Raw genomic sequence first — 230686 nt, 5'->3', positions numbered from 1 at the left:
TTTACCTGGGTAAGCGGAAGATCGTGGCGCCTGTGCAGGCAGAAAAGGGCGCAGCAATACCGGCGCATTGAAAGATAACGCGTGTTTAACTAACTTTTCAGGCTTACTTAAAACTTTTTGAACAGGGAACAGTTTATTTACTAAAAAAGCAGCAATTATGTCATCCAAAGGAGTAATCGGGATATGGCTTACCTTGCTGGCCGTCAGGGGACTGATGGTATTCTGCTTGTACATGACGAACAGACCGATGGGACAGGGCATGCAACAGGAGCAATCAACGGAGCAGCCGGCTGTTTACAGCAGCCTGCAGCAGCATCACTACAAAGTTCACAAGGTACATACGGCAGGGATCAGCTTTTTTGTGCTGGATTAAGTCGCCCATTTCCGCGAAGAAAAAAGGAGCTGTCCGGCAGGGTGGCTCCTTTTTTGATGGTCGCCTGAAGGTATATGATATGAAGAGAAAAAGCAGGGTGAAAGAAGCATATATGAGTGGGAAGCCGGATTGTCCGCCCGACTCCCGGAATGGAAGGTTCTATGCTATGGATGAGTGCTAACCGCAACTGTACGGCCGGGCCGGTCGGGACGTGTAACGGCCTGAACGGTGGCTGTATCAAGATGTTTCCTTAGCTATCCAGGTTTTGCTCCTACAGAGCAAGGCGATGCTTAATCCTTTTGATGCTACAAACATTTGGCTCCTACGGAGCCTATAGCGAGAACGCAATCTTATGCATCTGGCCAAGTCTCCAACCTTCCCCTGAAAAAAAGACAAAAATACCACCGCTTGATTTTTGTCAAGCGCTTTTCTTATTAAATATCATTGGCAACCGCTCACCGGCCATAGTACTTTTGCCACCATTGAACACAATACTCATTTTTTTAAACGTAAAACAACCTTAATGAAAAAGATCGCAATCGTTGCTGCAACCGTATTATCGCTGTCGTACAGCTCCTCTGCACTGGCGCAGACCTGGAGCGTAGATAAAGCACATTCCCGTTTCGGATTCGGCGTTACACATCTTTCCATTTCACAGATCGACGGTAACTTTAAAAACTATGAAGCCACGATTAACGCTTCAAAGCCCGACTTCTCCGATGCTACTTTCGAGATCAGCGCAGAAATGGCCTCTATTAATACAGACATTGAACAGCGCGATGCACACCTGAAGTCTCCCGATTTTCTTGATGCGGAAAAATATCCGAAGCTTACTTTCAAAAGCACTTCTTTCAAAAAAGTAAGCGGCAAAAATTATAAGCTCAGCGGCAACCTCACCATGCACGGTGTGACCAAGCCCGTGACCATCGACGTGGTGATCAACGGTCCCATTACTCATCCGCAAAGCCAGAAACCAGTGGCCGGCTTTAAATTTACAGGAAAGATCAAACGCAGTGAATTCGGTATTGCTACGGCTATGCCCGCTTCAGCCCTGGGTGAAGACCTGCTCCTGATCGGCAATGCAGAATTTGCTAAAAACTAAACAATGAGATATAAAGCAATCCTGGCAGCGCTGCTCTTCATGATGGCCCTGCCTGCAATGGCCGCCAGCTGGCAGCCGACCAACAAATACAGTATCCGTTTTTCCAGCAATGATGCCAGCGGTATCTTTAAGACCTTTAGCAGCACATTGGTGTTCGACGAACAAAACCTGGGCACATCTAAATTCACGGCAACGGTGGAAGTGGCTTCGATCAACACTGGTAACGGCTTGCAGAACAAGCACGCCAAGGGCGCCGAATGGTTTGATGCGACCACTTATCCGCAGATCCGTTTTGTTTCCGATAAGATCGTGAAAGCCGGCAGCGGCTACCAGGCTACCGGTACACTGGAAATGCATGGCGTTAAAAAGCAAGTAACGATCCCCTTTACCTTTCAGCGGAAAGGTAATGCCGGTACCTTTGCCGGTAGCTTTTCCGTCAACCGCAACGATTATCATATAGGAAAAGCCGGGAATAAAGTGGAAGAAGTGATCAGGATCGATATCAGCGTTCCCGTTGTCCAAAAATAATCAGCTTATGTTACGGAAAATATTGCTTCACGGTTTCACCGCAGGTGTCCTGGCCGCTTTGGCCTCGCTGGTGTACCAGCAGATCTACTTCAAATCCCTTGGGGCCGATTTCAGCACGGTGATTTCTACCACCGGTATCATAGCGACGTGCGTCGGTGCTACCCTGTTGGCCTCGCTGGGTTATTTCCTGGTACAACGGCTGCTGAAGAGCAGGGCGCCTGCAGTATTCAACCTGTTGCTGCTGCTGCTTTCCTTTGCCAGCATTGTAGGCCCCTTTGCGATAAAGCTGCCCCTGGAGCTGGAAGCGCCGGAGCTGTTTCCCGGCCTTACGGTACCTATGCATTTCTTCCCGGCACTGGCCTGGCTGGCGCTGAGCCCGCTGTTCTACCCGATGCAGGTTCCCGCGGAAAAACGTGCCTGATCTATAAAACAGAAAACAAAGCAAACGGGCCGGTACATGCATATCGGCCCGTTGTCGTATCGGAACCTGTTAACGATGGGTGAGTACCACGTACAGGATCCACAGCAGCAGGCCGATAAAGGTCAGGCCGAATATGAGCAAGAATAACAATAATGCTTGTTTGGTCCCGGGCTTTTCGTACTGCGCCTGGCTTTCCCGCGTTTTCTTCAGCCGGATAATGCCGGCTTCATCCAGCTTGAATAACACTGCGCCGCCGGCAAGGAGAATGCCCAGGCCCAGCAGCAGCGGCGTGCGCCGGTGACGCCAGTCCTGCCAGTAAGCGCTACGGGCCGTGCTGTAGGCTTCATCGCCGATGTAAACCTTGCTGATATACCAGTTCCGTCCATCTATCGACCGTCCGAAATCAGCTGCCACACTGCTTTTCCCTTTAAGGGCAAAATACATCGTACGAGAACAATCCAGGAATAAAGTATCCCGTTCCAATACGGTTTTGACCCTTCCGCCATTGAAAGAGCCCTTATATTTCCGCTTGGTCACATCCAGCAAAGGGATTGTTGTATGCGTCGGTGTAGTACGCCAATAGCCGATCAGCAGGGGGACTTTGTTATAATTGAATGCAATAAGCGCCCAGAGGAAACAGGCGGGACCAAAGCTGGCAGCCAGCGACTTCAGCAGCTTCTGGTTGCGCTCTCGGAGATAACGGTGCATCAGGTAACAGGTAAACACGATACAAGCCACACCAAGGCTGATCAGCACGACGGGCTGGTGCTTATCGGTGTGCATGGCGAGCACGCTATCGCTGTAAAAGTATACAGACAGGAAAAAGCAAATAATTCCTGCCAGGATCAGGAGGTCTCTCCTGCCGCTTCGGGACATATCGGGATATTTCTTGACGTAAAAATAAGCAAAGCCCGACTTCGTCTTATCCAGCATCGATATTTGCCGGCTCAGGAGGAGGAAATAACCGGTCCGGCCTGAAATGCGTGGCATGCTTGATCATTTGTTGCTACATTTGTAACGGAATCGACCCTTATGCCTTACGAATCCCTGCGGACATATATCAACCAATATTCCGGAAGTGAGCTGACCGATGAAGAGTTTGCCCGCATCCTGGAAGCCTGTACCCCGCGTAAATATCGTAAAAAGCAATACCTGCTGCAGGCAGGAGAGGTGTGCAAATATGTCGCCTTTGTGATCAGCGGCGCCTTTCGCATGTATTCGGTCGACGATAAGGGCGTGGAGCATATTCTGCACCTGAGCATCGAGAACTGGTGGGTAGCCGACCGGGAAAGCGCCCTGATGCTAACCCCATCCCGCTACAATATCGATGCCGTGGAAGATTCGGAAGTCCTGCTTTTTACTTCTGAAAAAATGCAGGACCTGGTCGCCACTGTACCAGCTATGCCTAAGATGATGGCCCGTCTCGACCAGCGTAATTTCATCGCCAGCCAGAAGCGGCTGCATGCTTCGATCAGCCTCACCGCCGAAGAACGTTACCTGGAGCTGCTCAACAACAATCCCGTGTTCCTGCAGCGTTTTCCCCAGAATATGATCGCCTCCTACCTGGGCGTTACTCCCGAGACCCTGAGCCGTATCCGCAAAAAGGCTTTACAGAAATAAGAAGCACTTTGTGGTTTTATAATGTCGTTTGCAGTAGAGACCTAGCATGCCAGGTCTCTACTGGCAAACGAAGGTGCTACATGCAAGGGCCCTCAGGCAAACAAAGGCAACTCCGCTTGATATTAATCAACTCTTTTTCTTATTATATGTCATTGGAGAGGGTGCCGCTGAAGTTGCAACTTTGTACCTGAAAAGAAAGATATCATGCAAAAGCCCGTAGCCACACAATATGGAGGAACCAATGCCAGGGTAGGCGAGATGCTGGTAAACCGGATGATGCCCAACCGTTATATTGAAGCCGTTGGCCCCTTTGTTTTCCTGGATCATATTTATCCCTATACCCTTCCCGAGCAGGCTGCACGTCCCGATGGCTCTTTTGCGCACCCCCACCGCGGGATTGCAACCTTCAGCTATGTCTTCAGCGGTTCGCTGGAGCATTACGACAGCAGGGGGCATTATGGAAAGGTAACTGCCGGTGGCGCGCAATGGATGAAGGCCGGTAAAGGCATCATTCATGACGAATTCCCCGGCCGCGGTATACCGCAGGAAAACGGTATGTTCCATTCCCTTCAATTCTGGATCAACCTGCCGCCTGAAGCGAAGGAGGAAGTAGCGGAATACCTGAATATCGACAATGAAGCCTTTGTAAAGGTTGACCTGCCTTCCGATGCCGGTACCATGAAAGTGCTGATCGGTATGTGCGGCGACCATGCCTCACCGGTAAAGACCTTCAGCCCGCAATTCCTTTACCACTACCGTATCAATCCCAAGTCCAGCTATACCCTGGAAACGAGGACGGGCCTGGAATATGCAGCATTTGTGCCCACGCAGGAAGTCAGTATTAACGGTGTTACCGCAGGCAACAGCGAGATCCTGGCATTCGGTATGGAAGAAGGCGATATCGTGATCAGCAATCCACAAATCACTGCAGCCGATGTGCTGGTATTCGGCGGCGCGCCTTATACCGACCCTATTATTGCAGAAGGACCTTTCGTAATGACCAGTCGGGCGGGTATCGCCACCGCTTACCGGGATTTTTTCAACGGCGATTATGGAACGATCAATTATAACCAATAATCAGTAATTCATCTTATACAAATAAAAAAAGAATCAAATGGCAACAACCAACTGGGCATTTGACCCCGCACATTCCGAGCTTCAATTTAAGGTAAAGCACCTGCTCATTTCCACCGTTACCGGTAGCTTTAAAGAGCTCAACGGTTCTGTAGTCGCCGGCGACAACTTTGATGATGCCCGTATCGAGTTTCAGACCAGCATCGACTCTCTGTCTACCCATAACGAGCAGCGCGATCAGCACCTGAAGAGCGCCGACTTCTTTGAGGCGGAACAATATCCCAAGCTGACGTTCAGCTCTACCCGTTTTGAAAAGAAAGACGGCGATCATTACAACCTGGAGGGCAACCTCACTATCAAAGGCGTGACCAAGCCGGTGAGCCTGAATGTCGAGTACAACGGAACGGCGCAGGATCCCTATGGCAATACCAAGGCCGGCTTCGAGCTGAACGGCAAGATCAACCGCAGTGATTTTGGCCTTACCTGGAATGCCCTTACCGAAACCGGCGGCATGGTCGTAAGCGACGAAGTAAAGCTGCTGGGCAATATCCAGCTGATCAAGCAATAAAGACTGTTGTTGTTGAGTGTTGTGTTTTTAGGCCGCAATTGTTGCGGCCTTTTCTTTATGCAGAAATAACGGGAATACAGGCATGTGCGCTTTTCTTTATCGTTTATATTTGTGGGATTGCCCCAGTGCAGTGCTCGGCCAGTGATTGGCGGCGAGGCTTCGTAGTTTTGCCACTGCCGGATCAAGTTGCAGGCAGGCCCATAAGCTGCCGGCGCCGGCATTAAACCCAATACGATTTCTATGAGCACAACCGGTTTCAGGATCGAAGCTAACCTGATACACAACGCAGGTATGGACAGCCTGCAGGAATACCTGCCGGACGCCGATGTCACGGCCTACGCTGTAGGCGCACGGAGAGGCGGTTCTACAGCAACCACCGATACCATTACCATTGCGGATGATGAGCTGGTCATTGCCGAATTTGACAACGGGATACAATGGTGCTATGATAAAGCCGCCTTCGTCGCTGCAGTAAGGGAGCAGCAGGGGACCAGCCAGCCACCGGACGGGATGTTGCCGGAACTGCCGCTTACCTGGAATAAGGTTGCGGCGGGCGGGACGGCGATACTACGCCTGCTGGGCATCAATATCATCAGGATGACCGGCGCAGACCAGGTACAATCTGTAGCCGCCCGCCTGGAAGAACGGAATGCCAACCTGCTGTACCAATGCGACCGTGAATGTAACCTCATCCCTTTTCACGATATCCTGTCCCGCGATATCTCGCCCCGTTACTTGTTGCTGCTGCATGGCCCGGGCTCGGGTACAAGAGATACTTTCATGGGATTAATAAAGGAGCGGGAGGCTAAGGTGTACCATGCTTTGTACCAGCAATACAATGGTAATGTTATCGCTTACGAGCACCGGACCTTCACCCGTAATCCTATACAGAATACGATCGATCTGCTGCAGCAAATGCCCGACAATATAAGGATCGACCTGCTGAGCCACTCCGGCGGCGGGCTCATCGGTGAGGTGCTGGCGCGTATCGGCACGGCCGGTAATGGGGTAGCCTTTACAGAACAGGAGCTCAGCTTGTTGCGGCAGAACCCGGAGGCGAAAGGCTTGCTGGCCGATATCGAAGTGCTGCATCGCTTGCTGGAAAAGAAAAAAGTGAAGGTAGGGCGTTTTGTTCGCGTGGCCTGCCCGGCAGCAGGCACTGCGCTGGTATCGGAGCGGATGGACACCTTGCTGAATGTGCTGTTCAATATCCGGCGCAATACACCGGGCGAGACGACGCATCATGCCGATGGGTTGCGGGCATTGCTGCTGGCAGTGCTCCGGGAAAAAAGCAGCCCGGAAGTTTTGCCGGGTATCGGTTGCCTGCGGCCGGATGCTGACCTGATCAAAGTGCTGAATTTTAAAGAGACCCGGATCGACTCGCCGTTGATCGTTGTTGCCGGAGCCACGCAGGGAGAAGGTTTCGTCGGCCGTATGCAGCGCTTTCTGGCCGATGCTTTTTACGGAGAAGATAACGACCTGGTTGCAGATAACGCTTCGATGATGAGGGGTACACCGCGTCGCCAGGCGATAAGTATTTATGAAGAGCGGCGCCGGAACCTGCACCATCTCGGCTATTTTACCGATGCCTGGCTGCTGGACATCATCAGCGTTGTCTTCACCGCTGATAGCCGTGCAGCCGGAAGCCGCACCATGGTTACGGAAAGCACTGAAGCAGAGCCTCCTGCGGTGGAAGGCCCTGTATCGCGCGCCGGTAGAGGAATACAGGGCATGCCTGTATTGTATATCCTGCCCGGTATTATGGGTAGTCATTTACAGGATGGTGAAGACCGTATATGGCTCAATTACCTCAGCATAGCCACCGGCGGACTGCGGCGGCTGTACATCGGGTCGCCCTCCGTAAAGGCTTCAGGGATTAATGGCAGCGCTTACGGTGAGCTTGCCGCCTATTTCGGCGCTACACACTACGTGATTCCCCAGGCCTACGATTGGCGCAAATCCATATTCGATGCCGCAGCCCTGCTTGATACGTCGGTGCGGCAATCCTTAGAACAAACCGACCGGTCGGTTTGTTTTGTGGCCCATTCGATGGGCGGGCTGGTACTGCGGGCTTTCGCGGTACAGTATCCTGCTACCTGGAAGGCCTTGCAGCAGCGCAAAGACTTCCGTGTGCTGCTGCTGGGTACGCCTAATGATGGTTCTTACGAAATACCGCGCGTGCTGCTGGGTATGGGACGTAATATCAACCTGGTGGCTCTCCTGGACCTCACACAAAGCAAACGGATGCTTTTGCAGCAGTTTGTGCAGTATCCTGGCTTGCTGAACTTATTACCCACCACAGGCGATGTTGATTTCGGAGCAGCGGAAAGCTGGCGCCGGATAGAAGCAGCGTCAGCAACACCTCATCCGCTGCCCGATAGCACAGGGCTCAGCAGCTTTTTGGACATGACGAAACCGCCTTTCAGCGACTTTCAATGGGACCCGGCTTATGTGCGCTACATCGCCGGTAAAGACAAGCTTACGGCCGTGAAGATGGAGGTCGACACCACCTGCCGTAGTATAGACTTTTATGGAACGCCCCGTGGCGACGGCAGCGTGACCTGGGAAAGCATCCCGGCCTCGCTGAAAGGCGCGACCTATTACCTGGCTGCAAGGCATGGCGAACTGGCCAGTCATAAAACTGCTTTTACCGCTTACCGGGAGTTGCTGGAAACAGGCAGCACTGCATTATTGCCGACGGCTGCGCCTATGATCCGTGGAGAAGAGAATAAGCTGCAGCTGCTGCCACCCGTAGCGCCGGTATCGCCGGCGACAGCGGCCGAGCTGTCGAGGCAGATCATGGGCATGGATATCCCCTCAAGCCGTCCCGGCAACGGACCGGTGCGCCTGTCGATCACGCACGGCGATATGGGACATGCTTTGTATCCCGTTATGGCCGGCCACTTTGCCGGCGATGCCATTGTGCAGGCCGAAGGCGTGCTGAACCGCAAGCTGGGCGGCTACCTGGCCATTCGCCTGGCGTCGGGCAACTATCCCGGACGCATCGGCACGCATGAGGTGGTGTTTAAAGAGGACGCCAGACCCGGCGGCGGTATAGTCGTCGGCCTGGGTGATTTTGGCAGCCTTACTGAAAATACGCTTTATCTTACCTACAAACAGGCATTGATGACTTATGTGATCCAATGCCGGGAGCGGGAACCGGCCGGGAGCGCCACGGGTATCTCGTCTTTGCTGGTAGGCTCTGGTTTTGGCGGCCTTACGGTACACAGCTGTATCCGCGCCATGATCATGGCAGTGCAGGAGGTCAATGCCTTCTTTGATCCTTCTTTACGCCAGGGCTATCCTTTTATCGGGCACATTGAGTTCATTGAGCTGTACCAGTATAAGGCGGTGCAGGCGGCCCGGATCATCGGCAATCTGCTTGGCGATAGTAACCTGTTCTCCGGTTTCGTGTTCCAGCCCGACCTGATCAAAAGAGTTTCCGGCAGCCAGAGCCGCATCCCCGATGATGTGCAGGCTGACTGGTGGCACCGGCTTAAAGTATATGAGCCGGAGCAAAGCCCGGATGGCGGCCGCACCCGGCTGATCCGCTTCAGCTCGATCACCGATAAGGCCAGGAACGAAGAAGAGATACTGGCGGCCAATATTGAGATCGTCAACCAGCTGATCGCCCGCGCTGCGGTATACAGCAGGAGCGAGCCCGGCTTGTACAAAACCTTGTACGAAATGCTGATCCCATCAGGATTTAAAGGCTACGGTTCCGACCTGAGAAATATTGTGCTGATCGTGGACAAGGAGACGGCGCGCTATCCCTGGGAAATGCTGCATGATGCTTATGGCGGCAGCTCGGAGCCCATCGTTACCCGTACAGGCTTCATCCGACAGCTGAGCACGGCGACTTACCGGCGCAACACTGAGCTGTCCCGTGGCGACAATGCACTCGTTATCGGCAATCCCGTACTGCATTATCCCTATCCCGATCTTCCCGGCGCAGCCCTGGAAGCGGCGATGGTGGCGCAGCAGCTGGAAGGGCATGGCTTCGGGGTAACTTCCTTTATCGGGCAGCCGGGCGCCGATGCCATTGTGAGCCTGTATGGCGGGAACTTCAAAGTACTGCATATCGCGGCGCATGGCGTTGTGAAGGATAAAGCGACAGGGCAAACAGGCGTGGTTATGGGCAACGGGCTCATTATGGCGCCGGCCGATTTTAAGCAGATCCGTTATGTGCCCGAGCTGGTCTTTATCAACTGCTGTTCCCTGGGTAAGATCGATAAAGAAGAAGAGGAAAGGCTGCAGCGTAAATACGAAGTTGCGGCCGGGGTGGGCACGCAGCTTATTGAAATGGGCGCTAAGGCGGTGATCGTTGCCGGCTGGGAAGTCGACGATGCTGCAGCGAAATGTTTTTCGGAAAACCTGTACCGTGTGCTGCTGGAGGGCCGCCCTTTCGGCGAGGCCGTCCGTTTTGCACGCAAATTTACCTACGACAGTTTCCCGCAGGTGAGCACCTGGGGCGCCTATCAATGCTACGGCGATCCCTTTTATACGCTTCGCAGCAGCGGCAGCAGGCGGAAGGCGGGACAGGAGCGGTACTATGATATTGTGGAAGCGGTCAACCGGCTGGAAACCTTTATCAGCAAAGCAGAGGCTGCTACCGGAAGAACGGGCAGCGGCCGCCGGGAGAAACAAAAGGCCGAGCTGGAAGCGATCCTTGCCGGGATAGCGGCCCGTCCTGAATGGGAATACGATGCCTCGCTGCTGGCCCTGATTGCTACAGCCTGGCGGGAGACGGATCATATGGAAGAAGCGATCCGTTATTATGAGCAGCTACTGGCCCTGGAGGAATCGGACTACACTTTCCGTACCGTAGAGCAATATTGCGATACCCGGATCCGATATGTTGTAGAAACGGTGGATGAGCTGGCCCGGACGGGGCAACCTGTGGCCCCGCAAGCCATTGATGATGCCGCAGCTGTTGTAGAACGTATGATCGCGCAGCTGCAGGGCCTGGGCAGCCTTACTCCGGGGCGCCTCAGCGCGCTGGCCAGCAGCTATAAAGCCCTGGCTACGCTGGACCTGTACCGCGACCACGTCGGCTTTGACCACCTGGTAGCGGCGGCAGGCTATTACAGGCAAAGCTTTGAACAGCTGCGCAGGAACAAAGGGCAGATCGACCTGTATCCTTTATGCAACTGGCAGCAGCTGGCTGCTGTATTGGATCACCTGCTGCCGGCGGGTGCAAAGGCTGAGCACCAGGCTTCCGGCCTGCTGCAGCTTCCTGCCGGATGGGAACAGCTGCTGGCGACAGCGCAGGTACAGGAAAGCCCTTTCAACGGCTTCTGGCATAAAGTATCGGAAGGTATGGAAGGGCTGGTATCGCTGCTTTGGAGCAGGGACAGTCAGGTGGTACCGAAATATGCGCGATCTGTTTCGGAATGCTATCGCAATGCCTGGAAAATAGAAGGCTCTCAAAAGAAGATCCGGTCGGTGATCCGCTATCTGCGCCTGCTGGCCGACCTGCTGGCGCGAAGCGAAGACCTGATCGTCCCGGTAAAGATCAAAGCGCTGAAAGAAATTGTTGCAACACTGGAACAGGAATAGCGGTATGCGTTACCAATCTACCGGCAGCATTTTGCTGTATTCGGCCAGGGGCATATGCTCGGCTTTGGAAAAGGGAGCCAGGGTGTTTTTTACGCGGATAATGCTGGCTACTTTAAAGTCGCGGTAATCGGCGCGCAGATGGCACCAGGCAATGAGGTGCCATTTAAAGGCATAAAAAATAAGACCGATCGGTTCAAGCTGGCGATTGCTGATCTCCTCTTTGTTGTTCTTATACTCAATGGTAATGATCTGTTTGGCGGAAATGGCTTCCTGCAGCACCGACAGGTACTCGAAATCGTTGATGATACGCTGGGGTACCTGCAGCTTGATATTCTCGTGGAGGTAATCGACTTTTTCTTTCTGGGAATGGCGGAGCACCGCCTTTACTTTATTCAGTGCCGTCGAATAATGCTTTTTAATGGATTTATCGGCAAAGCCCGTTACCAGCGCTTCCATCAGCAGCAGGGCATTGGCTTCTTCATTGGTGAAGGATACCGGGGAGAGGAAATAGCCCTGCACGACAAAATAGCCCTTATGCTGCTCGAAGCTTACCGGTATACCCTGCTCGCATAGCGCCTTGATATCGCGATATACCGTACGGATGCTGATATCGAATTTCTCCGCGATCTTTTCTGCAGGAACGAATTTCCTGGATTGCAGCAGGGTCAGGATACCGAACAGGCGGTCGATGCGGTTCATATAGGGGATACGCTTTTAATCCGATCCCCGAAAATAGCACATATTTTCCGGACGTCTTAATCCCGTATCAGGATACGGTCGAAAAGGGTAGGATAGTGCGCCACAAGGCCATCGTCATCTACTACGATATCGGCGGTAAAGTCGCCTTCATTATTGGTAAAACGATAAGTATGGGCGTCCAGGCGGCTGTAGCGCTGGCGTTCCTGCGCAATCCGGAATTTGGGGATGTCGATATAGACGACGCTGATCTCCTGTGTCTCGCCTACGGCCATTTGCAGGCGATTGACCGGGAGCGTATTGGTAAAAGGAGAGACAGAAATATCAATATCGGTACAGCCGTCTAGGTGCTTCCATACTTTATTCTCGCTATACCAATGCCCCAGGCCGTCATATTGCAGCGCTATCCTCTGGTCCATATTGCAGAGGCTGCTCCTGATCTCCACAGATTTCATATTCCAGTCACGGTCCATTTCCACCTCGTAATCCACTTTAAAAGGCAGCTGCTCATAACGGCCTACTACAGCCGATCTTACCGAAAGCGCTTCTTTATAGTAAACGCTGCAATACTCAAGGCTTTCCGTGGCCAGGCCTTTCCAGAGGATATTTTTGATCATGATTGTGATTGGCGGAAAAAAACAAAAACAGGAATACTGTTCCGGGTCTATCGGATGTCGTTTACTCCATAACAAAAATGATACCAAAGTTGCAGAATGGCTTTGGGATTACGGTCAAAAATGAACCGATCTTTTTGATTTCCTGTGGAATATCAATTTTTCGATTCAGCTTTTTTGAAGAATAGCGCTATATAGAGCACTCAGGCGGGGAGCGCGGCTACCGGCTCAGCGTAATCGTATTGGAGGTCTTCGTGAAGTGTGCTCAACGCCTTATGCAATTTTTTTACCTGGTTCGCGTAGAGATTCCGGAGCGTGGCGCTTTGCCGGAAAGCAATGCCGGAGGCATTCAGCGACTGGCAGAAGTAGAGCAGCAGCGCAACTTCCGTTGGCTTCTGCCCGGAATATTTTATGTATTTGGTCGTGATGCGTAATATTCTCCGGATACTCTTTTTGGCCCAGTACAAATTGGACTTATTGATCGCGCTGAACCCTTCGTCTATCTCTTCCTTCACAGAACGGATAAACTGTTCTTCGTCGCCGGCCTCGAACAGCAGGTAGCTCAGCAGTTCCTTGTTCTCCTTTTTATAGGCGGCAAGGCGCAGGCAAAGCGCTTTAAGCGTTTTGGGCGGCAGGCGGCCCAGCTCTTTGCGGATGGCGGCAATGCCCGCAGTTTCTATCATAGAGATTAAAAGTCGAATTCGTGAATATCCGGATCTTTCAGCAGCTGCTGGATCACCTTTTCGTGGTTACGGTCGGGCCCCTGTACCTCCCAATTGCCCTCGATAAGTCCGCCCGACCTGCTTTGGCGGCCGCGCGAAGCTTTCAGCTTGTGTTTCCGGAAGAGCTCTTCATATTTGCTCAGCGATGAATTGCGGTAGGGGCACACGATACGGTAATGACGACTGCGGTTGAAACGTTCAAAAACGCTCTGGAGCGGCGCAAGGAAGGCCAGCACGATAAGCACGGCTACTGTGCCCACGAAGGCAGCCTGGTAGTGCCCCGAGCCGATAGCCATACCCAGTGCGGCAACCATCCATATTGTGGTGGCGGTAGTGATGCCGGTTACCCGGCTCTCATCTTTGAAGATGACGCCTGCACCCAGGAAGCCGATACCGGTAATGATATTGGCTGCAATACGGTCGGGACTGCTTGAATTGCCTATACGTATAGAAAGAATGGTGAACAGGCAGGCGCCCAGGCTCACCAGGATCATGGTGCGCAGGCCGGCCGACTTGGAGCGGTATTCCCGTTCGGCGCCTATCAGCGCTCCGATGAGCAGCGCCAGGAGAATATGCTTGATATCTTCGCTGAGGGTATAATGCATATCTGTAAAAATAGTAGGTCAGGTACAAGTTACAAAATCGCCGGCAATACAGGCCCGGCAATTCAGGGCAATAAGCGGAGCTGGCCTGTTCGGGAACTCATCAGCCTGCTTTCCCGGAAAACAGCAGAAACACGAAAGCATTTAACAAAAATGCTCCCTTACGGGAGCACATTTATTTTCCGGCAGCGCCTCTTTATTCGGCGCCCTGCATCATCAGATAGGCTTTGATGAAATCGTCGATCTCGCCATCCATTACGGGCTGTATATTGCCTACCTCGTAGTCGGTGCGGTGGTCTTTGATCATCTTATAAGGATGGAATACGTAAGAGCGGATCTGCGAGCCCCATTCAATCTTCTTCTTGGTGGCATTGGTCGCATTCTTGATCTCTTCGCGCCGGCGCAGCTCCTCTTCATACAAGCGGCTTTTCAGCATCTGCATGGCTTTCTCGCGGTTGCCCAGCTGGCTGCGTTCGGTCTGGCACACGACCACAATACCGGTGGGTATATGCGTCAGCATCACCTTGGTCTCTACCTTGTTCACGTTCTGTCCGCCGGCGCCGCCGCTTCGTGACGTTTCCATCCTGACATCGGCGTCTTTGACTTCGATATTGATCGAATCGTCGACCAGGGGGTAAACAAATACGGAGGCAAAGGAGGTATGGCGGCGGGCATTGCTGTCAAAGGGCGAGATACGCACCAGGCGGTGCACGCCGCTTTCGGCTTTGAGCAGGCCGTAGGCAAAGTCGCCGTCGAACTGGAAGGTACAGGTCTTGATACCGGCGCCGTCGCCGTATTGCCAGTCGAGCTCGGTTACGGTCCAGCCTTGCTTCTGACCGTACATGCGATACATGCGCGACAGTATTTCTGCCCAGTCCTGGCTTTCGGTACCGCCGGCGCCCGAGTTGATCACCATTACCGCCGGCATTTCATCTTCCGGCTGGTTGAGGGTCGACTTAAACTCCGCATCGTCCATAGCCTTTACCGCATTGTCGTACGCTTCTTTTACTTCTTCTTCCGTGGCTTCGCCTTCTTTCCAGAACTCGAACAGCGTGGCATAGTCGTCTACGGCACGGCTGGTATCTTCGTAAAGATCGATCCAGTACTTATTGGCATTCTGTTCCTTGACCACGGCGGTAGCCCGCTCGTTGTCGTCCCAGAAACCGGGAGATAAGGTAAGCAGGCGGTCGCTTTCAAATTTAGCTTTCCGCTCTTCTACTTTAAGGTATTTATTCAGGTTTACCACCCGCTCGCGCAGGTCTTTGAGTTGCTCGATGGTCATAATTCGCGCAAAGATACGACGAATACGGGATTAAGGGGAGAGGGGAACAATGATCAAATTCCAATAATCAATTTCCAATAATCAATTTCTAATTCAATTTCCAGTTTCTAAAAACTTACAAACGCTTACATTTCTAACATCTAACATCTAATATCTAACCCCTCACCAGCCGCTGGCGAGGACGTCGGCGATATGCATGGTCTTCATCTTCAGGCCCTGCTTCTGGATATAGCTGTCGATATGCATGAGACAGGAAAGGTCGGTGGAAATAATACAGTCGGCGCCGGTTTCGATAGCGCTCTTTACCTTGGTATAAGCCATGCCGGTGGAGATCGGTTCGTATTTTACGGCAAAGGTACCGCCAAAGCCGCAGCAGGTCTCGCATTCCTTCATCTCTACCAGCTCGAGGCCTTTGACCTCTTCGAGCAGCTGGCGGGGCTGGGTTTTGATGCCGCATTCGCGCAGGGTGCCGCAACCATCGTGATAGGTGGCCCTGGTGTGCAGTGTGGCGCCGGCGTCGGTAACATGCAGCACGTTGACGAGGAACTCGGTGAATTCAAAAAGATGTGTCTTTATTTTGCGTACGTCGTTATGCTCGGCCGAGTTCTCAAAAAGCTTCTGGTAATAGTTACGGACATAGCCGGTGCAGGAGCCGCTGGGAGCCACGATAAAGTGATCGTCGCCCGTGAAATCTTTCAGGAATTTTTTGCCGATAGAACGGGCCTCGTCCCAGTAGCCGCTGTTGAAGGCGGGTTGCCCGCAGCAGGTTTGCTGGGTATTGTACTGTACTTCGCAGTTAAATTTTTCCAGCACTTTTACCATATTGAATCCCGTTTCGGGAAACAGCTGATCGACAAAGCAAGGTATAAACAGATCGACTTTCATGTTAAAACGTTGAGACCGGCAATTGCGGTGTAGGGTTAATCCAGAAGACGCAACAGGCGGTTGTCCATCATCTGGAACAGGTGCTGCGGCTGGTGTGTGCGCCAGGCCACGTATTCCTGGAGGAATACATAACGGCTGATATGGGCTTGTCTGATCTCGTCGTGCGCATGTTCAGGCATATTCAGGAACACGATCCATCCGCCTTCTTCGCTGATGTCCTCGTTCCATTCTTCATAATAGCTTTCGTCGCTGCTGTGAAAGTTGAGCACATTTTCTGTAATGAGCAGGAACTTATAAATCCCCCTGGCGATCATGGGGTCGATAATGCTGCGCTTCAGCTGCATGATATCGTTTTCTACCGCGTCGTTCCATTCACCGATAAACTCGATGATCGCAAAGCTCTGTTCGTAATCGACGAAAAGTATTTTGAGGTACAGGGTGCGGGAGCCGAAGTCGTCCCATTGGGGATGAATATAGTAATTGTACACCGTATTGGAAAACTCAAACTCGCTATGCTCTTTCCCGTAAAGCGGCGATAGCTCGTCTTCCTCTGCTGTATACAAATGACGCCAGTTGTGGTATGGCTCTAAATCATGCATAATTTTCTGCTTCCGTGCTCAACCTTTAACAAACAACAGATCATTGCGTTTTGTGCAGCATCCGCTGCATCCAACTAATTGATCCTGGCATTGCCAAACTTCGCCTGCCAGTCCATAATGCCGCCGACTACATTAACGGTCTTTTCAAAGCCCATTGTTTCCAGCAGCATACAGGCTTCCATGCTGCGTTTGCCGCTGCGGCAGTGTACGATCACTTCATCGCTCTTCCAGCCATCGATACCTTCTGTATCCATCTGGCGCAGCTTGCTCAGCGGCAGCAGCAGGGCGCCGATATTGGCGGCGGCATATTCATCGGCTTCGCGTACATCAAGTATGTGCAGCTGCTCGCCGGCATCCAGGCGGGCTTTTAATTGCTCTGTGGTTATGTTTTCCATAGGTTGACCTCTTCTTTTTTATGAATGCAAAGGTAAAATTTCCGGCAATAGCAGCATAAAAATATCTCGTTCTTCAACTTTATGCGCCGAATGGTGTTGATGGGTAGTTGCAAGCCCGGATGCGCCGGGCCGGAGCATATCGGTACCGCGCAGGGCACAAACATTCTTCACTTAAAAGCGATCATGATGAGATTTTCAAAATTCACGGCGGGCCTGGTGTCCGGTTTCGTCCTCGGATTATTGCTGGCGCCAGAAAAAGGAGAGGAGACCCGTAAAAAGGTAAGGGAAACGGCCGGGGCCTGGAAGCACCGCCTTAATAACCTCTTTGGCAAAGGAGAAGGAGAATTGGACGAGCTGAAGGATATACTGGAAAACGAAGCCGAAAGCCTCAGTCATGAGGTAAGGCAAAAGCTGCTGCGCCTGGTTGAGGAAAACCGCAAGACCTACCAGGAGGCGCGGCAACAGTCTTTGTCTTAAGCGCTGTCCCGCTTTCAGAAAAATACAGGGGCCGGAAGAACCGGCCCCTGTATTGGCTTGCGATGGGCTTCCTGACAGGCTAATCAATGTGCCTGACTTCCCCGGCGCCGGAAATATCTTTTTTAATTGTTGTGGGATTGCCTTTATAGCTGACGTCTGCCGCGCCACTGATCTCAACCTTGAGCGTCTGCGCCGCCCATACTTCCGCTTCGCCCGCACCGGATATATCGATACTGGTATTGTCCGACACCAGGGGGAAGGCTTTTACAGTTGTGCTGCCCGAGCCTTCAACGGAGAGATAGGCTACTTTGCCCTTAAGGTTGATCTTGCTGTCGCCGCTGGCATCCACACCCAGCTTGTTGGCCTCCACGCCGATATCGGCATTGCTCGCGCCGCTTAACGATAAGGTAATTTCATTGCCTTTGATGTTGCCTTCCGATTGGAAGTTACAGGCGCCGGAACCTTCCAGGTGGCGGAATTCGGGGGCAGTAATATAGACCTCTATAGGCCGCGTTGGGTCGACGCTTACTTTCTCGCCAAAGCCGATCACCAATTGGTCTTTTTCATTATAGACCTTCATGATCTTCATCAGGTTCTCTTCTGCATCGATCTTTACGCTGTATCCGGGACCCTGCCGCACATGGATATTCATTTGCGAGCGGGCGTCTATGCCTTTGAAATCCTTGTGGGGAAAGGATTTGCTGACGACATGGCCGTCGCCCTCCACCGTATTGATGTTGCAGGAGGCCAGCGCTACGGATACCATAAGGCCGGCGATCAGGAGTGGTTTCATTGTATTGGTTTTAGAGGAAGTAGCGAAAGGTTCGGATCAGTATAGCTTCAGCTTGCTGAGACGGTCCATCTCCTTTTGCAGGATCTGGTCGAAGGCCTTCAGCTTCGCTTCGCGGTTGCGGTAAATGAGGCGATGATCCAGCACCGAACGGGCAATGGCCTGTACATCGTCTTCGATCACAAAGCTCCTGCCTTTAACCAGGGCAAAGGCTTTCAGGCAGCGCAGGAAGGCGATCCCTGCGCGGGTGCTGGCGCCCAGCGTGATTTCCTGATGCTCGCGGGTGCCCCGCACGATATTGGCTACCGCCTGTACGATCTCGTCGTGTACGAAGACGGCTTCGGCTTCCTGGCGCAGGGCCAGCACATCCTGCAGGCTCAATACCTGTTTCAGGTGTTCCAGGTTGTCCTGGATGCGGTCGTAGTTACGGTAAATATCCACTTCGGTTGCAGCATCCACATAGCCGAAATAAATCTTCATGAAAAAGCGGTCGAGCTGCGCTGCCGGCAGTGGATAGGTACCTTCCATTTCGATCGGGTTCTGCGTCGCTATAGTGAAGAAGAGGTCTTCGAGCTTAGTGGTAGTATCGCCCACGGTGATCTGGCCTTCGGCCATGCATTCCAGCAGGGCGCTTTGCACCTTGGGCGACGCCCTGTTGATCTCATCGGCCAGCAGCACATTACAGAACAGCGGTCCTTTCTTGAATACAAAATCGGCATTCCGCTCGTCGAAGAGGTGGGAGCCGATAAGGTCCATGGGCAGGAGGTCGGGGGTAAACTGTATTCTTTTGAAAATGATGTTGCCATCTTCACCATGGCCGCTCACCGAATGGGCCAGCGTACGGGCCAATACCGTTTTGCCCGTACCGGGATTGTCTTCCATCAATACATGTCCCTTTGCCAGGAGGCAGGTGATCACCATTTCTATCTGCAGCCGCTTTCCGCGGATCACGTTTTCCATATGCGCGATCAGCTTTGGAATGCGTTCCTGCGCAGTTTCTGTGCCGGCTTGCCCGGCGCTGTAGTCTTCCATTGAATCTATCCGGTTTACAGGTTACAATGTTAACGATTTATTTGTTCGGTATCTTGTCGCGCCGTAAAATTTTATGTGAAAACGGAGCGCTTAACTGCTGTGTAACCGGGCGATACCGTTCACGATTCCCATTGCACTTCGGAGTAGTCTACCTCGCCGCCCATAGGCGGATTCCGCTTCCTTACCGCGACTTTGATCCTGCTGCCGGGATAGACGGCCTCTACGCCGTTCACGATGCGCTGCAGCAAGGTTTCCAGCAGATGGGCAGGTTCCTGGGCCGCTGCTTTGGCGATGCCGTGCAGCACGGCGTAGTCGATGAGGGGAAGCTGGTCAATAGCCGCTTCCTGCGATACGGAAAGAGATAGCTCTATTTCATTGCCGAGGAAGGCCTCCTGCGGATAGAGCCCGACCGGCGCCTGGAAACGCACGCCGGATAAGGATACGGTTAGCATCGGATATCGGATATAAATGAAGGGCCAAAACTACTGGAAAATGTATTAACCGCTTCGTTTCCGCATTATAAAAAATGGCGGTCCGGAAGACCGCCATTTCTGCTTCGCTTATCGGAAAATCAATATCCGAATATTTCCTGGAGACTCAGTTTTTTGAAGTCGCCCAGCTTCTTCATATCCTCTTCTTTCAGCTTATCCTGTGAAGCGACAATGCAATAGGTAAAGGGCTTGTGGCTCATTTCCTGGTCATGGAAGCTTTTCAGGTCGGCAAAAGTGAACTTGGGTGCTGCATCATAAGTATTCTTACGGATATCGTAGTCGCGTCCCATGCGTTCGGCGCTCAGGTAGCTGAACAGGATGCCGTCCTGTGTAATGCGGTCGGTAGCCAGCGATTTGCGCAGGCCTTCTTTTGCATTCTCGATCGCCTTGTCCGACTGGGGCAGGGTGAGCAGCAGTTCGTTCATGCCGGCCACAGCTTCATTGAACTTGTCGGCTTGTGTACCTACGTAAGCCAGCACGCTGTTGCGGTACTCTTTACGTGAAGGCGTTGAAAATGCGGAGTAGGTAGAATAGGCCAGGGCCTTGGATTCGCGGATGGTCTGGAATACAATGGAGCCCATACCGCCACCGAAGTATTCGTTGAACATAGAGATCGTAGGCTGTTTGGCGCTGTTGTACTGCTCGGCATTGCGCAGCCAGAAGACTTCGGCCTGCACCATATCAAAGTGAGCGAACAGTACCTGGGACTTAGCCTGGTCCTGCTGCACGAAATGTTTAGCTGCAGGAAGCTCCTTGAGCGCAGCGGGAGCAGGGTGTACCTTCTGCATGTTGGCGGCCAGCTCGGTAGCAGTCTTGGGGCCGTAATAGAGAATGCGGTGCTTGTAATCGGCCAGATTGTGCAGCACGGCAACAAGATCTTCTGCTTTCAGGGCATCCAGCTCGGCATCGCTCAGCTCGTTGTTGAATGGGTTCTGTGCGCCGTACATAGCATAGCTCCTCAGGCCTGACATGATCGCGCCTTTGTTCTGCTTCTTGTTCAGGCGGGCTTTCTTCAGACGGGCTTTATAGGCATTCAGGGCTTCTGCATCAGGCTGGCAGTTGCGCAGCAGGTCTTCGAACATGGTCACCGCCTTGTCGAAATTGTCCTGCAGGCCATCGATGCTGATCGTGGTGGTCTCTCCGCCGGCCCCTACATTAAAGGAAGAGGCGATCTTATAGAAGTCGGTGCTCACCTGCTCTGCAGATTTGGTTTTGGTACCGACATAATTCAGGTATTCTGCAGCAATGGGCAACAGCTTATTGGCCCAGCTACCGGTCTCGAACTGGTAGTACAGGCGGAACAAAGCGTTGTCTTTGTTCTGTACGGCCAGCACTTCATAAGGCCCGGATCGGGCGCGTTGGATGTCTTTCTTATAATCGATCCATACGGGATCGATCTTGTTCTCCGGCATCGCATTCACTTTCTTCAGAAAGTCGGACTGGGCTTCGCGGTTCACCTCAACCGGGGTGATCGGCGGCTTTTCCACCTTCACAATGCTCTTGTCTTCTCCCTGGCGTTTGTAAATAGCCACATAATTATTGCCAAGATATTTGTTGGCAAAAGCAACGATATCGGCCTTGGTGATCTTGCTCAGGCCATTTACATAATCCACTTTCTCTTTCCAGTCGGTCTCATCGGTAAAGTTGCTCATCAGGTTGCTGGCCCTGCTGGAGTAGTTCTCATTCTCCTGTATGATGCGCTTACGCTCATTGTTAATAATGGAGGGAATCAGGTCGTCGGGGAAGTTGCCTTTCCTCAGGTTATCCAGCTCGGCCAGCAGCAGGTTCTTTACCTCGTCCAGCGACTGTCCTTCGGTAGGCCGTCCCTGCAGCAGCAGCACGCTGTAATCTTTGAGGATATAGGGGAAACCACCTGCGCTCAGCAGCTTTTGCTTCTGTACCAGGTTCAGGTCGATAAGGCCGGCAGCGCCGTTGGTCAGGATATTGCTGACCAGCTCTACCATCTGCGCATCTTTGGAGGCTGCTCCGGGGAAGCGGAAGCCCATCATAATGTTTTCGGGATCGGGACCGGTCACCTCGGCGGTAATGGGCGCGGTGATCGGCGCCTCGGGATCGAACTTATAAGCGGGTACCGGCTTGGTTTGCATATAGCCAAAGTCCTTGTCGATCTGTGCGATCACCTGGTCGGGATTGAAATCGCCTGACATAACAATACCCATATTGTTGGGTACATAGTATGTGTTGAAGTATTTGCGGATCTCGAGCAGGGAAGGGTTCTTCAGGTGCTCTACAGTACCGATGGTGGTTTGCTTGCCATAGTTATTGTTGGGGAAAATGGTTGCAAACATCTTCTCAAACACTTTACGGCCGTCGTTGTCCAGTCCGCGGTTCTTCTCTTCATACACGGCTTCCAGCTCGGTATGGAAAATACGCAGTACCGGAGCACGGAAACGTTCGGCCTGTACGGCCAGGTATTTGTTGATGGCATTGCTGGGTACGTCTTCGGTATACACCGTCTGCTCGAAAGAGGTAAATGCGTTGGTGCCCTTAGCGCCCATAGCGCCCATCATCTTATCGTATTCGTTGGCGATCGCAAACTTGGCTGCTTCGCCCGATACGCGGTCGATATCTTTATAGATGGCTTTACGCTGCTCGGGATCGGTCGTCTTATTGTACTTTTCATACAGGCCGTCGATCTGGTCGAGCAGTGGTTTCTCCTTGCTCCAGTCGAGCGAGCCATAACGGTCTGTACCCTTGAACAGCAAATGTTCCAGGTAGTGCGCCAGACCGGTATTGGTAGCCGGGTCGGTCTTACTGCCTGCTTTTACCGCGATATAGGTTTGTATCCTGGGTTCTTTCTTGCTGGGGCTCAGGATGACAGTAAGGCCATTTTTCAGGGTATAGAACCGGGATTGGGTAGGATCATTCGCTACATACTTGTAGGAATAGCCGCCGGAGCTGGCCTGCTTCCATTCTGTTTTCTGCTGCGCAAAAGATCCGTGAACCACGCCTGCGGTAAGCGCCGCTGCGATGGTGAAGGAGCGTAATAGCTTCATAATAAGGGAAAAATTATTTTGTTCAGAACCTCAAAAATAAGCGCTATTGTGCCTTCCCGCAAGTTCTGCGACAAGTTTTACCCCAATTCATCAAAAATCCCCCGGAAGGGGGGAAACGGGCAATAGGTAAGATCTACTATAAAACACGTATTTTCTGTGGAGTGCAGTGCTTATGCAGTCGCCATGTATATTTTTGTTGTTCACCAAACCCCTTATACAATGAAAAAGAAAGCCCTTCAGCTCAGCAAAAAGCTGGTCCTGTGCAAAGACAGTATTGCGCCGCTCAACCCGGAACAGCTTCCCGGAGTCATGGGAGGTGCCACCGACGCGCTTTGCGAACAATCCATTATTTGTCCCGTATCCCGGAATTATTGCAACTTGTCCCGGGCGCTCTCCTGTGTCTCGCAGTGCCCGGCGAATTGTCATACCATGGATATAAGGGAATGTGTTTCCTACCAGATCACGCCGGGATGTTAGCCTAAGACCGGTAAGGCGGACATCATCATGTGTCCGAAGGGATGCACGCTCTTGAGTGCATCCTTTTTGTAATGACCAGCTGCGGAAATCGCGTAGTATGAAAGACGTAATTTACTGGTAGGAAAGACGTAATTCGGCTTCTACTGCAGGTTTCGTGCAGTTGAAGACTATAGTTTTGCCTTTTCACTAAAACCCCGATACATATGAAAAAGCAAAAGATCGCGCTGGGCAAGCTGGCGCTGAACAAAGAGCGCATTACCAACCTGGATGCCGGTCAGCAAGGCAATGTCGTTGGCGGCGATGCGTCTATCACTGCCACTATTTGCCAGGTGTCCCTGCAGATCATCTGCCAGCAGACCATTGTCTGCGTTACCCGCACACCGCAATGCATCAAGGTGACCCGCACACCCCTCTGTGTTGTCGGTCCCATCACCTATGGCGGTTGTCCTATCGATTCCATCGCCTGTAACCCGACAGAGACCATCGGTGGTCCCTCGGAAGTAATCCATTAATTTCCACCGGGAAACGGGCTGTCTCTGCAGAGGCGGCCCGTTATGCATCCGTATCGAAAGCGCTTAAGCAATATTGCTCTTTTTATTTATCCTTTAAACCTGTTTTATGAAAAAGACCAGAATCGGATTGAACAAAAAACTCTTGCTGTCCAAAGAGAACATCAGCAGCCTCGATGGCAGCAGCCAGGAAACGATCAGGGGCGGCGCCTCGGCAAACATCTGTGCAGAGACAGTTGCCTGTCCCGTAATCAAAACAATGATTTGCCCGGTAATCCCGTCAGCCGGCTGTGTTACCCATCAGCATACCTGGTGCTGGGTGGCCGGTAGTTCCTGCCAGGGATAAACCCGGTGGAATGTTTGCTTATACCAAAGAGACCAGCCCGGGCTGGTCTCTTTGGTATAACGATTAGCATATCGGTGCATTTCAAAAAGTGCTATCCAGAATGCTGCAGTTCCTGGGGCGTAATAGCTGCTGTCGAATTGCAGTATCCAGAAGCAGTGTTTCTTACTGCCGTCTGTGAGCGGCTGCTGTGCTTGCTGTCGGGCCTACATCAGACCGGGAAGGTAATCGATGCAGGGATGCATAACCTGTGATGGATAGGAAGGAACATAAGGTTATTTGGATTGAGGCAGGAACATAAAGTACACTGCGCCGATAATAAAGAGAAAAGCCACCAGGTAATTCCAGCGGAATTCTTCTTTCAAAAAGAATAGTGCGAAGAAAAAGAAGACGGTCAGCGAAACGATCTCCTGTATGGTCTTCAGCTGGAAAGGGCTGAAGCCTTCCAGCTTACCGAAGCGGTTGTTGGCCGGTACCATAAAGACATATTCGAAAAAAGCAATGCCCCAGCTGATCAGGATCAGCTTGATAAGGGGCATATTGCTGGTGTCCTTTTTCAGGTGTCCGTACCAGGCATAGGTCATGAAGCAATTGGAGGCCAGAAGGCAAAAAATAGTACGCATAGTGGTTCGATAATAAGCAGCCGTTCCAACCGGCTTTTTAAAGGTCGCCGGAGACCGGCACAATTGTTCAGCGAATGCAAAATAATACACTCTCGGGGAGAATTAAATCATTTCGCTTACTTTTGAGCCTCTAAAATTGTAAAACTCATGCAAGTCTGGAAAGATTATCTTGAAACCAACAAAGACCGTTTCCTGGATGAATTGCTGGAACTGTTGCGGATCCCTTCCGTAAGTGCCGACAGCAAATATAAAGAAGATGTGGCGCGTTGCGCAGAGGCCGTTAAGCAGCACATGTTGGCCGCTGGCTGCGACAAAGCCGAAGTTTGTCCTACAGCCGGGCACCCGATCGTTTATGGTGAAAAAATAATTGATCCCAAGCTGCCTACCGTACTGGTGTACGGGCACTACGACGTGCAGCCGGCCGATCCGCTGGAGCTGTGGCACAGCGGTCCTTTCGAACCCGTGATCAAGGACGGTAAGATCTATGCCCGCGGCGCTTGTGATGACAAAGGGCAAATGTTCATGCACATCAAAGCTTTTGAGGTGATGAACAAGACCAATACCCTGGCCTGCAACGTGAAGATGATGATTGAAGGTGAGGAAGAAGTAGGCTCTGACAACCTGGGCAAATTTCTTGAAGCCAACGTGGAAAAGCTGAAAGCCGATATCGTGCTCATTTCCGATACGTCGATGATCAGCATGGAAAATCCTTCCATCGAAAGCGGCCTGCGCGGTCTTGCCTATATGGAAGTAGAAGTAACCGGCCCCAACCGCGACCTGCACAGCGGTGTGTATGGCGGCGCAGTAGCCAACCCGATCAACCAGCTCTGCAAAATGATCGCTTCCCTGCACGACGAAAACAATCATATCACCATCCCCGGCTTCTACGACAAAGTGCTTGACCTGAAGGCTGAAGAGCGTAACGACCTCAACAAAGCGCCCTTCGACCTGGAAGAATATAAAAAAGAGCTGGACGTTAAAGAAGTATGGGGCGAGCTGGGCTATACCACCCTGGAGCGTACCGGTACCCGTCCTACGCTGGATGTAAACGGTATCTGGGGCGGCTATACCGGCGAAGGCGCCAAAACTGTGCTGCCTTCCAAGGCTTATGCCAAGATCTCCATGCGCCTGGTGCCGAACCAGATCAGCAAAGAGATATCCAACCTCTTCAGCGACCATTTCAAAAAGATCGCGCCTCCCGGTGTTACCGTAAAAGTAACCCCTCACCATGGTGGTGAGCCGGTAGTGACGCCTACCGATTCTCCTGCCTACCAGGCGGCGGCCCGTGCGATCAAGGCTACCTTCGGTAAAGATCCTATTCCTACCCGCGGCGGCGGCAGCATTCCTATCGTCGCTTTATTTGAAAGCGTGCTGGGACTGAAAACCGTATTGCTGGGCTTCGGGCTGGATAACGACAACATCCATTCTCCCAACGAAAAATACGATGTCTTCAATTACTATAAAGGCATCGAGACCATACCTTTCTTCCATAAATATTTTGCGGAGACCAAAGCATAAGCTTTGTGTATAGATCAATGGAACAGGCCACCCGGAAGGTGGCCTGTTTTTTGCGAAATATAATATTGGAGAAGCCTGTACAGGCCTGTAGCGCTATTACTTCACCACCACATCCGTTACCACCTTCTCTCCGAAATATTCGTTGATATTATTGATGACCTGCTGCTTGCCGAACTGTAGCTCCTGCTTCAGCGGGGCGACGTCGGTAGCGATCACCAACACACCTTCTCTCAGCTGTACGTTGCGGGTGTACCGGGCAATGGTAGCGCCCATGATCTTGCCCCATTCGCGCTGGATACGGATCTCGTTGATGCGGCTTTGCCAGCGGGCGCTTTTGAGAAAGCTGCTGAGCGCTTCACCTATACTTACAGTGGCCATGAGGGAAATTTTTAGGGTGTAGGGCAAAGGTAAGCATCATCAGGATTGCGCAGCACATTTATTGCAATAGCCTTTGATCTGCACATCGATTGTTTTCTTGCTGAAGCCTTTGGGTACTTTCACTTCTTCCAGCGGGAATTCTTCGTCAAGACAAAAGACCTGCCCGCATTCCAGGCAGATAAAGTGGGCATGGCAATGCTTGCCCGTAACGGGCTTAGCTGTGTAGGCATATTTGGCAATGCCATGCGGGTCCATGATCTTGTGCAGGATGCCCGATTCTTCGAAAACATGCAGGGTACGAAAAAGCGTGACACGGTCAAAATCGACCTCCAGGGACCTGGACAGGTCCTGGTGCGAAAGCCCCTTGTCTGAACGCATCAATACCGATAACACGGCCTTACGTAACTTTGTATTCTTCAGGCTATGTTGTTGCAATATTTCTTCTACACCTTTCATAAATGCAAAGATAAGGAATTTAAATGCAACTCTGTTGCGTTGTGTTGTGAAATGATGTAGTTTTGCCGTCCATTTGATCTCCGATGTTTTATTTATACAGCTTTGTCCTGTTCCTGATCACCCTGGCCGGCGGCAGCATGCCTCTGTGGAACCGCGGCTGGAACGAGCAGCGGATGAAGTACCTGCTCGCCTTTTCCGGAGCTTTTCTGCTCAGCATTACCCTGCTGCACCTGGTGCCGGAAACCCTGGAACATTCGGGGCATGGGCGCAGCGGCGGCTTGCTTATCCTTGCGGGCTTCTTTCTGCAGCAGGTAGTGCAGCGCATTACGCATGGGGTAGAGCACGGGCATATTCATTCGGGCGGCGACCACCATCATCATGTGCCGGTATTACCGGTGTTTGCCGGTCTTGCCGTCCATGCCTTCAGCGAGGGCTTGCCCCTGGGTATTACTTATGGCGATGCCGCTACATTACCTTCCCTGTTCCTGGCAATCGCTTTCCATAAGCTGCCGGAGGCGATGCTCATCACGTCCCTGGTCTATTTCAGTACGCATAATCGGGCGAAAGCAGGTAGCGCTTTGGTGATCTTTGCCATGATCACGCCCCTGGCGGCCCTGCTCACAGCCTTGCTGGGAGAGCGCTTCCAGGCCATTGACACTTTTGTGGAAAGGTGCATTCCCGTTATCGCCGGCGCCTTTATCCATATTTCAACCACCATATTATTTGAAAGCGGCACCCGTTCTCACGACATGAACTGGAAGAAATGGACCGCACTGCTGGCCGGCATCGGCTTAGCGGTATTGACACTGGCTGACGGGCATCCGGGATAATGTTTAATTTTACCGCAAACCGACTTTATGCATAAAAACCTGATCCTGCTCTGCTGCACCCTGTTCCTCGGCGTGACCTTTGTTTATGCGCAGAAGGCTAAAACAAAACCTGCGACCGGCAATCAATCGCTGCTGTGGAAGATCAGCGGTAAGGACCTGAAGCAGGCTTCCTATCTTTTCGGAACGCTGCATATTATCTGTCCTTCCGATTATTTGTGGACGCCGGCGATGCAGAAAGCTTTTAGCGCCAGTAAAAAGGCTGTATTCGAAATGGACATGGACGATCCTTCCCTGCAAAGCAGTGTAACGGCCGGCCTGATGCTGAAGGACGGCAGGACGCTTAAAGACTTTTATACCGAAGAGGAGTACAAGCAGCTGACCGATATTGCTGCACAGAACCAGATACCCATCCAGATGATGCAGGGCTTCAGTCCTTTTGCCCTGGTGAGCTTCCTGTACCTGAAGGCGATTACCTGTACCGTACCAGATTCGTATGAGGGCAATATCACCAAGCTGGCATTGGCGCAGAAGAAAGAAGTTGTCGGGCTGGAGACTGCCGATGAGCAGATAAAAGTAATTGAAGCGATGAATGTGGATACCATTGCCAAGGCGGTATTGCGTATTGCCAGCGACCTGGACTCGTTCCGTGCGACTTATGCGCAGATGCTGTCGGTCTATAAAAAGCAGGACTTGCCCAGCTTGTACCAACTGATTATCGAATCACCCGACTATAGAGATGATCTGAACGCCCTTTTATTCGACCGGAATGAGAAATGGGCGCCGGCTATTGCGCAGATGGCCAAAACACAGTCTGTATTCGTAGCGGTGGGCGCAGCGCACCTCTGGGGAGACAAGGGCGTGATTGCGTTGCTGCGCCGGCAGGGTTATACCGTAGAGCCCATACAGTAGCTTGCTCATCGTCCATTATCCCTAAGTTACCTTAAAAGAAACAAGACTGAATATGTACCGTAGCCTGGAGCAATGCCTGAACGACCTGGAGAAAAACGGCCACCTGGTCAGGATAGAGGAAGAAGTTGATCCCTACCTGGAAATGGCGGCATTGCACCTGAGGATGCATGCGCTCAAAGGACCTGCCTTGCTGTTCAATAAAGTAAAAGGCTCCCGCTTCCGGGCGGCGTCCAATCTATTTGGCACGGTGGAGCGCAGCCGCTTTATCTTCAGGGATACCTGGAAAGCGGTCGAGCAGGTCATTGCTCTGCGCAATGATCCTATGGCCGCGTTGAAGAAGCCGTTTAAAAATATCGGTACCGGCCTGGCCGCACTGAAAGCCCTGCCGGCAAAGAAAGCCTTTCCCGGCAGTACTTTCGAAGAGATCAGCATCGATGAGCTGCCGCTGATCCACCACTGGCCTATGGATGGCGGTGCTTTTGTAACGCTGCCGCAGGTCTATACCGAAGATGTGGACAAACCGGGCATCATGAATGCCAACCTGGGTATGTACCGTATCCAGCTGAATGGCAACGACTATATTCCCAACCAGGAAATAGGCTTGCACTACCAGATCCATCGCGGCATCGGTGTGCACCAGGCCAAAGCCAACGCCAAAGGCGTGCCGCTGAAAGTGAGCTGTTTTGTGGGCGGCCATCCGGCCCATACGCTGGCTGCGGTAATGCCGCTACCGGAAGGCCTGAGTGAGCTGACCTTTGCCGGAATGCTGGCGGGACGCCGCTTTCGCTATAGCTACGAGCAGGGCTTTGCTATCAGCAACGATGCCGACTTCGTGATCACCGGAGAAGTACATCCCGGGGAAAATAAGCCGGAGGGGCCTTTCGGCGATCACCTCGGCTATTACAGCCTGAAGCATCCTTTTCCGCTGATGCGGGTGCATAAAGTGTATGCCCGCAAAAATGCGATCTGGAATTTTACCGTAGTGGGCCGTCCGCCTCAGGAGGATACCGCTTTCGGTGCCTTGATCCATGAGCTGACAGGAGACGCCATAAAACAGGAGATACCGGGCGTACAGGAGGTGCATGCGGTTGATGCAGCGGGTGTGCATCCCCTGTTGTTTGCCATCGGCAGCGAGCGCTATACGCCTTACCTGCAGCAGAAGCGGCCGGCGGAGATACTCACCCTGGCCAACCGCATACTGGGCACAGGCCAGCTGAGCCTGGCCAAATTCCTTTTCATCACGGCAGAAGACGGACAGGCGCTCGATACACATGATGAGGCCGCCTTCCTGAAGCATATGCTGGAAAGGATAGACCTGAAGCGCGATATTCATTTTCATACCCATACCACCATCGATACCCTCGACTATTCCGGTACGGGGCTTAATAGCGGCAGCAAGGTGGTCTTCGCCGCTTATGGCGACCGCCGGCGCACGCTTGCAGCAGAAATACCAGCCGCCTTTCATCAGCTTGACGGCTTTTCGGAAGCCCGGATCGTATTGCCCGGCGTGCTGGCTTTGAAGACAGCGCCGTTTACTACTTATGAGCAGGCAGCAGCTGAAATGGCCCGGCTGAACGACCGTTTGCTGCAGCAAACCACCGTAGAGGCACTGCCGTCGCTGCCCCTGATCGTGATCGCCGACGAGCCGGCTTTCCTGGCGCAGCAGCTGAATAATTTTCTCTGGGCCACTTTTACCCGTTGTAATCCTTCGCATGATCTGTACGGTATCGATAGCTTCATCGAATACAAGCATTGGGGCTGCCATGGCCCCCTGGTGATCGATGCGCGTATCAAACCGCATCACGCGCCGCCCCTGGTCCCTGATCCGGCAGTGGAAGCGCGGGTCGACCGCCTGATGGAACGGATATTTAAGTAAATAGAAGCCTTCGCCCTATCTTTGCCCGATGAAAACATTGCTTTTTTTAGCCCTGATTGTGTGGGTCATGCCTGTTTCAGCACAATCCGGTAAAGACTTCGCCTGGCAAACGGGCGACCTCATCTTCCAGGATCTCGACTGCGGCGAAATGTGCGATGCGATAGAAGCCGTGACGCAGGGATACGAAGGCAAAGCCTTTTCCCACGTCGGCCTGGTAAGCAGGGAAGGGGATAGTGTGATGGTGATCGAAGCCCTCGGCCAGGGGGTACAAACGATCCCGCTGGAAGCTTTTACCCGCAGAACGAAGCATAAAATGTACGTGGGCCGGGTGAAACCGGCTTACAAAAAGCTGGCGGGAAAAGCGGTGGTGTTCGCCAAAAAACAAATGGGCAAACCTTACGACGACGCTTTTTTATACAATAATGGCAAATATTATTGCTCCGAATTGATCTACGACGCGTTTAAATATGCCAATAAAAGCAAGCCCTTTTTCCGGCTGGAACCGATGACTTTCAAGCAGCCCGGCTCGGGTGACTATTTCCCTGTATGGATAAAATATTACCATCAGCTGAAGGTGGAAATACCGGAAGGTAAGCCCGGATGCAATCCCGGCGGGCTTTCCCGTTCGGATAAAATAACGATCGCAGGGACGATCTGAGCTTGTTCGGCAGGCTTGCGGTTGATCCGGGGGTGATTCCAAAGGTTCAGCGTATATTTGCCGCATGGCGAAAATTTTTCTGAGAAAGAAGATCAGTTCCCGCATTGCAGACGGACATCCCTGGATTTTTGGTAATGAGATCGGCGACGAGGAAGGACAGTACGAACCAGGCGATATTGTCGACGTGTTTTCTTCAAACGGCTCCTTTGTGGGCCGCGGCTATATCAATCCTGCTTCACAGATCAAGGTGCGGCTGCTGACCCGCAACCAGCAGGAAGAGATCAACGATGCTTTTTTCCTGAACCGGATACAAAAGGCCTGGGATTACCGCAAGAAGCTGGGCTATACTGAGAATTGCCGGCTTATTTTCGGCGAAGCCGATGAGCTGCCGGCTCTTATCATCGATAAATTCAACGACTATATCGTGATCCAGACCCTGGCGCTCGGCATCGAACGCTGGAAAGGAGCTATAGTTGCGGCTTTACAGGCGATCTTCAAGCCTAAAGGGATTTACGAACGGAACGACGTGCCCGTGCGCGAGCTGGAAGGTATGCAGCAGCAGAAAGGCTTCCTGACTGATCCTTTCGATACTAATATTATCATTAATGAGAATGGCCTGAAATTTCACGTAGATATAGAGAACGGTCAGAAGACAGGCTATTTCCTGGATCAGCAGGATAACCGCCGCGCAATAGGACAGGTGGTGGCCGGCGGCGATGTGCTCGAGGCCTTCTGCTATACCGGCACTTTCTCCATGCATGCCGCGAAATATGGCGCCAAAAGCGTGCTGGGACTGGATATTTCCGACACGGCAATCAGCACGGCACGCCGCAATGCGGAGCTCAACGGCTTCCAGGATATCTGTAAATTCGAGAACGTAAATGCTTTCGATGTGCTGAAGCAATGGGTAAAGGACGGGCGTCGATACGACACCGTGATCCTTGACCCGCCGGCCTTTACCAAGAGCCGGGAAAACATACAGAAAGCAGTGACCGGGTACAAGGAGATCAACCTTAGGGGCATGAAATTGTTGAAGCCCGGCGGCTTCCTGGTAACCGCTTCCTGTACCAACCTGGTACCTCCGGAGCTGTTCCTGAAAACGGTGGACATGGCCGCCAAAGATGCCCGCAAAACCATACGCCAGGTAAGCTGGCAAACCCAGGCGGCCGATCATCCCATTCTCTGGAATGTACCCAATACACAATACCTGAAGTTCCTTATCGTTGAAGTGAGCTGAGGGTAGGCCTTATTCTTTTATCATCATCTATGCCCAATAGCCCTAAGAAGATCCTGCTGATCGAAGACGAAGCCGCTGTGGTTAACCTGCTGAAGCGTGGCCTCGAAGAGGAAGGTCATGAGATTTCGGTTGCCATGGACGGCCGCTCGGGCTTTGAAATGGCAACCAGACATTATTTTGACGCCCTCATAGTAGATATCATGCTGCCGGGTATGAACGGCATTGAGATCTGCAGGAATCTCAGGGAACAGAATTTTGTTGCGCCCATATTGATGCTTACCGCGCTGGGGTCCACAGAAAATATCGTTACCGGCCTCGATAGCGGTGCCGACGACTACCTGGTCAAACCCTTCAACTTTGCCGAGCTGCTGGCCCGTTTGCGTACGCTGTTCCGGCGCAAAATGGGGCTTATCGAGGATGGAGCCGTGAATGATAAGGTGATCTCGCTGAGCGACCTGGAGCTCAATACCGATACCAAGATCGTGACCCGCGCGGGAAAAGAGCTGCAGCTCACCGCTACAGAGTTCCGGCTGGCCGAGTACCTGCTGCGCAACCGTAACCGCGTGCTGAGCCGCATGGATATCCTGGAATATGTATGGGGCGTAGATTTCAATATGAACACTAATGTGGTCGACGTATACATCAACTATCTGCGCAAGAAAATCGATAAGGATTTTGAACCCAAGCTCATTCACACGGTAGTGGGGATGGGCTATGTGCTGAAGATTCAGTAAAGCTATGCATTGGCCGGGTATAAAGACACAGCTGAAGATTACGCTCCTGTACACCATGCTTACCGGGGCCATTATCCTGCTGCTCAGCGTGCTGGTATATTATTTTGCGCAGCGTCTCTCGGCAGAGGATTTCTATAAGCGGCTGGATATACGGGCGGTAATGGTGGCCCAGGCCAATTTCCCGCAGAATGCCGGCACCAGCGACCTCATCAACGACCTGCGTAACGAATACCTGGAGAAGCTGCCCCATGAAAAGGAATATTTCCGTGAGATCGGCAAAGATTCCGGAAATGTAGCGATCCCCGGGCTTTCCCTGCCCGGCTATTTTTACGATAACCTGCTCCAGGACGACAAGGCCGAATATAAGAAGGAGCATGTCTATTATGCCGGTATCCTGCACCGGCAAAACGGCAAGCGGATCGTTGTTGTCGTATCGGCCCAGAATGAATACATCCGGAACCAGCTTACCAACCTGCGCCGTATCCTGCTGACCGGCTTTGTCCTGTCGACCATGCTCATCTTTGCCCTGGGATGGTTCTTCTCCAAGCGGATCTTCCTGCCCATCCGGAAAATGACCCGCAGCGTACAGGACATCAATACCGAAAACCTGCACCTGAGGCTCAATGTAGGCCGCGACAACGATGAAGTAAGCGATCTGGCACGTACATTCAACAATATGCTGGACCGCCTCGAAACCTCTTTCGAGTCACAGAATAATTTTGTCAGCAATGCTTCCCACGAGCTCAGCACACCGCTCACTTCGATCATCGGCGAGGCGGAGCTGGCCCTGCAAAAGGAACGCAGCCCCGAGCGGTACCGCGAGGCGATGGCGATCATTCTCAAAGAGGCAGAACGGCTGAAGGCCATCATCCAAAGCCTGCTGAGCCTTGCCCAGACCGGCTTCGACGGCAAGAAGCAAAGCCTGGAGAGCCTGCGTGCCGATGAAGTGGTGCTGACGGCCAAAAATGCCGTAGCCCGCATCTATCCCGAAAGCCGCGTTAAGATAGATTATACGCTGATGCCGGAGAACGAGGAGCAGCTGCAGATCAAAGGGAATGAAAACCTGCTGGTGCTGGCGCTCACCAATATCATGCTCAATGCCTGTAAATATTCTGGCAACAAAGAAGTGACGGTGGCCATTGCTTCGGGCAGCGCCAGGCTGTATATTATCGTTAAAGACCAGGGTATCGGCATCCCCGCCGACGAGCTGCGTTATATATATGATCCCTTCTTCAGGGCCTCGAATACCGGCGTGGTCAAAGGCTATGGTATCGGTCTGCCGCTGGCGCGGAACATCATCCGCCTGCATAGCGGAGAGCTCCAGGTAACTTCAGAGGTCGATCATGGCACCGAAGTACAGGTGATGCTTCCTGTTGATAAAAGTCAACGTCATTAATGCCATTCTAATCTTCTAATGGCATTCTAATTCTTTTTTTAAGGTATTCTTACGGCATTGTTAGCCCCTGCTAATATGGCCGTCGCATCTTTGCCCTGAACATTAAGTATTTGCTGTCCGCTAAACTTTTTGAACATGAAGAATATCCTGATTCCCACCGATTTTTCCATAAAATCCCTGAAGTTGGTCAAAGCAGCCGTTGAACGTTTTCCCGGTGAGCCGCTGCAGGTGATACTGGTACATGCCCTGAAGCCGGATAATTCGATCTCGGGATTGCTGATGCTGAACAAGCGCCTTGCCGTACACCAGCTGTACACGCAGGAGTTTACTGAAGCTTGTGAAGTGCTGCAGAATAAATATGCCTCCGTGCTGAAAAAGGTGCGCATAGAGTTTTATTACGGCGGCACCAAAAGCTACCTGAAGCACTTCCTGGAAGCCCGTAATATAGATGCTATCCTGCTGGCGAAAGATTATACCCTGCAGCCGCCATCGAAAGCCGGCCGCGACCTTTACCCCGAGCTAAGGAACAGCGGCTGTCCTGTGTTTGAAGAATCTCTGCAGACCGCCGCACAGAGAACACTGGCCGGCGAAGCATCGCTTTCGGAGCTGCTGCCTGCCTGAGCCTGAATGAACGACAAAAAAGACTGAATCATGTTACTGAAAGACAATATTCCCTTCCGCTATATATTCAGCGGCATCCGGAGAGAGGTGTTTATGATCACGTTGTATGTAACGATCATCTGCCTGCTGCAATATGCCTTGCACCTCAATGTTTCCATACCCGTATCCGTACCGATGATCCTGGGTACTATTATTTCCCTGCTGCTGGCCTTCAGGGCCAACCAGGCTTATGACCGCTGGTGGGAAGCCCGTATCGTTTGGGGGGGCATCGTGAACGATTCCCGTTCCTGGTCCCGCCAGGTGGTTTCCTATATCGACAACGGCTACGATGATGATGAGAAGGCGGAGCTGGAACAGCGGCTCATCAACCGGCAGATCGCCTGGGCGCACTGTCTGGGCAGGGCCTTGCGCAATCAGCCCGATGAGAAGCAGCTCGGGAAATGGCTGCATCAGAATGACCTGGATTTTATCGCCCGTTACAGCAGCACGCCCATGGCCCTGCTGGAGCTGCAGGCCCGTGATATCAAATATGCGCTCGACAACGGCTGGATCAATGCGTACCAGCATGTGGAGCTCGATCGTACGTTGACTGCTTTTTCCGATCATATGGGTAAATGCGAACGGATCAAGAAGACCGTATTTCCTTCTACCTACGGGCTTTACCTGCACCTGTCGATGAACCTGTTCATCATGTTGCTGCCCTTTGCCCTGATCGAATATTTTGGCTGGCTGATGATACCGCTGGTCACGGCGATCGCTTCCGCCTTCTGGCTGATCGAAAAGATGTCCGTACACCTGCAGGATCCTTTCGAGAACAGGCCTACGGATACCCCGGTAACCACAATCGCCCAGACCATAGAACGGGACCTGGGCCAGGTGCTGCGCCAGCATAACCTGAGCCATGCCGTTGAGAACAGGGCCGAGCAGTTTTACGTTTTATAAGTAGTATGTTTTGTAATGGCGTTGGCAAGCGCCAGCATGGGTGGCCGGTTTGTGTCTACAAACCGGTTTTTCTTTTTCACAAATTATGCTGGAAAATATTCAATGATTTTTTCGGATATTGAGCCGAAATAAACCATAGATGGCTGAACAAACCACTCCGACCGGACCTGCTGAACAGGGCCATTTTAAACGCTCCCTGAGCCTGATCGACGGTGTGCTGCTGGTAGCAGGCTCCATGATCGGATCAGGGATCTTTATTGTTAGCGCCGATATTACCCGCAATGTGGGCGGCGCTGGTTGGCTGATCGCCGTATGGCTGATCACGGGCCTGATGACCATGACCGCTGCCATCAGCTACGGCGAGCTGAGCGGCATGTATCCAAGGGCGGGCGGACAATATGTCTATCTTAAAGAAGCGTACAACAAGCTCATCGCTTTTTTATACGGCTGGAGCTTCTTTGCCGTGATCCAGACGGGGACTATTGCCGCGGTAGGGGTGGCCTTCTCTAAATTTGCTGCCTATCTTATTCCCCAGCTGAGCGAGGATATTAAGCTGCTACAGCTGCAAACCGGCACCGACAGCTGCGGGCAGCCTACCTATTTTTCCGTCAGCACGGCACAGCTGGTGTCCATAGCCGTGATCGCGCTGCTTACCTATACCAACACCAAAGGCGTGAAGGGCGGTAAATGGATCCAGAATATCTTTACCTCCACCAAGCTGCTGTCGCTCTTCGGTCTCATCATCGCCGGCTTTATTATGTTCCGGCCCGAAATATGGCATGCCAACTGGAGCGCGGCCTGGACGGCAACCAAGGCCAGCCTGATCGATAGCTGCAATCCTTCAGCGGGCTTTACCGTAACGCCTATATCAGGCGCGGCCCTGCTGGGCGGTATTGCTGCGGCCATGGTGGGTTCGGTGTTCAGCAGCGATGCCTGGAACAATGTAACCTTTATTGCGGGCGAGATGAAGAATCCCCAGCGCAATATCGGTTTGAGCCTATTCCTGGGCACGCTCATCGTTACCGTGATCTATGTATCGGCCAACCTGGTGTACCTGGCGGTGTTGCCTATGGACCAGATCGCCCATGCCACAAAGGACAGGGTGGCGGTAGCGGCCTCGACGGAGATCTTCGGCGGCTTGGGCACGGCCATTATCGCGATCATGATCATGGTATCGACCTTCGGCTGTGATAACGGCCTTATCCTGGCCGGTTCCAGGGTGTATTATACCATGGCCCAGGATGGGCTGTTCTTTAAAAAAGCGGGCCGGCTGAACAGGCATGGCGTGCCGGAATGGGCGCTTTGGGCGCAATGCGTCGTGGCCGCCATTCTTTGCCTGAGCGGAAAGTACGGCGACCTGCTCGATATGATCTCTTTCGTTGTCGTGATTTTCTACGTGCTCACCATTGCCGGTGTCTTTATCCTGCGGAAGCGGTTGCCCGGTGCGGAGCGGCCATACAGGGCTTTCGGCTATCCCTTGCTACCGGCACTATACATACTATTGGGCATCAGCTTCTGCCTGCTGCTCATTTGGTTCAAGCCGCAGTTTACCTGGCCCGGTCTTATTATTGTGCTCATCGGTATACCCATCTATTTCCTGCTCAGGCGGCAGCATAGCGGGCAGGCGGCTTCCTGAAACAATTTTTATTCCCAGCTGTTCTTACCACTGTTATGCATATCGCACAGAATATCCGGCTCAGCAGAATACTGAAAAACACCTGGCAGGTCGATCTGCTGATGATCATTTCCAGCACGACTGCCTACCTGGTCCACGATCGCCTCATCCGGTATCATCTCGAGATACCGACGCTGGTGCCTACAGTGTTGGGTACGGCGATCGCTTTCTTTATCGGTTTCAACAACAACCAGGCTTACGATCGCTGGTGGGAGGGCCGGAAAATATGGGGCGCTTTAGTCAACGATTCCCGCTCCTGGGCAAGGAACGTGATCAGCTATATACAGCTCAATAACCTGTCGGAGCAGGAAAAGCTGGCGATACATGGCCGCATGATTACCCGGCACATCGGCTTCCTGTACGCGCTGAAAGCCGCGTTGCGCGGCATAGATGATCCTACCTATAAAAATTACCTGAACGGGGAGGAAGTGGCGGAGGTTTCTAAGCACAGTAATATCCACAATGCTATACTGGTGCTTCAATCGCGGGAACTGAATGAATTGATGGACAAAGGGCATATTGATGGCTACCGTTACCTGCAGCTGGATAGCCTGCTGATAAAGCTTACCGACTCGATGGGCATGGCCGAGCGGATCAAGCACACCGTATTCCCTACCACTTATAATTATTTTACCAAAGTGTTCATCTGGCTGTTCGTGGTGTCGGTAGCGCTGGTGCTGAGCGCGCCGATGGGCATATGGGCTATTTTCATGAGCTGGCTCATCGGCTTTGTCTTTATCTCGACCCAGATCAACGGTATGACTTTGCTCAATCCCTTTACCAACAATTCTGCTTCGGTGCCACTAAACCAGATCACACGCACCATCGAGATCAACCTGCTGCAGATGCTGAAGGAAGTGAATATACCGGAGCCGGTAAAGCCCGTGAATGATGAGTATATCCTTTAATAGATGTGTCAATGTGTTGAATGAAGACGAGAAACTTCCCTCCGCATGCTGCGCAAGCTTTGGTTCAGGATGAAAGGGAAATTTACGGATGGAGCGATGCTTAACTATAAACATACCGTTGTCATGCTGAGGTCTGCGCAGCAACCGAAGCATCTCAATTGAACATGACAATAAAGATGAGATCCTTCTCTTCGCATGGCTGCGTAAGCTGCGATCAGGATGACAATAGGGAGTCTACCGTTAGCGCAAGGCTATAAGCATCCCATGGTCATGCTGACATCTGCGAAGCAATGGAAGCATCTCTATTGCTTTATGCACCTGGGATCCTTCTCTTCGCATGCTGCGCAAGCTGCGATCAGGATGACAATAGGGAGTCTACCGTTAGCACAAAGCTAAAAACATTCCATTGTCATGCTGAGGTCTGCGCAGCAACCGAAGCATCTCTTTATTTTCACGAAGATGCCAAGCGCCACACGCAATATTTGCTACTTCATCAGCACCAGGGAAAAGCCGATGGTAAACTCATCGTCGATGGCTTTATCGCCTATCGAGGCTTTAAGTGATCTGGAAGCAAAGACCACGCCGAATTTCGTCCGGTCGACCTTGATGTTTTTAGCATTGATGTCCAGCCGGCCCTTAGCGGCGCTCATGGTGATGGGGAAGCTGATTTCCCGCGTGGTCTCCTTAATCGTCAGCATACCGGTGGCCCAGGCTTGGTCGCCGGTACGGCGTTCGACCTTTTTGATCTTAAAGGTGGTCAAAGGATATTTGCCGGCGTCGAAAAAGTCGGGCGACATCAGGTGGTGTTCCAGCTTCGTCTTTTTCTCCCCTTCGAGGTCCAGGCTTTTAATAGTGCTCATATCGATGGTAAAGGTACCGGAAGTGATCGTGTAGCCGTTGTAGTTAACGGAGCCTTCTTTGATCTGTATCGTGCCGTTGTGGCCGCCGATCACTTTTTTGCCCTCCCAGGTCACGCCCGATTTGCTTTGGTCGATCTTATATAAACCGCTGTCTTTGATCTCGTCTCTCCGGAAAGCCATGAAGAAGAAGCCGGCCAGCAATATTGCAGTTAGGTAAAGTGCTTTTTTCATCGGATAAATTGTTTAGCAGGATGAATGTTATGTATGCAATGAACAATACAAAATAAGCTTTGTTCGGGCAATAATTTAACGCTGCAGATGGAAGCGTAGCTTTATTTTTGTCTTATGGAGCCTTTATACCTGCATATGGCGATCTTAGGCTGTACACCGCCCGGCCGCTTTACCGAACAGCATGATGTTTTTTTCGGCATTGGCACAAACATGAGCGCCCTGGTACCGGAGCTGCTCCGGTTCTGGCCCGAAGCGGAAGGCCGGCTGCATATCGATGCCTGGCGCAGAGTGACCCATGTCGACGGACACCACATAACGATCGTGCCAGCCAACGGCATTACCGAAGCATTGGAACCTGCTGCTTTGAAGCTATTCTTCCTCAACCTGGGCGGCTACCGGCCGGGAGAGTTCGAAGAGTACCATTATAAAATGTTGGTTGTTGCAGCGGACCAGGGCAAGGCGATACAGCAGGCAAAGAAAACGGCGTTTTACAAACATTCCGGGTTTAAGGGCGCCGAGTCGCATGTCGATGATAAATATGGTGTGGATGTCGACGACGTACACCTGGTAAAGGATATCCTGGACGCCCGGTATAAAGAAATGTTCCGGGTGGTAGCAGGACCAAAGGAGGATAAGCTGCCTGCAGATACCTTGCAGATCGGGTATTTCAAGCTGGATAAGCTTTAGGCGCTCCGGGCGGGAGGGCTTGATATGAGCAGATAAATTATGTCAAAAAAGCCGTTGCTTTTCGCGGTTTTACGGCCTTTAATCAGGACCTTTGCAGTGGTGATTGAACGTCCTGTTCCACCACATTTCTTAATACGCTAATCCTCCGGCGTTATGAATGACTTCTTCGCGGCACGGTCCCAGATGGCATTGTCCCTTGGGTTCCATATTATTTTCTCTTGTATAGGCATGGTGATGCCTTTTTTTATGGCCATAAGTCACTACTATTGGCTGCGTACCGGCGATGTGGTCTTCCGCAATGTGACCCGTGCCTGGAGCAAAGGCGTAGCCATCTTTTTCGCTACAGGAGCGGTTTCCGGCACGGTGCTCTCCTTTGAGCTGGGCCTGCTCTGGCCCGAATTTATGAAGCATGCCGGCCCTATTTTCGGGATGCCTTTTTCGTTGGAAGGCACCGCCTTTTTTATCGAAGCCATTGCGCTCGGGTTCTTTCTCTATGGCTGGGATAAGTTCAATAAATGGTTCCATTGGTTTACCGGTGTTGTGGTGGGTATCAGCGGGCTGGCCTCGGGTATCCTGGTGGTGGCGGCCAATGCCTGGATGAACAGCCCCGCAGGCTTTACCTACCGAAACGGGCAATACAGCGATATCGATCCGATAAAAGCCATGTTCAACGATGCCTGGTTTTCGCAGGCCCTGCACATGATGGTGGCCGCTTTTGTCGCGACTGGCTTTGCCGTCGCCGGTGTGCATGCCTTTATGATCTTAAAAGGAAAGAATGTGCGTTTCCATTCCGCTTCGTTCCGCATTGCGGCTGCATTTGCTACCATTGCTGCGCTGCTGCAGCCGCTCAGCGGCGATATTTCCGCGCGGGATGTGGCCAGCAGGCAGCCTGCCAAGCTGGCCGCGATGGAAGCCCATTTCCATACCGGAAGCCGCGCTCCGCTGATCATTGGCGGCATACCCGATGAGGAGCGCAAAGAAGTGCGCTATGCCCTGAAGCTGCCGGCTTTGCTGAGCCTGATGATCGATCACGATCCCGATGCCGTAGTCAAAGGGCTTGACCAGATCCCGGAGGCCGACCATCCTCCCGTGGCCGTTACCCACTATGCTTTCCAGGTCATGGTCGGGCTGGGCGTGTTTATGGCCGCGATCTCGGTTTTTTATTACTTTATTATCTGGAAAAGGAAGCGCTGGCGCGACAAGCGCTGGCTGCTGAAGCTCTTTGTGTTGGCCACGCCTATGGGTTTTATGGCCGTGGAGGCCGGCTGGACGGTAACTGAAGTGGGGCGGCAGCCCTGGATCATCTACGGGGTGATGCGTACCCGCGATGCGGTAACGCCCATGCCGGGTATCGGCTATTCTTTCCTGCTGTTTACGCTCATCTACCTCTCTTTGTCGGTGATCGTGGTCTTTATGCTTTACCGCCAGATAAAGATGGTCGATAAGCTCTATGATGTTCCTTTACCCGTTCCAAAATCCTGAGGCATGATCTATATCGTTATTGCTTTCCTGTGGACTTCCATATTGCTGTATCTCCTGCTGGGCGGGGCCGATTTCGGCGCCGGCATTATCGAGCTGTTCACTTCTGAAAAGAATAAGGAAAAAACGCAGCATACCGCTTACAAAGCCATAGGGCCGCTATGGGAAGCCAATCATATGTGGCTCATCATCGCCATCGTAATCCTCTTCGTCGGCTTCCCGGCCATCTATACTACCATGTCGGTACACTTGCATATCCCGCTGCTGCTGATGCTGCTGGGCATTATCGCCAGGGGCACGGCGCTTACTTTCCGCCACTACGATGCCGTGGTCGACGACTGGCAGGTGCTGTACCGCCGCATCTTTACCTACTCCAGCTTCGTTACACCTTTATTCCTGGGCATCATTGCGGGCAGCACGGTATCGGGGCAGATCGATACCGAAGCTGCCAGTTTTGCCGGCGCTTATCTTTCCGGCTGGCTACAGCTGTTTCCTGTTAGTGTGGGTTTCTTTACCGTGACGATCTGTGGTTTTCTTGCAGCGGTTTACCTTATTGGCGAGGCAACCGATGAGGGCGATAAAACACGATACCGGATCAAATCAAAGGTCTTTCAGAACCTGTCTATCCTCTGCGGTATCCTGGTATTTGCAGCCGCGGCTTATGAGCATATTCCGCTCTGGAGCTGGGTTTTCGGGCAGCCGGTGGGTGTCGCTGCGGTAGTGCTGGCCTCCTTGTCTGTGGTCTTGTTCCGTATTCTGCTCCGCAGGCCCGGCAGGCAGCCTTTACGCATGCTGGCCGCTTTCCAGGTCTGTATGATTCTGTTGGTGACCACGTATCATCACTATCCCGATATTGTTTTGCTGAAAAATGGCCGCCATCTTTCTTTGCTCGAAGAGCAGGGGCAGCAGAAGACCATCGAAGCGCTGGGCTGGGCTTTGATCCTGGGCAGTGTGTTCATCCTGCCGGCCTTGTTTTACCTGATGTATGCCTTTCAGAAGAAAAACCATAAGCAGGTATTGGAATAAAGCGCAGCAATGCACCCGACGCTTTCGATTCTTCAGAACCCTTAAATTGCTATAAGATAGAATCTTTGATGCCTTCGCGGTGCTGCTGAATGGCTTCTTTCTTGTAGCCGATGACCAGGTACAGGAACAATACCCTGGAAAAGCGCATCAGCCAGGGCTGCAGGATCAGCGACAATATCGTAGCGGTACCCAGGTAATAAAAGACGCTGTTGTCCTTGTAGGAAATGCCGAACACAGGCCAGTAAACACAGAGGGTAAGGATGAAGATGATGAAGATGAATACGAAGTTCATGCCCTGGCCGTAGTTCTGCTCTACCTTAATCTTCTGGCCGCAGCACGAGCAATGTTCCTGCATGCGCAGGCAGGTCTTCAACGGCAAGATGTGTGTCTGGGTAAACAGCTCACCCTGGCGGCAGCGGGGGCACTTACTGCCCAGCAAGCCCTTAAGCATGGAAACGGAACGGGATGACATAAGCGGTGCAAAGGTACACATTAGTGTCAAAAGTCAGGACAGCGTCAAGAACCAGGAATCAAATTCCAAATTCCAAAAGCCAAAGATCAAAACCAAAATAAATACTTACAATTATTTACATCTCGGCTCTTGTATCTTGACTCTTGGTTCTTATATCTTGACTCTTGGCTCTTGTATCTCATATCTTGTATCTTGGCTCCTGGTTCTAATATCTGACATCTAACATCTAACATCTAACATCTAAACTTGACGGAAAAAATATCCTCCCGCAGGCTGAAAGCCATATTCGGCGGTTCTATCGGTAACCTGGTGGAATGGTACGACTGGTATGCTTATTCGGCTTTCTCCATTTATTTCTCTGCCGCCTTCTTTCCCGATGGGAATCCCACAGCGCAGCTGCTCAATACAGCGGGCATTTTTGCCTTAGGCTTCCTGATGCGGCCGTTGGGCGGCTGGCTTTTCGGTCGTATTGCCGACAGGGTGGGGCGCAAGCAGTCGATGCTGCAGTCGGTGATCCTTATGTCGCTGGGCTCTTTGCTCATCGCCTGCACACCGGCCTATGACACCATCGGTATCCTGGCGCCGGTATTGCTGCTGACTGCCCGGCTGCTGCAGGGCCTGAGCGTAGGCGGTGAGTACGGTGTTTCGGCCACTTACCTTAGCGAAATGGCTTCCCGTAACCGGCGGGGCTTTTATTCCAGCTTCCAGTATGTTACACTCATTGGCGGACAGCTGATCGCATTGGGCCTGCAGCTCCTGCTCCAGAAGGTTTTGCTGACGCCTGAGCAGCTGTCGTCCTGGGGATGGCGCATTCCTTTTGCCTTTGGCGCCTTGCTTTCAGTGATTGCACTATATCTTCGCCGTAACCTGGACGAGACGCATGCCTTCGAGCGGCAGCAAAAACAAGAGGAGAAGAAAGGGACGATCGGGGAGCTGATGAAACATCCAAGGGCTTTGCTTACGGTAGTCGGCCTGACTTTAGGCGGCACGCTGGCTTTCTATACCTATACCACTTACATGCAGAAGTTTCTGGTCAATACCGTACAACTGAGCAAGGAGCAATCTACCCTCATTTCCTTTTTGTCCCTGTTTATTTTTGCCTGCCTGCAGCCGCTTTTCGGCCTGCTTTCTGATAAGATCGGGCGCAAGCCTTTACTGATCGGCTTTGGTGTGCTGGGAACACTGTGCACGGTACCCTTGCTCACCGCGCTAAGCCATACGACGGGTCAATGGAACGCTTTTGCCCTGCTGCTGGCAGCTTTGGTGATTGTCAGCGGCTACACCAGCATCAATGCCGTGGTAAAGGCCGAGCTGTTCCCGGCGGAGGTACGGGCCCTGGGTGTAGGTTTGCCTTATGCCTTAACGGTCGCCTTGTTTGGCGGCTCTGCCGAATATATAGCGCTATGGATGAAGAAGGCCGGCCACGAGACACTGTACTATTGGTACATCACCGCCTGCATCTTTGTCTCGCTTATGGTCTACCTTTTTATGAGCGATACCAGGCAGCGGTCGAAGATAGAGGACGATTAGGTCAGGCCTTGCGCAGCTTGCGGTACAACCTGATCGCCAGCATCAGCAGGATCACGAGCAGGATAAGGCCGGCCAGGCCCCAGAGCCAGCTCATGGCCGATTTTACCGTTGCCAGCATCACGATGGCAACAAGAAAGATGGTGGCAACTTCATTCCAGATGCGCAATTGCTTTGAGTTATGACGGAAGATGCCCTGCTGCTGTTGCCGGAAAATACGGTGCAGGCTCAGGAAGTAGGCGTAGAGCAGCAGTACGAACAATAATTTAATATGGAGCCAGGTATGCGCTCCGAAGTCGTCGAGATAATTGCCTTTCCACAGTACCAGCGGTCCGAAGATGAGCGTGAGGATGGCCGAAGGTATGGTGATGCCGTACCAGAGCCGTTTGCTCATCAGGGAAAGCTGCTTTTGCAGCACGATTCTTTCAGGCACTTCCTTGTCCTGCGCTTCACGGTTATAGATGAACAGCCGCACGATATAAAACATGCCGCTAAACCAGGTCACGATGAAGATGATATGCAGGGCTTTGAGATAAAGGAAGCTCATAGCAGGATGGCGTTTGGTCGTATAAAGTTAGTATTCATTTTTCTACCCAGCGAACGATCGTATCTACCCACTGGGGGCTGTCGTTGAGGCAGGGAATATAAGTGAGCTCGGTTCCGCCGGCGTTTTCAAAAGCATGTTTGCCTTCCATGGCGATTTCTTCCAGGGTCTCCAGGCAATCGTTGATAAATGCCGGGCAGACGACGAGCAGGCGCTGTACACCCTCTTTAGGCAGCTCTTCCAGCCTTACGGCTGTATAAGGCTTTATCCATTCGTTGCCTGCCTGGGTCAGCCGCGACTGGAAGGATGTTTCGAACGTACCTTCCTGCAGACCCAGGTATTCGACCACCATGCGGGTAGTCTCATGGCATTGCTTCTGGTAATTAATAGGCGGCATGGTGAAACCGGTTGCTGCCTTATTTCCTGCAGACAGCGTTGACATGATCATCTGGTCATCTTTACGCATGTGCCGCTCGGGCAGCCCGTGATAGCTGAACAATATCTTGTCGTAGGGACGATCCAGGTAAGGCCTGATCTTCTCCGACAAAGCAGCAATATACTCCGGCTCATTGTAGAAAGGACTGATGAAGCGCAGGGTAAAAGGATAGCGATGCTGCTTGTATATTTTTTTGATATGATCCACCGCCGTCCGGTAGCTCGACATGGTATAGTGCGGGTACAAGGGAAATACGATCAGCTCCTTAACACCCGGATGTGCTTCCAGCAATTGATCCAGCGTTGTTTTAGGATCGGGATAGCCATAGCGCATGGCCAGGGCGACCGGGAAATCCAGCTTTTGCTGTACGGCATCGCCGAGCTGGCGGCTGAGCGCGATCAAAGGAGAGCCGTCGGGGCGCCATACCCGGCTGTAGGCTTCCGCTGATTTAGGTGCGCGAAAGGGAGTGATGATCCAATGGACAAGAGGATAACGGAACAGGAAAGGAAAATCCAGCACATTACTGTCCATCAGGAATTCGTTCAGGTAACGCTGCACATCTTTGGGGTCGGTAGAATCCGGCGAACCCAGGTTGATCAGCAGAAGCGCTTTTGCGGAGGCCATAAAGCAGGAGAAATTGTAATATGGTCGCGAAGGTAACGCTCATGCCGGCCACACAGGGCAGGGATACTTCTAAATTTGGTTAAATCCTCCTGAAATGACATTTCTATGACAAACGAGCTTGCCAACCATTGACCTTCTGTGGTACTTTTGCAATGGAAAAAAACGACAAAAGGGACTTTACTTGGAAGGCTTAACATCAGCGGCGGACTTTTGGGTGATCGGCATCAACTATCGTAAAGCAGACACTGCGCTGCGCGGGAGCTACGCCATTAACGAGCGCCGCTACGAAGCAATTTTAACGGACGCGGAACACTTCGGTGTTTCCGCTCTTTTTGTTTTATCTACCTGTAACCGTACAGAAGTCTATGGCTTTGCAGCGCAGCCGGGTCAATTGATCGATCTGCTTTGCCGCCATACCGAAGGCGGGGCAGACACCTTTAAAGAGCAGGCTTATATCCGCAACGGGAACGAAGCCCTCAATCATATCTTCAATGTGGCGGCAGGTCTGGATTCGCAGATACTGGGCGATTACGAGATCGTGGGCCAGATGAAGCAGGCTTATGCTTTTGCCAGGGACCGCGGCTGTACCAACAGCTTTCTTGACCGCTTGTTTAACACGGTATTGCAATCCAGCCGCTCGATCCGGAGCGGTACCCAGCTGAGCGGTGGTACCGTATCTGTGGCTTTCGCTGCGGTGCAGTTTATCCGCAACCATATCAAAAGCTTCGATCATAAGCAGATCCTTATTTTGGGTTCGGGAGAGATAGGGCAGACCGCTTGCCGCAACCTGGCAGCACTGGCCGGCAAAGACCAGATCACGCTGATTAACCGGACGGAAGAAAAAGCAAGGCTGCTGGCGGAAGAGCTGGGCCTGCGTGCCGCACCTCTTGAAGCCTTGTCCGGGTATATCCGCAAGAGCGATATCATTATTGTGGCTACAGCAGCAGCTACGCCATTGATCACTGTCGCCGACCTGCAGGAAGGCGATGAGAAGATATTGATCGATCTGTCCATTCCCAATAATATCAACGCTGATGTGCAGCAGTATAAGGGCATTGTGCTGGCCAATGTGGACGACCTTTCCCGCATCAGCGACGAGACCCTGCGTAAGCGCCAGGCAGAAGTGCCGAAGGCCAAAGAGCTGATTACCTGCCATATTCATGAATTTGCCGAGTGGTACCTGATGCAGCAGCATGTGCCGGTGCTGAAGGCCGTGAAGGAAAAGCTGCATGCATTGAATACACAGCTCGCAGATGCCCGCCTGCAGGATGATGACAAGCAGGCCGTGCAGAAAGCGCTGAACACGATGGCCAAAAAAATGCGCACGGAAGAGCAACGCCCGGGCTGCAATTATATCGAAACCATTCACCACTACCTGAAGCAAACGGTGGCTTAGCCAAAGCTTAGCCATCCGGCCTCTGAACAATATGAATTCTTCCTCTTCGATCCGTATCGGGACCCGCGACAGCAAGCTCGCCCTGTGGCAGGCGGCGCAGGTAAAAACGCAGCTGGAGCAGCAGGGCATAGCCTGTATCCTCGTTCCCGTAAAGAGCGAAGGCGACCTTGACCTGGTCACACCGCTTTATGCCATGGGCGTCGAAGGGGTATTTACCAAAACCCTGGATGCTTACCTGCTGAGCGATCGTATCGATATTGCGGTGCATTCGATGAAGGATGTACCCACGCAGCTGGCTGCCGGTATCGTGCAGGCTGCGGTGCTGCAAAGGGGCAGCTATAAAGATATCCTGGTCGCAAAAGACGAGCAGGCGAAGCTGCAGCTGATGAGCGGTGTCTCTTTTCCCGCGGTGATCGCAACAGGATCCATACGCCGCAAAGCCCAATGGCTGCATCGCTATCCCGGGCACCGTATAGAAAGCCTGAGAGGCAATGTGCAGACCCGCATGCAGAAGCTGCAGGATAATCCCTGGGACGGCGCGATCTTCGCGGCGGCCGGCCTGGAGCGCATGAAGATGGTGCTCCCGAACAGGATAGACCTGGACTGGATGCTGCCTGCACCGGCACAAGGAGCGATCATGGTGGTTTGCAGGGAAAAAGATGAAATGATCAACGCGCAATGCGCGGTGCTGAATGATGAAGCGACAGCAAGCTGTGTCAGGGCGGAGCGGGACTTCCTGGCGGCGCTGATGGGTGGCTGCTCTACGCCGATAAGCGCCCTGGCGCAGTGGCAGGGCAACCAGCTTCAGTTTAAAGGAAACATACTCTCGCCCGACGGCAAAGATTGCCTGGAATATAGTGCCGGCTATACCGGGGAAAGCGCGGCGGAAGCAGGTCTGTTCGCTGCGGAAGCCATAAAGGCGCTAGGCGCTTCGCGGATCGTAGAAGCGATCAGAGCAGATAAATCATAAACAAGCAAAGCCATTCCTGCAGCGATCTCCATATTGAGCACAAGGGCCCTCCCGGCCAGTCTGACAGACAAAGTACGGCAGCTGGGATGGACGATCGATGAGCTCCCTTTTATTGCAGTCCGCCTATGTGAAAGCCCGGGCCTGGAGCAGCAGATCAGAGATAGGGCGGCACAGCCTTTGCTTGCTGTATTTACCAGCCGTTATGCCGTGGAAGCGGTGAGTCGCTGGTGCCCGGAGCTGCCGTCCTGGCGGATAGCCTGTCTTAACGGCGCTACACAGGAAGCGGTGCTGAAGCATTGGCCCGGTGCTTCACTTGCAGCTGTTGCCGGCGATGCTCATACCCTTGCGGAAGCGATCGCCGCGACAGGAGAAGACAGAACACTCGTTTTCTTTTGTGGCAACCAACGCCTGGAGCATCTGCCGCATGCGCTACGGGAGGCTGGCTACACTTTAGAGGAGCTGGTCGTATATGAGACCAGCGAAACGGCACATAAGGTATCCAAGCCTTATGATGCGATCCTGTTTTTCAGTCCCAGCGCAGTGCGGAGCTACTTTTCGCTGAACATGCCGCCGGAACGGGCGGTGCTGTTCGCTATCGGGAAAACGACTGCTGCAAGTATCAGAAACGAAACAAAAAATAAGGTCATACCGGTATTGCAACCCACCGCAGAAGCGATGATCGATGCCGTGACCGACTACTGGAAATATGAAGAACGACCTCCTGCTGAAAGCGCTTAAAGGAGAACCTGTTGACCGGGTTCCGGTCTGGATGATGCGCCAGGCGGGCCGCTACCTGCCCGAATATATTGCGCTCCGCAATCGTTATGGTTTTTTTGAACGGTGCCAGACGCCCGAGCTGGCCTGCGCCATTACTTTGCAGCCCGTGGATATTATCGGTGTAGATGCAGCGATCCTGTTTTCCGATATCCTGGTAGTGCCCCAGGCCATGGGCCTGGAAGTGCAGCTGATCGAAAACAAAGGACCGGTATTGCCCGATCCCATCCGGAACGAAGGCGACCTGCAGCGGATAACCGTTCCCGACGTGCAGGACCGTCTGCATTATGTATTCGATGCGATAAGCCTCATCAAGCAGGAGCTGAACGACAGGGTGCCGTTGATCGGCTTTGCCGGTGCACCCTGGACCCTGCTCTGCTACATGGTACAGGGCAAAGGCAGCAAAACTTTCGACGAAGCGAAAGCCTTCTGCTATACACAGCCTGAGCTGGCGCATCGCTTGCTGCAGATGATCACGGACACAACGATTGCATACCTGAAAGCACAGATCCGGGCTGGCGCCGATGCCGTGCAGCTGTTCGACAGCTGGGGCGGTCTGCTGGGCCCTGCCGATTTTGAACATTTATCTTTGCAATACATGCGGCAGATTGTTGCTGCGGTGAAAGACGAAGCGCCTGTGGTTGTCTTTGCCAAAGGCGCCTGGCATGCGCTGGGTGCTATGGCCGCTACCGGGGCGCAGGGCCTGGGCCTCGACTGGTGCGTGCCTGCAGCTACAGCGCGGCAGCTGGCTGGTCCTGCTGTTACGCTGCAAGGCAATTTTGACCCCGCCAAATTATTGTCGCCGGTCCCGGTAATAGAGAAAGAGGTGCGACAGATGCTGCGCGATTTTGGACCGCAACGGTACATCGCCAACCTGGGACACGGCATTCTGCCCAATGTGCCGGTGGATCATGCCCGTGCCTTTGTCGATACGGTAAAGAATTTTGACTTTAAAGCACATGGATAATCCTGTAATGTTTCCCGACAGCAGCCGGCGCGACCGCTGGGTGGCTTATATCCACGATTTGCAGGATGAGATCTGCGCAGCGGTAGAAGAAACCGATGGCCTTGCCCGTTTCCGGGAAGACCGCTGGCAACGTGCCGAAGGAACCGGCGGCGGCGGGAAGACCCGCGTCATCGCCGGGGGGAAGGTGTTTGAAAAAGGCGGTGTCAACACATCTGTTGTGTTCGGCGCTGTTACCGATACCATGCGCAAAGCCCTGCATATGGAAGGGCATACCTGGTTTGCCTGCGGGCTTAGCCTGGTGCTGCATCCGCTCAACCCTTTTGTACCCACGGTGCATGCCAACTGGCGTTATTTCGAGATTTATACGGAAGACGGTCAGCTGTCCGACAGCTGGTTTGGCGGGGGCTGCGATCTTACGCCCTATTATTTGTTTGAAGAAGATGCCCGTCACTTCCACCGCATGCTTAAAGCGGCGATGGATTCCTTCGGCGCCGGGTTGTATGCTCAATATAAAAAAGAATGTGACCGTTATTTTGTGAACAAGCATCGCGGCGATGAATGCCGGGGCATCGGCGGTGTTTTTTATGAGCACCTGCGGCCTGCTGACGATGCGGATTGGGAACGCTTGTTTGCCTTTCAGCAGGCCAACGGCAACCAGTTTATCCCGGCTTATATCCCTATAGCGGCAAAAAGAAAAGACACTGCCTGGTTGCCGGAACATAAGTACTGGCAGGAGATCCGTCGGGGGCGCTATGTGGAATTTAACCTGGTTCACGACCGGGGCACGCTGTTCGGATTGAAGACGGATGGTCGCACAGAAAGTATACTGATGAGCCTGCCGCCTACGGTCCGTTTTGAATACGATCACCGGCCGGCGCCGGGCAGCCCTGAAGAACAATTGTTGACTGTGTGCCGCCACCCGGTGGATTGGGTGTAGCACGAAAAAAATAAAGCATGTACCTGCAAAGAAGAAACCGCATATTGCGCAGCCATGCTGCACTACGCAGCATCGTCGCTGAAACCGTATTGACGCCAGCCGACTTTATCGCGCCTTTGTTTATAGACGAAGGCAGCGGCTACAGCCAAGAGATACCCTCCATGCAGGGCTATTATCGTCGCTCCATAGATCTTACGATCGAAGAAGCGAAAGTGCTCTGGAGCCTGGGCGTTAAATGCGTGCTGCTGTTCATCAAGTGCGAAGACGAACTGAAGGATAACACGGGTAAAGAAGCCTGGAATAAGGACGGGCTGATGCAGCGCGCCGTTAAAGCCCTGAAGGACGCGCTTCCGGAAATGATCGTGATGACCGATGTTGCCCTGGATCCCTATTCGGAATACGGGCATGACGGTATTGTGCAGGACGGGCAGATCGTGAATGATGAAACGGTCGAAGCGTTGGTGAAGATGAGCCTGAGCCATGCAGAGGCCGGCGCCGACTTTGTAGCGCCCAGCGATATGATGGATGGCCGCATCGGTGCAATACGGCAAGGCCTGGAGCAGCATACTTATACCCGTACCGGTATTATGAGCTATAGCGCCAAGTATGCTTCCTGCTTTTACGGACCCTTCCGCGATGCGCTGGACAGCGCGCCCGGCTTCGGCGATAAGAAGACTTACCAGATGGATTATGCCAACCGCAGAGAGGCTGTTAAGGAAACCCTGATGGATATCGAGGAAGGCGCAGATATTGTGATGATTAAGCCTGCAATGGCTTACCTGGATATCATCAGGGAAGTACGCGATGCCGTTACGGTGCCGGTAAGCGCCTATCATGTGAGCGGTGAATATGCCATGATCAAGGCTGCGGCGCAAATGGGTTGGCTGCAGGAAGATAAAGCCATACTGGAAAGTCTCACCTCGATTAAACGGGCGGGAGCCGACCTCATCGCCACTTATTTTGCCAAAGATGCAGCCATGCTGCTCAATGCCTGACCTATGTTTATTGTAGACCTGCATTATACGGCGCCGCTGGATGCCATAGATGCCGTCATGGAGGAGCATGCTGCTTTTCTTGACGAAGGCTATGCGCTCGGCTACTTTATCGCATCGGGAAGAAAGGTGCCGCGTACCGGCGGTATTATCCTGGCGCAGACGGCGGATAAGGCAGGCCTGGAGATTTTTCTGCAGAGAGATCCCTTTCAGCAGGCCGGTCTGGCACAATACACCATTACAGAATTTACAGCAAGCAGGAAAGCCGCTGATGCCGGCGATCGTCTTGCTTAAATGAATAACCACTAAAACGGGGGCTTGCAACAGCACCTTCGCAACAACTATGTACGAATCCAGCAGAGCGCTTTTCGAACGGGCGCAGCAAAGCATACCGGGAGGCGTAAACTCGCCGGTGAGGGCTTTTAAAAGTGTAGGCGGCGATCCTGTCTTCATCCGCGGCGCCAAAGGCGCATGGCTGTACGATGTCGATGGGAATCAGTATATCGACTATATCAACTCCTGGGGCCCCATGATCCTGGGGCATGCCTGGGAACCCGTAGTAAAAGCCATACAGGAAAAGGTAAAAGACTCCACTTCGTTCGGCGCACCCACGGCACTGGAGATCGATATGGCCGAACTGATCAAAAGCATGGCCCCCAATATAGACCTGGTGCGGATGGTGAACAGCGGTACCGAGGCTTGTATGAGCGCTTTGCGCCTGGCACGTGGCTATACTGGTCGCAACAAGTTCATCAAGTTTGAAGGCTGCTATCACGGCCATGCCGACAGCTTCCTGGTCAAGGCCGGCAGCGGGCTGGCCACGTTCAACATACAGAAGGTACCTGGTGTTACCGCCGGTGTGGCCAACGATACCCTGACCTGCGCCTATAACGACCTCGGCGCAGTACAGGAGCTGGTAACCCATCATAAAGACCAGGTCGCAGCGATCATTATCGAGCCTGTGGCCGGCAATATGGGTTGTATACCGCCAGCAGAAGGCTTCCTGGAAGGTTTGCGCCGCATCTGTACCGAAGAAGGTATCGTATTGATCTTTGATGAGGTAATGACGGGCTTTCGCCTGGCGCCTGGAGGTGCGCAGGAGCGCCTGTCTGTTGATGCCGACCTCGTAACCTATGGGAAAGTGATCGGAGCGGGTATGCCGGTAGGCGCATTCGGCGGAAAAAAAGAGATCATGCAGCATATCGCACCGCTGGGAAAGGTGTACCAAGCCGGTACCCTGAGCGGCAATCCCATTGCGATGATCGCAGGATACACTTTATTGAAAGCGCTGCAGGAGCGGAACGAGATCTACAGCGAGCTTGAGGAGAAGACGCTTTACCTGAAGCAAGGATTGGACGAAGCCTTAAGCTTGTCGGGCAAGCCCTACCGGATCAACCAGTTGGGCAGTATGATCAGCATTCACTTCAGCGACCAGCCGGTAACTGATTTTGCATCGGCGGCAGCATCAGATAATGCTTTCTTCAACCGCTTGTTCCATGCTATGTTGCGCCGCGGCATCTACCTGCCGCCATCTGCTTTCGAAACCTGGTTTATCAGCAATGCGCTGGAAAAAGCCGAGCTGGACCAGACGATTGCCGCGCTGAAAGAAGCCATGGCTGAGCTGTTAAGCGCTTAATCTTTTTTGTATAGGTGTTTTATTCTGCGCCTTCGTTATATTGGGAAAAGATCTGCATCAGGTCGACCAACTGGGTCACTTTGAGCTTGTCGTAGAGCCTCGACTTATAAGTGCTTACCGTAGAAAGCTGGATGTGCAGCATGGCGGCGATCTCGCTCAGGCTCATACCCTGCAGCAAGAGGTTGGCGATCTCCAGTTCCCGATGGGACAGCTGGTTCAGGGGATTGACCACATTGGTCTTCCGCTGCGAAAGCACATCGTCGACAAGCAGATCCGAAAGCGCTCTGCTCAGGTATCTTCCTTTTTGCATCACCTCATGGATCGCAGTGAGCAGTTCCTGCTCATTGCGGTCTTTTTGTATATAGCCATTGGCGCCAACGGAAAGGTAGCGCAGGGCGTAGTTCTCCTCTTTCAATGCGGAGAAAATAAGAATCCGGATATCGGGATTGTAGAAGCGGATCACTTCGATAATCTTAAAATTATTGCCTCCGGGCATTTTTACATCGCAAAGCAGCAGGTCCGCTTTTTCCTTTTTCAGCAGGGCGATCAGGCTATCAAAATCCGCGCATTCGCTGATCACAGCTTCGGGTATGGCTTCCTGGATGAGCATCCTCGTGCCGTACCGGATGATGTTATGATCATCGGCGATGACAATTTTCATCGTATCTATTGGTTTTATCGGTTATGCTTTAAATGGCAAAATTTGTGCCACAATATACATTGTAGCCGTTTTACTACAGCGGAGTTCGGGAAATGTTCTAAAATTTGTGAAAGATGCCCGCCCTTAACAAGGGGCGTCCGATCTTTAATATGACCTCAATCTTTCCCGGAGCTGCTTCCGATACTGCTTACGAGCCGCTAAGGCGACTGCTGGCCACTTATGAGAGCCGTACGGAAATGGTTGTCAATACCTGTGATTGCTGCTACCTGGAATTCCGGTTTGCCAACCAGTCCTGTTTCTTTGCCGCGGTGGAACGACGGAAAGAGGGCGCTGTGCTGCGGGTGCAGGGCCTGCTGAAAAACCCCGGTATCGTTCATATTCTTTCTCCTGTATTACGGCAATGCTGGGACGGCCGTTTCTCTTTTGTAGTTCCGGAGGTGACGCCAGATGTATTGCGGGAGCTGGATAAGCTGCTGGAACTATCTTTGGAACAGGGTTACAATTATATCAGGAATGCAGAAGCTTAGCTGCGCCTGTCTACAAGGTGATAGGTAGCAGGATATCGATCCGCGTTCCTTTGCCTTCATTGCTGCTCACGCTGATACGTCCTTTCAGCAATGCCATGGTATCGGCTATGGTGAAATAGCCCAGGCCTATTGCGGCGCCCCCGGGACCTGCCTCCTTTTCATTCAGAAAGCGGTTCAGCAGGCTTACCTGCCCGGCAGACATACCCTTGCCTGTATCTTCCACCGACAAAGCAATGTGATCGGGCTGCTGCTGCGCCGATAGCGTAACGGTACCGGAATAGCTATGCTTGATCGCATTGTCGATAAGGTTGTGCAGGATAAGATCGATCAGCGCGGCATGGGTGACCAGCTGCAGCGTTTCGGGGATATGATTGTTCAATGTAATATGCGCTTTCGCTGCGGCGTCAGAGAACATAACGATCTTTTGTGCGGCAATATCGTGCAGCACGGCCTTGTCCGGCTCGCCGATCCCCAACCTTACTTTAATGTAGCCGGTAAGCGAATGGGTGAAATGGGAGATATGGGCTGAGGCCTCGTAGATGTCCCGGATATCCGGTGCATCGGGATCTTCCTGGCGCATTTTTTTCTGTGCGAGGTATTTGAGCGAAAGCGTGAGGTATTGTATCGGGGTTTTGATGTCGTGTGTGATGCTGGCATTCAGCCTTTGCTGGAACTTTACTTCCTTGCTGAGGTCTTCCTGTGTAGTTTGCAGCAGGCCTATAGCATCGCGCAGCTCTTTTGTTCTTAAGGAGATCGTATGTTCCAGTTCCTTGTTCTGTTTTTCGAGCCAGGATACCCTCGCTTTGATGAGGGCCAGTATCGCTGCGACCGTACCCAGGATCAGCAGCAGAATAAACCACCATGTTTCCCAGAATGCCTTAGGCACTACGATCAGCACCTGCTTATAAGTATAATTATCCTTACCGAAGCCGCTTTGCTTGCGTATCGTGATCAGGAACAAGCCCGAACGGGGACTGTTGAAGGAGATGAAATCATTGATCAGGGGATTCCATATCTTCTGCTTTGTATCCGGCCCTTCGATCAGGTATTCCATGCTGAGGTTATCGGCATTCCCTTCGAATGCTGTCGCGAGCCAAAGATTGATACGGCTGGACGTATTGCCGGGGTACAGGGTATCTGCAATGGGCTGGTCTGTGCCATCGATCTGCACCCCGTCAACAATAATCGGGTTCGAGGGCAACACCGGCTTTACCTTTTCGGGGCGGAACCATACCAGGCCGTTCAGCGAGGGGAAAGAGAAGCTGCCGCCTCCCTCGAAGCGCAGGGCGCAGGGAATACATCCACCGCCGTTAAACTCATTCGTATTAAAGCCCTGCTCTTTGGTATAATGATGGTAATAGACCGTTGCCTGCTGGTTGTCCGCATAGCGGAGCAGGTCTGCCTTGGCTACCTGGAAAAGCCCGTTATTGGTAGAGATCCAGAAAAAATGTTTCGGGTCTTCCATAATGCAATGAGCGTTCTTCAGATAGTTGTTACGGTCCATAGGCATATGCAGCACTTTCCCTTTCCGCCAGAGGAAAAGCCCATCTTCGTAGGTGGTGATCCAAAGCGTCGCCGGGTCTGAAAAGTAAAGGCTTCGGATCGATTTATACCTGAGAGGCATTACCGTATCCCAGGCTTTCGTTTTCAGGTTGAGCTGGTAGAGGTTGAACGTGGTGCCCACCCATAACGTGTCCTCATTGGTTTGCTGGATACAGGTGATAAATTCGTTGAGCGGCGCTACCTGCCGGGGTGCGGCGTTGCTGCTGTCGGGGTAGAGGCTGTAGATACCGCCCCCCGCGGTGCCCAGCCAAAGGACACCGCCGAGCCCCTGGTAAATAAGGAAAGGAGAGACCATAGGCCAGCTGGAAAGCAGCTTTTGCCCGTCTGCGCTTAGCCGGAAGAGGTTGCGGATATCGCCGGTGAATATCGTACCGTCGCGGTACCGCTGGATGGCAGAGCCGAACTGATCGGCATGCTGTCCTATGTGCTCGACATATTGCACGGGCTTGTGATGGAAGAAGATATAGCCTTTGCCGGTAACGATGCTGGTGTCGTCCCAGAGCATCTGGCCATAAAAAACGTTTTTCATCTGATTATCGACCGGTGCAACCTTTGCCGTAAACTGCCGGTGCTGGAAGATATACAGGCCCGAGATGGCCGTCCCAATATAAATACGATCTGCTTTTTCGTTATAGTAAAGAGAACGTACGCCGGTTTCCTGCAGCAGCGGTTCCTGTAGCAACAGCCGGAAATGAAGCGCCTTGCCTTGCCCCGGCTCAATGAGATAAAGGCGGCTGCCATTCAGCAGGAAGGCCTGGCGGGTAACATCGTTCAGGTACAGCCTGACCGGCAGGCGATTGTTTATACCGCCGTCGCTGGTCCAGCTGCCCGGGCTTATTCCTTCGGGAGCAAGTACCAGAAGGCCGTTTGCGGAGAGGTCTTTGAGGTAATAGAAGCGGTTGTTGCAGATGAAAAAGCGGGTGGGGACGGCAGCGAATCCGAGCGGGTAGCGCGGCCCGCCGGCCCGGTCCCATTGAAGGCTGTTATCCTGGTACAGCACGGCCTTCTGCCGGTTATTGATAAAGAACTGTATGGAATCGTCGCCGGCCTCGTGTTCCTGGTGATAAAAGGCAAAGTCTTCGACCTTGCCGCGCGTGAATCTGTTCCTGGGCCAGAAGGGCTGTCGTATGGCCGATATGGGAACGGCGCTGGGTCTGACCTGGCTGTTGCGGATCTCTGCTACCTGCCACAGATCGGTTATCGCATACAACAAACCGGGCTGCGCACTCCCCATGATAAACACAAAGCGGCTGGACCAGAGGTTGATGTTGCCTTTATTGTAGACTTTGACCTTACGGCCGTCGTAGCGTACGAGCGCACTTTCCGTAGCCAGCCAGATGAAGCCGTTGGCGTCCGGCGCTATGCTTTTGATGCTGTTCTGAGGTAGCCCGTTGTCGCCGTTAAGGTGGCGGATGATATAATAATCCCGGCCATCTCCTGCAAAGGATAAAGTACAAGCGACCAGCGACCATAAGGGGAGCAGGAAAAGAATAAGGCGACGGTTCATTGGTAATGCAAATATGGTGAAAGAAATCCAATGCGGCAGCAGGAGGCGAAAAAGATATAAAGGGCCTCGGGTATCGTACCTTTATGTCAACATAACTTATATGAAGCAAAGCGCAGGAATATTGCTTTACCGATATGCGCAGGGCCGGCTGCACCTTTTCCTGGTACACCCCGGCGGTCCTTATTTTACGCGTAAGGATGCCGGCTGGTGGACGATACCGAAGGGTGAACCCATGCCCGGAGAAAGTTTGCGGGAAGCAGCATTCCGGGAGTTTGAGGAGGAAACAGGGCACAAGCCGGCAGGCGAAGCGCTTGCGCTGAGCCCGGTAGTGCAGAGGGGTGGGAAGACCGTGCATTGCTGGGCCGTGGAAGGCATGCTCGATCCTGCAACGATCGTGAGCAACCTTTTCGAAATAGAATGGCCTCCCCGTTCGGGTAAGAAGAAAGCCTGGCCCGAGATCGATAAGGCAGGCTGGTTTACGGAAGCGGAGGCCCGTGCCAGGATCAATGAGCGGCAGCAGGCTTTTATTGATGAGCTGATCCTGCTGACCGCCGGGCAAAAAAGGCATAACCGGGACTAAATGCCGACTGCAGGTAAAATGCAGTGCTGCCTGCTACCTTTGGGTAAACCAAAAATCCATTATTTATGAAAAAAGCACATTTGAACTTTAGCCGTAAATTAAAGCTCAATAAAGAGACTATTGCCCTGTTGAGCGCACGGCAAGCGCAGTTCATCGGCGGTGCGCCCATTACGGTCGGTTGTCCTCCCGCTACCGTTAATTGTCCACCGGCTACGCTGAATTGTCCGATATTAACGGACGGTTGTCAAACCATCTCTATCTGCAACGACCAGTGCGCGGTTACCTGGGGATGCCCGCCCGAAACGAGTAATTGTCCTATAAGTGACTCCTGCAATTGTCCAACCGGTTAAATGAACAGCTATGAAAAAGAAAACACTTCACCTGGGGCCTAAGCTCCTGCTGCGCAAGGAGCCAATAGCCGCGCTGGTAAGGCCGCAGCTGGCAGCATTGGCCGGAGGGCAGGCTACCGAAAGCTGCCAATGTCCCACTCCTCCCATAACGATGGCTTACAATTGCCCGGCTTCGCAGCCGGCGGAGAACAGCTGCGTTAACTGTATCCGCACCCTCTTGAATGAGAAAACGGAAAACCTTTGCTACTAACCTGCAGCATACAGACAAGAAGCCGTTCCTGAAGAACGGCTTCTTTATTGCAGGCATCTTTGATCGTTTAAGCAGGTTTTTAAAAAAAACTCAGGGCCGGCGGAGGCTGCGCCATGTTTTGGCGTATCCATGCTTGAATTTTGTGCCTGTTCAAATCAAAAAGGCTATGCAAACAAGATCCGCTTTCCGCGTTTATGGCAATTTTATCCGGAATAAAGGCGTTCCTACTGTCGCCTTACCGGAAACCTGCGTTCAGATGATCGCTTCCTGGGAGCCGCACCAGATCAAGGATACCTTCTATGAGTACACCGCCGACCTGCTGAAAAAACACCTTCAGGGCTGGCAGCAGAGCGGTAAGGTCAACGTCTGCCGCGCGATCTACGAGCTGATCGTGGAAAAGGAAGCCTGAGCCGCCGGGCTTAATGAAAAGTTCATCCGGAATAAGCCGGGTTTCTATAAGGGAAATGTACATTTGAATAGGCAACGCGTAAAGCATTCCCGCATTGCCGCTTTTCCCCGATACGTACTTTACAGATGAATGCTGTATACCTAACTGCCGGTCTCTCCTGGATCCAGGAAACCGGTTCAACCTCCCGGTTATCCGTAACCGGATATATACAAGGAGAGACCCCGTAAGGTCTCTCTTTTTTGGATAAGGGCGTCCCTCTGTAGCTTTAATGTACTGTTGCAGAAAATGAATAGCAGTTGGCGTGGCGCAATGCTGAGCCCGCCTTAGTTACATGCTGGTGTACCCGAGCCGGGAACGCAGCAGACCGGCGCGGATATGGTTCCCTGGCAGTTCGTATTGGCAGGATCGTTGGTGACCGGGCAATTCCTTTCCGTAGGACAGCCGATCGTTTCGATACAATCGCAGGGGGCGCTGTTTACCGGACAGGTCAGTGTGCCGCAGCAAAAAAGGGTAATGGTGGCACCGCCGGCAATAAGTCCTTGCTGCTCCTGGTTCAGGGATGCAATTTTTTCTTTGTGCAGCATTAATTTTCTTTCAAGATTCAGGTGCTTCTTTTTCATAGCTTGTCGCTTGTTTAACGTTGAAAAATGAGAATAACCGGTGCGTAATCATACCGGCTGTTTAACGAAGAAAAAGATTTCAGGGCAGTGCAGAAAGCAGCAATACATAACCCTGCGGCATTGCTTCATGAATGGCGTAATAGCAGCATAACCCTGTTCCGGGTTGCTGGTATTAATGGTTACTAATCCCTTGCAACGTTTGGAAAAAAGAGCCGGATTGGCGTTATGTCTATCAGGACAAATACGTTGATAGGCCCAAATGACTAGTGATGAGCTTGTTATGGATCAAGCGGAAAATCTGGGGATTACAAGAGGTGTACGGGAAGGAGACTATGAGGGCTTCAATCATTACAAAAGGACAAGATAGCGCAGTCCGGCCCATACTGCTTATACTCAAACTTTCCCGGTCCCATAGAATCGGGAAGGTTTACAGGTGATCCTATAGCTATCCGCGATATAGGGCTCCGTAGGAGCCGAACGTTTGTAGCGCCAATAGGAACAAACATAAATTGCTCCGTAGGAGCAAAACCAGGGTTGCTAAGAATATACATCCAGCCGCCGTTCAGGTCGCTACGCGTCCCGACCGGCCTGGCCGTACAGCTGCAGTACAAGCTCACCCATAAGCACTGAAGCGTTCCATCCTCTGGGTTCTGAACTGATGCTCCGGATTTTCATCAGGAACACACCTATATTGTATCCCCCAACTTTCACGCTTGATTCTTTTTCCCAGTCCACCAACTTTTCCGCTTGATCCCTTGTTATCATGTAGCCGTATGGAGCACCGGCTGCCTGAATGGTGACTGAGCGTAAGGTGTTAACTATAAAAGAAAAGGATCGCTCATTGCTGAACAATCCTTTTTGTGTGCGGCAGAGGAGATTCGAACTCCCACGCCCATGACAGGCGCTACCACCTCAAAGTAGTGCGTCTACCAGTTTCGCCACCGCCGCATGAGGGCTGCAAAGGTGCAGCTTTTTTTATCATTTCCCAATTATTTTTCTCTTTTTTTGAAGAAAAATAAAATCGCCTCACCGGGACCTTATCCGCCCCTGCAATATACTATTCGGGGGCCGGCTGCGTTAATACTCCATTGTCTGATTGTCAAAATAAATACGTACTTTTGCGTTTCTTATGCGGAAATTTTCGTTCCTGTTTATTCCATTGATCACGCTTTTGCTGAGTTCTTCCTGCAAAAGCGCCCATGAAAAGCTGCTGTCCAGCAAAGATGTGAATTACAAGCTCACTGTGGCCAACCAGTATTATGATCAAAAGAAATACTTTAAGGCAAACGAGCTTTACGAGTCGCTGATGCCGGCTTTCAGGGGAACCAAGAACTATGAAGAGCTGTACTACCGTTATTGCTATTCGTTCTATTACCAGGAAGATTACCTGAGCGCATCCTACCAGTTCAAGAACTTTGTTGAAGCTTTCCCTAAGAGCACCAGGGCCGATGAGTGCGAGTTTATGTATGCGACCTGCATGTATAAGCTTTCACCCAAATTTTCCCTGGACCAGGGCAGCACTTATAAAGCGATCGATGCGCTGCAAACTTATATCAATACCCATCCCGGCTCCAAAAATCTTACGGAGGCCAACAATTACATCGATATCTGCCGGGCCAAGATCGAGAAAAAGGATGCCAATGCTGCTAAGCTTTATTACAACATTGGCCAGTATAAAGCTGCTTCGGTAGCCTATAAATCGCTGATACAGACCTACCCGGAGTCGAAAGCCCTGGATTTTTACCAGCTGATGGTGATCAAATCGTTTTATGAATACGCGCGTTCCAGCTACAAGGAAAAGCAGGAAGAACGTTTTGCCGAAGCGGTGAACGCTTACAACGAGCTGAAAGAGTACACGCCCAATTCCGGCTACCTCAAGGAAGCGGAAAAATATTATACTTTGTCCCAGAATAATATTAAACAATTACGTAATGAGCACAAATAAAAAACTGGTTTCTTCGCTGAACCCGCTGATTGAAACACGCGATATCGCCGCTATCAAAGCGAAGACCGGTAATATCTATGAGAGCATTGTGGTGGCTTCCAAGCGTGCCAACCAGATCAATATCAACCTGAAGGAAGAGCTGCACCGCAAGCTCGACGATTTTGCCAATCATACCGATACGCTGGAAGAAGTGCACGAGAACAAAGAGCAGATCGAGATCTCCAGGTTCTATGAGCGCATGGCCAATCCTTCCCTGCAGGCGCTGGGCGAATTTATGACCGATAAGATCTACTATCGCAAAAAAGAGGAGGAGGAATAAATAGCTGAAAGCCGGACCCGGGTGGTTTCGTTATTCGCTGATGTATCAATCCTTTTACCGATGTCTTTACAAGGCAAGAAAATCATTTTAGCCATTACAGGTAGCATTGCGGCGTATAAAACGCCGCAATTAGTGCGTTTATTGGTTAAGGCCGGCGCTGAAGTGCAGGTGGTGCTTACCGCTGCAGCCGCCGACTTCGTCAGTCCGCTGGCCCTGGCTACCGTTTCCCGTAAGGAGGTTTTCACCTCGGTGAGCAACGGCGCCCATTGGAATAATCACGTCCATCTGGGGCGCTGGGCCGATGTATTGCTGGTAGCGCCCTGCAGCGCCAATTCTCTGGCCAGGATGGCGCACGGGATCTGCGACAATATGGTTATGGCTGTATACCTGTCCGCGGCCTGTCCTGTACTGCTGGCGCCCGCTATGGATGAGGATATGTGGCTGCATCCCGCAACCAAGGCCAACCTGGTCGCGCTGGAGTCTTATGGCCACCAGATACTCCCGGTAGAACATGGCGAGCTGGCGAGCGGTATTGTAGGCGCCGGGCGTATGGCCGAGCCGGAAGCGATACTGCAATACCTGGAAAATTTCTTTGAAGCGCAGCACGCCGATCCGGCCTATGCCCAGCTGAAAGCGCTGGTCACCGCCGGTCCCACATACGAAGCGCTCGATCCCGTACGTTTTATTGGTAACTTCTCTACCGGCAAAATGGGCATTGCCGTTTCCCGTGCGCTGGCGGCCAAGGGTATTGCCGTCGACCTGGTGCTGGGCCCCAGCTCGGAGCAGGTTTCGCATCCGCTCATTAACGTGCATCGCGTGGTGAGCGCACAGGAAATGTACGACGCCTGCAACGGCATTTTCCCCTCGGTGGATATTGCCGTGCTGTCTGCGGCGGTAGCTGATTTCCGGCCGAAGGAAAAGGCCGGGGAAAAAATAAAGAAAGGGCAGGAGGAGAGCCTGGAGCTTACCCTGGTGAAGAATCCGGATATCCTGGCACACCTGGGCCGGCAGAAAACCAAACGGCAAATTGTGGTAGGCTTTGCGCTGGAAACCCAGAACGAGCTGGAGCATGCCCTGCAGAAGCTGGAACGTAAGAATGTAGATATGATCGTGCTGAATTCCCTAAGGGAAGAGGGTGCGGGTTTCGGGCACGATACGAATAAGGTGCAGATATTGCGGCGCAACGGCGATACGCTGGCCCTTCCCCTGCAGTCCAAAGACGGAATTGCCAAAAGTATTGTAGATTGCATATTGTCTTCTATAAAGAAAAAGGATGCGTAGCTTAATTTGTATTTTTATTTTAATGGTATCGGCCGGCCGCCTGTTTGCGCAGGAGCTGAACTGTAAGCTGGATGTTTCCTTCGAAAGGGTGCAGAACGTCGATCCTAAAGTTTTTCAAACGCTGAAACGCTCGCTGAACGAGTTTATCAACAACCGTAAATGGACGAATGATAATTTCAGGCCCGCAGAAAAGATCGATTGCAGTTTCCTGCTGAACGTTACGGAAAAGGCGCCAGGCGACAATACTTACAAAGCAACCCTCAACATACAATCTTCAAGGCCGGTATTCAACTCGGGATACAATTCACCGCTGGTAAACTATATCGACCGCGACGTTGTGTTCCGTTTCGATGAAAGCCAGAACCTGCAGTTTGATGACAATCGTGTAGCCGGCAACGATGCGCTGGGCTCCAACCTTACCGCGATCTTCGCTTACTATGTTTACCTGATGCTGGGCTTCGATTACGATTCCTTTGCGCCCAGGGGTGGAAGCGATTACTTTAAAAAGGCACAGAACGTAGTGAACAACGCTCCTGAAGATAAGCTGATCAAAGGCTGGAAGGCGGCGGAGAACAACCGCAACCGCTATTGGCTGATTGACCAGATCCTTAATCCCCGCTTCGACGCCTTTCGCCCGCTTTATTATAGCTATCACCGCAAGGGGCTCGACCTGCTGAGCAGCAAGCCGGAGGAAGGCCGCAAAACTATCCTGGAAAGCATTCCCGTGCTGACCAAAATCAACAACGACAATCCCACTTCTGTGCTGATGCAGTTTTTCTTCAACGCCAAATCGAATGAATTTGCCAATACGCTGATGCAGACGCCTGTGGCCGACCGGAAGGATTATATCGACCAGCTGAGCAAGATGGATGTCCCCAATACTGCCCGTTACCGCGGAATAAAATAAGATCCCTTACCCATTTTCTCCCGTTCAAACCTGTTCCTGTTGAATTACCGTAGTGCCTTCTTCTTATTGTGTTTGTTGTTTGCCGCCTTGCTGCCTGCCTGCCGGCAGGGAAAGGAGCGGCCGCCGGTGCCCGAAGATAAGATGAAGCAGGTGCTTGCGGATATACACCTGGCCGAGGCGTACAGCCAGGGACTGGGCGACAGCACCCGCAACAGGTTCGATAAGAACTACGACAGCCTGGCCGGCTTCTACAGCTCCATCCTGAAACATTACGACCTGAGTTTTGAAGACTTCAACGAAGCGATCGCCTGGTACAAGAAAAGACCGGTAATGATGGATTCGCTGTATGCGAAAGTATTGACCCAGCTGATGGAGATCAAGAGCCGCGCGGGGCTGAAGGATATCGAAACGCTGCCCGCGCAGGGACCGCCGCCCTCCGCAGGAGCGGGCGGGCATACAGGCGATACCCTTACCCAGGGCAATAAAAACCAGTTGTTGTCTAAGCTGCCCGATTCATTGTTACAGCTTAAGAACGAAGAGCGGAGAAAGCAGGAAAAGGAAAAAAAGGAACAATCCAAAATCAAGGAAGAACCATGACCAAACTGAAAGCAGGATTAGGTATTGCTATGCTGCTGCTGACTATGTCGGCCTGTAGGCCTTCTGTGCCGGTGCCCAAGCCGAGAGGATATTACCGTATAGAGCTGCCCGAGCACGCGTACCGGACTTTTGACAGCGCCGGTTTCCCTTTCCGGCTGGAATATCCTGTATATGGACATATCGGTCAGGATGCCAATCTCAACAAGGAAGAGCATGCCCCTTACTGGATCAATATTGAATTCCCGGAGATGAATGCGACAATCTATCTGAGCTATAAGCCGGTAACTACAGCGGAGCCGCTGGCCAAACTGGTTGAGGAATCTTATAAGCTGTCGTATGCCCACGATATCCGGGCCGATTATATCAATACCCCACGGTTCAGAACGCGCAACGGCTTGTCGGGTGTCGCGTACAATGTAGGTGGGGATGCCGCTTCGGCCTACCAGTTTTATGTTACCGACGAGCAACGTCATTTTATCAGGGGGGCTTTGTACTTCAATGTGTCCCCCAATGCCGATTCGCTGAAGCCGGCCGCCGATTTTCTGAAAAAAGATATGGATCATTTAATTCAGACCATACAGTTCAAATAATCGGGGAATTGCTTACCTTTGCGCCCTGTCCGTTATGGCCCTGTAGTTCAATGGATAGAATAGAAGTTTCCTAAACTTTAGATACAAGTTCGATTCTTGTCGGGGCTACTCAAAGCACACTATATAGTGTGCTTTTTTTATTGCTTCAGCAAAGGCTGCTATTGATGCAACAAAAGTAGTTATCTGCCCATGGCTACTTTGGGTGAGTATAATTTTTCGGTTTCCACTTTTTCGGTTTTCAATTGTGGTGCGTTACAGGAGTAGCACAGATATATGTACGGGGCTTGGTCACACTCGGTGTATCAGCGACTTCTTCACCAGCTTTAATTTGATTGATATCATTGGCTGATAGAATATGAAGGCTTTCTTTTTTGAGATTCAGTTTTAGAGTTATTCTTCGTTTCATAGATCTATTTTTCGTAAATATAATAAAAAGTATCCCTGAAAACGAACCAACTATTCCTTAGGCTACTCTGAAACAGCGTCTCATACGAGGCGCTGTTTTTATTCCCGGAACGTTCAATACGCTATTTGCGGATCGAATCCCTGACACGATACCTGACTAAGGTGACGCCGGACGGATATTTTTCCATTTCCAGCAGGTCGAGCTTGTGTCGATCCTCAATATTCCGGAACAGCGGTTTGCCTTTTCCCAATATTACCGGATGTACCGCCAGTCTTAATTCATCTATCAGACCCAGATTAAAAAAGGTGGTGGCAATTTTTGCTCCTCCGTAAAGCCAGATATGCTTTCCCGGCTGCTGCTTGATTTTTTGTACCTCCTGCTTTATTCCTGTATTGATAAATATGGCATCAGTACCATCATCGCTTACCGTTTTAGAAAAAACGTATTTGGTTTTGCTATTCATTTGCCGATACGCGTTCTTAAGCTTTTCACTTGCCTCTTTTCCGGGCTGTGTGTTTCCCCACTTTTCATAGGCTACCCGTCCGTAAAAGATAATGTCTTTATCGGCCAGTATATCGGTTAAAATATCACCGAAATCAACGGTGCTGTCTTTTACCAGCCAATCCAATTCTCCGTTAGGCCCCTCGATGAAGCCGTCGAACGTTATAGCGAGATTTAGAATAACCTTTCTCATTTCCGCGCTGCATAGGATTAAGAAATGACAGGCGCCTGAGGCTTATAAGTATTGGGTGGTCTTAGTCCAGGCGGTCCAGGACGATCTTCCCTTTTTCGGTTAAATGAACTTCTCTTTTTTCGCCGGAGACCGTTTTTATGTCTACCGAATAGGTCACTTTCCCTTTCTCGCTCAGCTTCTCAGCTTCTGTTGCCGAGTAATTAGGATATTTTGCATTCAGGCTCCCGGAAATATCAGCGGGGAGATCGGCTGTAGCCATATCTTCTTTATGATAGCGTTCAACGCCGTCTTTATTATACAGGATTTTGTGGTCCTGCGCACCCTCTTTATATTCCACTTCGAAGCTTGCTCCTTTCTTTTCCCAATCCACAGCTGTCGCTTCTTTGTGTTTGGACCGGAAAGCATCCAGCACTTGCTGCGGAATATCTTTGGGCGGCAGGTCCTGTGCAGAGACAAGAGATAAAGTAAGGAAGAATAGCATTGTGGCCAACAGACTTTTCATAGCGTTAAATTTAAAATCAGATAATAACAGGTAAAAGAATTACCAGGGATCGCTTATCCGATTAACAGAATCGGGTAGCTTATAGTTTATTTTTTTTGTAAACGTTCAGCCAATATTTGTTGGCGATCGTGGGCGAAACCTTATCATTGTTGCAGGCAGGAGCGTATGTCCCCCTGTTGAGCAGGCATGACTGTATCTTCCTTTCATAGTTATGCTGCCAAAAGTACCGATCATGAAAGGAAACGACAGGACTGTATATTGTATCTTTTCACTTTCCCGTTAAATTCTTTCCTTCGTTTGCGATCGTATCCTGATATACAATTGCATTTTATTTTTCCATCATCAAACAAGCATCTATGAAAAAGAAAAGATTGAATCTCGAAAGAAAGCTTCAGCTGAGCAAGGATGTTATTTCGGCTTTGGCGACAGGGCAACAAGCGGGGATCGCCGGCGGAGGCGCTACCCAGGGAGATGTGACCTGCGGTCTGACCTGCACCTGTCCCACAGTTGGCGGCAATCCCTGCCCCAATACCATGGCTTGCCCTACTGTGATCGGTTGTCCTTCCGACAGGATCTGCCCCGTAACAGTTGCAGCGACCAATTGCCAGGGAACCTCTGTAAGCGTACCCGAATGTTGTGCAGCCAATACTGTCGCTTGCGGATAGGCCTGTGCGGTTTGAGAGCGTTGCACCTTCCTGTGCGCTTTCGTCTCGAAACATTGCAGCTGAACATAAAAGTAATGCGTGGTTTGTGTTTTCTTATAACGATTAAACAATGATCCGATGAAAAAGAAGCAAATAAATTTGCGCAAGCTGTCTTTCGAAAAGCAGGTGATCCTTGCGCTGAACACGAAAGAGATGGCGCAGGCGGCCGGTGGAGGCACACTGGGCGAAACCAATTGTCAGCAGTGTGTTTATTCTATCCAGCTCAGCAACTGTCCGCCATGCCAAGGTTCCGCACCGCAGCAATCTCATTGCCCCATTTCGGTAGAGCCCTGCGGCATTTGCTTGTGACAGGTCAATGAATCCCGTACGGGTAGATTTTTTTAATCATTAAGCACTTTGTACTATGAAAAAGAAAAGCCTGGAGCTGAAAAAGCTCATACTGAAAAAAGGAACGATAGCTTCCTTAAGCCAGCAGGCCAGGATTGTCGGCGGGGCCACCTTTGCCGATACCGCCTGCTGCCTGACCAATACTTGTCCCAGCAGCCCCTGTGATTGCCAGCCGACAGAAGCGCCCAACTGTACCGTGACCTTGCGGAATTGTACAGCGGAAACCTGTATCGTCAATTGTACCGCACCATCGGTCGGTATGGTTTGCCGCTAAGCAACCGGGCTGAATGCTGTTTGGCGAAGCCACTCCATACCGGAGTGGCTTTTTGCTGCGGGTATCCGGAAAAGCCTGAAGGTACTATTGCCGTTCCTATGGGTATTTTAACGGGGTAATTTTTTCTCGTAAAAACACGTGCGTAAAATTGAGGCACAATAATCAACTTTACAACCGAAAGGCCGGCAATACAGCGTTTTGACACTGCAAGCTTTAGGGGCTTTTTGAAAACCATTCTTCAGACACTAAAAACTTTTTTTATGGCAACACTATTCATCTTAATCCCATTCCCACAAAACCAATTGGACATGCACAAAGATCTGCCCCCGCAAGCAGATCAGTTTGAGCAGGAATTCGCGGGGCTGACCAACAAAAAGATCGGGGAGAACATCGGGGCTGAAATCAAAGACGGTATTTCAGTCGTTTATGTGGATACGGATTTCACCGTAAGCGATGAGGATTATATTATCGTCTTTGCCCATGGCGCCAAAGACGTGCCGTCAAAATTGTACTCTAACGATCCCTCTTTGTCGGTAACCGTTTCCAATGTGATCAGCAAGCTGGAGCAAGCAGACGCGCAGGAGGCACAGAAGATATTGTTTATGTGCTGCTTCAGCTCGCTGACCGGACACATCGCTGCGACCTGGAAAAAGAAGCACAAAAGCCAGGTCGTGTACGGCGGCAATGCGGCGATCTCCAACCTGTATTCGGCAACCCGTACGCAGATCAGGGCCTGTTGTGCGGCACTCAGCATACAATCTTAAAGCGAGGCCTGCAAGGTGCAGCCGGTGCGGGTTTCAGGGTTTAGTGGCAACTATGGTTAGTGCTGCTAACTAAATTATTAATGTTAACAGCTAGTTTATTAATCATCCTGTAACCTGGATTATACGCGAATGCACTGAAAATTTTTTTCACTGCTCAGTGCGAACTTTGTCTTTCACCAAACATCAAATGCTTTTTATGAAAAAGAAAAAAGTTGCGCTGAACAAAAAGCTCGGCATGAGCAAGGAAGTGATCTCTGAATTGCAGGGGAATCGCCACAAAGTTTTAGGCGGAGCGACAATCGCCAATACGGTGGTTACCGATCCCAATCCTAATTGTATCTGCTGCGCACCGCAAACATTACCCACCTGCGGCGTCGGCTGATACCCGAATTATCAACAGGCTTTAATGCCGTTTCTCTTTTTATTGGCCTGCGACAGCCTAAGGTTGCCGCAGGCTTTAAATGCGGTACGGGCAGTTATACCTATAGGCAGGAAGCGTGCGCTCATAGCCGCTATCATTACCGCCAGCCGCCGCCCAGCGATTTATACAGGTTGATGAAAGCATAGATCTCGTCGCGCTTTACGCCGATCAGCTGAAGCTCCGCTTCCATCTTGCTTTTCTGGGCGGCCACGATCTCGATGTAAGAAGCATAGCCGGTAAGATAGAGCTCCTCGGAAATGCCGATGCCATTGCTGAGGGCATCCACTTCCAGCTGCTTCAGGGAATCTGTTTGCGCCAGGTTCCTGATCCCGCTCATCTGGTTGATCACCTCTTTGTAAGCATTCAGCACGCTACGCTCGTATTGATAGTAGCTTTCCTGCTGCTGCGCCGTCGCGAGCCTATGCTGTGCACGCAGCTGATTTTTCTGAAACACCGGTGCTGTAAGGCCGCCCAGCAATTGATAACCCAGGGAGGCGCCGGAGAGCAGCAGGCTGCCTTTGAAGGCATTGAGCGCAGTATACGCCGAGATATTGACTGAAGGGAAAAAGGCAGCACGGGCAGCGGCGAGGTCGGCATGAGCGGCCAGCAGCTGCGATTCCGCCTGCCTGATATCCGGCCGTTGCCGCAGCAGGCCTGCCGGTACGCCACTGCCCGGCTGCGGATGGAAAAGCTGATCCAGCGGCTGCAAGGCGTCCCTGGTAATACTGCCGTCGTAGCGGCCGGCCAGCGCATTGAGCTCGTTGGTGGCTTCGGCTATACGCTGCTTAATAGCCCGTAGCGCTGCTTTCGTACTGTAGCCCTGCGCTTTGAACTGCTGAACCGCCAGCTCCGTGGCTCTTCCGGCCTCCTTCTGCACGGTCACAATTTCCAAAGCTCGTTCCTGGAGGCCGAGGTTCTCTTCCAGCACGGCTTGTTCCCGGTCCAGCATCACCAGCTCATAATACAAGGTGGCCGTTTGCGCTACCAGCATGGACCGTACCATATCGGCGCCCTGTACCGAGGCCAGGAAGCGGCGCCGGGCGCCTTCTTTCTGCGCCCGCAGCTTACCCCATAGATCGGCCTCCCAGCTGGCATTGATCCCCAGCCAGAAATCGGGTGTGGGGCTGGTACCTATCTTTTGATCATCGTCGATATTCGGTGAGAGGTTAGTGTCAAAGTTGCCGACCCCTTCCATCGTGTACTTTCCAAAATGGGTGGCGCTGGCATTGGCGCCCAGGCTTATGGCCGGAAGCAGCGCGCCCCTGCTGCTCATTAGCCAGGCGCCGGCCGTTGCTATCCGTTGCAATGCAATATGCATGTCAGGGTTATGATCCAGCACATTATTCAGCAATTGCTTCAGGTGCGGGTCTTTGAAGAAAGAATCGCGGGAGAGCAATGGCGCCTGTACGCGGCTGCTGTCATATGCGAAATGATCAGGCAACGGCTTCAGCTCCGGCAGGGCCGCTCGTTTGGGCACGACGCAGGAGAATGTAAGCGTGCAGCATACGGTAAGGGTAGCTATTTTCAGAATGTTCATTATCTGGTTCATGACTGAATTATTTTTTCAGGAACTTTTGTTGTTCTTTTCTTTTCGGCAAAGGAGGCAAACAACACATAAAGGCCGGGGATGATGAGCACGCCGAATATGGTGCCGATCAGCATGCCCCCGGCTGCTGCTGTGCCTATGGAGCGGTTACCCATGGCGCCTGCGCCGGAAGCCACGCACAGCGGCACCAGGCCGGCAATAAAGGCGAAGGAGGTCATCAGGATGGGGCGTAGCCGCTGGGTGGCGCCTTCTATCGCAGCTTGCAGCACACCGGCGCCCTCGCGGCGGCGCTGGATAGCGAATTCAACGATCAGGATCGCGTTCTTACCCAGCAAGCCGATCAGCATCACCAGGGCCACCTGGGCATAGATATTGTTTTCAAGGCCGGCCAGCTTCAGGGAGAGGAAGGCTCCGAAGATACCTGCAGGCAAGCTCAGGATCACCGGGAGCGGCAGGAGGAAGCTTTCGTATTGCGCGGCCAGCAGCAGGTATACGAATACGAGGCAGACAAGAAAGATTACTACCGTCTGGTTGCCTGAAAGGATTTCTTCGCGGGTCATGCCGCTCCACTCGTAGCTGTAGCCCCTGGGCAGCACTTCTGCTGCAACCCTTTGTACGGCCGCGATAGCATCGCCGCTGCTGTAGCCTTCTGCAGCATTACCGTTGATCATTGCCGAGAGATACATGTTGTAGCGGGTCAGCTGTTCGGCGCCATAGATGCGTTCAAGGGTGACGAAGGTGGAGAAGGGGACCATCTCGCCATGAGCATTCTTCACATAAAGCTTCAGCACATCTTCCGGTGCGGTGCGGTATTCGGGGGCTGCCTGCACCATCACTTTGTACATCTGGTTGAAGCGGATAAAATTGGTGGCATAATAGCTGCCCAGCAAGGTTTGCAGCGTATTCATCGCGTTGTCGGCCGTAACTCCTTTTTTTGCGGCCATATCGGGATTGATATGAATCAGGTATTGCGGAAAGGAAGCGTCGAAGCTGGTGAAAGCATTGCTGACCTCCGGTGCCTTATTGATCGCGTCGATAAATTTTTGCGTCACCTCGGCAGTCTGCCGCACATCGCCCCGCCCGGTCTTATCCAGCAGGCGCAGCTCGAAGCCGCCGGTATTGCCGAATCCCGGAACAGTGGGCGGCGCGAAGACCTCTATCCTGGCGTCTTTAATATGCTGTACCTCCGCTTCGATGGCCTTTATCGTGGCATTGACATCCTGCTTTCTTTCTTCCCATGGCTTAAGGTTGATCATGGCCATGCCATAGGAGGCTCCGGCAATTTCATTGACGAGGCTGTAGCCTGCCAGCGAAGTGGTATTCTCTACGCCTTCTATTTTTTGTACGCTGCGGGTGATCTGGTCCAGCGCTGTCTCCGTACGTTCCATGGTAGCACCGGGAGGGGTAGTGACATTGACATAGATCATACCCTGGTCTTCTGTAGGAATAAAGCCTCCTGGCAATATGGCTGCCGCGCCCCAGGTCAGCGCAAAGAATAAGGTAAGGAGGCCTATGGTCAGGCCACGCCTGCCGGCGATCTTCCCCAGCAATTTTTGATAGCCACCGTTAGTGGCATCGAAGCCCCGGTTGAAGCCCTGGAAAAAGCGGTTGAGCAAACCTTTACCACTGGGCTGTGTATGCTTCAGCATTAGCGCGCAGAGCGCCGGTGTAAGGGTCAGCGCATTGATGCCGGAAATAAAAATGGCAATGGCCAGCGTAAGCGAGAACTGCCGGTAGAAGATCCCTACCGGGCCGCTGAGAAAAGCTACGGGTATGAATACGGCCGACATGACCAGCGTGATGGCGACAATGGCCCCGCTGATCTCTTTCATCGCCTCCAGCGTGGCCTCCATAGGCGACAGGTGCTGCGTCGTGATCTTCAGGTGTATGGCTTCCACGACTACGATCGCATTGTCCACCACGATACCGATGGCCAGCACCAGGGCGAAGAGGGTGAGCAGATTGATCGAGAAGCCCATGGCCAGCATAAAGCCAAGGGTGCCGATAAGCGCTACAGGAACGGCCAGCACGGGGATGAGTGTCGAGCGGAAGTCCTGCAGGAAAATAAAGACAACCAGCGCGACGAGCAGGAAGGCCTCAATGAGCGTACGTACGACTTCGCTGATGGAAGCGTCGAGAAAGCGCGATACATCATAGGCCATATTGTATTCCATGCCCGGCGGGAAAGAAGATGTTTTCAGCTCCGCCATGCGCGTCTTGATGTTATGGATCACATCGCGGGCGTTGGAGCCGGGCCGCTGCTTGATCATGATAGATGCGGAAGGCCTTCCGTCGGTCTTGGAGACCATGCTGTAGCTCATGGAGCCGAATTCCACCGTGGCAATATCTTTCAGACGCAGCAACGCGCCGTCCTTATCGGCCCGCAACACCATCTGCTCATATTGCTGCGGCTCGAAGAGCTTGCCTGTATAGCGCAGCACGTACTGAAGGACCTGCGGCGTTTTGCCCGAGCTTTCGCCGGTCTTGCCGGGAGCGGCTTCCACGTTCTGCGCTCTTAAAGCCTGTATCACTTCATCGGTAGCAATATTGTAGGCCAGCATGCGTTCGGGTTTCAGCCATATGCGCATGGCATATTCCTGCTGTCCCATGATCTCGGCGCGACCCACGCCCTCGATGCGCTTCAGCTCCTGGAGTATGTTGATATCGGTAAAGTTGAAAATAAATTGCTCGTCAGCCGCGGAATCGGTGCTGGTAATGTTCAGGTACATCAGCATGCTGTTGACCTCCTTCTCCGTAGTAACGCCGGCCTTGATCACTTCTTCAGGCAGCTCGTCGAGCACGGTGGTTACCCGGTTCTGTACATTTACAGCCGCCTGGTCGGGATCGGTACCCACCTTAAAGAAGACCTGGATCATCGTGATCCCGTCGTTGCTGGTTACGGTCGACATATAGGTCATGCCCGGTACACCATTAATGGCCCTTTCGATGGGCATCGCCACCGCCCTGGCCGATACATCGGCATTGGCCCCGGTATATTTTGCAGTCACCATTACCGAAGGCGGCACGATGTCGGGAAATTGGGTTACAGGGAGCTGCGTCAGCGCCATGACGCCGATCAGTGTTATGATGAGCGAGATCACCAGCGACAGCACCGGTCGCCGGATAAATACTGAAGTCATAGAAAAAAGAGATGCTGCACAGGCGGCGCCTGCGCGGGTTGACATTAGAATGCGTACCTGTTCAGCTGTGGGATGCGGCTACCGGGCGGATCTGTTCTCCGTTGCTGATCGTCTGGATACCTTCAAGCACGATCTTGTCCTGGGGCGAAAGGCCGCTTTCTATGATATAGTAATCGCCGATACGGCCCGCAGGCTGAAAGCTCTTCATCCTTACCTTATTCTCCTTGTCGAGCACATAGACATAGTTCTTGTCCTGTATCTCCAGCACAGATTGCTGCGGTACCATCAGCACCGAAGCCGCAGGGCTGCTGATCAGCACGGTGCCGGAAGCGCCATGCTTCAGCACCTTGTCCGGGTTGGGAAAATCGGCTCTGAAGGCGATGGAGCCGGTATTGTCGTCTATTTCGCTGCCGTTGGCTTCTATCTTTCCTTTGATGGGATAGAGGGAGCCATCGGCCAGCAGCAACCGAACTTCGGCATGGGGCAGCCCCTCTTTGTTCTCGCGGGCCAGCCGCAGGTATTCATTTTCGGAAACATTGAAATAGGCGAGCACCGAGCGTATATCGGAAATGGTGGTGAGCGAGGAATGCTCGGATAAGTAGCTGCCTTCCTTCAGCGGCAGGCGGTCGATCACGCCGTCGAAGGGGGAGGTGATGCGTGTATAGGAGATCCTTTTTTGCACCGCTTCCTTTTCCGAACGGGCCTCTTCGATCTTTGCCCGGAAGGCATTCAATCGGGCTTCGGCAAGCTCCAGCTCGCTTTTGGCGACGATCTTTTTATCGACCAGGCGCTGCACGCGCTGCAGCTCCACCTCGGCCACCCGGGCGTCTGCTTTAGCATTATTCAATGCGGCATTGGTTTTGCTCAGCGCGATCTGCAGCTCGTCGTCATTGATTGTGAACAGCAGCTGCCCTTTGCGTACAGCATCGCCTTCATCGACATAGATATGCTCCAGTATGCCGGACACTCGGGCCAGTATCTCGATGTTTTTCCTGGCTTGTATATCGGCTACGTATTGTACATGGAATGAAGTGTCCTTTTGCAGGACCTGGCTTACCGGGTAGGCCTTTAAAGGGTTGCCGGCCTGCTTTGATGCGCTGCTGCTCGAGCAGGCGTATATAAAAAGAAGTGGGATCAAGAACGCATAACGGTCTTTCATAGCAAGCAATATGGGGTGATCCGGGAACGGTGCCGGAAAGTTGAAAAATGCCACGCCGTTCAGTCACGCAGGTTGTGCATGCTGTTGCCGGAAGGGAAGAGATCAATAATGCTGCTTGCAGATCAGAAAAGAGAAAGCCGGAAAATATAATCGTAGCAGGTGGAAAGACAACGGCTGCTGTAAACCGCATTCTGCTGTGTATGGGTTTCGGTAAAGGCGATGGTCCGGGTAACGTCGGTATGCCCGGGAGCGGGTGAAGTAAATAAAGCCTGCAGCCGCTCGTAATAACGCTGGTAAATACAGGCAGCCTTCAGCCGTTTGTGCTCCCCCGGTGTGCTTACATGCCTGGACAGCGAATTGAGCTCACTGTTATCTTCATATACAGAAGCCGGAGCGTGAAGAAAGGAACCAGCCGACCAACCCGCGTCCACCGCTTGCGTCGAGCCGTAAAGCAACGCAATAAGAGAAAAGAGATAGAGCGATATGGTTCTTAAAGATTGTTTCACGCTAAGCATCCGGGATCGCTGCAAAAATAGGACAAGAAGCTTAAGCGACCTGTCAATAGTGCAACAATAACGCTTTTTTAAAATTTGGCCTGCAGGAAATATCATTGCAGAAGAGGGCTCAACGCAGCTTTCAGCGGACGTTACATCAAAAAGCCTCATGATATAATGTTTGCTATCATGAGGCTTTTGCTATAGCCGTCATTCCGGCTGTTATGGATACTTATTGTGGCATACCGGCGGAAACGTTGAACATCCAGCGAATGCCGAAGCGGTCCTGGCAGGTGCCCCAATAGCCCCAGAATTCGTCGTGCGGAGCGATGCAATCTTTGCCACCCTGGGACAGCGCGTTGTACAGCCTGTCGGCCTCTTCCTTGGTATCGGGCTCCAGGCTGATGGTAACGTTATTGCCTTCGATCAGCTTGTGGCCCATGCTTTCCAGCATGTCGGTGCCCATAAGCAGAGTGCCGCCGAGTATCGGCAGCGATACGTGCATTACCTTGCCTTTGTCCGAATCAGACATTTGCGGTGCACCCTCGGGTGCAGGAACATCGCCCATGCGCATCAACGGAACGGCGAAATCGGTTTGGAATACTTCTTTGTAGGCGTTGAACGCCTCTTCGGTGTTACCCATGAAGTTGAGGTAGATGGATACTTTTGCCATGATTGTAAATTGCTAGAGGTTAATTATAGCATTCAAATATATGCCTTTTTTAAACATGATCATGGGCAGGTTTGTTACCGTATTTTAAAGAATAGGGCTCGGACCACATGAAAATGTCTGGAGCTATTTGCAGTAATTAACACTACTTAACGCCGAATGTGCAGGAGCATCTGGATCTTTGTACAGATGGATTGAATTGGCTTCTTTGCCTGTTCGGTTATTGGTTATTTGGTTAAAACAGTTGCTCAATCCTGGGCAGCTTTTTTTATGCTCTGCCCTTGCCGGCGCAGAGCTCCTCATGGGGCGGCTTCACACCTGCTTAGCCGGCCATTGCCTTCTGCTTATTGGGCAGGCTGACCATTACCTTCCTGAACAGGCTCTTGATGAGCGCGACCTCTTTGGGATAGCTGGTGTTTTTTCGGCAGCCGAAATAAAGCGTGTTGACCAGCTTCGGATGGCCTTCCCATACCAGCTTGATCTGCCCGCTCTTCACTTCTTTACGGCAAAGAAAATCGGGTATTACTGCCAGGCCCTGTCCGCCGGCCAGACACCGGACGATCGAATTGAGATTGGGCACAATATAGTTAGGCCGGAAATCGGGCTGGTGGCCGAAGTTGAGCTTCCAGAAGCGCAGCAGGTGCTCCATATCGCCGGTAGTGCCGTACCACTTCTGGCTTTTGAGCCACAACTCAGCTGCCACTATATCCTTCTTCTTTATGATTTGCCTGAAGGCTTGCTCGTCGGTCTGGTTACCACCTACCAGCACGATCGTTTCGGAAGAGAAGGCTTCGTGCACTATCGAAGGGGAGGAGCCCTTTTGCGGGGTAATGATAAGATCGAGTATGCCTTTATCCAGCTGGTCCAGCATTTCGGGATATTCGCCGAAGCTGATGATGACATTGAAAGGCAGGGAAGAGATGTATTGCTCCAACGTGATCTGGAAAGTCTCGAAGCACATGCCTACGCTTAGTGTCGGCGTATCCCGCTCGGTGCAGCGCTGGAAATTCATCTCGGCCTCTTCCAGCCTGGCCAGGCCGTCGGCAATCACATTGTACAGTATTTTGCCCCGCTCCGTCGGCACCATTTTCCTGCCTGTACGGTCAAACAGCTTGTAGCCCACATAGCTTTCCAGGGAGCTGAGATGCAGGCTCACGCCGGGCTGCGAAATGAACAGCGCTTCTGCAGCGCCGGTAAGGGTTCCCGTCTTATAGATCGCTTTAAAGGTGCGGTACCATTCCAGGTTTACCATAATTATTGCTATTATTTTTCTGATGCAAAGGTATAAATTATATTGTTTCTATGATAGGATAAGGCATCCTAATTTTGCCTTGTAAAAATGAAAAGCAATGAAAAATATACTCATCATTAACGGTGGTCAAAGGTTTGAGCATTCCGGCGGCCTGTTCAACAACACCGTAGCCGCTGCTACATCTGATTTTCTGCATCGTGCCGGTGGCTATGCAGTCCAGACCACGACAATCGGAGAGGGTTATGATGCCGATGAAGAAGTACGGAAGTTCGTCTGGGCCGACATTATTATCTATCATACCCCTATCTGGTGGTTCCAGCTGCCTTATGGCTTTAAGCAATACCTGGACGAGGTGTTTACCGCCGGGCACCAGAAAGGGATCTACCGCAGCGATGGCCGCAGCATGGATAATCCCGCGATCAATTACGGTACCGGCGGCATGCTGCATGGCCGGCAGTATATGCTGACCACCAGCTGGAATGCGCCGGCCACCGCTTTTACCTTGCCCGGCGAATTTTTCCTGGAGAAGAGTGTGGATGAAGGTCCTCTTTTTGGCTTTCATCGCATGAATGCCTTTACCGGTATGACACCCCTGGAAAGCTTCCATTTTCATGATGTGGAAAAGAATGCGGATGTACCGCGTGATATGGCACATTACCGCAGGCACCTGGAATCCGTTTTTGCAGGCGTAGCGGCAGAAAGCAGGGAAAAGCTTTGCGCTTAATATTTTTTAAACGACGACAATATGAAGATCTATCTGACAGCGATCATCCGGAGCAAGCCGGAATACAGGGAAGAAGTAAAGACCCTGCTGGAAAATATGGTACGCCATTCGCGGCAGGAGGCTGCCTGCCTGCAATACGACCTGCATCGGGGCATCGACGATCCGGAGCTGTTCACCTTTTACGAGATATGGGAAAGCGCGGAAGCATTGGACCGGCACAATGCACAGCCTTATATACAAGCCTTCGCCAGGATCGCAGACGTACAATTGCAGGAAGCGCCGGCTATTTATAAAACAACCATCATTCAACAATAGAAGATATGGAATACAGGACATTGGGTAATTCGGGCCTGCGGCTCTCTGCCATTAGCTACGGCGCTTTTGCCATTGGTGGCAACATGTGGGGCGGCAACGAGCGTAAAGATTCTATCGCCTCGGTACAAGCATCGCTCGATCATGGGATGACCACATTGGACACAGCGCCTTTCTACGGCTTCGGGCTCAGCGAGGAAATGATCGGGGCGGCAATCAGAGGCCGCGACCGCAGCGGCATACAGCTGCTGACAAAATTCGGCCTGGTATGGGACGGTAGCAATGAAGGTAAAGGCGAATTCTTTTTCGATGCTGACGATCAGGGGCGGAAAAGGCCTGTATACCGCTACGCCGGCAAGCAAAGCCTGATGAGGGAAGTTGAAGCCAGCCTGAAACGCCTGGGTACAGACTATATCGACCTGCTGCAATTGCATTGGCCCGATGCCACCACACCCATAGACGAGACCATGGAAGCCCTGGCATTGCTGTAGCAGCAAGGTAAAATAAGAGCGGCGGGCGTAAGCAATTACGACTTGTCACAGGTGCAGGAGGCCCGCCGGACTTTTGCAATCGCAAGCAACCAGGTGCCTTACAGTATGCTCAACAGGGGTATAGAAGAAACGCTGGTGCCTTATGCGCTGAGCAATGCATTGGGCATTATTGCCTACAGCCCCATGGAACGCGGGCTGCTGACGGGTAAGTACCTGAATGATGAGGGACTGAAAGCGAGCGATCACCGCAGTGGTTACTTCGGGCAGTTCGACAGGGAAAAAGTACAGGCGTTGCTGGACACTATACGTCCCGTAGCGGAAAACAAAAAGGCAACCCTGGCCCAGCTGGTGCTGCGCTGGACCACGCTGCAGCCGGGCATAACGGTAGTGCTGGCCGGCGCCCGTAATGCGGAACAGGCCGCAGCTAATGCACAGGCGATGGCCATTCAGCTTTCGGAGGAGGACAGGAATATTATCGACAGTGCGCTGGCCGTTATGCACCCGCCGCAAGCCGCGCTGAAGGATAACATTCTATTGCGTAGCGGCAGCATGAAAAAGCGCGATATTTGCAGGATATCGGCAGTGGAACCTCCACCCGGCATCCTGCAAATTTTACCAGACCGATCTTATATTATGTCTTTTACACTGGAAACACCCCGGCTGATCATCCGTTCCTTTGCTGCCGGAGATGAACCGCTTTATGTAAGTACCCATCAGGATCCTCTTGTGAACAAATACCTCCCTGTCCGCAGCGAAGAGCAATACCGGGAAGTCTTTCAGCAGGCGCTGGTGCAGCCCGATGCATCTCTCAATCGATGGGCCATTACCGCAAGAGAAGACGGCGCCTATATCGGTTCCTGCCTGCTGCGTGAATTCAATCCCGGAGAGGAGCATGTGATCGAGCTGGGCTATAGCCTGGCAGCTGAGCATTGGGGAAAGGGCTATGCCCGTGAAATGATCGCGGGAATGATTGCGTATGCCTTCAGCTTGAAGCAGACGTATAAGCTGGTTGCCGTGACGCATCCCGAAAATAAAGGATCGCAGGCTGTTTTGCAGAAAAATGGTTTTGTATGCCGGGGAGAAGTGGTCCGCTACGATAACCTGAAGCTTACTTATTTTGAATACGCGCCCGGCGCTGCCTGACGCCTGAATTATGCCGGTTCGGTCAATCCCTGGAGAAAAGTATTCAGATCTTCCTCTTTACTGAGGCCCAGCTTTTGCTTGATCCGGTACCGGCTCATCCGCACGCTTTTTACTTCGACATGCATCATACGGGCGATGTGGCGGGTATCCATTTTCAGGTAAAGGTAGGCGCATAGCTTCAGATCGAGCAGGGTGAGCTTTCGCTGCGCCCTGGCGCTCAATTGCTGAAAGAAGCCCGGGTGTATCTGCAGGATCTGCATCCTGGCTTTTTCAAAATCGTCGTCCAGCACTTCTTCCTCCTTCAGCAGCTTCTGTATGTCGACAGCATCGTCCTCGCTCAGCTTATCCTTAAGCTGGTGCAGCATTTTATTTTTGTGTTCCAGCAATAGCATATTGGCCATGGCCTCTGTTTTTAGCTGCTCCTGGCGGACCTCCAGCAGCAGCTGCTCGGCTTTCAGCCTGGCCTGCTCTTCCTTTTCCAGCTTCACCTGCATTTCCGATTCCTGCTTCTCCAGCTTCAGCTGCTTTTCCCGTTGCAGGGAATAGCGCAGCCGGAAATGATAAGACCGGAACATGAACACCAGGCCGAGCAGGGAAGCCAGCGCTATGCCGCCATAAAGATAATTTTGTCTTTTTCGGCTTTGCTCCTGCTCCCGGAGCGCCTGCAGGGCCCTTTCCTGCTTCGCTGTTTCATATTGTGCCTCCAGCTTTTGCATGTTCCGGGCCTGCTGCTGCTTGAAGTATTTGCTGTTGTAGGTCGTCACTTCCTTCTGGTAAGCCAGCGCCTGCTGAAAGTTGTATTGTTGCTTGTAGAAGTCAGCCAGCGATTGCGTTACATTGATCAGGGTGGGGTAGTAAGGCGGCTGTGCACTCTGCATCACCTGGTAGGCATCCAGCAGGTATTGCTCCGTAGCGCGGTAATCGCCTTCCCTTTGGGCATAAGCGCTCAGGATACCCAGGCTGCTGGCGACCACTTCCTGGCTGTTGGGCGCCGTACGAAGCAAGGCCCCGGCCGTACGGGCATAGTAAAGTGCTGTGTCCCTGGCCAGCTTGTCGTTTGCCGGGAAATGTCTCATGTAGGCATCAGCAATATTAATACAGATAATGCCATAGGTATAAGGCGCTACCTGTCCGGGATATTGGTAGTAAAGTTGTACGGCCCGGCGGAGGTTGAGCAGGATACTGTCCCGGTATATCGGATCTTTTGTGGCATTGTACTGGTATTCATAAGCAGTAGCCATTGCTGCATAGCAGTTGCTGGTTACATTGTAGTCATCTGTGCTCAGTACACTTTCCAGTGCCTCGCGGGCATATTGGTTTACTTTCTGCTCATTGTCCCAGTTGGCATTGATGGCATACAGCTGGTAATAGACCTTTGATTCCAGGTAGGGATCGGCTTCCCGTTCCAGCTGTTTCAGGCTCAGGAGGCAGAAGCGGACCATATTGTCGGCGCTATCGAAGGCTTTGGAAAAAAGTGCCCTGGCATAACAGGCGTAAGCCTCGGCCCTCGGTCTCCTGGCCTTGCCCGCCATCCCGGAAACGGAGTCGCATACCGTTTTCATAGCGCCAAAGGACTGTGTGTTCACCAGCACGTTCAGTAATATGGTGTAGGCTTTGGCTGCTTCTGTATAGTTGCCCAGGCTTATAGCAGCGGCAGCACTTTGACGGGCGTATTGTTCCGCCTCACCGTAGCGTTTCTCTGTACGGTTGAATTCCGCCAGGCGGCTGAGCAGCAACGGCCGTTCTCCTGCAGCAGCCGTACCTGCTGCTTTGCGCAGGCTGTCGGCAAAGCGTTGCTGTGCCAGGCAATCCCGGCTGAAGAGGCCGGCAGCACTTAAGGTCAACAGCAAATAGTACAAAAGCTTCATGCCGGCAAATTACTATATAAATAGATCGCCGGCATTAGAAAAAAATACCTGCAGATGTTTGGGCTGTTTATAAGCTGTTGAAAAATAGCGCACTAAAAAAGATGTAGACATATTGTAGTAGGGGTGAAGACAGGAGGGTAGTTCTTCTGTAGGATGCCTGTTTTTGGAATCTACCCCTCCCATCACGGAAATTCGCCTTGTTCTCTTACTCCTTAAAAAACGAAGATCATATGAACAACAAAACACTAGCGATCGTTTCTTACCTCACCTTACTAGGCTGGCTGATCGCCTACCTGGCCGGTGGGAAAAATGCCGATGCTTTACTGAAGTATCATTTACGTCAGTCGCTTGGCCTTGCCCTGGTCAGCATTCTGCTCAGCGTCGTGCTCAATGTACTGGGCTGGCTGGTTCCTGCTTTGTCTTTCCTTGGCCTTTTGGGATTGGTATTACTCATCTTTTGGGTGCTGGGTATTATTAATGCGGCCAATGGTGCGCTGCGGCCGGTGCCGGTTTTCGGAAAGACCTTCGAGCACAAATTTTCTTTTATCGGCTAACCGCCTTTCAAATTTCAAAATCACTGCCATTATGCATCAGGAATGGAATTACTTTGTTAAAGAAGGTAATGTGTACCGCTGGAAAGGACAGAAGTTTTTTTACTACGGATTGGCCCTGTTCCTTTTCCTCATTATGATCGCCTGCCTGGTCTATGGCGCCAATAAAGGTGTTCGTATCATGGGCGTGTTTGTCGGTCTGCTGGGGCTGGCGGGTGTTTTGCGCAGCACGGCATTTATCGGCATCGATGTCGCCAACCGGCGCATCATCAGCCGGAGTTTCTTTTTCAGCCCCGAACGCAGCTACGACTTCGACGCCTTCAGCCATTTCCGCATCGTCAAGAGCCGTTACCTCATTATGACCATTAATGTATCGGCCTTCATGATCTTTAACCAGAATGGGAAAGAAAAAAGCTTCCTGCTGCAGCAGGGATTATTCAGTGCCCGTCCTTTGCAGCGGCTGACAGAGGAGATGGAAGGGATTATGGCTACCGCTACAAAAACGACCGTAATATGAAGCTGCCCCGGAAAGCCGGCCATCGTTTCCTGGTTTCCGGGAGCAGGCTGTATCTGCAGCCCTTCGGGGTATACAAGTACAAGATCTTCTTTTGTGCGGTGCTCACCTTATCAGCTTTCGTTGTGGCGGCAGCAAAGCTCGTCAATCATGACTGGCAGCAGGTTCTTATCATCGTCGGTTGCTTAAGTGCTGTGTATGCTGTGTTTGATGTCCTGTTCCGGATCAACCTGACCTATATTTTCGATGGCGAACGGCAAGGGGTTTATCGTAAATTTCCCGGTTTGTTTACACAAAAGCTCATGTCCTTCGATGAAGCTTGTGTCTTACCGGAAACGGAATATGGATCTTTACGGTATACCCTATCCCGGGAAAAAAATAAATATGGTAAAAGTTTTCCGCTCAGTGATTTCTTTTCCGATAGCAGGAAAGGGAACAAGCGGCAAGCGCAATTTGAAGAGGAGATACTGGCCATCATCATAACCTTTGTAGAAGATAAAAGCCCCTATATACACCCTTAACCTATCCCTATGAAACAACCGGTAATCGGCTTCTGGACCATTTATACGCTGGGCTTCACCGTAGCCTTACCGGTTTTCCTTTATTACAATGCCGAAGACCTGCCCAATGCAGGGCCCATGCCGGGGCAGAGCGCTATGCTTAGCTTTATCTACCTCGGCGTGGGGGCCTTGCTGTGGCTGATCGCGATAGTGCTGTATTGTCGTCTTTTCCTGGTGCAGGTTTTTTTGAGCAGGCGAAGGTTGCTGTGTACGGTGAGCGAAGGCACGGCCATCCCGGCGAAGATATTGGAGAAGACGATTAAGAAAGTTCGCGGCGGTATGGAAATGCTGGATCTGAAATTGTCTTTCACCAATCTTTCCGGCACACCGGTCACCGCCGTTTACGAGCTGAACGATGCACGGCCCGCCGAAAGGCGCTTTGAGCCGGGGAATAGCCTGGATATGCGCGCCTACGACGATGGGAAAGAAATACACCTGCTACCGGCCACAGCTCAGGTATCTGTCAAAAAACGGGTAGTAGCGGTTTATCTCTTTATCTTCCTGCTGATCCTGTCGTTTGCTGTCGGCTATCTTATACTATCTTACCATTGGGAAAGCCAGGGCTATGGCTGGCGTTTTCTGAAGCCCTGGCATCCCTGGCTGCTGGTGCCGGCGATTAACCTGGGCCTAATGTTTTTTGGAGGGTTATTATTCCGGTTCATCGGGAAGGCGACTCGTGGCGGTTCCCACCTGAGATGGGTGCTGTACGGGATACGGGCCAAAGCGACGATAACCGGCTACCGGCAAACGGGGCTTACCATTAACGATCAGCCGCAGATAGAATTTGAAGTACTATTTACCGATAAATGGGGCGCCCGGCAGCAGGTGGCGCATAAGGAGATTGTAAGCCTCATCGATCTGCACCGGCTGCAGGCGGGAGAGAAGGAGATCATTTACCTGCCTGATAAACCCCGCGAATTTCTGTTTTATGAAAATCTTTCCTTATCCTGAAGGCCGCCGGCTCCGGCGTATCGCGGGGCTGTTGCTGCTTTGCTTGTTGCCTGCCTGTCAGCAGCTGTCCGATAGCTTTGAAGAGACCCGGAACCCGCGTCCGGGGCAGCCCGTACGACCAGAACCCAGACAAAGTACGACCAGCACGCATCGCGGGAGTCATAGCTCAAGTACGGTTAGCATCAGCACACAGTCAACTACCACTACCACCGGGACAGAAGCGGTCAGTAAAAATATTTTCGAGACCAGTGCTGCGGGCTGGGACAGCATCCAGGCGAAGCTGTACGCGCTACCCGGCCTGAAAGGCAAAAAGCTGTTCTTCTACCAGGGCTTTTATGTTTACGATTTCCAGGGCGGCATTATCAGCATCAGCCTGCAGGATCCCGATAACCGGGAGCATATCGATGCCTATGTCTACCGTAAAGGCGAATGGCAACGGGAAGCGCCGGTAAAGATCACAGGGAATATACCGGTAGCGGAGCTGCTGATGCCGCTGGACGAAGTTCGGTTCCGTACCATTAGCCGCATATGGGCAAAGGCGCAGGAAAAATCGGCGACAATAGAGGACGCTGAGCGGGTTACTCATATCTACTTCAATTTTGTGAAGCGGGTCCGTCTTAAAGAATGGTACCTGTCTATCCGCAGCCCCCGGCACGACTATTACCTGGAATTTGATGTGCAGGGCAACCTGAAGAAAGTGCGCTGATCCCCGCTAACGCTGGATTTGTTACCTTTGCAGCACTTATTTTTGCCTTTATATGAAAAAGCTAATCGCAATCACCCTTTTGTCCTGCGCTGTACTGGCCGCACAAGCCCAGGATCGTAAGCCTGCCAAGCCCGGACAGACCTATGGTGAGGTCATCACGACTAAAGACGCTATCGATATTGCCGGCTTGCCTGCCCTGCTGGAAAAGAACGCAGACAAGAAGGTGAAGACCAAGATCAAAGCAAAAGTTGTGGACGTTTGTCCCAAGAAAGGTTGCTGGATGAACCTGTACATCAACGATACGACCACCGCCTTTGTAAAGATGAAGGATTATGGTTTCTTCGTCCCCATGGACATGATCGGTAAAACCGTAGTGCTGGAAGGCGAAGCTTTTGAAAAGGTGACTTCAGTAAATGAGCTGCGCCACTATGCAGAAGATGCGAAGAAGCCACAATCGGAGATCGATGCGATCACAGCGCCGCAGAAGAGCATCCGCTTTATGGCCAATGGTATTATTGTTCCCGAATAATTAAGACCTGAGGAATAAAAGATCAGGCCGGCTGCATGCCGGCCTGATCTTTTTTAATGTGTAAGGTTCCAGCCTAGCGCAGCGGCGCCCAGTATCGCTGCATCCCGTTCCGATAAGCCGGAAGGTATGATATCGATCTTGTCGCGGTACACCGAAAGCAGGTTCAGCTCCATATACTTTTTGGTCGGCTTCAGGATAAAGTCGCCCGCCTTAGCCAGTCCGCCGAAAAGAATGATGGCTTCAGGGCTGGTGATGGCTACGGCATTGGCCAGCGTTTCGCCCAGTATCTTCCCTGTGAATTCGAATATCTCTATCGCCAGCGGGTCGCCGGTCACAGCTGCCTTATAGATACCGCTGGAGCTGATTTCATCGCCCCGGCTGAAGACATTGAGCAGCCAGTCCTCATGCTCCGGTATCGGATCGCGCTCATGCAACGCGATCAATTCCATCGCCGTACGTACAATGCCTGTTGCCGAAGCGTAAGTTTCCATGCAGCCCTTGCGGCCGCAGCCGCAAAGCCGCCCGTCGCGCACCACGATGGTATGGCCCAGCTCGCCGGCAAAGCCGTCGTGGCCGTAAATCAGCTGCCCGTTGGCCACAAAACCGCTGCCCACGCCGGTTCCGAGCGTGATAATGATAAAGTCCTTCATGCCTTTTGCTGCGCCATAAGTCATTTCGCCTATGGCCGTGGCATTCGCATCATTGGTAATGGTCGCCGGAAGGCCGAAGGTATCGCTGAGCAATCGTTGCAGGGGAATGGCGCCTTTCCACAGGAGATTGGCCGACATCAGTATCTCCCCCGTATAATGGTTGGCGATGGGCGCGCCGGCCCCGATGCCGTTAATCTGGCTTTTGCCATACTGTTCGATATACGGTTTCAGGTTGTCATAAATGGCTTGTACAAACAGCTCGGGGTTGGCATAGTCCTGGGTGTGCAGCCGGTCCTGCACCAGTATGTCGCCACGCCGGTTGACCAGTCCGAATGCAGTATTGGTGCCACCGATGTCGATACCTATTGAAAAACTTTTGAGTTGCATGCGGGTATATTGAAAAAAGGCTTTAAGTTTATCACCTAATTAAATTTTTGAATGGGGTACAATAATACAAAGAATAAAAGTTACGGCTTCGCTCTTTTCCTTATCGGTTGCCTGTTCTTCGTCTTCGGCTTTATTACCTGGAGCAACAGCCAGCTGATCCCTTATCTCAAGATCGCTTGTGAATTGAGCGATGCGCAATCATACCTCGTGGCGACAGCCTTCTTTGCCGCTTATTTTGTAATGGCGATCCCTTCTTCCCTGGTGCTGAGGTTTACGGGTTTTAAGAGCGGTATGTCGCTGGGCCTGCTGGTGATGGCGCTGGGTGCCCTGCTCTTTATTCCTGCCGCCAATGCCCGTAGCTATCCCTTATTCCTCACCGGTCTGTTCATTATCGGGACAGGGCTGGCTTTGCTGCAAACCGCTTCCAACCCTTACGTTACAGTATTGGGACCTATTGAGAGCGCTGCCAGCCGCATCAGCATCATGGGTATCTGTAACAAGATCGCAGGAATACTTGCCGTGTATATACTGGGCCGCATTACCCTGAATAATGTTGACGAGCTGAAGGCCAGGTTGCTTACCCTTGACCCGGCAACCAAGGCCGCAGAGCTGGATCAGCTGGCTGCCAAGGTAGTGATGCCTTATACCGTTATCGCTATTGCGCTGGCCGCTTTGGCTGCGATACTTTACTTTATCCATCTGCCGGAAATCAAAGAGGAAGAAGAGAACACCGCAGCGACAACAAAGATGATGCCTTCCTCTTCTGCCGATACGATCTGGGCTTATCCGCACATGCTCCTGGGCGCTGTGGCTATCTTTTTTTACGTGGGCGTAGAGGTGATGAGCTACGATACCTTTGCCGGCTTCGGTGAGGCGCTCGGTTACAAGCTGGAGACAGCCAAGCACTTTGCCTCCTACACCGGCTACGGCTTGCTGGTCGGCTATGTGCTCAGCATCTTTGCAATACCTGCCGTGATCAGCCAGCGTAAAGCGCTCATTATTGCCACCCTGCTCAGCATGGCTATGGTTATCCTGGCTATGTTTACCAAAGGATCTGTAGCGGTATGGTGCTTTGCGGTGCTGGGCTTTTCCAATTCGGTGATGTGGCCCGCGATATGGCCGCTGGCATTGACGGGGGTAGGGCGCTTTACCAAGCTGGGCGGTGCTTTGCTGGTGATGGGTATTGTAGGTGGCGCCGTGCTGCCGCCCGTGTACGGCAAGTTGGCCGAATGGATGCACTCCCGCCAGATGGCCTATGTGCTCATGATCCCCTGCTATTTATACATCCTGTATTATGCATTGAAAGGCTATCGTCCGCGAGCAGGGAAAGTATAAACAGGAAACAATAAATGTTTTCATCACCAGCAGGACTGCGTACCAGCTACGCAGTCCTGCTGGCGTTTGGGAAAGGGGCGGGACGCTTCTTCGCTTAGCCCGATCATATATGTCAGAAAGGGTAGCAAATATGAATTGATAAGGAGTGCCACTGCTATTTTAAAGACTTTTACGCAAAATAGGACAGTAATGAAAAAACAACTTCTGCTTATGGGCGCCCTATTACTGAGCGGTATGTCTTTCGGGCAAAATCAACAACCGGCAAATATCATTGATGCCGACAACTTATCAGAGGCAGAGCTGCAGCATCTCAACACGATCGCTCCCAAAGACGGCTGGGTGTTGGTTAAATATAAGGGCGAAAAATACCTCCGGAATTTTTCCAACAAGGATTACATGCTGTCCCTGTTTATCCAATGTGCAGATGCCACACAAAAGCCCGGCTACCTGGTAGAATATTCAGATGAGTATGGAGATAAGGAGATGGGCGGACTGGACTTCCTGAGCTCTTCAGACAATAGTTTCAGCAAAGTGATCTTTTATCTCGATGGTAAAAGCTTCAATGATCCCTTCTCGGATATCAGGAGCAAAAACTTCGGTGATTTTTACCAGGCCATGAAGACCGCCAAAGTATTGAAGATCGAAGCGTTTAACGAAGAAATGAACCCAGAGACAGGCAAACAGGAATTAAAGCTGAACCGGGGTATCGATTTCAAATTAGCGAATGGAACGCTTTTGGATCAGCCCGTGACTTGCAGGTAGAATGATCCTGCGCTTTCATTTCTGAGCCAAACGTTTGTAGCATCACCATAAAAATAATCTTGCTCCGTAGGCGCAAAACCACAGCAGCGAAGCAATATCCGCATCCGGCCGCCGTTCAGACCGCTGCATGTTCCGACCGGTATGGCCGTACTGAATGTAAAAAGAAAAGCTATCCATAAGGACAGCTTTTCTTTTTATAAGATCAGGTAAGGATTAAGCTACCGCTTCTTTTTTCAGCACTTCAGCCATAGTCTTGCCGATGTCGGCAGGGCTGGCCACTACGTGGATACCACATTCGCCCATGATCTTCATCTTGGCAGCAGCAGTATCATCTGCACCGCCTACGATGGCTCCTGCATGGCCCATACGACGGCCGGGAGGAGCGGTTTGGCCGGCTATGAAACCGACAACGGGTTTGCGCATATTTTCTTTCAGCCACATAGCCGCTTCCGCTTCCATGTTACCGCCGATCTCACCGATCATAATGATACCATCAGTCTCAGGATCGTTCATCAGCATTTCAACCGCTTCTTTGGTTGTGGTGCCGATAATGGGATCGCCGCCGATACCGATCGCAGTAGAAATGCCGAGACCTGCTTTTACGCTCTGGTCAGCAGCTTCATAGGTCAGTGTACCGGATTTGGACACGATGCCGATACGGCCGGGTTTGAAGACGAAGCCGGGCATAATGCCTACTTTAGCCTCACCTGCAGTGATCACACCGGGGCAGTTGGGGCCGATCAGGCGGCATTCGCGGCCTTTGATATATTCGCGGGCTTTCACCATATCCTGTACGGGAATGCCTTCGGTAATACAGATAATCACTTTAATGCCTGCATCGGCTGCTTCCATAATCGCATCGGCTGCGAAAGCCGGGGGAACGAAAATGATGGAGGTGTCGGCGCCGGCCTGCTCCACGGCATCCTTTACGGTATTGAATACAGGGCGCTCCAGGTGAGTGGCGCCACCTTTGCCGGGCGTTACACCGCCTACGACATTGGTTCCGTATTCGATCATCTGGCTGGCATGGAAAGTGCCTTCAGTACCGGTAAAGCCCTGTACGATTACTTTGGAATTTTTATTGACTAATACAGCCATTGCTAGAAATTTGAGATTTACATGATTGTCACCGGCCTGCGATCTGCCGGAAAAGTGCCGCAAATATACGATAAGATGGGAAAAAGGCAAATCATTAATCCCGGTTGAAGACCTTGATCTTTATCAGTAAAAGAAGGCCTTCCGGGGCAGAATAACATATTTATCCTTATTTTAGGAGGTATGAAAACGCTGCCGTATCTGCTTTTCCTGCTCCCTATGCTCTTGTTGTCTATGATCCGGGTATCGGGACAAACCGGCTTTGCCGGTAAAGTCGTGGATAAAACAACCGGTGAGCCGCTGGCCGGGGCTGCTGTCTTCATCAACAATTCTACTTATGCGCAGGTATGCGATGTCGAGGGACATTTTGACCTGTCTTCTTTCCCGTCGCCGCCTTTCGAGCTGACGATAGCAGTGGTCGGCTATAAAACGGCCACCTTGCAGGTCACGGCTTCAACTGCCCGTCCGCTGGAGATCGCATTGGAAGCCCGGCCGGTCGACCTCCGGGAGGCCACGGTGCTGAGCGCCGAAAAAGATGGCTGGCGGAAATACGGCAAGCAGTTTACCGACGATTTTATCGGCTATTCACCTTTTGCCGCCCAATGCACGATACTGAATAAAGATGTGCTGCAATTCCGGTATCATGCGCAGGACAATACGCTTACGGTATGGGCGGATCAACCGCTGCGGATCCGCAACGGGGCCACCGGTTACCAGATCACCTACTGGCTCGAAGACTATGTAAAGTACTACACGAGCCGGCGCCTGTTCTTCAGAGGATACACGCAGTTTGCCGATCTCAATTCCCGAAAGAAACGGAAAATGAAAAGCTGGACCCAAAACCGGGGAACGGCTTACCATGGCTCGCTGAATCATTTCATGAGAAGCCTTTACCAGGGCTGCACAGCAAGCGAAGGTTTCGCAATCCGCCGGATGAAGCGCATTGCCGGTAGCGACTACGGCAAGTATGTTCCTGTGTGGACCGATACCATTCCCTTCGCCGATAGCTCGCGGTTACGGACATTGATAGCGCATATCGGTAACGATACGGCCGGGAGGCCCTGGGAAGAAGCAGCTTTCCGCACCCTGATGCTATGGAAGGATACCGGAACGCTTCCCACGCGCTTTATTGCCCCGGCGCTGGAACAGGTAGAAGACGCTCCGCAGCAATATCTTTTTGCCCGCGATGCAGCCGATTCCGGCAGGATGATCGTGAAGTATTATGATCTTAACCGGCTTTCTCCTCAGGACAGTCTCATGACTGCCAGGCTATCCGGTATACGCGTTGAAAGCAAGATGGGCACACCGGCGCCCGCATTCCGCAGCCGGAGTACCTTCGATATGGTTAACCCGGCCATCATCAGCGCCGACTCTTTTATCCGGGACCGGAGCGCCTCATCAGTGCGCTTCAGCTTTGCAGAATATCTGTTTGTGACCTATACGCCGGAGCTGGAGGAAAGAGCCTACCTGGACCGGCGTCCGGGCGGCAGCAAGCTGAGCCCCGGCGCCCAGGCCAGCATCATCAGCCTGGCATCGGAAAAAGGAATTACGGTATATCCCGATGGTAATTTTGCGCCGGCCTACGACCTGATGGCGGAAGATTACTGGGCCTACGAAAAGCTGGATAAGCTGCTGCCGCTCGATTACCGGCCTTGAGCTTCAGTCAATTATTTAACATAGGGATCGGGCTGGTCTGGTAAACATAATCCCGGTAATCTTCGTACCTTTGCGCCCCGGAAAAGCGGGAATGCCCGCTTATATTTTCCCACAATCAATTTTTATAGAGACAAAATGATCAACGTATCTAATTTATCGCTCCGTTATGGAAAGAGGATCCTTTTTGAGGACGTCAATCTCCGCTTTACCGAAGGCAACTGCTACGGTGTGATAGGGGCCAACGGCGCCGGCAAGTCCACCTTTATCAAGATATTGTCGGGCGATATAGAACCCACTACCGGAAAGGTAGAGATACCCAAAGGACAGCGAATGAGCGTGCTGAAGCAGGATCATCATAAATACGACGATGTACAGGTGCTGCAGGCCGTGATCATGGGCAACGAGGTGCTGTACAATATCATGCAGGAAAAGGATGCGATATACGCCAAGGAAGACTTTACTGAAGAAGATGGTATGCGTGCCGGTGAGCTGGAAGCGACCTTTGGCGAAATGGACGGCTGGAACGCAGAGAGCGATGCCGCTACATTGCTAAGCAGCCTCGGCGTGAAAGAAGATAAGCATTACATGCACGTGAAAGACCTGGATGGTAATGAAAAGGTAAGGGTGCTGCTGGCCCAGGCGTTGTTTGGCAATCCCGATATCCTTCTGTTGGACGAACCGACCAACGACCTGGATCTGCAAACCATCGGCTGGCTCGAAAACTTCCTGGCTGATTATGATAAGGTGGTGCTGGTAGTATCGCACGACCGTCACTTCCTGGATACCGTATGTACGCATGTTGCCGATATCGATTTCGGTAAGATCAACATCTTTACCGGTAACTATTCCTTCTGGTACGAATCCAGCCAGCTGTTGCTGAGACAGCGTTCGGAGCAGAACCGTAAAGCGGAAGAGAAAATCGCCGAGCTGAAGGAGTTCATTGCACGCTTCTCGGCCAATGCTTCCAAGTCCAAACAGGCAACCAGCCGAAAGAAGGCGCTGGACAAGATCAAGCTGGAAGATATGCAGCCTTCTAACCGTAAATACCCGGCGATCCTGTTCAACAACCAGGTACGTGAGGCCGGCGACCAGATACTTGAGGTTAAAGGCCTGAGCAAAACACTGAACGGTCAATTACTTTTCAAAGACATCAGCTTCGATCTGAAGCGCGGTCAGAAGGTAACGGTGATCTCCGACAACAGTCTTGCGACCACAGCCTTTTACAAGATCATCAATGGAGAAGATGCCGACTTTGGCGGCGAATACAAATGGGGCGTTACTACGGTAAGCACTTACCTGCCTGCCGACAATACCAGCTATTTTGAAGGCAAGGACCTGAACCTGGTAGACTGGCTGCGCCAATACTCGGAAGAAAAAGATGAAACCTTTATCCGTGGCTTCCTGGGACGTATGCTGTTCAGCGGCGAGGAAACACAGAAAAAATGTACCGTATTGAGCGGTGGTGAAAAAGTGCGTTGCATGCTGAGCCGCATGATGATGCAAAAAGGCAACGTGTTGACCTTCGACGAGCCGACCAACCACCTCGACCTGGAATCCATTACTGCCCTGAACAACGGTATGAAAGATTTCAAAGGCACAATCATCTTCACCTCGCGAGATCATGAGCTGACCCAAACGGTATGCGACCGTATCCTGGAAATCACACCGGGCGGCCTTATCGATCGTGAAATGTCCTTCGACGAATACATTACCGACGAGCGGGTAAAACAATTGCGCGCCGAAATGTACGGTGTGAATGTGTAAACGATAGCTAACAATAAGCATAAGGGAGCCCCGATCAGCGGCTCCCTTATTTGTTTACTTCTGTCGAAATGTATTATGCTTCGCTGCGCTTGACCAGCCGTTCATCAAAGCGGATCTTACTTTTGACCAGTGTTCTCAGCTTTCTGAAGTCGGGATGCTGGGGATTGAGCAGGTAGTTCGACTCGTCGGGAACCAATACCGACGGTACTTTGAGCATTACATATTTGCCTTCCATGATAAAGCGGTTGCCATAAGTTTTCAGCACGTCGGGCGCCGGGTTTTCCCGCCAGTGATCTGGCAGGTCTTCGATGCGCAATTCCTGTATGTTCTCTTCCGGTATTTCCAATGCGACCTGGCAGTAATCGCCCACCACCCGTCCGCCGAAATGGACCAGGCATTCGAGCATGGCCAGCGAAGGGCTGCCGGCTGTGTACAGGATGTATACACCCTCACTGTTCCATCTGCCGCCATATAGCGCAGCCCCCGTGCCCGACAGGTCGTCGATATACCGGCAGCTGCTGATGCGGTATAAAACCATAGTTATATTGTTGTTTGGATTTGATTTGCCGTTGCGGTGTTATCAGGCGAATACGCCATGCTCGATACGGCCGAGGGTTTTCATAAGGAGATCGATACCCAGTGAAGTATCCAGGAATTCTTTGGGTTTTTTATCGCCCAGGGGGATGAGCTTGGTGTTCATCCACTCTTTGAAATAGTCCAGCCCCCCCAGCACTTCACTGCCCCGGCTGTACAGGCGGGCCAGTTCGATCACTCTTTCCGACTGTTCCTGGGGCAGCAGGTCTTCATCTTCATAGCGGCGCAAAGTGCGGTCGGAGGTATGGGTGATGCTGGCCATTTCAGTATTGGTAATGCCGGTTTTGTGCATCAGGTTGTTCATAGCCTCTTTGGGTACTCCTTCCCTGATCAGCTCAATAAAGTCATTGTCGCTGGCAACCGACCGGAACTGGGCATTCTGCTGCATGCCCAGCATAGCCACGGTATGGGCGGCAGGCTGGGTAAGGTAAGCTTCGCTGTGTTCTTCCACGACAGGCGGCGTGGCTTCCTTTTCCTCGTATTTCCTGGGTGTCTTTGCTCTTGCCTTTTTCATGTCTTCAGCATTTTGTCCCAAAGTTACGGACATTTTTCCGGTTTTTCAACTTTTTTCCACCATTCATTTTTTATAGCTATTTACTAACTTTGCGCACCCATCCGGAACGGTACAGGCAAACGGGTGGTTTTTGATATCTATGGAAAGAATTTACTTTGATAATGCGGCGACAACAGCGCTGGACCCCCAGGTGCTGGAAGTAATGATGCCCTACCTGACGGAAAAATTCGGCAATCCCTCTTCCATCTATTCGTACGGAAGGGAAACGAAGCTGGCGATAGAAAATGCACGTAAGTCGGTGGCTAAGCTGCTGAATGCACATCCGGGAGAGATCTTTTTTACCTCCGGCGGTACGGAAAGCAGCAATACCGCCATCGCAGCGGCGATCCGCGACCTGGGCTGCAGGCACATTATCAGCTCGCCCATCGAGCACCATGCCACCCTGCACTCCGTTGAGTTCTGGGGGCGGCAGCCAGGCAACCAGTTAAGCTTTGTGGAGCTGGATGAAAAAGGACATGTATCGCTGGAAAGCCTGAGATCGCTGCTGGCCGGCTCCAAAGAGCGCAGCCTGGTCACCCTGATGCATGCCAACAACGAGATCGGCAACCTGCTGGATATACACGCTGTAGGCAACCTGTGCAAAGAATACGACGCGATCTTTCATTGCGATACCGTACAGACCGTAGGCCATTATCCCATCAGCCTTCGCGATACACCGGTACACTTTATCAGCGGCGCCGGGCATAAGTTCCACGGTCCCAAAGGCGTGGGCATCCTGTATATTAATGAGAACGTCAGCATCAAGCCGATGATCAACGGGGGCGGGCAGGAACGCAACATGCGCGCCGGCACCGAGAACCTGTATGGGATTATCGGTTTTGCCAAAGCTCTGGAAATGGCCATGGAGCGCTATGAGGAGGACAGCGCCTATATTACCGATCTGAAGCAATATATGATCGGGCAGCTGAAAGCGCATGTGCCCGGTGTTGGCTTCAACGGCGATTACGATGGCCGTTGCCTGTATACGGTGCTGAACGCTTCATTCCCCAAAACAGAAAAGTCGGAGATGATCCTCTTTAACCTGGATATGGCCGGTATTTGTGTATCGGGAGGCAGCGCCTGCAGCAGCGGCGCCAACGCCGGCAGCCATGTGATCAATACGATCAGCAATGATCCCAACAAGGTACCCGTACGCTTTTCCTTCAGCCGTCATAACACGAAGGCGGAAGTGGATGCTGTAGTAGCTAAAGTAAAAGAATCCATCTGACTGGCACAGTAATAGAAGAAATGAAATAGCAAAAGACCCGGCGCATATGCGCCGGGTCTTTTGCTATGCTGCAGATAAACCTTGTTTACAGGATATTGAATCCCACATGGATCTGGAAGTGGCTGGTACGCCAGGATTCTGAAACATTGGTGTTATTACGGTCGGAGATGCCGAAAATATAACGCACACCGGCATTCAGGCTGAATGGCAGCTCCAGCTCGGCGCCGACAACGCCGGAGAGGTAACCGCTTTTGAACACATCCTTAGTGGCTTTCACCAATCCGTCCACATCTTTAACAGAAGCCACAGCCGTGTACTGGGGACCGGCATGCACCCACAGCAGCTTGGGCAGCAGGTTGAAGCCCACAGTTACCGGGATGGAAAGCTCATTCATTTTAAATGTACCTTCCTTGGCGCTGCTCACGCCATCTTTGAGGTATTGCTTGAAGGCGTCGCCGAAATTGTCGCCGGTAGTCACTTTCCCCTGGGAAAACAGCAGCTCTCCCTGGATTTTGATCTTGGTCATTTTTACACCCACAAAGGCGCCGCCGAGAAAGCTGCCTGCAAACTTGCCGTCAAGGTGGTCGCCGCCGGTACGGTCCAGGTTCACGCCGGCTTTAATGCCCAGCAGTAATTTTTGAGCATGCGTTTGCGTCGCGGGTAACAGGGCGCAAAACAACAGCGCTCCGGCTAAAGTAGATTTCAGAAATTTCATACGAGCTTATTTTTTGGGTATAGAATCGGCCGGAAAATTACATTACTCCGGCCATATAATCTAAAGCTTTGACGGACTTTAATATTTATGTAGCAATATCGGCGCATGGTGTTGCCCGGGGTTCCTATACCAGCTCGATCACGGTCAGCTCCGGTAAAATACCCAGTCGGCCGGGATAACCCAGGAAGCCATAGCCCACATTGACATTGATATACTGGCTGCCTTCCTGGTACAGGCCGGCCCATTGCTTGTACACGTATTGCACCGGGCTCCACTTCATCCAGGGCAGGCGCAGGCCAAACTGCATGCCGTGAGTATGACCCGCCAGGGTAATGTCGATATCGCCGAAGAGCGGCCTGATCTGTGCATCCCAATGCGTAGGGTCGTGGCTCATCAGTATCTTTACGGGTATATGCTCCGTGCCTTTGTAGGCTTTGGCCAGGTCGCCGTGCTTGGGGAAGCGGGCCATATTGCTCCAGTTCTCCACCCCGATGAGAGCGATCTGCTGGCCTTCGCGCTCCAGCAGCACATGTTCGTTCATCATCAGCTTCCAGCCCATTTCGGCATGGTGACGCTTAAGGGTTTCCAGGTTCTCCGCCTTGGCCGCAGGCGAAGGCCATTCCACATAGTCGCCGTAGTCGTGGTTACCCAGGGTGGAGTAGATGCCCATAGGCGCATGCAACTTGCTGAAAATAGACATATAGGGTTCTATTTCCGAAGCCTTGTTGTTGACCAGGTCGCCGGTAAACAGGATCAGGTCGGGCTTTTCGCGCAGGATCATGTCGACGCCATGTGCAACCGCTTCAGGATTGTCGAAGCTCCCCGAGTGTATATCGGAGATCTGTACGATCTTCAGGCCCTTAAAAGCGGGGGGGAGCTTGGCCAGCGGTATCTTATAGCGTTTGATGATATAGCGGTACCGGTTTTTGGGACCATAGAGAAAGCCGCTGAAGAGCAGGCCCCCGGCCAGGATCGCCATGCGTGCGATAAAGGTGGAGCGCGAGATACCCTGGGGAATTTCCACAGGTTCTTTAGGGGTTTGGGGAAAAAAGCCGCTGAGCCGCTGTATGGCCCAGGTTACCAGGCGGCGCAGATCGTCGATGAGCATAAAGGCAGCTACCAATACTTTGGACGCGATAAAGCCCAGCACAAAAGAGATCAGCAATATCCGGAAAGAAGGATTCCAATCGGAAAGGCTCCAGCTGCGGAAGGTGAACAGGCTGATCCATACCGCCAGGGTCGCTAAAATATACAGCACGAAAACGATGGTCCTGAAGAGCGAGTTGTAGTGACGCATGGATACGTTCACGGCAACAAAACTATAATACTCGAGCACTGCAAAGATGGCCAGGGAAAGAAGAATTCCGTATTGACTGCGCATTCCGTACGATTAAAGGATCTTAAGTGTTTAACAACCAAAAATAAGCAGAATAGTTTTCCGAAAAATTGTTTGGATAATTGGCTGCATATTCCTTACCTTTGCAGTCCTTTCAAACACGGAGGTAGTAGCTCAGTAGGTTAGAGCGTCGGATTGTGGTTCCGAAGGTCGAGGGTTCGAGACCCTTTTACCTCCCCCTAAAAAGCGAAAACGGCGTAAAGCAGTTTTCGCTTTTTTTTATGCCTCTTAATTAACCCGCAGCCCTTCCCGATCCTTTGTTTTTCATAAATGCCATATGGTGATACAGGATCAAGCGTGGGGATTACAAATGCGGTATGATATTATAAGGACTTCATTACAAAATGTCAAGACAGCACAGTCCGGATCTGCACTGCTTATACTCAAATCTACCCGATCTCACAGGATTTGGGAGATTGGCAGATGATCCCGTAGCTATTCGCGCTACAGGGCTCCGTAGGAGCCAGACGTTTGTAGCATCAGTATAAACAAACATAAATTGCTCCGTAGGAGCAAAACCAGGGTTGCTGAGAAGAATAGGCATCCAGCCGCCGTTCAGGCCATTGCATGTCCCGATCGGCTTGGCCGTGCAGTTGCGGTGCTAGCTCACCCATAGTGCTGATGCATTCCACCCTTTGGGTTTCAGGCCGGATAAGTAAACGGCTGTCATAAAGCAGCGGCAGGAGACAGCAGCTTCAGGTCTAAAATATAGGAGTCAAGCGCATCGTTAATTTGAAGGGTATGCTTGTTTTTATAGCAGGCATCAAGATTGCTTCTCAGGTACTTGAGGCCCACACCGTTGGACGGGTACTGCTCGCCGGTTCTTTTATTGTTGGAAGTTACAAAATGGAGCGTGTCATCGTGAATGGCGATCTTTATTCTGACCGGGTTGCCCGGGTCGTGCAGGTCGCCATACTTCAAGGTATTCTCCACCAACGTAAATAAAATTTTGGGCGGGAGCCGGTAGGAGCCCAGCGGGAAATCCTTTTCAAGAGATACATGGATGTTATTGCCGTACTGCTGCTCATATACGTAGAGCAATTGTTCGATATTATGGACCTCATCTTCTATAAATATCATCCCGTCCTGCTCAGGAGCGTCAAGCGAATACCGGAGCAGATCGTTAAGCGCGACAATACCCGCCGATACCTGCGGCAAGGCTGCTTTGGTTTCGGCCTGGAAGTGCGTTAAGGTATTGTAGAGAAAATGCGGATTTACCTGGGCCTTCAGCATGGCATGCTCCAGGATTGTTTTTTCCTTATCCCTCGCTTCCTGCTGGCGCTTAATGTGTTTAGTGAAGAACCAATAGCCGGTGGAATACAAACAGAATTGAAAGAAGTACCAATTGAACTTGATAATGAGATTGGGCGTGGAATAGTAGATCAGGGACGACGGCCTGTTCCAGAGCGCAGGGTCTACAATATAGCCGAAGAATAACCTTATGCCCAGGTTATAAGTCCAGAGCAATACAATAAACAGGGTATACAGCGCATAGCGTTTACCCCCTATAAATCGCGGAAGCAATACGTAGGCATTGATGTAGAAAACGCTTGCGGAAATCAGGAAATTCACCGTGGTTTCATACACAATTCCGCGCACATCCTCTCCTTCGTAAGCATAAGCAAAAATCGCATTGCTAATATAAAGCACCCAAATGATAATATGGATAGCTGCTATCTGCAGACGTCTAGGGGACGACATAAAATTGGATTTGGTTAAAATCAAATGTAAAGAATTTGATTTTAACCAAACGCTGTTTTGCAAAAAAAAAGGAATTATTCTATGCTTCTAGCTCCGGATACACAGGGCCGTAGTAATAGGGCGGCGCATTGAATGGTGCAACGCAAGCGTAGGTCCTTGGCCGGGTAGCGCTTGCATCATCCGCAGTTTCCTCTCCTGCCTTTATCTGATCGAGGTCTTTGTCGGATAGGAGGTGCAGCCGCTCTTTACTGAGCTTCAATTTTGGTGTTACTTTTCTTTTCATAGCGCATTTTCCAGTGAAGATACAAAAGCATCTCTACAATATTTAGCTGTTCCGGGGAATTTGTCGTTTGTAATCAGCTGTTTAATCATCGCTATCGATTGAGCGCCTATCGCGGAGACTGAAGTGCAAACGGTACTCTTCCTGTGCTGTGTTTGCCATGTGCTTTTTTATGCGGCGAAAGCTTTCTGTCCATGCCTGCCTTTCAGGCGCTGCTCATTTGCTCCTTGCCTGAGTACAAAAAAACCACTACAGACTTTGCCGCCGGGCCGATCCGATAAGGCTATCGCCCCGCTTCTTCAGGTCGCTACGCGGGAGCAGGAAATTCCGGGAAGCCCTGGCCGTGCAGCCGTAAATGCAAAACTTTTTTTACACAATTTTAGGGAGCCGGTCACCCCGGGGCCTTGTACATTTGTGCCCGTAAAAAGAATTTGCTTCTTATCCGGGAGTCAAGCCTAAGCCAGATGTCAACGCATATTTATTTCAGCAGGACAAAGAGAAAACGAATGTTGCTTATCGCCATGCTCTTTTTGGCATGCTCTGTAGCCGCTGCTATTTTCTTCTTTTTCTTTGCCGGCTACGATGCGGCAAGCGGGCTTAAGTATAAAACGACGGCAGCCTGCCTGGTCCTGATCAGCTTATTTATTGTCGTTAAGCTTGCTGCTGCACTCGGTAGCAAAGATCAGGCCGCGGTATTGCTGAGCGAGCAGGGCATTACAGCCTTTACCACACCCGTGAGTAAGGCCGTGGGGCTGGTTGCCTGGACAGACATTGCAGACATCCGGTTGAGGCAGGGACTTGTATCGCCATCTTCCCCCGGGAGCAGGAGAAATTTGAGAAGCGTATCCGCAACCGGATCGTCAGGGATGCCTTTAAAGCGACCCGGGCGGTAATTAAGATCGGCGCCGGAGAGGTAGAAGATATCGAAGACGTCATGCGCGAGATCCTTGATTATAAAAACAAATACACATAGGCCGGCAAGGCTGTCTTCCTTAACGGAAAAAGCAGGAAAATATGAAACGATACGCGGTGATGCTGTTAAGCCTCTTCATAGCCAGCTGTAACGGCGGCTGCCATTTCAGCAAGGGTTATAAAAAGGATGTCCGTACCGGCTTAACCTCCCGGTATAACGGACTTAGCGTATCGGAAGTGTACCTGGCCAACGGTGAGGTACAGCTATACAGCAATAAAGTTCCGATGGAAAGTAAAGTGCTGGTAGTTGCCAAAGGACTGAGCAACTTTACCCTTAGGGAGGGAAAGGTATTTCCGGGCTGCCGCATGGTCGTAACAGACAAGGCCGGTAATAAGGTATTGAACATCCCCGATCTTTTTGAAGCATATACCGACAAAGGGGTAGCTCCGGAAGATGCCCGAACGGTTTCGACCAGCCTAACGGTCGGAAGGCCTATGACGCAGGGCAATACCTATCACCTGGCCGTGGACATTTTTGACAAGCTGGACAAAAGCCAGCACCTCGAGGCAGACGTAGACCTCGTTATCGAATAGTAAGACCTTTACTAAACATACAATGCTCAGATAAAAAAGCATAACAGCACTATGAAAAAAACACTGTATAGCATAGGCATCCTGGTATGGTTGGCCTTCTTCAGCGCCTGCAATATGGCAACCCCCGAAAATTACTTTGACCGCGTGGTGCTCAATGCCAACGGCTTTGCTTACTTCGGAGGCGAGGGCGCGATGCGTATTTTATCGATGCCACCGGCAAAGCTGAAGGAAGGCTCGACCACAGAGACGGTACAGATGACCCGCAAAGAGATGGTCGAAATGTCCATTACCCAGATGGAGCAGAACCTGGAAAAAATTAAAAAGCTTCCGGACGACAACGAAGCCAGGGAAATGGTGCAAACCTCGCTGCGACTTTACGATATCGTATTGCCGGCCTATAAGAATGAATACCGGGAAATGGCAAAGCTGTTTGATGCAGGTGCCCCGAAGGAACAAATAGAAGCGCTGGCACAGCGGATCGACGAGAAGTATTATAAAGATTACGAGCAGGTATTTACCAAGCTGACTGAGCTCGGTAAAGTCTATGCCGGCAAGCACGATATCAAAGTCAATTGGGGCCGGTAAACAGAACCGGTACCCTCCTTCGCGTGTGACTAACTGAAGTGAAAAAACGAAAACAGAAAGCTTGCAATATGCAGGCTTTCTGTTTTTATCTCTGTTATGTGCAGCTTCGCCCGATGCTGCTGAAGTTCAGATTGAGGGTCAAGCGGAAAGTTACGGTGGCGTAACATTCAACTGGCGCACATACCTTCACTGTGCCGCACTAAATACACAACAAAAAAGCCTGCAATATGCAGGCTTTTGTCGTACAGAGGCTGGGAAATTCTTTGAACACCTTTTTGATTTCGCACAGGCCATAAATCGCATTTTTTTGGAATAATCGTGATACAAATTTTACGCTTGAATTTGGAAAATCAAAAATGGTGATTCAGTATAAAGAATGGGAATCGAACACCTTTATAAAGAAATATCCACTCAAATTTGAGTGGATATTTGTGATTCCCCGCTGGGACTCCGTTTCGTATAAAAAAAGCGCGTTTTTAGCACTGTAATAGTCTATCGGACCGGATTAATCTAGGAGCTAATGGCGTACGTAACAAAATATATACCGATAGTCCGATAAAAACGAAAGTCCAATTTTTGAAGGTTATGCCGGGAATAGCTCTATTCAGAACTGTCGTTGTTAGGTATATAGGTGAGAATTCAAATGGTAGAGACTTCGAATTTAAGAATGTCACAGTTAAGTGGGAATAGGTGTTATTGTAATCTTTAGCAGAAGAATATATATCAAACAAAAATTATATAAATTTCCCATCCGTGTAAACCAACTGTGGACGAAAAAGCTTTCTGATCAATGAATGCTTATTGGCTAATGTAGCCATTTCAAAAACATCTCTCATTGTATTTGTCTTAAACAGGATTTTCTCTAACTCAAGCCATTTTTGGCTCATGTTTACCGATTCATGATAGCTATTATCCAACACGTGTATATCTTCATGGAGCCTGGACTTAAGTCTGTCAAATGTTGCGCCGTCAATTTGCTTCTCCAATAAAAGCTCATCTAAATTATTGAGTTTTCGTTCTATGTCTGCTCGTTGTTTTAGCCTGGCTTCAATGATGGATTTCTGATCCTGCAGTGTTTTACCAAGCAAGAATTCTGCTTTAGCGGCGATCGCTTCTTTTTGATTATTGGAAAGCTTAAATGTGTGCAACAATTCCTTGAATTCAGCGTGAAGCTTATCAGCAGGGATGTTTGTTCCCGTATGTTCTATACAACGGTAATAGGGATAATACTTCTTTTTCCCTTTTGAATAGCCGGCGGTCATGCTTTTACCACACCAACATTTTAGAACCCCACGTAAAGGGAATAGCTCTCCCGGTTGTGATTTAGATGGCTTGTGGGAGCCTTTCTTTTCTTGTGCCAACCAAAAATCAGATTCCCTGATTATAGGTTGATGAATACCTCTTACATACTTTGCAGGTCCTGATTGGGAAGATATCTTAATCAGGCCAGCATAGGTACAGTTTGATAGTATTCTCTGGATCGTGCTATGCCCGGAGTTTTTCAGGCCATTTCGTCTTGCATAGTATTGTATTTCCTTTATTGACCAGCCTTCTAAAAACCATTTGTAAATAATACGGATTACTTCAGCTTTTTCTTCATCCACAATTAAAATTCCTTTATTGTGCCTGTCGCGTCCGTTTATATAACCAAAAGGAGCATTGTTCACATAACGGCCGGAAAGCCGTGCATAATGGATGCTTTCTTTTGCCCTTTTCCGTATCTGTAAAAGTTCCTGATTGGCCATCAGGTATGAAAAGGCCCTTTGCACAAATACAAGAGGATCGTAAACATCAATATTGATATCTTCATTGGTAGCCAAAACCTTGATCTGGAAACTGCTTTGTAAATCTTCTATCTTCATTAAAGCTTCTGCAAGATTTCGACTAAACCGATCATGACTCATTACAATAAGATACTGTACCTTACCTGTGTGCTTCTTCATAAAGCGCTCCAAAGCTTTATAATTAGGTCGATCGAAGGTGCCGCTGCTTTCTCCGTTATCGGTAAAAATTGCCGATAGCAGTAATCCATTTTGATTGCAGTAGTTCCTGATTGCTTCTTCCTGATGCGCTAAGGAGTACTTAGATTGATCTTTACCGCTAATTCTTCGGTAACCGATAGCAATGTTGAGGAGCTTTTTCATACATCTTCATTTGAAGCCTATAATCTCTAGGGAATGGGGTCTCGAATAAAGAGTAGAAGATGGGTAAAAAAGGATGGGCTTTTATGGAAAGTTAATACTGCATGTACATTCACGATAAAATAAACATTTCTTGACCTCCACATCATGGCCAATTAGTAGTTTTCTTCTTCAAAAATACAGCTCAAGATGGAAGAAGAACTGCAGGAATCAAGTAGGAGTGAGGAAGAATTAATGGCATTGATCGCCATCATCATAGTGGAGTATGTGCTCAAAATAAATCCTTGGGATCAACAAAAATCAACGTAAAAAATAGACAGCGGGGTTCAAACCTAATCCCATACATGGGGATCATGGGAATCGAAATTCTTGCAATGCTTATTCTTAAAGACCGGCAAGCACCTTCTCGGAATAAACCAAAGGACCGACTCGAACTGACTTGTCTTTATATGTCCTTACTGGGGTCATAAATATTACAAGAAAAAATGTTCGTTATTAAATAGCTTTTTTGTGTATTCTCTTTAGTTAATAATGTTAGTTAGCATAGATTGACAGGGCCTGATCTATTGCAGTAAGTAACAAATATATTTCAATCAGCGAGGCAGTCAGGATTATTAAGAATAGAGAAATGACCGTATTCACATTTTCATCCTCCGGAGTGAGTTTTTTTACCATAGTTCATAACGCAAATGTGTTGGTTCTTGATAAATTTATAATCATTAACAAAGAAAATCCAACTTTTTAAAGAAAAAATATGAAATCGCCGCAACTGTATGCATACCCGCAGATCATGTTGCATAGGGATTTTGATATCTGCGGAAACCCATTTCATGATATCATTCAGCATGTATGAATGAGATTTTGATCTTTCCCGGTAGAAGTCTTTTGTGAAATAGGATGTTGTGACCAATAGGCCTTTGTTGACATTTAGTTGTGCAGGCACCTGCATGAAACTTCTCAATAACGGAACCCTAAAAAGCCTGTGCGTACACCACCACACATACTCTAATAAACTGTAGATGAGGACTTAAAGAAAAAGAAGGGGCCTCAAACTACTAGAGTTCAATTTAGCGAAGACTTTTAATTATGCCTCACCAGACTAAAATTTCACAGCCTACTTGGTGTAACAGCTTTCTACCTCATCACGTTCAAACCATACTATATTATTCAAGTCTAAACCAATTTTTGCCATAACCTCCGGATTATTATTATTACTTATCTGCATGTAAAATTCAATTATGTTCCCTCTGGAATCCTTTGATGCTTTTAACGGTTTATGACTTAAGTGCTTATATTCAGACAGTGATAGCCCCAAAAGATGAGCTAGCGCGTGATCTGGCAATCGTATTTTTTGTTCTGCAAATTCTTGCTTTGTTCGCATGCTGCGGGTTAAATTAAGTTGAGTCGTATTTGTTTCTTCAATCATTTCTTTCGTGGCTATAAACTTTTAAATTTGCTCTCGGGCATTATGCCTATTGCGATGTATACTTCAACTACATGTTCCCTACTGTCATCCGTAAGCGTGATTGTATCTCCGGTACCATCTGTTTCATCAAGGCGCCAATGTGAAGCAGCACCTTCCGAAATCTGAAAAAGAGTAATCGCGTATACGGACTCTTTATAACGATAATGTATAGACACAGAAGGCCAGGCCAGTGGAAAGCAAGGGCTGAACTTCAATTTGTCTCCAAGGCGCTCCATACCTAAAAAAGAACCGGTTATAAACTGGTAGAACCATCCTGCTGCACCCGTATACCAGGTCCAGCCCCCTCTTCCGCTATGGGAACCGGCTGCATAAACATCCGCAGCTACCACATAAGGTTCTACCTTGTAAACGTCCTTACGTACAGCATCAGAGGCCTTGTTAACCGGATTGATCATACTCACTAATTCCCAGACTTTTTCCCGTTGCTGCAAGGCTGAAAATGCCATTAAAGCCCACATCGCAGCATGGGTATACTGCCCGCCATTTTCTCTTACTCCAGGAACATACCCTTTTATATATCCGGGGTCGAGTCCCTTCTGATCGAAAGGAGGATCTAACAACTTGATCAGGCCGATTTCTCTTTTTACCAGGTATTCATCGAGTGCGGCCATGGCCTTTTGGCTACGCTCCCTGCTTGCAGCCCCGGAGAGCACCGACCAGCTCTGGGCGATCGCATCAATCCTGCATTCTTTATTTTCCTTAGAACCTAAGGGTGTGCCATCATCAAACCAGGCCCTCAAATACCAATCGCCGTCCCAGCCTGATAGCTCAATATTAGTTTGCAGTGCCGCCGCTTCTTTTTTGCAAATACCGGCGAATAAAGGGTCTTCAAACATTTCCGAAATAGCAGCAAACCGGATGAGGATATCATAAAGAAAAAAGCCGAGCCAGACACTTTCTCCCTGTCCTTCGTTGCCGACCCTGTCCATACCATCGTTCCAATCGCCGGAGCCCATAAGGGGTAACCCATGTAACCCGAAGTGAAGGCTATGTTGAATGGCTCTGATGCAATGTTCGTAGAGCGTACCACTAAGGTGGGCGCTTACCGGCAAGTCATATAGTACATCTTCGCCCGGATGGAGCAATCTGCTTGTCAGGAATGACACCGGCGCAGACAAAATTCCATAATCACCTGTGGCTTTAATGTAAGTAGAAACGCTGAAAGGTAGCCAAAGCAGATCGTCTGAGCAACGTGTTCTGACGCCTCTTCCTTCTGGTGGATGCCACCAATGCTGGACATCACCTTCTTCAAATTGCCTGGATGCACATAATAGTATTTGTTCCCGCGCAAGCCCGGGACGGGTGTGGAGCAGTGCCAGCACATCCTGCAACTGGTCCCTGAATCCGAACGCTCCCCCCGATTGATAAAAGCCGCTACGCGCAAATAACCTGCTGGAAAGGGTCTGGTAGTTAAGCCAGCCATTGGCTATGAGATTAAGTGCAGTATCCGGTGTTTCGATCTGCACCCCACCCAGTACGTCCGTCCAATAAGCCGCCACCTCTTTAAAAGCCAGTTCTGTGGCATCATGATTTCTAAACTTCCGGATCAGCTCTGCCATTACTGATGCATTTTCCGCATTACCCAATTGGAATACTATTTCCTTTTCCGCACCGTCCTGCAGGTCTATTGTGACCTGTAAACCAGCACAGGTATCTGTGCCCGCAGTGCAATTTCCGGAAAGCATACTTCGTTGCATAGCCTGCGGGTTTTCCAGTGTCCTGTTCCTGCCTATAAACTCTGACCTATCTGTAGAATAGCTATGTACAACGCTATTTGTCCGAAAAAAAGTGACGCGGTCGGCGAAGACAGTATTGTACTTATTTCTGAATATCAATGTTCCGTTTTCAATATCCCGTTCCGGAAGGATATGCGTATTCGTATTGGAACGAACATCGCCCAGTATCATTTCCATAAAAGCGGTTACAGATAGCTGTCGTTCTCTTCCAGATTCATTTTTGATTCTGAGCACCACAAGTTTTACCGGTAAGGCTACATCCACGAATACGGTCAATTCCGTGCGTATATTGTCTTCCAGATGCTGAAACCGGCTATAGCCGAAACCATGTGTCGTGATATAATTGCCGGAACCTCTTGCAGGGAAAGGGGTCGGAGACCAGAACCTGCCTGTCTCCTCATCCCGGAGATAAAAGGCCTCCCCACCTATGTCGCTTACCGGGTCGTTATTCCAGGGGGTAAGGCGGTATTCATGGGCATTAAGGGCCCAGGTGTAAGCTGAGCCGCTTTCCGAAACTATCGTTCCGAAATCAGGGTTGGCGATAACATTCACCCATGGAGCCGGAGTAGTTGCAGATGCTGTGGTGGTGATCATATATGATTTACCATCTACTGCAAAGCCACCTGTTCCGTTAAAAAACAACAGATCCTCCGGCAAAGTCAAGATTTGTTCCCTTACATGTTGGATAGAGGTCCGAGGCTCCAGGAGCGGCGGCAGCCCTCTTTCTATAGGAATATTACTCAACTGCTCCGACAACTTTTTATCATTATCGTGAATAATAACCCGCGCCACACTTTCAAATAATACCCTGTCTTCAGCCGATAGCTGGTCGACTGTTTTTACAAAGATATTACCCGGCTTATTGAAGGTTACCGTACTGTCTGAAACAGCAGTAATCATTCCCAATATCTGCTCCTGCAGTTGTTGCCGGTAAGAACTATAATCCTCGTTCCAGATCACCAGATCGACAGCGAGGCCTTTTAATCGCCAGTATGCATGCGCCTGTACCATTTGCCGGAGCAATTCCGTAGGCTCTGAAGAATGAATATGCAGTAAGACGATAGGTAGGTCGCCCGAAACGGAGTGACTCCATAGACCGGACTGTCCACGGGAATTGGTCTGTATTACAGATGCCGCTACACGTAATAGCGGATGCGCGTAAATTATAGATGCAGCAATACGGTTATATAACTGGGCATCTGCTTCTGTGGCGTTGATTTGCCGCAGGAGGACCTGACTATGGGTCCAGGAGAGTTCCAGGGCTCTTGACTTAAGGTGTTGGTCCCGGTATTTATGCATCAGCAATTCGCAGCTTTTTCGCGTTATGCTAATGCCATAGATCAGATCTAATGTTATGGTTTGATTCGGCTTTACGGCAATCCGGTATCGAATGGCCATTATAGGATCGAGTACGGAACCTTGTTTGCCGGATAGCGTTGCTTCATCCATAGCCTGTGGATGTTGTAAATTTTTAGCCCTGCCTATAAACTGCATGCGGTCCGTTTCATAAGATATGGCTTCCGCTATGCCACCATGTACTTCCATATTGTGAAATATCCAGGGTGGTACTTCCTGATCAGAGCGGGGTCTGCGTGTACAGAAAATAGTGTTGTATTCGGGCGCGATTTCTGTATGTACAAACAGGTTGCTGAAAGCGGGATGTGCCTCGTCGGAAGCTTGGCTTGCCACAACCACTTCTGTATAACTGGTTACTTCCAATGTCCGTATAGCCGAGGTTTTGTTGGTAATCCTTACCCTGCGCATTTCTACGTCATCTTCGGGAGAAACAACAATTTCCGTTTTTGTGATCAGGCCATCATCCTGCCGTTCAAACTCGACATGGCCCTGCGAAAATATGACGGAATAACCTTTCGCCTGCTTTAACGTAGGTTGATGTGTATTGGACCAGAAGTTACCGCTGTCCATGTCTTTTATATAACAAAAAATACCGTAATTGTCTTTGGTGGTGTCTTCGCGCCAACGGCTTATTGCCAAATCGTTCCAGCGGCTGTAACCACCACCTGAATTGGTAATCATAACCTGGTAGCGACCATTACTCAGCAGTTGGATTTCAGGGATTGTGGTTTGAGCGGTTGGGATGTTCCTGTTCAGGGCACTTATACCGGTATGGTAGTTTTCGACAATATCGGCAGTATGTGCATAAAACGGTACGCTTCTTGGAATACGTTCTTGAAGCAGGAGCAGTGTAGCCTGAAAACGCAGCTCTGATTTAAATCTTCGCTGCATCGGTTTATCAAGTAAGAGGTAAGCCAGGGAAAGAAAAGCCATACCCTGGTGATGAACCATGAAAGACTGTATAATGGCGTGCGGCTTGGCACGCGGTAACCGGCTTGCTGTATAATCAATTGCTTCGTAAAAGCCATATGCGCCTTCAAATCCCTCCTGCGCGAGAATCTGTAGATTGGCGCATGCCTTTTCCGGCGCTACCATGAGCGCGAGCATTGTGGCATACGGAGCAATGACCATATCTTCGTCCAGACCACGCTTAAGCCCCAGCCCTGGCACTCCGAATGCCCGGTACTGGTAATTCAGATTGGCATCAACGGTGTTATAAGCCGATTCAGATATACCCCATGGTTTATCGCGTTGCCCGGCATATTCTATTTGTCTTTTTACAGATGCTTTACTGGTCTGGTCCAATAAAGTGTTATCATATACCGGCATAACAAGCTGCGGCATCAGGTATTCAAACATAGAACCGCTCCAGGATAGCAGGATTGACTCTCCGGAAGCATGTGTCAACAGGCGCCCTAAGGCAAACCAGCTTTCCTGAGGCAGCTTATTTTGTGCAATAGCTACGAATATTCCTAACCTGACTTCTGAAGCGAGCAGGTCATAAAAACTGTCATCTCTTTTCTGTGCATCTACATTATAACCGATGGAGCAGAGGTTGGTCTGCTTATCCAGGAGAAAATCATATTCACCATCGCTCAAAGTCTCACATTGTCCGGCCAGCGATTTAATTTGCACTATTTGTTCCCCTGCATTCCGGCTGCATTGTTCCGATAAAGAAGCCATCGAAGACAGCCACAGCTCCTGCTCATCGCTGATTTCACCCAGCCTGTATTTTTCTATTACAGCTCTCTGCCAAACTGCCATTTCCTTCAGCGCATTTAAAGAAGGGATGCCATCAGTATCCAAATCAAGAAATGAAGATGGAAAAGGTAAAGAGGTTATCCAGGGGATTAACTGCACCAGGTCTTCCCTGATTTGAAAGGCTTGTTGTGTCAGCTTGCCGGACCAGTTATAGGGGCCAGGTGCAGTGGGTTCAAATTCCGCTGTCACCAAACAAATTTCATCGAGGTATTTCCTTATCTGGTACAAGGAGCCGCATTGTTGCATCGCAGCATCCAATATTATCATGATCTGGGTTGCAACCTCGGTATCATCCCCCTTTGCAAAGTCAAGTACAAGATGTGTTGTAGTCTTCAATGCTTCGAAAATGCGTTTATCAAAAACCGGTTGATCAGGCAAAGCAATCAGGCCCTGGCGCAGGGTAAGCAAATGACCGGCGAGATTACCGCTATCTACGGTCGATATATAGCGCGGCGCAAGGGGCAATAAGGATAAAGTGTCATACCAGTTATAGAAATGTCCTCTGAACCGTTCAAGCTGGAACATAGACTGCAACGTCTGATCACATTTAAGCACGAGCGAAGAAGCGGAAATATATCCAAAATCATAGGCTGTAATATTCGCCAGCAAGCATAAACCCATATTGGTCGGGGAAGTGCGGTGGGCGATTTTTGGTGTGGGTTCATCCTGAAAATTATCGGGTGGCAACCAATGCTCTTCAGCCGTTACGAATTGTTCGAAGAAGGACCAGGTTTTACGGGCCGTTTTGTGTAGAAATAAAATTTGATTTTCTGTTAGTACAGGCTGCTCTTCTGACACGGGCCGGCTCAGGTATCCCGCCAGGACGGGCGCCAGAAACCATAAAGTTAATAGGGGAGCTGCGATCCAGATCGCTGCAGGGTAAGCAGTGCCGAGCAGTATGGAGCACAAAACAGCCAGCAGCGGTGCAACAAACATCGTTTTATAAGCAGAGCCTATATCATTATGTACAGTCTGGGCTACCGTTGCTGAAGGTGCCCATTCCAAAAGATTTCGCCTGCTTACGATCATGCGCCAATTGGTTCGTATAATCGCATCGCAGTATTTATAAGCTTCGAAAGGCAGGAACGCAAGGTCTGTAACAAAGCGGAATAAAATTCCACGGAGATAGGTACCCGCTTCCATTAGATGTGTGCTGAAACGTAACCCCGTCGGCTTATGGATCAGTTGCCACACTACTATTGCAACCGGTTGCAATAACATGAAAATGACAACGGTGAGCGTCCAGAACCAGGGACGGTTCAGGACGGTCCAGCCTGACAACAATAGTAGCAACAGGGATAAGGGCAGCAGACTGCGACGCAGGTTATCCGCTATTTTCCACCGTGATAACGCCGATAGTTTATTACTGTTTATCCGCCCATTCCCTCCAGTGACAAAAGGTAACATCCAGGCCCCGATTTGCCAGTCGCCCCGAATCCACCGATGACGCCGCTTTACATCGGCAAAGTATTGCGTCGGATGTTCTTCATATAACAGTACGTCACTGAGTAAGCCGGAGCGCACATAACAGCCCTCAAGAAGATCATGGCTAAGAATACGGTTTTCTTCAAAAACACCCTGTAAAGCTTGTTCAAATACGGCTACATCGTATATGCCCTTGCCGGTGAAAGATCCTTCCCCGAATAGATCCTGGTATACATCGGAGGATACCCGGGTATAAGGATCTATCCCATCTACATTACCGGTTAGCCGCAAATAACGCGAGGGCACCGTCTTGGGTATACTTGACGACAACCTGGGCTGCAGGATTCCGTATCCTTCCGTTACCCGCCTCTTTACCGGATCATAAAAAGGTTGGTTCAGTGGATGCGCCATGGTGGCTACAAATTTCCAAACCGCCTCCCTCGGTAATTGCGTGTCAGAATCAAGGGTAATAACATACTTCACCTGTGCCAGGACGCTATAGTCACCAGTGATTACAGAAAACTGCTCCTTACCATGACCCAGCAGCAATGCATTCAGTGCTGAGAGTTTGCCTCTTTTCCGTTCATATCCCATCCACTTGGACTCCCGTTCATTCCATATCCTGGGGCGATGAAAAAGAAAAAAAATGGGGTCTGCTCCCTGCTGATATTTACTATTCAAGTTTTTAATCCTGATTTCAGCCATTTTGAGCAATGCTTGATCTCCTGGCAATTGCTGCATATCCGCATCCGGAAAATCGGTTAATAAGCTAAAGTACAGATTATGCTCTTTGTTTGCCAGATAATGCATTTCCAATGCCTCTGACAACTCATCGAGGTAGGCCGCATTAGAAAGCATGGTCGGTATTACAATTAAAGTGCTAGAACTCGCGGGTATGCCCTCCGAATAGTCCATACGCGGCAACAATGCCGGCTTTATTGCCAGAGTAGCAACCCAGTTGGTTAGTGCTATGGCAACTTGTGCTGCTGCTGATACACATAAGCCTACCAGAGCCAGTAACAGATACCAACTGTGATGGCTATATTGGTACGTTGCGTAAAATAAGAAAGCTGTAATCGCTATAGTTAGCAGGATTATGATCCCTAGGTAGCATGCCAGCCTGGCCTGTTGAATGAGGCGCAGTATTTTCTGCTTTAAATTGTACCGCATCCCGGCAACCCGTTCTGCCTGGCCTCTGCCGCTGCCAATAAGATAATATCCAATATGGGCATATTTAAGGATGTGTACTTCATCTTCCTGTCGCCTTGTTAATTCGAGAATGCGACGGGCTACCTCAGTTTCTGATAAAGGACTGTTTTTGGCAATACTTTCCACAACATGCCTGTACCGGTCCCTTGTTGCAAAATCCATAAGGGGATAGATGCCCGTAATGTCTTGTTTTAGTACTTCTTCTACCGTGCTCAGTGTTTCTACAAATTTACGCCAGTCAGTAGCCACAAGAAAGCGTAATGTGCCGATGCTGTTGCGTACAGAAACCTGGAGGGCTGCCTGTTTTTGATTTTCTGTTCGGACGATCTCCTCGCTGTTGAAACCTTGCGTAACCAATTGTTGCTCCAGCCAGTTCAGCGATAGCGCAAACGCGGCACCCTTTCCCTGCAACTTCCTGGTAAATGCCGCTACAAATGCACCGCCCAGCGAAGGCTTTGACCGCGCCATATCTGCTATGACCAAAATAAGGTCACCCGGATTTTCAGCTACGCTTGTAATCATTTTATCTGCCCAGTAATCTGCAAGATCATGGTCAATCAGATCCAATGCGATTTTTTCAGAAACCCTGCGCAGGTTTTCGATAACCGCAAGCCGTAGCATAATGGGTAAGGCCCACAGTTCACCGAGGGTAAGGGTATATACAGTCTGGTATGCGTTTACAAAACTTATCAGGCTATCCATGTCCACCCGGCCATCACTATGCGATATGATTTCAAGTACAATATCGTATACCCTTGGCATACCTGCTGATATACCTTCAGAAAGGCAGGGCAAACCTTCACTGTATCCTTTGGGCAGATGCTCTCTGGCAATAATAATTTGTTCTTCCAGAAGATAGAAATTATCGAGCAGCCATTCTGCAGCAGGGGAAGCAACCTCCCCGGTTCGGATGCTTTCCACCAGCAGGTTACGGACTTCCAGCAGTATCGTCTCGTTATCGTCAAGCCGTTTAAGGAGCCGGTCGGGCATGCGACCTTTCGTCAGTTTATGAGCACCCGCCACCGCTATACCGTGGCGGTCCATCTGGTCTGAACTGTAAAGCTCAGAGCGGAAAGGTTCCTGATTACCGCTAATATTATTTTTACGGAAATTGACACGCAGCCGTAACAGCATATCTAACACTGTGCTTGTAGTAACTTTTATCATAAATGAAATGCCCGCTGGCTTTGGATTTTAAACGGGCTGGTAGAATATGCGGGAATCGGGATATCTGGTACCCTGATCAGATAAGTTTGTATTATTTCCCGTTTCAGATAAGGAGACGGGCTTTCATCCGGGACATTGGCAACACCATACATCACTTTTTGTCTATGGTAAGTTTAGCACAGCGCCGGTAATTCTTACTGGTGGGTTTTGTTTTAGATTAGGAAATGGGAACCTTTAACCAGCAACCTTTGCTTACACTGCAAGTGTTCAAAGCAAATTTCAGCTGATATTACTGAACCCTTTGGGCAATAATTCATATTGAGTACAGACATCGACGTGGCGCCATATCTGACATTCATTTGCTTCGTTCCACGAAATACATACTTTTCGTGATTTAATGCCCGTGCATATTTTTTCAAATGCTTCAGATTCTATGCCTATTGTTCTGTAATAGAAATGGCCTTTCGAACCTGCAATTTCGGCAACGATATTATGAGCTCTATCAAGCAGATGTTGCTTGTCTTTACTTAAAAAAAGCATTTGTTGCAGTTGTTCATGGAGCATAAAAATAAAATTAAAGGTTTAGCGTATGCAATGTCAGCCACCAGTTACCTTCTATCAGCAGATCACTGGATCGGATAAACATTCTGTTTAAATGGCCAGGAGAGAACAGGATAATAAATGGATCTTCAACTCCGATCAACTCTATCATCTGGTTGGTGGCATTTATCTTGTTGATCCGATATGCAATACTATTATCTTTATCAAATACATCCGGCGATGTTCCAATGACGCCATAATATTTTGTGATGAGATTTCCGTCACGGAGTTGTGCCAGCTGTTCTTCTGTGTTAATTAAAGTGTACATTGGCTGCGGTTAAAACGATGAAGGCGTTGAAGATAAGTCATCATTAGGTTTATAGAAGTAATATAGCCTCGCTTACACCGATTGTTTTTTCCATAAATATGCTGTGGTCAAGATTTCTGATTGCATTTTCTGCATCTGCTCGATTGTCAATTACAACCCAGCAAGAAGTATCAGTCTTTTTAGAAAAGTATCCTCTTATAACAATAATAGACCTGACTTTACCGAATTCTGAGAAAAGGTTTTTAAGATGACTTTTATGGGCAGACACACTCAGGTTACTCACAAAAATGTTCATAGGACTGGAATAAGAAAGTGATTGAAGATGGCAAGAATGCTAGGACTGAAGAGAGAGAATAACCAGACCGGTCAGAGAATGCAGCAGAACCATTGTGATATGCAGTGAAGGTACATCGATTTATCGTTAAATGCTAATTTATCTGAAGGTTGCCCCTTAATTTTGGAAAGCCTTTTTTTTGCCCATTTTAATTGTCTTAAAATAGATAAAAACGCTTTTCCCTTTTATACCTAAAGGATAATGTACTGTTTGGAATTTTACAACTACCTTAACAGAGAATAAGTTAACTTTAGTCAAATCAGAATTCAGCAATCCTTTCTTCTAGCTACCACTTCGCCAATAGTATTACTGCTTAAGTGGCTTCTTCTAAAATCAATTTCTGCATTCATTTTCTTCAATTCAAAATTGATTTTATGTTGATTATACTCTTTTTTGTCGGCGTCTGGTACCTGTCGCTTTTTTCGCAGACTTTTTTTCAGCATAGGTATGCTGCACACCAAGCTTTTACTATGAGTAAACGATGGGAACGTTTCTTCTTCGTATTCGCCTATATCACACAAGGTTCTTCCTATATGAGCGCAAGTGCATATGCTATCATGCACCGAATGCATCATGCCTACACGGATAGGGAAAAGGATCCGCACTCACCAAATTTCTCTTCTAATATATTCAGTATGATGTGGCGCACAAAAAATATTTATGCGCGTATATTAAATGGGAAGATTGATATAGAAGATCGGTTTACCCGGAACCTTCCGCAATGGCCAAAGTTTGACAGGTGGGCAAATTCCAAAGCTTCCAAAGTACTTTGGGGACTAGGCTACAGCTTGTTCTTTGCTTTTTTTGCATCATCGCCATGGCTATATATTTTCTTGCCGGTACTTATTTTTATGGGTCCGTTTCATGGGGCAATTATAAACTGGTTTGCTCATAAATATGGCTATATCAATTTCAAATTAAAAAACACATCCCATAACCTTTTATTTGTCGATGTGTTCATGTTGGGAGAATCTTATCATAATAATCATCACAAGCATCCCACTGCTGTAAATTTCGGTAGCCGTTGGCATGAGTTGGATCCTGTTTACCCGGTCTTACTATTCATGAAATGGCTGAAGATCATAAAATTCATTAAACCGCTACATACAAGCAAACCATTAAATCACTTATCATGCCAACAAAGTTAACAACAGCGGAGCAGTTGGACCATTTAACAGAAGGGGATCTCATAACCAGGTTCCCTGTCAATGGTGCACCTGAAGATGCATTTGATACCCTCAGAGAAAGTGAGGTTTACGAGATAGTCAGGATTAACAGAAAAGAGCAGGTTATAAAATTAATACTCGCTCACAAAGCTATCAAAATTTTCACCTGGCCCCAGGATATTGAGCGGTTGAGTGTCGGGTTGTCAAAAATCTTATCTGAAAAGACATGGTGGATAGCTTAAGAAGCTAGGTGAAAAAAAATACGCGTTAAGTCTTATCAAATGGATATAGGAATACAGCATCCATTAAAAAGCGATCTTATTTAAAAGTGAAAGAGTTGCTGTTCTAGGATGAAATGAACCTTGTAAAAATTGATGAAAGCTCATTTAAAGCCGCCTTGCTCATTTATCTGCACAGTTTAGGGAAGTTACAGGGCTTACTCCATTCTGTTGTAAAAACGGAGGGACAAAAAGCGTATGATGCTGAAAAATGTACAAATTCTGTAAGGTTTACATATTGGTGTATAACAATTTTCATTTTTGATTAGTGACCTTTGTCCAGTAAAAATTCTTTCACATTTAATAATTTCTATGAAAAAAAAATACTTGAGAAAGGCAAAGAAAATGCAAGTTTCTCTATTTCGAGTAATTGGAATGCGCAATCTAAATTGCTTTAAAATGTTTCCCCAACTAGCCAGTGATGATCTTGTGTTTGAAAGCGGAAAAGAAGATGATATCGTAGACAAGGTTGCAATAAGGATCAATAAAAAACTAAGAAGCAGTAATCAATATTATAAAAAAGCGAACAGCCTGCGTAAACATTGTGCTTCTAGTTCACTCGGATCCCATTTAAAACAACAAAAGTAACGGCAGGCATTAGAACCTATGTTTGTTCATTCGATTTAAGATAATAAAAGCGTCGTCGGTCTTAATATGGGAGGTATAATAAAGGCTCGAAAAATACGATGAAATTAAGAAAGCCATACCGCATCAAGATTACTTCAATTGAATCGATCAATTGTGATCGGCACGGTTGTGCCGGTATTGTAACAATGACGTTGAAAGCCTTTAACGACAGCTATGAGGTCAATCTGAATATATCTAACATAAAACAATTGCATCTTTCCTATTATATTGCCGGAAATACCTTGAATATAGTAAGTCAGAAAAAGTATATGGCTGCTCCGGATGGAAGGGCTCGGCTATTATTCCGGCTACTATTACCTCTTGATATTTTATCTGAAAGAATAATAGTTAAACGGCAGGATTTTGGGATTTGTATCTCTCTTTATAGGAAAAAAATAATTACAAGAAGATAAGTTGGGGGGCGTAAAGAATTATCATTTATCTACTCAGCGAAGCCGACGAAATAACATAAGAAGAAATGCCAATCCAAACGCTTACTGACGCACCACTCTGGCCAAAGAGAAGATGATCAACGAACGTAAAAAATATTCAGCAGAGTTCAAACCTAATCCCAAGCATGGGGATCATAGGAATCGAACACTTAACAGCCTATTATGTAAAACATTAGAATATTATTTATTTGATTCAAAATTTCAAATTTCTAAAATTCCAAACACGAAAAAAGCTAACAGTCAGACTGTTAGCTTGTATTTTTTATCATTCTGGTACAGAGGACGGGAGATTCTTTGAACTCTTTTTTGACTTCGCACAGGCCTTAAATCGCATTTTTTTGGAAAAACCGTGATACAATTTTTTGTACTTGAATTCCGGAAATCAAAAACGTGATTCAGTATAAAGCCTGGGACTTTTAAACGAAAAAAGCCACTAAGGAGTGGCTTTTGTGATTCCGCTGGGATCATTTTTATCTACTTACCAATAACACTACTTTCCTTTCCTTCCTTTATTAGTTCTCTTATTGTTAATCATCTCAAGCTTTTGCGAAAATTTATGCAGGCCATAACTGGTAAGGTTTACGATTAGGAAACGATTATCCTTATCCCTGAAAATGAGTTTTTTCATGTATTCTTCTAAAGGTTCAAGATAAATAGTGTTCCTGATGCTATCTGTTGTTTTAGGGTCTATTGTTTGGTGCGCGGAAGTTTCTTGCTCAACATTGTATAGTGCCTTAGACATGGAGGCAGTGCTAAAATTCGTTTTATAAATAGATCCGGACATTCCAGGCAATATCCTCTGATCTATTAATTCAGCATAATCGTCAGGGGGAAACTCACCATTAAGTACTGCATTTAATGCCAAAGTATCTAATATTGTTACTTGAGGTCTACTGTGCCACCATATGTAATAAAACGATCCAGGCGATTCCAGAAACCTCATCGTATCGTAAAAACCGGTTCGTTCAAAACTTGGGAACCCCTCTTTCTCAATAAATGCCGCTATAACGCTCCTGTTTTCTGCATCAGCAATGGATGCACTGTTGCCGGCGGTACCATTTCTTCTTACTTTTTGGTCATGTGCATAAAAGGATTTCAACTGCTGGCTGTATATTGGCTTAACGCTACGGCTGCCGACTAACAAACAAGAATCGTAACTTCTGGATATGTATTTATAGAAGGAACTGTCTTTTATAGTACGGCCCCAATTATTGCCTTCAAAATTCTTTTTCTTCAGTCCGTTAATAGCAAGTCTGTTCAAGTACTCAATTGCTGCTGTAGTGTCCTTGGAAAGATAGGCAACAATCCCGGCATTGTACAAATCCTCACAATTGAATTGTTTATATTGCTCTGCTTTCTTGTAACAATCTAATGCAAGCTTATAGTTAGAATCAACAATAGCCATTTCGGCTTTATGGACCATATCATAATAAACCCTTACGCTATCTCTATGGGCTGACATAGTACGCGGTTGCTGAGCGCTCCATGATAACGAAGACACCAAGATAAGTACACTTATACTTACATGAAGCAGTAGTTTATTTGCCATAATTGTATGAAGAAAATGAAGTCCGGATACAATTTTTGCGTTTGATTCTGAAAAACAAAATGGTGAATTCAGCTTGATCCGAATTCAGCATAAAGAACGGGATTTTTAAACGAAAAAAGCCACTCTAAGGAGTGGCTTTCGTGATTCCGCTGGGACTCGAACCTATCCCTTGGAAAGCGCCACTGGCGCGGCATTCAGAAATGTCCAATATCTAGGTAACCGGATAAGGTAACCGAATCACCTGGAAGTTATTTGAAAGACTTTGAAAGAGCTTAGGCATTTGGCTCAAATTGCCGGAGCAATTCAAACTATTACAAAATTAATCAAACTGTATCATCATAGCAAATTTATGGCAAAATACCACACCGGCTCTTTACTGAAGCTGCCCGGCCAGGCCATGTCGAAGCGTATGAGATAGCCTGCCAGCAAGGTGCGGGTGCTGAAGCCATAGGCGTACCGCTGCCTAGTAACAGCCGGCAGTCCTGTGGCCTGCCCTGCCACAGCAATATCTGCAAACAGTCCCAGCTGAAAGTTGTACACCATGCTGATACCGGTACGCAGCGGGGTCAGCTCGTGGAACAGCGGGAAGTAAGGGTCGGCGTTCAGCAGAGCCATCCAGGAGAGTTAATGCAAATATTTTTTTGATTTAATGGGGAGACCGTTCATTAAAAAAAAATATTTTCAGTGCCCTCCGGCTGCTGCAGGTTTGCTGCCCTTTTTACCGGTTTGGTTTGGAAAATGATCAATCACAATTCAACTTTTACCACCCGAAAACAATGACTATCAAAAAAATACTGAATGAAGATCCCTGGGTGCCCTAAAGCACCCAGCAGTTATAGAATTAATGGCGGGAAAACAAAAAAACGGCAGCCGTTTGGCAGCCGTTAGAAATAGAAGGCTATTCAAAAGCGCTTCAGCAATGTATTATTACAAAAACGATGATTCAAGCAGTGTACTAAATACACGGCATTACTCCTTTGGGCAAAAAGCTCGTAAAACTGATTTGAGTACAGATTAGCGATTTCGCGCTACAGGATCAATGGTTTTAATAAAGCATACTATAGCAAAAAATATCAATAAAGAAACGACAGAAAAGTATAAATTATAATCAAATATGTTGCGTGACTATTTAAAATGAGATTAGTTTCGTTTTACTGAAAGCGTCAACAGGAAATCGCTTATTGGACCTAATGGAGAAGGTTAAAGTATCAGACCTGGCATAATTTGACCTGATGCGATTATGGCTTAAGGATCAATTGGGATTCATGCCGGAATGCAAAAAGAGCACAGCCGGTTAATATGTTAAGCACTGCAATACAAATTCTTATTTTGTCTGATGCCAAGATCAATAAGCAATAGCCATTCCACAAACTTAAATTAAATCAAAATGCCAGCGACCACTTTACATGAAGAGCTTTTTGCAAAGATGAGACGTTTGCCCCGGCCATCGTATCCATGGCCCGACTTCATTCATCCAGGTTTTCGTGAAGAACGAGAAGCATATTATGCCTGGATAGATCGTGATTATCAGTTTCAAAGCGCAGCCGCGCGCGAAAAACACAAAAGTCATCATTTGACTGATCTTGCAGCTCGCGGATTACCATTTCTACGTTCCTTGGATGAGCTACATCCAATAGCCAGTTATGCAGCTAATGGTGCAATGATGGATGATTATTTTGATCGGTGCACTCGACAGGAAATGCTTGACATTATTAAACGCATCAAGGCACTATTGATGGGTGAAGACGCCAAAGAGCCGGTGACTAATGGATTTTTGAGGCAATGGTGGGTATTAAGACAGGATGCGTTACGGTGTAAGATTCCCGACCGGATATACCAACGGTTTGTCGATTCTATTATACATACCTTCAATGGTTATGCGGAAGAGAAGGCCTATAACGCCGCTAACATACCTCCGCCACTGGCTGTGTACACTTTGATTAGGGAAGCTACCAGTGGTGTTATCCCTTTCTGTAAATATGTTTACCTACAAAAGGATTATCGCCAATTACCCGACGACATAATGGATCATCCACATATTCTACGAATGGAGGTTATCTGTGCCCTACTAATCGGAATGCACAACGATTTCATTTCATTGCCCAAAGAACTTATAAGGCCGGGCGATACGATGAATATTGTAAAGGTATTTCAGCATGAACATAAAATGCCGCTGGAGGAAGCCTATATGGCTGCGCTGGAACATCATGACAGATATTTGCAAGAGTTCTTGGTGTTACAGCAACATCTTCCGCATTTCGACAGCAATTGGAACGATTTGGTAGCCGGGTATGTAGGGGACCTTGGCATTATGGTTTCGGGTGTTTATGCCTGGCATACAAATGACAAAACGCGATATATACCAGGAGGCTATGTAGAAGGAGAGTTCGAGCGTTAATACCGCAACGAGACCTGTGTCAATCATATCAGATGCTCAATCATTCTAAAAAAGTAGCACTTAAGGGCATTTAAAAAAAAATCAGTTAATAATTAATTATTAACTGTAAATATGTTATAGGTTCAATATGACAGTATATGAATAGAAATTCAGTGATTCTCGTTGACGAAGAAGATAATACCATCGGTTGGGTTGAAAAATTGCAAGTACACCAGCGTGGTTATATGCCAGCGCTACTTTGTTCCCGGAACGATAAGCATCCGAGGAAACCATGGTCACCGGCAGCACTGTAGCCACCGGCTGGTGGAAGACAGGTACACGAAGCTGGAGAAATGAGCGACATTGCTGAACTTGACATAAGCAATACCATCTTCAACATCGCTTGCTGATGGTGTCAGTTGGGAAGCCATACCGGTATTGAATACGCCGTCGGTATTGACATCGGTAAAAAGTAGGCCATTTTTTAGGCCTGAGATAAAATAGAGTGAATATATTTAGCCGATCAGCCAAAAAATAGGCCGGTCGGCTGATACGTTTCATAATGTGAGGGAAGATGGTTCCCCTGATTGCATTACTATGCGGTCGCTAATTGCGAAGTGGCTAAACCTTAATTAAGGTGATTTATTGTATTATCTGAAATATTGTATAGTACAACCTGAGTTGTCCCGATCGCTGCTTTAGGGCTTACCGGTTTTTGTGGACGAAAAGTGGTAGAAAATGCTGAAAAATTTCTGGTATTTACTAGCGGTAGTGAGTATCGATATACACTATTTTTGTCCAGCCTTCCTGATGAATCCGGGGCGGTGCCAATAAAACAGCATTTAAAGTTTCTCACCAAACCAACCATACCGTTATGCACCCGAAAATTGGCATCTCCATTTCCCACTATCCTTAATGTACGGCCCATCCTTTCCCGGCCTGTAAGAGCGATGATCAAACCGCCATTCACGCATTTTCTAAGATAAGGAAGATGTGGCTATGCATGGCCGGATCAATGTCCTGCTCTTAACGGTGAAGGCCTTTCGGCTGAAAGCACCGGGCATTATGCTCCTGGAATAGTCTATACTCCAGGACCTGGTGTTATGTCCGGTAAGCATTGCAAACGCCATGCCTGGTACTGCTATGTACCAAAGCACCATGTCAAGACATAGCCATGCTATGTCTGCAGGCCTCTCTTATCTTTTTTGGAAGACCTATTTACTATTCTTCAACGGTTACCTATGCATTCTTTTCCGGAAGCTTACCAGCTCTATCGGGACCAGCAAGGTGCAATCACCTTTCCGGCAGCTCCCGAAAGCCTTTATGGCGCCATTACTTATTTTACCGGATACTCCGGAAAGCAGATAAGACCTGTCTTATGCCTGATGGCCAACGAGGTTTTTAGCGATATCGGTACCGATGCCTATACCGTAGCCAATGCCCTGGAGTCCTTTCACAACTTTACGCTCATTCATGATGATATCATGGACCGCTCAGCGCTTCGCAGAGGTCAGCCTGCTTTGCATGTAAAGTACGGGGAAAGCACGGCCATACTGGCCGGTGACAGGTTGCTGATCCATGCTTATGCACAATTGAACCAGACTGCCCTGTCGTACCGGGGGCTGATCACAGCTTTGTTTTCCGATATGGCTTGCAAAGTATGCGAAGGACAGCAGATGGACATTGACTTTGAGCAGATGGAAGTTGAAACGGTAAGCTATGCCGGCTACCTGACTATGATTACCTATAAAACATCGGTATTGCTTGGCGCTGCCGCTCAGATGGGCGCTGTTATTGGCGCCGCCAGCGACCAGGAACAAATGCAGATGTATGCGTTCGGAAAAAACATCGGTATCGCTTTTCAGATACAGGACGACTTCCTGGATGCTTTCGGGAATACCGCTCAAATGGGAAAGCAGGCAGGGAGCGATATTGTAGCCGGCAAGAAAACGGCGCTTTTGCTCAAAGCCTTTGAGCGCGCGGACCCGCAGCAAAAAAGACAGCTGAAAGAGACCCTGAAATATGCCGGCGATGCTAAGGTACATGCTGTGATAGCGTGGTACAAGGAGCTGGGCATTGATCAGTGGGCCAGCGAGGAAATAGCCCGTTATACCGAGACCGCATTCAGTAACCTGGACAAGATCAATGTTCCCGTTCATAGAAAAGAAAAGCTGGCGGAGCTGGCCAGCGCTTTACTTGTCCGTCAATCCTGAATCAGCGCAGATCAACATTCAGCAAGGTTAGCAGCAATAAATTCACCCTATTAAATGTACAGCTATGAAAGAGCTTAAAACGCCGTTACTGGATCAGATATTGCTTCCTGCCGACCTGAGAGAATTACATCCCTCGCAGCTTCCCCGGGTATGCGAGGAATTAAGATCGTTCATCATTGAAACGGTAAGCAGGAACGGTGGCCATTTCGGTGCAAGTCTGGGAACCGTAGAATTAACCACCGCGCTGCATTACGCCATGGATACGCCTTATGATCAATTGGTCTGGGACGTAGGCCACCAGGCTTATGGACATAAAATACTTACCGGCAGGAGAGCTCTTTTTGAAACTAACCGCAAGTACAAAGGGATAAGCGGTTTTCCCAGAAGGGCGGAAAGCATATACGATACTTTCGGCACCGGGCATTCTTCTACGTCCATATCCGCAGCGTTGGGCATGGCTATTGCCGCCCGTCAGAAGGGCGAGCTTAACAAGCAGCATATAGCCGTAATAGGCGATGGCGCCCTGACCGCGGGAATGGCCTTTGAGGCGCTGAATCATGCAGGCGTATCCGATACGAACCTGATCATCATCCTCAACGATAACCGCATGTCGATAGATTCCAATGTCGGCGCCTTAACGACATACCTTACCAGGCTCACGCTATCGAAGACGTACAACAAATTGCGAACGCAAGTATCCCGGGCGCTGGATCAGCTGCCCTTCTTTGAAGCGTCGTCAAGGGACATATTGAGCCGCGCAAAGTCCAGGGTGAAAAACCTGATGTCGGAGCAGGCCAACTTCTTCGAAGCCTTAAACCTAAGGTATTTCGGGCCCGTCGACGGACATGATGTGCTCACCTTGACGGACCTTTTGCAAAGCATGAGGTCTATTCCCGGGCCCAAGCTGCTTCATGTGGTTACCACGAAAGGGAAGGGGTACCAGCCTGCTGAACAGGAGCAAACGTTATGGCATTTTCCTGGGATCTTCGACAAGGAAACCAGCAAGATACATAAGCCGGCCGTTGTTTCGGCCCAGCCACCCAAGTACCAGGATGTTTTTGGCCACACGATCGTAGAGCTTGCCGGATCCAACGAAAAGATAGTAGGCGTTACGCCGGCTATGTTATCCGGCTCGTCGTTAAAGCTCATGATGGAGCAAATGCCGGACCGCACGTTCGATGTCGGTATCTGCGAGCAGCATGCAGTAACGCTATCGGCAGGAATGGCCACGCAGGGCATGAAGGTATTTTGCAACATCTACTCCTCCTTTATGCAAAGAGGCTACGACCAGCTCATTCATGATGTTGTCCTGCAGAAATTGCCGGTGATCTTTTGCCTGGACAGAGGCGGCCTGGTTGGCGAAGATGGCGCCACGCATCATGGTGTTTTTGATATCGCCTATTCCCGTTGCCTGCCCGGTATTATTATCAGCGCCCCGATGAATGAAGCTGAATTGCGGAATCTGATGTACACGGCCCAGCTCCCTCATATAGACCAGCCTTTCATTATCCGCTATCCGAGGGGGCAAGGTGTGCTTCCCGATTGGAGGAGGCCTATGGAGCAAGTAGAGATAGGAACGGGGCGGATAATAAGGGAAGGAGTTGATATTGCGATCCTTTCCTTCGGGCATCCCGGAAATTTTGCAAGCGATGCCTGCGACCTGCTGGAAAAAGAAGGCATTTATCCCGCGCATTTCGATATGAGGTTTGTTAAGCCCATCGATGAGCAGCTGCTGCACCACGTTTTTAAAAGATACCGTAAGATCATCACTATTGAGGATGGCAGCAAGATCGGGGGATTGGGTACGGCTGTACTTGAATTCATGGCAGAGTACAAATACAATGCACAGGTCCGTATCCTGGGTGTTCCCGATCGTATTATAGAGCATGGAAAGCCCCAGGAGTTATTCCAGGAGTGCGCTTACGATGTTGCGGCAATAGTGGCGACGGTCAACTCGATGTTATCTCCCAAAGCAGTAATCTCAAAAAGCTTAAAACATGAGAGCATTTAATGTTCCCGGGATCTATAAAAGCGGTTTCATTGCTGCCGTTAAAAGTAGGCGGCAGGAGAGGGACCGCTTAAAGAAGGATATGATGCCGACAATGCTCGATTTCGGTAAGATTAAAATTTACCTGGCCCGCCATTTCGGCTTTTGCTTCGGCGTAGAAAATGCTATTGAAACCGCCTATGCAGCCCTTAATGATAACCCCGGTAAAAGGATCTATCTGCTGAGCGAGATCATTCACAATGCGCATGTCAATTCGGCTCTGAGCGAAAAGGGGATGCAATTTATTATGGATACGGCCGGCAACCAGCTCATTCCCTGGGAGGAGATAAAAAAGGAAGATGTGATCATTGTTCCTGCCTTTGGCATTACGCTGGAGACAGAGCGTATCTTAAGAGATAAGGGAATACAGCAGGTCTATTATAAAAGCAAATGCCCCTTTGTAGAGAAGGTATGGAACAGGGTTTCCCAGATCGCCGGTAAGGGCTATACGGTAATCGTGCACGGGAACCCGGATCATGAAGAAACAAAAGCCACGTTCTCTCATAGCCGGAGCGTGGCGCCTTCCCTGGTCATCAGGGATATGAAGGAAGCGATATTGCTGGCCGGTTTTATCAGGGGCAAAAGGCAGGCTGATGATTTCTATACCTTGTTCCGCGGGCGGTATTCAGAAGGCTTTGACGCTGCCCGCGACCTGGCCAGGATCGGGGTCGTCAACCAGACTACATTGCTGGCCGGCGACACCCAGCAGATAGCCGATTTCCTGCTGCAAACCATGAAGGAACATTATAGGTTCATTGGCGATAAAATAGCAAATCATTTCGCGTCTACGAGAGATACGCTTTGCTATGCAACGAACGACAACCAACAAGCAGTGATCGCTATGTTGTCGCTGGATGCCGACCTGGCTATCGTGGTCGGGGGACATAATAGCTCCAATACCAGCCACCTGGTTGAGCTGTGCGAAGCAAAGCTTCCCACTTATTTTATTTCTTCCGGTGAGCGCATTATTTCGGCAGAGAAGATCGAGCACTGGGATATTCATTCCCGGCAGCTAAGAACGACGCTTTCCTATTTGCCTGCAAAGGAGCCGGTCGTGATCCACCTGACCAGCGGCGCTTCCTGTCCTGATATTCTGATTGAAAACGTGCTGCAGCGGCTGCTTTCCTTTTATGGTTTATCGTTGGCTGCATTGAAGGCCGAAGATGCCGTAACTGACTATTCATAAGAAACATTTCATCTTGTTACACCCGGATTCTCCAGGGCTTGATAGTTCCATGCAATAACCATTTCAAGGTAATTATATCATGTTCATAAAAAAACGTACCCATGAACACACATGAGCTGCTTTGCACCCAATTCAAGTATCCGTTTCCAACGCTGAAAAACCCTTATGCGGACGAGCTGCAGGAAATTACCGAAACGCAGTGGATCGATGGGGAATACCGCTGGTTGTATGAGCATAACCCGGAGCTCCGTAAAAAGTACAAGAAGACAAAAACAGCGCATATTGCTGCACAATGGTTTCCTACAGCTTCAGCTGAACGTTTCAAGCCTATCTGCAGGCTGATGCTATGGACATTGTACAATGACGACCTGTATGAGGAAAGTGAATCTGATGACATCGATTATATACATGCGCAATCGATCGGCATACTTAATGGCGAGATTAATGCGGAACAATCAGTGATCCCTTTAGGCGCTATGCTGGCTTCATTAAGAGCGGAGCTGCTGCAGTTCATTCCACAGGAATCCATCTTCCGTTTCACCCAAATGATCAGCAGGTATTTTAACGGGCTGAAAGCAGAATTGAAGTATAAAAAAAATAAGGTATTCCCAACCATATCAGAATGCATTGCCCTGAGAGAAGATTCTATCTGCCTGTATCCCTTTCTTCAGCTGACGGAAGTGGAAACCGGGATTGTTCTGCCTCCTAAGATCCATGAGCACCCGGTAATCCGCCGTCTGCAGGCGTTGGCCTGTCGCCTGGTCACTTTTTTCAACGAAGTGCAGTCGGTAGTGAAAGACGAAGCTACAGGAAGTATTTATTACAATATCGTGAAAGTAATTCAGCATGAGCGCCAGATCTCATTAGAGGAAGCCTGTTTGGAAGATCTGCGTCTCCACAACGAAGATCTGAAAGAGTTTATTACGCTGCAGGCTTCACTTCCCGACTTTGGTATCTGGCAGGATGCGGTGGTCAATTGGGTGCACTATATGAGCATGGTGCTCAGCGGCTGGAAAAATATTTCGACCAAGCTGGATCGCTATAATGGGATTGAGTTTCCCAGTGCAGCTGAGCTTCGCGATAAGCTGACTAAAGTGTAGTAAAGGTTAAGACCTGTAGCAATTGGAGTTGAAATATGATGAGGCATGGCCTTAAATAATGGCATTATTGCCCACCTGAAACAATATAAATATCATCCACATGAATCCTTCGCACATTATACTGGTTGATGAACAAGATAACGAAATCGGTACTGTAGAAAAGCTGGCTGCTCATCAGCGCGGTTATCTACACCGCGCATTTTCTGTATTTATTGTAGACCGTAAAGGCAATATGTTATTGCAGCAGAGAGCCTTTGATAAGTATCACTCCGGCGGACTGTGGACCAATGCCTGCTGCAGCCATCCCAACCCAGGTGAAGCTATCGAAGCAGCCGCCCATCGCCGGCTCCGGGAAGAAATGGGGTTTCAGTGTCCCCTGGATAAGCTCTTTGAATTTACTTATCATAGCCATCTTGAAAATGGCCTGATCGAGCATGAATACGATCATGTTTTTATCGGTATTCATGAAGGAACGATCGAGCCCGATCCGGCTGAAGTTCATAGCTACAGGTATAGTCCGATAGGAGAAATATCATCCTTGGTTGCCAGCACGCCACAAGTTTTTACTTCCTGGTTTTTATTGGCCTTCCCTAATGTAGCACGATGCTTGACGGATATAACGAAAGTCTGTTAAGGCATCTGTATATATGGTAGAGAGCTGCAAAAGCATTTGATAGGGTTTATAGCCGGAATAGTTCGTGTTTAAACAGACAACATTGAAACCAAAACATAAATTTTAAAAAAAAAATGACATGACAATACAAGAATTCAATCCGACAGACTATTTACCACAAAGTTATTATCCATGGCCAGATCTTATTAATCCACATACAGAAAAAATGGGGATAGATCAGATTCGCTGGATAGAAGAAGACTATACCTATTTGACGGAAAAGCAACAAAAGAAATATAAAAAAATGAAGCTTCATTGCTGCATAGCACGCATGCTTCCTTATGCAAGCCTCGAACGTATTACACCATGCCATAGATTCATCCTTTTTCAGTCTGTTTTTGATGATCAGCTGGAATATAAGACTGCCGAAGAAATAGATGCAATGCGGCTTAGGCTGGTCGAAGTATTCAATGGAAGCCAACCAGAATCTAATGAAAATGGGCTCTTCCGACAGGCCTATAAGATTGGTGCGGAATTTCGCGCTTTTATGCCGGCTGTATGGGTAGCACGATTTGTCGATGCCTTCCATCGGGTTACAAGATATGGTGTCGTAGATGAAGCGCCTTATAAGGAAAATAAGACAGCAATGTCACTGATCTATTACCTGATAAATCGTGAATATTCAATTCTCATGTATCCATACCTATATATGATAGATATTGAAACAGATTTCGTTTTTCCCGATTTACTCGACAAACATCCGGTAATACAGAGGTTAAGAACTTTAGCATCAAGGATTATTGGATGGCAGAACGACATTCAGGGTCTTAGCAAAGAACTTAGACTGGAGACAGAAGTTACTAACCTTATTGTTGTTTTACAACATCAATATAATCTCTCTTTGAAAGATGCGCTAGCAGAAGCTATGAAAATCCATAATGCAGACCTGGCCGAATTTACTGAGTTAGCAAAAGTTCTTCCGGACTTCGGGATATATCAGTCGCATGTTGATAGATTTATACTCGGTTTGGGTCTTCAAATACAGGGCGTAAATAGTTTTTACATAAATGACACTACACGTTATTTACCGGATGGATCGGGGTTTGCCTGGCCTGAAGAAAAATCATTAGAATTAAAGGATGAGTGATAAGTGAAACAGGCAACAATGGAAACCAAAACATAATCCGAAAAAACAATGACTCCAGAGCAGTACCACAGTGCAGATTATCTGCCACAAGGATTTTACCCCTGGCCCGACCTTATCAATCCTCATGCAGAGCAAATGGGAAAGGATATGGATGGCTGGATCGATAATGATTATACTTTTTTGACGGAAAAGCAACGTGTCACTTACAAGAAAATGAGGCTGCATATGTGTACTGCACGCATGTGGCCCGACTTAACCTATGAGCAGGCCATTCCATGCAACAGGTTCATGCTGCAATATGTAGCTCTGGACGATCAGATGGAAGATTTGCCCCTTGAAGAAATTCAGCAGCTACGGATCCGCTGTACCGACATTCTCAGAGGCGCTCAGCCAAGGCCGGAGGAGAACGCGCTCTATCATCATATGGCGCTGATCAGGGATGAATTTCGCGCCTTGATGCCCGATATATGGGTCGAGCGTTTTATTTTTTATTTCTATCAATCCTTCAGGTACGGGATTGAATTGGAGTATCCTTATAAAATAGCGCAGCGCCCGCCGTCGCTAACTCTTTTCAAAACCATCCGGGAATATTCGGTACTGATGCGCCCCTACCTGATCTTTGGTGAGATTGAATCCGGCCTTGTGCTGCCGGAACATATTTTTGAGCATATTGTTGTTCAAAAAATGATATCTCATATGACCTTAGTTGTTGCCTGGCAAAACGATATTCATTCCCTGCCCAAAGAAATGGCGAAGGGGACAGAGGTGTTTAATCTGATTTTTGTGTTGCAGCAAGAGTATAATCTTTCCCTGCAGGACGCTTGCGCGGAGGCATTACACATCCATAATGAAGAGCTGGCCAATGCGGTTGCTTTACATAGTGAATATCGTGAGTTTGGTGAATATCAGGAACACGTCGATAAATTCGTTCATTACGCAGGCGTTGGGCTTCAGGGTGTGAATTCTTTTTATCTGGAAACGGAAAGGTACAGGCATGGTGGAGCAGGTTTCGCCTGGCCGGAACAAACACCGCAGACCATTTAAAAAATAACATGAACCTCATTCTCTGATCTACCTGGCGTAATGAGACATCATTGTATTGGCCTGAAATGATCAAGTTTAAAAACATGTGGTTAAATACTACCTAATCCGGTGGTCCATTATTTCTCAGGTGGACTCTTTGCCTGTTCTTTTATAGAAACGGGGAGGAACGAAAAAGTACTATCCACCTGAGATTTTTTATCCTTTTATGGCATAATGTGACAAGAAAGAGTACTATAGCGCAATTAAAATAGGAATACTGCCGCGTTATTTCCAAAATAGAGAATGGGATCAAGACCTTTGTTTACCCAACCCATAAGAATAAGTTTGTAAGATGAGAGAAATGGAAAACTATTCATTGTAAAGTAGGCTGGTATTTGCACTTTGAGGTTGCAAATGAAGTTCAATATTTATAATAACGCCAGATTGTTGGTCCCTCTTCAAAAACTCTATTGTTCCATTCAAATAAGCCACTCTTCTTTTCACGTTATGTATCCCAATACCGTGATTGGAGGCTATTTCATCTACTACGAAGCCTCTACCATCATCTTCTATCGTAATCAGGAAAATATCTTTGTCCTGGCTGCATTGTACCATGATGTTCCTGGCGTCTGAATGTTTGACCGCGTTCGACAGCAATTCCTGTACTATTCTATATATGACCAGTTGTATATTTATAGGAATTGTTTTGCTAATATTCAGACACTGTAAGTCAATTGATATAGTTTTAGGTATCAGAAGGGCGCACAAATCCCTTAACGATACTTCCAAACCGTATCGTAACAGCATTGTAGGCATCATATTGTGTGCTATACGACGCAGCTCACTTGTCGAATTATCCAGTTGTTGCATTACATTACGGAGCCCTTGATTATATCTATTCCCTTCGGATGAAACTATATCGGACAAATTTATCTTAACACCAGCCAACATGCTCCCCAATCCGTCGTGAAGCTCCTGTGCTAAACGCTGTCTTTCTTGTTCTTCTCCTTGAAGTAACGCCTGTGTGAGTTTAAGTTCCTGCTCTTGTTGTACCTTCTTTAACCGTTGTTTGGATCGTTTTTTATTTTTCAGGTATAATTGCAGTATGGCAATTACTATTACTAACAATACGAAGCAGGAAAGAGCAAGCAATACACTATACAGGTAAGCTGTTCTGCTTTTTAGCGTTGCCTGTGCTTTATCTAACTGTAATTTGGTGATCATCCTTTCTTTCTCCACTGTTTGGTATTTCAGTTCCATCTCGTCTATAGCAGATCGCTCATGAGAAAAATAAACGCTGTCTCGCATTTGCAGTGTTTTATCTGACCATTCATATGCATTTTTATAATCACCCAACCTGGCAAAGGTCAATGCCAATTCGTAATAATATCCTAACTTATTTCCTTTGTAAGCGATGACTGGGTGATCAATAATATGAAGCAACAGAGTTTTGGCTTTTTTGTACTGACCTTGTGCAGAATAAATATGGTACCGGTAAATACTTAATGCTTCGATTTCATAAAGCTGGTTGAAAGCCCTTGCTATGGCCATCCCGCTGTCCAAGCTCTTATGTGCTTCATCATATTGTTTATTTATTCTGAAATATTTTCCTTTGAATCTAAAATATTCAATCGCTGAAGGAGAATGAATAGCCCCGCCTAATAGACTTCTTGCACTATCAAGCAATGCCCTAATCAGAGGTAGCCGTTTTCTAAGTATCTCCATTTGAATCTTATCTTCAATAAGTTTGCTGTCGTAAATCATGTACGCATTTGCAGCTCTTGAATACATTGTCACAAGGAATGCCTTGTATGGTGATTTTCTTAAGTAATTTATCGCCTTCTTATAGTACTCTTCAGCTTCTTCAAGACGGGCATTATTAACAAAAATAATAGCCATACTTCCGTAGCAAATTCCGACCAATCCACTGTCACCACTTTGTTGAGCCAAAGGAAGCGCTTTATTTATGATGATATTCATACGACTCTGGTCGTTATCCTCTTTGTCGATTAGCTTACTATAGGCGTGCCATGTCCAAAAACGAAAAGCGTATGCTTTTTGTGTCTTATACCTGCTGAGTAGACTATCTGTCCGTAAGTACATAGATTTGGCAAGGGCTTTATTATATCTCTGATAATACAAGGCTTCATAGTATGGGGTAATCGCTTGCAGGGCATTGTTACTTCTACTCAAATGCATAGCCTTTTGAAGGTATTCCATGGACCTCAACGTATCCATATCTGTCCAATAATAGGATAATAGAAAGCTTGCCTGGGCTTTTATACTATCAGGTTTTCCAGACTCTAAAACAATTTGAAGACTATCAGTGAACCGCCTCGTATCAATGGGTAAGTATTGCGCCTGGAGGACATTATTCCATATGCACAAAATGAAAATGAAATAAATTGAGCGATTCATTATGGCAGGTAAGTCCTTTTTTATTAATTGAAATTATCAATAAAAAATAAATTAAAGAAACAGAAAAGGAGATTCTGTATAGGTATCCAAATTTCGTTTGTGCTGTGATACAGATGTCTTTGTGATTAGAATGGCCTCCTAAATGGCTGACATGAGAACTATATTGAGCTCGCGTAAAGCCCGTTTCTTAGCCAAAGCAGAATTGTTAGAATCCAGCTATCTTCACTACTTTCCTGGATACCGTTTCGCCTGCTGCCGAAAAAATGTGTACCTGGTATACGCCTGCTGCCATTGCGGTGCAATCGATCGTCAGCGCATGATTCCCCGGCAGCGATCGTCTTCACTTTTCTTCCGGTAGCATCATAGACACTGATGGTCTCATTGCCGGCAAGGCCGCCGATCGTCAGGCAATCTTTTACAGGGTTGGGATAAATATCGATAGCCCATCCCTGCTGATCCTTACCTGGCGGATCTGGCTATAGGTATACTTACCATCGATATCCGCCTGCTTTAAGCGATAGTAATTCAAACCATCGAAAGGCGTTTCATCATAGCTCTGGTAGCTCAGCTCTTTGCAGCTATTGCCATCAGGCGCTTTCGATTGGACAAAGCCTATGGTATTCCATCGTTGTCCGTCGGCGCTGCGTTCAATACCGAAGCCTTTATTCCTTTGCTCGGTAGTGTATCAAATTTGCGGATGCCAGCAAATCTGAGATTTGCGCTGAAATTGGACCTTATGTTTACCCCCAAAAATATATTCTCAAACATGCGGATAAAAAAGTGGTGCTTTTGGAAAAGCAGATAGTCCTTCTCGAAAGCCGCTTTAGATGCGTCCGAAGTGTTAGGTTTTTACGTTCGATATGATTGGTACCTTTTTTCTTTGTACTGTGGATTTTACTTGGTAACAAGGTTCCATAGTGTTTCAGCTTATCCGTGTAAACCTTTTTTGCGTTGGACAGAATTAATGTGTTCGTAATAGGTCTAAGCGTATTATTTGTTCTGCGACCAATATTAAAATCAATAACCTCTTTGGTGTCCTTTCTAATGGCGTATGCCACCCATATCTGATTCTCCCTGTATCGGACATAGGTGCAAAGTTCATCAAGTTCATACTCCTTCCCCATCGCAATCATAGGACGGGATGCTTTTTTTGCTAGCAGCAATATTCTTTTTAAAACCGTTGTCACTGAAACTTTTAGCAAGCGGGAAATACTACGTATGCCGCATCCTTCCTTAAGATACTCCTTAATTCTTTGATCTGTATTAACCTGACAGGCATTATAGTTATATGAATCTACAAAACTCCGTTTACATGATTTGCATAAATAGCGTTGCTTGTTGTAGGAAGAACCATTTTTCACGCATCTATTATTACAATATATGCACATTTTTTGCCCATCAACATATCTGGAGCACTTAGAGGTAATTTTCTGCATTAGGGGCGCGAAGTTAGTTTAAAAGAAAAGCAGGCAGTGTAAATACTGCCTGCTTTTCTTATGTTTTTCCGAAGAATTTGTTGATTTTACTGGTATTTCAGCGCTCATCAACATATCTGGTACACTACCCAAAATTGAACAGCCCAATAATTTTAGGACATCAGTCCCGGCTTGTACCACGTACGGGAATCGAACCCGTGATTCCTCCGTGAAAGGGAGGCGTCTTAACCCCTTGACCAACGCGGCGTTTTTGAATGGGCTGCAAAAGTAAGTATAATTTTGACTTTAGCAAATTTTGATCTTCCTTTTTCACACCTTTTGCCATATTTTTTCTTCTGCAATCATTTCAGGTAAAAAACGGCGTCGGCTTCAGGCCCGTTTTCAGACAGGGTTAATTTATGCAACTATTCCTGAAACCCTTTGCCAGTGGCCTTTCCAGTGCATCTATTTATAATATATTTTCATTTTATTAATAAATAGTAAAAATGACTACTAAAACATCATTATTAATATTATATGATTATGCTGTTTTAAACTAGAATCTAATTTTGTTTGTATCCTATCCATTCTCTAACCAACCCCAAAACGATTTTATGAAAAAATTTACCAGCTTACTCATGGTGGCTTGTTTGCTTAGCCTTAGCCTGCTGGCCCAGCAGGCGCCTCAACGGATCAATTACCAGGCGGTAGTACGCAGCGCGGCCGGCGCACCGGTCGTCAACCAGAACGTATCCCTGCGTTTCAGCATTCTCGAAGGCTCGGCTGGGGGCGCCGTCCAGTATTCGGAAACCCAATCGGTGACCACCAATGCCTTCGGTCTGGCCAATGTTCAGATCGGCGCAGGGACGGTTGTCAGCGGCACCTTCAACACCATCGCCTGGAATTCGGCCACCAAATTTCTGAAAGTGGAAGCCGATATTACCGGCGGTACCACCTATTCCGACCTGGCCACCGTGGAAATGATCTCCGTACCTTATGCTTTGAATGCCGAGACAAGCAACGATAACCGCTGGAACCTCAGTACCGCGGATATTACCAGCAACAACACGGGCAATGTCGGTATCGGTGGTACTCCCAACACCAATGCCAAGCTCGACATCGCTGCTACCAATAAGGGTATCCTGATCCCCAGGATCACCCTGGCCAACCGCCCAGCCGCGCCTGTGGATGGCCTGCTGATCTACCAGACCGACAACACGCCCGGCTTCTATTACTACAACGGCGGCAGCTGGCAGCGCGTGGCCAACAGCAACGATGTGGTCAGCGGCGGCACCATCATCCCATTCTCCTCCGGCCTCCCGGTAACGGTTACCACTATCGCCGGCGGCCTTGTGGGTACTTCGGCCCTGCTGGGTTTTGGTAGCTCGGTAAGCGGGGTCTCATTGGTAGGCACCAATATCGACCTCACCGGCGCCGGCGGAACCCTGCTCAATTTCGGCTTTGTAGCGCCCAGGGCAGGCACTATTACCGCCATGTCGGCGCAGTTCAGCACCACGCTGGCTTTGTCGTTGCTGGGATCGAATATTACCATTACAGGACAGTTGTATACTGCTCCTGCAGGCAGCAATACCTTCGCGCCGGTACCGGGCGCTGTAGTAACGATGGCTCCGGCGCTCACCGGGGTATTGGCTATAGGCGCGACTTCCAGCGGTACCGCCACCGGCCTGTCTATACCCGTAGTTGCGGGTAACCGGTACCTGATGGTTTGTTCTGCTACTGCTACGGGCATCACGCTGCTCAACACCATTACCGGCTATGCCAGCGCGGGCGTGAACATCAACTAAGCCGCTATAAAAAATAATGCTTATGCTAAAAATATTTCAAACATGAAACGACAATTGATCCCATCGCTTCTCGTAACGGCCCTGTTGCTCTTGCTGCAGTTCCGGGTAGAGGGGCAAGCGGTGCTGCCCTACGTGCTGGCCAGCGCCGGAGGCAGCGCTGTAGCAACCAGTGGCGCTATCGTGAACTACACCCTTGGTGAACCGTTCACCGCTACGATCGGCAGCAACCCCCAGTTCACCCAGGGTTTCCAGCAACCCAGCACTTCAGGTACGCCGCTGCCTGTGCAGCTGCTCGATTTCAGCGGCCTTGCCAAAGAGGGCTATAACCTGCTGCAATGGCAAACCGCCCAGGAAAAGAACAATGATTATTTCAGCCTGGAACGCAGTACCGACGGCATTCACTTTCAGGCCATAGGCCAGGTGTACAGCAAGGCGACAGGTGGCAACAGCAGCAGCAAGCTGGCTTATAGCTATACCGACAGGACCATGCCGGCAGGCAGGAACTACTATCGCCTGCGCCAGGTCGACAGGGATAAACAGTTCAGCTATTCCGGAGTGATCGATCTGACCAACGCCGGTATGGCCTACCAGTCCAGCGTGTCGCCCAACCCGACCAAGGGTCGCGTTTTCCTTTCTGTCAATACATTGTCCGACCAGTCGGCGCTGACCATCTGCGATATCTACGGACGCGAGCTGAAGACAATGACGCTGAAGGCAACCGTGACTGAGATCGACCTTTCGTCATGGACCGCCGGTACTTATCTACTGCGTTATACCGCCGGACCGTACAAGGAATCGGTAAAGATCGTCAAGGAATAACCGGAATATGGTAACCGGAAAGTAAAGGATCGTTCATAAGAACGGTCCTTTTGCTTTCGGGTATGTTGCTTGCACCGGTCTCATCGCAGCTGGTATTCCCCGGCCCAAACGTTGCACCTTTTGTGGAAAGCTTTATCCATTTATTAAGGGAAGGCTAACAAGCACCGCCACAGGATATTGAATATCAGTAAGGTTGTTTTTTGGCATAGTAGCTGCTATAGTAAAAGAAGCCGCTGCCCAACCATGGGTACATGATGCGGCTGTTCTATTCCTAACCAGATATGTTTTACGCTTATGGAACCGATGGAAATATTATTACCGAAGGAAAGCCCCGCCATAACTAGTGAAGAAGACACCTGGACGGGCATTATCGAAGAAGATATTTTTTCCTGCTATAACGAAAGGCAGGACTAACCGGTGCATTGCAGACCTGTGCCCGGCCGGTAAAGCGTGTAGGGATGCTATGCCTAAAAAAACAGTTATGGACAGGAAGAAAACAGCAATACCTGGTAAAAAGGCGAAGGATAAAGCCGGCAGGGGACAAAGTGATGAGGAGAAGGGTATTGCTTCCGGGGAGGAGCGGCGTAAGAAGCAGGAAAAGCTGCTACGTGAGAATAAGGCCCGGCGAAGACCCCAGTTTAACGGGCAGCCCAACGACGGAACCGGTGAGGAAAACCTGGTGCAGCCCGATCCGGATACCTGAACACAGCCAGGTATCTGGATGATGGCTTCCGGGGCTTATGCCGGAGGCTGATCATATTGATAGATGTTCAGCTCATCCAATGCCAGGGTGCCGTCGCCACAAAGCCCTTCCAGGGCCAGCTCTATGTTTTCCTTGTTGTAGCCCAGCTGCAGCAGGGCAGACAGCATTTCTGTTCTCGGTAATTTTACCTGGTAAGCTTCATTGGCAGCCGTTGTCCCTTTTTCGGAAAGGATGCGCAAAATGTGGTCTTTCAATTGTTCCATATCCTCTTTTTTATATTCGCTTAGTACAAACATTGTTCCTATGGGGGCGGCTACAGCAAACACCTTTATTGCTTATTGTTGTTCAGGTTTTTAAGTACTATGTTATTGCCGGGGGATTAGCCGGAATGTTTACAGCTGTGGCAGTTCTTCCCCGGCATCCGCATTTTTTTACAGCATGAAGTAAAAAAGCAAATGGCAGGATAGCTTACCTTTCACTACGTTTAGGTTTCAGAATAAAGCTCAGCCGGCCGTTATTCTCGATATAGATCTTATCCACCTCCTCTAGGGTTTCCTGGTTCAGCTCCAGCCGGAGACTTTCCAATACATCATCCCGGCAAAGATTGCTTCGCTGCATACTCCTTTCATCAAAATGTCCATCGTGAAAAAGGAGCAGGGGATGGCCTTTGATCCACACCGCCCAACGTTTGCTTTTGCGGCTGCTATAAGCGAGCAGCCAGTTGGTAAGGACGAGTATGGTGCCGGCGACGACAGTAGAGAAGAACGGTGACGCGCCGACGATACCGCGGGCCATTACTGCGCCGAGCATGATCACGATGATATGGTCGAGCGCCGATTTTTTGCCGAATATCCGCATGCCGCCGAGCCTGATCAGCACAAGGGCCAGCAGGAACATGACCAGCGCCCGGATACCCATTTGATATGGAAGCAGGTGCTCTCCGCTTCCCCAAAGTGTTTCAAGAGCCATTATAACAGATTTAAAATAGGGACCATCGGGAAGTTCCGGGGAAGCAAACTGTTAGCCGTTCACTACCTCTCCGCCGTTGACATGGATCACCTGCCCGGTAATAAAGGAAGCTTCTTCAGAAGCCAGGAAAACATAAGCAGGGCCCAGCTCCGAAGGCTGGCCGGCTCTTTTCATAGCGGTCTGCTCCCCGAACGATTTTATCTTTTCCTCATCGAATGTTGCCACGATAAGCGGTGTCCACACCGGACCCGGGGCTATGGCATTGACCCTTATATTCTTCCCGGCCAGGTTGGTAGCCAGGGAGCGAGTAAAGGTGGTAATGGCGCCCTTTGTAGCGGAATAGTCGATAAGGCCGGGAGAGGAGCGGTAAGCGGTAACAGATGTGGTATTGATGATGCAGTCGCCTGCCTGCATATGCCTCAGCGCTGCCTCAGCAAAATAGAACTGGGCAAAAATATTCGTCCGGAACGTGATGTCCAATTGTTCATCAGTGATGTCCTGCACATCTTCCTGCGGAAATTGCATACCGGCATTGTTGACGAGAATATTCAGTTTCCCGAATTGCTGTACCGTTTTTTCTACGGCCTTTTTGCAGAAGGTCCCCTTCTTGATATCGCCTTTGATGAGCAGGCATTGCCGCCCTGCTTCTTCGACAAGCCGTTTCGTCTCCCGGGCGTCGGTATCCTCGTCCAGGTAAACGATGGCAACGTCGGCTCCTTCCTGTGCGAAATGTACGCTTACCGAACGGCCGATGCCGCTGTCGCCACCGGTGATCAGCGCTACTTTGTTTTTTAGTTTACCGGCAGGCAGGTAGCCTGCTTTAATGTATTCCGGCGCCGGTTTCATTTTCGCCTCGATGCCCGGTTGCCGATGCTGTTTCCGGGGACGGTTCGTTTTCGTGATCTTAGCCATAACCCATCATTGTAAAAGTTGCTGATATTCTTTACCCGGATCTTGTCCGGGATAATCAATAAACATTAGCGGGACGCGATTGTTGGTAAAGACAGTCAATTATCCTCATATTCCTCACAACAAACCATTCAGCAATGAAGCAGACATCCGGTCATTTGGTGCAGGTCGTTATAGAAACGATAAAAGGCAGCAGGGAAAAATATGCTTACGACCAGGAAAGCGGTTTTTTTAAGCTGAAGAAGATACTGCCCGCCGGGATGGTCTTCCCATACGATTTCGGCTTTATACCGGGAACAAAGGGCGCAGACGGCGATCCGCTCGATATCCTGGTGCTGTCTGAATTGTACAGCTTCCCAGGTTGCCTGATGCCCTGCCGGCTGCTGGGCGCCTTCAAGGCAAAGCAGGGTAAAAAGAAAGGTAAGATGGTGCGCAACGACCGTTACCTGGCGGTACCTGTAGCTTCTATGGCCTATAACGATATTGCAGCAGTGAACCTCCTGCCCAAGGAAATGATCCGGGCATTGGAAGATTTTTTTATCCGTTACAACCAGGAAGAAGGAAAACGCTTTGAACCCTCAGGCTACATCGATGCGGGGCAGGCCATGGCGCAGATAAAGGCCAGCGCTGCCCTGGTGCAGCAATAGCTTGTCCGGCGCGGTTTTCAGAAGTCATAGCTCAGCACAACAGGCAGCGCAAGGTTCAGGTCAGTGGCTTTAGTTGAAAAATTGAGCTTCAGCTCCAGACCCAGGTTAAGACCTTTCTTAAGATGCCTGCGGTAGCCGACGCAAAAGCTGCCATCGGCCAGGGAAAACACTTTATTCAGCACATGATTTTCCAGTGTCTCGCTGGAAGCGGCATTCAGCAGTAACGAAGGGCCAAAGCTGAAATGGGTATAGACCGACTTGGTGATACGCATGCCGATCACGAGGTGCAGCGGGATAGCGGCAAGCGAAGCCCTGATCGCGTCGTTCTCGTAGCCGTTGACACGGTAGAATTTATTATAGCCTGTCTCTATGCCCAGCGATACCAGGTAACGCGAATTCCACATGATACGGCCGAAAAAGCTGTAGTTAAAAGGTTTTACATGATCTCCGAACGTTTTGATGTTGTTGAAATAAAAGTTGGGACCTGCCGATAAAGACCCTGTAAAATGGGCGTCGAGCGGATAGTCCTTGCTATTGTTCTGCGCCGGCAAAACAACAGGATACAGCGCGGGCAGCAGGAGGAAAAGCAATGTACGGTAATTGGGCATAAGCGTATGGATTGATTTGGATAATTATTCCTGGCTGTAAAATGCATAAGCGAGCATGGAAGGATAATTGGTCAGGATACCATCGTAGCGGCTTTTTGTGATCACTTCATTCATGCCGCCCGGATCGTCCAGGGTCCAGGTAACGACTCTTATATTTTGTGCATGAGCTTCCGTCGTTTCTGCTTCCAGGATACCCAGGGTCCAGCGTGGTGCAAATACCCGCGATCCCGCATGCTTAGCCTGCTCCAGGCCCAGCTCGCAGAGTGATGGCAGTTGCTGATGCCCGGGGAAAGCGATAAAAGCATCGTAAGCCTCCTCAGAGGGCAGGCCCAGCAAAAGAGAAACGTTCCTGTTGCGGGTCTGCGCATAGCCCATTGCTTTCTGAAGCACAGGCACTACATGATCAAAGAAGCCGCTCTCGCCACCGTCCTTGCAATCGAGCCATACGTTTTGAATCGTAGTAGAATCGATAAGTGTCGTTAGCATCTCGTCGAGTGTGGGAATGCGCTGTCCGTCGACCAGCCGTATATAGGCGCTCAGGAAGTCGGCATTGAATTGATGAATATCGCCTACCAGCGGGCTTTTCAGCGTGAGGCGGGTATTGATATCCGGATCATGATAAATGATCGGTACTTTATCTTTGGTCAGCCTTATATCGATCTCTATGCCGGTAGCGCCGAATTGCGCCACATGCTTCACCAGGTCCAGGGAATTCTCTGCATAAGGCAGGTTGTCTGAATTCCGGCCGCCACCACGATGCGCCGCGATCACGAAAGCCCGGTTCAGCACGGCGGCAGAGAAGGGACGCTTGAACCGGAGCACGATCGTTTTGCCGGGATCATTTTCAAGATAGCCCCGCAGCACAATGCCCCGGCCATTGTGTCCCCAAACGGAATCCACACCTTCGGTCTTCGCGATCGTCAGCTGTACCTGTCCTTGCTGCGGTTGTATGGGATCGCGCCAGAAGCCCGCCATACGGATGCTACTGTCCGAGGTACGAAAGCCTACCTGTACATTGATAAAGCGGCCGTCCTTTGCACCGAACAGGCAGAGATAGCCATTGGCCCATTTGCAGGCAAACTGCTCACCGAAACTGTTATCACCTTCCGATAATTCATAAATACCTTCAAACGATGACCTGTAGACAGTATCCAAAGGTACCGTGCCTTCGAGGTTGCTGGTATCGAAAGCCGGCAAGGGATCGAAGCGGTCTTTGATACAGGCAGCCAGGAGCAAGGCCCAAAGAAAGGGGAACAAAAGATAGCGCTGGTTCATAGTTTAAAGCCGATATTGATCTCCGGGATAAAATACTGATGGTCGACGATCATCAGGGCTGGCCACCCGAGAATGTGAAACTTATTGAAGCCGGCAATGAAGCCGAAGCAGATCGAATTGCGGCGGGTAAGCCTTTGCTCTATAAATAGGGCAAAGGAATAGCCATTGAACATCGAGCCGGTAATATTGCTGGTTGCATAATCCTGCAGGCCCAGCCGGGTATTCATCATCCAGTCTATCTTTCCCTGCAGGGTGAAGGCCACCTTGCTGAAATTATAGCCCAGCCGCAGCATGGGATGATGCTCCCATACCTTTACCGTATTGTTGTAGCCGAACGACCGCAGGATACCGAAAGAGAAGCCCAGCTGGTAACCCAGGCCCAGGTGTAATCGATCGGTGAGGGAATAGTTCCAGGAAGGTCCAAGGCGTATGTCATTTGCAATAAAAAGTGTCTTTACATTACCGTTGAGAGCAAAGCCTGCAGGCAAAGCATAATTGGCTTTATAGTCCAGCATAGGCCCGCTGATAGGCTGTTCCAGCCATTGGTCGGGAAGATAGATCTGGGCCAGTGTAATGGAATGGTCGTATTTTCCGGCTTGCTGCGGGGCAGGCAAATACATCGATCGCTGCCGGATATCGAATTCCGGAAGCTGTGCCTGCACGCTGCAGGTGAGCAACCCCAGCCAGGTCGTGAACCATTTTCGCATGAGATAAGCAGTACGGACGGCGGTATTCAGCGCGCCCTATGCAGCAATCAACAGGCCAGCGCAGGAATCGTTCATTTGGGCAGGTAGAATTGTTGCCGGTATTGGCCGGGAGGTAGGCCAGCATGGAGGTAGCCTACCTGGATGCCGCATGGGCGCCGTTGATCGTCAGAGAAAGTACATTTTCAAAAGCGCTGAGATCATCCTTCAGCGCCCGGCAGGTAATCTGCAGGGCGGCGACCTGGCGTTTGACCATCAGGTAGTGAAAGGCCGGATGGCAGCCATCGTTCTCGCATTCGATGCGGTCGGCGCCGGTATTCAGATGCTGGCGGATGCCGCCACCGCCGCCGATCACGAGAAATGTTTTGCCTCCGATCCTGAAGTGCTCGAAGTTGTGCGAGTGGCCGCTCAGGAAAAGCAATCCCTTCTTCGTTTGCAGGAAGGGCACCGCAAACTGCTCGCGGACCTTCAGGTTGCTGCCTACCACCTTGCTGTTGGAATAAGGCGCATGGTGGCAGGCGACGATGATGACGCGCACCGAATCGTTGCGGTCCAGCGTGCTCAGGGCCTCCTGATAAAACGCTTCCTGCCGGCGCTGCTCTTCGGTCGTTAAACGGGAGAGATTGGAGTTCAGCAGCACTACAGCAACGGAATCCCGGATGATATAATAACCTGTCTTGCTGTGTCCGGGAAAACGTTTCTGGAAAGCGCTGACACCTGCTTTGGCGCTGTACAGATATTCATGATTGCCCAGGCAGGCCCATACCGCTCCTTTATCCTTCCTGATGCTGTCCAGGAACCGGTCTACGCGAGTCCAGCGCGCGGGCTTTGAACCCGCAGCGACCACATCGCCCAGCAGGAATACCTGCTGCGGCCGCTTCCCGAGGATGTCGTCAAAGATCAGCCCGGTGGCCGTCCGGTTGAACGGTGTCCGGTGGATCAGTCGTTCGACAAACAAAGGGGCTTGTGTATCGCTGACGAAGATCATCGTATCGTTGCCATTTTGATCAGTATCCTTAAAGGCCAGCGCAGGCAGGCCCTGAAGAAGCCATACGACAAGGAGGATACGCTTCAATGCGGTATACAGGACAGAAAAACGGGGCTGCAGGACAATCGTATCGGGCATGGATCGCGGTAAATGCTGTTACACCAATAACAAAAAGTCATGGGAAAAGATCAATAGGAGCAAAGTAAAGACCCTGCTCATTTATAAAGACCGGGTCGCAAATTAACATAGAGTATAGAGATCGTCAGCGTATCCTTTGTGCCCCGTTCAGCCGCCTGTGCAGCAAGAACAAGGCCGCCTTCAGGGAAGAAGCCGGCCTTGTATTACGAAATACCCTGCTGAAGCGCCTTAGCGGATCAGGGTAACATTACCCTGGTAGCGTTCCTGTCGCCGGCCGTCGATCTCGGCTTCGACCTGGTAAATATAAACGCCCTGAGGCTGGTCCTTATCATTGAAGCGGCCGTCCCAGCCCCTGCCATGGATATTTTGGGTTTCAAATACTACCTGCCCCCAGCGGTTGAACAGCTGCATGCTGAACCGGGTTACCCGCCGGGATAGCAGTTGCCTGGGAAAGAAATAATCATTGACCCCGTCGCCGTTGGGCGTAAAAGCATTGGGAATATCGATGTAGCAATCCTTATTAATCACTACACTTTCGGTTGTGCTGCAGCCCAATGGGGGTAAGCTGAGCGTTAAGCTGTAGCGGCCTGGGTGCACTACCTTAAGCGAAGCGGATGTATCGCCGGTATTCCAACGGCTTTGATAAGGTCCACCTGGCGTAGGACCCAGCGGTTGCAGGTACAGCGGATTGCCGTCGAGACAGAGTGTGGAATCGGGACCCAGGTCGACCTTCGGCAAAGGGTAGATGGAGACCTGCCGGGTAAAGGAATGATCGGGGCATGCCCGGAAATGGAAGGTTACAGCTACCTGTTGCCGGCCGTCCTGCTCAAAGGCATGCTGTACAGCTTCATTGCCGGTGAACATCCGGTCTTCTCCAAACTGCCAGGAAAGGTTCAGGGCTGTGCTGTCGATCATAGGTGTAAAGAGAATGGCTTCACCTGTACAGGCACTATCCCTGCTGGTAATAAAGCTGCCGGATAACAAAGAGTCGACAATAACGGTAGCAAACGCAGTATCGAAGCAAGGATAATCTGTGCCGGCAATCAGCTGCACGGAGTAAACGCCATGATTCGGATAAGTGTGCGTAGGGTCTTTCACTGCTGCGTCCAGCCCGTCGCCGAACTGCCAGGACCATGAGCGCATGTCGCCGGATGAAGTATTGGCAAAGCTGATGTTCTGCCCCATACAGATCACCGTATCCGATAGCTGGAACGCGGCGCGGTAAGGGGAGGGAGGCGGCACTACAATGTTTATTGTTGTGCTGCAGCCGCTGAGGGTTTCCAGCTTCAGCCGGTATTGACCTTCCGCTATCGGTTGCAGTGTGTCGCCATGGTTGGTCATCAGCGAGCCGCGTACGATCAGGCTGCCGCTGCCGTTATACCAGGTATAGGTATATGTAGCCGTGTCGCCCGGAGCAGGCACAGCCCAGGCCATGGCATTGGTATCGTTACGGCAACCAGCCAAGGCATGCAGCTGGGGGCTTTGCCCGTCAAAGTTTACCCTGAAAGTATCGGTGTGAAAAACACAGGGGGGCGTATGGTAGCTTACCCAATAAGTACCGGGATCGCTTACTGCAGCTGAAGGGCCGGCCGGTCCATGGCTCCATTGATAATCCCAGCCGGTTACGTCGGCCGCATGGAGGGTATGGCTGGTGCTGAAGCAGGGCGCCTTGCTTGCCAGGCTCTGGTACACTGTATCCCGCTTCAGTTCCGGCACTATATTCGGCAGTCCGAAGATGAGGGATGTATTGGGTTGTAGTGGTAGGGCATCGGTGACCAGTGTGCTGGCGGTGCCTGCGAGGTTGGGATGCTGCACCACGCTGAGCGCATTGTTGCCGCCGCAATAGATCTTTCCGTCAGGCCCCCTCCTGATCGCCCCGCCCCCGGCCGCGCCGATATTGGTCCTGGAGCTGATGATAGCAGCCAAGCTCCCGGCATTCAGGTCGTATTGCACGATTGAAGCCGTTGTAACGGCATTGGTGTACAGCTTGGAATTATCCGGTGAAAAGCAGGCGCTGTACCTGCCGGCGGAATCCAGTATGCGTTGATCCGAAGCCTGCCCGGTGGCCGGATCGAAGGCAAACAATTCAAGCGCGCCGCCGAAAGAAGAAAAGGGTACCGCACGGCTAAGGGTCAACATTTTCCGGTTGGGCGATACGTCCATCTGGCCGTAATTACTGCCTGTCGTCGTCGGAATGCTGAAGGTAGAAACGACAGGAACAGTTTGTACACCGGCATCGTTTACTTCGAAAGCCTTGATGTGTTCCGTGTTGGCATTGCTGACGGACAAGGTCAGCACCCATATATTGCAATGGTCGCCCACCACACCAGTCATGTGCTCGGTGTTCATTGAATCCAGCAAAGTACCCTTGCCTGCAGCCACCACATCACCCATGCCGCCATTAAGGCTCATGTCCACCACGCTGTAATACAAACGGCCGCGGTTAGCGCCCAGCTCGATGCAGGTGAGAGAAAAAATATAATAACGGAACGGCTGGCCGGGTACAGGAACAATAAGCGCGCCCTGCGCGGTGCTGGAGGTAGGGCCGAAAGGACCAAAGGGCACATCATTAATCAGCGAAGCCCCGTTGGGCATCACCAGGTGGCTGCGGTCCCATACAATATTACCGTCGGTGTAGAACAGCAGCTGCCCGCCGGGCTCGGATACGCTGGCGCAGGCCTCATTGGAATGTATCTTTGTCTTGAGCGCGAGGGGCGGCATATTGTTAAAGCTTACGCCGGCGCTGTCGCCGAAGGCCCATACCTGCTCGCGCTGCGCATGGGCAGCGCCGCAAAGCAGGAGGCCGATCAGCTGTAAGAAAATATAGTGTTTCATCAGGGAATATTTTGATCGTTGCAGGATACAGGTTTCCGGGAAAGGTTAGCGCAGCAGCGTTACATCTCCTTTCTTCTGGTACCTGACCTCTTTTGCGCCGCCGAGGAAAGTCAGCTCATACATATAGGTGCCCGCATCGGCCAGTTGTCCGCCAGAATAGTTGCCGTCCCAGCTGCCCGAAGGGTCGGCGCTGCTGTAGACCCTGCTGCCGTAGCGATTGTAGATATTGAATATGTATTGCCGTACAGGGCATCCGCTGGCGATCACGGGGCGCAGCACATCGTTGAGGCCGTCGCCATTTGGAGAAAAAGCATTGGGCATATTCACCACACAGGTGCAGATCTGCTCCGTGATCTTCAGCGTATCGGAGCCGGAGCAGGTATTGTCGGTAACCTGCACCCAATAGACGCCGGTATCTGCAACCGGTAGCTGAGGCGCATGGCTGCCGTCCGACCATAGTATCTGCGCCCCGGCCGGCGCATTGGCCTGCAGTGTAATGGTCGCATGGACCGCCTCTTCCTGGCAGAGCACAATATCGTCCCCCAGGGCTTGCCTGACATCTACCATATCCACGGTAACCGTATCGTTGGCCTGGCAGCCCTGGGCGGTTACGGCTACCCAGTACCGGCCGCCTTCCGATACGGTATAGCTTTCTCCCGTACTGCCGTCCTGCCAGCGGTAGTTCCCGCCGGGAACAGTAGCCTTCAGCTCCAGCGCATCGCCTTTACAGATCAGTGTATCGCTGCCGAGCGTAAAAGAAATGTCGGCGCCCGGCTTTACAATAAAGGTATCGATAAGAGGATGGCAGCTGTCGCGGCACAGCACCCAATAGGTGCCCGGTGCATCGACATCCAGGCTGACGCCGGTGCTGCCATCGTTCCAGGTATAAGCGATGTAGCCTGTAGGCGCAGTGAGCGTGGCTGTTTCCAGGTTGCCATTATGACGGCACACCGTTGTGTCTTCCCGCATACGCGTTGTGTCGGGTGGGTAAGCATACACCACTTCGGAGGGCAGGGAGGAAACCGGGGCGCCGTAAGCAAAGCCGGAGTAATGAAAGTCGCAGGCAGTGCCCGCAAGGTCGGGCTGGCCGATCACCCAAAGCGAATCGGACATAAAGAAGGGGGTGATCGCATAGATCTTATTATCGTACAAGCGCAGGCAGGCCCATGGTGGTGATGCCGGGCTGACGAGCGTCTGTGTCCCCATGATGGTGGCTGAATCATGTACCGAGATGTCGTATTGGAGCAGGGACGCAGGGCCGAATATATCCAGGGGATCAGGCACCACGGTATATAGCCGGTTACTGTTCTGGGAAAAAGCCGCGGTATAGGCATCCAGCGACCGGCCTACCTGTACGGCATCGCTTACCTGCCCGGTTTCCGGATCGAAACGGGACAGCAATACGCCGGTGGTTGGACCGGAGCCCATACCGGATGAGCAGCTGGTGATGACGAGTTTTTTCCGGTCGGGCGAAACTGTCATAGCGCCCACACGATAAGCTCCCTGACCCGAAGGGCCCTGTATCTGCGCTCCGGTTGTAGAAATTACAGGATTAGGATCCACGCCATTGCGGGTAATATGAAAGGCCTTGAATACAGGATTAAGAAAATCGTGCACCATCAGCCATATGTCGCAATTATCCCCCGGAATAGCGATCATGCTTTCGCTGAGCGGCCCCGTGCCGCCCAGAGGTATATTCTTCTGGCCCGGCACGATACCGCCCAGGCCGCCGTCGAGGGACATGTCGATCACGGAATAGAAAAGGAAGGTTGTTGGCGGCGGCGGATTACCGGTGAGCCAGGAGGTGGGGCCGCACAAGGAAAAGAGATAGTATTTGCCCGGCTGATCGATAAAAGGAACAATGCAGACACCCTGCGTTGTGCTGCCAAAGCCGCCGCTCTCTTCCCAGCTGCTCATCCATTGTGTATTGCCGAAAAGCGTATCCCCATTGAGCATAATGTTGAAGCTGGCATTCCAGCAGGTGCGGCCATTAGAATAAAACAGCAGCGCGCCGGTCGCGGGGTCGGCGACAGAAGCCATGCCCTCGTCAAAAGAGTACATGCTTGCCGGTGTCATCGCCAGGGGAGGCGTATTGAAGTTAAGAGCACAGGGCGGGTTGTCCGGGGTAAGCGTCCAGACGCTGTTGGCCTTAAGGAATTCGGGACGTTGGTTATAGCTCTGCCCGCTGCTCAGCATGGGCAGAAAGCAACAGAGCAACGCCGGCAGCAACCAGCGTAACAAAGAGCGGGACAATCGTGCGGTATAGCTTCGCGCATACAGGCCCGGCGGACGGGAGGAAGTGTGGTAGTATTGCATAGAGTCTCGATATTGCCGCTAAGGGCATTATATAATGCTTAAATTGCTTACGCTTCGGTTCCGGGCCGGGTGGTGGTGTTTGGGCAGGAGGTACTACAAATCTAATTGAAGAGACAGGATAATGCTACATACGGTATAGGGATGAAAGCATCCATTTCCCGGAAAATGAATGAAAACATCTATGCCGCCGGCGCACTTCCTGGCGGAGGATCGTCGTACTTTTGAAAAAAATGAAAAAGCGCTTTGGCAGGCTATGGGCCGGTAAGCCGGTAGCGATCCTATGGGTCGTGGTGCTGTGCTTTGCCTGCAGGCAAAAGCTCCATGCCCAGCAGGAATACCGGAAGGCTAGCGATTCGGCAACGATCGCATCATTGATCCGGACTTCTATGGATATCCAGTTCCATTTTCCCGACAGCGCTCTGGCGTTGTCCAGGGAAGCATTATCGCTCAGCAGGCAGTCGCAGAACAAAGACTTTGTCATGCGGTCGCTGATCTCGTTGGGCGCCTGCCTGCACAATGTCAAAGCCGATTATCCTGCAGCCAAGGCCTGTTTTCTTGAGGCGCTTACCTATGTGGGAAAGGTACCGGTGAGCGATAGGGTGCTGACCCGCTTATACAACAACCTGGGTAATGCTTATATAGCCGAAAACAAGCATGATACCGCCGTTCAGTATTATTTTAAATCGCTGGATGTACAGAAAAGGCAAAAGAAGACCGATACACAATCCCTGATGCTCAGCTACGGTGGTATCGGCGGAGCCTTTGCCGAGATGGGAAAGCTGAAGCTGGCCCTGCATTACCTCAGCCTGCTGGAGCAGCTGGCGCAAAGAGCAGGCGATACAGGTCTGGTGGCCGCGGCCTATACCAGCATCGGCAATGCTTACGGCAACCAGAAAACCAGTGATGGTATCGACTCGGCTGTGAAGTATTTCCGAAAGTCCCTGCCGCTGTACTTATCGTTAGGAAGAAAAGGCTACGCTTTCACGACCTATCTCAGCCTGGGCCAGTCCAGCGTGGATAAGGGACGGCTGGAAGAGGCAAGACGCTACTACGATTCGGCGCTGGTGCTGGATCGGGATCAGGCCTTCACCACGCCCGACTTCTTCAAAGGAGTTGGAGGGCTCGAGTATATGTCGGGGCACTACAGGGAGGCCATCCCTTATCTTAAAAAAGCCCTTTTGCTCAGCAAAGAAACCGGTTCGCGCCAAAACCGCCTGGACATACTGGATTACCTCACGGGTGTTTACCGGCAATTGGGCGATTATCAGCAGGCATTTGCTTACCAGAGCGACTATGTACGGCTGCGTGACAGTACAATGAATGAAGAGATGGTCCATGCGATCAGCCAGATGGAAGTACGGTACCGTACTGCTGAAAAAGACAGGGAGCTGGTGGAAAGCAAGCTCCAGCTGGCGCTCGCGCAGGCAAGGCTAAGCCATAACCAGAGTCTGTTTATCGGTATCGTTGCGGCAGTGTTGCTGATCATCATCTTGATGGTGATCGTATTCCAGAAACAAAGATTGCAGCTGCAGAAAGCGAAAGTTTCTGAGCAGGAACAAAAGGTGGAGCAGCTGAAAGCAGTGATCGAAGGGGAAGAAAGAGAACGCAGCAGGATCGGACGACAGCTGCACGATGATATCATGGTAGAGCTTTCTATCGTCAAAATGGGGCTCAATGCGCTGCCGATCCAATATCCCGATATCAAACATTCGGGAAGCTATGCCAACCTGGTCCATCAGCTCGATCATACCAGCCGGAAGCTAAGATTGTCGGCACATAACCTGATGCCGGATGCTTTGCTCACAGAGGGGCTTATTCCGGCGATCAGCTATTTCTGCAACAACATTACCCGCATGACGGGGCTGCGCATACACTTTCAGCATTACGGCGATATTCCCCGGTTGTCGGCAGATATGGAGATCAGCATTTACCGCATCGTACAGGAGCTGGTGCAGAATACGATCAAGCATGCCAAGGCAACCAATACACTGGTGCAACTGAACTGCAGGGAAGACATTATCAGCATTACGGTAGAGGATGATGGCGTCGGCTTTAGCAATGAACAGGATGCCCTGGAAAATAAAATGGGCCTGAAAAGTATCCAGATGCGTCTGAAAGCGCTTAACGGTATCATTGATATCCATACCCGCAATCCGCAGGGGACTTCGGTCAATGTTTCCTTTACCCTTGTGTCAGACGATAAAAAATAAGCTTATGAGAAATATACATATTGCTATTGCCGACGACCATCCTATGGTGATCAGCGGCCTGATTGCCCTGCTGCAACCCTACAAGCATATATTGGTCCTCACTACGCATACCAATGCCGCCCAGCTGCTGGAAGGCCTGGACTATTACCGGCCGGATGTATTGCTGCTGGACATTCTCCTGCCCGACCGTACGGGCAAGGACCTGGTGCCTGAGCTGCGGGAAAAGTACCCGGACATGAAGATACTGGTGCTGACCAGCCTGGACGCGCCTTCTATGGTGACCACGATGATGCGGCGCGGCTGCAAAGGATACCTGCTGAAGGGAGCGGAGCCGGAAACCTTGCTGGAAGCAATAGAGGCCGTAGCAGAAGATAAGGAATATATCGATACCTCTCTTAAGGAGCAGCTGATGCAGAATATGCTGCATTTTAAGTATCAATCGCAGAGCAAAGGCGTTGTTCCCGAGCTCACGCAAAGGGAGAAAGAAGTGCTTGAACTCATTGCTGCAGAATACACAACCCGTGAGATCGCCGAGAAGCTCTTTGTCAGCTATCATACCGCTGAGAATCATCGCAACAACCTGATACAGAAGCTGGACGTGAAGAACACGGTAGGCCTTATCCGCGTGGCTATACAGCTGGGCCTGGTGAAATAAACGATGCGGTTAAGAAACCAGCTTTCCCCTAAGAGAAGTCAAGTTTTAAAACTTGACTTCTCTTAGGGAACGGATGTGTTCGAACAAACACACATAAAAAAAAGCCCCTAAAGATATAGGGGCTTGCTGCATCTTGGTATTGTTGGGTTGGTATTGTGCTTTTGTTCAAACAAATGCCTGGGGAGCAGAAGACCGGGATAGCCCTGCAGGCGAAGCTGCTGCTTAAAAGCTTCCACAGCTGCCTCCACATCCGTCATGATCTGCGCGGGGATGGACAACGTCAGCGAACGCTTATGCCACTCAAGCGTACATTCATAATGCATGCCGCCCTGCCTGGGACGGTAACGCCAAGTGAAACGAATGAAATCCAGCGCGATCCAGGACTTGAATAGAATCCTGATTTTTTCTGCCAGCTCATTTTGTTTCATATTTTATAACAAACAAAAATCGTGCCAGTTTTTTAACCTGGAGAAAAGTAGCATAAGGCCGGCTTTCAAAGCGGAATGCTGTGAAAGCGCAGCCCGGTGGCTCTTGCCTCGTTTATTGTACCAGGCCCGGGCTTCAAAGTTGGTGTGCACAAGCACTTTGATACCGGATACTTTTTGAGCACGTGGAGAAGCAAGCTTAGTGCAGCTTTGCAGAAAGGTCGCTGATGCTCCGGATACCCAGCTGCAGGGCCTGTTCCCGGCGCATCATTAAGGCATAGGCGTTGTTGAAGCCGATCGGCGACAGCCAGCGGATCCCGTAGCGCTGCTGAAAAGCTTTCCTTACATATTGGTACAAGGTATCCTTGTTCGCCGTCATTCTTTCGACAGTTGCGGCATCCGGCTGCAGCATCACCAGGAAGCCGGTGCCCGTGTATTCGGGGTAGAGGTCCAGCTCGCCGTTGGTCAGGGCATCGAAGCAAATCTTGGTACCGCCCAGGCCCGTTTTGGTGGCTACGTCGAGATCAGTATAACCTTTGATCAGTATACTATACATACTGACCAGTATGTATTGCTCGGCAAAGATCTTGGAGCCAATGCGGATGATCCCTTTATGGCCTTCACGGGAGGGGCGCCACAGACCACGGGACCGGAGGAAATCGGCAGCAATCTTTTCCGGCGGCTCGTGCCGGTAGTCGGCGCAGTAATTCAATTCTGTCATCACGGAGTCATTGATCTGGCCCGCCAGCTTTTCCAGGGTGCTTTCCAGCTCGGGGTACTGGTCGAGCACAGCCTGCCGTACAATCGGCGCCGCATAGTAGGGTGGAAAAATGCCTTTATCGTCATCAAGGGTAACCAGGTCAAAAGCTTTGATGCGTCCGTCGGTGCTGTAGCCGCTGATCACGTCGAGCTGCTTTTCGTAGGCGGCCTGGTACATCACGGCATCGCTGATCACTACCGTACGGATATTAAGCCCGTAGCACTGTTTGAGCCCGGGATAACCATCCTGCCTGCCCATGAACTCGGGAGTAAAGCCGGCCAGCAGCCCTTTATGATACATGGCCGGCAGCATATAAAAAGAGGACAGCGTGAGCAGGCATACCAAAGGCAGCAATACCGCCCTGGTCTTCTTCAGCCGCAGCCGCTGCAGCCGCGATAGCAGGAAGTCGAAGAGCAGCGCCAGCAGCGCGGCCGGTATCGCTCCGGCCAGGATCATTTTCGTATTGTTGAGGGAGATTCCCCCAAAGATAAATTCACCCAATCCGCCGGCAGCGATATAAGCTGCCAGCGTCGCTACGCCGACGTTGATCACGGTAGCGGTACGGATACCTGCCAGGATCACGGGCATGGCCAGGGGCAGCTCCACTTTAAACAGTGATTGACGACTGCTCATACCCAGTCCCCGCGCGGCTTCCCTGATATTGGGGTCAACACCCCTGATGCCCGTATAGGTATTGCGGATCACGGGAAGCAGGGCATAGAGGAACAGTGCGATGATCGCCGGCTTGGGACCAATACCGAACAGGGGGATCATAAAGCCCAGCAAGGCAATGCTGGGAATAGTCTGTAAAATACCGGCAAAGCCAAGCACAAGACCCGAGAGCTTCTCTTTGCGGGCAATAGCAATACCGAGCGGCAAGCCTATCAGCACAGCAATCAGCAAGGAGATAAAGGTAAGCCCGATATGCTGCAACGTCTGGTCCAGCAGCTTGTCGCTCTGCTGTTGCATAAAGGCCCATAGTGTCGGTTGTTCCTGCATTAACGGTGCTTTTGGTAATGGTTCAATGCGGTCAGTAATCCTTCCAGCGATACGCTTTTTTCTGCGGCTTCGTGCCGGATACGCAGTCGTAAGGTGTGGTCATTCTTATCCGGAACAGCCGTAATGGCATCCCATAGTGTATTTTTTCCAGAGAAGACGTTGTCGCTATCCTGTCCGTCGCTGTTCTGCTCCAACCAGGGCCAGAGGTCCGACAGGTGCACCACGGTATAGATGAGCTGTGTATACGCGCCCGATAAAAAATCCCTTACAAAGTTATTCGCCGGCCGGAACAGCAGCTCCGCCGGGCTGCCGGTCTGCATCACGCGTCCGCTGTCCATAAGGCATATGGTATCGCCCAGCTCAAAGGCCTCCTGTACATCATGCGTGACCATCATGATCGTTTTGGATTTCAGCTCGTCGAGATCCAGGAATTCCCTGCGGATCGCTGCACGTGTGATCGTATCCAGCGCGCCGAAGGGTTCGTCCATCAGGAGCAGGGGCGGATCGGCGGCCAGCGCCCTGGCCAGGTTCACGCGTTGGGCTTCGCCGCCGCTCAGGCGCCCCGGATAGCTGTGCAGGCAGGATTCGGGCAGTCGCAGCTTTGCCGCCAGCTGCCGGCAGCGTCCGTCGATCTTCGGTTTGTTCCAGCCCAGCAGGCGCGGCACTACCGCAATGTTCTCGGCAACGGTATAATGAGGAAAGAGACTGCTGTGCTGCAATACGTAGCCGATGCGCCGGCGCAGCTGCTCGACGGGCAGCCCGCCGATGTCTTCCCCATCGAGTCGTACGATACCCGTATCGGGGCTCACCAGCCGGTTGATCATCTTCAGCGTGGTGGTCTTGCCGCAGCCGCTGGTGCCCAGCAAGATGAAGTTCTCACCTTCCTTTACCGTAAAGCTCAGGTCGTCGATCACTTTGCGCTGATGATAGGATTTGCTTACCCGGTTGAACTCAATCATGCTAAGTTGCTTTTCGCTGCCGGCCGAGAAAGGCTTTCAACGCGACAGCCTGGTTATGCTCCTCGTCTTTCGCGCCATACAGCAGAGTCACTGTTTTGTGTTTTTTGAGCAGCGCTTTAAGCTCCTTTAGTTCTTCTGAGCCTTCCAGCTCGCCGCGGTATTTTTCCTTAAAGACCTGCCACCGTTCCGGGTCGTGGTTGAACCATTGACGCAGCGCTGTGGAAGGCGCAATGGCTTTAAGCCAGTTGTCGATCGCTGCATCTTCTTTTTTCAGCCCACGGGGCCATAAGCGATCCACCAGTATGCGAAAGCCATCCTCCGGCGAAGGATCTTCATATACTCTTTTCAGCCTGATACTCATAACATGTTGTTTTCGGTCACGCTGGTCCTTTCAGAGCCTGCACGTATTTTTCGATATACATTCCTTTGGATGGATTTTTATATTGCATGATGTAACGGGGATGTTCCAGCGCAACGATCTTTCCGAAGAAGCGATGCTGTGCATTCAGGCGGTTAAGGTGCTGTTCGTTCTTGCCGGCGCCGAGGCAGAAGCAGACATCTGTTTGCACATTCATCGCGACGAGCTGCCGCAGGCTGTCCAGCATAAAGCGCTCCGTGGCTTCCAGCAAGGCTTTGCTGTCGTAGTAATTGTAATTCTTCTCTTTTCCTGCCGCATCGGTTGTCGTGAACCCGAGCGGGCAGGGTGAGCTGATATAATAGTCTTTGTAAAAAGCCACAGGTCCCCCGTAAGCGGCGATCATATCATAAATAAAGACCGATGATGGTTCGTGCGTCACTTTGCCCTGGTAAGGAATACCGCATACCTGCACCAGTCTTTTGGGATCGGTAAAGGGGATACCCGTAAGCCCGCCACCGAAGCGGCCCGGGTTGATGCCGAGGATAAGCCGCCGCGGCTGGTTATCCTCGTAATATTGATGATAAAAAGTCTTGACAAGCTTCATCACTGCGGGCTCGGTAAAAGGGTTCATGACCCTGATCCCTTCCGGGAGCGGGCCGCCGGTATAATGCAGCTGCTGGTTGAAACGAATGGCTTGCTCTGCGAAGGTCATCAGGCTTAAAGGTAAGGGTTTTAGAGATATGTTATGTTTCGGTCGGCCATGGTTCCTGCATGAACAAATGAAAGCAGTAATGGTTGGATAAATTAAACCGCGACTGTTATGGAATCTATTATTATCAGGCACGCGCACAGCAATAACCTGAAAAATGTCTCTCTTAAAATACCCAAGAACAGGATCACGGTATTTACGGGAGTATCCGGTTCCGGTAAGTCTTCGCTGGTCTTCGATACGATAGGTGCAGAAGCACAGCGTGAGCTGAATGAAACCTATGACAGCTATATCCGCAACCGTCTGCCGCACATGGGAAGGCCGGAGGTAGACAGCATTCAGCACCTGAATGTAGCGATCCTTATTAACCAGAAAAAGATCGGCGGTAATGCCCGTTCTACCCTGGGTACCGCTACCGATATCTATGCTCTGCTGCGCTTGCTTTTTTCAAGGGCAGGTAAACCTTTCGTGGGCTATTCAAATGTCTTTTCTTTCAATAACCCCCAGGGCATGTGTCCGGAATGCGAAGGGTTGGGTAAAGTAACCCGTATTGATATCGATCGTATGCTGGATAAAGAACGCTCCCTCAACGAAGGCGCGATCCGTTTTCCTACCTTCAGTCCGGGCGCCTTTCGCTGGCTGCGCTATGTGCATTCCGGGTATTTTGACAATGATAAAAAGCTGAAGGATTATACCAATGAGGAATGGGAAATGCTGTTGTATGCCCGGCCGCACAAGCCGCCGCATCCAGCGCGGGAGTGGGGTAAGACGGTTAAATATGAAGGACTGATCCCGCGTATCGAACGGAGCTTCCTGAAGCGGGATGCAAAGGAGGTTATACGGAACGAGGAGATGATCAGGGAAGTTGTCGTCAGGAAAGACTGCCCGGCCTGCAAGGGCAGCCGTTTGAATAAAAAAGTGCTGCAATGCCGGATCGACGGCAAAAATATCGCAGAATGCGCCGCCATGCAGATCGATGCGCTTACCGCATTTATCCGTTCGATTAAAGAAAAGACGCTTAGCTCTTTACTGGATGAACTATTGAAAAAGCTGGGCTATATGAGCGATATCGGCTTGTCTTACCTGAGTCTCGACCGGGAGACCAGTACCTTGTCGGGAGGAGAGTCGCAGCGGATTAAAATGGTCAAGCACCTGGGCAGCAGCCTTACAGGGCTGGTCTATATCTTCGACGAGCCCAGCACCGGCCTGCATCCCGGCGATGTCGACCGGCTGAACCGGCAGGTCATCCAGCTGAGGGATAAAGGCAATACCGTACTGATTGTAGAGCATGATCCTGATGTGATCGCCATTGCTGATCATATCGTCGATATGGGCCCCGGAGCCGGCAAGCTGGGCGGCGAAATTGTTTTTGAAGGTACCCTGGCGGGTTTGAAACGGTCGAAAGGGCTCACCGGGGCTTTCTTCCGGCAGGACAGGGCACTGAATCTCCGTCCCCGTATTGCGCAAAGTTATGTTGACATCAAAGAGGCAAATGTGCACAACCTGAAAGAGGTCTCTGTACGCATACCCGAAGGTATCATGACGGTGGTAACCGGAGTCGCCGGCTCAGGCAAGAGCAGCCTGATCAACTATGTGTTGCCGCAATATGTGCCGGATGTGCGGATCATAGATCAAAAGCCGCTGAACGGGTCTCGCCGGTCGCACCTCGCCTCTTATTCCGGTATCTTCGACGAGATCAGGGGCTTGTTCAGTAAAGCAAATAAGGTAAGCGCTTCGCTCTTTAGTTCCAATGCGGAAGGCGCCTGTCCCGAATGCCGCGGCCTGGGGCAGATCACGCTCGATCTGGCTTTCATGGATGATGTCGTGGAAACCTGTGAGCGGTGTAAAGGGACCGGCTACCGGCAACAAGCATTGGGCTATACCTACAAGGGAAAGAATATCAGCGAAGTGCTGCATATGGATGTATCGGAAGCAATCGCTTTTTTTGCGCACAGCGATGTGGCTGCCGTGCTGCGGCAGATCGAACGCACCGGTTTAGGCTATATGAACCTGGGGCAGTCGCTGGATACCTTTTCGGGTGGGGAGCGGCAAAGGCTTAAGCTGGCAACCGAAATGGAGCAGCAAGGATCTTTCTTCATTTTTGATGAGCCGACCAGCGGGCTGCATCCTTCAGACGTCGAAAAGCTGATAATTATTTTTGAAACCCTGATCGCAGCAAACAATTCGGTGGTGATCATTGAGCACAACCTTGATGTGATCCGTCAGGCCGACTGGATTATCGATATGGGGCCGGGAGCAGGGATCGAAGGGGGAGAAGTCGTTTTCGAAGGCACACCGCAGCAGATCGTGCAGCACAAAGGATCGCTTACCGGCAGGTACCTGAAAAAGTATATCGAAGCCGTATCATACCACGTTTAATACAACTGTAGCTGCGTTACAATGCAACGCAGCTACGTAAATATAGTTTATTCAAAGACTGGAAGAATGTTTTCCAGGTGACATAGAACGAGACTATGCTGTGTTATGAATGAGAGCACTGCAACACATCTGCCTATCCATAGTCTATTTAAAGACAGAAAGGATGTTTCCCGGCAAACGTAGTGATTGAAAAAAACGGTTACACTATGTTGTGGCGATGAGCTGTGCTGCGTAGCAATAATATTATCGCACAATCCCTTCGGCCCAAGCCCCTTCTGCAGCGGCTTTCCGCGCAAAGTCGGTAAAGTCGGTGGGCTTACGACCCAACGCTCTTTCTACGCCGTCGCCGATCTTTTCGTTACGGCCATCGAGCACTTCAGTAAACAAATAGGTAATGAGCCAGATAAGGTCGGCAGGTAGCTCGTAAGCGGCCAGCTCCGTTGCGTAAGCCTCCATAGAGATACGTTGATAATGGATGATTTTGCCTGTAGCCCTGGCGATCTCTGCTACCGCTTCTCGGAAGGTCAGCAGGCGCGGACCGGTGACTTCGTAAATCTCGCGCTCATGACCGGTTTCCGTGATTGCAGCAACGACGACAGCAGCAATATCGTCGGCATCAATAAAGGGCTCGCCAACATTACCCGCCGGTAGCGCAACCTGGCCTGCCATTACAGGTTCGTAGAAGCTGCCTTCGCTGAAGTTCTGGCAAAACCAGCTGGCGCGTACAATCGTCCAGTCAAGGCCGGTATTCATAACAATCGTTTCGCATTCCTGAGCCTCTTGCTCACCCCTTCCCGAAAGCAGCACGAGCTTCTTTACGCCGGCAGCTACAGCCACTTCTGCCAGGCTGCTGATGGCTTCAGTGGCGCCGGCTACGGCCAGGTCGGGCTGATAAGTAATATATACCGACTGCATGCCTTGCAATGCACCGGCCCAGCTGCGCGTGTCATGCCAGTCGAAGTGGATCTCGCCCGAACGGGAGGCATTTTTGACGGACCAGCTCATAGCTTCCAGCCGCTTGACGACCTTGCGGCCGGTTTTACCATTACCCCCGATGACCAGTACGGGGTGTTTTTCTTTTTCGGATTTGATGCGGCCGTTTGCCAGGCGCGCTGTTGTGGTTGCTTCCATTTCTTTTTTTATTCAAAGGTATTTCCGGAGGCAGGGGGAAAATAGAACAAAACCAACAAGCTGTATTGGCCCTCGTTTCTTTCAGGCGGTAGTACGCAACAGAGCTGACCAGCGAATCTTTGGCCGGGAGCTCATTCAGGCCATCGGCAATGCTTATTGTCTGTATAAAATGCTGTGAGGCCGGCAAAACGCTTTGAGAGCGCGGATCAGCTGCGACGGACCGCGAGTTCATTAATGCTGTAATGAGGAGGCAGCGCTCCTGCAGGGGTATTTCATGCGGAATGTGCTTGTTATAGCATAGGCGCTCTTTAGCAACCGAACGTTTGTTGCCCGTCGTTTATTTTTAAGAATGGCGCCTACAGGCCCAGGGCTTTCAATACCTGGTTTTTGTATTGCCGGCCGATCGGCAGCTCCGTATCGCCTACTTCAATGGCCGTCATGTTGAATGCGCTGATCTTATCGATCGCCACGATAAAGGAGCGATGGATGCGCAAGAACATTGTTGCCGGTAATTGCGCTTCAAGCGTGGAGATGCGCTGATAGGTAATGATCACTTTATCGGCCGTCCTGACCCGCACATAATCCTTCAGGCTCTCTATATAGCTGATATCTTTCAGGAATACCTTGATCATTTTTTTATCCGCCTTGAGGTAGAGAAAAGCGTGCTCCTGTGCGGCTCCGGGCGGCGGCATCGTTGCCGGAAGCCGGGTAGGCGGTCGATACAGGGCATAAAAACGATTGACTGCTGCCAGGAAACGTTCAAAAGGAACTGGTTTCACCAGGTAATCCAGCACCTGCAGCTCGAAACCTTCTATCGCATATTCACGGTAAGCAGTCGTCAGAACTACAGCCGGTGGGCGGGACAAGGCTTTCAGCAGGCCGATGCCGGTAAGCCCGGGCAGCTGAATGTCGAGGAACATCAGGTCGATCGGTTCCCGTTGCAGCAGGGACATGGCCTCGAAGGCATCGCCGCAGGTAGCGACCAGCTCGAGGTCTTCCAGCTGCCCGATGTATTTGCGCAGGATACCTGCGGCGAGCGGCTCATCGTCTACGACCAGGCAGCGGGTCTTTTGAGATTTCAGCGTCATGCAGTAGTATTGTTGAGGGTTAAATGAACGTTGTACCGGCCAGGCTCCTGTACAATGTCCAAGGTATGCTCTCTGTCGTATAAAAGGGCCAGCCGGCGGCGTACATTCTGCAGCCCGATGCCACTGTGTGCCACCGAAGGTTGTGTTGTTTCCGGGCAGCTGTTTTCCACCCTTACCGACAGCAGCGAGGCATCCACGCTGATCTCAATGCTGATCCAGGCATCGCCGGTAGCATTGGCGGCGCCATGCTTAAAGGCATTCTCAACAAAGGGCAGCAACAGCAGGGGGGCAACAGGAAAGTGTTCCGTTGCCCCCGATACCTTGAGGGACAGCGCCAGCCTGGAGCCATAGCGTAGCTTTTCCAGCGCAATATAATTCCGGATATGTGCGATCTCTTTATCCAGCGCTAAAGTTTCCGAACGGGAATCATAAAGCATATAGCTCATCAGGTCCGAAAGCTTCAACACAACTTCCGGCGCCCGGGCAGAAGCTTCAAGCGTCAGGGCGTACAGGTTGTTGAGCGTATTGAACAGGAAATGCGGGTGCACCTGGGCTTTCAGCAGGTTGAGCTCTGCCTGCAGCTTCTCGCTGTCGGCTTGTTGTTTCAGCTGCTCGGTACGGAAGCCCTGTTCCGTTACCCTTATTACCATTGTGAACAGCAGTACGGGACCCAGGTACCACAGCATGCTCTTCAGCAACATATACCATACCCATATCGATTCGGGTGTAGTAGTGTCGGGTAGGAATACCGGCTCCACTACACGCTCCTGGAGGAAACGGTTCAGTACCGAGCCCGCAAAAAGCAGGAGGATTGCTGAAAAGGTAAACGCAGCATAGCGTTTCCGGAAAAAGAATAGAGGATAGAGGACATTCAGGTTGACATAGGCCACCAGAATAGCGCCAGGCAGGGTAAAGGTCTCATACAAAAGATACTCCAGCATGGGATCGCCGGCATCGATATGCACACCGGTATGCACCAGCACATAGCCGATCCAGAAGAGAATATGGGTCAGCAGGCGGTTCCCGGCCAGGTAGTATCGTTTTGATGCGGCTGCAGTCATAACAGGAAATCAAAAATACCATTTAACCCAGGGATCACCACGTTTTAGCAGATATAACCGGTTCCGGAGCGTAAACGACCATTTTGAAGCCGTAAACGGCTTTAGAGACCCATGCCGGGGTATATGCCGGCATGGGCTTGCGGTTCGCCTAAAATAAAAATGAGAAAGCTATAGGCATCGTTAATTGCAGCAACCTTATGTAAAAGCATTATGTTATTCCAATCCATCAGAAGCCGGATGATCGGGTACCTTTGTCTGCTTCCCGGTACCCTGCTCGCCCGGCAAAAAATGATCCGTGGTACGATAGCCGATGAGAACAACCTGCCCCTTCCCGGAGCGGCCATCAAACTGTACCAGCTGCCCGATTCCCAGCTGCGCGGAAGCACTTTAAGCACTGCCGACGGGACTTTTGCGTTGCCTGCCCCGCAGGAGGGCGCCTGGAGTATACAGGTTACGGCTTTAGGCTACGGGATATACCGCTCGGAGCGTCTGCTGCTGTTGCCTTCCGATACGTCGGGCCCGTCTTTGCAGGTGCAGATGTCTGCTACAGCAACTGCGCTGCAGGCCGTTACCATCAGCGCCAGGCAGGAGGCTATCGAGCGGGAGCCTGGTCGCGTTGTATTACATCCTGGCCGTATGCTGACGGCCGGTAATGCCTGGGAGGCCCTGGAGCAGGCGCCGGGTGTGCAAACCGGGAATGACCGGCTGAGCATTAAAGGAAAAGATCATGTTGCCATATGGATCGACGACAGGCCGGTAACCATGGATGAAACCGCATTGGCCGATTACCTTAAGAATTTACCTTCCGGCCTGCTTGACCGCATCGAGATCATAGCACAGCCGCCGGCGCAATACGACGCCACCGGCAATGGCGGCCTCATCCGCATCTACCTGAAGAAGGGCAAGGCAAAGGGGTTGAACGGCACCTTGCAGTCGGAAAATATACAAGGCCGCTGTACCCGCCTGCTTCAGAATGCAACGGCCAACTTCAGCACGGGGCGGCTCAATATTTATGCCAACGGATCCAACTATAACGGCGATGGTATCGCCGACATCACCACTGAGCGCCGTTACGGAAAAAATGAGGCACAGCAGCTGCATCAGCAAACCACTGCACGTACGCATATGGACCGTGTAATGGGTACGCTTGGCGCCGAGTGGATACCTTCGAAGCGCGACCGCTGGAGTGCAACGGCAAGCTATATGTACCGTAAGCTACGGCAAAATACGACTGGGGAAGGGCTCCAGCAGGGGACTGTTTCAGATACTTTGACGCAGGTACAGAACGGGAACAATAGCCGTACAGTGAACCAGGACTATGGGTTCAGCTACAGCCACAGCTGGGATACAAGTGGAAGGGTAGTACAGCTGCGTGCCGATTATACTGCTTACGACCAGGAGCAATCTCCCCTAAATGAAACCCGCTTCAGGCCGCAGGGCTATGAAGCGACCAGCAGGGAAGCCTTGTCTGGTAATACAAATGCCGAGATAAAGGTGTATGCGCTGAAAGCGGATATGGCATGGCCTTTCGCCGGCAGGCACCGGCTGGAAGGCGGCGTGAAGGCAGGCTGGAGCCGGAACCGTTATACAGCCGCTTACCTTATGGATAACGATGGCAATACCTTACGCACTTCGGGCAGCTTCCGGTATAACGAATCCATTATGGCAGCTTACCTGGATTACAGGACGATACTTAACAAATGGTCGCTGCAACTGGGGCTGCGCCTGGAACATACAGCGACGACAGGGAGTGCCGATAGCAGCGCAACAGCGACCAGCCGCCGCTACCTCAATGCCTTTCCTGCAGTTTTCCTGGGCTATGCGATCGACAACAGCTCCCGGCACTGCCTGCAGCTTTCTTATAACCGGCGCATCGATCGCCCCGATTATACCGATCTCAATCCTTTCGCATGGCCACAGGATCGCTATACTTACCGTGCGGGCGATGCCGGACTGTTGCCTTGCCTTTCAGATAACCTGGAGCTGGCCTACCTGCTCAAAGACGGTTGCTCTGTTACGCTTTCCTATAGCCGTATACAAAATGATATCGGTACGGTAGTGGTCCCTGTTGCAGATCGTGTGTACCTGCAGGCCGCTAATACCGGGATTGTTGACCGCTGGGGATGCCTGCTGGAAGGGACGCTGAAGCTCAGGCCCTGGTGGCAGCTGCGACCTTCTTTGATGCTGCAGTATATCAGCAGCCACAATGCGCCGGAATGGGGCGGCGGAGCATGGTATGGCGGCTATGCGGTGCTGAATGCTACACAGCAATTCTTCCTGGGTACCTGGACTGCAGAGCTGTTTACCGAATACAATACCCGGCAGCCCTATGCGCAGTATGAAGATGCCCCGGTATGGTATATGCATGCCGGCATTAGCAAAAAGCTTTGGAAAGATAAGGTGAACATCAGGCTGAATATGCGGGACCTCTGGCATACCCGCATTGACCGGCAGGACTACCGGCGTACGCCAGGTGTAGAAGGTTATACCAGCCGCACCTGGGATACTCGGAGCGTGACCTTACTGCTGAGCTATAAGTTCAGCAGCGGCCGTAAGAAGGAGAATGCTTCAACTACGATGCCCGGACATGAAGCGCAGCAGCGAATAAAGGAGGAGTAATAGCGGTAGCGATGCAAAGAAAGAACAAGCCGCGCTTTATAAGTCATGAAGTATGCAGCCGAACGAAAAGCCCTGCAATGCTTGCCGGCAGGTGTTTTCACGGGGTACTCCAGAAAAAAAATACAGCGCTTAGGGTACAAGCGCAGCCGGATACTGATTATTTTCAGGGCCGGAAACCAAAATTGTATAACCAAAACAGAAACCATGCGCAACACTACAAAAGCCGTTTTAGGCATTCTTTTTTCAGGTGCGGTCTTATGGGGCTGCGGCAATGAGCCGCAAAGCAGCAAAGAGGCCGTAAGTCCCCCAGGTACCAGCGGGCTGCCGCAGGATGTTATGCCTTCCTGCGTAGTGACTGCCGATTCGTTCAATGACTGGTTTGCTTCAGGCAAAGCGACGCAGAATGGCCTGGTAACTCCGGCCAACAGCGTTACCTTTCCCCATGAGGATAACTGCGATTTTTACCAGTGGGCTAACCGGATGTTTCTCTGGATCACTTCCCCGTCATCCGGTATTTACGGTCAGGCCAATACCGTGCTGGAATCACCGACTTTTTTCAGCGTTTCACCTCCCGGCGCAGGTGAGCAAAGGGTGCTGATCCCACATACAGCCAATACGCCTTTGCGCATGAGCAGCGGCTTGCAGAAGAACGGTCCCAACCGCCTGCCGGTGATCAGGAGCAAGGCCGGTGGTTTATATGAAATAGAGAACACAAAACCGATGCCCGGAAAACTGCTGGTGAAGAGTGTTGCCGGCGGACCGGTGGAAGTGGATCATGTTGAAAAAGATGCTGCCGGCAAAGTACTCTTCCTGGATAAGGCAGGGAAACCCATCGAGCATCCGAAAGCGATCATTCAGCATAAGGCCAACAGGGATCATATCGTGCACCGTTTCGCTACAGGCAAGGGATTTGTATTCCTCGACGAAGCCGGTAACATCATAGAATCGGAAGAAGGTCAGGCCACTGGCGATGCGTTGATGGCGAAGAACGGATCGCTGGTCTATTATCTCAGCTTCGTTAACGATGTCTATGCATGGTACCTGAGCGGTGTGAGCGCCGGTAAGCTGAACGGTACGCAGTTTCCGACCACGGCCGGCGCCCGCGACAGCATCTGCGCCTTTGCCAGGGCCAATAATGTAACACTGCCCGACAGCAATGCGCTGGCTATAGAGCTGAAAACCTCCTGGGTAGAAGCCGCCGGCCTGGCCGATGCTGATCAATACATCACCGTAATGGCCACCATCCCGGTGTACGATACCAGCAATCCCGGCCAGTGGATACCTAAGGGGGAGAAGACAACAAAGATGGCGCTTGTCGGTATGCATATCGTAGGCAGCGTAGCCGGCCATCCGGAAATGGTATGGGCAACCTTTGAACATAAGAACAATGCACCTAACGCTGCTTATAGCTATATCGACAGTACGGGTAATACCAAAACGGTACCCCAGGACCAGGGCAACCACTGGCTCTTCAATGCCAACGCTGCTGATACACCCTATAACGTCTCTCATATGACGGCCTCCGGCGATACGATACTGGCCTATGATACTTTTCATATCAGTCCCAGCAACACTTTACGGTCTATGCCATGGGGTAGCGCCATGGATTCGCTCACCAACCAGCAGGACCGCAGTTCGGCAGCCTCCAACAGCGAGATTCTGTCGATCAACAATATCATGCAACGTCTGCTGGTAGGTAGTGACATACGGAAGAACTACCTGTTCATCGGTGCGACCTGGACCTTCGGCGGTACTGCGCCTACCGGTGGCACTTTCGGTGCCGATACTACCGCAGGTGTATCCATCGGTACCAATGTGCTCGCCAACAGTACCATGGAAACGTACCTGCAAACCAGCGCGTCGTCCTGCTTCAGCTGCCACAGGGGCTTCAGCGGACCGTCGCTGAGCCCGGGTAACCTGAGCCATATCTACAGTCACCTGAAGCCATTGATCAATGCCTATGACAGCCGCCGGAAAGCGCCTGGCGGGAAATAATCTTTTATAAGCCAACACACAAAGAGCCGGGCCGCCCTTTCCAGGGCGGCCCCGGATTTTGCTGCCGCCTGATCCCGGCATAGGCCTGAAGCAGAATACGTTATTCATCTTCATTCTACCAGGTGTTTCTACCTGTTTTTGAAAAGGGAGTTTTGTACGCTGGTTTAAGCCCTCTTTTTTCAGTCATTTTACAGCGTAAAACCAAACCACCGGAAACTACCGGCTGCAAGCATTTAACAGAAGAAAGAGTCCCGTAGCCCGTAAAGCCTTTGCCCGACCGGCACCGGCTGTAGCCTGGTTTTACATATATGGATAGCAGCATGCGTGTGAAATGTATGCTGTGCCTATTGCAAACCGAAACAAAACGCTGGGTTATGACGACCACAACTATAGGCCCCAATGCGATCAACCCGATAGCAATGCAGATCGGGACACTGATCGGGTTATTCATCAAGGAGAAAGACAGCTATAGCTTCAACAGCAGCTGGTTCAGCGATCCCTGGTCCTATATCAGCGCTATTCCCTCCAATCCTGAGCTGTTTGAACTGCTGGCTACCCTGATGGGCAGCGCCGGCGGTGATGCTCTCGGCACACCACGGGAAGCCATGAACCGTACCTGGTACCCGATACTGAATCCTATTACCCGGAACGGCGAACCGCCTAAACCCACCGGCGTTTATATTGTAGCGAGCAAGCCGGTCGATGGTATTCCTACGGAGCTGGGCCTGGGCGGCCTTTATGATTGGCAGTACGATAACTTTTCCATTCTTCCTTTTGCCTATTTCCCTGTGCTCAGCCTGCCTGCTAAAGCCGGCGGGAGCTTTGCATTTATTCTCGGTCAGAAAGATCATCCCGTTGAGACGGGGATCAACATTACCGGGGCCGATGGCGTGTTCAATACGGGCAACGGCCTGGCCAGCCTGTCTTTCGACGGCTTTATGGCTGCGAGTAAGATCTTCTTCGCCGAAGGCCTGTATCCTTCGCTAGACTTGTGCTTCCTTAACCTGAAGCTGCCGGGGGAAAAGCAAGGAAGTAACCGCTCCCTGTTTGATCTTATCCATAACGCTTCGGTGCAGCAGAGCATTACGGTAGCGCTTTCTGTGCTGGGCAGCCAGCTGTCGCAGCTGGAAGGCGTGGCGCAAACTGCCGGTAAGATGATCCATTCGCTGATGGAGCTGCTGGGCCTGCTGGGACCCGTGCCTGGTATCGATTGGGATGCGCTGGTCAAAGATCCCTCGAAGGTGGTGTCGATCTTTACCACCTGGTTACAGAACATCAGCAGCGATCAGGCGATATTGAAATCCTGGCTCAATGACTGGTATTGTCTCTTCAAAGGACTGGAAGCTACCGAAGATAAAAATTATGTAACCGGTACGGGTACGCGTATCGATCCGCTGACGGCCAACCTGCTTACCTTCGATTTCGGGAAAGACCTTTCCGTGCTGTTCAACTTAAGCTTTGCTACGGTAAAAACCCCGGAAGGCGAGCTGCAGCTTTATCCCGGCTTCAGCATCAGCACTTCGCCCATTACACCGGTGAGCAGCCTGCCGGAATTCGGCGTCCAGGTGCTGGCCGCGGCCGAAGTGCTTTGCTACAAGATACGTGGCGAGGGAAAATCCAATACGATCAGTTTCTTCCCGCAATACAGCATCATGGCTTCTGCGGCCAATACCGTCGCCGGCAAACCTTTGTTTGCCGTTGCCGATGCCCTGGACGATGAGACGCAGGGCGACAATCCAGCAGGCTTCAGCATCGGCCGGATGGAAGTCGGTTTTGTGTATGATGCCGTGGTTGCTACGAGCAAAGTTCCCAGCCCTAATTTCCGGCTGGTGGAGGTACAGACCGGAATAGGCGCCTGGCCGCTGATCGATCTTTCCAACTTTAACGTGGATACCTTACAAAAGGCCATCGGACCGGTTGTAAGCAGCGCGATCAAGACTTTCTTCGGCGAAGACAACGCTTATGCTGAAGCGCTTACTGCCGTACTGGGCATCGACCCGCCGAAAAGCTATGAGGGCGAATGGCCGCTCAAGGATAAAATGTTGCTGTCGCCGCTGGAGCTGTCGCTGCTGATAAAAAATCCCTTTGCGGCCCTGGGCGCTTATTACTCCCGCTGCCTCAGCACGGACGATGCGGAAGGCCGACCTTTATTCCAATACCTTGTCCCCGGCTTCTCTACCTTGCTGGGTAGCGACAATACGGAGGTAGCCGGTGATGGGACAGAACTGGATCCCTGGCGTATTCCTTTGTTCGAGATCGGTACAGCAACCATCAATCTCGCCATATGGAAGCCCGGCGAAGAGCAATTGGGTATCGCTTTCGACTTCACTGTGCCCTTGCCTATCGATGCAGTGGCAGCCACCTTTAAGCTCAATGCCGCGATGATGGTATTGCAGCTGCCCGGCGATGACGGTTCGGGTACCTGGAATGCCGCCTGGATGCAGGCACTTACCGGCAGGTTGCAGATCAAGGATAAAACGCTGGAACGGTTGCAGACGCCCGAAATCGGTGGTGTGTCCATTGCTGTTGCTGATGTCTATGTCGAAGGCGGCTGGAAGAATACGCAAAGCTTCTTTGTAAAAGCCGGTATCGATGGCCTGGAGCTGGTTTCCAGCGCGACCACTATCGACCTGGGCAATATTGAGTTCAGTACGGCAGGCTGGAGCGTTGATCAGCTGAAGCAATTCGCACCTGCCATTGTCAACGGCCTGGGATTGCTGCTGTTAGAGAACGGGGGAACCGTGGGTGTATGCCTTACTATAGCCCTGGGCCTGCTGCCCAACCTGCCCGAGGTGTTCGATGGCTACAAGCATGAAGGGTATAATTTCCCCGTGCCGGAGTACCTGGTCCTGCCTGAAGGCTGGCCGGTGCTGGAGATCAAAAATTTCAGCAATCCCTGGAAGGATATTGTTACGCAGCTGAGCAAGCTTTATGACAGCCAGGAATTCATGATCGCACTGATGCAGGTGATCGGCTGGGGCATTACCGGCATAACGCCGGGAGCGCCGGATGTGCAGCCTATAGGGACTTTGGCCGATCCCTGGATCGTCAGCTTGCCCAATGTATTCGATATCGATCTGCTGACCTGGAAAGAGCACAACCAGACGGGTGTGGGCGTTCAGAAACAATTTGCTGTAGATGCCGCCGAAGGCGTGCAGATCGCGACCATTCTCCGGGCCGATGTGCCGGGCGTTACCCTGGATGGCATTGCCGGGCCGGTGAAGACCTATCCCGGTGTCGCGCTGGTGACCAATATACAGAATCCGGATGTGACCCTGCCGCTGGTCGATATCAACGACGAGCTGATCATTAATAAAGTGCAGCTGGGCGTTTTCCTGCAGCTGCAGGAAAACGAGCTGAAGCTGATCCCGGTATTCCGCTTCCAGGGCAGCCGCCTGAGGAAGGATGAAATATTCAGGGATATAGAGCTGATCCCGGTAGATGGCAAGCCGCAGTTCACGAGCAGCGATACCATGGCCGTATTCAATACCTTGCTGAACGCCCTGATGAACGAATTGTCGGTAGCGGCGCAGCAAAAGGGTTTTGTTCAATTGCAGGCCCTGCTGGATATCCTGGGGCTGCTGGGCGTGCTGGATGTAAGCCTGGACGCCACTAATCAAAAGGAATATGCTTTCAATCCCGGCGCCTGGGCTTCGATCCTGGCCAACCCAGGCGGCTACCTGATGACAAAGGTGGAGGCGGTGCTGAACAGCGATCAGCTGTGCGCGGCGCTGATCCAATCGCTGGCGCAGCTGATGGGCTACAATAATTTTGATCTGCCGCTGGCCTGGCAGGGCGTTCAGTTCCTGCTACAGTCGCTGAATCTCGCTAAGGACTATAACAACTATTTTGTACCGGTATGTAACAATTGGCTGGCGTTGTTCAAAGACCCGGTAAGCTATTTGCAGCAAAGTGTTAGCAGCCTGTTCAACAGCCCCGCGCTGATCCAGCAATTGGTGACCAGTGTGAGCAAGCTGGTCACTTTACCCGGCGCGGGACTGGAGAAATATTTCAGCGTCGATACCAGCGGTAAGATTCTGACCGTACAGATCCCTACCGATACGATATTTAAGATCGGCGATGAGCTGCGGCTGTATGCCAGCGTGGCGGTTGATGTGAACTCTTATACGTTGACCAATAGTGTGGCCCTGGGCTCCCGTACCCTGGATTCTGCTTTGACCTTCCGCTATGCACCCAGCTATAAAGACGGCCAGTTGAGCCATGATTATGGTATTTATCTGACCGGCATCCCGGGTATGCCGCAGGCCTTCGCCCCGCTGCCGCTGTGGCCTTTCCCTGCCGATACCCAAAAGTACCTGGCCCAGATCGGCTACCAGGTGCCGATGACCCTGCTCAGCTCTTTTGCGGTCAAATACCTGAACGAATATGTAGTGCCGTCTAACCCTGCCGTAAACAATATCTTCAAAGTGTTGGGATTGACCACTACGGTAGAAGGTGCTGAGCAGATCGTACCCCTCACCGGTATTTTCATGAATCCCGCAGACTGGCTGCTGGGACCGGAAGTACTGGGTGACGGACAAGGCAATGTCGACCTTACCCGGCTGGGCAACCTGCTGTATGCGATCACAGATGCGGCAGGCATTAAGGTGGGCGATGTAACACTGAAGGCGTACAGCCATGATGGTAAGAACGATGGGGTTGAGCTGACCGGCCTGCCTTGGGGCGTTACCTTTACTTTGTTTGCCAACAGGGAGGAAGGCGCCAATCTGAAAGGCAGCTTCAGGCCGGCATTGCCCTCGCCTGCGCCGGATATTATCCTGGGTGCGGGTGTGGCGTTCGGCACAGCTAACGGTGTCAACGTGGACGGTAGCATTGCAATGAGCTATAAGCTCGGCGATAGCAATACCCTGGGTATTATCGCCGCCTATGAGAAGCGTAAATTCAGCCTTACCGCGAAAGCCAACCAATCCGAGTTTCTGTTGCTGCCCTTCGGCGGCCTCAACCAGTTCCTGAACGAAGGTACTGCCGGTGTACTGCTGACCATCATTGGCGATAAGCTGTTCAGTACTTACGATGTTTATACGAAGGCGCACCCTGACTCGGCCCTGATCCCCTTTGTACAAAGTATTGAGACGTTGACCGGCATCAAGAGCGGCTCCGATCTCTTCAATTTCTTCAATGCGATTTATCAAGACCCGCTGGGGCAGTTCACAGAAGCGAACATTGCGCAGGCGCTATCCAATATCAACGATTTCCTTACGGATATCCTCACCCTGGAAGGCTTTAGCTTAAGTACAGACAAGCAAATACTGCAATACGAGCACCTCTTGGGATCTGCCAAAGTACTGATCGATATCGGTATCCGTGATATAGAAGGCACAAAGGTCTTCGGCCTGTGGCTTAATCCTATAGCCGCTTTCAGCTGGATGTCCCTGGGTTTGAACCATACCGGTGTCGGTATTGCCTTGCCCTTCGACTACAAAAATCCTGATCTCCGTTATGAAGTGAACATTGCGGTGGGAACCGATTTCAGCGCGTTTAAAATACCCAATGCGCCCCAACCGACCTTGCTGTTTGGCCTCAGGGGCAACCTGCAGGGCATGCAGGGGCCTTTCCTGGATTGCTATCCGGTTAAAGTGTCTGATGCGGAAGGAACCCTGCGCATTGGCTTACTGCCTGCACCGGCGCTCCTGATTACAGGACGAACAAATGTGACGCTGAGCCAATGGATGGTCAATTTCGGTACGGAGTTCCTTATTCCCTTTATGGCCAATACGGCATTGGGTGTTGCGGCCGTAAAGAACTGGCTTAATGAGACGACCATAGGCAACGTTAAAGGCGCTCCGGGCATTATCCTTACCGACTGGGGCCTGTTGCAGCAACAGGACGGTAATTACTACCTATGCAACCTGAGAACCGCCTTCGACGTCAACGATCCCGTCGGCATTGTGACCAAGCTGATCTTCTCAGCCCTTAACCTGCTGGATGGTCAGCGTGTGGTGCCGATTAAAGACCACGGCATTTATGTTCAAAGCTCGACAGAGGGCGATCTGAAGCGCTACGGCCTGCGGATACAGATCACGGATATAGAGGTGACCAGCTCTTTGAACAGTGAGGGGGCGAAGCTGCTGCTCCAGATCGGCAAATACTATGGCAGCCAGACGAAGGACGATAACTGGACCGGGCTGACAAGCGATCCCGGTTTCGTAGTCTACTTCATCAGCCGCAACAGTAAGGATGATGAGCTCAGCTTCCAGCCTAAATTTGACCTTATCAGTGTGGGCCTTGATTTTGCAGGCGCCAACGACCAGAGCCCGTTGATCAATACCAAAGGGGTAACCATACAATCAATAGAACCCCGGGCTTACGTTTCGCTTGATTTCAACGGTGAGCTGCGTACCGACTTCGGCGCCGGCATGATGTTGTATAACCTGGGCGTACCCCTGGGACCCGGTTTCGATAACCAGGGTAGCAAAACGAACCCGGTGGCCCAGAACCTGCTGACCTCCGGTGGTAATCCCGGTAAGACGGATGCGATTAATCCCTCCTTCTCCATATCGGCGGCTTATGTCTACAATGCACAATCCTTCGACCTGCAGCTGTATGATGCCAATGGACTGGCTACCGATAAGGTATGGATATCCGTGATGCGTGCCTTCGGCCCGCTGCAATGCCGCAAGGTGGGCATCGGCTGGAAAGGAGATAAAAATCCCAAACGGCTTGACTTCCTCTTCGACGGACAAGTATCGCTGGCCGGGCTCATGGCCAACCTGGTCGAGCTCGATATCGGTATTCCCATAACCGATCCGACCAACTATAAAGAATACTCGCTCGATCTTGCCGGGCTTGACGTCTCGTATAATGCAGGGGCCGTCACCATCGGCGGCGGTTTCCTTAAAGATGATTCGCTGGGCTATATACAGTACACGGGCCAGGCAATGATACAGACCGCAAGCTTCGGTATCGGCGCTTTCGGCGCCTATGCGCTGATCGACGGTCATCCTTCCCTATTCATTTTTGCCTACCTGAATGCACCCCTTGGCGGCCCGCCCTGCTTCTTTATCAAAGGGCTGTCGGGAGGCTTCGGATACAACCGTACTATTAATATTCCGCCCGCCAACCAGATCGAGAATTTCCCCTTCGTGGCCGGTATACAAAATCCTGCGGCCCTGGGCGGCGTTGGCGGTAAGGCACCGACCAATGAACAGGCCCTGCAGGCGCTGGGTACCAAGATCGTTCCGCCCAAGCTGGGTTCCTATTGGGTAGCGGCGGGAATCATGTTCTCTTCCTTTGAGCTGATCGATTCTAAGGCCGTGCTGATGGTGATCTTCGGCAACGACTTTGAGATCGCCCTGCTGGGCATCTCCGGACTGTTGCTGCCCAAGACGGGACGGACCTATGTGGGTGCGCAGATTGCTTTTAAAGTAACGTATAAGGTATCTACCGGCTTGCTGGCCATGGAAGCCGTGCTTACCTCCAATTCCTATGTGATCGATCCCAATTGCCGGCTTACGGGAGGCCTCGCCTTCTATGTCTGGTTCAAGGATCAGCCCGATACCGGCGCCAGGGCAGGGGATTTCGTCTTTACGCTGGGTGGCTATCACCCTGCCTTTAAAAAGCCGGCTTATTATCCCGACGAGCCCCGCCTGGGCTTCAGTTGGGCTGTAGGCGGCAATGTGAGCATCAAGGGTGGCGCTTATTTTGCACTGACGCCTTCCGCAGTAATGGCGGGTGGCTCCCTGGAAGCGGTTTATCAAAGCGGTAACCTCAAAGCCTGGTTCACGGCCTATGCTGATTTCCTCATTATGTGGAATCCCTTCTATTATGATATCAGGGTAGGGGTCAGCGTGGGCGCATCTTATACGGTGCATTTCATCTGGACCACGACCTTCAAAGTGGAGCTGGGCGCGGATGTGCACATCTGGGGACCGCCGATGGCCGGCAGCGTAACCGTGCATTGGTGGGTGATCTCCTTTACCGTCAACTTCGGCGCAACGGAGACGAAGCCCAACGATACACGTATTATCGACTGGAAAGAATTCAAGCCTTACTTCCTGCCTTCCGATAAAGCACCGGCCACCGCGCCACAGCAGCAGCCTACAGAAGAAGAGGAGAAGGGAGCATTGCTTAAAGCGAATGATATACAAACAGTACCGGTACAGCAGGTCACTAATATCAAACAGGTTACGGGCCTCATTAAAGAGTTCCCCAACCCGGACAGCAAGGTGAATGCCACCAGCCCTGTGCTGTGGCAGGTGGGCGCAGATGGTTTTTCTTTTACGGTAAGCACCGCTATTCCGCTTAATGAAATATCGATCACCGGTATGGAGATACCCATCAGCAGTGATGTCAAATTCGGCATGCGGCCCATGGGATCGGTGGTGTTTGGCAAAGATGGCCAGAAATCTACTCTTGGCATAGCGTTTAAATATTACGATACACCTCTTGACAAGCTGGCAGGCTGGGATATCAGCGGTGATACCAATGGTATACCCGAATCGCTGTGGGGCACGGTGAACAATGGTAAGACGGAGATCAGTGCCAAGATCATTCCCGGCGCGCTGGTGGGCTTCACGGCCCGGATCGCCGCATCCGGCGGCAATCTGCCGCAGGACGGGCCGCCGATGTTCCCTCTGTCTAATCTCGGCTATGCTGCCTGGGCCTGGCGCAAGCTTACGCTCGCCAGCAATCCCCGGCTGCATCCCGCACAACCGGCGACACCGTCCGATCAATCGTTGGTAGTGATCGAAGATACCATTATGACAACCCCCGTTGTTGCTATGCGTACGGCTATTCTTGAAGCGGTGGTGGGCGCAGGTATCAATGTGGGCATTGACGGCCGCCTGGACCAGATGGCTGCGTATGCCAGCGATACTTTCCAATCGTACCCGATGCTGGGTGCGCTGGGTAGCCTGGGTTACCAGCAGGCGCCGCAAAGGCTGCAGGCCAGGACGCTGAACCGTTCTGTTGCTGCACCGGCTGTACAAACGCGTGCTGCCGCTCTTGCTACCGATCCGGTCAAGATCAGGGCTGTGATGACCCAGTATTCCCGTCCCGACCTGCCTTCGCCGGTGTTTATGGCAGCTTCGCCCGGCGAGGTAAAAATGATCCACCCGGTAAAAGGCAAAATGTACAGCGCCGAGAATACGCCGCAGTGGCAAACGGAAGCTGTAGTTCAGGGTCGCAGCCTGAGGGCCGCCGGAAATGCAGATCAACCCGGGCTGGAGCTCTTTCCTGGTGTTGCCGTGCTGCTCGATCTTGATCCCGAAGCCACAGCGCCCTATCTCGGCCTCAGCGGCGAAACGCCCGTGTTTGCGGCCTGGTTTGATATCGACAACCAGCTTATGGGCAGTCGTGTGCTGACAGAAAGCATTGCCCTGCCTCAAGGTGTAGCGGAGCTTTATGTGAGCGGCATCAGCATGGCTTCTCTGGAAATGCCTTATGCCTTCGGCTGGCATGTAACAGCGCAGCTGACCCTGGTCAATCCGAATGCTTTAACCGGTATCGGTGCGATCGTGATCCCCGACAGCCCGGTACGCGTGAAATACATGCGTTACTCCAGCGCTTTCGGTCTCCTTTCGGGACAGACAATGGTAGCTGACAACCTGGTTACTGCAGATGGCCGCAGCGTACCGGCTGGTATCAGAACTATATTGCCGCAGCAGGTGAACACCCTGGCGGTGCTGGCTAAGAAGCCATCGAAAAATACACCGCTCAACCCGGCCTCGCTGAAGGCACGCATTAAGATCATCAGGCCGGATGGCCCTGCCTACCAGGATCTTGTACCGGTGCAGGTGATCGACGGCGCTTATGAAGCAGCGGTATTGTTCAGCCTCCCGGCCGATACCGGTTATGATGCGCGTATTGTTTATACCACCTCTGACGAGGATACTTACATTTCCGGTGTGATGGGCCTGTCGCAGAATCTGTCTTATGTCGCCGAGAACTGGCAGCAGGTCGTGCTGCAGCCGGCCTTGCCTTATCCTTATACGGCGACGCCCGGTTCCGGTACCAAAGTTTCCATAGGACCCCGTTAACCCGATTCCAAACGAACCAGCGATCATGAGAAATTCAGAATTTATCTTGAAGACAGCGGCGGATGATCCGCAGGAACAGGAGCAGATGCGCCTGTATGATTTCTGCGCGCCGCCTTTAAGTTCCGGCACCTATACGATCGAGACCAAACAGAAATTGGTATGGGTCGACAAAGGCCTGAACCAGGAGTTCGATAAGGTGCAGCAGTTCCGGGTCGAAGGTCCGCGGTTTACGCTGGATCCCTCTACCGTCTATTCTATTTTCCCGCCGGCCAATAAGCAAGGCCATTATGAGCTGTATGTACCCAATATTGTGCTCAGCCGCCGGACCCTGCCCTGGGAGCGGACGATAGACGATAAGCCGCCGGTCGATCCGCCGGAACCCTGGGTAGCGCTGATGATCTTTACAGAAGAAGAGGTGGCTAAGGTGAGGAACGGGACTGTAGCTGAAGTAGTCAATCCTGCCGATGCGAAGATCATGGGCCCGCAGGGATTGACCGTAAGCGATGAAGAAAAAGCCGTGCAATGTCTCATCGTGGATGTTCCCAAAGCCACTTTCAGCGCAGTAGTACCGGCAAGGGCCGAACTACGCGACCTCGCGCATTGCCGGGAGGTGGATATGGCCAATAAAGAGCTGCGGGCGGATGTGGCGGACGGATGGTTTTCCGTTGTAGTGGCTAACCGTTTCCCTACGGCAGGAAAGATCAATTATGCCTGTCTGGTATCGCTGGAAGGTTTTGCCCCATATCTCTATGGCGGTACGGCTATCCCGGCACAATACGATACCGTACGCATGGCCGTGTTGGCCAGCTGGACCTTTACCGCGCTGCCCCGGCAAGGCGAAACCTTTAAAGACCTGGTACAACACATCAATACCTGTTCTCTGCATCTTCCCAATAAGCCGGTACAGACCAGTACCGAGGCGGAGCAGCTGGTCGCTGCGGCATTCCACGACGGCTATGTGGCGATGAATTACCAGACCCGGCAAGGCGAACGTACTGCAGCCTGGTATCGCGGACCGCTTACACCCGTGCAGCTGAATGCGGTAAAGCTGGAGCCTTTCTTCAGCGCGGAAGCAGGTATGATCTATGACGGCAAGACCGGGCTCTTCGATATGTCCTATGCGGTGGCCTGGCAGATCGGACGCTTGCTGGCGCTTTCCGATTCGGAGTTTGCTGTAGGGCTGATGAAATGGCGCAAAGAGCAGAAGGCAGCGCAGAACCTGAAGCTGGAACAGCACAATACACTGAACCGCATGCAGGGCTTGTTTGCCGACGCTGGTCCGCACCTGCTGGAAGCGGGCGATAAGCTGGTGATCTCCGATCTCATTCATCAATTCCTTTCCATGGACTTTGCGGCACGCGTCAGTCCGGCACAGGCTGGCGCCGAACCCCTGATCCGTACCGGTGATCCGGCCGGAACCAGGGGTAAGACCGATGGTATGCCGGGTCTGCTCTCGGAAACGCAGGTAGCCGACCTGCTGCGTTATGGCCCGATGATGAAGGACCGTTTACAACAATTAATCATGGCCTCTGCGGGAGGCGATAAAGCCGAGTAATATGAAAAAGAATTTGCCCGGGGCCGGCCAGTATATCGCGGCGCTGAAAGGAACTACGCAGGTAAAGCAATTACGGCTTTCACTGAATTTCCGGGAAAGTGTCTTGCCACCGGCGCTGGAGAACTGGCTGAGCAGTCTCTCACTGCTCTACGGTGTGCCCTTTGAGCACCTGGTGCCCAATGCGGGGATGTTACCACTGGAATCGCTCCGTTTCTTCTATGTCGACCCCAACTGGACGAGCTGCCTGGTGGACGGTGCTTTGAGCGTAGGCGCACAATCCTCAAGGGACACCGCATTGATCCAATCGGTGTATGAAGAAGTACAGCATAGCCTCCGGGCTTCGATGCAGCTGGTGCGCCGCAGGCTCGCTCATGCCGAGCTGCCTGAGGCGCTGAATACAGGCCTTGCTGTTTCGGGATTGCTGATGCGCTCGCAGCTGGTGTCGGGCTGGCCGGGATTGGAGATTGCCGCTTACGAAGACTATACGATCGATTCCCATCAGAACATCGTACCCGTAGGCAAGATCGAGAACCTGCGTATCCAGCGCCTGGCGCCCGATGTGATGCTTTGCCTCTATGGCAGGATGCCGAAGCTGGTGCAGCTTAACGAACCGAAAGAAGGCCTGGCCTTCGGCGTACGCAGCGACGGCAAGCTGGTGCCGCGCTTTATGGGTTATCATACCGATCAGCCGGTCGGTACTTTCGTTACCGGCAATCCTAAGCCGGAGGATGAAGCGGAGGTGGTTCGGCGAAGCGGCGGAAAGAATGTGATCGACGTAGCAGCAACGAAAGCAGCGCTGGTCAAAGTGCTTAACCGTTACAACGCCATGGGCCCTTCCGGAACACTTTCGCCCGCCGACTTCGGCATACAGCTTATTAAATCGGCAGAGCAGCAATCTTTCCTGAGCGGTGCGGAAACGCAACCCAATCCCAATGATTGCACCGACTATTAAATCACTTTCAACGGTAAAAACAAGATCATGGCAAAAGCGGCAAAGAATACAGCAGACCCTTTACTCTGGAACGGCCCCTCCCTGCTGGTCCCTGTGGATGTAGAGGCACTGGTGGTGTCGAAGCTCTCGCTGAATTATCCCTGGGCCTACAACAGGATGAAATACAACAATGCCGGAAAATTTGAGAATGTACGGCCTTCAATGTTCCAGGATGCCGACCGGCCGGGTGTGGGCATTACGCTACACTGGGCGCTTCCCGACGGCATTACTCATGGCCGTCAGGAAGGCGAGCAGATCCGGTATCCTTATGCGCCCAACCGCTGGCTCATTATCCGTTACTATGAAGGGAAATCGAAATCCTGGATACTGCAGAGCGATTATCTCGATCCGAAAGACGGCGCCAATCTCTTTCTTAAGCCGGATGCCGCAACGCCGACAGTGACCCGTATCGGTAAGGTGTGGCCGGCTGCGCAATGGCCCGGAGAAGCAGGGGTAAGCCAGCAGCAGTTCCTGATGGCGCTGGGCCCGGGCAATCCGGCATTTGCTGCCTATACCGCCAATATCAATAATGTATTTTCTTTCTACGATGATATGAGCGATATCGTGGACAAGGCAGTCCCGGTGACCTATACCGTAATGGGTTGGTACGGGAATGCAGCAGACGATCCGCTCAATAACTTTACTACGCTGGATGAATGGCTGGCCCTGATGGACAGCCTGCTCTGGACCGTAGGCGACAACAACGACCTGCAAAAGGCCGTGAACGATTGGCTGGCCTGGGCTAAAGCCAACAACATTACGGTGAATCCCGACCAGGCCCGCGACCTCTACCCTTCACGCACGCTGTGCCAGGGCATGGTCTACAAAGTGAACTGGCTGGGACAGAACGGTGTTCCGCAAAGCGGCGTACCGCAATACGATCCTTCCATGCCCGCTGAAAAGCAGCCCCGCATTGCCGTGGCCAATACGGCTATTGATGCGCTGGCCGCATTGGTAGCTTTCGAGCTGGACATTGAAGGGCAGAATGGGGAAGCCGCTGCAGAGCTGCTGGAAGCTTTCAACTATAACCTGCTGACCAAATACCAGGAGCAGGGCGGACAGTACCAGCTGTACCGCGAAATTTTCAAGGCCTGGTTCGGCAATCATGATGCCGAATATTATTACTATATCGATGATAAGGACAAGCCCGAAGATCCTTTCATCAAGCCGGAGCGCCTCGCCGACCTCGTATCGCTGAACCGGAAGGCGGCTGAACGTGACCTTAACCTGCACCTGATGCAATCGGCCCAATCGGACCTGTATGGCAACTGGTGGAAGACCGGTAAATCGGGGACTTACTGGGGTAAGCCGCCGGCGGGCATTTCGGCCGCGGAATGGAAAGTGATCCAGGACAACCTGAAGAATGCGATCCCGGGCAATAAGCAGCTGGTATCGGATCTCCAGGACGCTAATCGGAAGCTCGATACGGAAATCGCCGCCCTGATCGAAAAGGTGAAAGAAGGTCTGCCTTCTACAGAGGAGCTCAAGGAGAACATGGGCAACCGCTATCACCAGGCTAACGATCCGGTAGTCCTGATCTATGGCGCGCACAGGGCTTACCGCCACGGAGAAGACGGCCGCTTTGATGATGATGATCACCTGTTTACCCGTTTTACGGGACAAACGATCACCGGTTTGCAGGTAATGTTGCCCAACCAGCCAGTACAGCCGGTGATGAGCGATAATGTTACGCTTCCGCCCGTCAGCCTGCCCGCATACGGCCTGGTACCCAAAGAGACAAACAGCATCTGTATCGACAATTACTTTTTCGATACCTCGAATGCTCCTGCTATAGCGCAGGCGGCCTGCAACCTATTGAAGATACCCTACGATGCTGCCTATGCCAATAATGTAGCGGCACAGCAGACTGCTGCATGGAATGCAGATATCTACAATATAGACCGGCAGCTGGTGACCGATGCCTCAGGCTTCATCGGTACCATTCCTTCAAAGGTGGCGGTACAGCTATGGGCTGCTCCCTGGGCGCCGCTCTATATGGCCTGGGAGATCAACTGGTTCCCTTCTTACGACGAGCCTTCGAAGGCATTGGAGAAGTGGCAGTTTGATGCGGAAGCCCTGGAATATGTATGGGACGAGCGCTACAACGTAACCGGCAACAGCGTTACGATCAGCGGCAGCAGCCTCATTACGCCCAACAGCGCTTTCGTAATGCAAGCCCAGCTGGAGAAGTATTTTGAAGATACCGGTAAGTTTCCCGATCTGCGGGAGTTCCTTAATACCGTCAGCCAATGGGACTTCCTGACCCAGAGCATGAGCGGCCTGAATGAATTGCTGCTGGCCTTGAACCCGGATCAGCTGAACCAGGCGCCTGCCGATGTGAACAGCCTGGTGGGCGATATGACGCAGCTATCGCCTGTGCCAGACATGAGCGTGAAAAATTATCCTGTGCGCGCCGGGCATTTCCAGCTGAACAAATTATGGGTCGTGGATGACTTCGGGCAGGTGTTCGATCCCATTTCGGCGGTAGGACAGCAGCCGGCAGGTTACAAGCCGGTGGTCGGTACAGGTATGGTGACGCCCAATAATCCCAATCTCGTACAACTGCCACCCAGGGTTACGCAGAACGCCCGTTTCGAATTTAACTTCCTTTCCGGAGATGGTAAAACCAACGACAGTGGTCAGATCAACCAAATGACCGATCCCATATGCGGCTGGTTGCTGCCCAATCACCTCGATAAGGGCCTCTCGCTCTACACGCCGGACGGACATCTGCTGGGCGAGCTGATCCTTACCGGAACATTCAGCCGGATGCAGCTGCGCTGGGACAACGCGCCTGGTAAGAATGTCCCTGTGGGCGCACCGCTGGAAGAAGTGATTCCCAATCCTTACCTGCGCAGCTTTGTAGCGAACCTGCTGGCAAGAGAAGATAGCGCTGCAGCTTTCGGCAGCCTGTTATCCATCATTGACGAAACCCTGTGGACTGTAGAGCCCCTGGGAGGGCGCAACAATGAGCTCATTTCCGTCTTTATCGGCAGACCGCTGGCCCTGGTGCGCTCGGCGATGAACTATAACCTGATGGGCGCGCCGGTGTACAGCCAGAACTGGAAAGATTCGACACTGAAGGTTACCGGGGGCTATGAAGATATCGCCTTTCCGGTACAGACCGGTTGCCTGCAGGATCCTCAGGATGGTACCATCGGCTATTTCCTGGAAGACTTCCTCACCTTTAACAGTATCCTGGCCGACAAGATCGATAAGACTTCGGGCTACATTACCAATGAACCGGTGGCGCTCAGCTTTAAAGAGCCTGCCAAGGAAGTATTCCTGCTGGTCGATCCCCGTGGTGATGTCAATGTGATTCCCGGTATCCTCCCCGTGCAGCTCAATGTATTGCCCGGCACGTTGGTAGAGAATGCCATGAGCAATATGAACGTGACCTTCCGTACCGGTCCGCTGATCACCGATCCCGACCAGCTGTCCATGCCCCTGCCTTCGGAAATGAGCGGTAAATGGTCCTGGATACAGCATACCGGCGTAACTACCTGGGAAGAGCTGACTACCATTGCGCAGGCCAATGAGAAAGCGCGTATCGGCGTCGGCTATGAGCTGAAGGATGGCTGGCTGAAATTATCCAATGCCCTCAACGATTCAAAATAATTCAAACGATGAGCGACACCAAACTCAATTATACCGTGCTGCCGGGCAGTGTGTACTACACACGCGATGCGCTGAATCCTTCCCGCGTGCTGCTGACCATCGGGGCCAGCAATACTACCGAAGAGGCGATCGCCATTCTCGGTTTCCAGATCAAGCTGCCCGTTAGCAATAAAGTCGATGATAAAAATGCGTTGACAGCAAACCCTTCTTCCATCGTTCCCATATCGCTGCAACCGCTGACCTGGGACTTTCAGCAGGTGGATGACGGGCTGTACCGGGCCACGCCAATAGATGCTGATACGACCATAGGACCCGGGGAGAGCCTTACGTTCCAGCTGCAGAACATTATCGTGAACGAGGCGGATGGTACGGTTTTCCTGCCCATCACCGAGAACAGCGGTGATGGCTCTTTCCCGGTAGACAACAAGCAGGTGGTCAAGATCAAAAGTAAGCTGGATGTCAGCAGCTTCAATGCCAGTCCGGCTTATGTAGCCTCCGGCGCAGCCAGCGTCTTATCCTGGACCACGGAAGCGGCGGCTAGGGTAACCCTTATTCCCGGCGACTTTACCGATATCAAGCCGAACGACCAGGTCACCGTCAATCCGGGCCTGAGCACGGTGTACACACTTACGGCTTACGGAGAGGGCCCCAATGTTTCGAAGCAGATCACAGTATCGGTCAATTCGCCCGAGATCAAAAGCTTTGATGTTTCTTCGGGCAAAGTGGATGCCGGCAGCAAAGTGAAGCTGACATGGCAGGTGAATTACGCCGATAAGATCACCATATCTCCCGGCGATCATAAAGACCTGCCGGCACAGGGCGAGCTGGAGGTGCAGGTATGGAACGAGACTACGTTTATTCTTACTGCGGCCAACAAAGGCAATGAGTATGCCAACAAAACGGCGCCGGTAAGCATTAATCCGGTCGTGATCAATTCCTTTACCGCTACTCCGGGCTACGGCGCCCGCCTCGGCGAACCGATCGCTTTGTCCTGGGATGTACGCTCGGCAGTGACCGCTACCGTACAATACGGTACAATCAACGGCATCGATCAAAGCCAGCTGAGCAATGGTGCCCTGAGCATTATTCCCAACTCCGGCGTGGCTTACACATTGATGGCGCAAAACAGCCTGGGCATGGCCATGCGCAGCGTAGAGCTGCTGCCAATGCCCCTGGGCTGGAACCAGTTTACTTCCAGTGCACCTTTCGGCTTTCCTGAACTGCCGGTAGTACTCAACTTCAATACGGCGATATGGGTGATGGCCAGCAATTATATGAACAGTGTGTACCGTTCTTTCGATGGCTACAACTGGATCCCCGTAACCAATAGTATACCCTGGCAGACACGCAGCTATGCTGCCGGCATTGTATTCAAGGATAAAATGTGGCTCATGGGCGGCCAAGGTACCGATGCCAGCTACCTGAACGATGTGTGGAGCAGCAGCGACGGCAAAACCTGGACGCAGGAAACAGGGCAGGCGCAGTGGTCTGCCCGCAGAAGCTTCGGCTGCTTTGTGCTAAATGAAAAAATGTATATCGTTGGCGGTATCAACAGCAGCAATCAATGCCTGGCCGACGTGTGGAGCAGCGCCGATGGCAAAACCTGGACCCAGGTAACCGGCCAGGCCTTCCAGAACGGAAGATGCGCTTTCGCTGTGGTTACCTATAACAGCAAGGCCTGGATTCTGGGCGGCCTCATCAACGGCAACGAAACGACGGGCAAGCCGGTCAACGAAGTATGGTCCTCATCCGATGGCGCCAGCTGGATCAACCAAAGCAATATACGCTGGGCGCCCCGTTATTACCCGGTGGCCGGTACGCTTAGTAACGGTATCTATATGGGTAGCGGCCTGGGCGCGGATAGGAAAGGCTTATATGATATGAACCGCATGGGCTCCGACAGCAAATGGACCACTCAGCGGGGCTTTCAGTGGAAGGATATCCTGAATACCGCGGGCGTGGAATACCAGGATGCACTCTGGTTCCTGGGCGGCGCTCTGCTGAATAGTGTCGCTGCCAACCAGAATGTATGGGCCTATACACCTTCCATTTAAGAACTTATCTACAGTAATACTATAGCAATTATTTCATCAATTAAAATTCACCATTATGGCAACTTACAATGGCATCTTTTTACGGTCCACGCTTGGCCAGATCAACACCATTCCCAAACCGGGTGCGCTGAGCTCCTCACCCGATCTTATTCCTTATGGCCTGTCTCCGGTGTCCAACCCACAAGTCTTTTTCAGGGATAACTATAACAGCGACCCGGGCAAGGCGCTCGACGCAGGAGCACCGAATTATATTTACCTGAGAGGCAAGAATTTTTCGGACAAAAAGATCGAAGACAATACCGATGGCAACCGTCCCCGCCTGTTCTGGTCCAAAGCTTCCCTGCTTACTTATCCCGCTAACTGGAACGAGATCACAACTACACCTACGCACAACCCCGTATCCATGGTTGCCGATCCGGGTGGTATTGGCGTGGCCTCGGAGCCCTTTATCTGGAAGCCCGATAACATTAGCAATGATCACTACTGTATGATCGCAAAGGTGCCTTCTCCTGGATACGATAATGAAATTCCCAATACTTTGCAGATTTCTGATTTTGCCGGCTGGGTGGCCAAGAACGGTGGTATTGCCTGGCGCAATGTGATCGTCAACAATGCGACCACAGTAAAGCTTACCGGCGTTCAGCAGTTTTATGAGCAGGGTACTGAAGGGGGTAAGATCCAATTCACGATTATTTGTACCAACGTGCCTAAAGGAACTAAAGTGTCCTTTTCGGCTGGCGCGCCGGGGCCCAATCCACCTATCTACCTGGAACCTACCCAGGTTTCCACCTTCCCGAGCTTTACTACCGGCGTAGTGTGTGATGTGCCCGCAGGATATGTCAGCGATATTTATTTCAACCTGGAAGCGCCTCCGGGCGTTACCGATCTCAGCGAGGCTGTCATCGATATCCAGACCGCTTATCCCACCAATCCCGGCACCGAGCTGTTTCAGTATGCACATGCTCCCTCTGAGTTTGGTATTCCCACTGTTGATGAGGCCTACGCCCGTATCAAAAGAGAGCTGGAACGTTCGGGGGATTCTTCCAGGCTGCTGTCCCATCATGATCAATACCTGGAACAGCTGATCGCACTTGGAGGGCCTAAACGCCTGATCGTAGTTGGTGCAATGAATTATATCTGGAAACACTAATCTTTAAATTTTTCGTTCAAAAACAATAAAACTATGAGCACTGAAAATATAGATATCCTGATCCGGGCTTCGCTTACTGATGATGGTACTTTGCCCCGTACCGGCGACGTTTCTGCTTCGCCGGATGTGATCTCCAACGGTACGACAATGGTGAAAAATCCCTTGAAGTATTTTATGGACAGCTATGAAAAGGATGTAAACCAGAACCTCAAAGCAGAGCAGCTGAACTACATCTATGTAAGGGGAAAAAGCATGGTCTCCGGGCTTCAGCAAGGCGATATTTATGTGTATTATGCCAAGGATACGGAGTTGAACAATCCGGCACTATGGGAAAAGAATGCACTGCAAACGAGAGATGGTAAACCATTCGTCAGCGTGAGCGCACAGAGCAGGGGCACTGTAGTGGTAACGGAGCTTCCTTTTGTATGGACGCCACCCAATCCGCTGGATGGCGCTACCTACAGCCTGATCGGTGTTATCGTGCCAGAAGGGACACAACCCGATTTTAGCGGGATCACAGACTTTGAACGATATGTAGCCGACAACAATACGATCGGATGGAGAAAAGTGGTCATTGACAAGCCCACACCGCCGCCGACACCTACACTACGCTGGAAGACCACCTTTGCCTATAACCAGGGCGATACCGCAAGGCAGATGAGCTTCTCCATGAAGTGCAATAATATTCCATCGGGCACTACCGTATCTTTTGATTCGGACAATGCTACCGGCCCCAATCCGCCGATCAAGCTCGACAAAACTACAGTTACTGATGGCAACGGATCTTACGGTATTGTAACGCAGGTTCCGGCCGGTTATAAGGGTAATATCTCTTTCTGCTTTTATACCAAGGATACGCCGCCTGCCAACAGCAGCATCGTATTTACCGCTTCTTATCTTGAAGGCAGCGGTAGCGGGCCGAAAAAGCAGATCACCGTGGCGTCGGTAACCACAACTAACTAATGTTCGGGGCGGCTGTCTATGGCCACAGCCGCCCTCTTCCTTTATACGATAAATCAAAAACAACAATGGAAAACGAAAGAATCATCAAAAGCGAAAGGTGCATCCTCGGAGAGGGTGAAAACAAGATAACCAGGGCTATGCTCTACGAACAAGGGCCGGTGGGCTCCGAAATTCTTTTTATGCTGAAATGCCACAATATCCCCGTGGGCTCCGAAGTATCCTTTGAATGCCCTGAGCTGGGTCCCCAGCCGCCGATCGTAGTCCAGCCGACGCCGGTTACCGGTCCTGATTTCTCTGTCGGCATGCATAGCTATGTCCCGGCCAATTTCGCCGGTACGATCTATTACTCCGTAGTGCCGAAAGGTACGCTGCCGCCGGATGCCTGGATGCAGATGATGGCCATGTTTCCCGCAGAGATGGGCGCATAGCCGGACCGGATCCGCATTTCATTCACTATGATAATGCCGCGACATTATCTAAATACCATTATTGATGGGACCTGAAGGATTAACTGTGCTGAACTCGATCATGATGCGGGGCAACGGCACCAACAAGCTCAATGGCATTATGCTGTATGAGCAAGGCCCGGAGGCCGGCGAGATCCGGTTTGTCATACAATACCAGAACCTGCCGAAGGGCGCAACGGTGGCCCCGGAATGTGGCATTCCAGGACCTCAGCCGCCTATCGTGCTTACACCTACGATTGTCAGTACCTTCCCTGCATTTACAACAGGCCTTGTGTCTTCCATTCCTGCTCGCTACGCCGGTACGATCTATTTTACCGCGGTGGCAGGACAAGGTATTTTTTTGATGCATCGATGACCATTACTGTGCAGGCGGCGCAAGCAATGCATTTCGGCTAATCTTAACGGGAAGGGCCGGTCAATAGCGTCCGGCCCTTTCTTTCCTTTCTAAAAACAAAGATCATGACGTTAACCTACGATCAATATGCTACTTATCTCATCAACTGGTGCGGTATAAGGGGCAACGACTTCAAGTTGTATTTTCCGTTGAAAGGCGGCTGGGAAGCCTGGGTTCAGGCCGATTATGCCGCTTATGTGCTGGCGCAGAACAATACGTACGATATCCTGCGCGAGGTAGGCATTTATACCAATAATTACAAGCGTGTCGATTGGCTCTTCAATAATGACGACGTAAATGTCAAGGAAAAAATCGCGATAGAGCTCAAATGCCAGTCCTTTGAAAACCGGGATGCCTTTATCGCGGGCGTGCAGGCAGACATCGCCAAGCTGGCCCAGGACGAGCTTAAGGCGCAGTTTCGTAATTGCCAGACCGGCGTAATGGGTATTTACTTTGAAGAGGTAGCCCGCACCTGGATGCTGGCTAACCAATTTGTCGAAGTATTCCAGAACGGCGAGATCGGCTGTGCTATACGTAAGCTCAATTAGGCTTTTCCGCTTTTAAGATTGCGCTATCCAGCGCATAACGGCCGCTGCCATTGACCAGTGTGGCTATGGAAAGCCCGATGATCAGCAAATGGTACTCGAAGCCTTCACCTTTCTGATGGCCAAACCAGTTCATGAAAAAGCCGTAGTCTTTATGCGCGACCAGGATAATCCCGGTGAACAAACCGATAAAGGCCGCAGCCCAGATGCGGGATGCCAGGCCGGTAATAAGGGAAAGCGAGCCGAAAAATTCGATAAAGATCACCAGCACGGCGACAAGCGATGGCAACTGTGCCACGCCGGTAAGATGATGCATTTCTCCAGCAAAGCCCGGTCCGCCGAACCAACCCAGCATTTTTTGTGCGCCGTGCGGGAAGAGGACCAGGCCGGTGGTCAGCCGTATAATCAGTCCGGTCCAGTCATGGTTGGTACGAAAAAGTAAATATTTCATTTCCTGTTTATTTATGCTGCAAAGCAACAACAGGTCCGGCGCATGGAAATTAAAGTAGTTGAAGATTTATTTCCCGCTCAGCTTGCGGCGCAGCATGCTCAGGAATACCGGCGTAATGCCCAGGTAGGCGGCGATGTGCTTCTGGGCGATCCTTTGTTCCAGGCCGGGATATTTCCGTACAAACTCCAGGTAGCGCTCTCCTGCCGTAAAGGACAGGCTCTGGTTGATCCTTTGCTGGTGCGCCACAAAGGCATTCTGGAGGATCAGCCGGAAATAGCGCTCAAATTTCGGCACCTTTTCATATAGCTTTTCCAGGTTGGGTTTGGAGAGCTGCAGCAGCGAGGTGTCTTCCAGCGCATCGATAAAGCAGCTAGCCGGCATTTGCGTGAGGAAGCTGTACAGATCGCTTATCCACCAACCTTCTATCCCGAACATCAGCACATGGTCCTGGCCGTTATCGTCTACGGTATAAGTCCTGAGGCAACCCTTTACGATAAAGCTTTCATGCCTCGATACATTGCCCTGCAGCAGCAAATGATCTTTGCGCCGGATCGTTGCCGGATGCAGGAGGGAGTTGAAGAATGTTTGCTCTGCTTCGTCCAGGCGAATATGCTGCGCCACATGCTGTAAAATAAGATCGGTGTCCATCGCTGCGAAGATAATCAAGCTACCGGTTTGAGCGCGATCAGCTGTGTTTCTTTCTCCTTGCCCCGCAGCTTGATAGAGCCCAGCACCTGCGATACATAATCGCTGAGCGTACCCAAAGCCGCCAGCAGCTCGGCCGACGCGATCACTTCCTCATTGAATTGCTTGCACATGCTCTGTATCCTTGCAGTGGTGTTCAGCACATCGCCCGAGTAGGTAATGTCCCTTTTGATAATGCCTACTTCACCGGCAACAACCTCGCCGCAATGAATGCCCGCTTTGAAGGCCGGGACAAACCCGTACAGCTGCAGGTATTTCCGGCTCAGATTTTGTATATGCTCCTTAATATCGAAAAAGCAGCGTATGCACTGGCTGTTCTCTTCCGCTGCACCGTAGCGCCAGGCGATTACTACTTCATCGCCGACATACTGGTAGATCTCTCCCTTATTGTTGAGGATGGGATTGGTAATATCGCTGAAGAAATCCTTGAGGAAGGCGTGGTACCGCCGGTCGCCCAGCTGTTCTGCTATAGTAGTTGAAGCATTGATGTCGAGGAACATGAAAATACGACGCTCCTGTCTGGGAGTATTGTATTTGCCGCGGATGAGGTCCCAGAAGATACCGTAACCGAACTTGCTGTTGACCTGCAGCATCATTTGCGTAATCGCGACCACGGCGGCCCATACCACGCCGTTCTTGATCAGCCGGTGCAGATCGCCCATGCCCAGAGTGGCAAGGATAATGCTGATGAGCAGGATGATGAGCAGGAAGCAGATGGTAACTGAAGCTACGGTATAGCCATAGGAGCGGTCCCTGAATTTTACATTAACATAGAAGACGAGCAGGCTGCCGCCGATAAGCGCACCAAAGAGGCCGATGCCCACGTTCAGGGCGATCGAGGCGCCAAGGGTATAGCCGGGTGCGGTGCCCAGGGCATTGCGGGTATGCAGAACCTGGTGGTCGTACAGCGCAACCAGCATCCCGATTAGGATCCAGGAGATTATGATCGCTGCTAGTTGCCGGAATTGGAGCCGGGCTCTTCTGCTTAAGATAGGCATGGTCTATGGTCAGGAGAATACAAGCCTCCCTATCCCAAATGTAATTAATGCCGTTGTGCCATCATAGCAATCTGGCTTATACTTCTGCTAAATCTTTAATGCCTTGTGGAAAAGCCTTGTTCAGCGCCGGCTGTGGCCAGCTGCAGCACTTTCTGCGGGTTTTGTTCGGCGTGGCTGTAGATCAGCTGCATCATATAGGCATTGCCGGTATAGGGCGTCAGCAGCGGCTTGATGTCTTCGGGTGTTTGCAGATCAGAATATTTGTCAATATAGCCCATGCCATAAAAGCTGCCTTGCTCGACCCAGATACAGCTTTGCTCTTCTTCGTTACGTCCGGCGCCCATCACCAGGAAGCTGGGCAGGTGGCGGTTCAGGTGCTCCAGGGCTTCGCGCACCAGGTGATTATAAATGTCTGCAGGTCCGCAGGCGAGGCAGGTTTCACCATGGCAACGGCCATCGCAGGCATCGAGCTGGCATAGGGCAGGGCACAAGCCGAAATGGCGCACCAGCTTATGCAGCAGGTTACGGGCATCGTATTCCCGGCTGAATACATGCAGGCCGGGCTGGTATTTATTATGCCTGCCCACAACGAGCCTCAGGTAGCCGTTCAGGTCCTCATACAGGTACAGGCCGAATTTGGCTTCATGGTGTTTTTGCGCCCGGTTAAATGCCGGCCAGAGTCTTTTGATCTCTACCGCCTCCAGCAAGAGCGCAAACAGCTCGGTGCCGCAGCGCTCGTAACGGATAGAATAGATATTGCGCAAAAAATGCTGCCGCTGCGGATTGGGATTATGCCCTGTAAAATGGGAAGATACCCGTTTGCGGATATTCGTGGCCTTCCCTACATAGATCACCTTACCCGTCCTATCCCGGAAGTAATAGACGCCGGGGCATTGGGGCAGGGCTTCAAAGTCTTCCTTCGGCAGGTTAGGTGGTAAGGTTTGCTCTTTGGATTGTTTTTTTAGCATCGCCTGCAGATGCCCTTCCGTATCCCAGGCGCAAAGCCTGGAGAAGAGGATAGCGGTAGCATCGGCATCGCCTCCGGCCCTGTGCCGGTTGGATAAAGGAATATCAAGTGTATCGCAGAGCCTGCCCAGGCTATAGGAAGGCAAGCCTGGTCTTACTTTGCGGCTGAGCCGGACGGTGCATAGCTTGCTGGCGCTGAAAGTAAAGCCTGCCGCCTCGAGCTGGTGCCGGATAAAAGAGTAATCGAAATTGACACTATGGGCGACAAAAATGCGGCCATTAAGCAGCTCGTAGACTTTGCCGGCGATCTCGTCAAAAGCCGGGCTATGTGCCAGCATGGCATCATCGATACCCGTCAGCAGCTGTATGGACAGCGGAACAGGGCGTTGCGGGTTGACCAGCGTTTCGTAGCGGTCGCAAACTTTTTTGCCGTCATGGATCAGTATAGCGATCTCTGTTATGCTGCTGCCTGCCGCGTAACCTCCCGTCGTTTCAATGTCTACAATCGCAAATTCCATCTTTATTAAGGCAAAAACCCTTTTCAACCCTCTGGATTCCGTTTTTGCGCTTTATTGCAAAAATAAAGTAAATAAAGTACTGTATTTTTAGATCCTTCCGGCTGGCATTGTTAACGCCCCGTGAAGCAACATTTTACCCTTTGGGTTGTAATGTAAAATGTAGAACTTAAGCGCTAAAGACGCCTTCATGCAGCATACACCAGTACTCATTGTCGGAGGGGGCCTTGCGGGGCTCACGGCGGCCATTCACCTGTCGCGGCAGCAGATACCGGTGGTTTTGGTGGAAAAAGAAGCTTATCCGCATCATAAAGTATGCGGGGAGTATATATCCAACGAGGTGCTCCCTTACCTGCGCTGGCTGGAAGCCGATCCCGCCCCGCTGGGGCCAATATCCCTGACCCACCTGGAATTCAGCCTGGTGTCGGGTAAAAGGCTGTACGCCGCATTGCCCCTGGGTGGATTCGGTCTCAGCCGTTACGCCTTCGATCACTTCCTGTATCATAAAGCTTTGCAAAATGGTGTTGCCGTGATTCGGGACGAGGTAACGGGAATAGGTTTTAACGGGCAGCATTTTGAGATCGCGACCCGGTCGGGCGAAGGCTTTACGGCCGATGTGACGATCGGGGCCTTCGGCAAACGATCGGGGTTGGACAAAAAGCTGGGTCGCAGCTTTGTGCAGAAGAGATCGCCATGGCTGGCGGTAAAAGGACATTACCAGGGAGCACATCCTGATCATGTGGTGGGCCTGCATCATTTTGACGGCGGCTATTGCGGGGTGTCGAAGGTGGAAGGGGGACGGCTCAATATCTGCTACCTGGTACAATACGATTCTTTCAAATGTTATCGCAATATTGAAGAGCACCAGGAGCAGGTGCTCTTCCGGAATCCCGTGCTGAAGGCAGTGCTGCAGCAGGCGACGCCGCTGTTCGACCGCCCGCTGACCATAAGCCAGGTCTCTTTTGATCCCAAGCTTGCTGTGGAGCAGGGCATCCTCATGGCCGGTGACAGCGCCGGTCTCATTCATCCGCTTTGCGGCAATGGCATGGCGATGGCGATCCATGCCGGTAAGATCGCTGCCGAAGCTTCGCTGGCCTTCCTGAGACAGGCGCTGAGCCGGGAGGCTATGGAAGAAAGCTACAGCAGGCAATGGCAGCAATGGTTCCGGCACCGGCTAACAACAGGGCGGCGCATCGCGTCCTTATTGCAGCACCGGCATTTATCCGGGATGTTGGTACAGGCTTTCGGCCTGTTTCCCGGTATGCTCCCGGTGCTCATCCGGAAAACGCACGGTGACCCTATTCAAATACCTGTATATGCCGGTGGATACGAAATATAGAAGCGAGACTACGGAACTGATGGACGACTTCGGCATGCAGGGCGCAGAGCTTACCGATGCCCTGGAAAAGATCGCCTGGATCAATCGCGTATTGGGCGGCAACAAGCTGTCTGTAACCGCCGTAAAGAAGATCGCGCAAGCCCATAAGGAGCGCAGGCTGCATGTGCTTGACCTTGGCTGCGGCAATGGCGACATGCTGAGGGCAATAGCGGACAGGGCTAAAGAGGAAAACCTTGACTTCCGGATGACCGGCATCGACGCCAATCCTTTTACCGTGCTGCATGCGGTGAACCGCTCGGAAGGATATACCCACCTGGAATACCTGTGCCGGGATATGCTGGAGATGGATTTCAGGGAGGTATCCTGCGACATCGTTCTGCTGACGCTGACGCTGCATCATTTTACCGATGAGCAGATCGTAACCCTCCTGACACAACTGTTACAGCATACGCGCCTGGCTATTGTGATCAATGACCTGCACCGCAGCCGGCTGGCCTATGGCCTGTTTGTCTTGCTGAGCAAGGTTTTCCGCCTGGGCAGGGTCAACAGTATCGACGGACGGCTCAGCATCCTGCGGGGATTTAAACGGTTGGAGCTGGAGCAGCTCGCCCGGAAACTAAAACTTAACAAGAATCAATATTCCATCCGCTGGAAATGGGCTTTCCGTTACCAGTGGATCATTACAACTTATGAGCGTAACGATCAAGACAGTAAGCAAGGCCCTGCCGGCCTATTCGCGGACAACAGCTGAGATCCTGCCTTTTGTGGATCTGTGGCTGGCCGGCGAAGAAGAACGTTTTATCCGGAAGGTGAAGAAGATATTCGACAATGCCGGTGTGGACAGGCGGTATTCCGTTATGTCGCCGCAGGAGGTGTTTACCCAGACTTCGTTTGAAGACAAGAACCGGATCTATGTCCGGGAAGCCGTAAAGCTGGGAAAGGCCTGCCTGGAGCAGGCTTTACAGCAAGCCGGATGGTCGCCGGACCAATTGGATTATATCATCACGGTAAGCTGTACCGGTATCATGATCCCTTCGCTGGATGCCTACCTGATCAACCTGTTGCAATTGCGCCAGGATATCGTACGGCTGCCGGTTACCGAAATGGGTTGCGCCGCCGGGGTGTCCGGCATGTTGTATGCCCATCAGTTTCTCAAAGCCAATCCCGGTAAGCGTGCCGCAGTAGTGGCTGTAGAATCGCCTACCTGCACCTTTCAGCTGGAAGACCATTCGATGACCAATGTCGTGAGCGCGGCGATTTTTGGTGATGGCGCGGCCTGTGTGTTGCTGTCGTCCGATGAAGCAGACCAGGGGCCGGAGCTGATCGACGGTGCTATGTACCATTTCTATGATGCGGAAAGAATGATGGGATTCGACCTGACCAACGACGGGTTGAAAATGGTACTGGATATAGAAGTGCCGGAGACAATCGCAGCGCATTTTGAGCAGATCGTTTACCCTTTCCTGGAAAAGAACGGCCTGGCTATTGAGCAGCTGGACCACCTGATCTTTCATCCCGGCGGTAAAAAGATCATGGAGACTGTAGACGAGCTATTCGGCGCTGCCGGTAAGCAGATTGATGTTACGCGGAAAGTGATGCGCGAGTATGGCAATATGTCCAGCGCTACCGTGCTGTACGTGCTGGAACATTTTATGAATAAGCCGCAGGCGCCGGGCACTACAGGATTGATGCTGAGCTTCGGTCCTGGTTTCTCTGCACAAAGAATATTGCTACGATGGTAAAAGAATTTGAAGCCGGTGGATATATGGCCCTTATCCTGGGCGGCAGCAGCGGCCTCGGATGGGCAGCGGCTGAAAAGCTGGCCGCGCATGGGATGGGGTTGTGTATCCTGCACCGCAATACCCGCAGCGAGATGCACGCCGTAACGCAGTCCTTCGAACGGATCAAAGCTTGTGGTGTGCCTTTTGTGGCCTTCAATGCTGATGTGATCAGTCCGGAGAAGAGGGATGAAATAGTAGCTGCCTTGCAGGCATATAAGGGTCGATTTCGTTGTATCCTGCACAGCATTGCCAGGGGCAGCCTTAAGGCGATGGATGCTACGGCACAGCCGCCTTTAAGTACGGAGGATTTTAAGTTGACTCTCGACTATATGACCTACAGCCTTTACGATTGGGTGGTGGCTTTCCGCGATGCCGGATTGCTGGCTGCCGATGCTCGGGTGCTGGCCTTTACCAGCGAAGGCAGCCATAAGGCCTGGAGACATTATGCCGCAGTTGCAGCCGCGAAAGCCGCGCTGGAAGCCCTGGTACGCAATATGGCGCTGGAGCTGGCGCCCTACGGTGTACGGACCAATTGCATCCAGGCGGGGATCACGCCAACGGCATCTATGAAACGAATCCCGGGTAGCGAATTGCTGGAAGCAGCCGCGCCCGGGCGTAATCCTTTTGGCCGTATGACAAGGCCTGAGGATGTAGCCAATGTCGTGTACCTGCTGTGTAAAGATGAGGCAGCCTGGATTAATGGCAGCATTATACCGGTCGACGGCGGAGAGCATATCTGCTGAGATCATTTATTAAAAACCTATCTTTCCATGACTGCTGACCGTATTATAGCCCGTTTACCGTATCGTGCTCCCTTCCTCTTCGTGGACCGGATCGATGCCGTAGATGAACAGCATATAGAGGGCAGCTTTTACCTTGACCCGGAGCTGGATTTTTATAAAGGCCATTTTCCGAAGCAGGCAGTAACACCTGGTGTGATCCTTACGGAGATCATGGCCCAGATCGGGCTTGTTTGTCTGGGTATATACCTGACCGGCGACGACCCTTCGGCAACTGGCTTTCCTTTTGCCCTTACGGCGACGAACATCGAATTCTACCGCCCGGTTTACCCCGGAGAACGGGTAAAAGTCAATAGTGTAAAAACATACTTCAGATTTGGTAAGCTTAAGTGCACCGTGCAGCTCTACAACGGCGAAGGCATACTGGCTTGTGAAGGGACCTTGTCGGGCATGCACATCAATAAAGCCTTATGGAAAGAAGAGTAGTGATCACCGGCATGGGTGTGGTAGCGCCGACGGCCTGCAGCCTGGAAGGCTTTGAACAGGCGCTCAGGGCCGGCCGTTCGGGTATCCGTTACCAGCCCGAGCTGGAAGCCTTGCAGTTCTCCTGCTGTATCGCAGGCAAGCCCGGGCTGGATGAAGGATTGATCGCCCGGTATTTTGACCCCCTGGAGCTGCGTGGCTTCAACAGCAGCGGCATCACTTATGGCATGATCGCAGGAATGCAGGCCTGGGAAGATGCAGGCCTGCCTGTAAATCTGGATGGTCCGGATTGGGACAGCGGAACGATCTTCGGGATCGGCAGCACCAGCGTGGAGAAATTCAGGGAGGCGATCTATAAGATAGACGAAGGCCAGGTGCGTCGCCTGGGCAGCAATTCGGTTCCGCAGGTAATGGCCAGCGGTATCAGCGCTTACCTGGGCGGCAAGCTGGGCCTGGGCAACCAGGTATCCACCAATGCGTCAGCCTGCACAACGGGGACGGAAAGCCTGCTGCTTTGTTACGAGCGGATCAAAAGCGGCCGGGCCGAACGCATGTTGTCGGGCAGCACCAGCGACAGCGGCCCTTATATCTGGGCTGGATTCGACGCTATGAAAGTTTGCACCTACCGGCACAATGATCAGCCGGAGCGGGGCTCAAGGCCGATGAGCGCAACAGCGAGCGGTTTTGTGCCTGGTAGCGGTGCGGGGGCGTTGGTGCTGGAATCGATGGAATCGGCACAGCGCCGGGGAGCGAGAATCTATGCTGAGGTCTGCGGCGGCAACATCAATTCCGGCGGGCAACGAGGGGAGGGCAGCATGACCGCCCCCAATCCGGAAGCGGTGCAGCGCTGCATCACACAGGCGCTGGCAGATGCCGCAATCTCTCCCGGCGTTGTAGATGCTATCAACGGGCACCTGACGGCAACCACAAAGGATGCGCTGGAGATACAGAACTGGTGCATCGCCCTGGGTCGGAAAGGCAGCGACTTTCCTTATATCGGTGCCTTAAAGTCGCATATCGGGCATTGTCTCAGCGCATCAGGCAGCATTGAATGTGTTGCGGCCGTGCTGCAGCTGCAAAAGGGCTTCCTGTTTCCCAATCTCAATTGCGAAGACCTGCACCCCGGTATCACAGAATGGATCGATGCCTCGCGTGTGCCGCAGCAGCTAATGGAAAAAGAGCTGAACATATTGGCTAAGGCCAGCTTCGGCTTCGGCGATGTAAACGCCTGTGTGCTGCTGCGCCGCTATGCTGCATAAAAAAATCTTTCGGATATAAGGACAGGCGAAGAAAGAGCGTACGCCCGTCAACGAATACCGGTGTTTGACTGTAATATAAAACAATACACCTTTTACTAAACGAAACCTTATGGAACAGCAAGCTTATATTGAAAAGCTGAAGCCGATACTGGCGCCCTATGCCAAAGACCAGGAGGCCTTGCAGCACCTTACCCGGGAAACCTCTTTTATTCGCGACCTGAAGATCAATTCGGCCAACCTGGTCGATGTGGTGCTGGACGTGGAAGAGGCATTTGATGTCGAGATCGACAACGAATCGATGGAGCAAATGCTCACGGTCGGCGCTGCTATAGATATTGTTGAAGCTAAGCTATCGTCGCGATGATCGGCAATGATATCGTTGACCTGGCCTGTGCTGCAGAAGAAAGCGACTGGCAGCGGAAAGGTTGGCTGCAAAAGCTCTTTACTGCTGCGGAAGAGCAACTGATCTTTGCTGCACAGCAGCCCCGGCTTATGGTCTGGCTGCTGTGGAGTATGAAGGAGGCGGCTTATAAGATATGGAACCGGGAATCGGGGCTGAGCCGGCTGATGCCGCTGCGGTTCATTTGTACCGATGTGCGGCTGGAAGATAATGCTGCTTATGGTACGGTGGTGTTTGAAGACCAGGTTTATCCGACACAAAGCCGGATTACTGTGGATTTTGTCCATACGCTTGCCCTGGAGCAAAACAATTTCGGGGGCATGGCTGTATATATAAACGATACAGCGGAAACGATGGCAGTGCCGGGATATGCTTTGTTCAGGGATGCAAAGGGATTACCTTTTTTACAGGACAAGCTTACCGGTGGAATCCGGGTCGTTTCTTTAAGCCACCATGGCCGCTTCAAGGCTATGGTCTTTCCGGAATAAAAGGTTTCCCCATGCAGCAGCAGTTCGCCCGTCGCCAGGAACAGGGTTTTGATTGGATCGATATTACCGGCCCTTCCAGAGAAGAGCTGGAACAATTAGCCCGGCAGTACCATCTTCATCCTGCCCTGGTAAAAGATTGCCTGCAGCCTGATCATTTGCCTAAATACGAAAGGATGGAAGATTATGCTTTCATCATCTTCCGCATCCGTATCGACAACGATCGCCCGGAGGCCGACACGGTGCAGGAGCTGACCGATAAGATCGCGATCTTCCATTCGCCGGAGTTCATCGTTACCCTGCATCAGCAGGAACACGGCCTGTTACAGGGCTTGCAGGAGCTAACAGGTACAGAGCGCTGCAATACCACAGCCGAGCTGCTGAACAGGATGATCTATGCCTGCCTGGGCACCTATGAAGCCTCCCTTGCCAAGCTTTCCCGCCTGGTAGATTATTACGAGGAGGTCGTCTTTCTCCGGCCTAAAAAAGTACCCTTGCTTAAGGGGCTGTATTACCTGAAGCGTAAGATCGACCTGTTCAAACGCACGCTGATCCTTTCTTCCGAGATCATCGATGTCATCGACAATCAGGACGGCAATGTGATGACCCGGGATACCCGGGACGAATATGAAAAGCTGGTGCACATGTTTGAAGTGCTGTCCGAGAATATTCACCAATTGCTGAATGTGTATTTCTCTGCCTCTTCGCAAAAAACGAATGACATCATCCGCGTGCTGACCATCTTCTCCGTTTTTTTCATGCCGCTTACCTTCATCGTCGGTATTTATGGCATGAACTTCAAGTATATGCCCGAGCTGAGCTGGATGGCCGGTTACCCCTTTGCCATGGCGCTGATGGCAGTAGTAACGTTGATCATCTACGCCTGGTTCCGGCGGAAAAAGTGGTTGTAGGTACTAGACGTTAGATATTGGAATTTGGAATTTAAAAATTGGCGTCTGGAATTTTGATTTTTGTTTTGCATAAAAATTGTAATATCGCATTCGTATTTTCATAAAATATGAATGAACTGTTGCTGCAATACCTGTGGAAAAATGCCTTATTCAATCCGGCCGATCTCCGGACGAACGAGCGGGAACCAGTGGTAGTGGTGCATCCCGGTATCTGGAATACGAATTCCGGGCCGGACTTTGCGGAGGCGCGTATTAAGATCGGGTCAGAGGTATGGGTTGGTAGTGTAGAGCTGCACCTGCGTACTTCCGACTGGCACCGGCACCGTCATGGTACTGATCCCAGCTATCAGAACATTATCCTGCATGTGGTGTACGAAGACGATGAACCCCTGGCCGGGACCACCTTTCCCACGCTTGAGCTGAAACCACACCTGGACCCTTCCATTCTTGACCGCTATTACAAGCTGATGAACCTGGGGCAGACCATTCCCTGTGCTGCGCAGCTGAAAGATATACCCGATATCCTCTGGATTACGTGGATGGACCGGCTGCTTGCCGAACGCTGGGAAAACCGGCTCGACGAATGGGAGCTGCTGTGGATACAGGCGGGAAAGGACTGGAGGACGCTGCTGTATTACCGGCTGGCCGCAAATTTCGGCTTCCACGTCAACCGGGTGGCCTTTCTTGATCTGGCTTTATCGCTGCCTTTATCCATTTTGAGCCGTCACAGGAACAACCTGCTGCAAACGGAAGCGCTGCTTTTCGGGCAGGCAGGAATGCTCGATGGCAAGACTTCCGACGCCTATATGCTGGAACTGGAAAAGGAATATCATTTTCTCCGGAGGAAGTACCAGCTGGTCCCGGTAAACGCGCATCGCTGGAAATTCATGCGGCTGCGGCCGCCTAATTTTCCCACACTGCGTATCGCCCAGTTTGCGATGCTGGTGCACAAGAGCCTGGACCTTTTTGCCCGTATGATGGAGGTTAAAGACGCGGCCTCCGTTCTGCCCCTGCTGGATGTACAGGCCAGCAGCTACTGGGATGACCATTATCGTTTTGGCGAGAAGACAAAAGAATCCCAGGTCAAGCACCTCGGGCAAGAGGCAGCAGTGAACATCATCATTAATACGGTGGCGCCCATGCAATATCTATACTCCCGCCTGCAGGGCAGGGCCTCATTGCATGAAGAAAGCCTGAACCTGCTTCAATCGCTGAGGCCGGAACGGAATGCCATCATCAGGGAGTGGAAATCGCTGGGCGTAGCCGTAGACAATGCGGCTCATTCCCAGGCGTTGATCCAGCTGTTCAATCATTATTGCACGCCGAAGAGCTGCCTGAATTGCAGCATCGGTAACCGGCTCATCCGTAAGGGTGGGGCTACCAGTGAAAAGTAACTGTCTTTTTCAGGTCGGGATGAAGGCTGAGGTATACCGGGCAGGTGAGCGCTACATGCTCCAGTATGGCTTTTTCCTTATCGCTGAAGCTTTCCTGGCCCTTCATGTACAGGTGAACAACGATCTCGCCGATCTTCCGGGGTTGCGGCACCATGATCTTTTCAATCGTACACTCAGAATCCTCGATGCGGATATGATGGGTACGGGCAGCGATGCCCATGATCGACATCATGCAGCTGCCCAGGGCGGTAGCGACAAGATCGGTAGGAGAGAACCGCTCGCCCATACCATGATTATCCTTGGGGGCATCCGTCTCGATCACCGTGCCGGATTGCAGATGAGTAGCGGTGGTCCTGAGCTCGCCGTTGTAAATTATTTTTGAGGTCATTAGCTTAAATTTCAGTAAATTTACCTTGCTAATTTCTGACTAATGAGAATAAGGGCCAAATATATTTTGATAGGCTTAGCTATACTGTTGCCGGCTATTTCGCATGCGCAGCAGCCGAAGATAAAGTACCGCGACCGGCTGGGCGATTCGACAAAGCTCGTAAACACTGCCGTGAAGCCGCCGAAAGTAAAAGGCCCTAAGCCATTGAGAGGCGAATTGAGCGGAGGTATCCGCCTGAGCACCGATGGGTACGGTATTTTTGTTGACAAGGGCTGGTTCAAAGGTGGTGAGGATTTTGGTCAGAGCAACCGCGATCGCTTTTATCATGTACGCCTGTTGCAGTTTGAGCTGCTGGAAAGAAAACATCCTAAAGAGATTCGTTCCAATGGTGCGCTGCCGGGGCTGTCCTTTCAGCCCAGCTCTTATATCCTGGGTAAGATCAATAGCTTTTATGCCTTCAAGATCGGTTATGGCCGCCGCCAGCTGATCGCCGGCAAACCGGACCCGGGCACCATATCCATTCATTGGACTTACCTGGGCGGTCTTTCCGCCGGTTTGCTTAAACCTTACTACCTCAACCTGCGTAGCTCAGGCGATACCAAATACGCCGACAGCCTTATGCGACAATTCATCTCTCCCGAGAACATTGCGGGGAAATCCAGCTTCAGCAAGGGGCTTAACGAGATCAAAGTGGTTCCGGGTGTTTATGTCAAGACCGGCCTGCACTTCGATTTTGCCACCGGGCGTAAGTCGGTTATGGCCCTGGAAACCGGTATCAATCTTGAATATTACACCAGCAAGATCCACCAGATGGTAGGGCAGGATCCCAACGCGCTTTTCTTCGCCTTCTATGCCTCCCTGCAATTCGGCAAACGCTGGTAGCGCTTTATAAAGAATCTCTATTCCCTCCTGTGGTAACCGGAATAGTACAGATCAAGGCCATGTCGGGAATTGGTTGTAATATTGCGGAACTATTTGTCTTAACCATCCATAGCCGGAGTAGCCGCCACGCGGTGCATCCGGATGTCTGATAGAATTATGATCGAATTACCGGTAATATCCGCCGCCCAGGCCGAAGTCGCTCCTGCCGGCAGTGCTGTAAAGAAACCGAATTGGCTGAGGGTAAAATTGCCGACAGGCGAAGGTTACCGCCATGTGAGAGGCCTGGTCGATACCCATAAGCTCCATACAATATGCGAAAGCGGTAATTGCCCGAATATGGGCGAATGCTGGGGGGCCGGCACCGCTACTTTTATGATATTGGGTAATATTTGCACCCGTTCCTGTGGTTTCTGCGCCGTAGCTACCGGCCGACCCGAGCCTGTAGACTGGGACGAGCCGCAGCGGGTAGCCGAAGCCATCCATTTGATGAAGGTGAAGCATGCGGTCATTACCTCGGTAGACCGCGACGAGCTGAAAGATGGCGGTTCTATTATCTGGGCCAATACGATCAAAGCCGTAAAGGCGCTGAACCCCGATACAACACTGGAAACACTGATCCCCGACTTCCGTGGCCAGTGGGAAAACCTGGAGCGCCTGATCGAGGTAGCGCCTGAAGTGATCTCCCATAACCTGGAAACGGTAGAGCGGCTGACCCGTAAAGTCCGTATCCAGGCCAAATACCACCGCAGCCTTGAAGTGATCCGCCGGCTTAAAGAAGGTGGTGTGCGCACCAAGAGCGGCATTATGCTCGGCCTTGGCGAAGAGAAGGAAGAAGTGTTGCAGGCCATGCAGGACCTTAAAGATAACGGCTGCGACGTAATTACGCTGGGCCAGTACCTGCAGCCTACCGCCAAGCACTTGCCTGTAGTCCGTTTCGTGCATCCCGACGAATTTGCTTTCTATCGCGAAGAAGGTTACAAAATGGGACTGGACTATGTAGAGAGTGGCCCGCTGGTGCGTTCTTCCTACCATAGCGAAAAGCATGTGATCCCAGGTTACGGGATACAAAAATGGCAGGAAGAGAAAATGCAGAACGCCTGATCCCGGAAACGATGAAGTTCCTGTTGAGCCGGAAGTTTGTCTTCTTCTTTATACCTTACCTGATCCTTTACCTGCTTAGCGCACACAATGCGTTATTCTGGGATACCCTGCAATTTGCCGGCGATCATCCTACCTGGTACTACGATACCGGGTTCCGGTACCTGTTACTACCCGACGCCTGCGATAGCGGCCATCCGCCGGCTTTTGGCATGTACCTGGCTTTCCTGTGGAAGCTCGCCGGCCGCAGCCTGTGGGTGAGTCATACTGCCCTGCTGCCCTTCATAGTGCTGCTGGTGGTACAGGCAATCAGAACGGGCGAGCTGCTGTTCCCCCAACAGAAACGATATGCCTTCTGGGCAACCCTTATTGTCCTCTCAGAAAGTGTGCTGCTGACGCAATGCACGCTGGTGTCGCCCGATATTTGCCTTATGGCCTTTTTCCTGCTGGCGCTGAACGCTGTCCTGAGCCGGTCCCGTGGTCAGCTGGCGGTGGCGGTGTTGCTGATGGCCATACTCAGCAACCGTGCTATTATGGTAGCCTTCGTGCTTTATCTCTTCCGGCTGAGTTATGATCGGCAATTTGTGCCGGCCTATGGCGGCCGGCTGCGCTACCTGCTGAAGCAGGTCTTGCCTTTTCTGCCCGGTGCATTGGTCGCGATCGCCTATTTCAGCTATCATTACTATGTCAAAGGATGGATCGGCGCACCTAAAGATTCCCGCTGGTCTGCTGGTTTTGAGATCGTTGCCCCGGGACGCATGGCCCTCAATTTCCTGGTGCTGGGCTGGCGCCTGGTCGACCTGGGTAAGGTTGCTACCTTCCTGGTGAGTGCGTACCTGCTGGTTCAATGGTTGCGGAAAAAGATTATTGTTCCTGATGACCGGCGTGTGCTGGTCATATCCTTTGCCTGGCTGCTGGCCGGCTTGCTGGTGTTTACGGCGCTGCCGCTTGCCTTGTACCAGGGTTTGCTTACCCATCGTTACTTTTTGCCGGTAACCACTGTAATCGCTTTGCTGGCAGTATTGCTGCTTGCGGTGGCCCCCCTGAAGCATAAGGGGCCGATTTTCAGGCTGATGGTGCTGGTGCAGCTGAGCGGGCACTTCTGGACTTATCCGCGCAGCGTTTCGCAGGGCTGGGAGGGCACCCTGGGGCATCTTTATTTTTACGGCATGCGGAAAGACTTCCTGGCTTATATGCAGCAGCGGGGGATCAGCAAGGGCCAGGTGGCCTCGTCCTCCACGCTGATGCAGTCCGGTAAAAAGATCGACCTGACCAACGATACGACCGCCTTCCGCGATTTTGAAAAAGATACCGTTCAGTATGTTTGGTACTGCAATGTGAGCAATGCCATGAACCGGACGGTCGGTTACTATTTCAAGCATTACGAGATCGTAAAAAGAGAAAAGAAAGGGCATGTGGAAATGATTCTCTTCCGCAACCCTGCTTATCCTCAACGCTTACCTTAACTTTACAGGCAAAGGCCGGAAATGCCGGTAAAAAATAACGATAAAATGAATATAGCACTGATCGGGTATGGAAAGATGGGCAAAGCCATCGAGCAGGTAGCCTTGCAGCGCGGGCATCAGGTAACGTTGCGAATCGGAAGACAGAACCGGGATGAGTTTAGCCGGGAGAACCTGGTGATGGCCGACGTCGCCATTGAATTTACCAACCCGGAATCTGCGCTGGACAATGTACTGCATTGTCTCGATGCCGGTGTGCCGGTGATCTGCGGCAGTACGGGCTGGAACGAACGTTTGTACCTGGCCAAGGAGAAATGTGCCATAAGCAACGGCGCTTTCCTGCAGACCTCCAATTTCAGCATCGGGGTCAACATTTTCTTCGAGATCAACAAGCGGTTGGCCGAGCTGATGAATGACTGGCCGGAGTATGAAGTGTCGATCGAAGAGATCCATCACATCGCCAAGAAAGATGCGCCCAGCGGTACCGCTATTTCTCTGGCCGAGCAGGTAATTGACAACCTGAAGCGGAAGCAGTATTGGCAGCTCGACGCGCCACAGCAGGATGAGCTGGTACCCATAAAAGCGATCCGTGAAGAAGAGGTGCCGGGTACGCATCGGGTACACTATCATTCGGCCATCGATGATATCGAGATCACGCACACGGCACATTCCCGTGAAGGCTTTGCCCTCGGCGCTGTGCTGGCAGCAGAGTTTATCCGGCACCGCAAAGGTATTTTCACTATGAGCGATGTGCTGGCGGCAAGCGATCGCTAGAGCACGACAGCAGTGCCGGAAGCAACTACCATCATCATGCCGTTGCCGGTGCCTACGGTTTCGTAGTCTACTTTAACGGCGAGAATAGCGGAGGCGCCCAGCTGTTCGGCGCGTTCCCGCATTTCACGGAGAGAAGTTTCGCGTGCTTCCATCATCACTCTTTCGTAAGCGCCGCTGCGGCCGCCGATAATATCGCGGATACCGGCGAGAATGTCCTTGAAGATATTGGCTCCGATGATGGTCTCGCCAAAAACAATGCCTTTGTACTCTTTAACTGGCCTGCCCTCGATGGTACCTGTAGTCGTAATGATCATATAAAACGCATGAATAGTACTCCGTAAAATTATAGATTAACTTTGACAGCGCAATCAAATACATTTAAATACATACCTTCTATGTCAGCATTAACGCTAGTAGAATGCCCCAGGGACGCTATGCAGGGCTGGGCACATTTCATTCCTACGGAAAAGAAGATCAGCTATCTCAATCAATTGCTGAAGGTAGGCTTCGATGTGCTCGACTTCGGCTCTTTTGTGAGCGCAAAGGCCATACCACAGCTGGCCGATACCAAAGATGTGGTGCGCCGGTTGGATATGTCGGACACGCATACAAAGCTGTTGGCGATCATTGCCAATACACGTGGAGCAGAGGAAGCTGTACAATACGATGAGATCAGCTATTTAGGTTTTCCTTTTTCTATTTCGGAGACCTTTCAGCTGCGCAACACCAATAAGACCATTGCGGAATCGCTGAAGCAGGTGGAAGAGATTCAGCAGCTTTGTGTTGCCCGAGGCAAAAAGCTGGTGATCTACATTTCCATGGGCTTCGGTAATCCCTATGGCGATGCCTACAACGCAGAAACAGCCATCAATTGGTTCCGGAAGCTGAACAATATGGGCATCGATATCATTGCTATGGCCGACACGGTAGGTGTGGCCAACCCGGAAACGATCAGCTATATCTACCGCAACCTCATTCCGGAATTTCCTGGCGTGGAAATAGGCGCGCACTTTCATTCTACCCCCGCTACCTGGGAGGAAAAAGTACAGGCAGCTTACGATGCCGGCTGCATCCGGTTCGACAGCTCGCTGAAAGGTATCGGCGGTTGCCCTATGGCGGAGGATGAGCTGGTAGGTAATATTGCTACCGAGAATATCCTGCAATGGGCTGAAAGAAAAAATATTCCGCTGTCGCTCGACAAGGAAGCTTTCGCACAAGCCATGCTGATGAGCAGCGAGGTGTTTATCTGATAGACGTTATAATCTTTGCGTAGGAACCTTGCCCATGCTAGGCCCTACGCAACAGATCTTTATGTAGCATCGTTGCATGCAACGATGCTACATAAAGATCTCCCCAATAGCCACAAGGTCGTAGCGGATAACGGACTGCAGGTAGCCGACTGGCTGCATGCCGGTATTCTGTTCGCAGGTGCGTTGCATGCAACGCACCTGCCTGGATTGCTCCTGTTTCGCTCCTGCAGAAATGCCTGATATTACGCCGCAACAAAAGGAGTCAGCAATCAGCATACTAAAAACAGAGCGGCCGTCTTTTTAAAGACGGCCGCTCTGTTGTATTAATGTCTTAAAAGATCAAGGTACAAGCTTGGTTTCCTGTACCTGCACAATACGCCTGTCGTTGGGGTCCAGCTTGCTGGCAAAGGCAGTTATTTTCATATTGGCCGGATTCCACAGCTTTTGTCTCTCGTCGGTCTTGTCGATTTTGAAGGATGTTTTATACCAGTATACCTGGCCCGGTTGTTTGGTGGCTACGCCGGGAAGAATAGGCTTACCAGTAGCCGGTGGTGTAATCGCCTTGCGAAGCACGTGATTGAATTCGTAGTCTTCCTTAACATTGGTGGAAGACAGTTCCTGCGCGTCGATGATCTTATCTTCGCTCAGGAAGATATTCAGGGTATATTGGTCCGTTACCGCGGAAGTATACTTCACCGTAACTTCGACGGTATACTCATCTTTGGCATCATCGTATGCGGAGGTTACCGCAATATTGATTGGGGTAGTGGGGTGCTGATCCAACGCATTGGTCACTTTGGTAGGCCAATCCAGGTAGCCGTTCACAAAATACTTGTATCCCATATTGCCCAGGGGCAGACGGTCAAATACTGCGGTTGGCTTGGAGCCCTGTTCGCCGCCCCAGGCTTGCTTCAGCAGGTTGTCGCCGTCTTCGCTTCGGAAATCCTGGTGGCTTTCTTCCAGCGGTGTGGTCAGTGCGCCGGCGTGAATGGTTACAATGCTTAGTCGCCCTGGGTACTGCGTCAGCATTTCCTCCAGCTTTTCTGCACCTTGCGGGCAGTTAACACAACGCACGCCGCTCAGCTCTTCGATCATCACTCTCTTTTTTTCAGGTTCTTCTACGGTACCCATGTAAGAGGAGTCCCTCGAGTTATCTTCAGTGAGATTTATAGGCACACCATGTTCCTTACAGGAGGCAGCAAACAATAGCAGGGCGGAAGCGGCACCAATAAGTGTCTTTTTCATTTCTATAAAAGGGAAAATTAATATTCCCTTCAAAATTAAGTAAATAATCCTTTATGCGGTTTTTTTCTTTCACTGCATAATGATGTAAGCAAGGGAAATAAAGAAAGCGCAGTTGGTATTGGCCGGCTGTACTTTCTGCTTCAGTAAATTTTAAATTTTAGGGAACCAGCTTGGTTTCCTGTACCTGTATGACCCTTTTGTTATTGGGGTCCATAATGCTGGCAAAGGCCGTCACTTTCATGTTGGCGGGGTTCCACAGCCTTTGTTTTTCGTCAGTCTTGTCGATCTTGAAAGTAGTGCGGCACCAGTATATACGACCTGCTTCCTTCGTGTCCATATCCGGAAGGATAGGTTTACCGGTAACCACCGGTGTAATGGACTTGCGGAAAACATGATTGAACTCGTAATCCTCCTGGATATTGGTGGACGAAAACTCCTGCGCATCAATAATCTTGTCTTCAGTAAGGAAGAGATTAAGCGCATACTGTTCGTTCACGGCTTTGGTATATTTTACCGTTACTTCGATCACATATTCCTCTTTGGCATCATCGTACACCGAGGTCAGGGCAATATTGACAGGTGTGGTAGGATTCATATCCAGCGCCTTGGACAAGCGGTCGGGCCAATCCATATAACCGTTCACCAGATACTTATATCCCTGATTGCCGAAAGGCAGACGATCGAATACGGAGGAAGGTTTTGAACCGCTTTTTTCGCCCAGGGTCTGCTTTAACAGATTCTCGCCGTCTTCAGTACGAAAGTCCTGGTGGCTTTCGCTCAACGGAGTGGTCAGGTCGCCGGCATGAAGCGAAACGATGCTCACCCGTCCGGGATGCTGGGTTTCCAATTCCTTCAGCTTCTCTGCGCCCTTCGGACATACTACGCAACGTACGCCGCTCAGCTCCTCGATCAGCACTCTTTTCTTTTGTGGTTCTTCCACCGCGCCCACGGAAGTCGAGTCTTTTGAAAGGTCTTCCGTGATATTTATGGGTACGCCATGTTCTTTACAGGAAGCCGCAAATAAAAGCCCGGCGGACGCAGCGCCAATCAGTATCTTTCTCATTGATGTATAGGAAATTTTAAATATTGCTTTCGAAATTAAGTAAATAATCCTTCAGGCAATCTTTTTCTTTCATTGTATAATGATGTAATTTTAGGGTTTCAAATCAGTTAAGCAACAAGACGATGGAAATCAGTAAACGCCAGAAACAGGTAGCGCGGTTGATACAGGAGGAAATGACCGGTATTTTTCAGAGAGAGGGCCTGAATATGGTGATGGGTGGCATGGTATCGATCTCCCAGGTAACAGTAACACCCGATCTGCTCGAAGCCAGGATCCACCTGAGCTTATTCAAAATAGAGAATCATAAAGCGCTGATGCAGCTGATCCGTGAGAAAACGGGCGAGCTACGCGGCATCCTGGGGGGAAAGCTGCGCCATCAGCTGCGCCGCATTCCCGAGCTGCAATTCTTTGAAGACGACACCCTCGAGCATGTATCCAAAATAGAAGAGCTGCTGAACCAGATCAAGAAGGAGGGTTAAGGCGAATGGCTGCTGTTACCCGCTTTCTGCACAAAAAGCTTACCGATCTTAATGGCCCCTGCATTTAAAATAGCCTGGCGCTACTTCCGCGGAAAGAAGTCGGCTCAGGCCATCAACATTATTTCCTGGATCAGCATTGGTGCAATCGCCGTTTCATCAGCAGCGATGATCGTACTGTTTTCCGTGTTCAATGGCCTTGAAGATACGGTGAAAGGCATGTATTCTGCTTTTAATCCCGGTCTGAAAGTAAGGCCTTCAAAAGGTAAGTTTTTTACAGTTACTGATGAGCAGCTGCAGGCGGTACGGCAGCTGCCCGGTATAGCTGTCGCCAGTCTTTCGCTGGAAGATATGGTATTGCTGACAGGTGATGAGGAGCAACGTGTGGGCACGCTAAAAGGTGTGGACGACAGCTGGTTCAAAGTAAGCCATATCGATAGCTTTATGACCGACGGCCAGGCTTCCTGGCCACAGCGCCACGATTATACCCCTGCCATTATGGGACTGGGCGTTTCCATAGCGCTGGGTATCGATGTCAATAATGCCTTTGCCGGCCTGCGCATCTATTATCCCAAGCCAGGTATCCCCAGCTCGGAAGACCCCGAGGCCGGATTGAACAGTATTGTGGTCAAGCCGCAAGGCAATTTCCGGATACAGGATGAATTCGACGGACAATATGTGCTGGTGCCCCTGGAGGCCGCCCGGCGGCTCTTTGGCGCCGGGAACCGTGCGTCTTCGGTAGAAATTGCCTTGAAGCCCGGAACAGGGGAGGGCCGCCTCAGGTATGAGCTGAAGGAGATTTTGGGCGAAGGAATCATTATCGAAAACCGCTTTGAGCAGAACAAGACATTCTATATGATCATGCGTAGCGAGAAATGGGCGGTATATGCTATCCTGCTCATGGTCTTGCTTATTGCCTCTTTCAATATGATCGGCTCGTTGTCGATGGTGGTGCTGGAAAAGAAGAAGGATATTGCCATATTGAAATCCATGGGTGCACGGAGAACGCTGATCCACTCCGTGTTCCTTACGGAAGGCGGTCTGCTGGCCTTGTTCGGTGCGCTCATCGGCGTATTGGCCGGGCTCTTGCTGTGCCTGGGCCAGCACTACTACGGCTGGATCTCCCTGCCCGAAGGATTTATTATCGACGCTTATCCCGTGCTGCTCCAGGCGCAGGATTTCCTGCTGGTTGTGGCCACGGCCCTGGCTGTGGGCCTGCTGGCCGCCTGGTACCCTGCTTATAAAGCCTCGCGGCAGGCGATCTATGTACGTGAAGAATAAACTTAAATAACCGGCTTTGTTATCTCTGCAGCTTCCTTTTTCCATACCCGCGCCGACTGTGTGCTTAAGACACAGCGATAAGGTTATGCTTACCGGCTCTTGCTTTACCGAGCACATCGGCGGTCATATGGCCATGGCCAAGATGCAGGTATACAGCAATCCCCACGGCATCCTGTTTAATCCCAACAGCATCGCCGGTGGACTGCAGGCCTGTATAAAGGGGAGACGTTACTGTGATGAAGATCTTTTTTGTCATAATGAAACCTGGAACAGCTGGGACTTCCATTCCCGTTTTTCCCATACAAGCAAAGAAGTAGCCTTAAGCAGTATGAATGATGCCATCGCCCGTGCATCGGCCTTCCTGGCGGAAGCCCGCTGGCTGATCATTACTTTCGGTTCGGCTTACCAGTATTTTACTACCAGTCAGGCGGGGAAAGCCGGCTATGGCGTGGCCAACTGTCATAAAGCGCCTGGGCAATGGTTTGAAAAGAAATTGCTGGACATCGGCCACATGCAGGAAACATGGGAGCAGCTTATTGCCTCGCTGCTGGCCTTCAACCCTGCTTTGCAGCTGATCTTTACCTTAAGCCCCGTGCGTCATGTACGCGACGGTCTTATAGAGAACAACCGCAGCAAGGCCAGGCTCCATGAGCTGATCCATACACTGGCCGACCGCCATGCGCATTGCCATTACTTTCCTGCCTACGAGCTGGTAATCGACGTCTTGCGTGATTACCGTTTTTTTGAGCAGGACATGGTACATCCCAATCCGCTTGCTGCACAATATGTGTGGGAGCAGTTCGTTGATGTTTATATGACCGCGCCGGACCGCGATCTGCTGCGCCGTATAGGCGAGCTTGCTGCTGGAGCGAAGCATCGCCACCGCTTCCCGGAAACCGGCGCTGCAGTGGTTTTCAGGAACGCGATGCTGCTTAAAGCAAGGCAATTGCAGAAGGCTTTTCCTTACCTGGACCTATCGGAAGAGCTGAAAGTCTTTGGTGGCAAGGGCGGCAGGGCGGCGCTTTAACTGCCGTTTAACGCGCAGGTTGTAATTTTAAAATTTAGTTTGCACAAACTAATTTGATATTTGTAAATCCGTTTTTATCCACAGAGATATTCCTTATTTTTACTCGCTTTTTACTGGCAATTATTCATTCGGCGGAGCCCGGAAGGCTTCGTGTCCCTGATTAATATTAAAAAGAAACATGGATCAAAAATTGGAGCAAACAGGTTCTTCATCAGTTGACGTTCATGAACTGAACGACAGAATTCATCAGCAGAGTGCCTTCATCGATCTGCTGACTATGGAATTGAACAAGGCGCTGGTAGGCCAGAAGCACATGGTAGAGCGCTTGCTCATCGGCTTGCTGACCCAGGGCCACGTGCTGCTGGAAGGCGTTCCCGGCCTTGCAAAAACATTGGCGATCAAATCGCTGGCTTCCGCGATCAACGCGCGTTTCAGCAGGATACAGTTTACACCCGACCTGTTGCCGGCCGACGTGATCGGTACCATGATCTACAATCCGCAGGAACACCAGTTCCAGGTACGTCGCGGGCCTATCTTCGCCAATTTTATTCTGGCCGATGAGATCAACCGTGCGCCTGCCAAGGTGCAAAGCGCCCTGCTTGAAGCGATGCAGGAAAAGCAGGTGACCATAGGCGACAGCACGCATAAGCTGGAAGAGCCTTTCCTGGTGCTGGCGACGCAGAATCCTATCGAACAGGAAGGTACTTATTCGCTGCCGGAAGCGCAGGTCGACCGCTTTTTGCTGAAAGTCGTGATCTCTTATCCGAAGAAAGAGGAAGAAATGCTTATCATACGGCAAAATCTGAACCCCGCCGGTTATCCCAAGATCAATCCTGTCGTTTCAACGAAAGACATTCTGAACGGCCGACAATTGGTGCGGGAAGTGTATATGGACGAAAAGATCGAGAAGTATATCCTGGATATCGTATTTGCTACCCGTTTCCCTGAAGAATACCGCCTGGCCAAACTTAAGCCCTTGATCGCTTACGGCGGCTCGCCCAGGGCCAGCATCAGCCTGGCCCATGCAGCCAAAGCTTACGCCTTCATCAAGCGCCGGGGCTATGTGATCCCCGAGGATATACGGGCGGTGTGCCACGATGTGCTGCGCCATCGTATCGGCCTTACCTATGAAGCCGAAGCAGAGAATGTAACCGCCGAGCAGATCATCAACGAAATACTGAATGTGGTCGAAGTGCCTTAGTCGGAACGATGGAAAAGGGTGCGCCGCTTTTCAGAGCCCGCCCATCTTTAACCAAAGACGCAAATCTGACATTCATCTATGACCACAGCTGAAATACTAAAGCGGGTACGCCGTATTGAGATCAAGACCAGGGGGCTGAGCAACCACATTTTTTCGGGAGAGTATCATTCCGCATTCAAAGGACGCGGTATGTCCTTCAGCGAGGTGCGGGAATACAGTCCCGGCGACGATGTGCGGGCGATCGACTGGAATGTGACCGCCCGTTTCTCTACGCCCTTTGTAAAGATATTTGAAGAAGAGCGGGAGCTTACGGTAATGTTGCTGATCGATGTGAGCAGCAGCTCGCTGTTCGGTACCTCGAAGCAGCTGAAAAGGGACCTGATCACCGAGATCGCCGCCGTGCTTTCCTTTTCGGCAACGACCAATAACGATAAGGTCGGGGTGATCTTCTTCAGCGATAAGATCGAGCAATATATTCCACCCAAAAAAGGTAAATCGCATATTCTCCGCATTATCCGCGAAATGATTACCCTGGCGCCGGCGCAACGCAAAGGCACCGACATCGGGGCCTGCCTTCGTTTTTTCAACAATGCTTCCAAGAAAAGGGCCATCGCTTTCCTGCTGAGCGATTTTATCAGTGCGCCCTACGAAGAGCCGCTGAAGCTTACCGCCCGCAGGCACGACCTGGTAGGCGTGCAGGTCTACGACAAGGCCGACCGCGAGCTGCCCGAAGTAGGACTGATACAGGTGCAGGATAGCGAAACGCAGCGGCTACAATGGCTGGATACCAGCAGCAGACAGGTGCGTAACGACTATGCCAGATCCTTTGAAGAGCACCGCAAATACAGTACTAATGCCTTCAGGAAGAGTGGCGCGGAGCTGATCTCGGTCCGTACCGATGAAGACTATGTGAAGATATTGCAGGGCTTTTTTATCAACCGGTAGCCGCTACAGAAAGTTTGTGGCTTACTATTCTAGATTGCCGAAGTTTAAATGAACGGGAACAACAAAACTATTTTACTTTTTCTTGCTTGCCTTACCCTTTTCATAGGTTGCGCTACAGGAGCCTATGCTCAGGCAGGCGCCAGAGCTTACACCGACAGCCGAAAGATTGTGATCGGCGACCAGGTAAGGCTGTGGCTGGAGGTAAGGCCCGCCGGCCCCGGCGACCAGGTACAGTGGGCGGCTATGTCCGATAGTATGAACGGCCTGGAGATCGTAGAGAAGGGTAAGATCGATACCCTGCGCAGTGCGGACACCCTGCTGCTGCGCCAGCGTTTGCTGATCACTGGATTTGATTCAGGGCGTTATTACATTCCTTCATTTACATTCAACGTAGTCGCCAACGGTCAGCAGCAAGTCTTGCATACTGATTCCATACCCGTTGAAATAACGACCGTTGCCGTAGACACGACAAAGGCTTTTAAGCCGATCAAGGAGATCGTTGATGTAAAGTGGTCGATATGGGATTACTGGAAGATCATCCTTGCCGCTATATTGCTGCTGGGTATCCTGCTGTTTGTGATCATCTATTTTATCAGGTACCGGAAGACCAGGATGCCGGCGCAAGCCAAGATACCGCCGGAAAAAGCGCATGAAAAAGCATTACGTCTGCTGCAGGAGCTTAAGGACCGGAAGCTGGAAGAACAGGGTCGCAGCAAGGAATACTTCTCCGAGCTGAGCGATATTGTCCGCAGCTACCTGGAAGAGCGTTTTGGCATTACCGCAATGGAGCAGACCACCGACGAGCTGCTGGCCTTGCTCAAAAAGCAGAGCGATGCCCGGAATGAGCTGCGGAAGCTGCGTCCCGAGCTCAAGACCATCCTGCGCACAGCCGATTTGGCCAAATTTGCCAAGGCCAATCCTTTACCGCATGAATACAGTGCCTGCATGGCCGCCGCAATTGAGGTGGTGCAGCGGACGCAGGTAAGACCTGAGGAGGGGGCGGCATCATGAGCTTTTTAAATCGTTATCACATCCTGTTCGCCCATCCCTGGTTCCTGCTGCTGCTGTTGCTGCTGCCTCTTTTGGTCTGGTATTTCTTTTACCAGGAAAAGCGCCGCGCTGTGGTATTCCGTATCTCTACCACCGAGGGGTTGCGGCATATAAAGCCTTCGTGGAAGGTGCGTTGGCGGCCGCTGTTACAGGTGCTCCGCAGCATTGCCTTTATTGCCTTTGTGATTGCGCTGGCACGGCCACAGAAAACCAATGTAAGCGAGACGATAGACAGCGAGGGGATCGACATCGTGCTGAGTATGGACATCTCGGGCAGCATGCTGGCCGAAGACTTTAAGCCCGACCGGCTGGAGGCTGCCAAGGCGAATGCGCTTAAATTCATTGATGCGCGTCCTACCGACCGCATCGGCCTGGTGATCTTCTCGGGAGAGAGCTTTACCCAATGCCCCATCACGATCGATCATAGTGTGCTGAAAGAGCAGCTGAGCCAGATTAAAAGCGGTATGCTGCAGGATGGTACGGCTATCGGCGACGGACTGGCTACAGCCGTAGACCGCCTGCGCGATGCCAAAGGCAAAAGCAGGGTAGTGATCCTGATGACCGACGGTGTGAACAATGTCGGTAAAATAGGCCCCGAACTGGCGCTGGAGATCGCTAAAGCTTATAAAGTAAGGGTATACACGATAGGCGTGGGTACTGAAGGCGAAGCTTTGTCGCCGGTACAAACACCTTTCGGTATCCGTAAGCAGATGGTGCCCGTGCAGATCGACGAGGAACTACTGAAGAAGATCGCCAAACAGACCGGAGGCAATTACTATCGCGCGACCAGCAACAGTAAGCTGGAAAGCATTTACAAGGAAATTGACAAGCTGGAGAAAACAAGCGTTGAAGTGAATGCCTATAAACATTATGGCGAGCTGTTCTTCTGGTTTGCCTTTACAGGTGTTGCTGCGCTGGTGGTGGAGCTGGCGTTGAGCTTTACGCTTTTCAGAAGATTACCCTGATTTCTCTCTAATTCGCTAATCAGGTAACGGGTAAATAATAAAAGGGTGTTGATCTTAAGTCAACACCCTTTGTCGTTATATGCTTTACGCCTGATCAGAAATTGATCACCTGCTTCGTGATGAAATTTTTATTGTCGATCATGTTCATGGTAACTGGAGTATTAAAATAGGTCTGACCGTTCCAGAGATACGACAGCTTACCGATATTAATGGCGTCTGCGCCGCCTCCCGTGATCACGATCTTGAATTCAAGATTCAACACCTTAGAGCGATCGGGCGTATTGAGATAGTAGTTCTGTGTATAATTATTGCTGGAAATATTGAAGGAATCAGAGATGCGTATCGTATCCATAGGCAGGGAGCCATCCGCCTTTTCGGCAATGTACTCAAGTTTGGTGTAGCCGGTCAGCCGCATATTGCCCGTGCTGATGAGATTGGTTGTTACGATCTTATCCAGTGTCAGGTTGCTGTTTTTGTCTGTCGGCGGATCTATTTTTGGATTCTTGGAGCAAGCGGCCAATAATACCAGTGCTGATAACGCGCTTACTTTAATTGTATTGATCTTGTTCATAATCGGTTCGTTAAGGCTGTTTAGTGCTCATCAGGAAAATAACGTTCAGGAAGCTGTTTTATTGCCAAAAGACAGCACAGTGCCGGGTGATAGCTCATAAGGCTCTCTGCCTTGCTCAAATATGCGGGAGTCCCGACTGCCTTCGGTAGTGATCCGGTCGCTTTCAACCCTGATCCAGCTACCTTCGCGCAGGCCCACTACAGGAACGGCGTTCTGGGTAAGGAATTCGCGGATACGGGTCTCTCTTGTTTCTCCGTTATGCGTGGAATGCGGATCGGGATCGAGATAATGGGGATTGAGGTTGAAAGGGACCAGGCCCATTGTCTCAAAAGAGGGAGGGTACACGATCGGCATATCGTTGGTCGTCTGCATATTGATCCCGCCGATATTGCTGCCGGCGCTGGCACCGAGGTAAGGTTTGCCTGCTTCTACAGCTGCTTTCAGTGCCTGCATCAGGCCGCGCTCGTGCAGTTGTTTGACCAGCAGGAAGGTGTTGCCACCGCCGGTGAAGAAACCCTGCGCTTTACGGATCGCTTCAGCAGGATAGGGAAAAGTATGCAAGCCTTTCAGCGCAATACCCAGCGCACTGAAAGCCGCTGCCGCCTTTGCCGTGTACTCATCGTGGGAAATGCCGCCGGGCCGGGCATAAGGAATAAACACAATTTCGCTTACATTGCTGAAAAGCGCAGGGAGCACCGGCTGTAAGTAAGCCAGATAATCCTCTCCGAATAAGGTTGAGGTGCTGGCAAGGATAATATTTTTCATTGCAAAGCTACTGTCAAATAAAAAAGTGCTTACCATTATGGATAAGCACTGAAGAATCAAAGTTACAACTTATAACGTATAAGTGGTGTTTTTGCACCTGTGTTAACAACGCCCCGGATCAATAGCGTCAGGCAGTTTGATTGGTCCAGCAGCTTTTCCAACGTCCGCTTGTCCTGGCTGCTCCTGCTTTTTCTTCCAGAAGGCTATTCCCGCTTTGATCTCTCCAAAGGAATAATGATCGCCAAGCTTCTCGCGTACCGTGCCGGAAGTCGCGCCGGGATCGGCCTGCAGCTGCCGCAAAATGGCGTCCAGCTTGGCTTGTTGCACCAAATCAGTGACCTCAACCTCGCCTGTGGGAATAAATTCGACAAGATGCCCTTCAATCGTGCCTTTCACCAGGCCCCGCAGGCTGGCGATCTCCTCTATGCTTTTGCCCTCTTTAAACAGCTGCAGGCTGATCTTTTTGCTTTCGCCCGCCGCCGGTCTCCCCGTTTTTTCTTCCGCTTTGACCTCGATAGGGCTGTGTAGCCGCGATACCCTGTCCATCAGCTGCTGCCGGTCGAGGGCCTGGGCCAGCCCTTCGGTAATGGCTGCCGCCTGCTGTATCTGCAGCTTTTTGCGTTCAAAGATCAGGAGCAGCTCCCTAAGCTCTTTCACGTATTTCTTGGTGCGGGTCTTTACTTTCTCCGCATCGATATGTGTCTTTAAAGGACTTATCGCTTTTTCTTCCAGATCCTTCACAAACCAGGCGCTGGCCGCCGCCGTACGTTCGTGCATGCGGGCATAAGCCGCCTTCCCTTCTTTGAAAAGGTCCTGCAGCAGCTGTGCAAACTTTCCGGCGGTCTTTTGCTGCTGCAGCAAGCCGTTGAAGATCTGATGTGACAGCTGTACCGCTTCATGCTGGTCGGGGAGAGAGCGGTGGTTGAATTCTTCCAAGTGCAGCTGCCAGGCATCGTTCAGCTTATCCCAGGAAAAGGCCTGCAACAGCGATTGTTCGGTGAAGATTTCCTGTGAGTCCTCCAGGATGCGCTGCAGGCGGTCTTCCGATTCTTCTTGTTCGGCGAAGGTGAGAATACGTTCATCGGTCATGATGCTGGCTGCTGTTATCCTGGATTTCAGCACCAGGCCTTCCAGTCCCGTCAGACGGCTGAGCGCCACATAGACTTGCCCCGGCGCAAAGGATTGCCCAGCATCCACAATCGCTTTTTCAAAGGTAAGGCCCTGGCTTTTATGAATGGTCACTGCCCAGGCCAGCCGTATGGGGTACTGAGAAAAAGTACCCAGCTCCTCTTCTTTGATCTCGTCCTGCTCGTTGTCGTATTGGTACCGGATGTTGCGCCAGGTTTCCATCTCCAGCTGCAGCAGGTCTTTTTCGCCCGGGAAGGAAACGAAGATCAGCTTATCGTATTCATCGATGCGCTCTATTGTTCCGATCTTGCCGTTATAGTACTTTCTTTGCTCACCTTTGTCATTCTTGATGAACATGATTTGGGCGCCTTCTTTCAGGTGCAGCTCTTTTTCAACCGGGTAGGCATGTTCAGGAAAGTCGTTCAGCACCTTTGCGGCCAGCGTATGTATTTTTCCCGGCAGACGCTCCAGCTCCTGCTGGTTGATGGCATCGGCTTTATTGTTGTGCGAGGTCAGTGTGATGAAGCCTTCGTGCCGGTCGGGGATGAAGTGCGGATGATAATGCTGCTGCAGGTATTCCAGGTCTTCTTCGGTGCAGGAATTGTTCCGCACATGGTTCAGGATGGAAATGAAGGCGCTGTCGCTCTGGCGGTAGATCTTTTTCAGCTCGATGTACAACGGCGAAGCTTCCTTCACCCCATGGGCATCGAAGAAAAAAGGGCTGTTATAGTACTCGCTCATCAGCTCCCATTCGTTGTCCCTTACTACAGGAGGCAGCTGGAACATATCGCCGATGAAGAGAAGCTGTACGCCGCCGAAGGGTTCGTGCAGTCGCCTGCGCACCGAACGGAGCACGGCATCGATGGCATCCATCACGTCGGCCCTTACCATGGAGATCTCGTCAATGATCAGCAGGTCCAGTTCGCGGATCAGGTCACGTTTAGCGCTGTTGAACCGCAGTTTGGCCAGGAGCTGGTTCTTGTTGTGGACATTTTGGAACTCACCGCCCCAGACGGTTTTTTGTGTGGGCAGGTAAGTGCCGAAAGGCAGCTGGAAAAAAGAGTGGATCGTTACGCCGCCGGCATTGATCGCCGCGACACCCGTGGGCGCTACCACGGCCATCTTTTTATAACAATGTTCCCTGATATACTTCAGGAAAGTGGTTTTGCCCGTACCGGCTTTACCGGTGAGGAACAAATGCTGGTTCGTCTGATTAACGAATGCGACTGCCTGCTGAAAACGAATATTGGAAGTGTCAGTATTTTGCATCTGGGCACGAAATTATCATAGAAAAGTTAGTAACTTGCAATAGAATTTTGACTAAAGAATTAGTTGTATATGAGAAAAATAATTTTTATTTTAAACTTATTTGTCTTTGCAGCACTTTCAGTTGCTGCCAAGGACAACCTGTTTACAGATAAAGCAAAGATCAAAGCTTATTTGGAACAGGATCGTTTCGCTATCGATACGACTGCCGGCGCTGTATACCTGGCCACGGAGGGGAAAGTAGTTGCAAGTTACAGCGAAAGAAAATTCTATTACGACTATAAAGTCCAGAAAATGGCCAGGATCATCAGGGAGCAGGGCAAGGACGTTGCCGTGGTTACCATCGACCTGCTGCCGGGACAACGATTGTCCGATGTCACTACAAAGGTATACCGACTTACCGGTAAAACCGTTTCAGAAAGGGAGAACAGCGAACCCATAGTTGTGCGCGATCTTGAGCGCGGACAGAGAGCGGTGCTGAAATTCGGGAACCTGAAAGCCGGCGATATTATTTATTACAGCTATACCATCAAATCATACGACCTGCTGCTGATCCCGGCATGGTATATGCAGGAAGATTATCCCAATCTTCATTCGGAGCTCATCCTGTCGCAAGAAACCGGCCTGGATTTTTTCATCTATAGCAATACCGGCAGAGATTACAAGGTAAGCACCTATGAAGAGCTGGATCAATGTGCCGCCTGCCGCTTTGGCGATGTTGGCCGTGAAATTGAAGGCCAGTTCCGTACCATCATATGGGCGCGTAACAATATCCCGGCCGGAGGCGCTCTGGCAGGATATGCTATCACGCAGAAGGACCTGCTCCAGGTGCAGCTCCGTTTCCTGCAAAGCCAGCGCCATACCGCCAGCACGTCGGGTAGGGCAGGATATATGATGACAGATGAGCGTAACGGATTCATCCAGGATATCAGCCTCAATAGCTGGGAGAATGTTAATGATCTGTTGCTTTACGGCGGCAGCGATTTCGGTGGGCAGCTCGGTCTTAAAAATAATGAGATCAATGTGCGCTCGGCTGCCCTGGTACAGGGTGCAGGCAGCGATGCTGAGAAAGCAAGCCGGATATTCACTTTTGTAAGGGATAGCATCAGTTTGCTTAACGATAAAGTATTTGCATCACATAACAACCTGGAAACCGCTTTCGATGCCAGGAGCGGTAGCCTGGGCGAGAAAAACCTGTTGCTGGTAAAGATGATGCGCCATGCAGGTCTTAATGCAGAGCCTGTAGTCTTGTGCAAGGGGAATGACGACGACGTGAGAACGGATTTCGTCAATTTTGCTTCTCTTAATTATTGCCTGACGCAGCTTACTGTGGGCAGCGATAAAATATACCTCGATCCTGCCGCAGCTATGCCTTTTGGGCAGACGTTGCCGGACTGTGCCGGAAAGCTTGGATTTATTGCCAGCAAAAAGGGCGGCTTTACTTTAATGCCCCGGACAGCTTCCAAAAGCAGGGTGGTCGTGAATGCAAGCCTGGAACCCATCGACGGAGGTGCCGCATACGAGAGTACTGTCAATATCAACTTACCGCTACCGATGGCGATGCAGTTCCGGTCGTCATTTTTAAGCTCGGCAAAACGTAAAGACGATGCCGCTTTGAACCAGTTTGCCGCCACTTACTTCCGGCTTAATTTTGATACCCTGTTGTCCTGCAGTGTCCGGGGTTTTGCTGCGGCAGACAGTCCCTTGGTATTTACTTACAAAGGCAGGGTATCGGGAGCACAGCAGGGAATCGATCCTTACCTTTTCCCGGTAGCCGACCAGCCATTCCGCGACCAGGGAGCGGGTATTTTTGAGGTGATTTATATGCTCGATATGCCGCTGAGAAGCGGTTATGAGATAAAGCCAATGCCCGTTGCTCGAAACCTGCGCTTCCGCGATAACCATATTGCCTATAATAGCAATAACAGTGTTGGCGAAGGCAGGTTCCGGCTCCTGTATACATTGCAATACAATAAGCCGCTCACGGAAGGCGTTCCTGACGATCTGCCGGTATTTATTAATGATATCCGCAAGCACCAGGAGCAAACGATAAAAGTGGTTAAATCCGGTTTGTAGCCATGGACAATGAGAGCATTGTACAAGCATAAGGCCCGGCCTGAGGCCGGGCCTTATGCTTGTACAGATATCTTTATTGCGGGGAGCACCTCTCTTCTTTATTTTTTTCTGAAGAAGATCTTGATCGGTACGCCTGAAAAATTGAAATGGCTGCGGAGCTTGTTGTCCAGGAAATTGCGGTATGGCGTCTTGATATCGTCCGGGTGATTGGAGTAAAAAGCAAAAGCAGGCGTATGCGTAGGAATCTGCATCACGAATTTGATCTTGACCATATAGCCCCTTACCACCGGCGGGCTGAAGCGCTCGATCTCCTTTTGCATGATCTCGTTCAGCAGGGAGGTGGGTATGCGGCGCAGGCGGTTATCAAATACTTCAAGCGCTTTTTCGATCGCCTGGAAGATCCTTTGCTTTTCTGTGGCTGAAGTAAAGATCACTGGAACGTCGGTAAACGGCGCTATTCGTTCTTTCAGGTTCTTCTCATAATCCCTTGCGGTGTTGGTCTCCTTGCCTTCCACCTTATCCCATTTATTGACCAGGATTACGATACCCTTCCCTTTGCGGGCGGCGAGACCGAAAATATTGACATCCTGTGCAGTCATGCCTTTTTCCGCATCGACCAGCAGCAGGCATACATCGGCTTCATCCATGGCCTTAATGGCGCGGATCACCGAATAAAATTCGAGGTCTTCTGTAACGCTTTTTTTCTTACGCAGACCGGCAGTGTCGATCAGGATAAATTCTTTGCCGAACTGATTGTAGTGCGTATGGATAGGGTCGCGCGTAGTACCGGCGATATCGGATACGATGGATCTTTCCTGGCCGATGAGCGCATTCAGCAGGGTAGACTTACCAGCGTTAGGCTGCCCGATAATGGCGATCTTCGGAACGGGGTTCTTTTCCCGTTCCATACGGATGATATTGCCGTCCTCGTCCTCAATTTCTTCCACCACCATTTCAACGTCTTTGGGTTTTTCCGTGTCCGGGATGCGGCTGCTGATCTCATCCAGCAGCTCGCCGGTGCCGCTGCCCGAGATGGATGAAATGAAAAAGGTGGGATCGAAGCCCAGGATATAGAATTCGGTGGCATCCAGCTGGCGATCGGAGTTATCCACTTTATTGACCACCAGGAAAACCGGCTTGTTCGATTTGCGGAGCACCTGGGCCATTTCGTCGTCCAGGTCGGTAATGCCGGCGGTAACGTCAGTGATGAAGAGCAGGATGTCTGCTTCGTCGATGGCAATATGCACCTGCTTCCGGATCTCTTTTTCGAAAACATCTTCCGAGCGGGAGACAAAGCCTCCTGTGTCGATCACGTTAAATGCCTTGCCATTCCAGTCGGAAAGGCCGTATTGCCGGTCACGGGTCACCCCGCTGAAGTCGTCGACGATCGACCTCCGCTGTTCCAGCAAACGATTGAAAAGAGTTGATTTTCCTACATTCGGTCTTCCTACGATAGCTACAGTAAATCCGGACATCAATTATTGCGTTTATGGCGCAAAGGTACGATTTAGGTTTTTAGTAACAGGCTTAAGATGCAAAACGTGCATAATGCAATGAAGAAGGTTATCTGTTATCGATCCTCAGGCTTGCCTACCGTCAGTACGATAAAATCCCGCTCCATCAAAGGACCGGCATTGCTGTAGATCGTTTCCCGTTCTTCCCTCATGCCGCTGTAGAAAAAACCGGCTTCCTCAAGCAAGGTCCTGGCTTTGCCGGGCGTGTAAAGATTGAAATTATATTGGGTAAAAGGCAGCCCCTGCATAAAAGCCTCAGTAGCAAAACAGGTCAGGAATATGCCTCCCGGCTTCAGCACCCTGTAGAGCTCCAGCGCCTGCGCGGCAGCATTATCCCAGAAATAGATTGTATTGACCGTAAAAATACTGTCAAAGCTATTGTCTGCAAAAGGCAGGCGTGCATATCCATCCTGTATGGTCAATTGAGAGAAGCTGGCGAGACCCTTGCCGATAAGCGCTTTGTTGGCTTCAGTAGCCATGTGGATCATCGTTTCCGATATATCGGCGCCAGTATAATGCAATGCTCTGGTTTTTTCTATAAGGTAGGGCAGGTGGGCGCCGCCCCCCGGGCCGATCTCCAGTACCTTGTCGCCGGGCTGCAGGGGCAGCTGATCGATGCAGCTGCGGATCATACCGGCGTTATTTTCAGCCATACGTAGAGCCGTCTCCAGGCCGGCCTCGCCCTGCGGATGGCGCAGCTGGCCGGCAATCGCTTTAAAATCTGGTGTTTCCATTCATATGGGAATTGGTTCCTGCAAAGAAAAAGTTTTTGCCGGTAATTACGGTCATAGTAATTTCAGCAAAAGGACTGCATGGAAACTTTCAGGAGCGACTTGTCGGGTAAAGAATACCCCTTGCCCGAACGCATCTACGGCGATATCATCCACGGAGCATTGCTGCAAAAGATACAGGAGCAGAAGCCCGGCTTCTCGGCCGACAGTTGCCTGGCCGTAAGTGAGCTTAATGCTTATAAATTACAATACCTATCTGATCACCTGACGCGGGAGATCGGCGACCTGGGCGACCTGGAAAAAACTGTACTCGACTCCATAGGTAACCGGACAACCTTGTCGGCCAGGGCGGATGAAGAAGACCGGCCCGTAACCGTAGGACAAAGGGTTGCAGATAAGGTGGCCGCTTTCGGCGGCAGCTGGAAATTCATTATTACGTTTACTGCTGTGCTGCTGCTGTGGATAGCAGTCAACGGTATTGTGCTGGCCAATAAAGGCTTCGATCCTTATCCCTTTATTCTCCTTAACCTTATTCTTTCCTGCCTGGCGGCATTCCAGGCGCCGGTGATCATGATGAGCCAGAACCGACAGGAAGAGAAGGACCGGGAACGGGCCAAGAGTGATTATATGATCAACCTGAAATCCGAACTGGAGATCAGGATGCTGCATGAAAAGCTTGATCACCTGATGCTCCGGCAGCAGCAGGATATTATCGAAATACAACGCGACCAGATTGAGCAGATGAACCAGCTGATCCAAAGACTGGAGCAAAATCATAAAAACACCGGCAATGCCGGGTAAAGCAAGCTTATGGGCATCTTATCTGTAAGAGAAATAAGGGAAAGCGATATCCCGCTCATCACCGACTACTGGCTGCTTTCAGACCCGGAGCTGATGAAGGGTATGGGCGTACAGCCGGATAAGCTTCCTTCCCGGGAACAATGGGGCGAAATGCTGAGCACACAGCTGCGGCAATCTTATGAAGAAAAGCAATCTTACTGTCTCATCTGGGAGATCGACGGGAACCCTGCAGGACATTCCAATGTCAATAAGATCCGCTTCGGTGAAGAGGCTTATATGCATCTGCACCTGTGGCAAGGAGACCATCGGCGCAAAGGAGCTGGTCCGGCCCTGGTTCATATGAGCTTGCCTTATTTTTTCAACAACCTGAAGCTAAAGGTGCTCTATTGCGAGCCTTATGCCCTCAATGCCGCGCCCAACAAGGTATTGGCGGGGCTCGGTTTTCGCATGCTTCGCGAGTATATCACTACGCCGGGCTTTATTTGCTTCGAGCAGCCGGTACGGCTATGGGCGCTGACGGAAGCTGAATTCAGGAACCGGCCCTGACAGCCGGCGGGGATATTTTTTATCCGGTAAGCCAAATCTGTTATTTTTGCTCCCTCGGCATTGAAAAATCCGATCAATATATTATGAGCACTACTGCAAGAGTCATCAAGTCGCCCGTGGGCACACAATTGCATTGTAAAGACTGGGTAACGGAAGCTGCCTTCCGCATGATCCAGAATAACCTGGACCCTGAAGTGGCCGAAAGACCTGAAGACCTGGTCGTATATGGCGGTATCGGTAAAGCTGCCCGCAACTGGGAAAGCTTTGACAAGATACTGGAATGCCTGAAGAACCTGAATGAAGACGAGACCCTCATGGTACAGAGCGGCAAGCCTGTCGGCATATTGCGCTCCCATAAGAATGCGCCCCGCGTGCTGATCGCCAACTCGAACCTGGTGGGCCGCTGGGCTACCTGGGAGCACTTCCGGGAGCTGGAAGCCAAAGGACTGATGATGTATGGGCAGATGACGGCTGGCAGCTGGATCTATATCGGTTCTCAGGGTATTGTACAAGGCACTTATGAAACCTACCTTTCCCTGGCCAGCAAACATTACAACGGCTCGCTTAAAGGGACGCTGAATGTGACTGCCGGACTAGGCGGTATGGGCGGCGCTCAGCCGCTGGCCATCACAATGAACGAAGGTGTTTGCCTGGCTGCCGAAATGGAAGAATGGCGCATACAGAAGCGGATCGAAACCCGCTACCTGGATGAATATTATACTGATATTGATGAGGCGATCGACCGTTCGTTAAAAGCTAAAGAAAATAAGGAAGCCGTATCGATAGGTGTGTGCTGCAATGTGGTGGATCTGCTGCAAAGGCTGATTGACCGCAACATTACACCGGATACACTAACCGACCAGACTTCAGCGCATGACGAGCTGATCGGTTATTTCCCCGAAGGGCTTTCCGTAAGCGAGGCCAATGCCTTACGCGACAGCGACCCTGAAGCATACAAGCACCGTTCGCTGGATACTATGGCCCACCATGTGCGCCAGATGCTGGAGCTGCAAAAGCGGGGCGCCATCACCTTCGACTATGGCAACAACCTGCGGGGCCAGGCCAAAGACAAGCGGGGCGTGGAGAATGCCTTTGACTTCCCTGGCTTTGTACCTGCTTATATCCGTCCGTTGTTCTGCGAGGGTAAAGGGCCCTTCCGCTGGGTAGCGCTGAGCGGCGACCCCGAAGATATTTATACTACGGATAAGGCGCTGGCCGAGCTGTTTCCGGAGAACAAGGGGCTGCAACGCTGGCTGGCTATGGCCAAAGACAGGATCGCATTCCAGGGCCTGCCTGCCCGCATCTGCTGGCTGGGCATGGGCGAAAGGGAAAAAGCAGGCCTGCTGTTCAATGAGCTTGTACGCACCGGTAAAGTAAAAGCGCCGATCGTGATCGGCCGCGATCACCTGGATTGTGGTTCTGTCGCGTCTCCCAACCGGGAAACCGAAGCGATGAAGGACGGCAGCGATGCCGTGGCAGATTGGCCTATTCTCAATGCGCTGATCAATACTGCTGGGGGCGCCAGCTGGGTAAGCTTCCACCATGGCGGTGGGGTAGGCATGGGCTATTCTCTGCATGCCGGTATGGTGATTGTTGCCGACGGCTCGCAGGATGCGGAAGAACGTCTGAAACGAGTGCTGCACAACGATCCTGCTATGGGTATCCTGAGACATACCGATGCTGGTTACGAAGACGCCAAGGCCAATGCGGACGCCTTCGGCCTGAACATCTGGTAATAGCCGAAAGCTGAATAGAACAAACGTCCGGTGCGGGTTACAGCGCCGGACGTTTTGCTGCCGGCAGGCGCCGGTATACTTATATTATGAAAAAGATAGTTGGCCCCGTTTGGTATTTTTAAGCAAATCTGAGCGCAATGGATCCTTATACCCATATTAAAGTGATACTTGGTATTTTGCTGGGCCTTAGTATCCGCCACTTACTTAATGGTGCGGTGAAGCTGGTGCAGCATCCGGGGCGCAACCAGGCGTATTGGATACATCTTTCCTGGACCATTTATCTTTTTCTGCTGCTGATCCATTTCTGGTGGTGGGAGTTTCATCTCGTAGAAATAAAACACTGGCTGTTTACCGACTATTTTCTGGTGATCCTGTACATCATCGTTTACTACGTGCTTTGCGCCTTGTTGTATCCCGATGATCTGAAGGACTACAGCGGGTTCCGGCAATATTTTTATTCCAGGAGGCAATGGTTCTTTGGTTTGCTGGGCGCGAGCTATGTACTGGATACTGTAGATACCCTGATCAAAGGGCGTGCATACTTTTTACATTTCGGCCCGGAGTATCCCTTGCGCAATGTGTTGCATTTCATCCTGTGTATAGTGGCAATGAAGGTCAGCAGTCCCCGTTTTCATGCGGTATTGGTATCGCTGTTTATCTTGTATGAAGTTTCCTATATCCTCAGGCTGTTTCTTGCCGAATAGCCGGTACCTGTGCCTGCAACGCACTCCGGGGTGATCTTTGAAAACCGTGTGCGCCTATATTTGCAGACGAAAAAACAAAATCCTGAACATTAAATCACATCTTATGAACGTTTTAAATACAGCCAATGCGCCCGCAGCCGTGGGCCCTTATTGCCAGGGTATTGTTCCGACAGCACCCGGTGTGCCCGTTTTCCTTTCCGGACAGGTAGGCATCGATCCGGCCACCGGCGCGCTTGTTGAAGGACTGGAAGCCCAGACCCGCCAGGTGTTTAAGAACATCGAAGCCGTACTGGCCGAGACTGGTCTTACCCTGAAAGATATAACCTATGCCAATGTGCTGCTTACCGACATCGGCGACTTCAAGGAAGTGAACGGCTACTATGCGGAGATCTTCGGAGAGCATCGGCCCACACGCGCTGCTTATGCAGTGAGCGCATTGCCCCTGGGTGCATTGATCGAAGTAGTGGTGATCGCCTGGAAGTCTTTATAGGTCTAAATTGGCAATAGACAGTTCTTTCAGCTGGCAGTTTATAGTTTACAGTGGCAATTAGCAATTGTAAACTATAAACTGCCAGCTCCTTTATGCCTACTGCCCATTCTCTATCACCTCAAATTTCAATACAGTAAAAGCCTATATGGGGCTATACTCATACTATCAATTCCTATATTGCTTACTACTGATACTCCAACACTGCCCGCTGCAACTCATAAATAGCCGATTGCCCATCTTCCATTGCCAACTGATACATTAATGCCCCACTACTCAATACTCAATACTCAATACTCAATACTCAATACTCAATACTCAATACTCAATACTCAATACTCAATACTCAATACTCAATACTCAATACTCAATACTCAATACTCAATACTCAATACTCAATAC

Annotated in this window: 210 protein-coding genes, 4 tRNA genes and 1 pseudogene (1 of these 215 cut by a window edge); 131 read left to right on the top strand and 84 right to left on the bottom strand. The window is 51.0% G+C overall.

Translation table 11 applies throughout. The features are described 5' to 3' along the window. The 5 genes from DZC79_RS11405 to DZC79_RS11385 form a co-directional block, all read left to right on the top strand. Positions 1 to 71, top strand: the end of a protein-coding gene (locus DZC79_RS11405; RefSeq protein WP_232831816.1) for a multidrug effflux MFS transporter. The gene continues 1183 nt to the left of window position 1, outside the view; 71 of the gene's 1254 nt are visible here — the last part of the coding sequence; its start codon lies off the left edge, out of view; its stop codon occupies positions 69 to 71. Positions 72 to 157: 86 nt separating this feature from the next. After that, positions 158 to 373 carry a hypothetical protein gene (locus tag DZC79_RS11400; RefSeq protein ID WP_118951712.1) on the top strand — a complete coding sequence of 72 codons (216 nt, stop codon included), beginning with the start codon at positions 158 to 160 and terminating at the stop codon, positions 371 to 373. 523 nt (positions 374 to 896) lie between these two features. Continuing rightward, the gene (locus DZC79_RS11395; RefSeq protein WP_118951711.1) at positions 897 to 1475 is read left to right on the top strand and encodes a YceI family protein; all 579 of its coding nucleotides are present in this window, start codon (positions 897 to 899) and stop codon (positions 1473 to 1475) included. Positions 1476 to 1478: 3 nt separating this feature from the next. After that, the gene (locus DZC79_RS11390) at positions 1479 to 2003 is read left to right on the top strand and encodes a YceI family protein (RefSeq protein WP_118951710.1); all 525 of its coding nucleotides are present in this window, start codon (positions 1479 to 1481) and stop codon (positions 2001 to 2003) included. Between the two features lie 7 nt (positions 2004 to 2010). Next, positions 2011 to 2424, top strand: a complete 414-nt coding sequence (locus tag DZC79_RS11385; RefSeq protein ID WP_118951709.1) for a hypothetical protein — start codon at positions 2011 to 2013, stop codon at positions 2422 to 2424. 69 nt (positions 2425 to 2493) lie between these two features. Here the strand turns inward: DZC79_RS11385 and DZC79_RS11380 are convergent, their stop codons facing one another. Continuing rightward, entirely contained in the window at positions 2494 to 3414 is a 921-nt protein-coding gene (locus tag DZC79_RS11380; RefSeq protein ID WP_157977083.1) for a hypothetical protein, read from the bottom strand. 42 nt (positions 3415 to 3456) lie between these two features. Between DZC79_RS11380 and DZC79_RS11375 the strand changes: the two genes are divergently transcribed. From DZC79_RS11375 to DZC79_RS11360, 4 genes are all read left to right on the top strand, one after another. Beyond that, on the top strand, positions 3457 to 4044 hold the full coding sequence (locus tag DZC79_RS11375) for a Crp/Fnr family transcriptional regulator (protein ID WP_118951707.1): 588 nt from the start codon (positions 3457 to 3459) through the stop codon (positions 4042 to 4044). Positions 4045 to 4248: 204 nt separating this feature from the next. Further along, entirely contained in the window at positions 4249 to 5121 is an 873-nt protein-coding gene (locus DZC79_RS11370) for a pirin family protein (protein ID WP_118951706.1), read from the top strand. Between the two features lie 37 nt (positions 5122 to 5158). Beyond that, the gene (locus tag DZC79_RS11365) at positions 5159 to 5686 is read left to right on the top strand and encodes a YceI family protein (protein WP_118951705.1); all 528 of its coding nucleotides are present in this window, start codon (positions 5159 to 5161) and stop codon (positions 5684 to 5686) included. Between the two features lie 240 nt (positions 5687 to 5926). After that, a complete protein-coding gene (locus DZC79_RS11360) occupies positions 5927 to 11245 on the top strand; it encodes a DUF7379 domain-containing protein (RefSeq protein WP_118951704.1) in 5319 nt (1772 codons plus the stop codon). Positions 11246 to 11254: 9 nt separating this feature from the next. Here the strand turns inward: DZC79_RS11360 and DZC79_RS11355 are convergent, their stop codons facing one another. From DZC79_RS11355 to DZC79_RS11320, 8 genes are all read right to left on the bottom strand, one after another. Next, a complete protein-coding gene (locus DZC79_RS11355) occupies positions 11255 to 11944 on the bottom strand; it encodes a helix-turn-helix transcriptional regulator (protein ID WP_118951703.1) in 690 nt (229 codons plus the stop codon). Between the two features lie 56 nt (positions 11945 to 12000). Next, on the bottom strand, positions 12001 to 12558 hold the full coding sequence (locus DZC79_RS11350; protein WP_118951702.1) for a putative glycolipid-binding domain-containing protein: 558 nt from the start codon (positions 12556 to 12558) through the stop codon (positions 12001 to 12003). Positions 12559 to 12758: 200 nt separating this feature from the next. Continuing rightward, positions 12759 to 13238: a hypothetical protein gene (locus DZC79_RS11345; protein WP_232831815.1), complete on the bottom strand. Its 480-nt coding sequence runs from the start codon at positions 13236 to 13238 to the stop codon at positions 12759 to 12761. A 5-nt stretch (positions 13239 to 13243) separates the two neighbouring features. Further along, entirely contained in the window at positions 13244 to 13882 is a 639-nt protein-coding gene (locus tag DZC79_RS11340) for an MgtC/SapB family protein (RefSeq protein WP_118951701.1), read from the bottom strand. 193 nt (positions 13883 to 14075) lie between these two features. Beyond that, on the bottom strand, positions 14076 to 15161 hold the full coding sequence (gene prfB, locus DZC79_RS11335) for a peptide chain release factor 2 (RefSeq protein WP_118951700.1): 1086 nt from the start codon (positions 15159 to 15161) through the stop codon (positions 14076 to 14078). 162 nt (positions 15162 to 15323) lie between these two features. Beyond that, a complete protein-coding gene (locus tag DZC79_RS11330) occupies positions 15324 to 16046 on the bottom strand; it encodes a (Fe-S)-binding protein (protein ID WP_118951699.1) in 723 nt (240 codons plus the stop codon). A gap of 35 nt (positions 16047 to 16081) precedes the next feature. Beyond that, entirely contained in the window at positions 16082 to 16645 is a 564-nt protein-coding gene (locus tag DZC79_RS11325; protein WP_118951698.1) for a hypothetical protein, read from the bottom strand. A gap of 74 nt (positions 16646 to 16719) precedes the next feature. Next, positions 16720 to 17040, bottom strand: coding sequence for a rhodanese-like domain-containing protein (locus DZC79_RS11320; RefSeq protein ID WP_118951697.1), 321 nt, complete (start codon positions 17038 to 17040; stop codon positions 16720 to 16722). Between the two features lie 183 nt (positions 17041 to 17223). Between DZC79_RS11320 and DZC79_RS11315 the strand changes: the two genes are divergently transcribed. Continuing rightward, positions 17224 to 17517, top strand: coding sequence for a YtxH domain-containing protein (locus tag DZC79_RS11315; RefSeq protein WP_157977082.1), 294 nt, complete (start codon positions 17224 to 17226; stop codon positions 17515 to 17517). A 79-nt stretch (positions 17518 to 17596) separates the two neighbouring features. Here DZC79_RS11315 and DZC79_RS11310 read toward each other — a convergent pair whose 3' ends face one another. The 4 genes from DZC79_RS11310 to DZC79_RS11295 all read right to left on the bottom strand — a co-directional run bounded on the left by DZC79_RS11310 (position 17597) and on the right by DZC79_RS11295 (position 22847). After that, positions 17597 to 18310 (bottom strand): head GIN domain-containing protein, encoded by a 714-nt coding sequence (locus DZC79_RS11310; RefSeq protein ID WP_118951695.1) that lies wholly within the window; start codon positions 18308 to 18310, stop codon positions 17597 to 17599. A 36-nt stretch (positions 18311 to 18346) separates the two neighbouring features. Next, positions 18347 to 19339, bottom strand: a complete 993-nt coding sequence (locus tag DZC79_RS11305; protein WP_198666859.1) for an AAA family ATPase — start codon at positions 19337 to 19339, stop codon at positions 18347 to 18349. A gap of 119 nt (positions 19340 to 19458) precedes the next feature. After that, complete coding sequence (locus DZC79_RS11300) at positions 19459 to 19791, bottom strand: dihydroneopterin aldolase (protein WP_118951694.1); 333 nt, start codon at positions 19789 to 19791, stop codon at positions 19459 to 19461. A 119-nt stretch (positions 19792 to 19910) separates the two neighbouring features. Further along, positions 19911 to 22847: a M16 family metallopeptidase gene (locus DZC79_RS11295; RefSeq protein WP_118951693.1), complete on the bottom strand. Its 2937-nt coding sequence runs from the start codon at positions 22845 to 22847 to the stop codon at positions 19911 to 19913. Positions 22848 to 23066: 219 nt separating this feature from the next. Here DZC79_RS11295 and DZC79_RS21220 point away from each other — a divergent pair, with 219 nt between their 5' ends. The 3 genes from DZC79_RS21220 (at position 23067) to DZC79_RS21215 (ending at position 24179) form a co-directional block, all read left to right on the top strand. Beyond that, the gene (locus DZC79_RS21220; protein ID WP_157977081.1) at positions 23067 to 23324 is read left to right on the top strand and encodes a class I lanthipeptide; all 258 of its coding nucleotides are present in this window, start codon (positions 23067 to 23069) and stop codon (positions 23322 to 23324) included. Positions 23325 to 23527: 203 nt separating this feature from the next. Next, the gene (locus tag DZC79_RS11290; RefSeq protein WP_118951692.1) at positions 23528 to 23836 is read left to right on the top strand and encodes a class I lanthipeptide; all 309 of its coding nucleotides are present in this window, start codon (positions 23528 to 23530) and stop codon (positions 23834 to 23836) included. A gap of 106 nt (positions 23837 to 23942) precedes the next feature. After that, positions 23943 to 24179, top strand: coding sequence for a class I lanthipeptide (locus tag DZC79_RS21215; protein ID WP_157977080.1), 237 nt, complete (start codon positions 23943 to 23945; stop codon positions 24177 to 24179). 272 nt (positions 24180 to 24451) lie between these two features. Here the strand turns inward: DZC79_RS21215 and DZC79_RS11285 are convergent, their stop codons facing one another. Beyond that, positions 24452 to 24799, bottom strand: a complete 348-nt coding sequence (locus tag DZC79_RS11285) for a DMT family protein (RefSeq protein ID WP_118951691.1) — start codon at positions 24797 to 24799, stop codon at positions 24452 to 24454. 147 nt (positions 24800 to 24946) lie between these two features. Between DZC79_RS11285 and DZC79_RS11280 the strand changes: the two genes are divergently transcribed. Further along, entirely contained in the window at positions 24947 to 26317 is a 1371-nt protein-coding gene (locus DZC79_RS11280) for a dipeptidase (protein ID WP_118951690.1), read from the top strand. A 96-nt stretch (positions 26318 to 26413) separates the two neighbouring features. Here DZC79_RS11280 and DZC79_RS11275 read toward each other — a convergent pair whose 3' ends face one another. Then, on the bottom strand, positions 26414 to 26695 hold the full coding sequence (locus tag DZC79_RS11275; protein ID WP_118951689.1) for a DUF721 domain-containing protein: 282 nt from the start codon (positions 26693 to 26695) through the stop codon (positions 26414 to 26416). A 39-nt stretch (positions 26696 to 26734) separates the two neighbouring features. Next, positions 26735 to 27151: a Fur family transcriptional regulator gene (locus tag DZC79_RS11270; RefSeq protein ID WP_118951688.1), complete on the bottom strand. Its 417-nt coding sequence runs from the start codon at positions 27149 to 27151 to the stop codon at positions 26735 to 26737. Positions 27152 to 27234: 83 nt separating this feature from the next. Between DZC79_RS11270 and DZC79_RS11265 the strand changes: the two genes are divergently transcribed. The 11 genes from DZC79_RS11265 (at position 27235) to DZC79_RS11215 (ending at position 38937) form a co-directional block, all read left to right on the top strand. Beyond that, positions 27235 to 27981: a ZIP family metal transporter gene (locus DZC79_RS11265; protein WP_118951687.1), complete on the top strand. Its 747-nt coding sequence runs from the start codon at positions 27235 to 27237 to the stop codon at positions 27979 to 27981. A gap of 27 nt (positions 27982 to 28008) precedes the next feature. Then, positions 28009 to 28890 carry a TraB/GumN family protein gene (locus tag DZC79_RS11260; protein ID WP_118951686.1) on the top strand — a complete coding sequence of 294 codons (882 nt, stop codon included), beginning with the start codon at positions 28009 to 28011 and terminating at the stop codon, positions 28888 to 28890. 52 nt (positions 28891 to 28942) lie between these two features. Continuing rightward, positions 28943 to 30766, top strand: coding sequence for a UbiD family decarboxylase (locus tag DZC79_RS11255; protein WP_118951685.1), 1824 nt, complete (start codon positions 28943 to 28945; stop codon positions 30764 to 30766). Positions 30767 to 30794: 28 nt separating this feature from the next. After that, positions 30795 to 31424: a YiiX/YebB-like N1pC/P60 family cysteine hydrolase gene (locus DZC79_RS11250; RefSeq protein WP_118951684.1), complete on the top strand. Its 630-nt coding sequence runs from the start codon at positions 30795 to 30797 to the stop codon at positions 31422 to 31424. Positions 31425 to 31488: 64 nt separating this feature from the next. Then, positions 31489 to 32661: a class I SAM-dependent rRNA methyltransferase gene (locus DZC79_RS11245; protein WP_118951683.1), complete on the top strand. Its 1173-nt coding sequence runs from the start codon at positions 31489 to 31491 to the stop codon at positions 32659 to 32661. A 29-nt stretch (positions 32662 to 32690) separates the two neighbouring features. After that, positions 32691 to 33395 (top strand): response regulator transcription factor, encoded by a 705-nt coding sequence (locus DZC79_RS11240; protein ID WP_118951682.1) that lies wholly within the window; start codon positions 32691 to 32693, stop codon positions 33393 to 33395. 4 nt (positions 33396 to 33399) lie between these two features. Then, positions 33400 to 34791 (top strand): HAMP domain-containing sensor histidine kinase, encoded by a 1392-nt coding sequence (locus DZC79_RS11235; RefSeq protein WP_118951681.1) that lies wholly within the window; start codon positions 33400 to 33402, stop codon positions 34789 to 34791. Positions 34792 to 34926: 135 nt separating this feature from the next. Continuing rightward, on the top strand, positions 34927 to 35412 hold the full coding sequence (locus DZC79_RS11230; protein WP_118951680.1) for a hypothetical protein: 486 nt from the start codon (positions 34927 to 34929) through the stop codon (positions 35410 to 35412). A 30-nt stretch (positions 35413 to 35442) separates the two neighbouring features. Continuing rightward, a complete protein-coding gene (locus DZC79_RS11225) occupies positions 35443 to 36354 on the top strand; it encodes a bestrophin family protein (protein WP_118951679.1) in 912 nt (303 codons plus the stop codon). 139 nt (positions 36355 to 36493) lie between these two features. Continuing rightward, positions 36494 to 37990: an APC family permease gene (locus DZC79_RS11220; protein WP_118951678.1), complete on the top strand. Its 1497-nt coding sequence runs from the start codon at positions 36494 to 36496 to the stop codon at positions 37988 to 37990. 35 nt (positions 37991 to 38025) lie between these two features. Further along, positions 38026 to 38937: a bestrophin family protein gene (locus tag DZC79_RS11215; RefSeq protein WP_118951677.1), complete on the top strand. Its 912-nt coding sequence runs from the start codon at positions 38026 to 38028 to the stop codon at positions 38935 to 38937. A 485-nt stretch (positions 38938 to 39422) separates the two neighbouring features. Here the strand turns inward: DZC79_RS11215 and DZC79_RS11210 are convergent, their stop codons facing one another. Then, a complete protein-coding gene (locus DZC79_RS11210; RefSeq protein WP_118951676.1) occupies positions 39423 to 40028 on the bottom strand; it encodes a YceI family protein in 606 nt (201 codons plus the stop codon). A gap of 114 nt (positions 40029 to 40142) precedes the next feature. Between DZC79_RS11210 and DZC79_RS11205 the strand changes: the two genes are divergently transcribed. From DZC79_RS11205 to DZC79_RS11195, 3 genes are all read left to right on the top strand, one after another. Next, positions 40143 to 40715: a DUF1543 domain-containing protein gene (locus DZC79_RS11205; RefSeq protein ID WP_118951675.1), complete on the top strand. Its 573-nt coding sequence runs from the start codon at positions 40143 to 40145 to the stop codon at positions 40713 to 40715. Positions 40716 to 40868: 153 nt separating this feature from the next. Beyond that, positions 40869 to 42197 (top strand): cytochrome ubiquinol oxidase subunit I, encoded by a 1329-nt coding sequence (locus DZC79_RS11200; protein WP_118951674.1) that lies wholly within the window; start codon positions 40869 to 40871, stop codon positions 42195 to 42197. 3 nt (positions 42198 to 42200) lie between these two features. Further along, positions 42201 to 43220, top strand: coding sequence for a cytochrome d ubiquinol oxidase subunit II (locus DZC79_RS11195; RefSeq protein WP_118951673.1), 1020 nt, complete (start codon positions 42201 to 42203; stop codon positions 43218 to 43220). 49 nt (positions 43221 to 43269) lie between these two features. Here DZC79_RS11195 and DZC79_RS11190 read toward each other — a convergent pair whose 3' ends face one another. After that, positions 43270 to 43692, bottom strand: coding sequence for a DUF983 domain-containing protein (locus DZC79_RS11190; protein WP_157977079.1), 423 nt, complete (start codon positions 43690 to 43692; stop codon positions 43270 to 43272). A 246-nt stretch (positions 43693 to 43938) separates the two neighbouring features. Between DZC79_RS11190 and DZC79_RS11185 the strand changes: the two genes are divergently transcribed. After that, a complete protein-coding gene (locus tag DZC79_RS11185) occupies positions 43939 to 45222 on the top strand; it encodes an MFS transporter (protein ID WP_118951671.1) in 1284 nt (427 codons plus the stop codon). 1 nt (position 45223) lies between these two features. Here DZC79_RS11185 and DZC79_RS11180 read toward each other — a convergent pair whose 3' ends face one another. Both DZC79_RS11180 and hemH read right to left on the bottom strand, forming a co-directional pair. Then, entirely contained in the window at positions 45224 to 45766 is a 543-nt protein-coding gene (locus DZC79_RS11180; protein ID WP_118951670.1) for a CopD family protein, read from the bottom strand. Between the two features lie 34 nt (positions 45767 to 45800). Next, the gene (hemH, locus tag DZC79_RS11175) at positions 45801 to 46823 is read right to left on the bottom strand and encodes a ferrochelatase (protein WP_118951669.1); all 1023 of its coding nucleotides are present in this window, start codon (positions 46821 to 46823) and stop codon (positions 45801 to 45803) included. A 181-nt stretch (positions 46824 to 47004) separates the two neighbouring features. Between hemH and hemA the strand changes: the two genes are divergently transcribed. From hemA to hemL, 8 genes are read left to right on the top strand one after another with little or no spacing between them, the layout of a single operon-like run. Continuing rightward, entirely contained in the window at positions 47005 to 48219 is a 1215-nt protein-coding gene (gene hemA / locus DZC79_RS11170) for a glutamyl-tRNA reductase (RefSeq protein WP_118951668.1), read from the top strand. Between the two features lie 31 nt (positions 48220 to 48250). Next, positions 48251 to 49189: a hydroxymethylbilane synthase gene (hemC, locus tag DZC79_RS11165; protein WP_118951667.1), complete on the top strand. Its 939-nt coding sequence runs from the start codon at positions 48251 to 48253 to the stop codon at positions 49187 to 49189. Positions 49190 to 49222: 33 nt separating this feature from the next. Then, a complete protein-coding gene (locus tag DZC79_RS11160; protein WP_157977078.1) occupies positions 49223 to 49927 on the top strand; it encodes a uroporphyrinogen-III synthase in 705 nt (234 codons plus the stop codon). Beyond that, positions 49896 to 50930 (top strand): uroporphyrinogen decarboxylase, encoded by a 1035-nt coding sequence (gene hemE, locus DZC79_RS11155; protein ID WP_118951665.1) that lies wholly within the window; start codon positions 49896 to 49898, stop codon positions 50928 to 50930. Before DZC79_RS11160 ends, hemE begins: the two co-directional genes overlap by 32 nt. Next, complete coding sequence (gene hemF / locus DZC79_RS11150) at positions 50923 to 51867, top strand: oxygen-dependent coproporphyrinogen oxidase (protein ID WP_232831814.1); 945 nt, start codon at positions 50923 to 50925, stop codon at positions 51865 to 51867. The genes hemE and hemF overlap by 8 nt, the downstream gene beginning before the upstream one ends. Positions 51868 to 51884: 17 nt before the next feature. After that, positions 51885 to 52862 (top strand): porphobilinogen synthase, encoded by a 978-nt coding sequence (hemB, locus tag DZC79_RS11145; RefSeq protein ID WP_118951664.1) that lies wholly within the window; start codon positions 51885 to 51887, stop codon positions 52860 to 52862. Positions 52863 to 52865: 3 nt separating this feature from the next. Beyond that, complete coding sequence (locus DZC79_RS11140) at positions 52866 to 53153, top strand: YciI family protein (RefSeq protein WP_118951663.1); 288 nt, start codon at positions 52866 to 52868, stop codon at positions 53151 to 53153. A 49-nt stretch (positions 53154 to 53202) separates the two neighbouring features. Beyond that, positions 53203 to 54495: a glutamate-1-semialdehyde 2,1-aminomutase gene (gene hemL / locus DZC79_RS11135; RefSeq protein WP_118951662.1), complete on the top strand. Its 1293-nt coding sequence runs from the start codon at positions 53203 to 53205 to the stop codon at positions 54493 to 54495. 19 nt (positions 54496 to 54514) lie between these two features. Here hemL and DZC79_RS11130 read toward each other — a convergent pair whose 3' ends face one another. Further along, complete coding sequence (locus tag DZC79_RS11130) at positions 54515 to 55156, bottom strand: response regulator transcription factor (RefSeq protein WP_118951661.1); 642 nt, start codon at positions 55154 to 55156, stop codon at positions 54515 to 54517. 149 nt (positions 55157 to 55305) lie between these two features. Here DZC79_RS11130 and DZC79_RS11125 point away from each other — a divergent pair, with 149 nt between their 5' ends. After that, positions 55306 to 55683, top strand: coding sequence for a hypothetical protein (locus tag DZC79_RS11125; protein ID WP_157977077.1), 378 nt, complete (start codon positions 55306 to 55308; stop codon positions 55681 to 55683). 10 nt (positions 55684 to 55693) lie between these two features. Here the strand turns inward: DZC79_RS11125 and DZC79_RS11120 are convergent, their stop codons facing one another. After that, positions 55694 to 58753, bottom strand: a complete 3060-nt coding sequence (locus DZC79_RS11120) for a sensor histidine kinase (protein WP_118951659.1) — start codon at positions 58751 to 58753, stop codon at positions 55694 to 55696. Positions 58754 to 58853: 100 nt separating this feature from the next. On the opposite strand from DZC79_RS11120, the gene DZC79_RS11115 reads away from it, so the two are divergent. From DZC79_RS11115 to DZC79_RS21205, 4 genes are all read left to right on the top strand, one after another. Further along, the gene (locus DZC79_RS11115) at positions 58854 to 59333 is read left to right on the top strand and encodes an NUDIX domain-containing protein (protein WP_118951658.1); all 480 of its coding nucleotides are present in this window, start codon (positions 58854 to 58856) and stop codon (positions 59331 to 59333) included. A gap of 65 nt (positions 59334 to 59398) precedes the next feature. Continuing rightward, a complete protein-coding gene (locus DZC79_RS21210) occupies positions 59399 to 59683 on the top strand; it encodes a class I lanthipeptide (RefSeq protein WP_157977076.1) in 285 nt (94 codons plus the stop codon). 10 nt (positions 59684 to 59693) lie between these two features. Then, on the top strand, positions 59694 to 59933 hold the full coding sequence (locus DZC79_RS11110; protein ID WP_118951657.1) for a class I lanthipeptide: 240 nt from the start codon (positions 59694 to 59696) through the stop codon (positions 59931 to 59933). 166 nt (positions 59934 to 60099) lie between these two features. Beyond that, the gene (locus DZC79_RS21205) at positions 60100 to 60342 is read left to right on the top strand and encodes a hypothetical protein (protein WP_157977075.1); all 243 of its coding nucleotides are present in this window, start codon (positions 60100 to 60102) and stop codon (positions 60340 to 60342) included. A gap of 323 nt (positions 60343 to 60665) precedes the next feature. On the opposite strand, the gene DZC79_RS11100 is transcribed toward DZC79_RS21205, so the two are convergent. Together DZC79_RS11100 and DZC79_RS11090 are read right to left on the bottom strand one after the other, a co-directional pair. Next, the gene (locus DZC79_RS11100; protein WP_118951655.1) at positions 60666 to 60962 is read right to left on the bottom strand and encodes a class I lanthipeptide; all 297 of its coding nucleotides are present in this window, start codon (positions 60960 to 60962) and stop codon (positions 60666 to 60668) included. Between the two features lie 863 nt (positions 60963 to 61825). Further along, positions 61826 to 61910 (bottom strand) — tRNA-Leu (locus tag DZC79_RS11090). 181 nt (positions 61911 to 62091) lie between these two features. Between DZC79_RS11090 and DZC79_RS11085 the strand changes: the two genes are divergently transcribed. The 7 genes from DZC79_RS11085 to DZC79_RS11055 all read left to right on the top strand — a co-directional run bounded on the left by DZC79_RS11085 (position 62092) and on the right by DZC79_RS11055 (position 66709). Then, entirely contained in the window at positions 62092 to 62907 is an 816-nt protein-coding gene (locus DZC79_RS11085; RefSeq protein WP_118951653.1) for an outer membrane protein assembly factor BamD, read from the top strand. Then, positions 62894 to 63226 carry a DNA-directed RNA polymerase subunit omega gene (locus DZC79_RS11080; protein ID WP_118951652.1) on the top strand — a complete coding sequence of 111 codons (333 nt, stop codon included), beginning with the start codon at positions 62894 to 62896 and terminating at the stop codon, positions 63224 to 63226. The genes DZC79_RS11085 and DZC79_RS11080 overlap by 14 nt, the downstream gene beginning before the upstream one ends. A 60-nt stretch (positions 63227 to 63286) precedes the next feature. Continuing rightward, positions 63287 to 64507 carry a bifunctional phosphopantothenoylcysteine decarboxylase/phosphopantothenate--cysteine ligase CoaBC gene (coaBC, locus tag DZC79_RS11075; RefSeq protein ID WP_118951651.1) on the top strand — a complete coding sequence of 407 codons (1221 nt, stop codon included), beginning with the start codon at positions 63287 to 63289 and terminating at the stop codon, positions 64505 to 64507. Next, positions 64500 to 65414, top strand: coding sequence for a type IX secretion system protein PorD (porD, locus tag DZC79_RS11070; RefSeq protein ID WP_118951650.1), 915 nt, complete (start codon positions 64500 to 64502; stop codon positions 65412 to 65414). The genes coaBC and porD overlap by 8 nt, the downstream gene beginning before the upstream one ends. Positions 65415 to 65453: 39 nt before the next feature. After that, positions 65454 to 66011 carry a DUF4296 domain-containing protein gene (locus tag DZC79_RS11065; protein WP_157977074.1) on the top strand — a complete coding sequence of 186 codons (558 nt, stop codon included), beginning with the start codon at positions 65454 to 65456 and terminating at the stop codon, positions 66009 to 66011. Then, positions 66008 to 66601 carry a gliding motility lipoprotein GldD gene (gene gldD, locus DZC79_RS11060; RefSeq protein WP_157977073.1) on the top strand — a complete coding sequence of 198 codons (594 nt, stop codon included), beginning with the start codon at positions 66008 to 66010 and terminating at the stop codon, positions 66599 to 66601. The genes DZC79_RS11065 and gldD overlap by 4 nt, the downstream gene beginning before the upstream one ends. A 36-nt stretch (positions 66602 to 66637) precedes the next feature. Continuing rightward, positions 66638 to 66709, top strand: a tRNA-Arg gene (locus tag DZC79_RS11055). A gap of 130 nt (positions 66710 to 66839) precedes the next feature. Here the strand turns inward: DZC79_RS11055 and DZC79_RS21200 are convergent. The 3 genes from DZC79_RS21200 to DZC79_RS11045 all read right to left on the bottom strand — a co-directional run bounded on the left by DZC79_RS21200 (position 66840) and on the right by DZC79_RS11045 (position 68203). Beyond that, positions 66840 to 67007 carry a hypothetical protein gene (locus DZC79_RS21200; RefSeq protein WP_157977072.1) on the bottom strand — a complete coding sequence of 56 codons (168 nt, stop codon included), beginning with the start codon at positions 67005 to 67007 and terminating at the stop codon, positions 66840 to 66842. Between the two features lie 121 nt (positions 67008 to 67128). After that, the gene (locus tag DZC79_RS11050; RefSeq protein WP_118951647.1) at positions 67129 to 67701 is read right to left on the bottom strand and encodes a dihydrofolate reductase family protein; all 573 of its coding nucleotides are present in this window, start codon (positions 67699 to 67701) and stop codon (positions 67129 to 67131) included. A gap of 61 nt (positions 67702 to 67762) precedes the next feature. Further along, positions 67763 to 68203, bottom strand: coding sequence for a PepSY-like domain-containing protein (locus tag DZC79_RS11045; protein WP_118951646.1), 441 nt, complete (start codon positions 68201 to 68203; stop codon positions 67763 to 67765). A gap of 356 nt (positions 68204 to 68559) precedes the next feature. Here DZC79_RS11045 and DZC79_RS21195 point away from each other — a divergent pair, with 356 nt between their 5' ends. The 5 genes from DZC79_RS21195 (at position 68560) to DZC79_RS11020 (ending at position 70675) form a co-directional block, all read left to right on the top strand. Further along, positions 68560 to 68868: a class I lanthipeptide gene (locus tag DZC79_RS21195; RefSeq protein WP_157977071.1), complete on the top strand. Its 309-nt coding sequence runs from the start codon at positions 68560 to 68562 to the stop codon at positions 68866 to 68868. A 117-nt stretch (positions 68869 to 68985) separates the two neighbouring features. Further along, positions 68986 to 69216: a class I lanthipeptide gene (locus tag DZC79_RS11035; protein WP_118951644.1), complete on the top strand. Its 231-nt coding sequence runs from the start codon at positions 68986 to 68988 to the stop codon at positions 69214 to 69216. 55 nt (positions 69217 to 69271) lie between these two features. Then, positions 69272 to 69529 carry a hypothetical protein gene (locus DZC79_RS11030; protein ID WP_118951643.1) on the top strand — a complete coding sequence of 86 codons (258 nt, stop codon included), beginning with the start codon at positions 69272 to 69274 and terminating at the stop codon, positions 69527 to 69529. A gap of 308 nt (positions 69530 to 69837) precedes the next feature. Continuing rightward, on the top strand, positions 69838 to 70293 hold the full coding sequence (locus tag DZC79_RS11025) for a hypothetical protein (RefSeq protein WP_118951642.1): 456 nt from the start codon (positions 69838 to 69840) through the stop codon (positions 70291 to 70293). Between the two features lie 196 nt (positions 70294 to 70489). Beyond that, complete coding sequence (locus DZC79_RS11020) at positions 70490 to 70675, top strand: class I lanthipeptide (protein ID WP_157977070.1); 186 nt, start codon at positions 70490 to 70492, stop codon at positions 70673 to 70675. Positions 70676 to 70811: 136 nt separating this feature from the next. Here the strand turns inward: DZC79_RS11020 and DZC79_RS11015 are convergent, their stop codons facing one another. The 6 genes from DZC79_RS11015 to DZC79_RS10990 form a co-directional block, all read right to left on the bottom strand. Continuing rightward, entirely contained in the window at positions 70812 to 72263 is a 1452-nt protein-coding gene (locus DZC79_RS11015; protein WP_118951640.1) for an efflux transporter outer membrane subunit, read from the bottom strand. After that, the gene (locus tag DZC79_RS11010; RefSeq protein WP_118951639.1) at positions 72260 to 75400 is read right to left on the bottom strand and encodes an efflux RND transporter permease subunit; all 3141 of its coding nucleotides are present in this window, start codon (positions 75398 to 75400) and stop codon (positions 72260 to 72262) included. The genes DZC79_RS11015 and DZC79_RS11010 overlap by 4 nt, the downstream gene beginning before the upstream one ends. Positions 75401 to 75461: 61 nt before the next feature. Continuing rightward, complete coding sequence (locus DZC79_RS11005; protein WP_118951638.1) at positions 75462 to 76559, bottom strand: efflux RND transporter periplasmic adaptor subunit; 1098 nt, start codon at positions 76557 to 76559, stop codon at positions 75462 to 75464. A 122-nt stretch (positions 76560 to 76681) separates the two neighbouring features. After that, complete coding sequence (locus tag DZC79_RS11000) at positions 76682 to 77065, bottom strand: hypothetical protein (protein WP_157977069.1); 384 nt, start codon at positions 77063 to 77065, stop codon at positions 76682 to 76684. Positions 77066 to 77285: 220 nt separating this feature from the next. Then, positions 77286 to 77726 carry a VOC family protein gene (locus DZC79_RS10995; RefSeq protein WP_118951636.1) on the bottom strand — a complete coding sequence of 147 codons (441 nt, stop codon included), beginning with the start codon at positions 77724 to 77726 and terminating at the stop codon, positions 77286 to 77288. Positions 77727 to 78045: 319 nt separating this feature from the next. Next, positions 78046 to 78975, bottom strand: coding sequence for a LysR family transcriptional regulator (locus tag DZC79_RS10990; RefSeq protein WP_118951635.1), 930 nt, complete (start codon positions 78973 to 78975; stop codon positions 78046 to 78048). A 97-nt stretch (positions 78976 to 79072) separates the two neighbouring features. Here DZC79_RS10990 and DZC79_RS10985 point away from each other — a divergent pair, with 97 nt between their 5' ends. The 4 genes and pseudogenes from DZC79_RS10985 (at position 79073) to DZC79_RS21465 (ending at position 81645) form a co-directional block, all read left to right on the top strand. Next, entirely contained in the window at positions 79073 to 79699 is a 627-nt protein-coding gene (locus DZC79_RS10985; RefSeq protein ID WP_118951634.1) for an NAD(P)H-dependent oxidoreductase, read from the top strand. Positions 79700 to 79720: 21 nt separating this feature from the next. Then, positions 79721 to 80014 (top strand): putative quinol monooxygenase, encoded by a 294-nt coding sequence (locus DZC79_RS10980; protein ID WP_118951633.1) that lies wholly within the window; start codon positions 79721 to 79723, stop codon positions 80012 to 80014. 5 nt (positions 80015 to 80019) lie between these two features. Beyond that, positions 80020 to 80976: pseudogene (locus DZC79_RS10975) on the top strand (aldo/keto reductase); the annotation flags it as partial. A gap of 21 nt (positions 80977 to 80997) precedes the next feature. Then, entirely contained in the window at positions 80998 to 81645 is a 648-nt protein-coding gene (locus tag DZC79_RS21465) for a GNAT family N-acetyltransferase (RefSeq protein WP_317124960.1), read from the top strand. Between the two features lie 8 nt (positions 81646 to 81653). Here DZC79_RS21465 and DZC79_RS10970 read toward each other — a convergent pair whose 3' ends face one another. After that, positions 81654 to 83513 carry a hypothetical protein gene (locus tag DZC79_RS10970; protein WP_118951632.1) on the bottom strand — a complete coding sequence of 620 codons (1860 nt, stop codon included), beginning with the start codon at positions 83511 to 83513 and terminating at the stop codon, positions 81654 to 81656. 230 nt (positions 83514 to 83743) lie between these two features. On the opposite strand from DZC79_RS10970, the gene DZC79_RS10965 reads away from it, so the two are divergent. The 6 genes from DZC79_RS10965 to DZC79_RS10940 are packed head-to-tail and all read left to right on the top strand — an operon-like array spanning position 83744 to position 87324. Further along, complete coding sequence (locus DZC79_RS10965; protein ID WP_118951631.1) at positions 83744 to 84067, top strand: DUF4870 domain-containing protein; 324 nt, start codon at positions 83744 to 83746, stop codon at positions 84065 to 84067. A gap of 31 nt (positions 84068 to 84098) precedes the next feature. After that, positions 84099 to 84581, top strand: coding sequence for a hypothetical protein (locus DZC79_RS10960; RefSeq protein ID WP_118951630.1), 483 nt, complete (start codon positions 84099 to 84101; stop codon positions 84579 to 84581). Then, on the top strand, positions 84578 to 85099 hold the full coding sequence (locus tag DZC79_RS10955; RefSeq protein ID WP_118951629.1) for a hypothetical protein: 522 nt from the start codon (positions 84578 to 84580) through the stop codon (positions 85097 to 85099). The genes DZC79_RS10960 and DZC79_RS10955 overlap by 4 nt, the downstream gene beginning before the upstream one ends. A gap of 9 nt (positions 85100 to 85108) precedes the next feature. Then, positions 85109 to 86089 (top strand): hypothetical protein, encoded by a 981-nt coding sequence (locus DZC79_RS10950; protein ID WP_118951628.1) that lies wholly within the window; start codon positions 85109 to 85111, stop codon positions 86087 to 86089. After that, complete coding sequence (locus DZC79_RS10945) at positions 86067 to 86795, top strand: hypothetical protein (RefSeq protein WP_118951627.1); 729 nt, start codon at positions 86067 to 86069, stop codon at positions 86793 to 86795. The genes DZC79_RS10950 and DZC79_RS10945 overlap by 23 nt, the downstream gene beginning before the upstream one ends. A 52-nt stretch (positions 86796 to 86847) precedes the next feature. Then, a complete protein-coding gene (locus DZC79_RS10940; RefSeq protein ID WP_118951626.1) occupies positions 86848 to 87324 on the top strand; it encodes a DUF4920 domain-containing protein in 477 nt (158 codons plus the stop codon). 53 nt (positions 87325 to 87377) lie between these two features. Here DZC79_RS10940 and DZC79_RS10935 read toward each other — a convergent pair whose 3' ends face one another. Next, positions 87378 to 88361, bottom strand: coding sequence for an ROK family protein (locus tag DZC79_RS10935; protein WP_118951625.1), 984 nt, complete (start codon positions 88359 to 88361; stop codon positions 87378 to 87380). Between the two features lie 51 nt (positions 88362 to 88412). On the opposite strand from DZC79_RS10935, the gene DZC79_RS10930 reads away from it, so the two are divergent. Both DZC79_RS10930 and DZC79_RS10925 read left to right on the top strand, forming a co-directional pair. Further along, complete coding sequence (locus tag DZC79_RS10930; protein WP_118951624.1) at positions 88413 to 89696, top strand: sugar MFS transporter; 1284 nt, start codon at positions 88413 to 88415, stop codon at positions 89694 to 89696. Positions 89697 to 89885: 189 nt separating this feature from the next. Beyond that, positions 89886 to 90458 carry a hypothetical protein gene (locus tag DZC79_RS10925; protein ID WP_118951623.1) on the top strand — a complete coding sequence of 191 codons (573 nt, stop codon included), beginning with the start codon at positions 89886 to 89888 and terminating at the stop codon, positions 90456 to 90458. 213 nt (positions 90459 to 90671) lie between these two features. Here DZC79_RS10925 and sucD read toward each other — a convergent pair whose 3' ends face one another. Next, positions 90672 to 91556: a succinate--CoA ligase subunit alpha gene (sucD, locus tag DZC79_RS10920; protein WP_118951815.1), complete on the bottom strand. Its 885-nt coding sequence runs from the start codon at positions 91554 to 91556 to the stop codon at positions 90672 to 90674. 180 nt (positions 91557 to 91736) lie between these two features. Here sucD and DZC79_RS10915 point away from each other — a divergent pair, with 180 nt between their 5' ends. Beyond that, positions 91737 to 93209 carry a carboxypeptidase-like regulatory domain-containing protein gene (locus DZC79_RS10915; RefSeq protein WP_118951622.1) on the top strand — a complete coding sequence of 491 codons (1473 nt, stop codon included), beginning with the start codon at positions 91737 to 91739 and terminating at the stop codon, positions 93207 to 93209. Positions 93210 to 93344: 135 nt separating this feature from the next. After that, complete coding sequence (locus DZC79_RS10910; RefSeq protein ID WP_118951621.1) at positions 93345 to 94973, top strand: ABC-F family ATP-binding cassette domain-containing protein; 1629 nt, start codon at positions 93345 to 93347, stop codon at positions 94971 to 94973. Positions 94974 to 95046: 73 nt separating this feature from the next. Here the strand turns inward: DZC79_RS10910 and DZC79_RS10905 are convergent, their stop codons facing one another. After that, positions 95047 to 95511, bottom strand: a complete 465-nt coding sequence (locus tag DZC79_RS10905; protein ID WP_118951620.1) for an RES family NAD+ phosphorylase — start codon at positions 95509 to 95511, stop codon at positions 95047 to 95049. Between the two features lie 42 nt (positions 95512 to 95553). Then, on the bottom strand, positions 95554 to 96081 hold the full coding sequence (gene parS / locus DZC79_RS10900) for a type II RES/Xre toxin-antitoxin system antitoxin (protein ID WP_198666858.1): 528 nt from the start codon (positions 96079 to 96081) through the stop codon (positions 95554 to 95556). Between the two features lie 139 nt (positions 96082 to 96220). Between parS and DZC79_RS10895 the strand changes: the two genes are divergently transcribed. Continuing rightward, the gene (locus DZC79_RS10895) at positions 96221 to 97348 is read left to right on the top strand and encodes a cysteine desulfurase family protein (protein WP_118951618.1); all 1128 of its coding nucleotides are present in this window, start codon (positions 96221 to 96223) and stop codon (positions 97346 to 97348) included. An 85-nt stretch (positions 97349 to 97433) separates the two neighbouring features. Here the strand turns inward: DZC79_RS10895 and DZC79_RS10890 are convergent, their stop codons facing one another. Together DZC79_RS10890 and DZC79_RS10885 are read right to left on the bottom strand one after the other, a co-directional pair. Further along, entirely contained in the window at positions 97434 to 98063 is a 630-nt protein-coding gene (locus DZC79_RS10890; protein ID WP_118951617.1) for an outer membrane beta-barrel protein, read from the bottom strand. 124 nt (positions 98064 to 98187) lie between these two features. Further along, positions 98188 to 99444: a metallophosphoesterase gene (locus tag DZC79_RS10885; RefSeq protein WP_118951616.1), complete on the bottom strand. Its 1257-nt coding sequence runs from the start codon at positions 99442 to 99444 to the stop codon at positions 98188 to 98190. A 118-nt stretch (positions 99445 to 99562) separates the two neighbouring features. Here DZC79_RS10885 and DZC79_RS10880 point away from each other — a divergent pair. After that, positions 99563 to 99636: transfer RNA gene (locus tag DZC79_RS10880), tRNA-His, on the top strand. A gap of 489 nt (positions 99637 to 100125) precedes the next feature. On the opposite strand, the gene DZC79_RS10875 is transcribed toward DZC79_RS10880, so the two are convergent. Continuing rightward, the gene (locus tag DZC79_RS10875; protein ID WP_118951615.1) at positions 100126 to 101160 is read right to left on the bottom strand and encodes a sensor histidine kinase; all 1035 of its coding nucleotides are present in this window, start codon (positions 101158 to 101160) and stop codon (positions 100126 to 100128) included. Between the two features lie 786 nt (positions 101161 to 101946). Here DZC79_RS10875 and DZC79_RS10865 point away from each other — a divergent pair. From DZC79_RS10865 to DZC79_RS10855, 3 genes are all read left to right on the top strand, one after another. Next, positions 101947 to 102333 carry a hypothetical protein gene (locus tag DZC79_RS10865; RefSeq protein ID WP_198666857.1) on the top strand — a complete coding sequence of 129 codons (387 nt, stop codon included), beginning with the start codon at positions 101947 to 101949 and terminating at the stop codon, positions 102331 to 102333. A 121-nt stretch (positions 102334 to 102454) separates the two neighbouring features. Next, positions 102455 to 102946: a hypothetical protein gene (locus DZC79_RS10860; protein ID WP_118951612.1), complete on the top strand. Its 492-nt coding sequence runs from the start codon at positions 102455 to 102457 to the stop codon at positions 102944 to 102946. A gap of 51 nt (positions 102947 to 102997) precedes the next feature. Beyond that, a complete protein-coding gene (locus DZC79_RS10855; RefSeq protein WP_118951611.1) occupies positions 102998 to 103531 on the top strand; it encodes a hypothetical protein in 534 nt (177 codons plus the stop codon). A gap of 734 nt (positions 103532 to 104265) precedes the next feature. Here DZC79_RS10855 and DZC79_RS10850 read toward each other — a convergent pair. From DZC79_RS10850 to DZC79_RS21860, 6 genes are all read right to left on the bottom strand, one after another. Further along, positions 104266 to 105675, bottom strand: coding sequence for a recombinase family protein (locus DZC79_RS10850; protein ID WP_118951610.1), 1410 nt, complete (start codon positions 105673 to 105675; stop codon positions 104266 to 104268). A gap of 1111 nt (positions 105676 to 106786) precedes the next feature. Then, positions 106787 to 107098 (bottom strand): hypothetical protein, encoded by a 312-nt coding sequence (locus DZC79_RS10840; RefSeq protein WP_118951608.1) that lies wholly within the window; start codon positions 107096 to 107098, stop codon positions 106787 to 106789. An 11-nt stretch (positions 107099 to 107109) separates the two neighbouring features. Next, a complete protein-coding gene (locus tag DZC79_RS10835) occupies positions 107110 to 115812 on the bottom strand; it encodes a glycoside hydrolase family 94 protein (RefSeq protein ID WP_118951607.1) in 8703 nt (2900 codons plus the stop codon). A gap of 279 nt (positions 115813 to 116091) precedes the next feature. Then, a complete protein-coding gene (locus DZC79_RS10830) occupies positions 116092 to 116376 on the bottom strand; it encodes a hypothetical protein (RefSeq protein WP_118951606.1) in 285 nt (94 codons plus the stop codon). Positions 116377 to 116386: 10 nt separating this feature from the next. Then, positions 116387 to 116680: a hypothetical protein gene (locus tag DZC79_RS10825; protein WP_118951605.1), complete on the bottom strand. Its 294-nt coding sequence runs from the start codon at positions 116678 to 116680 to the stop codon at positions 116387 to 116389. A 49-nt stretch (positions 116681 to 116729) separates the two neighbouring features. After that, the gene (locus DZC79_RS21860) at positions 116730 to 116975 is read right to left on the bottom strand and encodes an RNA recognition motif domain-containing protein (protein ID WP_118951604.1); all 246 of its coding nucleotides are present in this window, start codon (positions 116973 to 116975) and stop codon (positions 116730 to 116732) included. Positions 116976 to 117388: 413 nt separating this feature from the next. Between DZC79_RS21860 and DZC79_RS10815 the strand changes: the two genes are divergently transcribed. The 3 genes from DZC79_RS10815 (at position 117389) to DZC79_RS10805 (ending at position 119046) form a co-directional block, all read left to right on the top strand. Next, the gene (locus tag DZC79_RS10815) at positions 117389 to 118162 is read left to right on the top strand and encodes an acyl-CoA desaturase (RefSeq protein ID WP_118951603.1); all 774 of its coding nucleotides are present in this window, start codon (positions 117389 to 117391) and stop codon (positions 118160 to 118162) included. Then, a complete protein-coding gene (locus DZC79_RS10810; RefSeq protein ID WP_118951602.1) occupies positions 118147 to 118422 on the top strand; it encodes a hypothetical protein in 276 nt (91 codons plus the stop codon). Before DZC79_RS10815 ends, DZC79_RS10810 begins: the two co-directional genes overlap by 16 nt. A gap of 348 nt (positions 118423 to 118770) precedes the next feature. After that, on the top strand, positions 118771 to 119046 hold the full coding sequence (locus DZC79_RS10805) for a hypothetical protein (protein WP_118951601.1): 276 nt from the start codon (positions 118771 to 118773) through the stop codon (positions 119044 to 119046). 981 nt (positions 119047 to 120027) lie between these two features. Here the strand turns inward: DZC79_RS10805 and DZC79_RS10795 are convergent. Together DZC79_RS10795 and DZC79_RS10790 are read right to left on the bottom strand one after the other, a co-directional pair. Further along, positions 120028 to 121086 carry a hypothetical protein gene (locus DZC79_RS10795; RefSeq protein ID WP_118951599.1) on the bottom strand — a complete coding sequence of 353 codons (1059 nt, stop codon included), beginning with the start codon at positions 121084 to 121086 and terminating at the stop codon, positions 120028 to 120030. Between the two features lie 336 nt (positions 121087 to 121422). Next, complete coding sequence (locus DZC79_RS10790; protein WP_118951598.1) at positions 121423 to 121701, bottom strand: hypothetical protein; 279 nt, start codon at positions 121699 to 121701, stop codon at positions 121423 to 121425. 772 nt (positions 121702 to 122473) lie between these two features. Between DZC79_RS10790 and DZC79_RS10785 the strand changes: the two genes are divergently transcribed. After that, the gene (locus DZC79_RS10785) at positions 122474 to 123484 is read left to right on the top strand and encodes a terpene synthase family protein (RefSeq protein WP_118951597.1); all 1011 of its coding nucleotides are present in this window, start codon (positions 122474 to 122476) and stop codon (positions 123482 to 123484) included. Between the two features lie 275 nt (positions 123485 to 123759). Here the strand turns inward: DZC79_RS10785 and DZC79_RS21725 are convergent, their stop codons facing one another. After that, a complete protein-coding gene (locus DZC79_RS21725; RefSeq protein WP_262607304.1) occupies positions 123760 to 123894 on the bottom strand; it encodes a hypothetical protein in 135 nt (44 codons plus the stop codon). 810 nt (positions 123895 to 124704) lie between these two features. Here DZC79_RS21725 and DZC79_RS10780 point away from each other — a divergent pair. From DZC79_RS10780 to DZC79_RS10750, 7 genes are all read left to right on the top strand, one after another. Beyond that, the gene (locus tag DZC79_RS10780) at positions 124705 to 125676 is read left to right on the top strand and encodes a polyprenyl synthetase family protein (protein WP_118951596.1); all 972 of its coding nucleotides are present in this window, start codon (positions 124705 to 124707) and stop codon (positions 125674 to 125676) included. A gap of 64 nt (positions 125677 to 125740) precedes the next feature. After that, positions 125741 to 127687 carry a 1-deoxy-D-xylulose-5-phosphate synthase gene (dxs, locus tag DZC79_RS10775; protein ID WP_118951595.1) on the top strand — a complete coding sequence of 649 codons (1947 nt, stop codon included), beginning with the start codon at positions 125741 to 125743 and terminating at the stop codon, positions 127685 to 127687. Then, positions 127674 to 128909 (top strand): 4-hydroxy-3-methylbut-2-enyl diphosphate reductase, encoded by a 1236-nt coding sequence (locus DZC79_RS10770; RefSeq protein ID WP_118951594.1) that lies wholly within the window; start codon positions 127674 to 127676, stop codon positions 128907 to 128909. The genes dxs and DZC79_RS10770 overlap by 14 nt, the downstream gene beginning before the upstream one ends. Positions 128910 to 129010: 101 nt before the next feature. Next, on the top strand, positions 129011 to 130009 hold the full coding sequence (locus DZC79_RS10765) for a terpene synthase family protein (protein ID WP_118951593.1): 999 nt from the start codon (positions 129011 to 129013) through the stop codon (positions 130007 to 130009). 100 nt (positions 130010 to 130109) lie between these two features. Next, a complete protein-coding gene (idi, locus tag DZC79_RS10760; RefSeq protein WP_118951592.1) occupies positions 130110 to 130643 on the top strand; it encodes an isopentenyl-diphosphate Delta-isomerase in 534 nt (177 codons plus the stop codon). Positions 130644 to 130761: 118 nt separating this feature from the next. Then, positions 130762 to 131769 (top strand): terpene synthase family protein, encoded by a 1008-nt coding sequence (locus DZC79_RS10755; RefSeq protein ID WP_118951591.1) that lies wholly within the window; start codon positions 130762 to 130764, stop codon positions 131767 to 131769. Positions 131770 to 131817: 48 nt separating this feature from the next. Continuing rightward, the gene (locus DZC79_RS10750) at positions 131818 to 132813 is read left to right on the top strand and encodes a terpene synthase family protein (protein ID WP_157977068.1); all 996 of its coding nucleotides are present in this window, start codon (positions 131818 to 131820) and stop codon (positions 132811 to 132813) included. Between the two features lie 348 nt (positions 132814 to 133161). Here DZC79_RS10750 and DZC79_RS10745 read toward each other — a convergent pair whose 3' ends face one another. From DZC79_RS10745 to DZC79_RS10730, 4 genes are all read right to left on the bottom strand, one after another. Further along, positions 133162 to 135012: a sensor histidine kinase gene (locus DZC79_RS10745; protein WP_198666856.1), complete on the bottom strand. Its 1851-nt coding sequence runs from the start codon at positions 135010 to 135012 to the stop codon at positions 133162 to 133164. A 356-nt stretch (positions 135013 to 135368) separates the two neighbouring features. Then, the gene (locus tag DZC79_RS21855) at positions 135369 to 135611 is read right to left on the bottom strand and encodes a hypothetical protein (protein WP_394342501.1); all 243 of its coding nucleotides are present in this window, start codon (positions 135609 to 135611) and stop codon (positions 135369 to 135371) included. A gap of 339 nt (positions 135612 to 135950) precedes the next feature. Continuing rightward, complete coding sequence (locus DZC79_RS21850; protein ID WP_394342500.1) at positions 135951 to 136598, bottom strand: IS1 family transposase; 648 nt, start codon at positions 136596 to 136598, stop codon at positions 135951 to 135953. A gap of 222 nt (positions 136599 to 136820) precedes the next feature. Next, a tRNA-Glu gene (locus DZC79_RS10730) sits at positions 136821 to 136892 on the bottom strand. A 347-nt stretch (positions 136893 to 137239) separates the two neighbouring features. Between DZC79_RS10730 and DZC79_RS21775 the strand changes: the two genes are divergently transcribed. The 3 genes from DZC79_RS21775 to DZC79_RS10715 all read left to right on the top strand — a co-directional run bounded on the left by DZC79_RS21775 (position 137240) and on the right by DZC79_RS10715 (position 139952). After that, the gene (locus tag DZC79_RS21775; protein WP_118951586.1) at positions 137240 to 138430 is read left to right on the top strand and encodes an exosporium glycoprotein BclB-related protein; all 1191 of its coding nucleotides are present in this window, start codon (positions 137240 to 137242) and stop codon (positions 138428 to 138430) included. 42 nt (positions 138431 to 138472) lie between these two features. Next, positions 138473 to 139249 carry a T9SS type A sorting domain-containing protein gene (locus DZC79_RS10720; RefSeq protein WP_118951585.1) on the top strand — a complete coding sequence of 259 codons (777 nt, stop codon included), beginning with the start codon at positions 138473 to 138475 and terminating at the stop codon, positions 139247 to 139249. Positions 139250 to 139730: 481 nt separating this feature from the next. Then, positions 139731 to 139952 carry a hypothetical protein gene (locus DZC79_RS10715; RefSeq protein ID WP_118951584.1) on the top strand — a complete coding sequence of 74 codons (222 nt, stop codon included), beginning with the start codon at positions 139731 to 139733 and terminating at the stop codon, positions 139950 to 139952. 35 nt (positions 139953 to 139987) lie between these two features. On the opposite strand, the gene DZC79_RS10710 is transcribed toward DZC79_RS10715, so the two are convergent. From DZC79_RS10710 to DZC79_RS10700, 3 genes are all read right to left on the bottom strand, one after another. Then, positions 139988 to 140215: a hypothetical protein gene (locus DZC79_RS10710; protein WP_157977067.1), complete on the bottom strand. Its 228-nt coding sequence runs from the start codon at positions 140213 to 140215 to the stop codon at positions 139988 to 139990. 205 nt (positions 140216 to 140420) lie between these two features. Next, positions 140421 to 140921 carry a DUF421 domain-containing protein gene (locus tag DZC79_RS10705; RefSeq protein WP_118951582.1) on the bottom strand — a complete coding sequence of 167 codons (501 nt, stop codon included), beginning with the start codon at positions 140919 to 140921 and terminating at the stop codon, positions 140421 to 140423. Positions 140922 to 140972: 51 nt separating this feature from the next. Further along, positions 140973 to 141833 carry an SDR family oxidoreductase gene (locus DZC79_RS10700; protein ID WP_118951581.1) on the bottom strand — a complete coding sequence of 287 codons (861 nt, stop codon included), beginning with the start codon at positions 141831 to 141833 and terminating at the stop codon, positions 140973 to 140975. A 134-nt stretch (positions 141834 to 141967) separates the two neighbouring features. Here DZC79_RS10700 and DZC79_RS10695 point away from each other — a divergent pair, with 134 nt between their 5' ends. Then, on the top strand, positions 141968 to 142477 hold the full coding sequence (locus DZC79_RS10695) for an inorganic diphosphatase (RefSeq protein WP_118951580.1): 510 nt from the start codon (positions 141968 to 141970) through the stop codon (positions 142475 to 142477). A gap of 17 nt (positions 142478 to 142494) precedes the next feature. On the opposite strand, the gene DZC79_RS10690 is transcribed toward DZC79_RS10695, so the two are convergent. The 6 genes from DZC79_RS10690 to DZC79_RS10665 all read right to left on the bottom strand — a co-directional run bounded on the left by DZC79_RS10690 (position 142495) and on the right by DZC79_RS10665 (position 151341). Next, positions 142495 to 143085: a hypothetical protein gene (locus tag DZC79_RS10690; protein WP_118951579.1), complete on the bottom strand. Its 591-nt coding sequence runs from the start codon at positions 143083 to 143085 to the stop codon at positions 142495 to 142497. A 24-nt stretch (positions 143086 to 143109) separates the two neighbouring features. Beyond that, positions 143110 to 144360 carry a glycerophosphodiester phosphodiesterase gene (locus DZC79_RS10685; protein WP_118951578.1) on the bottom strand — a complete coding sequence of 417 codons (1251 nt, stop codon included), beginning with the start codon at positions 144358 to 144360 and terminating at the stop codon, positions 143110 to 143112. Then, a complete protein-coding gene (locus DZC79_RS10680) occupies positions 144357 to 145067 on the bottom strand; it encodes a hypothetical protein (RefSeq protein ID WP_118951577.1) in 711 nt (236 codons plus the stop codon). The genes DZC79_RS10685 and DZC79_RS10680 overlap by 4 nt, the downstream gene beginning before the upstream one ends. Positions 145068 to 145200: 133 nt before the next feature. Then, entirely contained in the window at positions 145201 to 146190 is a 990-nt protein-coding gene (locus DZC79_RS10675) for a metallophosphoesterase family protein (protein ID WP_118951576.1), read from the bottom strand. Between the two features lie 228 nt (positions 146191 to 146418). Continuing rightward, positions 146419 to 149025 (bottom strand): T9SS type B sorting domain-containing protein, encoded by a 2607-nt coding sequence (locus DZC79_RS10670; RefSeq protein WP_118951575.1) that lies wholly within the window; start codon positions 149023 to 149025, stop codon positions 146419 to 146421. A 45-nt stretch (positions 149026 to 149070) separates the two neighbouring features. Next, positions 149071 to 151341 carry a gliding motility-associated C-terminal domain-containing protein gene (locus tag DZC79_RS10665; RefSeq protein WP_118951574.1) on the bottom strand — a complete coding sequence of 757 codons (2271 nt, stop codon included), beginning with the start codon at positions 151339 to 151341 and terminating at the stop codon, positions 149071 to 149073. A 230-nt stretch (positions 151342 to 151571) separates the two neighbouring features. On the opposite strand from DZC79_RS10665, the gene DZC79_RS10660 reads away from it, so the two are divergent. Together DZC79_RS10660 and DZC79_RS10655 are read left to right on the top strand one after the other, a co-directional pair. Continuing rightward, on the top strand, positions 151572 to 153551 hold the full coding sequence (locus DZC79_RS10660) for a tetratricopeptide repeat-containing sensor histidine kinase (RefSeq protein WP_118951573.1): 1980 nt from the start codon (positions 151572 to 151574) through the stop codon (positions 153549 to 153551). A gap of 4 nt (positions 153552 to 153555) precedes the next feature. Next, complete coding sequence (locus DZC79_RS10655; protein ID WP_198666854.1) at positions 153556 to 154206, top strand: response regulator; 651 nt, start codon at positions 153556 to 153558, stop codon at positions 154204 to 154206. A gap of 107 nt (positions 154207 to 154313) precedes the next feature. Here DZC79_RS10655 and DZC79_RS10650 read toward each other — a convergent pair whose 3' ends face one another. The 5 genes from DZC79_RS10650 to DZC79_RS10630 all read right to left on the bottom strand — a co-directional run bounded on the left by DZC79_RS10650 (position 154314) and on the right by DZC79_RS10630 (position 158419). Then, positions 154314 to 154634 (bottom strand): hypothetical protein, encoded by a 321-nt coding sequence (locus DZC79_RS10650; protein WP_118951571.1) that lies wholly within the window; start codon positions 154632 to 154634, stop codon positions 154314 to 154316. Positions 154635 to 154830: 196 nt separating this feature from the next. Next, positions 154831 to 156390 (bottom strand): ABC transporter permease/substrate-binding protein, encoded by a 1560-nt coding sequence (locus DZC79_RS10645; protein WP_118951570.1) that lies wholly within the window; start codon positions 156388 to 156390, stop codon positions 154831 to 154833. Further along, complete coding sequence (locus DZC79_RS10640; protein ID WP_118951569.1) at positions 156390 to 157349, bottom strand: ATP-binding cassette domain-containing protein; 960 nt, start codon at positions 157347 to 157349, stop codon at positions 156390 to 156392. The genes DZC79_RS10645 and DZC79_RS10640 overlap by 1 nt, the downstream gene beginning before the upstream one ends. 1 nt (position 157350) lies before the next feature. Beyond that, entirely contained in the window at positions 157351 to 157710 is a 360-nt protein-coding gene (locus DZC79_RS10635) for a DUF488 domain-containing protein (protein WP_118951568.1), read from the bottom strand. 16 nt (positions 157711 to 157726) lie between these two features. Continuing rightward, entirely contained in the window at positions 157727 to 158419 is a 693-nt protein-coding gene (locus DZC79_RS10630; protein ID WP_198666853.1) for a uracil-DNA glycosylase family protein, read from the bottom strand. A gap of 108 nt (positions 158420 to 158527) precedes the next feature. On the opposite strand from DZC79_RS10630, the gene DZC79_RS10625 reads away from it, so the two are divergent. Continuing rightward, the gene (locus DZC79_RS10625) at positions 158528 to 160795 is read left to right on the top strand and encodes an ATP-binding cassette domain-containing protein (protein ID WP_118951567.1); all 2268 of its coding nucleotides are present in this window, start codon (positions 158528 to 158530) and stop codon (positions 160793 to 160795) included. 243 nt (positions 160796 to 161038) lie between these two features. On the opposite strand, the gene DZC79_RS10620 is transcribed toward DZC79_RS10625, so the two are convergent. The 3 genes from DZC79_RS10620 to DZC79_RS10610 form a co-directional block, all read right to left on the bottom strand. Next, complete coding sequence (locus DZC79_RS10620) at positions 161039 to 161926, bottom strand: SDR family oxidoreductase (RefSeq protein ID WP_118951566.1); 888 nt, start codon at positions 161924 to 161926, stop codon at positions 161039 to 161041. A gap of 356 nt (positions 161927 to 162282) precedes the next feature. Beyond that, positions 162283 to 163014: a LytR/AlgR family response regulator transcription factor gene (locus DZC79_RS10615; protein ID WP_118951565.1), complete on the bottom strand. Its 732-nt coding sequence runs from the start codon at positions 163012 to 163014 to the stop codon at positions 162283 to 162285. Continuing rightward, positions 163011 to 164075 carry a sensor histidine kinase gene (locus tag DZC79_RS10610; RefSeq protein WP_118951564.1) on the bottom strand — a complete coding sequence of 355 codons (1065 nt, stop codon included), beginning with the start codon at positions 164073 to 164075 and terminating at the stop codon, positions 163011 to 163013. Before DZC79_RS10610 ends, DZC79_RS10615 begins: the two co-directional genes overlap by 4 nt. Before the next feature lie 237 nt (positions 164076 to 164312). Here DZC79_RS10610 and DZC79_RS10605 point away from each other — a divergent pair, with 237 nt between their 5' ends. The 12 genes from DZC79_RS10605 to DZC79_RS10550 all read left to right on the top strand — a co-directional run bounded on the left by DZC79_RS10605 (position 164313) and on the right by DZC79_RS10550 (position 190427). Further along, positions 164313 to 166694, top strand: coding sequence for an outer membrane beta-barrel protein (locus tag DZC79_RS10605; RefSeq protein WP_198666852.1), 2382 nt, complete (start codon positions 164313 to 164315; stop codon positions 166692 to 166694). Positions 166695 to 166898: 204 nt separating this feature from the next. Beyond that, positions 166899 to 168689: a hypothetical protein gene (locus DZC79_RS10600; protein WP_157977066.1), complete on the top strand. Its 1791-nt coding sequence runs from the start codon at positions 166899 to 166901 to the stop codon at positions 168687 to 168689. Positions 168690 to 169063: 374 nt separating this feature from the next. Next, a complete protein-coding gene (locus DZC79_RS10595) occupies positions 169064 to 178687 on the top strand; it encodes a DUF6603 domain-containing protein (RefSeq protein ID WP_157977065.1) in 9624 nt (3207 codons plus the stop codon). 25 nt (positions 178688 to 178712) lie between these two features. Continuing rightward, complete coding sequence (locus DZC79_RS10590) at positions 178713 to 180242, top strand: hypothetical protein (RefSeq protein WP_157977064.1); 1530 nt, start codon at positions 178713 to 178715, stop codon at positions 180240 to 180242. Position 180243: 1 nt separating this feature from the next. After that, complete coding sequence (locus DZC79_RS10585; protein ID WP_118951559.1) at positions 180244 to 181194, top strand: hypothetical protein; 951 nt, start codon at positions 180244 to 180246, stop codon at positions 181192 to 181194. A gap of 27 nt (positions 181195 to 181221) precedes the next feature. Continuing rightward, positions 181222 to 184851, top strand: coding sequence for a hypothetical protein (locus tag DZC79_RS10580; protein ID WP_118951558.1), 3630 nt, complete (start codon positions 181222 to 181224; stop codon positions 184849 to 184851). An 8-nt stretch (positions 184852 to 184859) separates the two neighbouring features. Then, the gene (locus DZC79_RS10575; protein ID WP_118951557.1) at positions 184860 to 186905 is read left to right on the top strand and encodes a Kelch repeat-containing protein; all 2046 of its coding nucleotides are present in this window, start codon (positions 184860 to 184862) and stop codon (positions 186903 to 186905) included. Positions 186906 to 186960: 55 nt separating this feature from the next. Further along, a complete protein-coding gene (locus tag DZC79_RS10570; protein ID WP_118951556.1) occupies positions 186961 to 188055 on the top strand; it encodes a hypothetical protein in 1095 nt (364 codons plus the stop codon). A 33-nt stretch (positions 188056 to 188088) separates the two neighbouring features. Continuing rightward, positions 188089 to 189018, top strand: coding sequence for a hypothetical protein (locus tag DZC79_RS10565; protein ID WP_118951555.1), 930 nt, complete (start codon positions 188089 to 188091; stop codon positions 189016 to 189018). Positions 189019 to 189083: 65 nt separating this feature from the next. After that, positions 189084 to 189446, top strand: coding sequence for a hypothetical protein (locus DZC79_RS10560; RefSeq protein ID WP_118951554.1), 363 nt, complete (start codon positions 189084 to 189086; stop codon positions 189444 to 189446). Between the two features lie 64 nt (positions 189447 to 189510). After that, positions 189511 to 189840: a hypothetical protein gene (locus tag DZC79_RS10555; protein ID WP_118951553.1), complete on the top strand. Its 330-nt coding sequence runs from the start codon at positions 189511 to 189513 to the stop codon at positions 189838 to 189840. Between the two features lie 104 nt (positions 189841 to 189944). Further along, positions 189945 to 190427 carry a hypothetical protein gene (locus tag DZC79_RS10550; RefSeq protein WP_118951552.1) on the top strand — a complete coding sequence of 161 codons (483 nt, stop codon included), beginning with the start codon at positions 189945 to 189947 and terminating at the stop codon, positions 190425 to 190427. On the opposite strand, the gene DZC79_RS10545 is transcribed toward DZC79_RS10550, so the two are convergent. From DZC79_RS10545 to DZC79_RS10530, 4 genes are all read right to left on the bottom strand, one after another. After that, entirely contained in the window at positions 190420 to 190875 is a 456-nt protein-coding gene (locus DZC79_RS10545) for a DoxX family protein (protein WP_118951551.1), read from the bottom strand. The two genes, DZC79_RS10550 and DZC79_RS10545, sit on opposite strands and share 8 nt — an antisense overlap. Before the next feature lie 66 nt (positions 190876 to 190941). After that, positions 190942 to 191541 (bottom strand): Crp/Fnr family transcriptional regulator, encoded by a 600-nt coding sequence (locus DZC79_RS10540; protein ID WP_232831813.1) that lies wholly within the window; start codon positions 191539 to 191541, stop codon positions 190942 to 190944. After that, positions 191538 to 192500, bottom strand: a complete 963-nt coding sequence (locus DZC79_RS10535) for an adenylate/guanylate cyclase domain-containing protein (RefSeq protein WP_198666851.1) — start codon at positions 192498 to 192500, stop codon at positions 191538 to 191540. Before DZC79_RS10535 ends, DZC79_RS10540 begins: the two co-directional genes overlap by 4 nt. Positions 192501 to 192673: 173 nt before the next feature. Then, positions 192674 to 194062 (bottom strand): exonuclease domain-containing protein, encoded by a 1389-nt coding sequence (locus DZC79_RS10530; protein ID WP_118951548.1) that lies wholly within the window; start codon positions 194060 to 194062, stop codon positions 192674 to 192676. Positions 194063 to 194249: 187 nt separating this feature from the next. Between DZC79_RS10530 and DZC79_RS10525 the strand changes: the two genes are divergently transcribed. The 10 genes from DZC79_RS10525 (at position 194250) to DZC79_RS10480 (ending at position 202851) form a co-directional block, all read left to right on the top strand. Beyond that, on the top strand, positions 194250 to 195398 hold the full coding sequence (locus tag DZC79_RS10525; protein ID WP_118951547.1) for an NAD(P)/FAD-dependent oxidoreductase: 1149 nt from the start codon (positions 194250 to 194252) through the stop codon (positions 195396 to 195398). Further along, the gene (locus DZC79_RS10520) at positions 195382 to 196149 is read left to right on the top strand and encodes a methyltransferase domain-containing protein (RefSeq protein ID WP_198666850.1); all 768 of its coding nucleotides are present in this window, start codon (positions 195382 to 195384) and stop codon (positions 196147 to 196149) included. Before DZC79_RS10525 ends, DZC79_RS10520 begins: the two co-directional genes overlap by 17 nt. After that, complete coding sequence (locus DZC79_RS10515) at positions 196088 to 197140, top strand: type III polyketide synthase (protein WP_118951545.1); 1053 nt, start codon at positions 196088 to 196090, stop codon at positions 197138 to 197140. The genes DZC79_RS10520 and DZC79_RS10515 overlap by 62 nt, the downstream gene beginning before the upstream one ends. After that, positions 197134 to 197922, top strand: coding sequence for an SDR family oxidoreductase (locus DZC79_RS10510; RefSeq protein ID WP_118951544.1), 789 nt, complete (start codon positions 197134 to 197136; stop codon positions 197920 to 197922). The genes DZC79_RS10515 and DZC79_RS10510 overlap by 7 nt, the downstream gene beginning before the upstream one ends. Positions 197923 to 197949: 27 nt before the next feature. Then, positions 197950 to 198405, top strand: a complete 456-nt coding sequence (locus DZC79_RS10505; RefSeq protein ID WP_118951543.1) for a 3-hydroxyacyl-ACP dehydratase FabZ family protein — start codon at positions 197950 to 197952, stop codon at positions 198403 to 198405. Next, on the top strand, positions 198390 to 199661 hold the full coding sequence (locus DZC79_RS10500; RefSeq protein ID WP_118951542.1) for a beta-ketoacyl-[acyl-carrier-protein] synthase family protein: 1272 nt from the start codon (positions 198390 to 198392) through the stop codon (positions 199659 to 199661). The genes DZC79_RS10505 and DZC79_RS10500 overlap by 16 nt, the downstream gene beginning before the upstream one ends. Positions 199662 to 199770: 109 nt before the next feature. Beyond that, positions 199771 to 200025 (top strand): acyl carrier protein, encoded by a 255-nt coding sequence (locus tag DZC79_RS10495; RefSeq protein ID WP_118951541.1) that lies wholly within the window; start codon positions 199771 to 199773, stop codon positions 200023 to 200025. Beyond that, the gene (locus DZC79_RS10490; protein ID WP_118951540.1) at positions 200022 to 200549 is read left to right on the top strand and encodes a 4'-phosphopantetheinyl transferase family protein; all 528 of its coding nucleotides are present in this window, start codon (positions 200022 to 200024) and stop codon (positions 200547 to 200549) included. The genes DZC79_RS10495 and DZC79_RS10490 overlap by 4 nt, the downstream gene beginning before the upstream one ends. A gap of 11 nt (positions 200550 to 200560) precedes the next feature. Beyond that, the gene (locus DZC79_RS10485) at positions 200561 to 201457 is read left to right on the top strand and encodes a magnesium transporter CorA family protein (protein ID WP_118951539.1); all 897 of its coding nucleotides are present in this window, start codon (positions 200561 to 200563) and stop codon (positions 201455 to 201457) included. Between the two features lie 107 nt (positions 201458 to 201564). Continuing rightward, positions 201565 to 202851 carry a DUF2851 family protein gene (locus tag DZC79_RS10480; protein WP_118951538.1) on the top strand — a complete coding sequence of 429 codons (1287 nt, stop codon included), beginning with the start codon at positions 201565 to 201567 and terminating at the stop codon, positions 202849 to 202851. Here the strand turns inward: DZC79_RS10480 and DZC79_RS10475 are convergent. Next, on the bottom strand, positions 202835 to 203239 hold the full coding sequence (locus tag DZC79_RS10475) for an OsmC family protein (RefSeq protein WP_118951537.1): 405 nt from the start codon (positions 203237 to 203239) through the stop codon (positions 202835 to 202837). The two genes, DZC79_RS10480 and DZC79_RS10475, sit on opposite strands and share 17 nt — an antisense overlap. A gap of 66 nt (positions 203240 to 203305) precedes the next feature. Between DZC79_RS10475 and DZC79_RS10470 the strand changes: the two genes are divergently transcribed. The 4 genes from DZC79_RS10470 (at position 203306) to dapB (ending at position 207456) form a co-directional block, all read left to right on the top strand. Next, positions 203306 to 204121: a hypothetical protein gene (locus DZC79_RS10470; RefSeq protein ID WP_157977063.1), complete on the top strand. Its 816-nt coding sequence runs from the start codon at positions 203306 to 203308 to the stop codon at positions 204119 to 204121. 141 nt (positions 204122 to 204262) lie between these two features. Continuing rightward, complete coding sequence (gene lipA / locus DZC79_RS10465; protein WP_262607303.1) at positions 204263 to 205222, top strand: lipoyl synthase; 960 nt, start codon at positions 204263 to 204265, stop codon at positions 205220 to 205222. Beyond that, the gene (locus tag DZC79_RS10460) at positions 205192 to 206685 is read left to right on the top strand and encodes a hypothetical protein (protein WP_157977062.1); all 1494 of its coding nucleotides are present in this window, start codon (positions 205192 to 205194) and stop codon (positions 206683 to 206685) included. Before lipA ends, DZC79_RS10460 begins: the two co-directional genes overlap by 31 nt. 45 nt (positions 206686 to 206730) lie before the next feature. Next, complete coding sequence (gene dapB, locus DZC79_RS10455) at positions 206731 to 207456, top strand: 4-hydroxy-tetrahydrodipicolinate reductase (protein ID WP_118951813.1); 726 nt, start codon at positions 206731 to 206733, stop codon at positions 207454 to 207456. Here the strand turns inward: dapB and DZC79_RS10450 are convergent. After that, positions 207453 to 207770, bottom strand: coding sequence for a heavy metal-binding domain-containing protein (locus DZC79_RS10450; RefSeq protein ID WP_118951533.1), 318 nt, complete (start codon positions 207768 to 207770; stop codon positions 207453 to 207455). The two genes, dapB and DZC79_RS10450, sit on opposite strands and share 4 nt — an antisense overlap. A gap of 81 nt (positions 207771 to 207851) precedes the next feature. Here DZC79_RS10450 and DZC79_RS10445 point away from each other — a divergent pair, with 81 nt between their 5' ends. Then, a complete protein-coding gene (locus tag DZC79_RS10445; RefSeq protein WP_118951532.1) occupies positions 207852 to 208706 on the top strand; it encodes a hydroxymethylglutaryl-CoA lyase in 855 nt (284 codons plus the stop codon). 339 nt (positions 208707 to 209045) lie between these two features. Here DZC79_RS10445 and DZC79_RS10435 read toward each other — a convergent pair whose 3' ends face one another. Then, a complete protein-coding gene (locus tag DZC79_RS10435) occupies positions 209046 to 209951 on the bottom strand; it encodes an Omp28-related outer membrane protein (protein ID WP_118951530.1) in 906 nt (301 codons plus the stop codon). 157 nt (positions 209952 to 210108) lie between these two features. After that, the gene (locus DZC79_RS10430) at positions 210109 to 211014 is read right to left on the bottom strand and encodes an Omp28-related outer membrane protein (protein ID WP_118951529.1); all 906 of its coding nucleotides are present in this window, start codon (positions 211012 to 211014) and stop codon (positions 210109 to 210111) included. Positions 211015 to 211136: 122 nt separating this feature from the next. On the opposite strand from DZC79_RS10430, the gene rbfA reads away from it, so the two are divergent. From rbfA to DZC79_RS10395, 7 genes are all read left to right on the top strand, one after another. Beyond that, positions 211137 to 211493: a 30S ribosome-binding factor RbfA gene (rbfA, locus tag DZC79_RS10425; RefSeq protein ID WP_118951528.1), complete on the top strand. Its 357-nt coding sequence runs from the start codon at positions 211137 to 211139 to the stop codon at positions 211491 to 211493. A 51-nt stretch (positions 211494 to 211544) separates the two neighbouring features. Next, entirely contained in the window at positions 211545 to 212771 is a 1227-nt protein-coding gene (locus tag DZC79_RS10420) for an FtsX-like permease family protein (protein WP_118951527.1), read from the top strand. A gap of 85 nt (positions 212772 to 212856) precedes the next feature. Next, positions 212857 to 213798 (top strand): GSCFA domain-containing protein, encoded by a 942-nt coding sequence (locus DZC79_RS10415; protein WP_157977061.1) that lies wholly within the window; start codon positions 212857 to 212859, stop codon positions 213796 to 213798. A 178-nt stretch (positions 213799 to 213976) separates the two neighbouring features. Further along, positions 213977 to 214999, top strand: a complete 1023-nt coding sequence (locus DZC79_RS10410) for an AAA family ATPase (protein WP_118951525.1) — start codon at positions 213977 to 213979, stop codon at positions 214997 to 214999. A gap of 78 nt (positions 215000 to 215077) precedes the next feature. Then, a complete protein-coding gene (locus tag DZC79_RS10405) occupies positions 215078 to 215944 on the top strand; it encodes a DUF58 domain-containing protein (RefSeq protein ID WP_118951524.1) in 867 nt (288 codons plus the stop codon). 48 nt (positions 215945 to 215992) lie between these two features. Beyond that, the gene (locus DZC79_RS10400; RefSeq protein WP_118951523.1) at positions 215993 to 216955 is read left to right on the top strand and encodes a DUF4381 family protein; all 963 of its coding nucleotides are present in this window, start codon (positions 215993 to 215995) and stop codon (positions 216953 to 216955) included. Next, positions 216952 to 217959, top strand: coding sequence for a vWA domain-containing protein (locus DZC79_RS10395; RefSeq protein WP_118951522.1), 1008 nt, complete (start codon positions 216952 to 216954; stop codon positions 217957 to 217959). Before DZC79_RS10400 ends, DZC79_RS10395 begins: the two co-directional genes overlap by 4 nt. A 94-nt stretch (positions 217960 to 218053) precedes the next feature. On the opposite strand, the gene DZC79_RS10390 is transcribed toward DZC79_RS10395, so the two are convergent. From DZC79_RS10390 to DZC79_RS10380, 3 genes are all read right to left on the bottom strand, one after another. Next, positions 218054 to 218530, bottom strand: coding sequence for a hypothetical protein (locus DZC79_RS10390; protein ID WP_118951521.1), 477 nt, complete (start codon positions 218528 to 218530; stop codon positions 218054 to 218056). 45 nt (positions 218531 to 218575) lie between these two features. Then, the gene (pepE, locus tag DZC79_RS10385) at positions 218576 to 219295 is read right to left on the bottom strand and encodes a dipeptidase PepE (protein WP_118951520.1); all 720 of its coding nucleotides are present in this window, start codon (positions 219293 to 219295) and stop codon (positions 218576 to 218578) included. A 102-nt stretch (positions 219296 to 219397) separates the two neighbouring features. Further along, a complete protein-coding gene (locus DZC79_RS10380) occupies positions 219398 to 221692 on the bottom strand; it encodes a helix-turn-helix domain-containing protein (protein ID WP_118951519.1) in 2295 nt (764 codons plus the stop codon). Between the two features lie 69 nt (positions 221693 to 221761). On the opposite strand from DZC79_RS10380, the gene DZC79_RS10375 reads away from it, so the two are divergent. Continuing rightward, on the top strand, positions 221762 to 223765 hold the full coding sequence (locus tag DZC79_RS10375; protein ID WP_118951518.1) for a DUF3857 domain-containing protein: 2004 nt from the start codon (positions 221762 to 221764) through the stop codon (positions 223763 to 223765). Between the two features lie 98 nt (positions 223766 to 223863). Here the strand turns inward: DZC79_RS10375 and der are convergent, their stop codons facing one another. After that, positions 223864 to 225240, bottom strand: a complete 1377-nt coding sequence (gene der, locus DZC79_RS10370) for a ribosome biogenesis GTPase Der (RefSeq protein ID WP_118951517.1) — start codon at positions 225238 to 225240, stop codon at positions 223864 to 223866. 95 nt (positions 225241 to 225335) lie between these two features. Continuing rightward, entirely contained in the window at positions 225336 to 226013 is a 678-nt protein-coding gene (locus DZC79_RS10365) for a class I SAM-dependent methyltransferase (RefSeq protein WP_118951516.1), read from the bottom strand. A gap of 78 nt (positions 226014 to 226091) precedes the next feature. Between DZC79_RS10365 and DZC79_RS10360 the strand changes: the two genes are divergently transcribed. From DZC79_RS10360 to DZC79_RS10340, 5 genes are all read left to right on the top strand, one after another. Next, positions 226092 to 226811, top strand: coding sequence for a DUF1003 domain-containing protein (locus DZC79_RS10360; RefSeq protein ID WP_118951515.1), 720 nt, complete (start codon positions 226092 to 226094; stop codon positions 226809 to 226811). A 9-nt stretch (positions 226812 to 226820) separates the two neighbouring features. Further along, complete coding sequence (locus DZC79_RS10355) at positions 226821 to 227357, top strand: GNAT family N-acetyltransferase (RefSeq protein WP_118951514.1); 537 nt, start codon at positions 226821 to 226823, stop codon at positions 227355 to 227357. 83 nt (positions 227358 to 227440) lie between these two features. Further along, the gene (hutU, locus tag DZC79_RS10350) at positions 227441 to 229093 is read left to right on the top strand and encodes a urocanate hydratase (protein ID WP_118951513.1); all 1653 of its coding nucleotides are present in this window, start codon (positions 227441 to 227443) and stop codon (positions 229091 to 229093) included. A 137-nt stretch (positions 229094 to 229230) separates the two neighbouring features. After that, positions 229231 to 229797: a hypothetical protein gene (locus tag DZC79_RS10345; protein ID WP_118951512.1), complete on the top strand. Its 567-nt coding sequence runs from the start codon at positions 229231 to 229233 to the stop codon at positions 229795 to 229797. A gap of 103 nt (positions 229798 to 229900) precedes the next feature. Continuing rightward, positions 229901 to 230287, top strand: coding sequence for a Rid family detoxifying hydrolase (locus DZC79_RS10340; RefSeq protein WP_118951511.1), 387 nt, complete (start codon positions 229901 to 229903; stop codon positions 230285 to 230287). Positions 230288 to 230686 lie beyond the last annotated feature (399 nt).

Source organism: Taibaiella helva (assembly GCF_003545695.1).
Taxonomy (GTDB): domain Bacteria; phylum Bacteroidota; class Bacteroidia; order Chitinophagales; family Chitinophagaceae; genus Taibaiella; species Taibaiella helva.
The sequence above is the reverse complement of the archived record's forward strand: the minus strand, read 5'-3'. Positions and strand labels throughout refer to the sequence as shown.

Bases quoted from the DNA above. Each gene is read 5' to 3' on its own strand.
- DZC79_RS11400 (WP_118951712.1), top strand. From the start codon at position 158: ATGTCATCCAAAGGAGTAATCGGGATATGGCTTACCTTGCTGGCCGTC.
- DZC79_RS11395 (WP_118951711.1), top strand. From the start codon at position 897: ATGAAAAAGATCGCAATCGTTGCTGCAACCGTATTATCGCTGTCGTAC.
- DZC79_RS11390 (WP_118951710.1), top strand. From the start codon at position 1,479: ATGAGATATAAAGCAATCCTGGCAGCGCTGCTCTTCATGATGGCCCTG.
- DZC79_RS11385 (WP_118951709.1), top strand. From the start codon at position 2,011: ATGTTACGGAAAATATTGCTTCACGGTTTCACCGCAGGTGTCCTGGCC.
- DZC79_RS11380 (WP_157977083.1), bottom strand. From the start codon at position 3,414: ATGCCACGCATTTCAGGCCGGACCGGTTATTTCCTCCTCCTGAGCCGG.
- DZC79_RS11375 (WP_118951707.1), top strand. From the start codon at position 3,457: ATGCCTTACGAATCCCTGCGGACATATATCAACCAATATTCCGGAAGT.
- DZC79_RS11370 (WP_118951706.1), top strand. From the start codon at position 4,249: ATGCAAAAGCCCGTAGCCACACAATATGGAGGAACCAATGCCAGGGTA.
- DZC79_RS11365 (WP_118951705.1), top strand. From the start codon at position 5,159: ATGGCAACAACCAACTGGGCATTTGACCCCGCACATTCCGAGCTTCAA.
- DZC79_RS11360 (WP_118951704.1), top strand. From the start codon at position 5,927: ATGAGCACAACCGGTTTCAGGATCGAAGCTAACCTGATACACAACGCA.
- DZC79_RS11355 (WP_118951703.1), bottom strand. From the start codon at position 11,944: ATGAACCGCATCGACCGCCTGTTCGGTATCCTGACCCTGCTGCAATCC.
- DZC79_RS11350 (WP_118951702.1), bottom strand. From the start codon at position 12,558: ATGATCAAAAATATCCTCTGGAAAGGCCTGGCCACGGAAAGCCTTGAG.
- DZC79_RS11345 (WP_232831815.1), bottom strand. From the start codon at position 13,238: ATGATAGAAACTGCGGGCATTGCCGCCATCCGCAAAGAGCTGGGCCGC.
- DZC79_RS11340 (WP_118951701.1), bottom strand. From the start codon at position 13,882: ATGCATTATACCCTCAGCGAAGATATCAAGCATATTCTCCTGGCGCTG.
- prfB (WP_118951700.1), bottom strand. From the start codon at position 15,161: ATGACCATCGAGCAACTCAAAGACCTGCGCGAGCGGGTGGTAAACCTG.
- DZC79_RS11330 (WP_118951699.1), bottom strand. From the start codon at position 16,046: ATGAAAGTCGATCTGTTTATACCTTGCTTTGTCGATCAGCTGTTTCCC.
- DZC79_RS11325 (WP_118951698.1), bottom strand. From the start codon at position 16,645: ATGCATGATTTAGAGCCATACCACAACTGGCGTCATTTGTATACAGCA.
- DZC79_RS11320 (WP_118951697.1), bottom strand. From the start codon at position 17,040: ATGGAAAACATAACCACAGAGCAATTAAAAGCCCGCCTGGATGCCGGC.
- DZC79_RS11315 (WP_157977082.1), top strand. From the start codon at position 17,224: ATGATGAGATTTTCAAAATTCACGGCGGGCCTGGTGTCCGGTTTCGTC.
- DZC79_RS11310 (WP_118951695.1), bottom strand. From the start codon at position 18,310: ATGAAACCACTCCTGATCGCCGGCCTTATGGTATCCGTAGCGCTGGCC.
- DZC79_RS11305 (WP_198666859.1), bottom strand. From the start codon at position 19,339: ATGGAAGACTACAGCGCCGGGCAAGCCGGCACAGAAACTGCGCAGGAA.
- DZC79_RS11300 (WP_118951694.1), bottom strand. From the start codon at position 19,791: ATGCTAACCGTATCCTTATCCGGCGTGCGTTTCCAGGCGCCGGTCGGG.
- DZC79_RS11295 (WP_118951693.1), bottom strand. From the start codon at position 22,847: ATGAAGCTATTACGCTCCTTCACCATCGCAGCGGCGCTTACCGCAGGC.
- DZC79_RS21220 (WP_157977081.1), top strand. From the start codon at position 23,067: ATGAAAAAGAAAGCCCTTCAGCTCAGCAAAAAGCTGGTCCTGTGCAAA.
- DZC79_RS11290 (WP_118951692.1), top strand. From the start codon at position 23,528: ATGAAAAAGCAAAAGATCGCGCTGGGCAAGCTGGCGCTGAACAAAGAG.
- DZC79_RS21215 (WP_157977080.1), top strand. From the start codon at position 23,943: ATGAAAAAGACCAGAATCGGATTGAACAAAAAACTCTTGCTGTCCAAA.
- DZC79_RS11285 (WP_118951691.1), bottom strand. From the start codon at position 24,799: ATGCGTACTATTTTTTGCCTTCTGGCCTCCAATTGCTTCATGACCTAT.
- DZC79_RS11280 (WP_118951690.1), top strand. From the start codon at position 24,947: ATGCAAGTCTGGAAAGATTATCTTGAAACCAACAAAGACCGTTTCCTG.
- DZC79_RS11275 (WP_118951689.1), bottom strand. From the start codon at position 26,695: ATGGCCACTGTAAGTATAGGTGAAGCGCTCAGCAGCTTTCTCAAAAGC.
- DZC79_RS11270 (WP_118951688.1), bottom strand. From the start codon at position 27,151: ATGAAAGGTGTAGAAGAAATATTGCAACAACATAGCCTGAAGAATACA.
- DZC79_RS11265 (WP_118951687.1), top strand. From the start codon at position 27,235: ATGTTTTATTTATACAGCTTTGTCCTGTTCCTGATCACCCTGGCCGGC.
- DZC79_RS11260 (WP_118951686.1), top strand. From the start codon at position 28,009: ATGCATAAAAACCTGATCCTGCTCTGCTGCACCCTGTTCCTCGGCGTG.
- DZC79_RS11255 (WP_118951685.1), top strand. From the start codon at position 28,943: ATGTACCGTAGCCTGGAGCAATGCCTGAACGACCTGGAGAAAAACGGC.
- DZC79_RS11250 (WP_118951684.1), top strand. From the start codon at position 30,795: ATGAAAACATTGCTTTTTTTAGCCCTGATTGTGTGGGTCATGCCTGTT.
- DZC79_RS11245 (WP_118951683.1), top strand. From the start codon at position 31,489: ATGGCGAAAATTTTTCTGAGAAAGAAGATCAGTTCCCGCATTGCAGAC.
- DZC79_RS11240 (WP_118951682.1), top strand. From the start codon at position 32,691: ATGCCCAATAGCCCTAAGAAGATCCTGCTGATCGAAGACGAAGCCGCT.
- DZC79_RS11235 (WP_118951681.1), top strand. From the start codon at position 33,400: ATGCATTGGCCGGGTATAAAGACACAGCTGAAGATTACGCTCCTGTAC.
- DZC79_RS11230 (WP_118951680.1), top strand. From the start codon at position 34,927: ATGAAGAATATCCTGATTCCCACCGATTTTTCCATAAAATCCCTGAAG.
- DZC79_RS11225 (WP_118951679.1), top strand. From the start codon at position 35,443: ATGTTACTGAAAGACAATATTCCCTTCCGCTATATATTCAGCGGCATC.
- DZC79_RS11220 (WP_118951678.1), top strand. From the start codon at position 36,494: ATGGCTGAACAAACCACTCCGACCGGACCTGCTGAACAGGGCCATTTT.
- DZC79_RS11215 (WP_118951677.1), top strand. From the start codon at position 38,026: ATGCATATCGCACAGAATATCCGGCTCAGCAGAATACTGAAAAACACC.
- DZC79_RS11210 (WP_118951676.1), bottom strand. From the start codon at position 40,028: ATGAAAAAAGCACTTTACCTAACTGCAATATTGCTGGCCGGCTTCTTC.
- DZC79_RS11205 (WP_118951675.1), top strand. From the start codon at position 40,143: ATGGAGCCTTTATACCTGCATATGGCGATCTTAGGCTGTACACCGCCC.
- DZC79_RS11200 (WP_118951674.1), top strand. From the start codon at position 40,869: ATGAATGACTTCTTCGCGGCACGGTCCCAGATGGCATTGTCCCTTGGG.
- DZC79_RS11195 (WP_118951673.1), top strand. From the start codon at position 42,201: ATGATCTATATCGTTATTGCTTTCCTGTGGACTTCCATATTGCTGTAT.
- DZC79_RS11190 (WP_157977079.1), bottom strand. From the start codon at position 43,692: ATGTCATCCCGTTCCGTTTCCATGCTTAAGGGCTTGCTGGGCAGTAAG.
- DZC79_RS11180 (WP_118951670.1), bottom strand. From the start codon at position 45,766: ATGAGCTTCCTTTATCTCAAAGCCCTGCATATCATCTTCATCGTGACC.
- hemH (WP_118951669.1), bottom strand. From the start codon at position 46,823: ATGGCCTCCGCAAAAGCGCTTCTGCTGATCAACCTGGGTTCGCCGGAT.
- hemC (WP_118951667.1), top strand. From the start codon at position 48,251: ATGAATTCTTCCTCTTCGATCCGTATCGGGACCCGCGACAGCAAGCTC.
- hemE (WP_118951665.1), top strand. From the start codon at position 49,896: ATGAAGAACGACCTCCTGCTGAAAGCGCTTAAAGGAGAACCTGTTGAC.
- hemF (WP_232831814.1), top strand. From the start codon at position 50,923: ATGGATAATCCTGTAATGTTTCCCGACAGCAGCCGGCGCGACCGCTGG.
- hemB (WP_118951664.1), top strand. From the start codon at position 51,885: ATGTACCTGCAAAGAAGAAACCGCATATTGCGCAGCCATGCTGCACTA.
- DZC79_RS11140 (WP_118951663.1), top strand. From the start codon at position 52,866: ATGTTTATTGTAGACCTGCATTATACGGCGCCGCTGGATGCCATAGAT.
- hemL (WP_118951662.1), top strand. From the start codon at position 53,203: ATGTACGAATCCAGCAGAGCGCTTTTCGAACGGGCGCAGCAAAGCATA.
- DZC79_RS11130 (WP_118951661.1), bottom strand. From the start codon at position 55,156: ATGAAAATTGTCATCGCCGATGATCATAACATCATCCGGTACGGCACG.
- DZC79_RS11125 (WP_157977077.1), top strand. From the start codon at position 55,306: ATGACCTCAATCTTTCCCGGAGCTGCTTCCGATACTGCTTACGAGCCG.
- DZC79_RS11120 (WP_118951659.1), bottom strand. From the start codon at position 58,753: ATGAACCGTCGCCTTATTCTTTTCCTGCTCCCCTTATGGTCGCTGGTC.
- DZC79_RS11115 (WP_118951658.1), top strand. From the start codon at position 58,854: ATGAAGCAAAGCGCAGGAATATTGCTTTACCGATATGCGCAGGGCCGG.
- DZC79_RS21210 (WP_157977076.1), top strand. From the start codon at position 59,399: ATGAAAAAAGCACATTTGAACTTTAGCCGTAAATTAAAGCTCAATAAA.
- DZC79_RS11110 (WP_118951657.1), top strand. From the start codon at position 59,694: ATGAAAAAGAAAACACTTCACCTGGGGCCTAAGCTCCTGCTGCGCAAG.
- DZC79_RS21205 (WP_157977075.1), top strand. From the start codon at position 60,100: ATGCAAACAAGATCCGCTTTCCGCGTTTATGGCAATTTTATCCGGAAT.
- DZC79_RS11100 (WP_118951655.1), bottom strand. From the start codon at position 60,962: ATGAAAAAGAAGCACCTGAATCTTGAAAGAAAATTAATGCTGCACAAA.
- DZC79_RS11085 (WP_118951653.1), top strand. From the start codon at position 62,092: ATGCGGAAATTTTCGTTCCTGTTTATTCCATTGATCACGCTTTTGCTG.
- DZC79_RS11080 (WP_118951652.1), top strand. From the start codon at position 62,894: ATGAGCACAAATAAAAAACTGGTTTCTTCGCTGAACCCGCTGATTGAA.
- coaBC (WP_118951651.1), top strand. From the start codon at position 63,287: ATGTCTTTACAAGGCAAGAAAATCATTTTAGCCATTACAGGTAGCATT.
- porD (WP_118951650.1), top strand. From the start codon at position 64,500: ATGCGTAGCTTAATTTGTATTTTTATTTTAATGGTATCGGCCGGCCGC.
- gldD (WP_157977073.1), top strand. From the start codon at position 66,008: ATGACCAAACTGAAAGCAGGATTAGGTATTGCTATGCTGCTGCTGACT.
- DZC79_RS21200 (WP_157977072.1), bottom strand. From the start codon at position 67,007: ATGAAACGAAGAATAACTCTAAAACTGAATCTCAAAAAAGAAAGCCTT.
- DZC79_RS11050 (WP_118951647.1), bottom strand. From the start codon at position 67,701: ATGAGAAAGGTTATTCTAAATCTCGCTATAACGTTCGACGGCTTCATC.
- DZC79_RS11045 (WP_118951646.1), bottom strand. From the start codon at position 68,203: ATGAAAAGTCTGTTGGCCACAATGCTATTCTTCCTTACTTTATCTCTT.
- DZC79_RS21195 (WP_157977071.1), top strand. From the start codon at position 68,560: ATGAAAAAGAAAAGATTGAATCTCGAAAGAAAGCTTCAGCTGAGCAAG.
- DZC79_RS11035 (WP_118951644.1), top strand. From the start codon at position 68,986: ATGAAAAAGAAGCAAATAAATTTGCGCAAGCTGTCTTTCGAAAAGCAG.
- DZC79_RS11030 (WP_118951643.1), top strand. From the start codon at position 69,272: ATGAAAAAGAAAAGCCTGGAGCTGAAAAAGCTCATACTGAAAAAAGGA.
- DZC79_RS11025 (WP_118951642.1), top strand. From the start codon at position 69,838: ATGCACAAAGATCTGCCCCCGCAAGCAGATCAGTTTGAGCAGGAATTC.
- DZC79_RS11020 (WP_157977070.1), top strand. From the start codon at position 70,490: ATGAAAAAGAAAAAAGTTGCGCTGAACAAAAAGCTCGGCATGAGCAAG.
- DZC79_RS11015 (WP_118951640.1), bottom strand. From the start codon at position 72,263: ATGAACCAGATAATGAACATTCTGAAAATAGCTACCCTTACCGTATGC.
- DZC79_RS11010 (WP_118951639.1), bottom strand. From the start codon at position 75,400: ATGACTTCAGTATTTATCCGGCGACCGGTGCTGTCGCTGGTGATCTCG.
- DZC79_RS11005 (WP_118951638.1), bottom strand. From the start codon at position 76,559: ATGAAAGACCGTTATGCGTTCTTGATCCCACTTCTTTTTATATACGCC.
- DZC79_RS10995 (WP_118951636.1), bottom strand. From the start codon at position 77,726: ATGGCAAAAGTATCCATCTACCTCAACTTCATGGGTAACACCGAAGAG.
- DZC79_RS10990 (WP_118951635.1), bottom strand. From the start codon at position 78,975: ATGGTAAACCTGGAATGGTACCGCACCTTTAAAGCGATCTATAAGACG.
- DZC79_RS10985 (WP_118951634.1), top strand. From the start codon at position 79,073: ATGAAAAATATACTCATCATTAACGGTGGTCAAAGGTTTGAGCATTCC.
- DZC79_RS10980 (WP_118951633.1), top strand. From the start codon at position 79,721: ATGAAGATCTATCTGACAGCGATCATCCGGAGCAAGCCGGAATACAGG.
- DZC79_RS21465 (WP_317124960.1), top strand. From the start codon at position 80,998: ATGCACCCGCCGCAAGCCGCGCTGAAGGATAACATTCTATTGCGTAGC.
- DZC79_RS10970 (WP_118951632.1), bottom strand. From the start codon at position 83,513: ATGAAGCTTTTGTACTATTTGCTGTTGACCTTAAGTGCTGCCGGCCTC.
- DZC79_RS10965 (WP_118951631.1), top strand. From the start codon at position 83,744: ATGAACAACAAAACACTAGCGATCGTTTCTTACCTCACCTTACTAGGC.
- DZC79_RS10960 (WP_118951630.1), top strand. From the start codon at position 84,099: ATGCATCAGGAATGGAATTACTTTGTTAAAGAAGGTAATGTGTACCGC.
- DZC79_RS10955 (WP_118951629.1), top strand. From the start codon at position 84,578: ATGAAGCTGCCCCGGAAAGCCGGCCATCGTTTCCTGGTTTCCGGGAGC.
- DZC79_RS10950 (WP_118951628.1), top strand. From the start codon at position 85,109: ATGAAACAACCGGTAATCGGCTTCTGGACCATTTATACGCTGGGCTTC.
- DZC79_RS10945 (WP_118951627.1), top strand. From the start codon at position 86,067: ATGAAAATCTTTCCTTATCCTGAAGGCCGCCGGCTCCGGCGTATCGCG.
- DZC79_RS10940 (WP_118951626.1), top strand. From the start codon at position 86,848: ATGAAAAAGCTAATCGCAATCACCCTTTTGTCCTGCGCTGTACTGGCC.
- DZC79_RS10935 (WP_118951625.1), bottom strand. From the start codon at position 88,361: ATGCAACTCAAAAGTTTTTCAATAGGTATCGACATCGGTGGCACCAAT.
- DZC79_RS10930 (WP_118951624.1), top strand. From the start codon at position 88,413: ATGGGGTACAATAATACAAAGAATAAAAGTTACGGCTTCGCTCTTTTC.
- DZC79_RS10925 (WP_118951623.1), top strand. From the start codon at position 89,886: ATGAAAAAACAACTTCTGCTTATGGGCGCCCTATTACTGAGCGGTATG.
- sucD (WP_118951815.1), bottom strand. From the start codon at position 91,556: ATGGCTGTATTAGTCAATAAAAATTCCAAAGTAATCGTACAGGGCTTT.
- DZC79_RS10915 (WP_118951622.1), top strand. From the start codon at position 91,737: ATGAAAACGCTGCCGTATCTGCTTTTCCTGCTCCCTATGCTCTTGTTG.
- DZC79_RS10910 (WP_118951621.1), top strand. From the start codon at position 93,345: ATGATCAACGTATCTAATTTATCGCTCCGTTATGGAAAGAGGATCCTT.
- DZC79_RS10905 (WP_118951620.1), bottom strand. From the start codon at position 95,511: ATGGTTTTATACCGCATCAGCAGCTGCCGGTATATCGACGACCTGTCG.
- parS (WP_198666858.1), bottom strand. From the start codon at position 96,081: ATGAAAAAGGCAAGAGCAAAGACACCCAGGAAATACGAGGAAAAGGAA.
- DZC79_RS10895 (WP_118951618.1), top strand. From the start codon at position 96,221: ATGGAAAGAATTTACTTTGATAATGCGGCGACAACAGCGCTGGACCCC.
- DZC79_RS10890 (WP_118951617.1), bottom strand. From the start codon at position 98,063: ATGAAATTTCTGAAATCTACTTTAGCCGGAGCGCTGTTGTTTTGCGCC.
- DZC79_RS10885 (WP_118951616.1), bottom strand. From the start codon at position 99,444: ATGCGCAGTCAATACGGAATTCTTCTTTCCCTGGCCATCTTTGCAGTG.
- DZC79_RS10875 (WP_118951615.1), bottom strand. From the start codon at position 101,160: ATGTCGTCCCCTAGACGTCTGCAGATAGCAGCTATCCATATTATCATT.
- DZC79_RS10865 (WP_198666857.1), top strand. From the start codon at position 101,947: ATGTTGCTTATCGCCATGCTCTTTTTGGCATGCTCTGTAGCCGCTGCT.
- DZC79_RS10860 (WP_118951612.1), top strand. From the start codon at position 102,455: ATGAAACGATACGCGGTGATGCTGTTAAGCCTCTTCATAGCCAGCTGT.
- DZC79_RS10855 (WP_118951611.1), top strand. From the start codon at position 102,998: ATGAAAAAAACACTGTATAGCATAGGCATCCTGGTATGGTTGGCCTTC.
- DZC79_RS10850 (WP_118951610.1), bottom strand. From the start codon at position 105,675: ATGAAAAAGCTCCTCAACATTGCTATCGGTTACCGAAGAATTAGCGGT.
- DZC79_RS10840 (WP_118951608.1), bottom strand. From the start codon at position 107,098: ATGATTGAAGAAACAAATACGACTCAACTTAATTTAACCCGCAGCATG.
- DZC79_RS10835 (WP_118951607.1), bottom strand. From the start codon at position 115,812: ATGATAAAAGTTACTACAAGCACAGTGTTAGATATGCTGTTACGGCTG.
- DZC79_RS10830 (WP_118951606.1), bottom strand. From the start codon at position 116,376: ATGCTCCATGAACAACTGCAACAAATGCTTTTTTTAAGTAAAGACAAG.
- DZC79_RS10825 (WP_118951605.1), bottom strand. From the start codon at position 116,680: ATGTACACTTTAATTAACACAGAAGAACAGCTGGCACAACTCCGTGAC.
- DZC79_RS21860 (WP_118951604.1), bottom strand. From the start codon at position 116,975: ATGAACATTTTTGTGAGTAACCTGAGTGTGTCTGCCCATAAAAGTCAT.
- DZC79_RS10815 (WP_118951603.1), top strand. From the start codon at position 117,389: ATGTTGATTATACTCTTTTTTGTCGGCGTCTGGTACCTGTCGCTTTTT.
- DZC79_RS10810 (WP_118951602.1), top strand. From the start codon at position 118,147: ATGCCAACAAAGTTAACAACAGCGGAGCAGTTGGACCATTTAACAGAA.
- DZC79_RS10805 (WP_118951601.1), top strand. From the start codon at position 118,771: ATGAAAAAAAAATACTTGAGAAAGGCAAAGAAAATGCAAGTTTCTCTA.
- DZC79_RS10795 (WP_118951599.1), bottom strand. From the start codon at position 121,086: ATGGCAAATAAACTACTGCTTCATGTAAGTATAAGTGTACTTATCTTG.
- DZC79_RS10790 (WP_118951598.1), bottom strand. From the start codon at position 121,701: ATGGCTCTGCTGAACGCCGACCCTTACTTCCCGCTGTTCCACGAGCTG.
- DZC79_RS10785 (WP_118951597.1), top strand. From the start codon at position 122,474: ATGCCAGCGACCACTTTACATGAAGAGCTTTTTGCAAAGATGAGACGT.
- DZC79_RS21725 (WP_262607304.1), bottom strand. From the start codon at position 123,894: ATGGCTTCCCAACTGACACCATCAGCAAGCGATGTTGAAGATGGTATT.
- DZC79_RS10780 (WP_118951596.1), top strand. From the start codon at position 124,705: ATGCATTCTTTTCCGGAAGCTTACCAGCTCTATCGGGACCAGCAAGGT.
- dxs (WP_118951595.1), top strand. From the start codon at position 125,741: ATGAAAGAGCTTAAAACGCCGTTACTGGATCAGATATTGCTTCCTGCC.
- DZC79_RS10770 (WP_118951594.1), top strand. From the start codon at position 127,674: ATGAGAGCATTTAATGTTCCCGGGATCTATAAAAGCGGTTTCATTGCT.
- DZC79_RS10765 (WP_118951593.1), top strand. From the start codon at position 129,011: ATGAACACACATGAGCTGCTTTGCACCCAATTCAAGTATCCGTTTCCA.
- idi (WP_118951592.1), top strand. From the start codon at position 130,110: ATGAATCCTTCGCACATTATACTGGTTGATGAACAAGATAACGAAATC.
- DZC79_RS10755 (WP_118951591.1), top strand. From the start codon at position 130,762: ATGACAATACAAGAATTCAATCCGACAGACTATTTACCACAAAGTTAT.
- DZC79_RS10750 (WP_157977068.1), top strand. From the start codon at position 131,818: ATGACTCCAGAGCAGTACCACAGTGCAGATTATCTGCCACAAGGATTT.
- DZC79_RS10745 (WP_198666856.1), bottom strand. From the start codon at position 135,012: ATGGAATACCTTCAAAAGGCTATGCATTTGAGTAGAAGTAACAATGCC.
- DZC79_RS21850 (WP_394342500.1), bottom strand. From the start codon at position 136,598: ATGTGCATATATTGTAATAATAGATGCGTGAAAAATGGTTCTTCCTAC.
- DZC79_RS21775 (WP_118951586.1), top strand. From the start codon at position 137,240: ATGAAAAAATTTACCAGCTTACTCATGGTGGCTTGTTTGCTTAGCCTT.
- DZC79_RS10720 (WP_118951585.1), top strand. From the start codon at position 138,473: ATGAAACGACAATTGATCCCATCGCTTCTCGTAACGGCCCTGTTGCTC.
- DZC79_RS10715 (WP_118951584.1), top strand. From the start codon at position 139,731: ATGGACAGGAAGAAAACAGCAATACCTGGTAAAAAGGCGAAGGATAAA.
- DZC79_RS10710 (WP_157977067.1), bottom strand. From the start codon at position 140,215: ATGGAACAATTGAAAGACCACATTTTGCGCATCCTTTCCGAAAAAGGG.
- DZC79_RS10705 (WP_118951582.1), bottom strand. From the start codon at position 140,921: ATGGCTCTTGAAACACTTTGGGGAAGCGGAGAGCACCTGCTTCCATAT.
- DZC79_RS10700 (WP_118951581.1), bottom strand. From the start codon at position 141,833: ATGGCTAAGATCACGAAAACGAACCGTCCCCGGAAACAGCATCGGCAA.
- DZC79_RS10695 (WP_118951580.1), top strand. From the start codon at position 141,968: ATGAAGCAGACATCCGGTCATTTGGTGCAGGTCGTTATAGAAACGATA.
- DZC79_RS10690 (WP_118951579.1), bottom strand. From the start codon at position 143,085: ATGCCCAATTACCGTACATTGCTTTTCCTCCTGCTGCCCGCGCTGTAT.
- DZC79_RS10685 (WP_118951578.1), bottom strand. From the start codon at position 144,360: ATGAACCAGCGCTATCTTTTGTTCCCCTTTCTTTGGGCCTTGCTCCTG.
- DZC79_RS10680 (WP_118951577.1), bottom strand. From the start codon at position 145,067: ATGCGAAAATGGTTCACGACCTGGCTGGGGTTGCTCACCTGCAGCGTG.
- DZC79_RS10675 (WP_118951576.1), bottom strand. From the start codon at position 146,190: ATGCCCGATACGATTGTCCTGCAGCCCCGTTTTTCTGTCCTGTATACC.
- DZC79_RS10670 (WP_118951575.1), bottom strand. From the start codon at position 149,025: ATGAAACACTATATTTTCTTACAGCTGATCGGCCTCCTGCTTTGCGGC.
- DZC79_RS10665 (WP_118951574.1), bottom strand. From the start codon at position 151,341: ATGCAATACTACCACACTTCCTCCCGTCCGCCGGGCCTGTATGCGCGA.
- DZC79_RS10660 (WP_118951573.1), top strand. From the start codon at position 151,572: ATGAAAAAGCGCTTTGGCAGGCTATGGGCCGGTAAGCCGGTAGCGATC.
- DZC79_RS10655 (WP_198666854.1), top strand. From the start codon at position 153,556: ATGAGAAATATACATATTGCTATTGCCGACGACCATCCTATGGTGATC.
- DZC79_RS10650 (WP_118951571.1), bottom strand. From the start codon at position 154,634: ATGAAACAAAATGAGCTGGCAGAAAAAATCAGGATTCTATTCAAGTCC.
- DZC79_RS10645 (WP_118951570.1), bottom strand. From the start codon at position 156,390: ATGCAGGAACAACCGACACTATGGGCCTTTATGCAACAGCAGAGCGAC.
- DZC79_RS10640 (WP_118951569.1), bottom strand. From the start codon at position 157,349: ATGATTGAGTTCAACCGGGTAAGCAAATCCTATCATCAGCGCAAAGTG.
- DZC79_RS10635 (WP_118951568.1), bottom strand. From the start codon at position 157,710: ATGAGTATCAGGCTGAAAAGAGTATATGAAGATCCTTCGCCGGAGGAT.
- DZC79_RS10630 (WP_198666853.1), bottom strand. From the start codon at position 158,419: ATGACCTTCGCAGAGCAAGCCATTCGTTTCAACCAGCAGCTGCATTAT.
- DZC79_RS10625 (WP_118951567.1), top strand. From the start codon at position 158,528: ATGGAATCTATTATTATCAGGCACGCGCACAGCAATAACCTGAAAAAT.
- DZC79_RS10620 (WP_118951566.1), bottom strand. From the start codon at position 161,926: ATGGAAGCAACCACAACAGCGCGCCTGGCAAACGGCCGCATCAAATCC.
- DZC79_RS10615 (WP_118951565.1), bottom strand. From the start codon at position 163,014: ATGACGCTGAAATCTCAAAAGACCCGCTGCCTGGTCGTAGACGATGAG.
- DZC79_RS10610 (WP_118951564.1), bottom strand. From the start codon at position 164,075: ATGACTGCAGCCGCATCAAAACGATACTACCTGGCCGGGAACCGCCTG.
- DZC79_RS10605 (WP_198666852.1), top strand. From the start codon at position 164,313: ATGATCGGGTACCTTTGTCTGCTTCCCGGTACCCTGCTCGCCCGGCAA.
- DZC79_RS10600 (WP_157977066.1), top strand. From the start codon at position 166,899: ATGCGCAACACTACAAAAGCCGTTTTAGGCATTCTTTTTTCAGGTGCG.
- DZC79_RS10595 (WP_157977065.1), top strand. From the start codon at position 169,064: ATGACGACCACAACTATAGGCCCCAATGCGATCAACCCGATAGCAATG.
- DZC79_RS10590 (WP_157977064.1), top strand. From the start codon at position 178,713: ATGAGAAATTCAGAATTTATCTTGAAGACAGCGGCGGATGATCCGCAG.
- DZC79_RS10585 (WP_118951559.1), top strand. From the start codon at position 180,244: ATGAAAAAGAATTTGCCCGGGGCCGGCCAGTATATCGCGGCGCTGAAA.
- DZC79_RS10580 (WP_118951558.1), top strand. From the start codon at position 181,222: ATGGCAAAAGCGGCAAAGAATACAGCAGACCCTTTACTCTGGAACGGC.
- DZC79_RS10575 (WP_118951557.1), top strand. From the start codon at position 184,860: ATGAGCGACACCAAACTCAATTATACCGTGCTGCCGGGCAGTGTGTAC.
- DZC79_RS10570 (WP_118951556.1), top strand. From the start codon at position 186,961: ATGGCAACTTACAATGGCATCTTTTTACGGTCCACGCTTGGCCAGATC.
- DZC79_RS10565 (WP_118951555.1), top strand. From the start codon at position 188,089: ATGAGCACTGAAAATATAGATATCCTGATCCGGGCTTCGCTTACTGAT.
- DZC79_RS10560 (WP_118951554.1), top strand. From the start codon at position 189,084: ATGGAAAACGAAAGAATCATCAAAAGCGAAAGGTGCATCCTCGGAGAG.
- DZC79_RS10555 (WP_118951553.1), top strand. From the start codon at position 189,511: ATGGGACCTGAAGGATTAACTGTGCTGAACTCGATCATGATGCGGGGC.
- DZC79_RS10550 (WP_118951552.1), top strand. From the start codon at position 189,945: ATGACGTTAACCTACGATCAATATGCTACTTATCTCATCAACTGGTGC.
- DZC79_RS10545 (WP_118951551.1), bottom strand. From the start codon at position 190,875: ATGAAATATTTACTTTTTCGTACCAACCATGACTGGACCGGACTGATT.
- DZC79_RS10535 (WP_198666851.1), bottom strand. From the start codon at position 192,500: ATGCTGGTTGCGCTGTACGACCACCAGGTTCTGCATACCCGCAATGCC.
- DZC79_RS10530 (WP_118951548.1), bottom strand. From the start codon at position 194,062: ATGGAATTTGCGATTGTAGACATTGAAACGACGGGAGGTTACGCGGCA.
- DZC79_RS10525 (WP_118951547.1), top strand. From the start codon at position 194,250: ATGCAGCATACACCAGTACTCATTGTCGGAGGGGGCCTTGCGGGGCTC.
- DZC79_RS10515 (WP_118951545.1), top strand. From the start codon at position 196,088: ATGAGCGTAACGATCAAGACAGTAAGCAAGGCCCTGCCGGCCTATTCG.
- DZC79_RS10510 (WP_118951544.1), top strand. From the start codon at position 197,134: ATGGTAAAAGAATTTGAAGCCGGTGGATATATGGCCCTTATCCTGGGC.
- DZC79_RS10505 (WP_118951543.1), top strand. From the start codon at position 197,950: ATGACTGCTGACCGTATTATAGCCCGTTTACCGTATCGTGCTCCCTTC.
- DZC79_RS10500 (WP_118951542.1), top strand. From the start codon at position 198,390: ATGGAAAGAAGAGTAGTGATCACCGGCATGGGTGTGGTAGCGCCGACG.
- DZC79_RS10495 (WP_118951541.1), top strand. From the start codon at position 199,771: ATGGAACAGCAAGCTTATATTGAAAAGCTGAAGCCGATACTGGCGCCC.
- DZC79_RS10490 (WP_118951540.1), top strand. From the start codon at position 200,022: ATGATCGGCAATGATATCGTTGACCTGGCCTGTGCTGCAGAAGAAAGC.
- DZC79_RS10485 (WP_118951539.1), top strand. From the start codon at position 200,561: ATGCAGCAGCAGTTCGCCCGTCGCCAGGAACAGGGTTTTGATTGGATC.
- DZC79_RS10480 (WP_118951538.1), top strand. From the start codon at position 201,565: ATGAATGAACTGTTGCTGCAATACCTGTGGAAAAATGCCTTATTCAAT.
- DZC79_RS10475 (WP_118951537.1), bottom strand. From the start codon at position 203,239: ATGACCTCAAAAATAATTTACAACGGCGAGCTCAGGACCACCGCTACT.
- lipA (WP_262607303.1), top strand. From the start codon at position 204,263: ATGTCTGATAGAATTATGATCGAATTACCGGTAATATCCGCCGCCCAG.
- DZC79_RS10460 (WP_157977062.1), top strand. From the start codon at position 205,192: ATGGCAGGAAGAGAAAATGCAGAACGCCTGATCCCGGAAACGATGAAG.
- dapB (WP_118951813.1), top strand. From the start codon at position 206,731: ATGAATATAGCACTGATCGGGTATGGAAAGATGGGCAAAGCCATCGAG.
- DZC79_RS10450 (WP_118951533.1), bottom strand. From the start codon at position 207,770: ATGATCATTACGACTACAGGTACCATCGAGGGCAGGCCAGTTAAAGAG.
- DZC79_RS10445 (WP_118951532.1), top strand. From the start codon at position 207,852: ATGTCAGCATTAACGCTAGTAGAATGCCCCAGGGACGCTATGCAGGGC.
- DZC79_RS10435 (WP_118951530.1), bottom strand. From the start codon at position 209,951: ATGAAAAAGACACTTATTGGTGCCGCTTCCGCCCTGCTATTGTTTGCT.
- DZC79_RS10430 (WP_118951529.1), bottom strand. From the start codon at position 211,014: ATGAGAAAGATACTGATTGGCGCTGCGTCCGCCGGGCTTTTATTTGCG.
- rbfA (WP_118951528.1), top strand. From the start codon at position 211,137: ATGGAAATCAGTAAACGCCAGAAACAGGTAGCGCGGTTGATACAGGAG.
- DZC79_RS10420 (WP_118951527.1), top strand. From the start codon at position 211,545: ATGGCCCCTGCATTTAAAATAGCCTGGCGCTACTTCCGCGGAAAGAAG.
- DZC79_RS10415 (WP_157977061.1), top strand. From the start codon at position 212,857: ATGCTTACCGGCTCTTGCTTTACCGAGCACATCGGCGGTCATATGGCC.
- DZC79_RS10410 (WP_118951525.1), top strand. From the start codon at position 213,977: ATGGATCAAAAATTGGAGCAAACAGGTTCTTCATCAGTTGACGTTCAT.
- DZC79_RS10405 (WP_118951524.1), top strand. From the start codon at position 215,078: ATGACCACAGCTGAAATACTAAAGCGGGTACGCCGTATTGAGATCAAG.
- DZC79_RS10400 (WP_118951523.1), top strand. From the start codon at position 215,993: ATGAACGGGAACAACAAAACTATTTTACTTTTTCTTGCTTGCCTTACC.
- DZC79_RS10395 (WP_118951522.1), top strand. From the start codon at position 216,952: ATGAGCTTTTTAAATCGTTATCACATCCTGTTCGCCCATCCCTGGTTC.
- DZC79_RS10390 (WP_118951521.1), bottom strand. From the start codon at position 218,530: ATGAACAAGATCAATACAATTAAAGTAAGCGCGTTATCAGCACTGGTA.
- pepE (WP_118951520.1), bottom strand. From the start codon at position 219,295: ATGAAAAATATTATCCTTGCCAGCACCTCAACCTTATTCGGAGAGGAT.
- DZC79_RS10380 (WP_118951519.1), bottom strand. From the start codon at position 221,692: ATGCAAAATACTGACACTTCCAATATTCGTTTTCAGCAGGCAGTCGCA.
- DZC79_RS10375 (WP_118951518.1), top strand. From the start codon at position 221,762: ATGAGAAAAATAATTTTTATTTTAAACTTATTTGTCTTTGCAGCACTT.
- der (WP_118951517.1), bottom strand. From the start codon at position 225,240: ATGTCCGGATTTACTGTAGCTATCGTAGGAAGACCGAATGTAGGAAAA.
- DZC79_RS10365 (WP_118951516.1), bottom strand. From the start codon at position 226,013: ATGGAAACACCAGATTTTAAAGCGATTGCCGGCCAGCTGCGCCATCCG.
- DZC79_RS10360 (WP_118951515.1), top strand. From the start codon at position 226,092: ATGGAAACTTTCAGGAGCGACTTGTCGGGTAAAGAATACCCCTTGCCC.
- DZC79_RS10355 (WP_118951514.1), top strand. From the start codon at position 226,821: ATGGGCATCTTATCTGTAAGAGAAATAAGGGAAAGCGATATCCCGCTC.
- hutU (WP_118951513.1), top strand. From the start codon at position 227,441: ATGAGCACTACTGCAAGAGTCATCAAGTCGCCCGTGGGCACACAATTG.
- DZC79_RS10345 (WP_118951512.1), top strand. From the start codon at position 229,231: ATGGATCCTTATACCCATATTAAAGTGATACTTGGTATTTTGCTGGGC.
- DZC79_RS10340 (WP_118951511.1), top strand. From the start codon at position 229,901: ATGAACGTTTTAAATACAGCCAATGCGCCCGCAGCCGTGGGCCCTTAT.